This is a genomic window from Vibrio ziniensis (assembly GCF_011064285.1).
GTDB lineage: Bacteria > Pseudomonadota > Gammaproteobacteria > Enterobacterales > Vibrionaceae > Vibrio > Vibrio ziniensis.
On sequence record NZ_CP049331.1, the window covers coordinates 2,880,278 to 3,110,963 of the forward strand.

Below are 230,686 nucleotides of genomic sequence, written 5' to 3' on the forward strand. Positions count from 1 at the left end.
GTTGGTATACACTTCTTCCATCGCATCTAAGTACAAACGATTACGAGTAACCTCAGGCGCTGCTTGGTACTCAGGCAATAGTTTCTCAAACTGAGCCACTTGACCCAATGATTCGTTAACCACGCGCTCGCTGTAACCCAACGCTTCTTTTTTCAGACGCTCTGCACGACCTGTCGCTTTAGGCAGAATTTCGTTTTTGTAAGCTTCCGCTTCACGAATGAAACGCTCTTCATCCTCACGAGCCGCGATAGCATCATCAAAGGCATCTTTAACTTGCTCTGGCGGACGCGCAGATTGGAAGTTCACATCAACAATCATCAAGCCCATGTCATAGCTATCAATAATTTGATTTAGCGTCTCTTGGGTGCTTTGACGAATTTGTTGGCGGCCACTGGTCAGGATGCTATCCATCAGTGAGTCACCAATCACCGCACGTAATGCTGAGTCGGTCGCTTGGCGTAAGCTGTCGTCGGCATTAGTCACACGGTACAAGTATTTAAACGGATCAGATACACGGTATTGAACGTCCATTGCTACCGTCACAACGTTTTCATCTTTAGTCAACATTAGACCAGATGCACGCATTGAACGGATTGCTTGAATGTTCACTGGTGTAACTTCATCAATAAAGCGAGGGCGCCAGTTCAAACCAGGGTCAACGATACGGTCGTATTTGCCTAATCGTAAAACCACACCGCGCTCAGCTTCGCTGATGGTATAGAAACCAGCAAAAAACCAGATAGCAATTGCGATAACCGCGATAACACCGAAACCAATGGCGCTACCACCAGAGAAAGAAGGCCCTTTACCGCTTCTACCTTTGTTACCAAATTTTCCGCCCAGTTTTTGACTCAGCTTGTTAAACACTTCGTCTAAATCTGGCGGACCTTGCTCACGGCCGCCTTTATCACCGCGATTATTGTTATTACCCCAAGGGTCATTATCGCGGCCATTGTTGCCGTTGTTATTTCCGGGCTCATTCCACGCCATTAGAAAGCTCCATCATTTGATATGACGTTATACTCTAGCAGTCCTTTAAGTAACTATAAAGTCACGTAAAACTGCCTCTTCTCTTTTTTCTAGTCTAGACCAATCTACTTGCTGCATACGAATTGAGATCAGCAAATTGCCCTCAGAATCATATTCTTCGTCCTGAATACACTTCATTTGGAAGAAAATACTGCGAATTCTGCCCTGATATTGCGGCGGAACACACAGTCTGTGTTCGACTATTTGGCTAGTCAGACGCTCTGTCAGAGCTTGGAATAGCAGATCAATGCCTAAGCCATCCATTGCCGAAATCCATACGGCTCTCGGCACACCTTCATCATCTCTTTCAATGCGAGGCTCTTGAACGTCTAGATTATCAATCTTGTTCATGACTAACAGGGATGGCACTTCGTGCGCATCAATTTCCTGTAACACATCATTTACAGCTTGAATATTCTCACGAAAACGGTCGTCGCTGGCATCAACAACATGTAACAAAATGTCAGCTTCTTGCGTTTCTTGTAACGTCGCCTTAAATGCCGCTACTAAATCGTGCGGAAGATGACGAATAAAACCTACCGTGTCAGCCAAAATTGCAGGACCAACATCACTAAGTTCAATTTTTCTCAGAGTAGGATCGAGCGTCGCAAACAATTGGTCTGCCGCATAAACTCCTGCTTCTGTAATCCGGTTAAATAGGGTCGACTTACCCGCGTTGGTATAACCCACCAATGATACCGTAGGTATCTCTGCTCGGGTTCTCGCACGTCTACCTTGCTCACGCTGCTTAGCTACTCGCTCTAAACGACGCAAAATCGCTTTAATACGTTCACGCAACAAACGTCTGTCGGTCTCTAACTGAGTTTCACCCGGTCCACGTAGACCGATACCACCTTTCTGACGCTCCAAGTGAGTCCAACCACGAATCAAACGAGTCGAGATATGACGTAACTGTGCTAACTCTACTTGCAGTTTACCTTCGTGAGTACGAGCGCGCTGAGCAAAGATATCGAGGATCAAACCAGTACGATCAACAACACGGCACTGACAAAGATGTTCGAGGTTACGTTCTTGGGCAGGAGAAAGGGAATGGTTAAAGATCACGACATTTGAATCTGTCGCTTGCACCGCTTGAGCGATCTCTTGGGCTTTACCTTCACCAACAAAATATTTAGGGTGAGGAGTTTGACGACTTCCGGTTACTACCTTAAGTGTCTCAACTCCTGCGGAAGATACCAGCATTTGACACTCGCTGAGATCTTCCCATTCACCCTGTTGTGTGAAGTTGATATGAACAAGTACGGCTCGCTCACCGGCTTCATAACGGTCAAACAAGCTATCAACTCCTTAATAAATATAGCTTTATATTTTTAATATTAATCTTCTGATTTCTCTGAAGGACGATCTGAAGGAGAACGTTCTGCAGTGTGGTGGCTAACTGGACGAGCTGGTACCACAGTAGAAATAGCGTGCTTGTATACCATTTGGTTAACTGTGTTCTTCAATAGGATCACAAATTGATCGAAAGACTCAATTTGACCTTGTAGCTTAATGCCGTTAACCAGATAGATAGAAACTGGAATACGCTCGCGACGTAATGCATTTAAGAATGGGTCTTGTAGAGATTGCCCCTTAGCCATTTTATTTTCCTTATTTGTATTTTGTTGTAGTTATTTAGCTAGCGGTGCACTAAAAAAGTCTGTGCCGACCATGCCTATGAGCTAAACGAATAAAACCCTGTTGTTACAAGATATGGTGATAAAACTACCAAAAACAAGTAACGATCCCTGACAGGGTAAATTACGCAAAAGCGATCACATTATACACAGTGAAATCAGTCTAATGCTATGGCATTTGAAACTGTTTCGAATGCTTGATCAATGTTTTCGCTATCTAACCAAGTTAGATCATCCCAGCTGCGCAACCAAGTGATCTGCCGCTTGGCCAATTGACGGGTTGCACAGACGCCACGAAAAATCGCTTCATCCAACGTGCAATTACCATCTAAATAGTCCCACATCTGCCTGTAGCCAACACATCGAATCGATGGCAAATCAGGATGAAGATCTTTTCGAGCATAGAGGGCTTTCATTTCATCTTCAAATCCATTTTCAACCATTTTTTCGAATCTTAGCTCAATTCGACGATGGAGCTCTGCCCTATCCTTGGGTGCTATTGCGAACTGCTTAACGCGAAAAGGAAGTGGTTCTCCTTTTGTTTTTGTCAGCTCAGTTAGAGTTTTACCTGAAATTCGATAAACTTCCAATGCCCTAGACAATCTTTGTGGATCATTTGGGTGGATTCTCTCAGCAGAGACGGGGTCGATCACTTTTAACTGGTCATGCAATGCATCCCAACCTAGTTCGATCGATTCCTTTTCAATCTGTTGGCGAATATCAGGATCCGCTGCCGGAAGGGGTGATAATCCCTCCAACAGCGCTTTGTAATAAAGCATTGTCCCTCCCACCAAAAGGGGGATCTTGCCTTCAGCGACAATGTCGTTCATTTCTTTTAACGCATCACGGCGAAAATCCGCCGCAGAATATGACTCACTCGGATCCAAAATATCAATTAAGCGATGAGGAGCCAGTTGTTGCTCTCGCGCATCCGGCTTAGCAGTACCAATATCCATACCTTTATAAATCAAAGCTGAATCAACACTGATGATTTCGATCGGGTACTTTTGGCGTAAACGTATTGCCAGTTCCGTTTTGCCCGATGCGGTTGGCCCCATCAAAAACAGAGCTAAAGGTAATTCTTTGGTCATGAGTTTTGCTTAAATATTAGAGTCTATTTACTTAAATGCTTGGATAGTTGTTGAAAAATCAACAGCTTTGACAAATTTCCTGTCATGTAAAGGCAACTTGCCTTGCCATAACTGCTCGAGCTCAGCAATCAACTGAATGGCTTCAGACAAAGTGTAGCTGGATTTCTTCACCGCCACATGATCACTTAGCCATTGCGCCAACACTTGATAATTAAGCGTGTTTTCAGCCTGAGATAAAGTCAAAGCCGCGTAAGATAGCAGATCTTGAACTAAATTTTGTAAGTTTTGCTGACGTAATGGCTGAGGCACGCCCATCAACATTACGCTTTGCGATGATCGACGCTGAAACTCTATGCCGAACTTAGCAAATAGAGCCTGATAACGCTCTAATGCGGAAACTTCTTGTGACGAAATTTTTAGTGATAACGGTACTAACAACGGCTGACTTTTTAAAGCGCCCTGCTCTGTATTAAGCTGCCCAAGCACTTTAAACCATTCCGCTATTGGCAATGAAAGCAAAACACAGCCCTGAGGCGAGTTCATCAACAAATAACGCTGCTCAACAACAGATATTGCTTTGCCTAGCTGTTCGATGCTCACTTGTTCTAGTGAAACAGGGTACGATGGCTGCGGTGTTGATTCACGGCTATCACTGTTTATTGGCGCTAAATGCGTTGTCTGTTGCGCCGTTGGCTCAGCAGGATGTTCAGGCGTTTTCAATAACTCCTGATACGCGTAAACCTGTGCTTTACTCGGTGATTTAGGCGCAATTCTCTCTTGAGCTGGCTTACTCTTAGGTTTATCTGAACTTATCCATTCACTGCGTTCAGCCTCTTTCGAACCTGCGCGCTTAGATTCGCTCCATTCGCTGCGCTGGGCACTCTCTCGCACCTGATACTCCTCGCCTTGCGATGACTCCAAAGGTGCTTTTCTTGGGTAAGTTGGAGAGTTGTCGACCGCTTGCAAAATTCTTTGCTGCACATTATGCGGTTGGCTTGCAGACGCGGGAGATTCTTGCAGCGGGTAAGATTCTTCCACCGAGTGAAATGCCCCCTCATTAATGCTTGGAGCATCAATGTGCTGACTTTCCGCTAAGGCACTGCTTAACGCTTGATAAATAAAATCATGCACTAAACGAGCTTGATGGAAACGCACCTCATGTTTAGCAGGATGAACGTTAACATCCACCTGGTGAGGATCGATTTCGATATAGAGTACGTAAGTCGCAAACTGATCCGCTCGCAGACTCGTTTCATAACTTTGTCGAATGGCATGATTGATCAACTTATCACGCATCATGCGCCCGTTGACATAGCAGTACTGGATATCACTTTGTTGACGAGCGCCTTCCGGAGTCGTTATCCAGCCATGCAAGCGTAGACCTTGATGCTCAAGTTCAATTTTCAACATTGAACGGACAAATGCACTACCACACACAGCGGCTATACGCTTCTCCGCTTGAATCTCTGTTTTTGCCGCGCGGTACTGACGCACCATTTTACCATTGTGGCGTAAGTTAAACGTCACATCGAATCGACTTAAAGCAATACGCTTTAGCAGTTCATCAATATGGGTAAACTCTGTTTTTTCAGTGCGCAGGAACTTGCGCCGAGCTGGTGTATTAAAAAATAGATCAAGCACTTCCACCGTAGAGCCAATAGGATGCGCGGCCGGCTGAAGCTTCACTTCCATTTCACGCCCTTCGCTGTAGGCAGACCATGCTTCCTCTTGAGTCGCAGGTCGTGATGTCAGCGTTAGACGAGATACTGAACTGATACTGGCAAGTGCTTCACCTCGGAAACCTAAACTAACGATGGCTTCAAGATCATCCAATGTATGAATTTTTGACGTTGCATGGCGACTCAGAGCCAACCCCAGTTCATCTTTCTCGATGCCGCAGCCATTATCACGGATACGAATAAGCTTAGCGCCACCCTTCTCGATATCAATATCGATACGTGTAGCGCCAGAATCTAAACTGTTTTCCACCAGCTCTTTAACGACTGAAGCGGGTCTTTCTACTACCTCACCCGCAGCGATTTGGTTTGCTAAACGGGCAGGTAATATTTGAATCGTCATAATCTTGGTTACTTGTTTGGAATAATAAGCACTTGCCCTACGGCGAGTTGATCAGATCGCAAATTGTTCGCTTTTCTCACACTGTCTGTATTAACACCATAGTGACTCGATATTTTGCCTAAATATTCGCCTCTTTGCACAGTGTGTTTACGTAGCGGTTTGTCTTTCAAACTCACGGTAATTTTTAACTTCTGCCCCAGTTTAAGCGTGTCAGATTTCAAGTTGTTCTCACGCTTAATCTCAGCGGCTGACACTTTATATGTGCCAGCAATTTTACCCAAGTAATCACCCCTGACGACGGTATGAGTAATAGTTTCGGTTTCAACCGGATTTGTTACGACAGGGACGGCAATCGGTGCTGCATTTCCTCCCGGAATCGTAATCACTTGACCTACCGCTAGGCTATTACTGGTTAACTTGTTGGTTTGTTTGAGCGCCTCAATACTGGTGCCATATTTGTTGGCAATGGCTGAAAGCGAATCTCCGCTCTGAACTTTGTATTTCTGAGTCTTGTTACGATTAGCGAAAAGCGTTCCTTCCGGCGGATTATCTTCGAAGTATTGTGTAATCGCTTTTGCCAGTGCACGAGCAAGCTTGTCTTGATGGCTACGCTGGAAAAGCAACTGCTCTTCTGTCGGGTTAGAAATAAACCCAGTTTCCACCAGAACTGAAGGAATATCCGGTGATTTGAGCACGGCTAGACTCGCATTCACTGGCTCAGACTTATGTAAATGAGCGACTTTACCCATTTCACTGAGGATATTCGTTGCGACCTTGTAGCCCTCTTTTTGCGAGTGGCTAAACTGGAGATCTAATAACGTTTGGCTCACGTTACGATCACTATTGTTCTTTGCCAGTACTTGCCCTGCACCACCCAGTAACTCTGATTGCTGCTCATGGTTTTCAACCCAACGGGCAATTTCTGTATTCGCACGACGAGTATTCAGCACGAACACCGAAGCTCCTCTCGGTTTTGGCGAACTAAATGCGTCAGCGTGAACAGAGACCAGCAAGTGTGCTTTATTTTTACGAGCAATATCTGAGCGTTTATTGAGGTTCACAAAGTAGTCACCACGACGAGTGAGAACGGCTTTAATTCCCGGAATCGCATCCAGTTGGTCAGCCAACTTCTTTGAGATGCTTAACGTTGCATTCTTCTCATATTTACGAGTTGGCCCAATCGAGCCTGGGTCTTCACCACCATGCCCGGCATCAATCGCAACCACAATATTTGCATTGCCATAAAACTGAGAGGCGTCTCTGCTCACTTGTGCCGGAGAGCTGGCTGTAGACTCCGATTCTGCAGCTTCATCATGCGGCATATCGACCACCAAGCGGTGCCCATATTGCCCACCCGGCGTTGGTGCAAGAGTAAATAATTTTGGTGAGGACTTCTTCTTTAACTCAAAGACTAAGCGATAGGTTCCCTTCTCTGGAGGCGAGCTAGCACGAATCTTGGTCAATACATCACTATCAGTTACATCGAGTGGCAACTTTGATTTAGAAGAAGTACTTTTAAGATCAATCACCAGCCTGTCTGGGCTAGTAAGAGTAAAATAAGAAAATGACACTTCCGATTGAACATCGATCACCACGCGAGTTTCATCTGGAGAAGGCCAAACACGAACCCCCTCCAGTACATTCGCACTCGCATTGGATGTTATTAATGCAATCGCTAAAAAGGATAAAGTAACAAAATAACGCAGATGCGATCTGATCAACATAACTCCAACTGACTTAGTAACGTACGTCCATAATCGTTATTGGCAGTCAGCAACGCCTGGCGTTGTAAACCATCGTAACGAATTTCAATGTCTATATCTGATGTCGGCAATAATCCTTGGCCCTTCTCCGGCCACTCAACCAAGCAAATAGCGTCCGCGGTAAAATAATCACGAATCCCCATAAACTCGAGCTCTTCAGGATCGGCTAAACGATAAAGGTCAAAGTGATACACTTGCCAATCGGCTAATTGGTATGGTTCAACCAAAGTATACGTTGGGCTTTTCACATTACCTTGATGACCTAAAGCACGAATAAAACCACGACTGAAAGTTGTTTTACCAGCACCAAGATCTCCATGCAAATAGAGGGTTGTTTGTTGTGAACATAACTTTGACAAAGCTGTGCCCAATGCTACCGTCTCTTGCTCATCTTTTAAAATAAACGTCTTAGTGCTCATTCAATACTTTCTCAAATGTATCTTAGGGTTTGATCCCAATGACTCTGTAAACCAATAGAAACCGAAGTGTAAACTGGTATCGAATTAAGAGACAAGATCTGATGTGTAAGCAAAACGAAAAATGTCTATCAAAACGAACTAAATAACCACCAAATTCTGCCTATTTCGCTAACAACATCCCCAGTTTGTGCTAGATCCCTATAATAGGATCCGTTAAGATCCTTCCCCTTTTGTTGGGCTAACCATCCTTGTAAAGACTTCACCATGAACTACCAAGCACTCGCAGATCAAATAAAGCAATGGGCTACTGAACTCGGCTTTGAGAAAGTAGGCATCAGCGATATCGATCTCCATGAACATGAGCCTGCACTGCAACAATGGTTAGATGCAGGATATCATGGCGATATGGACTGGATGGCAAGACATGGAATGATGCGTGCCCGTCCTGCGGAATTGCTTCCTGGAACAGTTCGAGTGATTAGCGCACGGATGAACTATCTTCCTCCACAAGCACAATTTGCTTCCAACCTCTCAGATCCCACTCAAGCGTATATCAGCCGATATGCTCTTGGACGCGACTACCACAAATTAGTTCGCAATCAATTGAAGAAGTTGGGGGATAGAATAGAACGTGAAGTTGGAAAATTGGGCTTTCGCCCTTTTGTTGATTCCGCACCTTTGTTAGAACGCCCCTTAGCCCAAAAAGCGGGCTTAGGTTGGACAGGCAAGCATTCCCTAATTTTAGACAAAGATGCAGGCTCCTGGTTTTTCTTAGGGGAACTGTTGGTTGATATCCCACTACCAGTAGATACTCCTTCTGAGAATGAGTGCGGTAAGTGCAAAGCGTGTATCACCTCATGCCCAACTGGAGCGATTGTCGCCGACGGTATTGTCGACTCAAGAAAGTGTATTTCTTATCTGACTATCGAGTTTGACGGCATTATTCCTGAAGAGTTTCGCTCTGCAATGGGAAATCGCATCTATGGATGTGATGACTGCCAACTCGTCTGCCCTTGGAACCGTTTTTCTGATCTCACTCAGCAGACAGACTTCCACCGCAGAGACACCTTTGAATCAACAGATTTGCTCACGTTATTTGAATGGGATGAACAAACTTTCATGCGAAAAATGGAAGGCTCTGCAATTCGCCGTATTGGCTATTTGCAATGGCAGAGGAATATAGCCATCGCACTGGGTAATGCCCCTTATTCCGACAATATTGTTTCAACTCTGACTAACGCTAAGGGTCAATCAGATATTTTAGATGTGCACTTAGATTGGGCGATAGAAAAACAGTTGGCCAATTTGCCAAGCACAGTTGCCAGCCATCAAAGGTTGATTCGCATTATTCAGAAAGGTCTGCCAAGAGATGCGTAGTGGGAGAATTAAAACACCTGTTTACGCACAAATTATGGGCATATTCTTTGATGGGCTTCTCAAAATGCACCAATGTGGAAAAAATTTTAAAGAAGCAAAAAATTCTATATTTGAGAAAAGTTAGTCACAATAGCAGGAAATGATTAGGATCAAGGAAAATACAGTTAATGATCGTTTTTTAAGAATCGATCACAACACGTCATTTACATAAAACCAAATTAAATCAATAAGTTGAACAAATAAAGCTCCATTCATTCAATCTCTTTTATCGTTAAAGATCCTATCAACGAAAGCCGTTTTTCTTGTAAAAAACAAATTACCCACCGAGTTATCCACATGATTAAATTGTGGATAAGTCTGTGAATGAACAGTACAAAGAATGACTGAACGCGCAGTATAAATGGGATAAAGAGGCAAGTTTAAGATTTGCGTTTATCAGAGGGCATTCTGCCTACGAAAATAGGAGAATTTACTTTTTGGGGGCTTATGCTTCACAGCATTATAGAAAGAGCATTGGCAATTTGCCAAATAATTGCAGTATTAAAAGAAAAAAAATCTGCGAACGAGCGCAGTTTACTTTTAATATTTCAAATTTTGATTTGGAGCGACACACGAGGTTCCCTACTCTTTACAAAATAGGCGTGACCTCAACCTTGGCAAGCTTACGCTCTAAAGGGATATAACACTCAAAACTGGAGCGACACACGAGGTTCGAACTCGTGACCTCAACCTTGGCAAGGTTGCGCTCTACCAACTGAGCTAGTGTCGCATGATTAACCGCATGTTGCGTTTAATCTGAATTTGGTTGCGGGAGCTGGATTTGAACCAACGACCTTCGGGTTATGAGCCCGACGAGCTACCAAGCTGCTCCATCCCGCGTCCATATTGTATCACCGTTAAGCACGATGAAGGCTATTTGGAGCGACACACGAGGTTCGAACTCGTGACCTCAACCTTGGCAAGGTTGCGCTCTACCAACTGAGCTAGTGTCGCATGATTAACCGCATGCTGCGTTTAATCTGAATTTGGTTGCGGGAGCTGGATTTGAACCAACGACCTTCGGGTTATGAGCCCGACGAGCTACCAAGCTGCTCCATCCCGCGTCCGAAATCATTGTTAAGCACAATGAGAGCTTTCTCTTTCTAACTAAAGAAAGAGGAGCGACACACGAGGTTCCCATCTCTTAACAAAAAGGCGTGACCTCAACCTTGGCAAGCTTGCGCTCTAAAGGGTGTGTAACTCTTCAAACTGGAGCGACACACGAGGTTCGAACTCGTGACCTCAACCTTGGCAAGGTTGCGCTCTACCAACTGAGCTAGTGTCGCATGTCACTGTTAAGCACAATGAAAGCTTTATTTTCTTCTTAAAGAGAGCTTTCTCTTTAAATAAGAAACTGGAGCGACACATGAGGTTCCCATCTTTTAACAAAAAGGCGTGACCTCAACCTTGGCAAGCTTGCGCTCTAAAGGGTGTGTAACTCTTCAAACTGGAGCGACACACGAGGTTCGAACTCGTGACCTCAACCTTGGCAAGGTTGCGCTCTACCAACTGAGCTAGTGTCGCATGATTAACCGCATGCTGCGTTTAATCTGAATTTGGTTGCGGGAGCTGGATTTGAACCAACGACCTTCGGGTTATGAGCCCGACGAGCTACCAAGCTGCTCCATCCCGCGTCCGAAATCATTGTTAAGCACAATGAGAGCTTTCGCTTTCTAACTAAAGAAAGTGGAGCGACACACGAGGTTCGAACTCGTGACCTCAACCTTGGCAAGGTTGCGCTCTACCAACTGAGCTAGTGTCGCATCAACAACGTTTCCGTTGTTCAGGGCTGCGAATTATAAGAGCATTTTTGTGTGATGCAAGCCCTTATCGAAAAAAAAAATCTTTTTTTTGTTACTTGACTAAAAAGCATCCACAAACACAAAACTTCGCTTACAAGATAACCAAAATTAGCTAGCTAATTTGCAAACACCTTGAATTCGAGCCACGGCATTATGCGAGATAAACTATTATTCTGACAGAACTATTTATAAAAATTTTTTAAACGACGTATTTTTGGTCAAAACAGAAACATTCAACAAAAAAATAAATAAGGAAATTGATGTTGAATCGACAAATACTTCTACCTGTCACTCGTAGACTTCCACAACTGCTATTTCTCTTAATTTTGACTATGACCGGTTGCGGTTCAATGCCTCAGCTAGTGCGAAACTTAGGTAAAAGTGATGTCGACTTCGTCATGGATGTGCACGCCAAACAGCAAAAACAAATGTTGATGGATTTAACTCGTAAACTTTATGTGCGCAATCCTTGGCAACTCAAAAAAAGCTCAGGCATGACAATTGATGCCCGTATGGCGCAAATATTCGGTACCTACAACACCATTGAAATACCTTCTCTGGTGTTTGCAGAACTCAACGGAGTGACCGGTATTGACGCCATCTTGCTTAGCTTTGATGAAAACTTTCAGGGAGATCGCGTATTTGCGGCCATGGTGGGATTAACGGAAATGCTTAGGCGCTCTTATAACCACCAGCAGGAATTCTTTATTCTTGACTCTTTAAATGAGCAAGCACTTTACAACAGCGCTCGTAATATTGAGATTTTTGTCTGGCGTCTCTATCAGCGTAGAGACAGTAAAGGTGAGTTATTTCTGCTATCAAACCGGATCAGTGACTCCGGCTATGACATCAGCTTTGACCGATTGTTTTCTAAGATGGTTATGGTTCAAGACATGATGGCGTTGATCGTCGCAGACAGAACCAATCGCAGTATCACTAAAGTCGTTCAAAGTGTTGCTCAGCTAGCTTTTCTTCCCGTGCCATAAAAAACCGCAGCGTTTGCTGCGGCTTGATGTGTTGATCTGCAATGACGTTTAAATCGACATAATGGTTTGGCGGTAGTACTTAAGCTCGGCAATGGATTCACGAATATCATCCAACGCTAAATGACTCCCCTTCTTCGAGAAGCCATCCAAAACGTCTGGCTTCCAACGACGAGTCAACTCTTTCAAGGTACTAACATCGATATAACGATAATGGAAATATTCTTCCAATACAGGCATGTGTTTGTAGAGGAAACGGCGATCTTGACCAATACTGTTACCGCAAATAGGTGATTTTCCGCGAGGAACCCATTTCTCTAGAAACTCGATAGTTTGAGCGACAGCCTGATCTTCCGTCACGGTACTTTGACGAATACGCTCAACAAGTCCGCTGCCTGTATGTGTGTTGGTACACCAATCATCCATTTTGTTTAACTCTGACTCTGGCTGGTGAATTGCTAGCACAGGCCCTTCAGCCAGAATGTTTAACTCACTATCGGTAACAATAGTGGCAATTTCGATGATTTTATGAGTTTCAGGATCTAAGCCAGTCATCTCTAAATCGATCCAAATAAGATTTTGATCGCTATAAGACATAAGTGAGTGCCTATATGGTTTATACTCAAGTAACTTCAAGGTGCTGATTCAGCGAGAATTTATTCTCTCTTAGGCAAGGCACTGATTTGAATCCATAGTTATTCTACGTAGAAAATCAGTAACGCAGCATAGGAGCGAATAAAACTCGCCCTTCGGGAGCTCATCAACGAGCCCATCCCTGCGCTCAATAACGTTGAAAGGGAATGCCATTCCTACCGTTATTAAGCTTGATCTGAACTCGTTGATGAAGCTCTGAATACTGCATCTTGAGGTTACTTGAGTATATAGATAAAAGAGGTACTATACCCAAATTCAGATAGCCAAGAAACCTAACCTAACGCATTTACACAAATGTACTGGCGGCAAACTTGGCGCAAAAATCAATCAAATTAATAACTATACCCAAACTACTTGAAGTTGCAGGTAGGCAACAAGTGAGTGAATCCCCATGACCACAAATTACCATGCGTGATTGGGGTGAACGAACATAGACAACACCGCAGCAGCTTCAAGTAGGAAGGGGATACCATCGCATTCATAAAAGTAGAACATAGTGGCAAAGAAAAAAAAGCTGACTAAAGGCCAAGTTAGGCGCGTAAGAAGCAACCAACATAGAAAACTCCAGCAAGACGATTCCGTACAATGGGAAGAGTCAATGCTTGAGAGTGCAAAGTTAGGATTAGTAATTACTCGCTTTGGACAGCATGCTGATATCGAAGATCCTGATACTGGCACCATTCACCGCTGTAACCTTCGCCGCGGCATAGAAACGCTTGTTTCTGGAGACAAAGTGATTTGGCGTCCTGGCAATGAAATCCTTGCTGGTATCTCAGGGGTGGTAGAAGCAGTAGAGCCTCGCACATCGGTTTTGACTCGTCCTGACTATTACGATGGTTTAAAACCTGTCGCAGCGAACGTTAATCAGATGATAATTGTCTCTTCGGTATTACCAGAGCTGTCACTCAACATCATCGACCGATACTTAATTGCTTCAGAAACATTAGAAATTGCACCACTGATTGTGCTTAACAAGATTGATTTGTTATCTGAAGAGCAGCGCTCACAATACCAACAGTGGCTGGCAGAATATGAACGTATCGGTTATGAAGTACTTTACGTCAGTAAGCAGACTGGTGAAGGTATCAAGGCGCTGGAAGAAAAACTGCGCGATAAAATTAATATCTTCGTTGGCCAGTCTGGTGTGGGCAAATCCAGCTTAGTCAATGCACTGATGCCGGAACTTGCAGAATCTGTTGAAGAAGGGGCCATCTCTGAAACTTCAGGTTTAGGTCAGCACACAACGACTGCAGCTCGTCTCTACCACATTCCATCTGGCGGTGACTTAATTGACTCTCCGGGAGTTCGTGAGTTTGGTTTGTGGCACTTAGAAGCCGATGATATTACCAAAGCTTATGTGGAATTTCGCTCTTACTTGGGTGGCTGTAAATTCAGAGACTGTAAACACGGTGATGATCCAGGCTGTATCTTGCGTGAAGCGGTTGAGAAAGGTGAAGTAAGCAAGATTCGCTACGAAAACTACCATAGAATCATCGAAAGTATGGATGAAAATAAAGCCAATCGTCAGTACTCACGCAATAAGAAAGCCGATCTGTAACGCTATTTTGTTGCGATTTATAACCTAGTTGCTGACACTTGTTGCGATTTTCAGTAACATCTCGCGCCCAAAGCTCAAGGTTTGCCCGCCTTTTGAGCAGAACAGACAATCTGGCCCATTGTTTAAACACATTGGACCTAAACACATTGGAATGAAACACAATGGATAAAATTAAAGTTGGACTGCAGTATTGGATTCCACAACACGGTTTGACTCGCTTGGTCGGCAAGTTAGCCTCAGCAAAAGCAGGTGGTCTTACTACCGCTGTTATCCGCTGGTTTATCAAACAATACAACGTCAACATGGACGAAGCTCTGCATTCAGATCCAAAACACTTTAAGACATTTAACGAGTTCTTCGTTCGTGAGCTTAAACCAGGCGCTCGTACAATTGTTGAAGATGAGTTAATCATTACTCACCCAGCAGATGCTTGCGTGAGCCAATTTGGTCCAATTACCAATGGCCAGCTTATCCAAGCAAAAGGTCATAATTTCTCAGCCCAAGAATTGTTAGGCGGTGACGCTAAACTTGCTGAAGAATTCCGTGATGGTGAATTCGCTACTCTGTACTTATCACCTCGAGACTATCACCGTGTTCACATGCCATGTGACGGCACTCTACGTCAGATGATTTACGTTCCGGGTGATCTATTCTCAGTGAACCCGCTAACAGCAGAGAATGTTCCAAACCTGTTTGCGCGCAATGAGCGTGTGGTTTGTATTTTTGATACTGAATTCGGCCCTATGGCGCAGGTGTTAGTGGGTGCAACCATCGTCGGTAGCATTGAACTGACTTGGGCAGGCACAGTGACACCACCACGTGGAAATACGGTTTATCGTTGGGATTACCCAGCAACAGGTAACAAGGCTGTTTCTTTTAAGAAAGGTGAAGAAATGGGCCGCTTTAAGCTTGGCTCAACGGTGATCAACCTGTTCGCGAAAGACGCAGTCCGTTTTGATGACAGCATGCAAAACAACGCTCCAACTCAGTTAGGTACGCCGTACGCTCACATCAACAAATAAGATTATTTTCGTCTCTAAAATGCCCAGCTCCGTCTGGGCATTTTGTTTTTGACCTACCCCACACATCCGTCTTTTATCTCGGCAAAAAAGCAAAACTTTAACCCTCCTCTAAGACCCTATTGTTTCAATGGCTTAAGATTTCACCATTCTTCTTGGAGTGAGGATGTACCCATGCCGACTTTGCAACCCATGTTGCTCATCAAACTGTTAGTGTGTCTGTTGATTCCTCTTGGTGTCCTTATGATGCCAATTGACGCCATTCCTATCGATAACCTCACTCTGATTCAGCATCGCTTACTCGCGATATTCTTGCTGGCGGCATTGTTATGGGTACTAGAGCCCGTCCCTGTGTTTGCAACCTCGATATTCATCATCACACTCGAACTCATCATGATTTCGAATAAAGGATTACATTGGTTCCGCGCTCCTTCAGAAGGACACGAACTGGGCGTTCTGATCCCATACACAGAGATTTTCGGTGCGTTTTCCTCCCCCATCATCATCTTATTTATGGGCGGTTTCGCACTGGCTATCGCCGCATCAAAATACGAACTCGATAACAACCTAGCACGCGTACTGCTCAAACCTTTCGGTAGCCAACCTAAGTTCATCATGCTTGGGCTGATGTTGATCACCTCTGTGTTTTCGATGTTTATGTCCAATACAGCAACTACCGTAATGATGCTGGCACTGTTAGGTCCTATTGTGGCCTCAGCGCCAAAAGGAGATATAGGGATTAAAGCGCTGGTGCTCTGTATTCCTATTGCCGCCAATACTGGTGGTATCGCAACGCCAATCGGTACACCCCCCAACGCCATCGCACTGCAATATTTAACTGGCGAGCACAGCATTAGCTTCTTATCTTGGATGATGATGGGTTTACCTTTTGTCTTTATTCAGCTCACCATTGCTTGGTTCTTATTACAGAAGTTATTCCCCTCTTCTCAGAAAACCATGACGCTCAGGCTCGAAGGACGTTTTATGCGTAACTGGCGAGCCATAGTGGTATACATCACTTTTGCCGCGACCATTCTGCTGTGGATGACCACCTCACTACATGGCATGAATACCTACGTGGTCGCGGTGATCCCATTAGCCATATTCACCCTAACGGGCATTATGGGCAAAGAAGAGTTGAAACAGATTAACTGGGATGTGCTTTGGCTGGTTGCCGGAGGTATTGCCATCGGGATTGGTTTAGAGCAAACAGGATTAGCGAAAGCGCTGGCTCATGCGATTGACTATGAGTCTTTGTCGCCAATGTCGGTAGTTATTACGCTCTCACTCATTTGCTGGTTAATGGCGAACTTTATGTCTAACACCGCAACTGCGAACTTATTGATGCCTATTGCAGCCGCTATCGGTACCTCCATGCAAAGCCTATCAGATGTTGGAGGAATCCAAGGGCTGTTGGTTGTCGTCGCGTTCTCGGCTTCTCTAGGGATGATTTTACCCGTTTCTACACCGCCAAACTCTTTAGCGTATTCAACAGGGCTTATTGAAAGTAAAGATATGGCAAAAGCTGGGGTGATTATTGGTGTCGTTGGCTTACTCATTGTTTATGGCTCAGTGTGGGTGCTGACCTAATAGCGAACGTGAGTTATCCGCATCAAAGTAGAGAGCTTATGTGGGCTTCTCATTTAAACGCTTAATAAAGATTTATCAGAGTCCACCTTGAATTATGAAGTGTCATACTTAAATGGCAGCGATCACATCATGCGGTCATTTCTAACTCAAAAATGCCCCATTCCAATTGAGTATCAATATTACGGCATAAATTTCTTATCGATATCGACTTACTTTTCCTAACATAACTTATCTGTCAGATGCACATGTTTAATTGAAAAATTGACATATATGGAAAATAACACATATGGTATTTCATATGTTTTGTAGCATTGAATATTTCCTATGGTCGATCCAATCCTTCTTTACAAAGCACTTTCTGATGAAACTAGACTTAAGTCTCTGCTTTTAATGCTGAAGCAAGGAGAGTTGTGTGTCTGTGACCTCATGGAAGCGCTTAATCTCAGTCAACCCAAAGTCTCTCGGCATCTTTCCGAACTACGAAAGCACGGATTTGTTCTGGATGAGCGACGTGGTAAGTGGGTTTACTACCGAATCAATCCCACGCTAGCTTCTTGGGTCAAGCAAGTGCTGGAGATCACTCTTAAACATAATTTGGCACTTATCGAGCTAGAGTTGCAGTCCATCAAAGGTAAATCATGTTCGAATGGTGTGAACGAATAATGCTCTATTCCGTTGGTTTATCAATTTCAAATTAAAGAGGTTTGTATGAGTATTGTCTCAAGCTGTGCCGATACCAGCGCATCTGAAAAAATGAGTTTTCTCGATCGATACTTAACCGTATGGATTTTTCTTGCAATGGCAGTCGGTGTCGGGATTGGCGTGCTATTTCCTCAAGTCGCTCAGTGGAACGAAAGCCTATCTGTTGGTTCAACCAATATCCCACTTGCCATTGGCTTAATCTTAATGATGTACCCACCATTGGCGAAAGTGAACTATAGCCTTTTAGGTGAGGTGACTCGTAATAAAAGTGCAATAACACTTTCTTTAGTGATGAACTGGCTTGTGGGACCGATTTTGATGTTCACATTAGCCATCATTTTCTTACGCGATCAACCTGGCTATATGGTGGGACTTATTTTGATCGGCCTTGCTCGATGCATCGCTATGGTGTTGGTTTGGAATGATATCAGCGGCGGAAACAAAGAGTACGGAGCAACCTTAGTCGCCTTAAATAGCGCGTTTCAGATTGTCACGTACAGTTTTATGGCATGGCTGTTTATCACTGTTTTACCCCCTTACTTTGGTCTTGAAAGTGTCGTCGTTGATGTCACTATCTGGGATATTGCACAAAGCGTCTTAATTTACTTAGGCATCCCTTTCTTAGCGGGGTTCTTAAGCCGTAAACTATTGGTCTCAACAAAAGGTGAACAGTGGTACAACGAAGTCTTTATCCCTCATATTTCACCAATCACCCTGATTGCGCTATTGGCAACTATCGTTTTGATGTTTAGTCTGAAAGGTGAAATGATCTTCGAGTTACCGATGGATGTGCTCCGTATTGCAGTACCACTGATTATCTATTTTATGGTGATGTTTTTTGCGAGCTTCTACATCGGTAAACGTATGGGGATCCCATACGACCAAAATGCTTCTATCGCCTTTACTTCATCAGGTAACAACTTTGAACTAGCTATCGCCGTATCAATCGCTGTATTTGGATTAAACTCTGACCAAGCGTTTGCGGGTGTGATAGGACCTTTGGTTGAGGTTCCAGTCTTAATTGCTTTGGTTAACGTAGCCTTAAGAATGAAACGTAAATACTACGCCTAACAGCTATGTCTCTTTGTTTCACAGTTAGTGCGGATTTCACGGCGGGCACTTCTAGCTCAGAAGTGCCCCATTGTAAGTCAGGCCTTTTTATCATTCACATCCTGTTCATAGGTAGTTGCCCTACTAAAAGTTATCCATTCATATAATACTGCTAGCTGTGAGTCCAGTCGGAGAGGGGCGTCAGTGTTGCACCGTCTTTGCCATACCCCTATTAGGTCAAAGACCTAGCTCGAAAACTAGACCTTTATCATCCGTTTCAAACGCCCTCGAAAGGGCGTTTAAAGCTAGTTAGAAAATGAGTGTTGTTTCGAAGGGTTAAACGATTTAATTATTGAACGAATCTGAAGCACGACAACCAAAGCAAAGAAGGATGCCAGTACCATAGACACAGGTCTTTCAATAAACGCCAGTAAATTACCGTTAGATTTGATCATTGAAGACAGCAAGTTTTTCTCCAGCATTGGCCCCAGAATCATACCCAGAATGATTGGTGAAATAGGGTATTGCGCACGCTGCAGCAGATAACCCACGATACCCATTCCTAACATAACAACAATTGATGACAGAGAGTTGTTGATGGCAAATGAGCCCACTGTACTGAATATAATGATGATTGGGTACAGAATCGCTTTATCGATAAAGATCACGCGTTTAATAAAGTTAACTACCAAAGTCGCAAGTGGAATTAACGCCAGATTCGCAATAAAGAACAGGATAAACACAGCATAGAGCTTTTCTGGCTGGAACAAGAACAGAGTTGGCCCAGGGTTCATGTCTTTCATGTAAAGCACGCCGATAATGATCGCTGCCGCTGAATCTCCCGGAATACCAAACACTAATGATGGAATCCAGCTTCCTGCAAGGCTTGCGTTGTTACTTGAAGACGCGTCGATGATTGCCTCTTCTGAACCTTTACCGTACTTCTCAGGGTTTTTCGAGAATTTTTGCGATAGTGCGTAAGAGATCCAGGCTGCGATATCAGCGCCCGCTCCCGGTAAAGCACCAATCAAGGTTCCCAGAATACTACTGCGGCAGATATTAAATTTGTAACGCCACATAGTGCGTGGAATGCCTTTAAACAAGTTGAAGCTTGATTGAGTTGGAATGACATCCTGTTTTCTGGTGGTAATTTTACCTGCGTAATATTCAATGGCACCGGAAATTGCGAACAGACCAATCATAGCGGGAATAAAGCTAATGCCCTGTAACATACTAACTTCGCCAAAGGTGAATCTTGGTACACCAGTAATCTGGTCGTAACCCACACAAGCAAGCAGTAAACCAAAACATAGAGTGACCATACCTTTCAGCGGTTGGTTACCTACAACTAGTGTTGCGCATGTTAAACCAAGCAAAGAAAGCCAGGTGTATTCATAAGAACTGAATTTTAACGCGAACTTAGCCAGCATAGGAGCTGCTAACATCAGGATAATGGCGCCAATGATCCCACCAATAACAGAACTGGTTAGTCCAATACCCAGAACGCGATTGAGTTTCCCTTGTTTAACCAATTCGTTCGAGTCAGCAACATAAGCTGCGGAGGCAGGAGTGCCAGGAATTCGAAGTAAAGCTCCGGGAATATCACCCGCATAAATCGAAGATGCACCAATAGAAATCATCAGCGCTAAAGCTGGAATCGGATCCATAAAAAAGGTGAATGGCACCATAAGTGCTACCGCCATAGTAGCGGTTAAACCGGGGATAGACCCTACGACCAACCCAAAAAGCCCGGCAGCAGTGACTGCTAAAATGGCATTAAGGTCGATATATTGAAATGCATTGATTAGTACAGACATGTTGACCTCCTACGACCAAATTCCTTCCGGTAACGCTACCATGAGTAGGTGACCGAAAACGTAGTAAATGACACCAGAAGCGACAACCGCAAATATTGCATTCATTACAAGTTTTTTAGAGTTACGCAGGCTCATAAGTACAAATAGCATCAGAGCCGCACAGATTAAAAATCCTAAGTAAGAAATCAGATAGGTAAAGAGTCCTATGGATACAGTAACAACCAGCAACGCGCGGACTTCCATTGAACTGAATTTTATCTTTCTTGGCTGTTGGCGGAATTGAATAAAACCATCCAGTACTGTAAACGCCAATAATAAAGCGCTAAGTATGGTCGGCATGAATCCCGCCCCGTATTCACTGACGCCGCCATATTGGCTCGCACTTGTTAGAAGTATGAGTAAGGCAAAAACACCAATAAGAAATTGGGATAGTGGTAATGAACGCATAAAACACCTACGAATTCCACAGAATGAATCAGTGCGACTATTCATCGCAATTTAATCAGTAACTGGGGTGGAGCGATTAGCTCCACCCTATACCGTTATTTTTTCAGCTTACCGATAAGTTTGCCGTATTTTTCATCTTCGCTTTTCATGAAAGCTTCTAAGTCATCACCATATAGTGGGTATACTTCGAAACCTTGCTTAGTCGCGAATTGTTGAAGTTTTCCTTCAGCAAAAACTGCCTTCATAGTTTCAATGAGTTTTTCCTGAACTTCTTTAGGAATACCCGCCGGAGCTACAAGCGTATTCCAGGTTGAGAAGTTGTATTTGTAATCGGTAGCTTGTTGGAACACAGGAATGTCTTTGTACAGACCTGTATTAGTTTCAGCCATAGTCGCAAGGTTTTTCACCATGCCTGCTTCAACCATACTTTTCGCTTCACCCGGAGAAGACGTAGTGAAATCGATACCGCCAGATACCAATTCCATCAATGCTGAGCTTGAACCTTCTGAAGGAACATAAGTTACAGCGTCAGAAGCTACACCCATTGCATCCAGCATACCGATGAGGTTCAGGTGCCAGCCTGAATTCAGGCCACTACCAGAGGCTTTAAGCTCTCCAGGATTCGCTTTGATGTAGTCAGTCAGTTCACTGATGTTTGAAAATTTAGAGTTAGACGCAACCTGAATACCACCAAGGTTTACAGCCAAGCGAGTGATTGGTGTGTAGTTTTCGTAGCTAAGATCAGTCATACCCTGATGGCGCATCATTGCGATTTCAACAGTAGCAACACCTAAGGTGTAACCATCAGTTTTGCCTTTTGCCATAGCATCATGACCAACCACACCAGCGCCACCTGTGCGGTTAATAACGTTAACATTGACGCCAAGTTTTTCCTGTAAACCTTCAGCAACAAGGCGTGCAACTGTATCAGTGTTACCGCCTGCGCCCCAAGGCACAATGATTTGAATTGGTTTTTCCGGCCATGCAGCCATTGCGGAAGATGAAGCTACGATAGCGGCAGTAATAAGGCTGAGTTGTAGGGCTCGTTTCACGATGGAACTCCTGTAATAGTTTTATGTTTTACCGTTTAGGGGGATTAAGTTTTTTGGGTTATTTGTTTAGTGCTTTTATTGTTTCGCGCTCAGATTTAGCTGCAGCAGCGATTTGATCAAGGATGACACCAAGTCCCCAGAATTTTTCCAGGACATCGGCATCGGTAACCCGGCTATGCGTTGATTCAAAAGTACCAAGACGCTGGTGGAACACTTTGGCATTCTTTGGATAGCCCAGCGTTTCAGTCACAGCACTCAGAGAAAGGAACCAGGATAGTTTCTCTGCGTATTCTGGTGCTTCTGATGCGTGGTGATATAGCCAGTTATAAAGATCCGGATGGAAGTTAGTGAACACACCACTAAACCCTTTAGAACCATGTTGCATTGCTTCATAGGCAATAGCTGCATTAGCGTTGATAATCGCAAAAGGTGTACCTTCAACGAGTTTCACGCGACGCTTAACAGTTTCTAAATCACAGCTCACATCTTTCAGAACAACGAATCTTCCTGAATTAGCCACGAATTGAATCTCTTCGTCTGTAAGCAGACGACGATATGGTGCCGGACATTCATAAAGGCCTAAAGGCATATCCGCAGGCAGAGCGTCCATCAATGTGTTGAGATTTTTCAGGAATACTTCAGTGCCTTCGTTGTTTGGATCTAAGCGATTCGAAACAAGTACCAGAGCATCAATACCTGTTTTAGCGACAGCGTTCAGTTCAGCTATTTGGTCGTCGATATCCGGAGAGATGTGACCAGAAGAGATGACAGGAACGCGCCCATTAGTGTAATCGACAACAAATTTCGACAGCGCAACGCGCTCTTCTAAAGACAAGAACAACATTTCACTTGATTGGCATACAGCAAATAAAGCATCGGCACCATTGTCGATATACCAATCAATAAGATTTCCTAAACCTTTATAATCAATTTCGTTCTCATCAGTAAATGGAGTTAGCATTACTGGAACGATACCTTCGATACTTTTCATTCTCTTTGTCCTGAATTAAGCAATATGACTTGTTAAATTGCTTTGATGGATACTTGTTGCTGAAGCATGCGGGCTTCAACTAACGTATGATTTGGCATATTTGCAGCGCCTTCTCTTTCGACTGCAAGCGATGCGAAGGCAGTGGCATAAAGTGCTGCCTGAGAAAGTGTTTTTCCTTTTGCTAATGAAGCTGCAAGGGCTCCATTGAACGAATCTCCCGCACCAGTGGTATCAACCGCTACTGCGTTATAAGCTGGGATATGTGTGTATTGCTCGCCATCGAACAATACTGAACCCTGACGGCCCATCGTGATGATGATTGATTTCGCCCCTTTTTGATGAATAACCGCAGCCGCTTGTTTAGCTGTTTCAATATCGGTGATTTCGATGCCGGATATTTGTGATGCTTCGGTCTCGTTCGGGGTAATAATGTCAGCGTTAGCAATAAAATTATCGACTTCAGGAGCGTATGGAGCAGGGTTTAGAATGACCTGTACGTTTAAGCCTTTTGCCAGTTTCATAACGCCATCAATGGCATCAAAATTGTTCTCTAGCTGAACAAGAAGCACTTTTGATTCACTGATATAAGGAACAAGCTCTGCCACTTCTTCATTAGTAACCAGGTGGTTTGCTCCAGGGCAGATAGCGATAAAGTTTTCACCGTCGTCGTTTACATAGATAACAGCACTACCTGTGGATGTCTTCTCTGCTTCGTAGAGAGAAAAGGACTCGATACCGCATGAATCAAAATGATTACGTGCGAACTGATTAAATTGATCTTTACCGACCTTAGTTGCGAAGTGAACTCGTGCACCAGCTGAATGTGCAGCTAATGCCTGGTTCGCACCTTTGCCGCCAGGACCAAATGTGGTCTCTTTGGCAATCAGTGTCTCGCCATTTTTCGGGAATCGGCTGACTTTTGCGACAATATCGACGTTGAAAGAGCCGAATACACAAACTTTTCCGACCATAAGCCTCGAAGCTCCTCTTTGGTTATGCGTAGAATGCGTGGTGTGATGAGTTTGCATTAAATGACTGATGTCCAAGTTGCTATCATCCTGTAACAAATCATTCTGCATAAGATGCTTTTTCAAAGAGACTCCGCCATGGTGTCTGACAACCAGTCCGTCGCCCTGAAGTTGCGACAAATCGGTGCGAATCGTTTCTTTAGTCACCCCAAAATGGGAAGCAAGGAAAGACACACTGGCCTGTCCTTCTTTACGTAGTAACTGAATAATCTTTTCTTGGCGCGTTTCTTTGTACATAGCTCATCCTTACTGTATGGCTGCATTCTAGGGATTTGAGAAATGTGCTGGTGAGAGTGCATTCAAATAAAAAACAGATAAACAAAAGAAAACAAAAATTTCCCTTGGGGATTGTATTTAGTGTGATATCGATCTCTTTATTTAGGGGGAACCTCAGATGATATTTGAATTAACGCCTTTACATAGGTTGATTTGTTGAGGTTTATATGGGGATGTTAGGTTTCTCTTAAATATGAATTTATGGTTCGTTTTTAGTGTTCTGCTGTTGCCTTACAGTGCTTTTCGCTAATCAACTTTTCAATATCTGTAGTTATTCATGAGTTGCTAACTGGTTAAAATTACTAGCAAGCTTTTGTCCAAAACCGTGGCAGAGCAGAACCCTCTGATTTGCAATTACGGTTAGTGACGCGACGAACTGCATTCGTTTTAGCAGATTAACGACACTATCTAGCCCTTCTTATCAAACCGTAAAAGCACAGCTAAATTCACTTTGTTTTCAACACGCTTAGTGGCATATTGAGAGCCCTTTTCTCCGTCCGTTTTAGGAAACATAATGGGCTACGAATGGCTAGCACTTGCGGCGGCATTTCTTTGGGCGATCACTAGTTTACTTTCTGTTACTCCGGCCAGACACCTCGGTACCTTTGCCTATAGCCGATGGAGAATGGGCTCGACCTTTACTATCTTAGCCACGATGGCTCTGATTACCGGTGGCTGGTCAACCGTTGAAACCTCTGCCATACCGCCAATGATGTTGTCTGGTTTGATCGGCATATTTATCGGTGATACAGCACTCTTTGCCTGTTTGAACCGCATGGGGCCTCGCCAATCTGGATTGCTGTTCTCTTGTCATGCCGTTTTCTCAACTGTGCTGGGTTACTTTCTCTTTAGCGAAAGTATGACGCCTCTTGAACTATTAGGCTCAACGCTGGTCTTCTCTGGTGTACTGACTGCGATCTTTTTTGGTCGTAGAGGACAAAGTAGTAATCATTTAGAAATGGTTCACGGCAATGTTTGGATAGGATTAGGGCTGGGTTTAACCGCTGCGCTATGCCAAGCTTTGGGAGGGGTGATTGCAAAGCCCATCATGCAAACTAACATTGACCCTGTAGCCGCTTCATCCATCCGAATGATGACGGCGTTTGTCGCACACTGCTTACTGCGAGCGACAGGAACGCGTGTTGCACGTCCAACGCAAAAAATGAATTGGAAAATATTTGGTATTACTACTATCAACGGTTTTATTGGTATGGCGCTAGGCATGACGCTGATTTTGTATGCTTTGCGTGAAGGTAATGTTGGTATGGTTGCTCTGCTTTCTTCCACTACACCTATCATGCTATTGCCTATACTTTGGTTCTATACCAAACAAAGGCCGAACCGCTTTGCTTGGCTAGGGGCCATTGTCGCTGTCGCTGGCACAAGTATTTTGGTCTACTAACGATCTATTTTTCGTTGACTAACTATAAGAATACACAAGCAATTTGAGACAAAAATTTTGATCAATTGGCTACATTTTATTGCAACGATAGGGAGAATCATTGATCTTACCCTACTGCAATGACTATAAAGTGTAGTAAAATTACGCTAATTTCAGTTTTTAGTTACTTTGATTTTATTGAATTTGACGAGGTTATAAGTATGTCAGCTAAGAAGCCAATGGCTCTAGTGATTCTTGACGGTTGGGGTTACCGTGAAGACAGCAGCAACAATGCTATCAGCAATGCTAATACTCCAGTAATGGATGCTCTAATGGCAAACAACCCAAATACTCTGATTTCGGCTTCTGGTATGGACGTTGGTCTACCTGATGGTCAAATGGGTAACTCTGAAGTTGGCCACACAAATATAGGCGCTGGTCGTATCGTGTACCAAGATCTCACTCGCATCACTAAATCAATTTCTGACGGTGAGTTCCAGACTAACGAAGTGCTAGTGGCAGCTATCGACAAAGCAGTCGCAGCGGGTAAAGCTGTACACCTAATGGGCCTTATGTCTCCAGGTGGCGTTCACTCTCACGAAGATCACATCTACGCAGCTATCGAACTAGCAGCAGCGCGTGGCGCAGAAAAGATTTACCTACACTGTTTCCTAGACGGTCGTGATACACCACCTCGTAGCGCGGAAGGTACGCTACAACGTTTTGACGAACTGTTCGCAAAACTAGGCAAAGGCCGTATCGCATCTCTAGTTGGTCGTTACTACGCTATGGACCGTGACAACAACTGGGAACGTGTAGAAAAAGCTTACGATGTACTAACTGCAGCTCAAGGTGAGTTCACTTTCGACTCTGCTCTAGCAGGTCTAGAAGCGGCATACGCTCGTGAAGAAAACGATGAATTCGTGAAAGCAACGGAAATCCGTGCAGAAGGTCAAGAGTCTGCAGCAATGCAAGACGGCGACGCAGTTCTATTCATGAACTACCGTGCTGACCGTGCACGTCAAATCACGCGCACTTTCGTAACTGATTTTGCTGGCTTCGAGCGTAAAGTATTCCCTGCTCTGAACTTCGTAATGTTGACTCAATATGCAGCAGACATTCCACTACCAGCAGCTTTCCCACCAGCATCACTAGAGAACACTTATGGTGAATGGTTATCGAAAGCGGGTAAAACTCAGCTTCGTATCTCTGAAACTGAGAAATACGCTCACGTAACTTTCTTCTTCAACGGTGGTGTTGAGAACGAATTTGATGGTGAAGAGCGTCAACTTGTTGCTTCTCCTAAAGTAGCAACTTACGACCTTCAACCTGAAATGAGCTCTGCTGAGCTAACTGACAAGCTTGTAGCAGCAATCAAATCTGGTAAATACGACGCTATCATCTGTAACTACCCGAACGGCGACATGGTTGGCCACACAGGCGTTTACGAAGCTGCGGTTAAAGCTTGTGAAGCCGTTGACGAATGTATCGGTCGTGTTGTTGAAGCTATCAAAGAAGTGGATGGTCAACTACTGATCACTGCTGACCACGGTAACGCAGAAATGATGGTTAACCCAGAAACGGGTGGCGTACACACTGCACACACTAACCTACCAGTACCACTAGTTTACGTTGGTAGCAAAGACATCGAGTTTATCGAAGGCGGTAAACTGTCTGATCTAGCACCAACTATGCTTGCTCTGACTGGTACTGAAATCCCAGCAGATATGTCTGGCCAAGTTATTTACAAATAAGTAGAACTTGCGAAGTGATTGTTAAAGCCCTAACCCAGTTGGGGCTTTTTTATCGCTAAATTTCGCTATAAGGCAAAAATTTCGGCAATAGGTAAACAGTATAACAAAGTTTTTGCATCCGACACTCGCCTCATGCCGCGCTTTGAGTATACTGATTACTCATTGAATCTATTGGCGAACATTCTTCCTACATGACAAGCACGTTACAACACAATCTAAAACGCAATCTCGTCAACATCGCTGTAGCGTTGTGCTTCTGTTTTTCTGTAATGTCTGCTTCCCCTGTTTTTGCTGCATCACAGCAAGAATTGAAAGGTGTCACCGGAGAAATCTCTCGCCAAAAACAAGAGTTGACGAAACAGCAGGGTCAGCTTGACCAATTGCAACAGTCGCTGAAACAACAAGAAATCAATATTTCCAATCTGGAAAAGCAGATCAGAGGCACCAAAAGTGAACTCATCTCTGCGAATCAAAACATCAGTAAGCTTCAGGAAAAGCTCAAAGAGCTTGAAAAGCAGCGTAATCAGCAAGCTGATAAGTTAAAACAATTACTTCAAACTTATTACATCACGCAAAGCGCAACCACCAGCGGCAACCTACTCAATAACAATCTGGAAGAAGATCGTATTAGCCAATACTTCCAGCATTTAGCACAAGCGCGTAGTGAGACAATTCAGGCGCTAAAGCAGACTCGCGAACAGCTCGAAGAAAACCAAAAGCAACTTCAACTGGAACGAGACCAAATCGCATCTTTATTACAAGAACAAACCCAAAAGCGTGACCAACTTGCGAATACCCAGTCTGAACGTAAAAGCACCATCAACAAAATCCAAAAAAGTATTTCCGGAGACAAAGTCTACCTTGCTGAACTGCAACGTAACGAAACCCGTTTAAAAGCTGAAATTGCCAAAGCAGCGAAACGCAATGCGATCCCAATGGATGGAATTAGCCAGCAACGAGGCAAGCTCAGTTGGCCAATCAAGGGGAATGTATTGCATAGCTTTGGCGAACGCCAAACGGGTCAAATTGATTGGAAAGGAATGGTGATATCGGCTGACTATGGGCAAGCGGTCAAAGCAGTCTACCCGGGAACCGTCGTGTTTGCAGAATATCTGCGAGGTTATGGTCTGGTTGTTCTGTTAGACCATGGTAAAGGCGATATGACTTTGTACGGTTTTAATCAGTCTCTGATGAAAAAAGAAGGAGACAAGGTGACCGCAGGTGAAACCATCGCACTTGCTGGAGATACAGGAGGACAAGCCCGTCCTAGTTTGTACTTTGAAGTTCGCCGCAATAGCCAAGCAGAGAACCCTCGTAGCTGGCTTATCCGTTAAACTCGCCATCCATTAACTCAACCAATAATACCATCCTAGATAAAAAGATGATCAGACTGGGCATCGGTAGAACAGCGAATAGGCGTCAAACGCAAACGCGCATTCATTCGTCCCTGAAGCTCCACCGAACCATCCATGGCTCGGAGGGTTTGCTTATCGACGCCCATTCACTGATCAGGAAATTTTCCAAAATGGTATAACAGCACCTTATTATCAATGATATTAATAAATCATTGTGATTCATTAATATCATTCCTACTTGTAAACCTTTCCGAATAGGTTCATAGCCAAAGCCTTGTCAGATAAGCCTTAACTCTCTTGGTTCATGAAAATTTTCTGTCAATAAAGGTTAAAATTAGACCATCTATTCACCAATCCATCATCATTATGTCCATTACTGAAAAAGCGAAACAGCTCATTGCAATGAGTACTGACATTTTAACGGACAATGTCATTAAACTAGGTACTCAATATGGCTATATTGCCTACACATCAAATACCAGTGCAGCCTGGCGTGAGTCTATTATTGGTGTATCAAAAGGTTTAGATGCTTTACTGTCATCAGAGAGTGTTAAAACCTTAGATCCAAACATTCGCTTGGAACTTAATGATTGGGATGAAGAGATTATTGGCTACTTCCGTGACAGAGCCATCGTTCATCAAACACGTGCGATTGAGCTCTATATGTATCTCGGATTGCTGAAGCATTACCGTCAAGCGTATGTCGATTTAATACAGGATTGGGATGCGAACAACGACGAAAAATCATGGCTTACTGCATTAATTAATGGCTACTTTAACCGTGGTGAGGCCATTACTTGTTATGAGTATCAGCAGCTATCTTCAAACTCAAATCGAGAATTGGAAGAGATCAAACAGAGCCACAGAGAAGTACTCAACCACAAGAACCAATTGTTATCCATTATCGAAAGTATTGATCAGCCATTATTTGGTATTGATAACGAAGGCTACATTCGCCACGCTAACGGCCTTGGGCACCAAATTCTCAACAAGTTCACACCGACGGAACTAGGAAAAGATTACTGGGATATCAATCTTGATGATCAGTTGTATAACATCAACGAGGTCCTTCCCGATTTTGCAGAAATCAGTCAATCAAACCTAACGAACAAACATCTGTACAATATCGTCAACATCGATGGTATCCCTTATGAACTGTATTTCTACAAATATAAGGGCATGGTACGTTACCGCGACGAACACGATTCAATCATCGTAATGCTGCGTGATATCTCAAGTCTTGCCACTTATGAAAATCAACTCGAAACTGAGCGCCAAAAACGATTTGCTGAAAAGCAAGAGATCATCCAGGTATTAGGCGATATCTTAGAAAACCGTTCCGATGAAACGGGACTACATGTACGCCGCGTTGCTTGCGTTGCCAGTAAACTGGGTCAATTGTATGGCTTAGATGAGAAAGATGTGATAACCATTTATACCGCAAGCCCGCTGCATGACGTAGGCAAAATTGCGGTGCCAGATTCTATTTTAAATAAACCAGGTAGACTGACGAAACCTGAGTTCGAAGTTGTAAAAAAACACTCCGAAGTAGGACGAGAGTTGCTCGACGGCAGCGATTCTCATCTGATGCAAATGGCGTGTATCATTGCTCATGAACACCATGAGAAGTGGGATGGAAATGGTTACCCTTGTGGTAAAGCAGGAGAAGATATTCACATTTTTGCGCGTATTGTCGCCATTGCGGATGTATTTGATGCCCTGCTAAGCAAGCGCCCATACAAAAACGCTTGGGCCAAAGAAGAAGTGCTGCAAGAATTTATTGACCAGAAAGGCAAACATTTTGACCCAACGTTGGCTCAAATTCTTATCGACAACTTTGAAGATTTAGCACAACTGCACAGTCAGGCAGACCAATATAAACTGCCTCAACTTCATCAATTGCACTCACTTTATCACGCGGCATAATCTGTAAAGGAGGTGATCAATCACCTCCTTTCGATTTATCGACAATAAGCAAGAGAGGTTAAGCGCCTCTCCTTTCTCTTCGTGCTTATACCATCCTAGATAAAAATATGATCAGACTGAGCAGCGAATGGAATTACACATAAAGAGCTCGTATACCATCTTCCAACAGTTGCAATTGTTCGAGTCCCTGCTCTGTAGCGCACGGCTTCACTAGAGAAATAGCCTGCAACATGCCTTGGTAAATCACTTGCTCGGTAATTTTGGTTTTCAGTGACATCGCAGATTGATATGCCAACCACCCCGAATAGACCATGTGTAACGAAGTCACCAAGGTTTCCAACTCATCTTTCTCAACCGCAAGAAGCTCCATATCGATGAAATTCTGCATAATGTTGATCAAATTGACGTGCAACTTCTCTTGAGAAGCAATGTATTCCACATGCAACTCTTCGTCACGCTGTAAGATCTCAGGCAGATTTGAATAGAAGAAGCGATACTTCCACATCAAGTTAAACATAGAATCGAGATAATGTTTTAACAGGGTAAGACTTTCATATTGCCCCTGTAGTGGTGTAAAGCGCTCAATCAGCTCCTTGGAATAAAGAGCAAATATTTCCCTCACTATTTCCTGTTTATTCCGGAAATGATAATAGAGATTGCCAGGGCTAATCTCCAGATGGGCAGCGATATGATTAGTTGTAATGGCACGCTCACCATTTTCATTAAAAAGCTCTAAGGCCGCGTGAACAATTCTGTCTCTTGTCTTCATTAGCTCGCCAGATTGTAATTGACTCTATCGCAGTATAATTCAGCTATTGCTAAATGAAAAAAAAAGCGCTCTATTATGAGCGCTTTATATAAAATCTTACTACTTATGATAAGGTTTCGAGAGTTCATGGACAGCGTCAACGAACACACCGGCATTCTCTGGCGGAACATCTAAGTGAATACCATGACCGAGGTTGAATACATGCCCAGTACCGCTATTACCTGAACTACCGTGACCAAAGCCTTCTAGAATCGATGCCACTTCTTGGCGAATACGTTCTGGCTGCGCGTACAGAATTGATGGGTCCATATTACCTTGCAAGGCAACTTTATCCCCGACACGAGCTTTGGCATCAGCAATGTCGATGGTCCAATCCAGACCAACCGCATCACAACCCGTTGCGGCAATGCTTTCCAGCCACATACCGCCATTTTTAGTGAACAGAGTCACAGGAACACGGCGACCTTCATTTTCACGAATCAGGCCATCAACAATCTTATGCATGTATTGCAGTGAGAATAGGTTGTAATCGCGAGGCGTTAATACACCGCCCCATGTATCAAATACCATCACAGATTGCGCGCCAGCTTTAATCTGTGCGTTTAAGTATTCAATCACACTATCTGCGAGTTTATCTAACAGCGCATGCAAGGTAGCAGGCTCTGCGTACATCATCTGTTTAATCTTAGTGAAGGCTTTTGAACTGCCCCCTTCAACCATGTAAGTGGCTAATGTCCACGGGCTACCAGAGAAACCAATCAGAGGAACGTCACCATTGAGATCTTTGCGGATTTGGCGTACAGCATTCATGACATACTGCAATTCACCTTCTGGATCAGGCAAACCGATTTTATCAACGTCAGCTTTGCAAGTGATTGGGCGATCAAAAACTGGACCTTCGCCAGCTGCGAATCGTAGACCTAACCCCATAGCGTCAGGAATAGTCAAAATATCTGAGAATAGAATTGCAGCATCAAGTGGAAAACGACGCAATGGCTGCAGTGTCACTTCAGAAGCTAACTCTGCATTTTTACATAGCGACATAAAATCACCCGCCTGTGCGCGTGTAGCACGATATTCTGGCAGATAACGCCCTGCTTGGCGCATCATCCACACGGGTGTGCAGTCAACAGGCTGCTTCAACAAAGCACGAAGATAACGGTCGTTTTTTAATTCTGTCATTCTGGCTTCCAATTACTAGGCTTATTTCTTTAATTATTTCTTATACCATTCTGGCAAATTTCCTGATCAGTGAATGGGCGTCGATAAGCAAACCCTCCGAGCCATGGATGGCTAGGCGGAGCTTCAGGGACGAATGAATGCGCGTTTGCGTTTGACGCCCATTCGCTGCTCGCCGATGCTCAGTCTGATCATATTTTTATCTAGGATGGTATTAGGCGCGTATTCTACCACTTATTTACACCAAACTGGTCATTGAGTTGCTGTTCATAAACCGAAGCTTTGCAAGCTAGATCATGTTATTAACATTTAAATCAATGGTTAATTTGCGTACAAACTAAAACAGCGTTTAGAATCCTCCTGCTAGCGAAAATTACAATAATAAACGGGTACTTAGTACTCAACATCTCATAACGACATCTTACTTACCCCCTCCCTCACCGGAGGGTTTTTTTTAGCTAGCCGTAAGATGATGATTCTGTTCAATGGTGCCAACGATCTCTTCAATTAACGCTCTGGCAATCGTCCCTCTCGGAGCGACTGGCGGTAGCTCATTTGCACTAAACCATTGAGCATCACTAAGTTCGTTATAGTCAGGACAAATGTCACCACTCTCGTAATCCGCGACAAATGCCACCATCATGCTGGAAGGGAACGCCCAAGGCTGACTACCAAAATAACGGATGTTCTTAACGCGAATCCCCGTCTCTTCTAATACTTCACGGGCAACACAATTTTCTAAGGTTTCACCGACCTCTAAAAATCCTGCGATAACGGTATACATCCCCTCTTTATGGCGAGGATGTTGAGCAAGTAAGATTTGATTCTCTTTACGTACAGCGACAATCACGCATGGAAAGATGCGTGGGTAATGCAGGGTACGGCAATCTTGACATTGCATCGCTAATTCGCGGTGATTAAGATGAGTACGGCCACCACACTGAGGGCAAAAACGGATGCTTTGGGTCATGTGCCCAAATTGAATGGCACGGCTCGCGGCAAGAAAAAGATCTTCACCGACCACCAGCAGCTCACGTAACGATGTCATTTCTAGATCATTGTCTAACTCGGAATGATTTAGCCAATACACTGGGTGTTGATCAATACGATCTATCTCGATCGCCGATTCAAAAGGTAATCCAAACTCTTTAGCACTACCAAATGGCACACTCCCGTCAATGGTCCACAGTTCACTGCCTGAAACAACACACCAATAAGCTGATTTAAGGTCACTATTTTTTAACATACAAACTCCTGTTGCTTGCAGTTCGTTCATTTTACTGGCAATCTAATTTCATACCAGAGTTTGTCTCGATTTGCTAACTCTACATAAACTCTCGTGAAGACAACAGGCTGTATCCTACTCATACAGCGCAATGTGCAAAGGACAGTCTATCATTAGATAGCTCGATCTTGAGGGCATGGTCATGCTAAAAAAATTCAAACAAACCCAAGAACAATGGGGTGGAGCCAGTGACGTTATCGATCATTGGTTAGAGAAAAGACAGCATGTAGTTGTACAATATTGCAAAATTGCTGCGCTTCAACCTTGCGCTTCCAAAGCCGTGGTCTCAGAACTTCCTTCACCTCAAGAACTTCAATATTTCTGCCAAGATCTTGTCGACTATATCTCAGAAGGTCACTTTAAGGTCTACGACATGGTGATGAATAAGTGGCAGTCTACAGGCTTTAAAGCAACAGATGAGATCAACCGAGCATATGCTGAAATCGTTTTAACGACCGATCCGCTGCTCAATTTTACTGATCACTACGCCGCTGTTGATGTGGAAGATGAATTAGACACTTTCGATCAAGATCTTTCCAAATTGGGACAGATATTAGAATCACGCTTTGAGTTAGAAGATCACCTCATTCAACTCATCATTGATAGCCTGTCTATTCCACCGGGCGCGTAATTTTAGCTGTTAGTTCTCTGCTATCGCTTTCAGGCTTTTGCTTTTGGTTCTCCCCCTCAGATGAGGGGGAGTTAGAGGGGGTTGAAGCCCACTGAACGTATTGAGCATTACAATCTTAATTACGTTCAGTGGAAGCAACCCCACCCTGCCTCCCCTTCGAAAGGGGAGGAGATAAAAGAACGTTGATTCTTATCCTGAATTACAAGCAATAAAAAAGGCACCTTTCGGTGCCTTTTTTCATTTCTATCAAGCGATTACTCGTCTGAAGAGAAACCTGCGTTCAGTAGCGCAGCTAGGTTATCTGTAGCTTGCTCTGCTGAAGGACCTTCTTTCTGAGCTTCACGCTTAGATTGACGATCTTGGTGGTACGCAAAACCAGTACCAGCAGGGATCAAGCGACCAACGATAACGTTCTCTTTCAGACCACGTAGGTCATCACGCTTACCAGATACCGCAGCTTCAGTCAGTACGCGCGTCGTTTCTTGGAACGATGCCGCAGAGATGAACGATTCTGTCGCTAGAGACGCTTTAGTGATACCTAGAAGTTCACGTTCGAAACGTGCAGGCTCTTTGCCTTCTGCTTCTAGAGCACGGTTAGCAATCTTAACTTGTGAGTATTCAACTTGCTCACCAGGTAGGAACTCAGAGTCACCTGCGAAAGTAATTGTACACTTACGTAGCATCTGACGAACGATGGTTTCGATGTGCTTATCGTTAATCTTAACGCCTTGCAGACGGTAAACTTCCTGAACTTCGTTAGCGATGTAAGAAGTCACAGCGTGGATACCACGTAGACGTAGGATGTCATGTGGAGACTCTGGACCATCTGCGATCACGTCACCACGTTCGATACGCTCACCTTCAAACACGTTCAACTGACGATGCTTAGGAATCATCTCTTCGTAAACATCACCGCTGTCGCGAGTGATTACTAGACGACGTTTACCCTTAGTCTCTTTACCGAACGACACAGTACCTGTGAATTCAGCAAGGATTGCAGGCTCTTTCGGTTTACGAGCTTCGAATAGGTCTGCTACGCGAGGTAGACCACCCGTGATGTCTCGGTTACCGCCAGATTTCTGAGGAATACGAGCAAGAGTATCACCCACATTCACTTCAGCGCCATCTTCGATGTTCACGATAGCTTTACCAGGCAGGAAGTATTGAGCTGGCATATCTGTACCAGGGATCACTACATCGCGGCCTTTCTCATCCACAAGTTTGATAGCTGGACGCATATCTTTACCTGCTGCTGGACGAGCAGCTGCATCAGTTACTTCGCTTGAAGATAGACCAGTTAGGTCATCTGTTTGACGAGAAACTGTTACGCCATCGATCATGTCTACGAACTGGATGCGACCTGCTACTTCAGTAATGATTGGTAGCGTGTGCGCTTCCCAGTTTGCCACTGTTTCACCAGCTTCAACTGCGTCGTTATCTGCTTTGCTTAGCAATGAACCGTAAGGAAGTTTGTGCTTCTCTTTGGTACGACCAAATTCGTCAATGATAGTTAGCTCAGATGCACGAGAAGTGATCACTAGTTTGCTATCTTTGTTAATTACGAACTTAGCATTGTGTAGCTTCACAGTACCTGTGTTCTTAGCTTGGATGCTGTTCTCTGCTGCTGCCGTAGATGCCGCACCACCGATGTGGAACGTACGCATCGTTAGCTGTGTACCAGGTTCACCGATAGACTGAGCAGCGATAACGCCTACTGCTTCACCTTGGTTCACTAGGTGACCACGAGCTAGGTCACGACCGTAACATAGTGCACAACAACCGAAGTCTGCGTCACAGGTTACTACTGAACGTACTTTAATACGGTCAACAGAGTTTTCGTTTAGAACCTGACACCATTTCTCATCAAGAAGCGTGTTACGAGGAACGAGAACTTCTTCTGTACCTGGTTTCAGAATGTCTTCAGCAACCACACGACCAAGCGCAAGTTCAGTTAGCGGAACTTTAACGTCACCACCCTCGATGTGAGGCATCATGTCTACACCCTCGTGGGTGCCACAGTCGTGCTCATAAACTACTACGTCTTGAGCAACGTCTACTAGACGACGTGTTAGGTAACCAGAGTTCGCTGTCTTCAATGCTGTATCCGCAAGACCCTTACGAGCACCGTGCGTTGAGATAAAGTACTGAAGTACGTTTAGACCTTCTTTAAAGTTCGCAGTGATTGGCGTCTCGATGATTGAACCATCTGGACGAGCCATCAGACCACGCATACCCGCAAGCTGACGAATCTGAGCTGCAGAACCACGAGCACCTGAGTCAGCCATCATGTAGATGCTGTTGAATGACTCTTGCTTCTCTTCCTTACCTTCACGGTTAATAACCGTTTCAGAAGAAAGGTTCTCCATCATCGCTTTCGCTACGCGATCGTTGGTAGATGCCCAAATATCGATCACTTTGTTGTAGCGTTCGCCCGCAGTTACAAGACCAGATTGGAACTGTTCTTGAATTTCGCGTACTTCTTCTTCTGCTTCTGCGATTTCAGTGTATTTCGCTGGTGGTACAACCATATCGTCGATACCAACAGAGACACCAGAAAGTGCTGCGTAAGCAAAACCTGCGTACATGATTTGGTCAGCGAAGATTACAGTATCTTTCAGACCTAGCTTACGGTATGCCTCGTTAAGTAGGTTAGAGATTTGCTTCTTACCTAACTTTTGGTTAACGATGCTGTAAGGAAGACCTGCAGGTACGATTTGCCACAACATTGCACGACCGACAGTAGTATCTACCATCTTAGTTTCTGTTGTGCTGTGACCATCTTCGTCAACAACTGTTTCTGTAATACGTACTTTAACGCGTGCATGTAGCTCAGCGCTCTTAGTGCGGTATGCCTTTTCAGCCTCTTCTGGGCCAGCAAGGTACATGCCTTCACCTTTCGCGTTGATCTTCTCACGAGTCATGTAGTACAGACCCAATACAACGTCCTGAGAAGGTACGATGATCGGATCACCTGACGCTGGCGACAGAATGTTGTTTGTCGACATCATCAGAGTACGAGCTTCTAGCTGTGCTTCTAGAGTTAGAGGCACGTGTACCGCCATTTGGTCACCATCGAAGTCCGCGTTATACGCCGCACACACTAGTGGGTGTAGCTGAATCGCTTTACCTTCGATTAGTACAGGTTCAAATGCCTGGATACCTAGACGGTGAAGTGTTGGTGCACGGTTAAGTAGCACTGGGTGTTCACGGATAACTTCATCCAAGATATCCCATACAACAGCTTCTTCGCGCTCTACCATTTTCTTAGCAGCTTTGATTGTAGTCGCAAGACCACGAGTCTCTAGCTTGCTGTAGATAAATGGTTTGAATAGCTCAAGTGCCATCTTCTTAGGAAGACCACACTGGTGCAGACGAAGGTATGGACCTACTGTGATTACAGAACGGCCAGAGTAGTCTACACGTTTACCTAGAAGGTTCTGACGGAAACGACCTTGTTTACCCTTGATCATATCAGCAAGAGATTTCAGAGGACGCTTGTTCGAACCTGTGATCGCGCGACCGCGACGACCGTTGTCTAGAAGCGCATCAACAGACTCTTGTAGCATACGTTTTTCGTTGCGTACGATGATGTCCGGAGCAGCAAGCTCTAGAAGACGTTTCAAACGGTTGTTACGGTTAATAACACGACGGTATAGATCGTTCAGATCAGAAGTCGCAAAGCGACCGCCATCTAGTGGTACTAGAGGACGTAGATCTGGCGGAAGCACTGGAAGTACAGTCAGAATCATCCATTCAGGTTTGTTACCTGAACTTACGAATGCTTCAACGAGCTTCAAACGCTTGGTTACTTTCTTACGCTTAGTTTCAGAGTTAGTTGTATCTAACTCTTCACGCATCTGTTCGATTTCTGTAGGAAGATCCATAGAAGAAAGCAGATCTTTGATCGCTTCTGCACCCATCTTAGCGGAGAATTCATCACCCCACTCTTCTAGGCGGTCTAGGTACTCTTCCTCAGTCAGCATTTGACCTTTTTCAAGATCAGTCATGCCTGGCTCTGTTACTACGTACATTTCGAAGTAAAGAACACGCTCGATATCACGTAGCGGCATATCCATTAATAGACCGATACGAGATGGTAGAGATTTTAGGAACCAGATGTGAGCAACTGGAGATGCAAGCTCGATGTGGCCCATACGGTCACGACGAACTTTAGTTTGTGTAACTTCAACGCCACACTTCTCACAGATAACACCACGGTGTTTTAGACGCTTATATTTGCCACAAAGACATTCGTAGTCTTTTACTGGGCCAAAAATACGCGCACAAAACAGACCATCACGCTCAGGTTTGAACGTACGATAGTTAATCGTTTCAGGTTTTTTAACTTCACCAAAAGACCATGAACGGATCATGTCTGGTGAAGATAGACCGATTTTGATTGCATCAAATTCTTCGGTCTTATGCTGTGCTTTTAGAAAGTTTAATAAGTCTTTCACAATCAGCTCCTGTAAGGAGTTAAAAGCAGCCAGCCAAACGCCAGCTGCTTTCTACCAGATAATCACATTTCTCTAACGAGAAACGAATTACTCTTCGTCTTCTAGCTCGATGTTGATACCTAGCGAGCGAATCTCTTTCAACAATACGTTGAACGATTCTGGCATGCCAGGTTCCATGCTGTGGTTGCCATCTACGATGTTCTTATACATCTTAGTACGGCCGTTAACGTCATCCGACTTAACTGTTAGCATTTCTTGTAGCGTGTAAGCAGCACCGTATGCTTCTAGTGCCCATACTTCCATCTCACCGAAACGCTGACCACCGAACTGAGCTTTACCACCAAGTGGTTGCTGAGTAACAAGACTGTAAGAACCCGTAGAACGAGCGTGCATCTTGTCATCAACAAGGTGGTTCAGTTTCAGCATGTACATGTAACCAACAGTTACAGGACGCTCAAACGCATCACCTGTACGACCATCAAACAGTGTCAACTGGCCAGACGTTGGAAGGTCTGCTAGTGACAATAGTTCTTTGATTGAAGCTTCGTTCGCACCATCGAATACTGGTGTAGCAATCGGTAGACCGCCACGTAGGTTACCAGCCAGTACGCGTACTTCTTCATCGCTCATTGAAGCAATGTCGACGCTCTGACGAGTATCACCAAGATCGTAAACCTTCTGTAGGAATTCGCGCAGCTTAGCAAGCTCTTGCTGTTCCTTGATCATTTGGTTGATCTTGTCACCAATACCTTTAGCCGCCAGACCTAAGTGAACTTCTAGGATCTGACCGATGTTCATACGTGAAGGTACACCCAGTGGGTTTAGTACGATATCTACTGGCTGACCAGTTTCATCGTATGGCATGTCTTCAACAGGGTTGATCTTAGAGATTACACCCTTGTTACCGTGACGACCCGCCATCTTATCACCCGGTTGGATGCGACGTTTCACCGCTAGGTAAACTTTAACGATCTTCAGTACGCCTGGTGCTAGATCATCACCTTGAGTGATCTTGCGACGCTTAGCTTCGAATTTCTTATCGAAGTCAGCTTTCAGTTCGTCGTACTGCTCAGCCATTTGCTCTAGCTGAGTTTGTAGTTCGTCGTCTTCTAGCGTTTGTGCTAGCAACTGCTTACGGTCGATAGCTTCAACTTTAGCTTGGCTGTAACCTGCTGTAAGTAGCAGAGAACGAACACGTGCAAATAGACCACCTTCAAGAATTTGGAACTCTTCAGTCAGGTCTTTCTTCGCTTCTTTCAGCTGCATTTGTTCGATTTCAAGTGCACGTTTGTCTTTCTCTACGCCATCGCGAGTGAAGACTTGTACATCGATAACCGTACCAGCAACAGAGTTCGGCACACGTAGTGAAGTATCTTTAACGTCAGAAGCTTTTTCACCGAAGATCGCACGTAGTAGCTTCTCTTCAGGTGTTAGCTGAGTTTCACCTTTAGGTGTTACTTTACCAACTAGGATGTCGCCACCCTTAACTTCTGCACCAATGTAAACGATACCTGACTCATCCAGTTTAGATAGAGCAGCTTCACCTACGTTTGGAATATCTGCAGTGATCTCTTCAGCACCAAGCTTAGTATCACGAGCCACACAAGATAGTTCTTGAATGTGGATAGTGGTAAAGCGGTCTTCTTGAACAACGCGCTCAGAAACTAAGATCGAGTCTTCGAAGTTGTAACCGTTCCAAGGCATGAACGCGATACGCATGTTCTGGCCAAGAGCAAGTTCACCAAGGTCAGTTGATGGACCATCAGCGATTACGTCACCACGAGCAACGAGTTCACCCGGCATCACACATGGACGCTGGTTGATACATGTATTTTGGTTCGAACGTGTGTACTTAGTTAGGTTGTAAATATCGATACCCGCTTCACCAGGTACCAACTCTTCTTCATTAACCTTAACAACGATACGAGATGCGTCCACAGACTGAACAACACCACCACGTTTAGCAACCGCAGTTACACCTGAGTCAACCGCCACGTTACGTTCAATACCAGTACCAACTAGAGGCTTATCTGCTCTTAGAGTTGGAACAGCCTGACGTTGCATGTTCGCACCCATCAATGCACGGTTCGCGTCATCGTGTTCTAGGAACGGGATAAGCGAAGCAGCGATAGATACTACTTGGTTTGTCGCAACGTCCATGTAGTCAACGTGTTCACGAGGGTGAAGACCAGATTCACCTTTTTGACGTGCTGTGATCAGTTCGTCAGCAAAAGTGCTCTCTTCAGTCAGTTTCGCGTTCGCCTGAGCGATAACGAATTGACCTTCCTCGATAGCTGATAGGTAATCAACTTCATCAGTAACAATGCCATCTACTACACGACGGTAAGGAGTCTCTAGGAAACCGTACTCGTTACAACGTGCAAACGCAGATAGAGAGTTGATAAGACCGATGTTTGGACCTTCAGGCGTTTCGATAGGACATAGACGACCGTAGTGAGTTACGTGTACGTCACGTACTTCGAAGCCAGCGCGTTCACGAGTCAAACCACCAGGGCCCAATGCAGAAATACGACGTTTGTGCGTAACTTCTGAAAGCGGGTTGTTCTGGTCCATGAATTGTGAAAGCTGTGAAGAACCAAAGAATTCTTTAACAGCAGCAGAAATTGGTTTCGCGTTGATCAGATCTTGTGGCATCACGTTGTCAAGATCGCCTAGGCTTAGACGTTCTTTAACTGCGCGTTCAACACGTACAAGACCAACACGGAATTGGTTTTCTGCCATTTCGCCTACGCTACGGATACGACGGTTGCCAAGGTGGTCGATATCGTCCACTTCGCCAATACCGTTACGGATCGCGATAAGCTTCTTCATCACTTCGATGATATCTGTTTCATCAAGAGTGCCCTGCTCACCCGCGTCTTCACGACCGATTGAGCTGTTGAACTTCATACGACCTACTGTTGATAGATCGTAGCGTTCTTCAGAGAAGAATAGGCTATTAAATAGCGTTTCAGCCGCTTCTTTCGTTGGCGGCTCGCCAGGGCGCATCATGCGGTAGATTTCTACAAGCGCAGAGATACGGTCAGTTGTGCTGTCAACACGGATAGTGTCTGACATGAATGGACCGTGGTCTAGATCGTTCGTAAATAGAACTTCTAGTTTTTTGTATCCCGCTTGAGATAGGTTCGCAAGTGCTTCTAGGCTAATTTCTTGGTTCGCAGCGATGATGATCTCGCCAGTCGCTTCATTGACGTAATCTTTAGAAGATACTTTACCAACTGTGTATTCAACTGGTACTTCAATGAAATCAACGCCATCTTTTTCAAGTTGACGGATGTGACGAGCCGTAACGCGACGACCTTTCTCTACATAGACCTTGCCATCAGCTTCAATGTCAAACGTAGCAGTTTCACCACGCAGACGCTCAGGCACCAACTCCATCATTAGAGTTTGGTCTTTCACTTCGAAGTTTACTTTTTCGAAGAAGATATTAAGGATCTCTTCAGTCGTCTTACCTAGTGCACGAAGAATGATCGATGCTGGCAGTTTACGACGACGGTCAATACGTACGTATAGGTTATCCTTTGGATCGAATTCGAAATCCAACCATGAACCACGGTAAGGGATAATACGTGCGTTATACAGAACTTTACCTGAAGAGTGGGTCTTACCCTTATCGCTGTCGAAGAATACGCCTGGGCTTCTGTGCAGCTGGGATACGATAACCCTCTCAGTACCATTAATTACAAAGGTACCATTATCTGTCATGAGTGGAATTTCACCCATGTAGACTTCTTGTTCTTTAATATCTTTGACAGTACCTGCTGGCGCGTCTTTATCAAAAATCACCAGGCGTAGTTTTACGCGTAGTGGTTTTGAATAAGTTACACCACGGATTTGACATTCTTTAACGTCAAAAACTGGCTCACCAAGACGGTAGCTAACGTATTGCAGCTCTGAATTGCCGTTGTAGCTCTGAATTGGAAATACAGAACGAAAAGCAGCTTCAAGACCGTATTGTCCTTCAGGATCCTGTTCGATAAATTTATCGAATGAATCGAGCTGGATCGATAGCAGGTATGGAATGTCCAATACTTGTGGACGAGTACCAAAGTCCTTACGGATGCGCTTTTTCTCGGTATAAGAGTAAACCATGGGGTTCCTCAGCTCGCTGATAAGTGACCCAAACTGTCCACCTTGAAGGTTTAGGACAGTGACTAAATCGCTGTTTACTGTAGTGACGGTTCGCCAGTACAACGACCGCTTTTTGCATGGTTATGGGACGCCTAAACAGCGGGAAAATTCGCCCATACCCTACAGCGCAAAAAGGCCGGTGGTCATTAAACCACCAGCCATTAGCCTTTCGGCTAAGAAATTAAGTAATTATTACTTAACTTCAACAGTTGCACCAGCTTCTTCAAGCTCTTTCTTCAGTGCTTCAGCTTCTTCTTTAGAAACTGCTTCTTTAACAGCAGCTGGAGCGCCGTCAACTAGAGCTTTAGCTTCTTTAAGACCTAGGCCAGTTGCGCCACGTACTGCTTTGATTACAGCAACTTTGTTCGCACCAGCAGCAGCTAGAACTACGTTGAATTCAGTTTGTTCTTCAACAGCAGCAGCAGCTGGGCCACCAGCTACAACAGCAGCAGCAGCAGAAACACCGAATTTCTCTTCCATTGCAGTGATTAGTTCAACAACTTGCATTACAGACATTTCTGCAACTGCGTCTAGGATTTGCTCGTTAGTAATAGACATAACAATTCTCTTTTAAGTCAACAATAAGTTTATTTTGCAACCAGTAAAAAGCAAGGCAATTAAGCAGCTTCTTTTTGATCGCGGATAGCAGCGATAGTACGTACCAATTTGCCAGCAGAAGCTTCTTTCATGCACATCATTAGGCGTGCGATTGCTTCGTCGTAAGTTGGTAGTGTCGCTAGTAGTTCAACGTCAGTGATAGCACCTTCGTATGCAGCCGCTTTGATCTCGAATGCTTTGTTCTCTTTAGCGAAGTCTTTAAAAAGACGCGCTGCAGCACCTGGGTGCTCGTTAGAGAAGCCGATCAAAGTTGGACCTACGAATACGTCTTGTAGACATTCGTAAGCTGTGCCTTCTACAGCGCGACGTGCTAGTGTGTTACGAACAACTCTTAGGTAAACGCCCGCATCACGCGCTTGTTTACGTAAAGTAGTCATCGCAGCAACTTTTACACCACGAGAGTCAGCAACAACTGCAGAAAGTGCACCGCTGGCCGCTTCGTTGACTTCAGCAACAATTGCTTGTTTGTCTTGAAGATTTAAAGCCATCTTGGATTACTCCTGGTTGTTATTACACCACTCACTATTGTCACAACAGTGAGAGATAATTAGGTGCAGTTCCAGAAGAAAGTTAACCCATTTTTAAAATAAAAAATGAAATCTTTCTGTCAGGTTCGGGCACCATCTACGTAGGTTGTATTAAGTTATCGAGAGATAACGCCTACGGTCTTGGACGGAGACTGAATTCTGATTCAGAGAATCGGGCTTCAGCCCCAACCACAAATATTAGGCGCAAAATTATACACAAATTTTGCGCCTAAGCAAATGCATTATGCTTGAGCGTTCAGAGTATTCTGATCAACAGCAACACCAGCACCCATAGTAGTAGAGATGCTTACCTTCTTCACGAAAACGCCTTTCGCAGAAGATGGTTTTGCTTTCTTAAGCGCAACTAGTAGAGCTTCTAAGTTCTCTTGTAGTTGGTTAGCTTCGAAAGACACCTTACCGATAGTAGTGTGGATGATACCGTTCTTGTCGTTACGGTAACGAACCTGACCAGCTTTAGCGTTCTTAACCGCTTCAGCAACGTTAGGAGTTACAGTACCAACTTTAGGGTTTGGCATTAGACCACGAGGACCAAGGATGGTACCAAGTTGACCTACAACGCGCATTGCATCTGGAGATGCGATAACTACGTCGAAATCCATAACACCTTTCTTAACTTGATCAGCTAGGTCATCCATACCCACTAGGTCAGCACCTGCAGCTTTAGCAGCTTCAGCGTTAGCACCTTGAGTGAATACAGCAACACGGATATCACGACCAGTACCGTGTGGTAGTACAGTTGCACCACGTACGTTTTGGTCAGATTTACGAGCGTCGATACCTAGGTTAACAGCAACGTCAACAGATTCTACGAATTTTGCAGTTGCTAGTTCTTTAAGAAGAGCAACAGCTTCGTTGATTTCGTACTCTTTAGTTACATCCACTTTCTCGCGGATTGTACGCATACGCTTAGTTAGTTTTGCCATTATATTAACCCTCTACCACTAGGCCCATTGAACGAGCAGTACCAGCGATAGAACGCTTCATCGCTTCGATGTCAGCACCAGTCATATCAGCAGCTTTAGTTTGCGCGATTTCTTGGATTTGAGCGTCAGTGATAGTACCCACTTTTTCAGTGTTTGGACGACCAGAACCAGACTTGATACCAGCTGCTTTCTTAAGAAGAACTGCTGCAGGTGGAGTCTTAGTTTCGAATGTGAAAGAACGGTCGCTGTATACAGTGATAACAACTGGAGTAGGTAGACCTTTCTCCATAGACTCTGTACGTGCGTTGAACGCTTTACAGAATTCCATGATGTTCACACCACGTTGACCTAGAGCAGGACCAACTGGTGGACTTGGGTTAGCCATACCCGCTGCAACTTGCAGCTTGATATAAGCTTCAACTTTCTTAGCCATGATATTTCCTAAATTTTGGGTTCAAACGCTAATTAACAATCAGCTCCCCTAAGTAACAAAACCATTTGAGGTTTATTCAACCTACACAGTTTATTTAACCTAATTTCCAGATTACGAGAACCTAGAAAAGGTATAAAGACCTGTAAAAAGGCGCGAAATTATAGCTAGCATTCACGCCTTAGACAAGCCTAAAAGGTGTTTTTTTAGTCAATCTTTTCAACTTGACCAAATTCAAGCTCAACCGGTGTTGCACGACCAAAGATCGATACAGACACTTTCAGGCGGCTCTTCTCGTAATCCACTTCTTCAACAGTACCGTTAAAGTCAGCAAATGGACCATCGTTAACACGAACCACTTCACCCGCTTCGAACATAGTCTTAGGACGTGGAGCTTCGCTCGCTTTCTCTAGACGGTTCAGAATCGCGTCTGCTTCTTTATCAGTGATTGGCGCTGGACGATCAGAAGTACCACCAATGAAGCCCATTACACGAGGGACGCTACGGACTAAGTGCCAAGATTCATCGTTCATGATCATTTGCACAAGCACGTAACCAGGGAAGAATTTACGTTCACTCTTACGGCGTTGACCCGCGCGCATCTCAACAACTTCTTCAGTTGGGACAAGCACTTCACCGAATAGATCTTCCATGCTGTGCATCTTGATATGTTCACGTAGAGATTGTGCTACGCGACCTTCAAAGCCAGAGAAGGCTTGAACTACATACCAGCGTTTTTTTGGAGCTTCACTCATGTATTAAACCCTCTATACCCCAGTAGCAAAGGCCACTAGACGAACCATAATTCCGTCAATGCCCCAAAGCACTAGAGCCATTACAATACTTACCGCTAACACAATCAGTGTTGTTTGCATCGTTTCTTGGCGTGTAGGCCAAACAACTTTACGAACTTCCATTCGTGATTCACGTGCAAAACTAATTGCGGCCTTGCCTTTTGATGTGATTGCAGCAACGCCTAGCGCGGCAGCAATTAACACGATTACACCTGCAGCGCGAATCACTACAGACAATTCACCATACAGGTAATTACCCACAACAGCGGCAGCTAGCAGAGCAAAAGTGACAATCCACTTCAATGTATCTGCTGCGTTTGAGCTATCAGGAGCTTCAGCATTTGCTTTCATAAACCAACCTGTCACACAAGTCTTACTATAGACGACAACAACCCCGCTGCTGCAGGGCAAATCCATAACATCAAGGAAAAACCTCGATGTACTCTTTTTGATGTACCTTTTTATTTGTTAAAGAGATAAAAAGCTAATTTCTTTAACAAATAGTCCTGTTTTCACACTCGCTTGTATAAAAAACTAGCTAATGCTTAATACAGCGCATAAAAAGGGCATCAAATGATGCCCTTTTTAGTAGTGTCACGTCAAATCTTATTCAAAGATTTTAGCTACAACACCAGCACCAACTGTACGGCCACCTTCGCGGATCGCGAAACGTAGACCTTCGTCCATCGCGATTGGCGCGATTAGATCAACAGTCATCTTGATGTTGTCGCCTGGCATTACCATTTCCACGCCTTCTGGTAGAGAGATATCACCAGTTACGTCAGTTGTACGGAAGTAGAACTGTGGACGGTAGCCTTTAAAGAACGGAGTATGACGGCCGCCTTCGTCTTTAGAAAGTACGTATACTTCTGATTCGAACTTAGTGTGTGGTGTGATTGAACCAGGCTTAGCTAGTACTTGGCCACGTTCTACGTCATCACGCTTAGTACCACGTAGTAGTGCACCAACGTTCTCACCCGCACGACCTTCGTCTAGAAGCTTACGGAACATCTCAACACCTGTACAAGTTGTTGTAGTTGTGTCGTGGATACCAACGATTGCAACTTCATCACCAACTTTCAGGATACCGCGCTCGATACGGCCAGTTACTACTGTACCACGACCTTGGATTGAGAATACGTCTTCGATTGGCATTAGGAACGGCATGTCTACTGCACGCTCTGGCTCTGGAATGTACTCATCAAGTGCTTTTGCAAGCTCAATGATTTTCTCTTCCCACTGTGGTTCGCCGTTTAGCGCACCTAGTGCTGAACCTTGGATAACTGGTAGGTCATCACCTGGGAAATCGTACTCAGATAGAAGTTCACGAACTTCCATTTCTACTAGTTCTAGTAGCTCTTCATCGTCAACCATGTCACATTTGTTCATGAATACGATGATGTAAGGGATACCAACCTGACGGCCTAGTAGGATGTGCTCACGAGTTTGTGGCATTGGACCATCTGTTGCAGCAACAACTAGGATACCACCGTCCATTTGCGCAGCACCTGTGATCATGTTTTTAACATAGTCAGCGTGTCCTGGGCAGTCTACGTGTGCGTAGTGACGAGCTGGTGTATCGTACTCTACGTGTGAAGTAGAGATTGTGATACCACGCTCACGCTCTTCTGGAGCGTTATCGATTGATGCGAAGTCACGAGCTTTACCACCGTATACTTTTGAAAGAGTAGTACAGATAGCTGCTGTTAGAGTTGTTTTACCGTGGTCAACGTGGCCGATAGTACCAACGTTTACGTGCGGTTTCGTACGTTCAAATTTTTCTTTAGACATGAGTTGTCCCTCTAGGTACGGATTTAAGTGGCTTTATAAATGACCACGCAACCAAAAATTTGGTAGTAAAAAGTATATATCAAAAGGAAAACTTTGCTTAGAGCTGGTGCTGATAGGCAGAATCGAACTGCCGACCTCATCCTTACCAAGGATGCGCTCTACCATCTGAGCTATATCAGCACTCTTAAATGGAGTGGAGCGGGCAGCGGGAATCGAACCCGCATCATCAGCTTGGAAGGCTGAGGTAATAGCCATTATACGATGCCCGCAACACGTAACTCTGAGAGCTATTTCCTAATAATATGGTGGAGGGGGACGGATTCGAACCATCGAAGGCGGAGCCGGCAGATTTACAGTCTGCTCCCTTTGGCCACTCGGGAACCCCTCCAAATTTTTACGCCATCTCTCTCATAAAGGAGAAATGGTGCCGACTACCGGAATCGAACTGGTGACCTACTGATTACAAGTCAGTTGCTCTACCTACTGAGCTAAGTCGGCATAAGTGGAGCGCATTCTAGTGAATGATTTATTGGCTTGCAATACTTATGAGCAAAAAAATGCAAATTTTCGCGTACTTTTGTTTATTCGATGATTTTTCAAGCTAATTTACGCCCAAACACGAAATATTCCATCTTTCCCATTTGCATTGTTGCTACCATATTGTATGTTCGCTGGTCTTACTCTAATTTCGACAATTGAGCATGCTATGACCCCATATTTGTCTTTTGATCGCCAACAATGGTCTGAGCTTCGCAACTCAGTGCCAATGACGCTATCAGAAAGTGATCTGCAAGAGCTGCAAGGCATCAATGAGAATTTGACAATAAAAGAGACGGTAGAGATCTATCTCCCCCTCGCTCGTCTTCTCAATTTGTATGTTGCGGCAAGGCAGAGTCGTAATGGCGTGCTCAATCAGTTCCTTGGCAACAAGGAGAGTGCACCGCCTTTTATCATTGGTATAGCAGGTAGTGTTGCGGTAGGGAAAAGTACTACAGCACGATTATTGAGAGCATTGCTTTCTCGTTTTGACAACCACTCAAAAGTTGAACTGGTTACCACTGATGGCTTTCTTCATCCAAACAGAGTGTTGGAAGAGAGAGGTATCATGCATAAGAAAGGTTTTCCAGAATCCTATGATATGCGCAGTCTTGTTCAATTTGTCTCAGACGTTAAGGCCGGCATGCCGAACGTCGAAGCTCCTGTTTACTCACATGTGACTTATGACATCACTGAACAGAAAAAAGTGGTCGATCGCCCGGATGTATTGATCATTGAAGGGTTAAACGTTCTGCAAAGTGGTATGGATTATCCACATGACCCTCATCGCGTGTTTATCTCCGATTTTCTCGACTTTTCCATCTACGTTGATGCTGATAGCCAGATGATCGAAAAATGGTACATCGAACGTTTTATGAAGTTCAGAGACAGTGCGTTCAAAGAGCCTGGCTCTTATTTCAGCCATTACACATCGTTAAGCGAAGAAGAAGCGATCGCGAAGGCACAGCAAATTTGGTATTCGATTAACGGTAAGAACCTGCAAGGTAATATCCTGCCAACCAAAGGTAGAGCCCAGTTGATTCTACGCAAAGGGTTAAATCATACGGTTGAAGAGATACTGCTTAGGAAGTGATGGCGGACATTGAACTTAGTTCTCCCCCTCAGATGACTGTCTCTTAGTCACAAGTCTTTGCTCCTCCCCTTTCGAAGGGGAGGTTGGGTGGGGGTACTTTCACTGCACTTAATTAATACTGCAATAATTAATAAGTTCAGTAGATTTCAACCCCCTCTAACTATAGTTGTCAAATAAATTGGCCCTCATCTGAGGGGGAGAACCCGGAACTCTTCACTACTCGCTTTTACGCAGCGAAATCTCACCGCCAATAAAGCTTTTCAAGCCTTCTTCAGTTTCCAGCAATACACCGCCCTGAGCATCAATACCGCGCTCTATACCGGTAATTTCATTGGCTCCCATAATCAGCTTCACTTTGCGCCCAATAAAGTTATCTAAGCGATTCCAGCGTTCAACGAAGTTTTGCATACCGTGCACCTCGTAATGCTTTAAAGCGGCATCGAGGGTGTTAATAAACTCTGCCGCCAAAACGTTACGATCAATATGATCAGTACCGATCACCTGTGACAAACTTGCCCACGGCTGATCGATGGCTGAATCTCGATCTTGCATCGCTAAGTTCATGCCCATACCAATAACCAAATGCGCAGCACCGCCAGCCTGACCTGACATTTCAACTAATATGCCAGCAAGTTTTCTGTCTTGGTAATAAAGATCGTTTGGCCACTTCAACTTGACGCCGTCCAATCCCATGTTCTCGAGCGCCTCAACCATAGCGACACCAACAACCAGGCTTAGCCCCATAGCAGCGGCCATACCCGCTTCTAAGCGCCAATACATTGAAAGATAGAGGTTAGCACCGAATGGAGATACCCAATGACGTCCACGCCGGCCTCGCCCATTCTCCTGATATTCGGCAATACACACAGTACCAGACGGCAACTTCGCTGTATTATCCATCAAATATTGGTTAGTCGAACCAATCACAGGATGAAGCTCGACCGGATTGTTAACCTTAGATTGAATCAAGGCTTCATCTAACATTATCAAAGGTTGCGATAGCTGATAACCTTTCCCTTGAACACGGAAAATATCAACGCCCCACTCCTGAATTCCTTTGATATGTTTACTGATCGCAGCGCGAGACATACCTAATTCTTCACCAAGTGACTCTCCTGAATGGAAAGAGCCATCAGAGAGTTTGCTTAGTAACTTTAACTTTACATCTGGATTTTTCACTCACAGATCTCCCATTAAAGTCGTTAAATAGGTTTCTCTGTCCCGTCCCATAAAACGCACTTCATGCTCGAGTAGCACGCCGTAGGTTTCTAAGACTTTGTTACGAACTATACCGGCCAATTCAACGACATCCTGCGCAGTTGCATTGGATTTATTAATCAACACCAATGCTTGATTTGGGTGAACCTGAGCGCCACCATGAACCTTTCCTTTAAGGCCTGCATGTTCAATTAACCAGCCAGCCGCTAACTTCATACCCTCTTCCACTGGATAAGCTACGATATCGGGAAAGAAAGCCTTCAACATTTCAAAGTGTTGCTCAACAACGACCGGGTTTTTGAAAAAGCTTCCTGCATTTCCGATAACAGCAGGATCTGGCAACTTTTCAGTTCGGATCTGACTCACACGCTCAAAGATTTGTCTTGCCGTACAGTTATCCCCTAATTCCTTAAGTGGACCATAGTGAATGTTTGGTTGCCAATCTTTAGTGAGTTTAAGACCAACAGCGACAACAATCGCTTTACCATACAACTCATTTTTGAAGATAGAATTTCGGTAGCCAAAAACACATTGCTCTTTTGTAAGGCGCTTAACTTCTAATGATTCAAGGCAAAGATAATCAACGTATTCACACACATCCTGGAATTCTAAACCATAAGCACCAATGTTCTGGATGGGTGCAGAGCCTGCACATCCCGGAATCAAAGCTAAGTTTTCGAGCCCAGATATATTCTGGCTAATGCTCCATGCAACCAACTCAGGCCAGTCTTCACCGCCCTCAACATGCAAATAATGAAACATTTCATCTTGAGTGTGTTGAATACCAAGCATACGATTCACCATGACCAAACCTTGGTAGGTTTCAGTGAAAAGTATATTGCTCCCCTTACCTAACATTAATTTCGGTAAAGTTTGAAGTTCTTTAGAACGGTATACGTCTTTCAGATCATCAACCGTTTCAACGTTCACCAGCGAATGGCATACCTGTTCAATGCCAAATGTGTGGTAAGGCGCTAAATTCGCATCGTGATGTATTTGCAGAGGGCTATGTAATTGCATGGGACTCTTCAGATAAACTAAACTTTGGACATTCTACAACAGATGCCATGATAAGACATAAATGCCTACGCTCAAGTTTGAACACTTAGATCCAATAAAACTTCCTCTTCTCAAACGATTCTATAAACAACACTACCCAGGAACCAAACCCAAGAGTGATGAATTGACTATTGCTGCTTATGATGAGTTGACAATGGTGGCCGTTGTTCGATTTAGACCGGTTTCCAACTACCGATTACTTACAGGAATGGCTGTCAATGAATCTAAAAGAGGAATAGGATTGGGTTCACTGCTGCTTGAGTATTGCCAAAATGAGATTCTTCAGGAAAATGACTTTTGTTTTTCCTACTCTCACCTGCAACACTTCTATGAAAAAGCTCAATTTAGAGAAATTAGTAGCGAAAAATTGCCGAACGATCTGAAAACTTTATTTCTTAGATATAGTCAAAGTGGTAAAGATCTCATTCCAATGCAATTTTTTACCGTACAAGATGAAGATTAATCAGCTTTTCTAGCCTTTTGTTTGACTAGTTTGGTATCATTCTCAGTTCGCACATTTGCACATATGTAAGGTAATACCTCAAAAATGATTGCTCGTAGAAACCCATTCGACCAGCTGCCGACTATTGCGCAAGATCCGAATAAGTTTACCATCCTCTTTTCTGCCGCAGAATTTAGAACTCGTTTAATTGAGTCGATTCGCAATGCAAGTAAACGTATTTACCTTGTTGCACTGTATTTAGAAGATGATGAAGCTGGACGCGAGATTCTTACAGAGCTTTTTGAAGCTAAACAGCGTAATCCTGGGTTAGAAATCAATATTTGCGTCGATTGGCACCGAGCACAACGTGGGTTGATCGGAAAAGCAGCCTCTGAAGGCAATGCTGCGGTATATAAGAAATTTAACCAAGACTATAAGCACCAGATTCCAATTTATGGCATCCCAGTTCGTGGACGTGAGGTGTTTGGTGTATTACACCTGAAAGGTTTTGTGATTGACGATACTGTTATATACAGCGGCGCAAGCTTAAACAATGTTTACCTTCATTACAAAGAGCGTTACCGCTTTGACCGCTATCATGCCATTGAGAATGCCGCGTTGGCAGACAGCATGGTCACGTTTGTTCAAGAAGAGATGCTAGCGCATCCCGCAGTTAATGACCTAAGTGCACAGGACAAACCAACAACCAAAGATATCAAAACAGATATCCGCCAATTTAGATCATCGTTAGCACAAGCGAGCTATAAGTTTACTCCAGACAATATACCGCAAGACCAAATCGGGATAGCGCCACTAGTGGGGTTAGGCAAACGACGTAACCGCCTAAACCAATATATCGTTCAGCTTCTAGCACAAGCGAAAGACGAAATTTATATTTGTACTCCATATTTTAACTTCCCGAATAGTGTTGCGAAAGAAGTGAAAAAAGCGCTAAAGCGCGGGGTAAAAGTACACATTATCATTGGTGATAAAACCGCTAACGACTTCTATATTTCACCGGAAGAAGATTTCAAAACCATAGGCGGCCTACCATACTTGTATGAAATCAATCTGCGCCGATTTGCAAAAGCTAACGAGGCGAACATTGCGAGTCGCAAACTATCAATCCACCTGTGGAAACATGACGATAATAGCTTCCATCTAAAGGGTATCTGGATAGATAAACGCTACATGCTATTAACGGGTAATAACTTAAACCCTAGAGCTTGGAAACTTGATTTAGAAAATGCTCTGTTAGTCAAAGATGACCATCATCACTTGGCGGAGCAATTTGATAAAGAGCTTGAAAATATTCTGCAATATACGCAATTAGTCTGCACATACCGACAAATTCAAAAACTTGAAGACTACCCAGACGTTGTACAACGCTTAGTCCGCAAGATCACTCGCGTGAAAGCAGACAGAGTATTAAAACAAATACTGTAAAAACTCTACATCAATACTCACCGACGCAACCGCGTCGGTTTTTTTATGCTTGGCTAGCAGCCCAAAACCTTCATTTATGGTAAAGCATTCCAATCCCGTCATAGGGTAGTGCCATTTCAACTCCCCTTTTATACCATCCTAGATAAAAATATGATCAGATTGAGCATCAGCGAGCAGCGAATGGTATTAAACAAAGAGCAACCAACTGAACTACCGCTCCGCATTGGTCACTTTGTTATAGACGCAAAAAAGCCCCGTCATTTCTGACGAGGCTTCGCTGTCTATTTTAAAGAACAAGTGGCGGAGCGGACGGGACTCCCTATCCACCATGCGTGAGCGCGCGCCCCGGCGAGACAGGCCGGCCGCTCTTAAACAAAGAGCAACCAACTGAACTACCGCTCCGCATTGGTCACTTTGCTATAGACGCAAAAAAGCCCCGTCATTTCTGACGAGGCTTCGCTGTCTATTTTAAAGAACGGGTGGCGGAACGGACGGGACTCCCTATTCACTATACGTGAGCGCATCCCCCGGCGAGACAGGCCGGCCGCTCTTAAACAAAGAGCAACCAACTGAACTACCGCTCCGCATTGGTCACTTTGCTATAGACAGCAAAAAAGCCCCGTCATTTCTGACGAGGCTTCGAAATAAGTGGCGGAGCGGACGGGACTCGAACCCGCGACCCCCGGCGTGACAGGCCGGTATTCTAACCAACTGAACTACCGCTCCGCATTGGTCAGACTATTAAGTCTTTTCTTTGTTTGCCTTCAGATTTATCAATCTGAACACAAGTAATAAAGCCTGGCGATGTCCTACTCTCACATGGGGAGACCCCACACTACCATCGGCGCTAATTCGTTTCACTTCTGAGTTCGGCATGGAATCAGGTGGGTCCAAATCGCTATGGTCGCCAAGCAAATTCTGTTTTTGATTTCACTTTTTATAAAAAAGTGGAAACCAACAAATCGGAAAGCTGTTTAGTGTTCTCTACACATTCAATTCTGCTCTTGCTTTGAGTCCATCAAAACCCCTTGGGTGTTGTATGGTTAAGCCTCACGGGCAATTAGTACAGGTTAGCTCAATGCCTCACAGCACTTACACACCCTGCCTATCAACGTTCTAGTCTCGAACAACCCTTTAGGACACTTAAAGTGCCAGGGAGAACTCATCTCAGGGCTTGCTTCCCGCTTAGATGCTTTCAGCGGTTATCAATTCCGAACTTAGCTACCGGGCAATGCTACTGGCGTAACAACCCGAACACCAGAGGTTCGTCCACTCCGGTCCTCTCGTACTAGGAGCAGCCCCCTTCAATTCTCCAACGCCCACGGCAGATAGGGACCGAACTGTCTCACGACGTTCTAAACCCAGCTCGCGTACCACTTTAAATGGCGAACAGCCATACCCTTGGGACCGACTTCAGCCCCAGGATGTGATGAGCCGACATCGAGGTGCCAAACACCGCCGTCGATATGAACTCTTGGGCGGTATCAGCCTGTTATCCCCGGAGTACCTTTTATCCGTTGAGCGATGGCCCTTCCATTCAGAACCACCGGATCACTATGACCTGCTTTCGCACCTGCTCGAATTGTCATTCTCGCAGTCAAGCGGGCTTATGCCATTGCACTAACCACACGATGTCCAACCGTGTTTAGCCCACCTTCGTGCTCCTCCGTTACTCTTTGGGAGGAGACCGCCCCAGTCAAACTACCCACCAGGCACTGTCCTCGACCCGGATAACGGGTCTGAGTTAGAACATCAAACATACAAGGGTGGTATTTCAAGGACGGCTCCACACAAACTAGCGTCTGCGCTTCAAAGCCTCCCACCTATCCTACACATGTAGGTTCAATGTTCAGTGCCAAGCTGTAGTAAAGGTTCACGGGGTCTTTCCGTCTAGCCGCGGGTACACTGCATCTTCACAGCGATTTCAATTTCACTGAGTCTCGGGTGGAGACAGCGTGGCCATCATTACGCCATTCGTGCAGGTCGGAACTTACCCGACAAGGAATTTCGCTACCTTAGGACCGTTATAGTTACGGCCGCCGTTTACCGGGGCTTCGATCAAGAGCTTCGCGTTACCGCTAACCCCATCAATTAACCTTCCGGCACCGGGCAGGCGTCACACCGTATACGTCATCTTACGATTTTGCACAGTGCTGTGTTTTTAATAAACAGTTGCAGCCACCTGGTATCTGCGACTCTCATCAGCTCCATCCGCGAGGGACTTCACCGTCAAGAGCGTACCTTCTCCCGAAGTTACGGTACCATTTTGCCTAGTTCCTTCACCCGAGTTCTCTCAAGCGCCTTGGTATTCTCTACCCGACCACCTGTGTCGGTTTGGGGTACGATTCCTTACAATCTGAAGCTTAGAGGCTTTTCCTGGAAGCATGGCATCAATGACTTCACTACCGTAGTAGCTCGACATCGTGTCTCAGCCTTAAAGAGAGCCGGATTTACCTAACCCTCAAGCCTACGCACTTGAACCTGGACAACCGTCGCCAGGCCCACCTAGCCTTCTCCGTCCCCCCATCGCAATTGTAAGAAGTACGGGAATATTAACCCGTTTCCCATCGACTACGCCTTTCGGCCTCGCCTTAGGGGTCGACTCACCCTGCCCCGATTAACGTTGGACAGGAACCCTTGGTCTTCCGGCGAGGAGGTTTTTCACCCCCTTTATCGTTACTCATGTCAGCATTCGCACTTCTGATACCTCCAGCATGCTTTACAACACACCTTCAACGGCTTACAGAACGCTCCCCTACCCAATATCCTAAAGGATATTGCCGCAGCTTCGGTTTACTACTTAGCCCCGTTACATCTTCCGCGCAGGCCGACTCGACTAGTGAGCTATTACGCTTTCTTTAAATGATGGCTGCTTCTAAGCCAACATCCTAGCTGTCTGAGCCTTCCCACATCGTTTCCCACTTAGTAGTAATTTGGGACCTTAGCTGGCGGTCTGGGTTGTTTCCCTCTCCACGACGGACGTTAGCACCCGCCGTGTGTCTCCCGGATAGTACTTACTGGTATTCGGAGTTTGCAAAGGGTTGGTAAGTCGGGATGACCCCCTAGCCTTAACAGTGCTCTACCCCCAGTAGTATTCGTCCGAGGCGCTACCTAAATAGCTTTCGGGGAGAACCAGCTATCTCCGAGTTTGATTGGCCTTTCACCCCTAGCCACAAGTCATCCGCTAATTTTTCAACATTAGTCGGTTCGGTCCTCCAGTTGATGTTACTCAACCTTCAACCTGCCCATGGCTAGATCACTCGGTTTCGGGTCTATATCCAGAGACTAAACGCCCAGTTAAGACTCGGTTTCCCTACGGCTCCCCTATACGGTTAACCTTGCCACTGAATATAAGTCGCTGACCCATTATACAAAAGGTACGCAGTCACCCCACGAAGAGGCTCCTACTGCTTGTACGTACACGGTTTCAGGTTCTATTTCACTCCCCTCACAGGGGTTCTTTTCGCCTTTCCCTCACGGTACTGGTTCACTATCGGTCAGTCAGGAGTATTTAGCCTTGGAGGATGGTCCCCCCATATTCAAACAGGATATCACGTGTCCCGCCTTACTCGTTTTCACTTAAAATGACATGTCGGTTACGGGGCTATCACCCTGTATCGCGGCACTTTCCAGAGCCTTCACCTGTGTCATTAAAAGCTTAAGGGCTAATCCAATTTCGCTCGCCGCTACTTTCGGAATCTCAATTGATTTCTTTTCCTCGGGGTACTTAGATGTTTCAGTTCTCCCGGTTCGCCTCATTAACCTATGTATTCAGTTAATGATACATGCTTATGCATGTGGGTTTCCCCATTCGGAAATCGTAGACTCAAGTGGCTTTTACTGCCTAATCTACGCTTATCGCAAGTTAATACGTCCTTCATCGCCTCTGACTGCCAAGGCATCCACCGTGTACGCTTAGTCACTTAACCATACAACCCCAAGAGGTCTTTCGTATGGCAAACAACCAAGGTTTAGTTGTCTCTCATTATTTGAATGAGCGAGAGACATTTCGATTTTGCCGGACTCAAATATGAATACTTACTTATAAAGTAAGATTCCCAAGAACACTTGAATGTGTATTGGTACCTAAATCATCTCTTCATAAAAAGAAATCATCTAGGATTTGAGAACTTTTAATAAATAACAATTCAATCAAAAATTGTTATTTGTCAGCTTTCCAAATTGTTAAAGAGCAAAGTGTCATCTAAAACACTTTTTAAGGATTCTCGTCGTCAAAAGTCCGAACCACATACCTTTTATTGAAGTGGTTTGGATTTCATTATCCAAAAATGCTTAAAGAGTGGTGGGCGATACCGGGTTCGAACCAGTGACCCCCTGCTTGTAAGGCAGGTGCTCTCCCAACTGAGCTAATCGCCCACATAAGTTTGAATTCTTCGTGGAGAAGAATGGTGGGTCGTGCAGGATTCGAACCTGCGACCAATTGATTAAAAGTCAACTGCTCTACCAACTGAGCTAACGACCCCCTTTTATTCCCTTTCTTTACGAAAAAGAAGTGGAATTGGTATCCCGTAGGGGAGTCGAACCCCTGTTACCGCCGTGAAAGGGCGGTGTCCTAGGCCTCTAGACGAACGGGACACTAAGATACTCTTACTTTCTAAACCTAATCAATCTGTGTGGACACTCATCAAGAGAATCTTTACGTAAGGAGGTGATCCAGCGCCAGGTTCCCCTAGCGCTACCTTGTTACGACTTCACCCCAGTCATGAACCACAAAGTGGCAAGCGTCCTCCCGAAGGTTAAACTACCTGCTTCTTTTGCAGCCCACTCCCATGGTGTGACGGGCGGTGTGTACAAGGCCCGGGAACGTATTCACCGTGACATTCTGATTCACGATTACTAGCGATTCCGACTTCATGGAGTCGAGTTGCAGACTCCAATCCGGACTACGACGCACTTTTTGGGATTCGCTTACTCTCGCAAGTTCGCTGCCCTCTGTATGCGCCATTGTAGCACGTGTGTAGCCCTACTCGTAAGGGCCATGATGACTTGACGTCGTCCCCACCTTCCTCCGGTTTATCACCGGCAGTCTCCCTGGAGTTCCCGACATTACTCGCTGGCAAACAAGGATAAGGGTTGCGCTCGTTGCGGGACTTAACCCAACATTTCACAACACGAGCTGACGACAGCCATGCAGCACCTGTCTCAGAGTTCCCGAAGGCACATCAACGTCTCCGTCGACTTCTCTGGATGTCAAGAGTAGGTAAGGTTCTTCGCGTTGCATCGAATTAAACCACATGCTCCACCGCTTGTGCGGGCCCCCGTCAATTCATTTGAGTTTTAATCTTGCGACCGTACTCCCCAGGCGGTCTACTTAACGCGTTAGCTCCGAAAGCCACGGCTCAAGGCCACAACCTCCAAGTAGACATCGTTTACGGCGTGGACTACCAGGGTATCTAATCCTGTTTGCTCCCCACGCTTTCGCATCTGAGTGTCAGTATCTGTCCAGGGGGCCGCCTTCGCCACCGGTATTCCTTCAGATCTCTACGCATTTCACCGCTACACCTGAAATTCTACCCCCCTCTACAGTACTCTAGCTTGACAGTTTCAAATGCTATTCCGAGGTTGAGCCCCGGGCTTTCACATCTGACTTAACAAACCACCTGCATGCGCTTTACGCCCAGTAATTCCGATTAACGCTCGCACCCTCCGTATTACCGCGGCTGCTGGCACGGAGTTAGCCGGTGCTTCTTCTGTAGGTAACGTCAAACAATGCCGCTATTAACGACACTGCCTTCCTCCCTACTGAAAGTGCTTTACAACCCGAAGGCCTTCTTCACACACGCGGCATGGCTGCATCAGGCTTGCGCCCATTGTGCAATATTCCCCACTGCTGCCTCCCGTAGGAGTCTGGACCGTGTCTCAGTTCCAGTGTGGCTGATCATCCTCTCAGACCAGCTAGGGATCGTCGCCTTGGTGAGCCCTTACCTCACCAACTAGCTAATCCCACCTAGGCATATCCTGACGCGAGAGGCCCGAAGGTCCCCCTCTTTGGCCCGTAGGCATCATGCGGTATTAGCTATCGTTTCCAATAGTTATCCCCCACATCAGGGCAATTTCCTAGGCATTACTCACCCGTCCGCCGCTCGCCACCCAAGGAACAAGTTCCTCTGTGCTGCCGCTCGACTTGCATGTGTTAGGCCTGCCGCCAGCGTTCAATCTGAGCCATGATCAAACTCTTCAATTTAAGATTTTGTCGGCTCAATGAATACTGATTACATTCTTTTGCTTAATAAAAAGCTAAGTAATGTTGAATTGACTGTGCTGAATCTTACGATTCAATTGGTCACTCAGTTCATTGAAACCTAATTTGAAACCGAAGTTTCTAATTTGATTTTCATCAACGAGTGCCCACACAGATTGATAGGTTTAAATTGTTAAAGAGCTTTGCTTTCAGTGCCTTAGCACCTGGGCAGGTGCGCGTATATTACGCTTCATGCTTTGAAAGTCAACATAAAATTCTAAGTTTTATTAAAACTTTATGGTGACTTCTTCCTATTGGAAGAAGCAGAAATTAAAGCCTGGCGATGTCCTACTCTCACATGGGGAGACCCCACACTACCATCGGCGCTAATTCGTTTCACTTCTGAGTTCGGCATGGAATCAGGTGGGTCCAAATCGCTATGGTCGCCAAGCAAATTCTGTTTTTGATTTCACTTTTTATAAAAAAGTGGAAACCAACAAATCGGAAAGCTGTTTAGTGTTCTCTACACATTCAATTCTGCTCTTGCTTTGAGTCCATCAAAACCCCTTGGGTGTTGTATGGTTAAGCCTCACGGGCAATTAGTACAGGTTAGCTCAATGCCTCACAGCACTTACACACCCTGCCTATCAACGTTCTAGTCTCGAACAACCCTTTAGGACACTTAAAGTGCCAGGGAGAACTCATCTCAGGGCTTGCTTCCCGCTTAGATGCTTTCAGCGGTTATCAATTCCGAACTTAGCTACCGGGCAATGCTACTGGCGTAACAACCCGAACACCAGAGGTTCGTCCACTCCGGTCCTCTCGTACTAGGAGCAGCCCCCTTCAATTCTCCAACGCCCACGGCAGATAGGGACCGAACTGTCTCACGACGTTCTAAACCCAGCTCGCGTACCACTTTAAATGGCGAACAGCCATACCCTTGGGACCGACTTCAGCCCCAGGATGTGATGAGCCGACATCGAGGTGCCAAACACCGCCGTCGATATGAACTCTTGGGCGGTATCAGCCTGTTATCCCCGGAGTACCTTTTATCCGTTGAGCGATGGCCCTTCCATTCAGAACCACCGGATCACTATGACCTGCTTTCGCACCTGCTCGAATTGTCATTCTCGCAGTCAAGCGGGCTTATGCCATTGCACTAACCACACGATGTCCAACCGTGTTTAGCCCACCTTCGTGCTCCTCCGTTACTCTTTGGGAGGAGACCGCCCCAGTCAAACTACCCACCAGGCACTGTCCTCGACCCGGATAACGGGTCTGAGTTAGAACATCAAACATACAAGGGTGGTATTTCAAGGACGGCTCCACACAAACTAGCGTCTGCGCTTCAAAGCCTCCCACCTATCCTACACATGTAGGTTCAATGTTCAGTGCCAAGCTGTAGTAAAGGTTCACGGGGTCTTTCCGTCTAGCCGCGGGTACACTGCATCTTCACAGCGATTTCAATTTCACTGAGTCTCGGGTGGAGACAGCGTGGCCATCATTACGCCATTCGTGCAGGTCGGAACTTACCCGACAAGGAATTTCGCTACCTTAGGACCGTTATAGTTACGGCCGCCGTTTACCGGGGCTTCGATCAAGAGCTTCGCGTTACCGCTAACCCCATCAATTAACCTTCCGGCACCGGGCAGGCGTCACACCGTATACGTCATCTTACGATTTTGCACAGTGCTGTGTTTTTAATAAACAGTTGCAGCCACCTGGTATCTGCGACTCTCATCAGCTCCATCCGCGAGGGACTTCACCGTCAAGAGCGTACCTTCTCCCGAAGTTACGGTACCATTTTGCCTAGTTCCTTCACCCGAGTTCTCTCAAGCGCCTTGGTATTCTCTACCCGACCACCTGTGTCGGTTTGGGGTACGATTCCTTACAATCTGAAGCTTAGAGGCTTTTCCTGGAAGCATGGCATCAATGACTTCACTACCGTAGTAGCTCGACATCGTGTCTCAGCCTTAAAGAGAGCCGGATTTACCTAACCCTCAAGCCTACGCACTTGAACCTGGACAACCGTCGCCAGGCCCACCTAGCCTTCTCCGTCCCCCCATCGCAATTGTAAGAAGTACGGGAATATTAACCCGTTTCCCATCGACTACGCCTTTCGGCCTCGCCTTAGGGGTCGACTCACCCTGCCCCGATTAACGTTGGACAGGAACCCTTGGTCTTCCGGCGAGGAGGTTTTTCACCCCCTTTATCGTTACTCATGTCAGCATTCGCACTTCTGATACCTCCAGCATGCTTTACAACACACCTTCAACGGCTTACAGAACGCTCCCCTACCCAATATCCTAAAGGATATTGCCGCAGCTTCGGTTTACTACTTAGCCCCGTTACATCTTCCGCGCAGGCCGACTCGACTAGTGAGCTATTACGCTTTCTTTAAATGATGGCTGCTTCTAAGCCAACATCCTAGCTGTCTGAGCCTTCCCACATCGTTTCCCACTTAGTAGTAATTTGGGACCTTAGCTGGCGGTCTGGGTTGTTTCCCTCTCCACGACGGACGTTAGCACCCGCCGTGTGTCTCCCGGATAGTACTTACTGGTATTCGGAGTTTGCAAAGGGTTGGTAAGTCGGGATGACCCCCTAGCCTTAACAGTGCTCTACCCCCAGTAGTATTCGTCCGAGGCGCTACCTAAATAGCTTTCGGGGAGAACCAGCTATCTCCGAGTTTGATTGGCCTTTCACCCCTAGCCACAAGTCATCCGCTAATTTTTCAACATTAGTCGGTTCGGTCCTCCAGTTGATGTTACTCAACCTTCAACCTGCCCATGGCTAGATCACTCGGTTTCGGGTCTATATCCAGAGACTAAACGCCCAGTTAAGACTCGGTTTCCCTACGGCTCCCCTATACGGTTAACCTTGCCACTGAATATAAGTCGCTGACCCATTATACAAAAGGTACGCAGTCACCCCACGAAGAGGCTCCTACTGCTTGTACGTACACGGTTTCAGGTTCTATTTCACTCCCCTCACAGGGGTTCTTTTCGCCTTTCCCTCACGGTACTGGTTCACTATCGGTCAGTCAGGAGTATTTAGCCTTGGAGGATGGTCCCCCCATATTCAAACAGGATATCACGTGTCCCGCCTTACTCGTTTTCACTTAAAATGACATGTCGGTTACGGGGCTATCACCCTGTATCGCGGCACTTTCCAGAGCCTTCACCTGTGTCATTAAAAGCTTAAGGGCTAATCCAATTTCGCTCGCCGCTACTTTCGGAATCTCAATTGATTTCTTTTCCTCGGGGTACTTAGATGTTTCAGTTCTCCCGGTTCGCCTCATTAACCTATGTATTCAGTTAATGATACATGCTTATGCATGTGGGTTTCCCCATTCGGAAATCGTAGACTCAAGTGGCTTTTACTGCCTAATCTACGCTTATCGCAAGTTAATACGTCCTTCATCGCCTCTGACTGCCAAGGCATCCACCGTGTACGCTTAGTCACTTAACCATACAACCCCAAGAGGTTTCTATTTGCTTTCACTTTTCAAAAGTGAAGACAAAAAGGCGTATGGCAAACAACCAAGGTTTAGTTGTCTCTCATTATTTGAATGAGCGAGAGACATTTCGATTTTGCCGGACTCAAATATGAATACTTACTTATAAAGTAAGATTCCCAAGAACACTTGAATGTGTATTGGTACCTAATCACTCTTTATTAAGAGAAATTAGGATTTGAGAACTTTTAATAAATAACAATTCAATCAAAAATTGTTATTTGTCAGCTTTCCAAATTGTTAAAGAGCAAGTTTTCTATTGAAAACCATTTTTAAAAGCACTCATCGAATGCACTTAAAGATGGTGGAGCTATGCGGGATCGAACCGCAGACCTCCTGCGTGCAAGGCAGGCGCTCTCCCAGCTGAGCTATAACCCCATCAGGTGTCGATACTTCAATTTCACAAGGAATATTGGTGGGTCTGAGTGGACTCGAACCACCGACCTCTCGCTTATCAGGCGAACGCTCTAACCACCTGAGCTACAGACCCAGTATCGTCTCTTAAACTTACTTAAACCTAATCAATCTGTGTGGACACTCATCAAGAGAATCTTTACGTAAGGAGGTGATCCAGCGCCAGGTTCCCCTAGCGCTACCTTGTTACGACTTCACCCCAGTCATGAACCACAAAGTGGCAAGCGTCCTCCCGAAGGTTAAACTACCTGCTTCTTTTGCAGCCCACTCCCATGGTGTGACGGGCGGTGTGTACAAGGCCCGGGAACGTATTCACCGTGACATTCTGATTCACGATTACTAGCGATTCCGACTTCATGGAGTCGAGTTGCAGACTCCAATCCGGACTACGACGCACTTTTTGGGATTCGCTTACTCTCGCAAGTTCGCTGCCCTCTGTATGCGCCATTGTAGCACGTGTGTAGCCCTACTCGTAAGGGCCATGATGACTTGACGTCGTCCCCACCTTCCTCCGGTTTATCACCGGCAGTCTCCCTGGAGTTCCCGACATTACTCGCTGGCAAACAAGGATAAGGGTTGCGCTCGTTGCGGGACTTAACCCAACATTTCACAACACGAGCTGACGACAGCCATGCAGCACCTGTCTCAGAGTTCCCGAAGGCACATCAACGTCTCCGTCGACTTCTCTGGATGTCAAGAGTAGGTAAGGTTCTTCGCGTTGCATCGAATTAAACCACATGCTCCACCGCTTGTGCGGGCCCCCGTCAATTCATTTGAGTTTTAATCTTGCGACCGTACTCCCCAGGCGGTCTACTTAACGCGTTAGCTCCGAAAGCCACGGCTCAAGGCCACAACCTCCAAGTAGACATCGTTTACGGCGTGGACTACCAGGGTATCTAATCCTGTTTGCTCCCCACGCTTTCGCATCTGAGTGTCAGTATCTGTCCAGGGGGCCGCCTTCGCCACCGGTATTCCTTCAGATCTCTACGCATTTCACCGCTACACCTGAAATTCTACCCCCCTCTACAGTACTCTAGCTTGACAGTTTCAAATGCTATTCCGAGGTTGAGCCCCGGGCTTTCACATCTGACTTAACAAACCACCTGCATGCGCTTTACGCCCAGTAATTCCGATTAACGCTCGCACCCTCCGTATTACCGCGGCTGCTGGCACGGAGTTAGCCGGTGCTTCTTCTGTAGGTAACGTCAAACAATGCCGCTATTAACGACACTGCCTTCCTCCCTACTGAAAGTGCTTTACAACCCGAAGGCCTTCTTCACACACGCGGCATGGCTGCATCAGGCTTGCGCCCATTGTGCAATATTCCCCACTGCTGCCTCCCGTAGGAGTCTGGACCGTGTCTCAGTTCCAGTGTGGCTGATCATCCTCTCAGACCAGCTAGGGATCGTCGCCTTGGTGAGCCCTTACCTCACCAACTAGCTAATCCCACCTAGGCATATCCTGACGCGAGAGGCCCGAAGGTCCCCCTCTTTGGCCCGTAGGCATCATGCGGTATTAGCTATCGTTTCCAATAGTTATCCCCCACATCAGGGCAATTTCCTAGGCATTACTCACCCGTCCGCCGCTCGCCACCCAAGGAACAAGTTCCTCTGTGCTGCCGCTCGACTTGCATGTGTTAGGCCTGCCGCCAGCGTTCAATCTGAGCCATGATCAAACTCTTCAATTTAAGATTTTGTCGACTCAACGAATACTGATTCATATCTTACGATATGTGAATTGACTGTGCTCGATACCGAAGTATCAAATTGGTCACTCAGTTCATTGAAATCTAAATTTGAAGCCGAAGCTTCTAATTGATTTTCATCAACGAGTGCCCACACAGATTGATAGGTTTAAATTGTTAAAGAGCGGTGCTTCTAAGAAGGTTTCTTCTCGAAGCGGAGGTGCATTCTAGCGAGATAATTGTCAGTGTCAAACACTTTTTCAAATTTTCTTTTTAGAAGTCTTATCCTCTTCCAACACTAGCTGAAGCCTTGCGACGTCTGCCGTGTCAGTGAGGCGGCATTATAGGGAGGAATTAAAACGGCGCAAGTGCTTTTTTGAAAAAAATAGAAAAAACATCTCGTTCGTTCAAGAAAGCAGCAAAAATAACAAAAAGAGGGCTTTTAGCCCTCTTTTTTATCTGTAATTCAGTAAAGTTTTTATATAAATGCGTATGCATCTGCGAACATTCTTTCACTCAGTGCTTGTTTATTCTGAGTAAATTGTTCTCTCGCAGCGCCCGCCATTTCAAAGCGTCCCGCAATATAGATATCAAAATCAGCTAGAGAATCGAAATCAGCGCTGATTGCTTGCAGCACATTACCTACTTTTCCTTGCCAGTTTTTGCCAGTTTCTTCAACTACTGGAATAAAATGAACATTTTTATGTTCTGCGGCAATTTGCTCTAGCTCGCTCAAAGCATAAAGTTGGCTTTCGTCTCTAGCGCCCCAGTATAAATAGATAGGGTTTGCTTTGTTCTGAGCAATACAGTGATCCAAAATAGAACGAACGTAACTAAAACCTGTACCACCAGCGATGAGTAATACTGGTCGTTCGCTGTCTTCTTTTATCCATGCATCACCGTGTGGAGCATCAATTTCAATATCCGTTTGCTTTTCTAGTGCTTTACGCATCAGTTGAACAACTTCAATTGCGTAAGCATTATGTTCAGCAGCACCGATATGTAACTCAAGTTCTCCTTCATGACGACAAGGGCTGCTCGCGATGGAGAATGGACGCTTATCTTTTTCGCCCATGACAACCATTAGATACTGACCTGCTTTAAAAGATACAGGCTGTTCTGGATGAAGCAGGATCTGATAAGTATTACTGGCTAAAGACTGTATCGACTTTACTTTACATTTTATGGTCATGTTTATCCTTCTTACTTACTCTGCAAAAGTAGCTTACTCTGCAAAAGTAAGAACTAAATGACTTTCAGCTATAGCTTGGCAGGGAAATATCCATCCTTCAGCTTGCTCTTTCTCTGTAAGCATAGGCTCTAGATGATAACTGATATCCCCTTCCACTTTTCGGCACAGGCACGCAGCACATGCACCCACTTGGCAACGATGAGGAAATGGAACTTGCTGATTGAGCGCAGCTTCCAATATCGTTTGCCCTTTTTCAACTTCAAACTGAAGTTCGCTTGGCAGCAAACGGACAGTAAAAGTCATAGAATGCCTAATTCATCCCAGATGGCATCAATTTTCGCTACCAACTGAGGATCTTTGTGAATAGGTGTTCCCCATTCACGTGACACTTCACCTTCAAACTTATTGGTCGCGTCCAAACCTAACTTGGACACGGAACCATTGTTTGCCGCAATCTTATAAGTATCGCGAGCGGGATCCATTCTGGTTGTAATAGCCCAGATAATATCATTCCAATCACGAGCGTTCACATCGTCATCACATAATACGACGAATTTGGCGTCAGTGTACTCTGCCAAAAAGCCCCATACCGCGTCTAACAACGCTTTTGATTCGCCGCTGCCATATTTACGCATCGAAATGATCACTATGCGATTTTCTGTCGACGGTGGGAAATAGATGTCTTCGATTTGCGGATGGCGACGTTTGAACTCCTCTATATCCGCTTCTGTTATCTCATGCGGTGTTCTGACTTCGACGTTAGCAGTCATCGCCAGTTCAGCATCCCATTTTATTGTTGCATCTAATCCCATTTTGGAACCAAGACCCGCGACCGGCGAAGCAAAATCTAATGAGTCAATAGGCGTGTTCTCAATCATTAGAGTATCGCGTATCGGATCCATATGTTCGCACATCGCTTTAGTAACAGAATTCCAATCACGTGCATTCACACTTTCATCGAGAACGACCACGTACTTGGTGTACATGAACTGACGCAAGAAAGACCATACGCCCATCATGACCCGTTTAGCGTGACCCGGATATTGCTTCTTCATTGTCACTACGGCCATTCGGTAGGAGCAACCTTCTGGCGGCAGGTAGAAATCAACGATTTCAGGGAACTGCTTTTGCAAAATGGGAACAAAGACTTCGTTCAGTGCCACGCCAAGAACGGCGGGCTCATCTGGCGGACGTCCTGTGTACGTACTGTGGTAAATAGGTTTGTTGCGCATAGTAACATGCGTAACTGTGAATACATGGTGACGTTCTACTTCATTATAGTAGCCCGTGTGGTCACCATAAGGCCCCTCATCAGCGTATTCATTGGGATCGATATAGCCTTCCAATACAATCTCAGCACTGGCTGGTACTTCTAAATCATTACTGACCGATTTCACCACTTCGGTCTTGCTGCCACGCAGTAAACCAGCGAACGCATATTCGGATAGTGTGTCAGGTACAGGTGTTACCGCACCTAAGATAGTGGCAGGATCTGCACCGAAGGCGACTGAAACAGGAAAACGCTCTCCTTGGTTAGCTTCCATCCACTCTCTGAAGTCTAGGGCACCACCACGGTGAGCCAGCCAACGCATAATGATTTTATTCTTGGCAATTTTTTGTTGACGATAGATACCGAGATTCTGGCGTTTCTTGTTTGGACCACGTGTAATGGTTAAACCCCAAGTGAGCAGAGGCGCTACATCATCCGCCCAGCAACTCATCACAGGTATCTTATCCAAGTCGACTTCATCACCCTGCCAGATAATGTCCTGACATGGTGCTTTACGTAACCTTTTGGCAGGCATGTTCAATACTTGCTTGAACACGGGCAACTTATCCAGAGCATCACGGAACCCACGAGGCGGTTCAGGCTCTTTCAGATAGGCCAACAATTTTCCAACTTCACGTAAATCTTGAACACTCTCGCGCCCCATACCGATAGCCACCCGCTCAGGTGTACCAAACAAGTTGGTGAGAACAGGGACATCGTAACCAATTGGGTTTTCAAAAAGTAAGGCGGGACCTGCTTGACGCAAGGTTCGGTCACTGATTTCCGTCATTTCATAATGCGGATCAATGGGATGAGTAATACGTTTGAGTTGTCCGTGCGCTTCTAGATGCTCAAGAAAATCACGTAAGTTTTTAAAGCTCATAGCTGCTCTGTAGATGATTAAACTGCGCGCAGTATAACAAAAACAATGTGCTATCGGTTTCTCTTTTATTCAAACTGACAACTGACGGGCACAGAGGATACTTGTTACGGAGTTAAAACTTGTAAAATAGCTTGGCTTTCAACCCGGCGATTATTGTTAAGCAGCTCTTTCAACCAAGGTTGATACCCCTGCTCCGCCAGTGCTTGTGCCACAATCGGTGCATCTGCCGAATTTTCCAAACGTTTTACCAAGAACTGTTTCACCTCATTAGAAAAAGGTTTGGGGATCTTGACTAAACACTGTAATGCGTTGGTTGCCAATCTTGGATTATCTGCTGCCAGCATAATTTGTTGGATGGAAAAATCATCTCCTCGCTGAGCGAGACGTTCTAATTCTTGCTCAACATAAAAGTCAGCACGCATCAGCCATAACAATTTATATAGAGGAGCATAACCTGTTACCTGTGCCATTTTGACCATTACCGTTGAAGAAGGTAACCAACTGACCACTTTCACATCGGTTAACTGTTTAACCAGTTGGTGCTGAACTTTATCAGACAAATGAACAAATTCACTCAGCAGTAAGTCTTCACGTTGCTGTACCAAGTAGTCAGGACCAGTTAGCCAATCTTGCAAGTTCAACTCACCACCTTCCGCTTTAAGCATAAAACTAACCACACTCTGATCTTTCTTCCATTGCTTAGTCAGTCGGTGGGCAATTGCTATGTAATCGAACGCGGGAACGGAAAACTCATACCCTTGTCCTTTCTCTAATACTTGATAAACAGGGACAATGTTTTTCTGTTTTTCCACAAATTGGAATAAGTTTTCAGATAGGGAAACTTGATGCTGCTCTAAGTGCTGCAACAATAAAAAGCGCGCAGCTTCCTGTTGCGGCAACGAGATACGTTCCACAGCAAACGAAAGAGCATCGATATCGTCTTTTATCGCCAAATCGACCAACTCAGAAACTTTCTGTTGTAGCTGATTATCTTGCAACAGCTTTTGCTGGCTGGTTGATGAAACTTCAACAGCGGAAGCTGGTGTCCAAGCAAATAAAAGAGAGAGGAATAAACTAAACAACAGTCCTTGTTGCATATTAACCTCCTGTTAACATTCCCCGTAATTGTCGTGCGGTTATGAGGAGAATGCAAACAAAAACACCACCCAATGGGTGGTGCTTCAAAATAATCAATGTTTATTCATTACTGACGGCGCATTGCGTCGAAGAATTCATCATTGGTTTTGGTCATCGCAAGCTTATCGATGAGGAATTCCATTGCGTCGATTTCGCCCATTGGGTGAACGATCTTACGCAGAATCCACATTTTTTGTAGTTCGTCTGTCTTAGTTAACAACTCTTCACGACGAGTACCTGAACGGTTGAAGTCAATCGCAGGGAAAACACGCTTTTCTGCAATCTTACGGTTCAAGTGCAGTTCCATGTTACCTGTACCTTTGAACTCTTCGTAAATGACTTCATCCATTTTAGAACCCGTATCAACCAGCGCTGTAGCGATGATAGTTAAGCTACCACCTTCTTCTACATTACGAGCTGCACCGAAGAAACGTTTTGGACGGTGTAATGCGTTAGCGTCCACACCACCAGTAAGAACTTTACCTGATGAAGGAACAACCGTGTTGTAAGCACGCGCTAGACGAGTGATAGAGTCAAGCAGGATAACTACGTCTTTCTTGTGCTCAACAAGACGTTTTGCTTTCTCGATAACCATTTCTGCAACTTGAACGTGGCGAGATGCTGGTTCATCAAACGTTGAAGCAACCACTTCACCTTTTACCAAGCGTTGCATCTCAGTAACTTCTTCTGGACGTTCGTCAATAAGAAGTACCATCAATTCACACTCAGGGTGGTTGCTAGCAATACTTTGGGCGATGTTTTGTAGCAACATAGTTTTACCCGCTTTTGGCGGAGCTACAATCAAACCACGTTGACCTTTACCGATAGGAGAAGCAAGGTCAAGAACTCGTGCCGTAATGTCTTCTGTCGAGCCATTACCACGCTCCATTACCATACGCTCATTAGCGTGTAGTGGAGTTAAGTTCTCAAATAGAATTTTGTTACGCGCGTTATCAGGTTTATCGTGGTTAACAGTGTTCACTTTCAATAGTGCAAAGTAACGTTCACCTTCTTTTGGCGGGCGAATTTTCCCTGCAATCGAGTCACCTGTACGTAGGTTAAAACGACGAATTTGGCTTGGAGATACGTAGATATCATCTGGGCCAGCAAGATATGAACTATCTGCGCTACGCAAGAAACCAAAACCGTCTTGAAGAATTTCCAAAACACCGTCGCCGAAGATATCTTCACCGCTCTTGGCGTGCGCTTTTAAAATAGCGAAAATAATGTCTTGTTTTCTTAGACGCGCAAGGTTTTCGAGGCCTAGGCTCTCACCAAGTTTGACAAGATCAGCTACGGGTCTGTTCTTCAGTTCTGTTAGATTCATTGTGGTGGATACTTGTTTAGTCAAAATAGGATCTATTTTCTAGTTAAGATGGATTTGGTCGTAGGACTGACCAAGAAGTGAACACTTGTTTAATTTACGTGCAATAAACTAGCACTAAATATTAGCCTAGTCTAGAAATTGTTTTTTTCAAAAACAAAACCGTACATATTTCTATGTACGGTAAAGTTAAGGCGAATTATAGATTTGCGTCCAAGAACTCTTTTAGTTGAGTTTTAGACAGCGCACCTACTTTAGTCGCTGCTACGCCACCATCTTTAAATAGCAGAAGCGTAGGAATACCACGAATACCGAACTTAGGTGGTGTGCCTGCGTTGTGGTCGATATTCAGTTTACCGATAGTGAGCTTACCTTCGTATTCTTCTGCGATTTCATCAAGAATAGGCGCGATCATCTTACAAGGGCCACACCATTCTGCCCAAAAATCCACTAGAACAGGGCCTGCAGCTTTGATTACATCGTTCTCAAAACCATCATCAGATAGCTGCAAAATTTTATCACTCATCTTCCACTCCAATGTGTTTTTTCTGAACTGGTTGCATACTAACCAGTAAATAGATGCTCTATTGGAATGTATTTACTTCCGTAATGCAAGTGGAAGCTGATATTCTATAGACATGAAAAAGACACATATCACAGAGCAAAAATTCGCTAACTTGGATTTACATCCCCAAGTCATTGAAGGATTGGAAAAAAAAGGGTTCGAATATTGTACCCCTATCCAAGCATTAGCGTTGCCGGTACTGCTCACCGGCCAAGACATTGCAGGCCAGGCCCAAACGGGAACTGGTAAAACCATCGCGTTTCTTGCTGCGACTTTTAACCATTTGATGAAAACACCGGAAGTTGAAGGCCGTAAAGCTACTCAGCCACGTGCGATTATTATGGCTCCGACGCGTGAACTCGCGATTCAGATCTATAACGATGCTGACACGTTAGCTGAAAGCACGGGTCTAAAAGCTGCGCTGGCTTATGGTGGTGAAAGCTACGATAAACAGCTTGGCAAACTTCAAGAAGGTGTAGATATCCTGATCGGCACAACTGGCCGCATCATTGATTTCTACAAACAACGTGTTTTCAACCTGAACAACATTCAAGCGGTGGTTCTGGATGAAGCCGACCGTATGTTTGATTTGGGATTCATTAAGGACATCCGTTTCTTATTCCGTCGGATGCCTGAGCCAAAAGATCGTCTGAACATGCTGTTCTCGGCAACATTGTCATACCGAGTTCAAGAATTGGCATTCGAACACATGCACAACCCTGAGCATGTGGTGGTTGAGCCTGAGCAAAAAACAGGTCACCGCATTAAAGAAGAGCTGTTCTACCCTTCAAACGAACACAAAATGGCACTGCTACAAACTCTGGTTGAAGAAGATTGGCCAGATCGCGCAATCATTTTTGCTAATACCAAACACCGTTGTGAAAACATCTGGGGTGCACTTGCTGCTGATGGTCACCGCGTAGGTTTGCTAACAGGTGATGTTCCGCAGAAAAAACGTGAGCGTATTTTGGAACAGTTTACTCAAGGTGAAGTCGATATTCTTGTTGCTACAGACGTGGCAGCTCGTGGTCTGCATATCCCGCAAGTAACGCACGTATTTAACTACGATCTGCCTGATGACTGTGAAGATTACGTTCATCGTATCGGTCGTACTGGTCGTGCCGGCGCAAGCGGTAACTCGATTTCGTTTGCTTGTGAAGAGTACGCGATCAACTTAACTGCAATTGAAGAATACATTGCACATTCGATCCCGGTGTCCGATTACGACCCAGCAGCGCTACTGACGAATTTGCCGAAACCGTTAACACTTCGCTCATCGTCACCACAGCGCCGTACCAACACAGGTGGTTCTCGCAACAACGGAAATCGTAAACCACAAAGACGCCCACGCGCACCTCAAAAGCAAAAGGATTCGTAATTCATCTATGAGCCAAACTGTTTCTTCACCGTTATATGCCGCGATAGATTTAGGCTCTAACAGCTTTCACATGCTGATAGTTCGCCATGTCGACGGTAGTGTTCAAACCATGGCTAAGATAAAGCGAAAAGTACGTCTTGCTGCCGGTTTAGATAACAATAACGCGTTAAGTCATGAAGCCATGCAACGCGGTTGGGATTGTTTAAGTTTGTTTGCTGAACGCTTACAAGACATCCCACAAGAGAACATTCGTATCGTAGGTACAGCGACACTGCGTACTGCGACGAATATCAATGTATTCCTAGTCAAAGCGAATGAAATTCTAGGACATACCATTGAAGTCATCTCTGGTGAAGAAGAGGCTGCCACTATCTATAAAGGCGTCGCACATACCTCCGGTGGGCTTGGGCGTCGCTTAGTGGTGGACATTGGCGGAGCCAGCACCGAAGTGATTATCGGTGAAGGCTTTGAAGCAAAAGCGTTAACCAGTTTAAAGATGGGGTGTGTAACTTGGCTTGAACGTCATTTTAAAGACCGTCAGCTCAACATCACCAACTTTGACAACGCGATAGATGCAGCGAAAAAAGGCTTAGCTCCCATTTTGCAACAATACACCCAGTTAGGTTGGGACGTGTGTGTGGGAGCAAGTGGTACAGTTCAGGCTCTACAAGAGATCATGTTGGCGCAGGGGATGGATGAAGTCATCACTTTGGCTAAGTTAAATCGTCTCAAGAAGCAGGCTATGCAGTCTAATCATCTTGAAGAGCTTGAAATCGAAGGACTAACTCTCGAGAGAGCGTTAGTTTTTCCTAGCGGTTTATCGATTCTGATCGCTATTTTCGAATCGTTAAACATTGAATCTATGACACTGGCCGGTGGCGCTCTGCGCGAAGGCTTGGTCTACGACATGATGAAAGACTTGCGCCAAGACGATATTCGCTTGCGCACTGTTCATAGTGTCCAAACTCGTTATCAGATTGACCAATGTTATGCTCAGCAAGTTTCAGACCTTGCAAGCAAGCTACTTGCTCAGTGTGGTGGTCACGAGTGGATTGCTGAGCCGCAAGCGGAAATGTTATTGCTTACTGCGGCGCAACTGCACGAAATTGGCTTATCCATTGATTTCAAAAAAGGTGGTGAGCACAACGCTTACCTACTGCAAAATCTCGATTTACCGGGTTTTACTCGCGCACAAAAGCATTTGTTGGCAGAGCTAACCAGACGCTACCGCGAACAGTTAACCACGCTACCAGAACAACATGCACTGTCAGCAACCAGCGGTAAACGCGTTTTACGCCTTTTGCGTTTAGCCGTACTGCTGAGCCACCGTCGTTGTGTGGATTTAGAACCGAGTGCCGAGATCTCTGCTGATGGGGATGAACTGACACTGTCTATCGAGAAGCAATGGCTGCAAGACAATCCATTAACACGTGCAGAGCTTGAACTTGAAGCGAACCGTCAAACGGATCTCGGTTGGCCTTTGTCAATTGAGATGGTGTAAACCCCTGACTCCTCCTCAACTTAACTATCTTTTAGTTGCAAATCTTTGCTCCTCCCCTTTCGAAGGGGAGATACCCTCTTTCTCCTCCCCTTTCGAAGGGGAGGCTGGGTGGGGTTGCTTTCACTGCACTTAATTAAGATTGCCGTGATTAATCAGTTCGGTGCACTTCAACCCCCTCTAACTCCCCCTCATCTGAGGGGGAGAACCAAAAGAAAAATGCTTTATCTATTTGTGACTAAGAGACAGCTCTAACTCCCCCTTGATAAGGGGGAGAACCAATGACTCCTTCTCCTCTCCGTTTCAAGGAGAGAACCTTCACTCAATAAGCTTATACAAACGTCTCGGACGCCCACCAGTGGTGTAATCCAACTCTAAACGTAACACACCTTCCAATTCCAGGAATTCCAGATACCGTCTTGCTGTAATACGGCTGAAATGCATTTTTTCACCGATAAATTCACAGGAAAAAGTATTCGGACGTTCACGCTGCAAATAAGCCTTTAGTGACGACAGTGTGACTTCATCTATGCCCTTTGGTGTCTGGCGTACATTGCTTAGCGACGATTTATGTAACAGCAAGTCAATATCCATCTGATCGACTTCGTTATTGTTAAGCAGTGTTTGACGATACTGCTGGTAGTCTTGTAGAGATTGCACCACTCGTGACATACGTACCGGCTTGACCAAATAATCACGAACTCCAAGCTGGATGGCTTTCTCAATAGTGCGGCTCTCACGTATACCTGAAAGCATAATAAAATGACTCTCTACGCCTTTATCTCGCCACTGTCTAACCTGCTCAATACCACTGCCATCCGGTAAAGTAATATCAACAAACACTAAATCAGGTCGAAACAGCTCAAATTGCATTCTCGCTTCAAGACAGGTTTCACAAGCCGCAACCACATTAAATCCTTGTTGTTGATTAATGGTCGACTCCAGAGCATAACTCGCGCGCAAATCGTCTTCTAAAATCATCACTTGAATATCGTTGCTCTGAATTTCATGACTCATAGATACACTCTTTTTTGTCCAGATAAACGCTAAATGCCGTAGTATGGTTGCCACTTCTTTCCCAATCAATACTACCGTTTAAATACTCCACCAGTTGATTGACCAAATACAAACCAATGCCACAAGTTTCATCACCTTGTTTACTGCTTACGCCAAAATCTAAAATTTTGTCTTCTAAATGAGGAGGAATACCACTACCGCTGTCTTCCACTTCAATAATGATGTGTGGCCCTCTATCGCTAATATATAACGACACCAGCGGCGCTACCTGCTTACGGTTCTGCCAAGCAGCAAGCAGAGCATTATCAATCAAATTGGCGTTAATTGTGACCAGTTTTTCCGCAATATTGCGATCATAAATGGCTAAACTGCTGTCTTGATCAACGGTGAATTTCACCCCCATCTCTTCCGCCTTATTAAATTTGGCGAGTAGAATCCCAGCCACCGCACTATCGGCAATGGTGCGGACAATGCGATTAACCACCAATTGGTAGCGATCCGTCTCTTGCTGAACAAATTCAATCGCTTGTTGGTAGTTCTCCATTTGCAACATACCAGAGAGGACATTAAGACGGTTAGAGTACTCATGGGTTTTGCTGCGTAGCAAACTAGAGTAACTTCTGAGATAAGCCAGTTCTTTTTCCATTTCATTAGGCGTGAGATTAACAAAGAACGCCATCACGTAACCACTAAACACCTTACCGATATTGAGTGGATAAATATTGACATGATGATTGACATTACCAAGCGTAACCTCATGTTGTGAAAAGACTTTATCGCCATCTAACAACAAGTGATTCAAGGTTGAGGAATAGCGGCTCAAAGGGTGGCGAACATACTCATGACGCTCAAACTCTCGCATCGACAACACCTGACAGGCACTGTCATTAATCATGGTGATGTGCATATTTTTATCCACCACCACAATGCCATCACGAATCGAGTTAAACACCAGTTCATATTCTCGAAACTTGTTGACGATGAATTCCGGTTCGTAATCAAAAAAGGTCTGTTTGAACTTATAACGATAGGCGCTAATACCGCAGAGTCCGAGCAGATAAACCGCGGCAATTAATAACCCAATTTGTAATCGTTCATGCAAGATGACCGATGACACTTTATCGGCCAGATAGCCGATACAAACGACACCAATCACCTCGCCATTACGTTCAATAGCCGAAAAGTTACGTACTGCTAACCCCAATGAGCCAGTAGCAAAAGTGCTGTATTCACCACCGTCGCGAAGTGCGGGATAAATGTCATCGCCAATAAAGGTGTTGTTGAGACGTTCAGTATTAGGATGACTTAAACGCAGAGCTTGCTTATCCACCACCACAATATATGAGGCATCGGTACGCTGGCGGATGCTTTCAATATAAGCATTGAGGTTAGAAATCGTAGGGTTTTGATTGTGCTGTTCAACTGCGGTAATCACATGCGGATCATGGGCAATAACTCGTGCCAATTCTAATCCACGCGCACGCAAGCCATCATGGTAAGACACTTGTAATAAATAGAAGATCACCAAAGTAACCACTACCACGGTGGCAGAAGAAGCTGTGATGGTACTTAAGGTAATATAATTTTTTAACTTCATCTGCTCACCAGGCTCGCGCATTTTCAGCAATGCTCAAACTACTTGGAGTTGCAGGTAGGCGGCAAGTAAGTGAATCCCCATGAGCATAGATATACTATGCGATCGGGGTGAACGAACGTGGCCCCCATACCAAAACATAAAGTGCTGCAGCTTCAAGTAGGAAGAGTATATTAGCTACCATGCTAAGCCTGTGATTGTAAACCACGTTCAAAACAGAAGTTGATCGCAGCCACAGCTAAGTGGTGAATAGATGAGAGTAATATCGAACAATCAGTGAAATGGCACCAGCCTCTTAGTCACAAGTCTTTACTCCTCCCCTTTTCAAGGGGAGGCTGGGTGGGGTTATTTCACGGAAGCTTCATCAGTTGTGACAAGTTCTGTGAAAGCACCCCCTCAAACACCCCCTTGATAAGGGGGAGAACCAAAAGAACAGTGATGAAGATTAGTTAATCGCCATCGAGATGAAGTAACCGACCACTGTAGCGGTTGATACCCCAATAAATCCAGGCAGAATGAAACTGTGGTTAAGTACATACTTACCAATTCGAGTCGTACCTGAGCGGTCAAAAGTAATCGCCGCTAAGTCACTTGGGTAGAATGGGAAGAAGAAGTATGCATAACACGCAGGCAACACACCAATCAGTACTTTAGGCGGAATACCCAGAGCAAAACCAAGTGGCAACATGATGGTTAACACCGCCGCCTGACTTTTCAAGAAAATTGATGTACCAAACATAGCAAGTGCAAACGCCCATGGGTGTGCGCTGACTAAATCACGAATCGAATCCACAAGGAAGGTTTTGTGGTGAGTGATAATAGTGTCACTTAACCAAGCAATACCGAAAATAATGATCACCGCAGTCATACCGGCGATAAACACGTTACCGTTAACAATTTTCTTCGGTTGAATCTTAGTCGATACCAGAATGATGGCACCCACAGACAACATCAGGAACTGAATCGCCACTGACATTGAAACGCCTTTCGGTAGCAGATTTAAATCTTTACCAAACATAGCGACGAAAATAACAGTCAGGATACCAGCAAGGAAGATACCCAGACCTTTCTTCGCCGTGCTGCTGATTTTGTCATCGCCCATCGCTTCTTTATCTTGTAGCGCAGCAACGAACTCAGGATCTTTACAACGCTCAGCAAATTCAGGGTCTTTATCTAAATCTTTACCGCGTTTTAAACTCCAGGTACAAGCCACCAGCACACCGATAAGCGTTGCAGGAATTGTCACACTAAGAACATCAACCAAGTTGATATCAACATGATTCGACGTTGCCGTTGCCATCATAACCGCCGCTGCTGCTGCAATAGGGCTTGCAGTAATACCCATTTGCGAAGCAACGGATGCAATCGCCATTGGACGTTCAGGGCGAATACCTTTGCCATAAGCCACATCATAAATAACAGGTAGTAGCGGATAAACTGAATGTCCTGTACCAACCAAAACCGTCAAAGTGTAAGTACAAAGTGGGCCTAAAAATACGATTTGGTTTGGATGCTTACGCATTAATTTTTCAGCGTATTTAACCAGTAATTTTAAACCACCCGTCGCTTCTAATGTTGCAGAAGCAGCAACAACCGCTAGGATAATTAGCATTACATCAACTGGTGGTTTACCCGGTGCGACACCGAACACAAAGGCCATAACGCTGACCCCGAAACCACCTAACAGACCAAATGCCACCCCTCCGTGCCGGATCCCAATAAATATTATCGTTAACAGCAGTGCTAAATGGACATAAAACATAGCTCATTCCCTCTAATTATGTGAATCGAAGTTGTTGTTACTAACGAAGATTCACTGTTGTAGTTTTAATTGATTTTAGAGTATCAAGTTAAAGCCACATGTTTTCTGAGGAGATGACTAAAGTAACTAAAGGAGACTTTTGTAACTTTTGTTAACACTAAAGGGGTAGCTAGTATCCTATCTCTTAGTCACAAGTCTTTGCTCCTCCCCTTTCGAAGGGGAGGCTGGGTGGGGTTGCTTTCACCGCAATGAATATATCAGCCAATTCGATTAAGTAATGCCCGCAGTTTGAGTGGTTTCACGGGCTTAGCCATAAAACTAAAGCCGTTGGATTTAATCCCTTCCAAGATATCAGGGCTGCGATCGGCACTCACTATCACCCCTTCGAAACAATCGCCAAGACGCAAACGACACTGCTGCAAAACTTCTAAACCTGTGCGACCGTTATCGAGGCGGTAATCAGAGAAAATCACATCTGGAATCCACTGATTATCCAAAGCTTTCATACTCTGTTTGATATCCAGTGCCGTTTTCACTTCACATCCCCAACGTTCCAGCAAGGTCTGCATACCCACTAAGATGTCTTGCTCGTTATCCACACACAACACACGTAAGTGAGCCAAGTCATGCACCGCTTCTAATGCTACTGCTTTTTGTGGTACCACCTGAGCGGCTTCAGCCTTGTCTAAGGTTAGCGAGAACACACTGCCTTGATCCGGCCAAGAACGCATCGAAATTTCATGTCCGAGCACAAACGCAATCCCTTTTGATATCGCAAGACCTAAGCCTAATCCTTGGTCTGAACGTACCTGACTACCGCGGTTGAACTCTTCAAAGATCTCTTGCTGCTTGTCTTCTTCAATGCCGATACCGTTGTCCCAAACATCGATACGCACTTTATCTGCCACTCTTCTTACCCCGAGAACGACTTTTCCTTTCGGGTTGTAACGGAAAGCGTTAGTTAAAAAGTTCTGAATCACTCGGCGTAGCAACTTAGGATCAGAGTGAACATAGAGTGACGATGGTACAGTACTGAAGTTAATTCCCTGCTGACGTGCCAAAGCTTCAAATTCCGCTTTTAAATTGGCAAGCACATCATTCACTTTAAAGCTCTGCAAATTCACTTCGAGTTTGCCAGACTCCAAACGGGAGATATCCAGTAAATCGCCAATCAAATCTTCTGCGGCACTAAGCGCACTTTCAATATGGCGTGACAAACGCTTAGATTCCTCTTCCTGCGCGACCTCTGAGAGTGACGATGCGAACAACCTAGCCGCATTAAGCGGTTGCATCAAATCATGGCTTACAGCCGCTAAAAAGCGCGATTTGGATTGAGACTCTTGCTCGGAACGCTGCGTCGCAGACACCAATTTTTTATTCAGCGTTTCCAGTTCTCGCGTCCGTTCTAGTACCCGTTCTTCCAAGTTTTCGTTAGCTTCTTGCAGCGTACGTTCGGCATCGCGGAAAACCGTGATATCGGTAAAACTCATGACAAAACCACCGCCCGGCATAGGATTACCTTGCACTTCAATCACGCGACCGTCGGGGCGAATACGCGAAGAGGTGTGACGCGTTCCTTGTTCTAAGTGATACACCCGACGACGCACATGCTCTTCTGGGTCACCCGGGCCACACAAACCTTGCTGGGCGTTATGACGAATCACATCCGCTATTGGTCTACCGACTTGTATCAGACCCGGAGGGAAATCAAACAGCTCTAAATACCTTTGGTTCCAAGCTACTAGCCTGAGTTGTTTATCCACTACCGCAATACCCTGACCGATGTGTTCTATCGCTCCTTGAAGCAAGCCGCGGGTAAAGTCATAAAGCTCAGAGGCCTCATCAACAATCGTCGCCACCTCTTCCAACTGCATATTGCGACCTTGCAAGGCGGAAGTGAGCACTAACTTGGCCGAAGAAGCACCAAACACCCCCGCCAGTACACGTTCGGTATGACGAATCAAGGTCGCTGGCGCTTGTTGATTGGGCATTAAGGTTTCACGTTGCTGATCCCAATACTGACCAAAGGCCGCGCGCACTCTCTGACGCCCAACAAAACGCGAAGCAAGCATTTCAAGCTCCGCAACCGTGACGCGACTCTGATACAAACTGATGTTTTCGTTTTCCGGCAGTGGCGTGCCGACAAAAGAGGCCGACTGTAAGCGCTCACTTAGACTTGAGCGTGTCGCAGTGGAAACCGCCACATAACAGAGCGTGTTTAAAGAAACGCTGAGCAACATGCCCCAGTCCGAACTTTCTAACCCCATGTTGCCGAGAAACTGCGGCGGAGTGATGACCCACAGCAGCACGTTACTCTCATGGTCGCCCGCCAACATATTGGTCGCACTCATCAGAGTAATCAGCCACAAGGTGAAACCCACCAGCAAACCAACGTAAACACCTTTACGATTACCCTCTCGCCAGTACATACCGCCAATCAATGCCGGCGCAAATTGGGTAATCGCCGAGAAAGACAAGAAACCAATCGCCGACAGTGACGGAATGGTATCGAGAACCAGATAAAAACCCCATGCGCCAAGCAACAGCAGCAAGATTAAAGTGCGGCGAATAATCACCAGCAGACCGGAAAAGTGACGGTGATTGCGCTGCGACAAACGCATACGACGAAGTAGTAAAGGCATCACCAAATCGTTAGATGCCATGATGGCCAAGGCGATGGTGGATACAATCACCATGCCTGACGCTGCGGAAGTACCGCCGAGAAATGCTAATAAAGCAATATCATTGGCACCTACAGCAACCGGCACACTAATCACAAACGTATCTGGCGAAGTGCCGCTTAATAAGCTCTGCCCTACCCAAGCGATAGGCAGAACAAAAATCCCCATCAAAATGAGGTAGGAAGGAAATAACCAACGCGCGGTGTGCAAGTCCTGTGCACGCTCATTTTCCACCACCATGGTATGAAACTGACGAGGCAGACAGATGATGGCTATCATAGTCAAAATGGTGTGAACAAATAGCGTCGGCCAGTTTGGTGCCTGATAGGTTTCTCGCGCCACATCCAACAGTGCGACATCTTGCCCTCGCAGTGCGAGGTAAAGAATGAACATACCAACCACAAGAAACGCAACCAGCTTAACGATGGATTCAAAGGCAATAGCCATCATCATACCGCGGTGGTGTTCAGTATTATCAATATGGCGAGTACCAAACAGCATGGTGAACAACGCCAAAGCCAACACCACAAACCAGGAGACGCTCTCGTCTTGATAGCCCAGTTGAGTACTGAGATCCGGAGCCACAATATTAAGCCCCATAGTGATGCCACGTAGCTGCAACGCGATGTAAGGCAGGATCCCCGCTACCGCAATAAGAGTGACAGCAACCGCTAACCCTTGAGATTTTCCATAACGTGCGGCGATGAAGTCCGCGATAGAGGTAATGTGTTCCCGTTTAGCGATCAGGATAAGACGAGCCAGTATTCGCCAGCCAAGGGTAAACACAATAATAGGGGCAATATAAATCGGTAGAAATGACCACGGGTTCTGGCTAGCTTGACCCACTGTACCGTAGAACGTCCATGAGGTGCAGTAAACCGCAATCGATAGGCTGTATATCCAAGGCCGCCATTTCGCGAGCCAACGAGTTTGACGATCGCCATACCATGCGATGAGAAACAGCACGCCTAAATAAGCGAGTGAGACTGGAACCACCAACCAACCCTGCATTCGACTTCCCTATTCCCTGTGAAAGTGAGTGATTCCCCCGCTATTTAGAATCTCTCTTCAATATGCTGTTGATTCTCCCCCCTCAGATGAGGGGGAGTTAGAGGGGGCAGATCCCTACGGAGCTTGATGAACTTCCGTGAAAGAAACCCCACCCAACCTCCCCTTAAAAAGGGGAGGAGAAAGATGCTATCTCCCTTCGAAAGGGGAGGAACAACATCACAAAAGTACTTGTCGATAAGACACTGTTCTTTAGATCGGGAGAACTGATAACCGCATGCTACGCACTTTCAAAAACAAGGTGAATGAATGAGTGTTAATTTTGTGCTTCAGGCTTCGCTTTATTAATAGAAACCTCTTTCACCGACGATTGCAGTAATTCCACTTTAACAAACAACGCAACAACACCCATCAACGCCATTCCCCAGAATACCCCCGCGCCCCAGCTTTCATAACCCCAGCCGCTCAGCGTGGTCATCATCGCAATCACTGCGCCAAGAGGAATAGCATTGTACAGCGCCTGTAGAGCCACCATTTTGTGTTGCGGTGCGTGCTGAATATATTTAATTGTCGCAATATGCGCCAAAGCGAAAGTCACGCCATGCAGAGACTGAATCGCCACCAAGGCGACTAATGCAGTGGTTGATGCGGTTAAGCCCCAGCGAGCGATGACCCCAAGTGCCGCAATAACAAACAGCGTACGGATATTCCATTTGGAGAACACTCGCTTGCTAATCGCAAACACCAGAATTTCAGAAACAACACCTAAACTCCACAAGTAACCGATAATGTCTTCCGAATGACCCGCAGCACGCCAATGGATTGAACTAAAACTGTAGTAGGCAGCATGGCTGCCTTGGATAAGAGCAACCAGCAGCAGGAATTTAATCACCGGCCATTCACGAAGTAATTCGGTTAATTTAGGGCGAACTTTGTGCTCATGATTTTCCGTCACGGGCATGACAGAAGGGTTACGCAAACTGATCAGCAAAGTGACGAATATGCCGAACAGTGCGGTATAGACAATCATGTCTGAGCCATATAGCACAATCAAATAACCCACCACGGTAGACCCGACAATAAAGGCAATCGAACCCCACAAACGGGTACGACCGTAATCCAGCATGTTGCGTTTGGCATAGTGGTTGGCTACCGAATCAGACAGAGGTAATACCGGTCCACAGACCATATTAAATAAGATCGTCGCCAGCGCCAGCAACCAGAAACTGCCACCCGTGAAAAAGTGGAAAGCGATAAATAACATCAACGCAAATGTCACCCATCGTAGTGCGGGTAACAGATGTTCCACCTTATGAATTCGAGGCGTGATAACTAAGTTCGCCACACAACGGGTTGCAAAACCAATCCCCACTAGAATGCCGATGTCGCTGGCAGGCACGCCCTGCCCTTCAAACCATAGCGCCCAAAATGGTAGATAAACGCCATAAGCAAAGAAAAAGCCGAAAAAGTATTGGGAGATCCATCCGTAGGGAGAGGGCTTAAACATTCTTTATCCTATTTATTCGTCATTCCAGCGAACACTGGAATCTGATCACAACGCACACCAAACTCAAACAGAGCGAAAAATGTCGAGTCAGTGGCTACAGCGCCGCCATTATGCAATGAGTCTCGCCTGCGAAAAAGGGAACTTTGTTAAACGAACTGTTTCCCCTATCACAACTTTCATTGTCGACAAAATGGTGTCATTAGACCAAAGTCGTCTGGAGAGCAGAAAGAAATTTGTCACACTTAACTGAGATCTCTCTATCTTGGCTTGGATCTTCATCACTCTTAATTTGGGTCTTTCTCACTGGTGAAGTTCTGCCTGCGCAGCCAACTTAGCTGTGCCTTTAAACAGGAAGGGTATATGCCTGATAAATTCAACATGCAATCTCCACCCTTTGATCGTTTAACCTCTGATCAACAGAGAAAACTGCGTGCGTCATTAGATGTGGCTTATTACCGACTCGGGGCTACTCTGCTAAAAAGCGGACAGGCCAGTACCCATTTACACGTTTTGATAAAAGGTACCGTAGAAGAACGCTCGGCAACGGGCAAAGAGATATTCGCCCACTACGCCAATGACGACATGTTTGACGTGCGCTCCCTGTTTGAAGAGCATACCCGTCATCAATACATCGCGCTCGAAGATACGCTTTCTTACCTGATTCCAAGGGAAGTCTTTCTTTCCCTATACTCGGCAAACGGGCAATTTGCTGCTTACTTCGACAATAACCTAGCCAAAAGACAAGAGCTGATAGAAGCGGCGCAACAGCAGAAAAATATTGCTGAATTCATCCTAACCAAAGTGGATAACTCCATCTACTCTCCGCCAATGATTGTCACCCCAGATCAATCATTAAAAGCGGTCACCCTGCAAATGAAAGAAAACGGCGTTGATGCCGCACTGGTTGAACTGGATGAATCGGATATTCGCCTGATTGATTCCACTCATCACCCGTACGCCATCGTCACCCGAACGAACATGCTGCATGCGGTGATGCTAGATGAGCACCCTCTTGATACGCAAGTCGGCAAAATTGCGACTTTCCCCGTGATGCACGTAGATGAAGGCGATTTCCTGTTTAATGCCATGGTGATGATGACGCGTAATCGCGTTAAACGTGTGATGGTGTGCGACGGTAATAATGCCGTGGGTCTGTTGGATATGACGCAGATCCTCAGCACCTTCTCTACCCACTCACATGTCCTGACACTGGCGATTGCACGGGCATCGAGCGTAGAAGAGCTGGCACTGGCATCGAACAAGCAGATAGAACTGATTGAAAGCCTACTCAGCCGAGGGGTTCGCACCCGTTTCATCATGGAGCTGATTTCTGCGGTTAACGAGCAAATAATCGAGAAAGCCTTTGAACTGGTAGTGCCACCAGCCCTGCATGATCACTGCTGCTTCATCGTATTAGGTTCGGAAGGTCGTGGCGAACAGATACTCAAAACTGACCAGGATAACGCCTTAATCATCAAAGACGGATTGGAGTGGCACCAGTGTGAAAACGTCATGCATGAGCTGACTCATACCTTGCTGCAGCTTGGTTATCCACTATGCCCGGGCAAAGTCATGGTCAACAACCCTAAATGGGTGAAGAGCCAGTCACAGTGGAAGAAGATGCTCAGCAGTTGGGTCAATTCGGCCAAACCTGAACAAGTGATGGATATTGCCATCATGGCGGATGCGCACGCAATTGCCGGGAATAAATCTCTGCTTGCCCCCATCAAAGCGCATTTGAGTCACTTAATGGCTGATCAAGAACTGATTCTGACAGAGTTTACGCGCCCTGCTCTCAACTTCTCAGTACCTCTTACTCTGTTTGGCAATGTGAAAAATTCCAAAACCGGATTGGACATAAAACAAGGCGGCATTTTCCCGATTGTCCACGGGATTCGGGCATTGAGCTTAGAGCACATGATTGAACAGAATAATACCTTTGACCGCATCGGCGAACTGGTAAAACGCCGTGTTTTAGAGAAGCAGACCGGTGATAACCTGAGTGAAGCATTGAAGCAATTTTTCAAACTGCGTCTTGCTCAGCAACTGGGAAATCAGTTAAGTGGTGAGCAGAAAAACAGTAACAATATCGACATTAACCTACTGGATCGTACCGAACGAGATCTACTCAGGCACAGTCTGCATGTAGTGAAAAAATTCAAGCAGTGGCTTGGTTATCACTATCAGATCAGAGACTAAGATTAAGGCCAGCCATGAATTGGATAAGTCGTCGCTATTGGCGCCACAAACTGAAAGACTCGAATTACCAATCACTGTTTGAACCAAGCAGAGGTAATGAGTATGTGTCTCTCGACTGTGAAACCACCAGCTTAGACCCAAACAGAGCTGAACTGGTAACCATAGCGGCCACCAAGATCATTGATAATCGTATTATCACCAGTCAGCCTTTTGAGGTGAGGCTGCGAGCACCGCAGTCGCTGGATTCCAACTCTGTTCGTATTCATCGCATGCGTCATCAAGATTTAATCGACGGCATATCGGAAAAGGATGCGCTCACCCAGCTCATCGCTTTTATCGGTAACCGACCTCTGGTTGGTTATCACATCCGCTATGACAAAAAAATTCTAGACATTGCTTGTCGCAAACAGCTTGGCTTTCCGTTGCCCAATACCCTGATTGAAGTAAGCCAGATCTACCACGACAAACTCGAACGTCACCTACCCAATGCCTATATCGATTTGAGTTTAGATTCGATTTGTCGCCATTTGGATCTGCCGATACAAGACAAACACGATGCACTACAAGATGCGATTTCCGCCGCTTTAGTTTTTGTACGGCTGACTCAAGGCGAACTGCCAACTTTCACTCCGCCACAATGAAGTAACCCCACCCAACCTCCCCTTCAAAAGGGGAGGGGCAAGAGCGACTGGTTCTCCCCCCTATCAAGGGGACGAAAAAGAGCTTTTTCCCCAGCCCTTTATCCTAAAGTCTAATTGTGAAACTTGCCTATGTGACTAAGAGTTATAGACATAACGAATTTCCTCGTTGGACGTTTTAAACGCCATCAAGGTGATTGCAGTATTCACAAGGAGAATTTGTAATGAGTGAAGCCCACATTTATCCGGTAAAAGAAAATATTAAATCTCACACCCATGCGGATAATGACACTTACCTAGCCATGTACCAACAGTCTGTGAAAGATCCAGAAGGATTCTGGAGCGAGCACGGTAAGATTGTGGATTGGATTAAGCCATTCACTAAAGTGAAACACACCTCTTTCGACACTGGACATGTTGACATTCGCTGGTTTGAAGACGGTACGCTAAACGTTTCTGCCAACTGTATCGACCGTCATCTGGCTAAGCGCGGTGATGACGTAGCGATTATCTGGGAAGGCGACAACCCGCAAGAAGATAAAACCATTACTTTCAAACAACTGCATGAGCAAGTTTGCCGCTTCTCTAATGCGATGAAAGAACAAGGCATTCGTAAAGGTGATGTGGTTTGTCTCTACATGCCTATGGTTCCAGAAGCGGCGATTGCGATGCTGGCATGTACTCGTATCGGCGCAGTACATACTGTGGTATTTGGCGGTTTCTCTCCGGAAGCCCTTGCAGGCCGTATCATTGACTCGAACGCGAAACTGGTCATCACTGCCGATGAAGGTGTTCGTGGTGGTCGCGCGGTACCATTGAAGAAAAACGTTGACGAAGCACTGACCAATCCTGAAATCAAAAACATCAACAAAGTGATTGTATTTAAACGCACTGGCGGCAACGTTGCTTGGCATGAACATCGTGACGTTTGGTGGCATGAAGCAACCGCAAAAGTGTCTGCGACCTGCCCGCCAGAAGAGATGAAAGCGGAAGACCCTCTCTTCATCCTTTACACGTCGGGTTCTACTGGTAAACCAAAAGGTGTATTGCACACCACGGGTGGATACCTAGTATACGCGACCATGACGTTCAAATACGTATTCGACTACCAACCGGGCGAAACCTTCTGGTGTACCGCGGATGTGGGTTGGATTACCGGACACACTTACCTGATCTATGGACCTCTGGCGAACGGTGCGAAAACCATTCTGTTCGAAGGTGTGCCTAACTACCCAGACACAAACCGTATGAGCCAAGTGGTTGATAAACACCAAGTCAACATCCTCTACACGGCGCCAACGGCGATTCGTGCTCTGATGGCAAAAGGCGATGAAGCGGTAAAAGATACCTCTCGCGACAGCTTGCGTATCATGGGCTCAGTGGGTGAACCGATTAACCCTGAAGCTTGGGAGTGGTACTACAAGACCATAGGCAACCAGAAATCACCGATTGTTGATACTTGGTGGCAAACCGAAACCGGCGGTATTTTGATTACCCCACTACCAGGCGCAACAGACCTGAAACCGGGTTCGGCAACACGCCCATTCTTTGGTGTGCAACCAGCACTGGTCGATAACATGGGTGAAATCGTTGACGGTGCAGCCGAAGGCAACCTTGTTATTCTTGATTCATGGCCGGGTCAAATGCGCACGGTTTACGGCGACCACGAACGTTTCGAGCAAACCTACTTCTCAACCTTTAAAGGTATGTACTTTACTGGTGACGGTGCACGCCGTGACGAAGACGGTTACTACTGGATCACTGGTCGTGTCGATGACGTACTAAACGTATCCGGTCACCGTATGGGTACCGCAGAGATTGAGTCCGCTCTCGTCGCATTTAATAAAATTGCTGAAGCTGCTGTGGTGGGCGTCCCTCACGACATTAAAGGACAAGCAATTTACGCTTACATCACACTCAACGATGGTGTCTACCCAAGCGCTGAGCTGCATAAAGAAGTGAAAGACTGGGTGCGTAAAGAGATAGGTCCGATTGCAACGCCAGACGTACTGCACTGGACTGATGCTCTGCCTAAAACTCGTTCAGGTAAAATCATGCGTCGTATTCTGCGTAAGATTGCTACCGGCGATACAGGTAACTTAGGTGATACTTCGACCCTAGCCGATCCAAGCGTGGTTGATAAACTTATCGCTGAGAAAGCTGAGCTCGTATAATCGAAGAGACTCTAAAAGCAGAAAGCCCCAATACTTAATTGGGGCTTTTTCTTATTTCAACTTAGCAACGTCAAGTTCGCAATTAATCAAACTGGTAAGTATAAGAAGCAATCACACGCTTATCTGGCTCATCCAAGTAGGTATTGTTGTCCATCATAAACGTCATCACACTGAACGAGTGGTTCTTATTGGCCAAATAGCTCACACCGCCACCCATAAAGAAACCTTTGTAGTTTTCACCTTCATCATTTTCAGAACCGTAAGTGCCCGCCGCAAAGCCCAATAACGTCACTTCTTTGGTTAACGGTTTCAAACCAAAGGCACCAACATAGCCACTGCTGCCTGCAGAATCAGCCATATAGAAACCATTATCAGCACTTGGCGTACCAACGAAAGACATATCTGAACATGCTCCAACACCATCACAGCGTGGAGATTCACCATCGTTATAGGTGTAGCCTGCCATTGGGAACAACTGAACGCCTAAAGGTTCAATTCCAAAGATGCTAAGTGGGATAAAAGTACCTACACTGTAGTTGGTTTGAGTTGCACCATTGGTGTATTCATTTTTACCAAAGTTAAAGTTCAAGATACCTACTGGAAACAACCAAGAACCACCGACACGCCACTCGCTCGCATCTGAATTGAGGCGAACGTTAATCTTTCTTGCTGGATCAAACGCCAGCGAACCAGAAAACGAGACGTTAGAATCATCAAAATCATAGTTATTGGCATAAGACACACCAACTTTGGTCACTACCTTCGTTGGGTCATCGGCCAACTTTGAACCGTTATCTTTAATATCTGTACTTGGAGCCGCGTAAACTGAACTAGCCAAAACTAACGACGTAATTGATATAAATGGGGCTATCTTCATTATATTCACCTTAATTGCGAAGAAACGGCTGATCATCCCTCTATCAAACGAGTTCTTCGATTACACCACTGACTCGAGTGCTAAAACACTCGTTAAAGCTTGATTCATAAACTATAGTTTCTGATCAAGCGTTGAATATCAAATTAACAACAATTTTTTGAATTATCAGACAAATCTGATCTTGGCTTACACACTAAAGAATGAAATGCTAAAAAATTGACTCACTTTGTGTCATTCCTCCCATTTCATCTATACTCATATATTAAATAAAAGTGATAAGACCAGTAAATTGCTGCCATTTGCTGTGAATTAGCTATAATCTTGGTCGATTTAAAAAATTACATGAATTTTTGACAAAAAAACGTGTCAAATACGAGAAGATTCTTAATAATCTCAGATTCGCTCCGCATTAGAGGAAGATAGCGACACAATGGCTGCCAAATTACGCATTCTTGTCTTAAACGGCCCAAACCTAAATCTATTAGGTTTACGCGAGCCGACGCATTACGGCTCTAACACTTTAGAGCAGATTGTCGCGACTTTGCGTGAACAAGCAGAAAAAGTCGGTGTTGAGTTAGAACATCTTCAATCTAACCGTGAATATGAGCTTATCGAAGCTATCCACCAAGCTCATGGCAATGTGGACTTCATTATTATCAACCCCGCCGCTTTTACTCATACAAGCGTCGCTATCCGTGATGCATTACTCGGCGTTGCCATTCCGTTTATCGAAGTGCATCTGTCGAATGTGCATGCTCGTGAACCATTCCGCCATCACTCTTACTTGTCTGATAAAGCACAAGGCGTGATCTGTGGTCTAGGCGCACAAGGTTATGAATTTGCTCTGTCTGCTGCATTAAAAACTCTGCAGACAAAGTAACCAAACACTCTGCAGTCTGAACAGACTGTCTTACTCAACAAGATAAAAGAGAAAAGAAACAATGGATATTCGTAAAATCAAGAAACTAATCGAGTTAGTTGAAGAATCAGGCATCGCTGAACTAGAAATTTCTGAAGGCGAAGAGTCAGTACGAATCAGTCGTCACGGTGTTCCTGCTCCAGCACCAATTCACTACGCAGCACCAGCACCAGTTGCAGCGCCTGCTCCAGTAGCAGCACCTGTGGCAGCAGCACCAGTTGCTGCGGCAGAGCCTAGCGCACCAGCAGGTCACAAAGTTCTTTCTCCAATGGTTGGTACTTTCTACCGCTCACCAAGTCCAGATGCAAAACCATTCATCGAAGTGGGTCAAAAAGTGTCTGTTGGCGATACACTATGTATCGTTGAAGCGATGAAAATGATGAACCAAATCGAATCAGACAAATCTGGTGTTGTTACTGCAATCCTACTAGAAGACGGTCAGCCTGTAGAATTCGACCAACCTCTTGTTGTTATCGAATAATAGAGGCCTTTTCTATGTTAGATAAAGTAGTCATCGCGAACCGAGGTGAAATTGCACTTCGTATTCTTCGCGCGTGTAAAGAATTAGGGATCAAAACGGTAGCGGTACACTCTACTGCTGACCGCGATCTAAAACATGTGCTGTTAGCCGATGAATCCATCTGTATCGGTCCTGCATCAAGCATGGAAAGTTACCTAAACATTCCTCGCATCATTTCTGCTGCAGAAGTGACTGGTGCAGTGGCGATCCACCCTGGATACGGCTTCCTGTCTGAAAATGCTGACTTTGCTGAACAAGTAGAGAAAAGCGGCTTCATTTTCGTGGGTCCAAAAGCAGAAACTATTCGTCTAATGGGCGATAAAGTTTCAGCCATCAACTCAATGAAAAAAGCAGGCGTACCTTGTGTACCAGGTTCTGACGGTCCTCTAGATAACGACGAAGCGAAGAACAAAGCCCACGCGAAACGCATCGGTTACCCAGTAATCATCAAAGCGTCTGGCGGCGGCGGCGGTCGTGGTATGCGTGTTGTTCGTTCTGAAAAAGATCTGGTCAACGCCATTAGCATGACTCGTGCAGAAGCAAAAGCAGCGTTCAACAACGACATGGTTTACATGGAAAAATTCCTAGAAAACCCACGTCACGTTGAAGTACAGGTTCTTGCTGACGGCCAAGGCGGCGCAATTCACCTAGGTGAACGTGACTGTTCTATGCAACGTCGTCACCAAAAAGTGGTTGAAGAAGCTCCAGCACCAGGCATCACTGAAGAGATGCGTAAGTACATCGGTGAACGCTGTACTCGTGCGTGTATCGAAATCGGTTACCGCGGTGCAGGTACGTTTGAGTTCCTATACGAAAACGGCGAGTTCTACTTCATCGAAATGAACACTCGTATTCAGGTTGAACACCCAGTAACAGAGATGGTTACCGGCGTAGACTTGATTAAAGAGCAACTTCGTATCGCTGCTGGTCAACCGCTGTCATTTACTCAAAATGACATCAAGATCCGTGGCCACGCGGTTGAATGTCGTATCAACGCTGAAGACCCAGTACGCTTCCTGCCTAGCCCAGGTAAGATTACTCGCCTGCACACCGCTGGCGGTATGGGTGTTCGTTGGGAATCGCACATCTACACAGGTTACACAGTTCCACCGTACTACGATTCAATGATCGGTAAACTGATCACTTTCGGTGAAAACCGTGACGTAGCGATTGCACGTATGCGTAACGCACTTAACGAAATGATTGTGGAAGGTATTAAAACCAATATCCCTCTACAACAAGAAATCATGAAGGATGAAAACTTCCAACATGGTGGTGCGAACATTCATTACCTAGAGAAAAAACTCGGTATCAGTAAATAAGTCGCATCAAACGCTTATTTGAATGCCCACTTCGGTGGGCATTTTTGTTTTTGCGTTAGCTTACACGCGTGGAAACTGGAGGGAAAATACAAGTAGGTGATTGTAACTGCTGTGAATGAATTAATTTACAAAATTTCGTTTTGACAATTGTCTTCAGACTGCGCTTTATACTGAGAAGCTTCGTAATCTTTACGCAACCTTAGCCTACGAACATTTTCAGCTAACGTACTCAAAGAAACTTCACCATTCCGTATTTGTTCCAACCTCTTTTGACGAGCTTTAGCAACTAATTCCATACTAACTCTGTTCACTATACCAACCCCTCATCAAACACAATTGAAACATCACCGTTCATATTGTATACAGCTTCCATATGTGGAGCAATGTTATAACCAATTTCAAGTAACGTGTTGTACATTGTCAGGAATGCCTTATCAAATTCAGGAGTAATACCGAGTAAGTACTTCTTTGCTGGATCCTGAGTTGCTTTGTTGATAATAGAATTGCTAAACACAATCGCGTTCTTCTGAACAAACCTTGGTTTATGATAAACAAGACATAATTTTTTATTAACCCTCGTATGAATATGTTCCTGAGGTGCATAAAATGAAAAATAAGCAAACACATACGCTGCCGCGCTAATAGCAAAACCAGAAAAGAGCAAATCGACTTTACAAGCGTTAGTGTTTTCTATTGCACGAATCAGTTTTTCTGCCGATTCAACGTGCCCTCCTTGATTATTCGGAAACGAAATAAGTACTCTTGAATTGCCACAAGCCTTATTCAAATAATCAACAGCATCGTTTATTCTGGAGTCGTTAGATCTAAATTCCCCCTCAAGCAAGAATGATTTTCTCAACCTATTCATGCACACGTTCCATATAGTTATGCTTTCAGAATTATCATCTATCTATAGTGAATTTTCTTCCATAATAATTCAAAGCTAAAACATAGAGTTAGATCGCACAGCCGCTAATTTCATCATAATAACGAGCCCAATACAGGCAACGAACAAAGTTGCAGCACCTCGGGCACAGGGGTAAACTCTGCGCCATTATCTAATACCAAGAGCTAGTACCAAGAACTAGCGCCAAGAACGAAGAGAGCAATAACATGCCTTGGATTCAAATTAAGCTTAACGCGACCAACGAAAACGCAGAACAAATTAGCGATATGCTAATGGAAGACACGGGCGCGTTATCCGTCACTTTCCTAGATGCAAAAGATACTCCTGTATTTGAGCCACTACCGGGCGAAACTCGCTTATGGGGCGACACAGACGTATTAGCTCTCTACGATGCTGAAGTGGACACAGCGCTCATCATCAGCCAAATTCGCGACAGCCAGCTTCTTCCTGAAGGTTTTGCGCATAAAGTTGAACAGATCGAAGATAAAGACTGGGAACGTGAATGGATGGATAACTTCCATCCAATGAAGTTCGGTGAACGTCTGTGGATTTGCCCTAGCTGGCGCGATATTCCCGATCCAAGCGCGGTGAACGTCATGCTAGACCCGGGTCTTGCATTCGGCACGGGTACTCACCCAACAACCGCTCTTTGCCTTGAGTGGTTAGAATCGCTTGATTTAAGCGGCAAAACCGTCATCGATTTTGGTTGTGGTTCGGGCATTCTGGCGATCGCAGCGATCAAACTCGGCGCAGCGAAAGTGATTGGGATCGACATCGATCCACAAGCTCTGCTGGCATCAAAAGACAACGCTGGACGTAACGGCGTTGAAGATCAAATCGAGGTATACCTACCTCAAGATCAACCAGAAGGTTTAGTGGCTGACGTTGTCGTGGCGAACATTCTCGCAGGCCCACTACGTGAGCTTTCAGGCGTAATTAAAGGTCTGATGAAGCCAGGTGGTCTATTAGCTATGTCTGGCGTACTGGATACACAAGCTGAAGACGTCGCGAACTACTACCGCGATGATCTACAGGTAGACCCTATCGTTGATAAAAACGAATGGTGCCGTATTTCAGGACAAAAATTAAACTAAGCAGGCACTCATTTCCTCAAACAACTTACCGTTGCAGCTAAGCGATAAGTGAGAGAGTTCCCATGAGTATAGGCAACTATGTTACTCGGGATCGTACACACAGACAGCAACGCTGCAATTTTAAGTAGAACGAGGAAACTGTAATTGATTGAATTTTGAGCCTATTACAAAAACAATTTGTAAATGCTCAAATATTAGTCTTTTCACGCAGTAAAAAAATGCGTAAAATGCGCGCCCTTGCTACTGGTCGATTGACCTAAAAATAAGCTGTGAAGATATTTTGAAGATCGGAAACTATCAACTCGAAAACAATCTTATCGTCGCCCCTATGGCGGGTGTAACGGACAGACCGTTTCGTGAGTTGTGTCTCCAATACGGTGCGGGTATGGCGGTCAGTGAAATGATGTCATCCAACCCTGCATTATGGGGAACCGAGAAATCAAAAAACCGTATGGTACACGAAGGCGAATCGGGCATTCGCTCAGTCCAAATTGCGGGAAGTGATCCACAGCTGATGGCAGATGCTGCTCAATTCAGTGTTGAAAACGGTGCGCAAATCATCGACATCAACATGGGTTGTCCAGCAAAAAAAGTGAATAAGAAGCTAGCCGGCTCTGCACTACTTCGTTTTCCAGATCTCATAGAAGAGATCTTAAAAACCGTGGTAGATGCGGTGGATGTCCCTGTGACACTCAAAACCCGTACTGGCTGGGATACAGACAATAAAAACTGTGTCTACATCGCTCAATTAGCCGAAAACTGCGGCATACAGGCACTCGCGCTCCATGGTCGAACACGAGCTTGTATGTACAAAGGTGAGGCCGAATATGACAGCATTAAAGCGGCGAAAGAGGCAATCAATATTCCGGTTATCGCTAACGGTGATATCGATTCTCCGGAGAAGGCCAAATATGTGCTTGAGTACACAGGCGCTGACGCTTTAATGATTGGACGTCCTGCCCAAGGTCGTCCGTGGATTTTCCAAGAAATCCAACACTATTTGGAAAACGGCACCACAATGCCTGAACTACCTCTCGGGGAAGTGAAAGGTATTATGCTTGGTCATGTGACTGCTCTACATAGTTTCTATGGGGAGTATTTAGGTCCACGAATCGCACGTAAACACGTCGGTTGGTACCTGAAAGAACATGAAGAAGCTGGTGAGTTTCGCCGTACCTTCAACGCCATAGAGGCAGCACAGCTGCAATTAGAAGCGCTTGAAGGTTATTTTGATAATACCCAAGCCAATTAAGTCGCAAGGGTAACGTTGCATCATCATAATTAAGAGAAGAGCTAGACCGAATATGTTCGAACAAAATCTCACTTCAGAAGCTTTAACAGTAACAACAGTAACTTCACAAGACCAAATCACGCAAAAGCCACTACGTGATTCCGTTAAAGCATCTCTTAAAAACTATCTTGCTCAGTTAAATGGTCAAGAAGTGACAGAACTATACGAGTTAGTTCTAGCAGAAGTTGAACAGCCACTACTAGACACTATCATGCAGTACACTCGCGGTAACCAAACTCGCGCAGCAACTATGATGGGTATCAACCGCGGCACTCTTCGCAAGAAACTTAAAAAATACGGCATGAACTAATCGCTGAGTTTTAAATAAATGATATATAAGGCTTTTGGCATTCCAAAAGCCTTTTGTTTTTAGAAACGACCACAAAAACTACCACTTTTAAAAAATGACTGTGCCTTGTCTTGTCACCTTCGTTTGATTTACCCCTTTACTACCAAACCAATCCAATTTACGCGCTAATTCATCATCCGCCTTAAAATTCAGAATTCCACTCAGTTCAATTTCTCCTTCAAACTCACTGAGCACCCAAACTAAGCATCAACATGCTTAAGTGATCTAATTCACAACCACTTCGTTGTATATGTATTTTTTAATGACATTAATCCAATAAAAAATTAATTTGACATAAAAATAACATAACAGGGATTGATTATGAAAAAAACGTTATTGGCTACAATGATAATTAGTGCAACGACTCTTGCTGGCTGTGGTGGTGGCGGCGGAGGTTCTGATAGTAATAATAGCAACGACAACTCTAATGACGGCGGTGCGAGTGCGGTATTAACCGTCACAGCCAGTGACTACTTTACTGGAACATCACTTTCAGGAACGGAAATATTAGTTACTGAGACCGTCGATGGCAGTACAAATACCTATTCAGGCACCACGGATGAAAACGGCGAGCTAACCCTTACCGTGAGTAGTGATGCTGACCGCATTGTGGTTAGTGGGGATGCTGCTGATTATGGTGAATACAGCCGAATAATCACTGACGGTAGCTTGAGTGTGCAACTGTTCATGCAGCCGATTAATAGCTCAGTCACCTTCTCTCCTTCATCAAGTTCAGATTTAACCGTTTCAGACCTTAATGTTGTAAGCCTAGCGGCTAACTCTATCGTTGATGCTGACGGAAATGCACCTGCTGGAGATGTAACAGCGGAAATTACCATTATCGACCCAAGTGTCGATCCTGAACTGATGCCAGGAAACTATGAAGCGCTAGATGAAAACGGAGATGCGCAACCAATTGAAAGTTTTGGTGCAGTCAGCGTCACTTTTAATGATGATGAAGGTAACAGTTATAATTTAGGCACCAACCAAACTGCGACGATAAGAATACCACTAGGTTCAAACTCTAGTGATATCCCAACCACTATTCCTCTGTATTACTACGACGAAGAAACTGGTTACTGGGTAGAAGAGGGAACAGCTACATTAGTCATAGATACTGATGGCTCTTATTACGAAGGAACAGTCTCACACTTTACTACATGGAATGCCGACTTCCTTTATGAAACTATCGCAATTAGTGGCTGTGTTGAGGACTCATCTGGTGAAAAAATTAGCTCTGCGAGTATTCAAACACAAGGGGTAAGCTATTCAGGTCAGGCATTTGCAACCACAGACCTCAGCGGTAATTTCAGTGTATTGGCCAAACCATCTTCAAGCATTTTACTCACCGCCACCTCACCAGAGGGAACGAGCAGAACATATACTTTGGCAACAGGCACGTCAGATGAAACCCAGAGTGAATGTATTACTTTAGAAACTACTGAGACTTCCTCAGCAACGGTAACCTTAACTTGGGGTGAAAACCCTAGCGATTTAGATACACAGTTTATCGGACCAACGTCAGAATCCGGCGATGGTAAATTCTTACTGTTTTACGGAAATGACGAAGTCACAATCAACAACAGTTATATGTATCTAGATGTAGATGATGTCACTAGCTACGGTCCTGAAATTACCACTATCAGTTCTTTCCCATACGCGGGAAGATACAGCTACGCGGTATACCGTTACGCAGGCTCTAGTACGATTGCAGCATCCCCTGCACGTGTAAAAGTCACGTTGGACAATGCGACTCAAGTGTTCTCACCACCAAGTGGCGATGCAACCGATTGTTGGGCTGTGTTTGATTTCGTCGTTGATTCCAACGGCGGTGTAACCGTTGAAACTGTGGGTAGTTGGGAAGATGATTCTTACTGTTATCCTGATGTGGAATATAGTTACGAATACTCTTCTCAGAGAAGTGACGTGACAATCAATAAATCAAATATCTTAAAAGATATGATTAAGCAAAAGTATTACGCTAAGTAAATAACACGTTGAACTAAGCACACACCTTAAATACATCAAGGTGTGTGCATTTCAACGCCCTGCGAACTCTGACTTAACATATTCTCCAAAAATATTGCTAAAGGTCTTGTAGGAAGAGCAAAAAAAAGGCAATACACTGATTGCCTTTTTAGAATCTTATTTAGTGAAACCTGGTTCACTCGGGTTATAAGCGATCTTATAAACTCGGTACTTTCTGCCAAAAGCATTACCACCCGTATAGATGATGCGTCCTTCACCCTTATATAGAGCTTCTATACGTGCAGCATCATTACCAAAATAAAACGGAATGAAAGATTTACCTGTGATGTAGGTAGTGCTATCAGTAGGGTTACCAATCAAGCTGTTCACTTCACCCATAGTCATACCAACTTTCACTTTTGCGAACTTACTTTTCGCCGGAATATTTCCCGCAACTTGAGTATTCGTTACCGCAGCTTCTGAAGATTGTGCTGATGATGACGCTGAATTACTGGCACAGCCAGCAGTAATACTCGCAGTTAATGCAAGCCCCAATACTTGCAGTACTAACTTCTTATTCATTCAAATTTCCTTGATTTAACAGTAAATATTTTATTATTTATAATCCGTATCTATATTTCACGGCATGATAAACATCATCCGCTTCCATTCAGATAAAATTCGCTTAAGCTAGTTAATCGATGGATATAGTTACAGAGCCTTTATTCTAAATATTTTTTAATTAAGTGCTAGTTAAAGTTTTAATAATATAATTATTTGTTTTTTATGAATTTATATAAAAACCAGTTACAAAACCCATACATTCGCACTCTTTTTAGTACTCGATACCTTTGTATAACTAGCTTGATAAAAAACTCATCTTTTATAAAACACGAACACCCAACACAAGCCATTAACAATTTATTAAACTAAAATAGAGCAATATATATACACAAAATCTATCTGTTAATCTGAGCATCGCCATCATGATCAGAATTAACCTTTAAATAACTTTTATTTTTAGTCATAACTCAGTTCGCAGCACATAAGAAAAAGGCGACCGCGATATAACCCACCGAATTGATATCACCAATGGCATCATGCTGCAGAAAATAACAATCTTCAGGACAGAAGTTTGAGCTTAAGACAATCTAAATGGTGCATCGATGCTTAGAGCGAACCTCAATACCTGTCACAAATATTGTAAATGTAACATTGCATACACCAAAACTTGTGACAAACATCACCACCATTAATGGGTTAAGCAATTTACATACACATTACTGATGCGTATAAATCCAAGTGCATTATTCATTTTATGATCTTGATTCATATTTTCAGATTATGTCACTAAGGTTGTCTAAAACATGTATAACAACAAATCTAAAGGCTTAATAAAGCTATCTATCCTTTCCTCAACAATCGCACTAGCACTGGCTGGCTGTGGCGGCGGTGATTCCAGCGGTTCAAGTGAAACACCATCAGCAAGCTCTTACACGATTCAAGCCATTGACGGCTACTTAGTCGGTGCTGAAGTTTATGCGGATATGGATACTTCAAATACTCTTACCAGCGCTGACGTCAAACTCGGTGTTACTGGCGATGAAGGCCAACTGGCAGTTGATGAGCAATACAAACAATACCCAATCATTATCAAAGCGATTGCGGGTCAAACTTACGACACCGATAACGGTGGCTATCTTGCGAGCGATGTAGAGCTTATCGCTGAATCTGGAAGTACGGTTATCACACCATTCTCAACTTACGCGGTTCAATCTGGTCAAACACTTGATGAAGTAGCTACACAGCTCGGTATCGATGTGGAATACATCTCGTCAGATTATATTGAGAAAAAAGCAAGTTCAGACAGCGACACAACCAACAATGCCACCAAAGCACACTTAGCGGCGCGCTCAATCACAGCGGCATTAGCCACATCATTAGATAGTGAAGAAACGGCTGGTCTTGAAGACAAAGTTAACGCGATTAAAGCCGCTGTAGATACTGCGTATGACAACGCGAGCGATAAATCAGAGCTTGATGATCTGGTGGTCGAACTGGACGACAGCAACACAGCGTCAACCACTGGAACCGTAGGCACACTTGAAAGTGCCATGATGGGTCACAGTTATTACGGCGTAAATACCAATACGGCTTATAGCATCAATGAAGGCGTATCAACTATTTACTTCTCTGATGTCAAAAATAGCGATGGCACGGTAGATTTTACCTTCAACAACCAAAAAAATGGCGAAAGTAATACGTTTGAAGGCGAAGCAACCTTTAGTGCAGATGGTTTTTCCTTCACGGAAGATGGCGAGACAAGCAAAGAAACTATCATCTATTACGGCAAGGATAAGCACAGTAATGAAGGCGATGCGTTTTATTTGGACGTTACTAGCGACGGTGACCTACTTGTTTTCTCAACGGCAACCAGCGCTATCGGCTTTGAGGCTGAGCAGATCGCAGAGAAAAGCTTCTACGTGTTGTTTGACGATTCAACAACGACAACGCCAGATGTCACCATGGTTCAGATGACATTTAACACAGATGGTAGCGTTGATTTGCTAGAAGGCGAAAGCACTTCATCAACAACATGGGAAATTACCGAAGATGGTGCTTTATCTGTCGCCGATATTTATGACGACGGTAGTGCGTGGATTGTTTATCCATTAGTCGGCAACGATGATATGTATATCACCTACGAATCTGCGGATTCTTACACCATCGCCAACATCCTAGTGAAAAGCGAAAACTTCGCAAATTCACTTTACAATCGTTGGATGAAGCTGCAATAACCAACTCTAATGGGTTCAATAATCGCCCATCATACCATTCTGGAAAATTTCCTGATCAGTGAATGGGCGTTGATAAGCAAACCCTCCAAGCCATGGATGGTATAAAACAACGGTCGGGTTTTCTTTTAACCTGACCGTTTTCTTTTATCTGTGCTTCACTTTCTGAGCTTGAACATATCGAACACTACTATCGCCTACCCTTTAACCAACAACTTAAACTATTTACGAGTTCGTTACTTTTTTTGCTTGAAAAACTTATTTCTAGCTATTATTTTGCACATGCCAAACGATTGCGCGAGATCTTTTGTAATAAATTGGTTAGAATACGCGCCATCCGAAAACGTCCATACTCTTGAAATGAACAAAAGGTCTTTACCAAAATTGACCAAGCTGTGATGTACGGCATCACCCAAGATCATTTTGGTAAACATCTTTCTTATCCCTGACTATATGGCGTTGCTGATAGGCGAATCCGTCCAAGCAACACTCTATACAAAGGGATATCAACTCCATGAATTTAAGGAAAGTGGAAGCATGAGTAACGCTCGTCCAATTCGTCGCGCACTGATCAGTGTTTCAGATAAAACTGGTATCGTTGAGTTTGCCCAAGCGCTAGCACAGCGCGGTGTCGATATCCTATCTACTGGCGGTACAGCTCGCCTTCTTGCTGAGAAAGGCATCGCTGTGACTGAAGTTTCAGACTACACCGGCTTCCCGGAAATGATGGATGGGCGAGTAAAAACACTACACCCTAAAGTTCATGGTGGCGTACTTGGCCGTCGTGGCCAAGATGATGAAATCATGGCTACTCACGGTATCAACCCGATTGATATGGTGGTAGTAAACCTTTACCCATTCGCAGCAACTGTTGCGAAAGCAGGTTGTACTCTAGAAGACGCAGTTGAAAACATCGATATCGGTGGCCCAACAATGGTTCGTTCTGCGGCGAAAAACCACAAAGATGTGACTATCGTGGTTAACGCTTCAGATTACGACCGTGTCATCACTGAAATGGATGCCAACGACAAGTCTCTAACACTTGCAACTCGTTTTGACCTAGCAATCGCTGCATTCGAACACACAGCGGCATACGACGGCATGATCGCGAACTACTTCGGCACTATGGTTCCTAGCTACGGCGAGAACAAAGAAGGTGACGAAGAGAGTAAGTTCCCTCGCACCTTCAACATGCAGTTCGAGAAAAAACAAGACATGCGTTACGGTGAAAACAGTCACCAATCTGCAGCTTTCTATGTAGAAGCAAACCCACAAGAAGCGTCGGTTTCAACTGCAACACAAATTCAGGGTAAAGCACTTTCTTATAACAACATCGCAGACACAGACGCTGCACTTGAGTGTGTAAAAGAATTCGCCGAGCCAGCGTGTGTGATCGTAAAACACGCGAACCCATGTGGTGTTGCACTGGGTAAAGACATCCTAGAAGCTTACAACCGCGCTTACCAGACTGACCCAACGTCAGCATTCGGTGGCATTATCGCCTTCAACCAAGAACTCGACGCAGCAACCGCTTCAGCGATTGTTGAACGCCAGTTCGTTGAAGTGATCATCGCGCCAAAAGTCTCTGCAGAAGCGATTGAAGTTGTTGCGGCGAAGAAAAACGTGCGTCTGCTTGAGTGTGGTGAATGGTCAACTAAGACTACCGGTTTTGACGTGAAACGCGTTAACGGTGGCTTACTGGTTCAAGATCGCGACCAAGGCATGGTGTCACTTGATGACCTGAAAGTAGTGTCTAAACGCCAACCAACAGAAGAAGAGCTAAAAGATGCCCTATTCTGCTGGAAAGTTGCGAAGTACGTGAAATCAAACGCGATTGTTTACGCAAAAGGCGACATGACTATCGGTGTCGGCGCAGGCCAAATGAGCCGCGTATACTCAGCTAAAATTGCAGGTATCAAAGCTGCAGACGAAGGTCTTGAAGTAGCTGGTAGCGTAATGGCTTCAGACGCATTCTTCCCGTTCCGTGATGGTATTGATGCAGCAGCAGAAGCTGGCATTAAATGCGTAATCCAACCAGGCGGCTCAATGCGTGATGACGAAGTCATCGCAGCAGCGGACGAACACGGCATGGCGATGATCTTTACCGGCATGCGTCATTTCCGCCACTAAGAAAAAGCCCCTCCCCTTATCAAGGGGAGGCTGGGTGGGGTTGCTTCCACTGCTATCAAATTAGCTTATTTGAAAGCAATCCCCTCTAACTCCCCCTTCATAAGGGGGAGAACATAAAACAAATTAATTCTGCATTTTAAATTAGATAAATTTTGAAATGCGTTAGAGCAAGCCAATGTCTTTAGTTCAAGGAAAAAGTGCGCAGTTTATAAGTATAAATGAGCACTTTTGACGCAGAAATAATGTCATTGGCGCAGCTATAAGGATTTTAAAGAATGAATGTATTGATTATTGGTTCCGGTGGTCGTGAGCATGCACTTGGTTGGAAAGTGGCTCAAAACCCTAACGTAAACAACATCTTTATCGCACCGGGCAATGCTGGTACAGCACTAGAGCCAAAGCTACAAAACGTAACGATTCAGGTTGAAGATGTCGCAGGTCTAGTGGCATTCGCACAACAAAATGCGATTGATTTAACGATTGTTGGTCCTGAAGCGCCACTGGTTATCGGTGTGGTTGATGCATTCCGTACAGCGGGTTTACCTATTTTTGGTCCAACTCAAGCTGCGGCTCAGCTGGAAGGCTCAAAAGCTTTCACTAAAGACTTCTTAGCGCGTCATAACATTCCAACAGCGTCATACGCTAACTTTACTGAAATTGAGCCAGCATTGGCTTACGTTCGTCAGCAAGGTGCACCTATCGTTGTGAAAGCAGACGGTCTTGCTGCAGGTAAAGGCGTTATCGTTGCGATGACTCTTGAGGAAGCAGAAGATGCCATCAAAGATATGCTAGCAGGCAATGCTTTTGGCAGTGCAGGCAGCCGTGTTGTGGTTGAAGAATTCCTTGATGGTGAAGAAGCAAGCTTTATCGTCATGGTTGATGGCGTAAACGTGCTACCAATGGCCACCAGCCAAGACCACAAACGTGTCGGCGACAAAGATACCGGTCCTAACACTGGCGGTATGGGTGCTTACTCTCCTGCTCCGGTTGTTACTCAAGAAATCCATGACCGCATCATGCAAGAAGTGATTTACCCAACGGTACGTGGTATGGCAGCGGAAGGTAACCCATACACTGGTTTCCTATACGCAGGTCTGATGATCGATGCAGCTGGCACGCCTAAAGTTATCGAGTACAACTGCCGCTTCGGAGATCCAGAAACTCAACCAATCATGATGCGCATGCAATCAGACTTAGTTGAGCTTTGCCTAGCTGCGATTGACGGCAAACTTGATCAAATGGAATCTAAGTGGGACCCACGCGCTTCTATTGGTATCGTATTGGCTGCGGGTGGTTACCCTGGCGATTACAACAAAGGTGATGTGATTTCTGGTCTGCCAACGGTTGAAGTTGAAGGTCAAAAAGTCTTCCATGCGGGTACAACAGAAAAAGACGGCAACGTAGTCACTAATGGTGGTCGTGTGCTTTGTGCAACAGCACTGGGTAATACAGTATCTGAAGCACAACAACGTGCTTACGAACTTACCAAGCAGATTGATTGGAACGGTGTATTCTACCGTAATGATATCGGCTACCGTGCTATTGCTCGCGAGCAAGCACAATAATACTGCCTAAAAACCCCCTCTAACTCCCCCTTCATAAGGGGGAGAACTAAAAGCTCTCCGCTCCTCCCCTTTTAAAGGGGAAATAATGCCATCCTAGATAAAAATAAGATCAAACTGAGCATCGGTAGAACAGCGAATAGGCGTCAAACGCAAACACGCATTCATTCGTCCCTGAAGCTCCGCCGAGCCATCCATGGCTCAGAGGGTTTGCTTATCGACGCCTATTCACTGATCAGGAAATTATCCAGAATGGTATAACGCACTTCTCCTCCCCCTTTACAAAGGGAAGCTGGTGAGGTTGCTTTCACTGATATTTGAAAAAATCAGTCAATCAAATTAGGGCGTTCAACACAATCGTAGTCATCGTCAGCGAGAATTAATAACTCGTCGATATAAACCGTGTTGTTGCGGATTTTGCCAAGAAAGCCGATGTAGTTATCGAGACTAGATAAGCGGCTCATGACAAAGCTAGGCAGCGTATTATTAAACTCAACCTCTGTGTAATCTTTCCCATTGCACAGTTCAAACGTGGTTCCATCCCAAAAACCCTGAAGCAGCTCTAAGCCTTTCTTATTCTGGTCTTTAGTCATATTGCCGATCGATTCGGCTTCTAACACATAACGTTCTAACTGCCCTTCATTCAGAGGGAGGATCTTTTTCTCGACTCGGTATTGCTGATAAACAGCTTCACCATCTTTATTAAAGCGGACATGTACCGTGTATGGCACGAGTTCCCCAGCTTTGAGTTGCTCGCCCTTACGGACAACTTCACGCACATTCCCTTCGTCCCAACGGTAAGACGTTTCATACCAGCCATTCGTCTCTGAAGTAACATGATCAGCCGCAGACACGGATTGCGAGGTACTTTCAGTGAACCAGTAGTAGTGAGTAGTATCACTTACCCGTTGGCCACCAGAATAATGGGACTGTTTACTGAAATTAGATGTAGCGGAGGATGAACATCCAACTACCATAGCGGTAGTGATAAGAGAGAGAAGAATTTTTTTCATAAAAAGAACGCCGAGATAGAACCACCTCGGCGTAGTATAGATTACTTAATAGAATCTTTCAGTGCTTTACCTGCCACGAATGCAGGAACGTTTGCTGCAGCGATTTGAATCTCAGCACCAGTTTTTGGGTTACGGCCAGTGCGAGCTGCACGATGATTTACTTTGAATGTACCAAAACCAATTAGTTGAACTTGGTCACCATCTTTTAGTGCACCTTCAACTGCGCCTAGAGTCGCTTCAAGAGCAGCTTTTGCTTGAGCTTTAGATAGGTCTGCTTTTTCTGCGATAAAGTCGATTAATTGGGTCTTGTTCATTAGTTTTCCCTTCTGGATAGGTTATCGAATTCAGTTCACTCTAAAGCATAAGTGCCCTAGCTGGCAAAGGTTTGTCATGCAACTTCTGCTTAAATGACTTAGTTTTAACCATAATCTGAGCTTCAACTCACAATTTGCTTTAAAGACTAAGCAAGTACAGACAGGATTAACACCAATATGCTATGACGCCGCATAAAGCTTAGTGATACAAGCAACAATAAGTATCTGGTGTCGAAATACAAATTCGACGACCAAAATTTATTTAACTCTTATTAAACTATTTAACCCTGACCAAACTATGAGTTTGCTGACCCACATGAAAAGTACGCACTTGAGACACCCGCATACTTTCCACTTGTTCTAACATCGGTAAGCTATATTGACGACGTTTCATCCATTGTAGGGGTTCTTGAAAACTGTCTTCGTTAATCACGAACGACTCATCTTTCAATTTTGACTCAGACACTCTGACGACCCAGATACGCGAACGAAAATCCAGCGCTTGCACCAGAGCCTCTTTTATCCGAGCAACACTCTTCAACCAATACATGCTTATAGCGCAACACCAATATTGCTGACCCCTTCTTCACGCAGTTCTTGGCGTAAATCTTTGATCAAATCAATGTCACGACCTTCGGTCTCACGTAGCGGACGATAGATAGCCCATTGCACATCCCACTCCGCACAAACCGCTTCGTTCTGTTTTTGATTGTCGTTAGTGATCTCTTCACCCGTTTGCGCTTCTTCTAACTGCGCCACCGTCATTACCGAAATTTGGCTTACTTCAAGCATATTTTCGAACAGGTAATCACGATCCAATAGACCATGAAGCAGAGTTGACAGCGCCACACAGGCATCAATCGCAGGAAAAACAGCATACATATCGAAATCTTCAGCATTTGGGATCAGCTCTTCCAGCTTCTCCAACTGATGCTCAAAATTCACTTTTGCGGTTTTGACGGTTAACTGTTCCCAAACACTATCAAGAATGTCGCGATAAACACGAGCATCACCAAATTCAGTATTTTCACAAAACATGGCATAGTTAGGGTACATACGCTCACACAAACAAGCCATAAACGTAATTTGTTGCCAAGGTTCAAACTTCTCAAGACGAACCTGTACAGGATTTTGCAGCATAAGCACTCAACCGTTGAGGAAAATAGACAGCGGAAGTGTACTGGATAAACTACGGGGAAAAAAGCCGCTGTTATGAACAATTTCACTCACAAGCTTTATATTTTGACGGAACAAAATGATGTCTATCGCCAACATATCGAATCACATCAGTTAGAAGACTTAGAGATCACCGAAGACAGAGCGCAAGCCTCAATACTGCTCGCTGCGCCACCCATGGCGGCTAAGTGTCTTGACCAGTTCCCTAACTTAGAATGGCTACAATCGGCTTTTGCCGGTGTGGATGCCCTCATCGCTCCCCACATGCGCCAAGATTACGAACTGACTAATGTCAAAGGCATCTTTGGTCAACAGATTGCTGAATACGTGCTGGGCTATATGATCAGCCATTACCGCCATTTCCCTACTTATCAGGGCCAACAACAGCAACAACAGTGGCAGCAACACTTTTACCAATCCTTAGATAGCAAAGTGATGCTGATTTTGGGCACAGGCTCGATAGGCGCTCACCTGTCGAATGTGGCTGCCAGCTTTGGTCTTAAAATCATTGGAATTAACAGTACCGGCATTCCAGCCAAAAACGGCGTGTTTCATGAGACTTACCATATCAACGAACTGCAAAGTGCCATGCAACAAGCAGATGTCGTGGTCAACACGTTACCGAATACGCCACGCACTAAAGGATTACTCAATAAAATCACACTCGGTTACTGCAAAAATGCGCTGCTGTTTAACGTTGGACGCGGCGCAATACTGGTTGAAGAAGAGTTGATCCCTTCCATCGAAGCCGGCCATATTCAACACGCGTTTCTCGATGTATTTATCAGCGAGCCTTTAGCAGCGGAACACCCATTTTGGTTACACAGTGGCATAACTGTAACACCGCATATTGCCGCGCTCAGTTTTCCTCATCAGGTGGTGGATATTTTTGCCCACAACTTCCGTTTGTGGCGCGATGGCTTCCAACTCGAAAATCGCATTGATTTTGAGAAAGGCTACTAATTTTCTGAGAAAGATGACTAATACCATCCTAGATAAAAATATGATCAGACTGAGCATCGACGAGCAGCGAATGGGCGTCAAACACAAACGCGCATTCATTCGTCGCTGAGAAAAGCGACTCACCTGTTATTAAAGGTTACCAATGCTAGAACCGCTGCTGAAACAAATCCGAGCTTGTGATGTGTGTACTCACTCACTTCCACTAGGCGCGAACCCTGTTATTCAAGCTCATCGCGCAGCGAAACTGCTGATCATTGGTCAAGCGCCGGGCATTAAGGTTCATCAGACATCCATTCCCTGGAATGATGCCAGTGGTCTTAGACTGAGAAGCTGGCTAGATATTGATAGCGACACTTTCTACAATCCACACCACGTCGCTATCATGCCAATGGGGCTTTGTTATCCAGGTAAAGGGAATAGTGGAGACCTGCCACCAAGAAAAGAGTGCGCACCACTGTGGCATCAAAGCGTACTGGCAGAACTGCCTAATATAGAAATGACATTACTGATTGGGCAATATGCGCAAAATTATTATCTGCAAGACAAACCCAGTACTCTGACAGAAACGGTCAAACAGTGGCATAAGTGGGCTCCGAAATATCTGCCCTTACCTCACCCATCGCCACGTAACAGCTTATGGCTGAAAAACAACCCTTGGTTTGAAAACGAAGTGATCGCTTATATAAGAGAACGAGTTCATCGGGTTATTTAGCCGCTTTTTGTTCAAGCTAGATAACTAAGAGCATTCACTCTATTTATAGCTAATAGCGAATACCATCAGAATTCTCTCCTTCCGACGAGGTCCCCATTCCTATTGTTTTGATTTAAAAAAGCAATCAACCCTCAAGTTTTGACCAAGAATTGACCTAAAACTTTCAGTTTGCATACATTTTGAGACAAAAAATCTGATCGTTGTCATAAAAATGTGATCCCGTACCAAAAAACAAATTCCCATACAAAACGATGGATATAAGATACAAAGTCGGATTAGTAAATGAAAAAGAGTGAATATATCAATGCTGGCAATGAACAAGATCCTATTCGTGTGCTCTATGAGCCTCACACTATTGGCTTGTCAATCAACGAACTCTCCCGATTGGTATAATGCTCCACCAACCAATGACCCCAATTATCTTGTTTCTGTCGGCCAAGGCCGCAGCTTAGATCAAGCAAAAAAATCCGCTCTTAACCAAATCAACGCCCAGCTGTGGACCCAAATCGACTCTTCATTTTCATCCCGTGACGTATACCAGAGCAGCAATGCAGCTTCCTCATCGTCTTCTCTAGTCGACAGCAAAATCAACAGCAAAACAGCAACCGTCACGTTTACCGATATCGAGTACCCACTAATCGATAAAAATGATATTGCCTACTACGTTCAGGCCAAGGTAAAGCGAGAATCGGTCATTAAACAGCTTCAGGCTGACATTAAACAAGTCAACCAACAAGCTGAGCAGCAGTTACAAAAGCTGCAACATCAAGACTCACTTATCTGGTGGTTAGAAAACCGCGAATTAGTCAAACAAGCCGAGCTTATTGCTGTACGTCAGTCGATGCTACGTGCGATGGAAGTTAACGACATACCTACAGCACCTCACATGGAAACACTGGCGGCAGCCGTATCGAAGACTCAATCCAGTCTGGTTATCCGACTGAATAACTCAAAATCCGATCAAAAAGCAGCAGAGCTACTGGCTGAAAAATTCTCTGTTGAAGGCGTCAAAACCTCGCTCAAAAACACCTCTCAAGCAACACATCATTTACGTATGAGCACTGAAGTCAGAAAAAGTATGGTTGGCGATGCTTTCATCACCACCCAGCTAACCACACTTACACTTCAAGGCCGCCAAGGCAATACGCTCGCCAGCAACGAAATCATTTCAAGTGGTAATTCTTTAACAAACTACTCTCTGTCAAAAGAGGGAGCACAAAGACATTTCGCAGAAATCGTCGAAACCCAGGGGTTATGGAAATCTCTAGGGATTAAATAACAAAAAATACAATATGGAGTTGTCTATGATGTTTAAAAAAGGTGCAGTGGCGCTAGGCTTAACTGTGATTCTCGCAGGGTGTGCATCAGACCCAGAAAGAGTGTGCTTACCGGATCAAGCCGTGCCTATTGCAGAAGCTTCGGTTCCAGCTAAATCAAGTGAAGATCGCAAAGTTATCGTGTTACCGGTTGATTTTGAATTCAAAGACAGTGCACAGAAAAAACTGCAGTCTGTTATTCGTAACTCTTTGGAAAGCCAAGTGGTATCAAGCGGTACTAACCTAGTTGACCGTAAAATTGCGGACAAACTCAAAGGTGAAATCAAACTGGCTGAGCAAAGCGGTCGCTACAACAAAAAAGGCGTGCCAATTGCCGACCTTGCCGTGCTAACTGAAGTGACCAGCAGCGACCTTACATACAGCTACTCAGAATCGTATACCTATAAAGATAAGAAAGGTAAAACCCACCGAGTTCCTGCGAAATGTAGCTTCAAAGTAGAAGTAAACGCGATCGCCAAAGTGGTTACTTTGCCAGATATGAGCCTAGTGAGCCGTATTGAACTGACAGGCGACCACAGAAAAAGTACCGAAACCAAGAGAAGTGATTGCCCAATCACTAACGCAGGTTACGAAGGCTTAGCGACGAAAGCAGCAGCAGAAGCTGTTGAACACAATCCAAAGATCAAACAACTACTTGCAGCAACAGCACCGGTTCTTGAACTGCGCCAATGTGACGATATTAGCATGGTGAAAATTGCCATCGGTTCAGACAAAAAAGTACAACCAGATGCCAAAGTGGCGTTCTCTACCGCTATTAAAAACAGCGAAGGTGAGATAGAAACGTTTGCAGTGGGTGAAGGTAAAGTAGTGAACATTCCAAGCCATGGTATTAAACCAAAATATTCATGGGTAGGCATCGATGAAGAAACCGCACTGAAAATCCAAAAAGGTGACGCTGCGAAGATTATTCCAGACACCTGTAAAGGCTTCCTAGACTTTGAATGTAAAATTGTTAACTCGGACTTCTAAACCATGAAAAAAACACTACTTATCAGCGCTATGGTGGTTGGCCTAGCAGCATGTAACAGCACTCAAACTGTTGAACAAGCGGAAAAATTCGCACCTTGTACTTTCCCAGACGCACCAACAGCGGAAGCACCAGCGTGGATCTGCGATGTAATGCCGAAAGATTTGGCAGCGGGCGCAATGGGCTACGCCAAGAAAAGTGCCGCAGGTATGAGCGTAATGCGTAAAGTGGCAGTCAACGATGCGCGCGTACAGTTAGCAGCGCAATTCCAAACTGACGTAAACAACATGTTCAAGCAAGCGATTGAAAGCAATGTCAGCACCACAACGGAACTTGGCCAAGTTGAAAATGTAATGGAAACATTTGAAAACGTAACCAAAAACGTAGTGACTCGCAGCCTTTCTAACAGCAAGCTGATCGTAAGCCAAGTCAGCCCTGCAGGTGGTTTATACGTGTTAGTCGGTATGGATAAAGAAGCCTACCAAGCAAACGTAAACCAAGTGGTTGAAAGCGCATCAAAAGAAGCAAGCTTATGGAACCAATTCAATAGTGAAAAAGCCGCGGAAGATCTAAACAACGCGCTTAACTCATTGAAAACGATGTAAGCAAAACAAAGCAGGGATTCACACTTGCCGCTGTTTTTATCTCCTCCCCTTTTCAAGGGGAGGTTGGGTGGGGTTGCTTCCACAACCGTTAAAAACTGCAGTGAAAGATCCCTGTTTTTTAAGCTTTAAATACTTAGGCTAGGAACCTGCATGCGATTATTCAACAAAACCATTATTGCCCTTTCACTGCTGACCTTGTTCTCCCCTAGTTTCGCTGCAAACAAGGACGCTTTTGCAGAACTGGATCAAGCAACCCAAAAAGCGAAGCGCTCTCAGAGTGAAATTAATCAAGAGTTTATTGACTACATCAATCATCGCCTAGATGAGTATGAAAAGTGGCGTGAAGACTATACAAAACAATTGGATGAGCAGAGAAAAGAGCTGATCAACCAATGGGGTAGCGCTGAGATTTCAGACAAAACAACCGACGTCGAATACAGCTCTGACGATACCGTCAAGAAAGTAATCGACTACGATAACAATACGGCGACAGTTTCCGTATTGGTGGATGCTTCCGTCTCCGAAGCCCAGGCAAAACAGCTGATTAAGAAAGCTCAGCTTGCTGATGGCATCACCTTTGATCCGCGAATGGCCCAAGTAAGCGAAGAATCCGTCAATTACTCCAAACAGCGTGAAGATCAGGAAAGAACGTTCATTCTGCAACAAACCCAGCAGCAGATGAACGAATACGATATTCAGGCTGAGCGCCTAATCTCAGCCAATACAGGTATTCCTGACGAATTTATCTATCAACGTGCGCACAACAAAAAGATGGCGCTGATAGAAGAAGCGAAAAAACGCATGCTCGTGGTTAGCCGCTTGTATCAAGCTAAGCGTCAGCAACTGGAAGGAACGGCTCAAGCTGAACCAAAACCAGCAAGCCATACCCTTGCTAAACCGGCAGTAGCTAAACCGGTAGTAACTAAACCAGCAGTAGAAAAACCTGCGGCTCAAGCCGTTGAGAAAGCGAGCGAACAAACCGCACAAACACTGGATCCGCAAAAAACAGGGGCTCCGCAAAAAACAGCTAAGCCGATAGTTGCCGAACCAAGTACAGCAGCAAACGAAAGTGCTCTAGCGAAAACCGCTGTACCCGTTGTTGAACAACCGCTCGTGACAGAAGAGAAACCTGTTGAGTCAACCGCAGTTGAATCTGCGCAAGTAGAACCTGCGCAACTAGAACCCGTAAGCACAGATGCAGCCATCGCTGTCGCCCAAGTTGAAACACCGGTAACCGATGCGCTGCCAGTTGAAGAAGTAGCGGCTAACGATGAACCCGCACCAGTAGCGAAAAAAGTCATCAGCTACAAAATCAGCTTACCGAATAACAACCTAGCGAAGCGAGCGAGCCAGTATCAGCCAATGGCACTGCAAGAAAGTGACAAATGGTCAGTAGACCCTGCCCTTGTAATGGCGATTATGCACAGTGAATCGGCATTCCGCCCAGATGCGAAATCGCACGTTCCGGCATTTGGTTTAATGCAGATCGTTCCTTCTTCTGCGGGTCGTGATGTCAATAAACAAGTGCGTAATATCGACGCGCCAATGGAAGAGAGCGACCTCTATCAGCCGCCTATCAACGTAGAAACAGGTACTGCCTACTTACACATCTTAAATGATAAGTATCTGAGCAATATCAAAGATGATAAGAGCAGACTCTACTGTACGATTGCGGCCTATAACACAGGGGCTGGCAACGTGGCTCGAGCGTTTAACAGCAATCGCTCCACCAATATTCAAACCGCTTCAGAAAAGATTAATAGCATGACGCCTGATCAGGTCTACACGCAGTTAATCAAAAACTTGCCTTACGATGAAACGAAAAACTACCTAAAGAAAGTTTCGTCACGTATGGCGTTATACCAACCTGAAAATGCATTGTGAGGTATCGATGCTACGTATCCTTTCCTTATTACTGATCGTTACCGGTATTTACATCGGCGTACAGTATAAAGAACCAATATTGGAACTGTTAGGCCAGGACTCTTTAGATAAAGTTGAAAATCTATTGAACGATGGAAAAGAAGCTCTCATTAATAAAATGGAAGAAGTGCAGGGTTAACAACTATGTCTCCGTTAGAAAAAGTATCTCAGTTAGAACAAGCGGTTGCAGAGCCTAGCTCTGCAGAAGCTAGTGTGGAAAAAAAATCGTTAAAAGATCACTGGGGACGCGCTATCGCGCTCGTCTCCCTTGTGGCTATTGCACTCGGTAGCTTTAATGACAGTACCGATGCGTTAGAGAAAATTTATGATTTCTCGCTCTCTCAGTTTACGGATATACCATCACAAGAGAAGCTAGCTAAAGTGTATGTTCGCGCCTCTGCGGATGTGTTAGATGAAGCGCTGGGCGCACCAGTTTACATCAAACGCTCTGCTGACGGTGATCTAATCAAGTATTACCAAGACGGACGTTTTGTTCTCTCGGCTGTAATTAAAGACGACGCTATCGCCGCTTATCTGGTGTTCCCAAATGAAGGTTTCACACCAAATACCAAGCTTTCAGCCGGTGGTGAGGACCTACTATCAACACCATTCAGTGACCAAGAGGGGGTAAGTGACTTGCGTGCTTCTCTATCTCGCATTCTTACTTACTACATCGAAGAAAATACCGGTGGCGAGTTTAACAACCTGTACACGTCAGTGAGTGGCTACTCTGAGTTCCAACAAGAACTGACCGGTGAACAACATCAGCTACTCGAAAGCTTAGTGGATGCCTTTACACTGGGTGATGATGTGACCGACTCAGCTCAAGCTCTGCGCCAAGCAATGAAACCAAATTTCTACGGTTACAGTTCGCTAGGCTTATCAGCGTTAGAAGATGCGATTTTAACCAAGTCGGAATATCAGTTGATTCAGCAGTAATTCTCGCTTTTGCTCTTGGTTCTCCCCCTTACCAAAGAGAGAAATCAACATCACCCGCTTTTGCTCTTAGTTCTCCCCCTTTCGAAGGGGGAGTTAGAGGGGGTTTTATCTTCCGCTTAATCCAAAGCGCATAACACTGCTTCGGTGAAAGCCACCCCACCTAGCCTCCCCTCCATAAGGGGAGGAACAAACATCACCCGCTTTTGCTCTCAGTTCTCCCCATTTCGAAAGGGGATGAATCAACACCGCTTGTTTTGCTCTTGGTTCTCCCCCTTTCGAAGGGGGAGCTAGAGGGGGTTTTCTTCCTCTTAACTAAATGCAGAAAGCAGCTGATAGGTTTATTTGGCGAATGACAAAGTGAATATGAAATCTAAAGTTATCTATGCAAAACTTCCAAAGTAAAAAAGCTAAGCCTCTGTTTTACCAGTATAGATAACCTCATACGTTTCTTTATGTTGGAATATTTCGACATCGCAATTCACACACTGCAATTTGTAATAATTAGCCTTGATGACTTTTTCCAAAAACGTACGCTGGATCCGTTCAAAAACAGAAGTTTGGTTACAACACGGGCAATGTTCATGGAACTGCATAGCCATTTTTCTTATATCCCTATCTAGTTAAGTCGTTAATTTAGTGTGTAAACACTCAATAGAGTAAAAACTCTGGGGATAATAATTAAATAACCAGACATTACCGTGATATTGGTTCCAAATTAATATCTAGATACAATTCAACCAGATGAATAACAAGTATCGCTTAGAACAAACACCGTCCGCTTTGCTCTCAGTTCTCCCCCTTTCGAAGGGGGAGTTAGAGGGGGTTTTCTTTGCCAATAGTAGCGACAATAACTTCAACAACACTCTCCAACTCAGTCATCACTTGTTGATTGGTAAACCTTAAAACTCTAAGACCAAGGGAAATCAAATACTGATCGCGGGCGAGATCATTAACCATAGCATCACTGCTGTAATGGCTGTCACCATCAATCTCAATAACAACCTTTTTATGGGGACAATAAAAATCAACGATATAGCCATCTATTCCATGCTGACGACGAAACTTTACGCCTAATTGATTACTTCTAATTCGTGCCCATAAGCGCAATTCTGGTTCGGGCATATGATTACGTAAAATTTGCCTTAACTTCTTATGTCTCGAAGTATTAAATATTTTGTTTATATTCTCGCTCAAAGTTTCGACCTCCCACTGTGAAAGCCACCCCACCTAGCCTCCCCTCCATAAGGGGAGGAACAAACATCACCCTCTTTGCTCTTGGTTCTCCCCCTTATCAAGGGGAGGAACAAACATCGCCCCCTTTGCTCTTGGTTCTCCCCCTTACCAAGGGGAGGAACAAACACCACCCGCTTTGCTCTCAGTTCTCCCCCTTACCAAGGGGGAGTTAGAGGGGGTTCTTTACTCCACGACCTCATAACCTCGATTTCTGAGTGTTTCTGCGAAAGCGGCTTTGGATTCTTGCTCTCCGTGGATTAAATGAACCTGCTTTGGTTTCACTTTTATGCCCTCAACAAACTTGAGCAAATCGTCGCTATCGGCGTGGGCAGAATAACCAGACATAGTATGAATGTGAGCGTTTACTGACACCTCATCCTCATCTATCCATACGGTTTTATTACCTTGTTGGATTGACTTGCCTAACGTTCCCTGCGCTTGGAAGCCAGCAAAAATCACATCGGTACGTTCATCGGGTAATAGCGCTTTGAGATAATCCATAATGCGCCCGCCTTCGCACATGCCAGAAGCGGCGACAACGATGGCAGGCTCACCGGTTGAAGCTAAACGGTTCACCAACTCTAAATGCGACTGATGATCGCCAACCGTAATGCACTGCTCGAACGCCAAAGGATGACGATGCATTTTCAGGCGCTGCTTCGCCTCTTCTCCCCATAGGCTTCTAAAATGCTGATATGACTGCGTCACCTTCTGCGCCATAGGAGAATCAAGAATAATAGGCAGCTTTACATCAAGTTGATGCTGGTAAATCAACTGCTCGATATCAAACAGCAGTTCTTGCGTTCTACCGACACTAAACGCAGGTATCAGAATGGTTCCGCCATCTAACAAAGAACGGTCGATGATCTCTTTTAATGCTTGTGCGCGTTGCTCTACACCATCATGCAAAGAACCGCCATAGGTCGTTTCAATGACGAGATAGTCAGCTTTTTGTGGAGAAACAGGATCAGGCAACAACGGCGTATTACTCGGGCCTAAATCACCAGAAAACACCACCAATTCTTGATTAGGAAGCTCAACTTCAAGATAAGCTGAGCCTAAAATATGCCCCGCAGGATTAAAACGACAGCGGAACGTATCCACGTCTATCCAACGATAATAATCGACAGGGTGAAGTAAGCGAGTGATAGCTTCAATAATTGGCTTACGCGCTTCATACGTCATCGCTTGTTGAATTTTAAGCCCATCATCCAGCATCAGGGGAACCAGTTCCGCAGTTGCCTTAGTACAGTAAATGGGGCCTGAAAATTCTTGAGCAATTAACCAAGGCAAACGGCCAATATGGTCGATATGCGCATGAGTAAGCACAACCGCTTTTACATTATCGAGAGAAAACGACTCCGAGAGTAGCTGAGCATCTGGCCCTTGGAACATTCCGCAATCAATCAGAATAGAACGGTCACCAAAAGTCAGCTCATGACACGAGCCAGTAACGGTATTTTTGCCACCATGATGGATAAGTTGCATTCACCAACCTCGCTATATTCTAGTTATTCACCGTCTTGATGAAACGCTCTGTTTTATCAAGAAAGGCAGCGCAATCGCCTTCATTTAAAATATAGGAACAATAGTGAAGCAATACTGCGGACGAGGTAGGATTTTGTATACAAGTTTGTATTACATGCGAAAGTTTAGAAAAACTTTCCACACTATCAATATGTTGCTTTTTTAACTGTGTTTTATGTTAGTAATTCGTGTCAATTTAATGTCAGAGGCAGCGTCAACTTACTAACTTATAACAAAAAATTTCATACGTTAAACCTTTATAGAATTGAACTTTTGTTTTAAAATTGCTCAATAATTAAATAATGCTTTTTGAGACCTAAGTTGTGCTAACTTCGCTAATTGATCTGGCTTTTTTGTTCTTTTTCTCATTTACCACTTTGTTTTTCCTTCGTAAGTTTGCCAAAACAATCGGCCTTGTGGATAAACCAAATGCGCGTAAATTACACGAAGGTGTTATACCGTTAGTTGGCGGTATTTCTATCTGTTGTTCGCTACTCTATTTCTTGTTCAACAACCCTAACATCATTCCCCACACCCCTCTTTATGCTGGCTGTATTTTGCTGCTGGTGATAGTAGGCGCGTTAGATGACAGGTTCGATATCAGTTTTCAAGTGCGCTTTTTTGTACAAGCGGGGCTTTCTGTTGCCATGATGACCATTGGCAATATTGAACTGCATAACATCGGTAATATTTTTGGATCAGGGAACGTTACGCTAGGCTGGTTTGGCTATGTGGTCACCATCTTATCTGTTGTTGGGGCAATTAACGCTTATAACATGGTAGATGGTATTGATGGCTTACTGGGCGGGATGTCGATTGTGACCTTTGGCGGGTTAGGCATTCTGGTGGCTTTAGATGGGCAAATGAATATTGCGTACCTATGTTTGGTGTTGGTGGTGATTACCCTACCTTACATTTTGCTCAACCTTGGCGCTCTTGGCCGCAAACGCAAAGTGTTTATGGGTGATGCAGGAAGCATGCTGATTGGTTTTACGGTAATTTGGTTGCTACTACTTTCCAGCCAAAACGGTACCGAGCCACCTATTCGCCCTGTTACTGCTTTATGGTTAATTGCGGTACCACTGATGGATATGGCAGCGATTATGATTCGCCGCGTGCGCCGTGGTGATTCGCCATTCAAACCAGACAGAGAGCATTTACACCACATCTGCCAACGTTTAGGGCTAAGTACCACTCACACGCTGATTACCATTTGTTTAATTGCATCAGCCTTAGCGGGGTTTGGTATTTGGGGTGAAATCAATGAAATCAGTGAAACCATCATGTTCTACTGCTTTATGATTTGCTTTATGGCTTATGCCTTGATGCTGAACTACATCTGGCGAGTAACAACGTGGGTGAGAGCTCTGAACACCAACTAATCAATGGCTAACTAATCAATGAATGGAGGTTATCTATCCAGAGCTTCAAGGAGAGAAGAAGGCTACAACCCATTAGTCCTTACTGGTATAGATAACCTCAAACGTCTTTTTATGCTGATACAATTCCGTTTCACAATTCGCACATTGCAACTTGTAATAATTAGCTTTGGTTACCCTCTCCAAAAACGTACGTTGCACCCTATCAAAAACTGAGACCTTCTTACAACATGGGCAATGTATCTGGAACTGCATAGCCATTAATCTGAACCCTTACTTCGATAACTTATTAATTTAACGCCAATACTCACAGAGTAAAAGCTAGGTGATAATAGTTATCATATCAAGTATTTATGTGATATCCATCCCAAGCAGTGGTTTAAATAGAAAATCAATTGCATATTAGAGAAAGCTAACATTTGAGTTAATCGTACAATGACCACCTTACTACTGGATTAAAAAGAAAAAGCCCCAACTATTGAGGTAACAGTTCACTAGCGAGGCCTTGACAAGAAACTGGTGTGGTGTTGTTAACTTGATCCCACATTCGACTTGAGTGATCCTTTTCACGTGGCAATCTGAAGGTATGAATAAGAAAACATTACCTCCACCACCAGATTCCGACTCGCCTGAAGAGTCAAAAGATATCATCCATTTTCTATGGAATAAATTGGCAGAACTTGAAGATCGGCTTTAGGACGACAATGACATTTGTGGCTAGTTGTGTTAAAAAATCTACCACAACTTAGTTTTGTGGTATTTTTATTACACAAGCTACCAAAAGGGCATAACAATGGATATCTGGCATTATCCTCGTACACAACTTGCTACGTTCATCCTTAACGGGATGGACAAAGGTCTTCTTCAACGTGTTTCAATCTTCGCTCCACGTAAGCGAGGAAAAACTCAATTTATCCAGAAAGACATAATCCCTATGGCTCGTGAACTTGGTGTCTTGCCTATCTATGTCGATTTTTGGATGCAGAAAGACAATCCAGAAGGCATTTTCATTAAATCCGTCATTGATGCTTGTGAAAGGAATGAGGGATTTCTAAATAAGCTTGGCAAAGCTCTCAACTTCAAAAAGTTAGGTTTTAGTGCAGTTGGCGGCAAAGTTGAAGTTGAGCGTTCTCAAGCCGAGTTAAGAGCGGACTTATTCGCTGTATTTCAACGATTAAACCAGTTGGGCATGCCTGTTTTGCTTTTACTTGACGAAGTTCAACATTTGGCTACTCGCAAAGAATTTGACTCATTTACAGCTGCTCTACGCAGTTTTGTGGTAAACAGAGAGGATAACAACGTTAAATGCATCTTCACAGGTTCGAGTAGAGAGGGATTAAGTCGCTTATTCAAAGACAACAAAGCTCCATTCTACAACTCAAGCCAAACCCAGATCTTTGAAGAACTGGATATGGATTTCGTTGAATTCGAATTGGTCGCATTCAAAAACGTCACTGGTGGTGTGGAACTCGACAAACACAAAGCACTAGAAATCTTAATCAAACAAAACCGCGCTCCTGCTCGATTTGTTGAAATGCTGAAGAACATGGCCCTTAATATGGTTCATGACTTAGATATTGGTGTTCATCGCTATGATGTTGATCGTATCGAGTCAGAGAATCACTTTTCAAAAACATACGATCAACTGAAACCTATCGAAGTGGCAATCCTAAAGCTTGTTGCGGCCAATGAGTCAAAAGGTCTTTATACAAAAGCAGGATTAGACAAAGTAAAGGCTTTCACTGCCGCCCCAGAAACAGATGTGACAAAATGGTCGGTGAAAAATGCAGTCACACGATTGAAGTCGCTTGAACTCATTTACAGCCCAGAACGTGGCAAGTTGGAAATTGAGAATCACGATTTTCGTGATTATATTCTTGAAAAGTAGCTGATGATGACTAGTGCCTTTAGGCATGTAAAGACATGAAACATCAACCGCGATTGGGGCTAAGTACCACTCACACGCTGATTACCATTTGTTTAATTGCATCAGCCTTAGCGGGGTTTGGTATTTGGGGTAAAATCAATGAAATCAGTGAAACCATCATGTTCTACTGCTTTATGATTTGCTTTATGGCTTATGCCTTGATGCTGAACTACATCTGGCGAGTAACAACGTGGGTGAGAGCTCTGAACACTAACTAACAATGAATGAAGGTTATCTATCCAGAGTCTCGAAGAGAGAAGAAGGCTATAACCCGTTAGTCCTTACTGGTATAGATAACCTCAAACGTCTTTTTATGCTGATACAATTCCGTGTCACAATTCGCACATTGCAACTTGTAATAATTAGCTTTGGTTACCCTCTCCAAAAACGTACGTTGCACCCTATCAAAAACTGAGACCTTCTTACAACATGGGCAATGTATCTGGAACTGCATAGCCATTAATCTGAACCCTTACTTCGATAACTTATTAATTTAACGCCAATACTCATAGAGCAAAAGCTAGGTGATAATAGTTATCATATCAAATATTTATGGGACATGCATTCCAAAACAATGGTTCATTTTAAATTAGTTGCATATTAGAAAAAGCTAACATTTGAGTTAATCGTACAATGACCACCTTACTATTGGATTAAAAAGAAAAAGCCCCAACTATTGAGCCATAGTTGGGGCCTTTGCTTAACTAGTTTTTGCTTAATTAAAAAAGGAAAATTCTTAATCAGCCAATTTCTTAGTCACTACCAAACAGATCACGCGTATACACTTTATGTGCTACGTCGCTGATTTCATCCACCATACGATTAGAGACAATCACATCACAAACCGACTTAAACTGCTCGAGATTGGTTAGTACCGCAGAGTGGAAAAACTCACTTTCTTTCAGTGCAGGCTCGTAAACTACCACTTCAATGCCTTTTGCTTTAAGTCGTTTCATCACACCTTGGATAGCAGAAGCACGGAAGTTGTCAGAGCCTGCTTTCATAACCAAGCGATAAATACCCACACGTTTCGGATTGCGTTTCAAAATGGAATCTGCAATGAAATCTTTACGTGTAGTATTTGCATCCACAATGGCTGCAATAATGTTATTTGGTACATCAGCATAGTTAGCTAGTAGCTGCTTAGTATCTTTAGGTAAACAGTAGCCACCATAACCAAACGATGGGTTGTTATAGTGACCACCAATACGCGGGTCTAGACTTACCCCTTCGATGATTTGACGAGAATCCAGCCCGTGTGTTTCAGCATACGAATCAAGCTCATTAAAGTAAGATACACGCAGTGCAAGATAAGTATTGGAGAACAGCTTCACCGCTTCAGCTTCCGTTGAATCAGTAAACAGCACTTCGATATTTTCTTTAATCGCGCCTTCAACTAACAAGTTAGCGAACATTTGAGCACGTTCACTCTTTTCACCAACAATAATTCGTGATGGATGCAAGTTATCATACAGCGCACGCCCCTCGCGTAAAAACTCTGGCGAGAACATAATATTATCACAACCAAATTCTTCGTTTATGCGAGCGGTATAACCGACAGGAACCGTTGATTTAATCACCATCACCGCATCAGGGTTAAGAGCCATCACATCTTTAATAACAGATTTCACAGATGATGTGTTGAAATAGTTCGTTTCGACATCGTAATCAGTAGGAGTAGCGATAATCACATAATCCGCATTTTTGTACGCCAGTTGTTTATCTAGTGTGGCAACAAAATTTAAAGGCTTATTAGCAAGAAAATCTTCAATTTCTACATCAGCAATAGGAGATTGTTTGTCGTTCAATAATTGAACTTTTTCTTTAATAATATCTAATGCAACAACTTCATGGTTTTGAGCCAATAACATTGCATTTGATAAACCAACATAGCCTGTTCCGGCAATGGCAATTTTCATTATTACAACCCATATCTTATCTATTTATACGTTAATAACTTCATAATTAGTTAAATCTAACACCAAGTCTTCAGTAAAGGTTAATTTAAATCGAAAGGGATACAAATAATACTAATCACTCAACAATAACACTATTGGGCAAGAGTCATTCTCATAAATAGTTAGTTTATTAATACAAAGTTTCAAAATATTTAAAGAAACTAACCATATCAGGAATAATCATTGTTTCTGAAAGAAAATTAAAATATCAATAAATCAAACTAAATAATTTATCATATCCAAGTAAAAAATATAGAAAAATCACTTTCTAAAAAAAGCCCGCCAAGCATAAAAACAAAAACATTCAAGAGATTTTAGTAAACTCAATTTCTCTATTTTTCTATATATTTCCCATTGCCTTTTCGCCTTTCTGAACTTGTTTCTAGAAATAGAATTAGGGAGAATACGATATTGAGTTAAAACTTCAGGTAAAGGATAAGCTTCTACTCCCGTTTTAAGCAGTTTTAACCATAATCCGTAATCCTGACCAGTACGAATTAAAGGCATCGATATATCATCAAATGCACTACGTCTGAGCATTACTGTCGAACAACCTAATGTTGCCTTTTTACGTAGCATATCTTCATAGGTAACAGGTTGACTTAAATGAGTATCAACTCTTCTTTGCAATGGTATTCCATTTTCATCAATTAGCTCATAGGCTGTAAATGAAAAATCAATATTATTTAATTCCATGAATTCAACTTGCTTAGAAAGCTTATCAGGAAACCAGATATCATCGCTATCAATAAAAGCAATAAAGTCTCCACTAGATGCCTCTAAAGATTTATTACGAGAAACTGCAGCTCCGGAGTTCTTCTCATTATTTAATATTTTTACTCTTCTATCAGATATTGATTTAAGAAAACTAATCGTATCATCGCTTGAACAATCATCAGTTACAATCCATTCATAGTTAATGTATTCTTGTAATAATATCGAATTATATGTTTCACGTATTACATTTTTACAATTGTATGTAGGGGTTATTATAGAAACCAGCTTCATAATAATAAATCTCGACAAATAAATACAGACCGTGTACTTAGTCACTAACAATTTTATGGAAAATCATGTCAACAACAGTATTAAATAGATTTTAACCATCAATTTTCTTAACCCAGTAATCAATATCTGTAGTTAGCATTCTATATTTTCTTTTCAACTTTATAAGAAGGTCACTGAAAGAGATATTTCTATGTTTATAGCAATAAAAGTCAGCTCCTTTCATTCGGCTATTATTCTTTTCCAATGCATTAAAACTAATGAAATCCTTACATTTCCACAGTGCGAATGGTAGATATATTTGATCTCTCTGAACCCCACAAGAAAAAAGCTCCCACCACAACTTCATCAAATTATCTACATTATCATTATGCTTCCTATAAATAACATTAGCCTCATATAAACCATCAAAAATATAACCGGAGTTTTGAAAGTCCACAATTAATTCTGATAGCTTTGGAATGCTTTCATCAGGAAGTCGTCTCATCCACAAGTTGGCCGCCATTTCCTGAATCACATTTTCTCTATGAGGGTGAGAATAGCATTGCATATCATAACAAATCGATGCTTCCATAAAGCTATCTAAGGATTTTACTATATCAACATTGCCATCAATATAAATGCTATCTTTATATTCATTTAGAAAGTAATGCGGAAAAAATTTAATATATCTATTTTTCTTAACATTACTATCAAAATCCATATTTTTGATAGTTTTTAGTTCCCAAGGAGGGGAATATAAAACATTATCGGAGTCAGAAAACAAAATGTAATCAAATTTTTCTTTATCCACAGCAGTCAAATTCACAACTTTATCATAGTTACCGAATATTGCTGTATATATTACTGTTTTATTTTTCATTTAAATACTTTCGGTCGATGTAACAACATTGTAAAAAGTCTATATTTGATTTTAAAATACATTTGTTTATAAATATCAATCTTAACTAAAATTTGAACAAAATAATTAAAATTTGAGACATCTATTAGTTTAAAATTATCTCTTGTAACTAAATTACTGACTAGAATATGTTCTAGAAAGATAGCAAGCTTTTTCCTCTTTACAGTATCTAAACCTAAAGACTTAAATTTGGAAGCCTTATACCAACCGCCAAAAAACCTTTTAGGGAAAAGCCAACTATCAAGCCTTTCATTATAAACATTTTTATTGCCAACATATAGATCATTAACGTTTATAGGATTGATTTTCAGTTTCTCTGGGACAAATATATTATCAATATAATTGAATTTAAAGTTGGAAAGACAAAAAAAGCAAGTTGGCACTATTTTATAATCCTGCTTATTTTGAACCAACCCATACAACTCTTGTTTTTTGTCTTTGGAGTAATTTCTAATGATTAATTTAACAAGATATACATATAGATATGAATAATGAGAATCAAATATTGTACTATTTAAAAAAAACAAATTACCTTCAAAATATTCATTCTCTCTTAATATTAAATCCAACCCAAATTGATAACCAGAAAATTCAAAGAAATCATTAATTCCTGAGTATTTATCACTGCGAGCTGTATCTATATCAATTACTTTTCCTAATCGACTAAGAATTGAAATTTCTCTTTTTAAAATGTGAATTGGTTTAGCATGATGCACATAAATTATTGTATTATTCATTGTGTAACTTTATTTTTAAACGATCAATATTGATCAAATATGCGATACATAACCAAGGAACTGGATTACCTACAGCGCTTAGAAAAATCAAATAGAAGGCAAATGTGATATATGCAGACTTGAATTCAGACATTTTGAAAACTTGTAGCACAGGCTTAAATACAATATTAGATAATAGTATGAAACCAATAATACCCATGTCCAATGCTATGGACGCAAAATAGGCAACTGGGCGGACACTTTCATAACGCCCACCAAACCAAGTGTTAAAGTAACTTATATCGTAGGCTGGTATTCCGCTATTATTTAAAGCTATTTTTGAACTGAATTCCCAAAAACCAACACCAAATCCAAAAATAGCATTAAACATACTCTTGTAAGCTGCGTACACTGAGATAAATCGAAAACCTGATGCATTCAAGGCCAAACTTACAAATGAACTAAAATCATCTTGACTTAAGGCTGCATGTAGCAGGTTAAGTGCTCTAGAGCTAGATGAAAGATCACTAAATCCTACGGCTAAAAATAATATACCTAAAGCTATAACTAACTTTAATCTATATTCCAATAAAAGAAATATAGATATGTATATCAATCCGGTAGCAGAACGAATAAAGTACAAAATAAAGAATGCGATAAACACATCAAAAATAATTGTAACCTTATGATTTAGAAAAGAATATCTAAACAAAATATATACAAATGTTACTTCGCAAGCTGCTCTAGATGGTTCGCTTGATAGTAATGAGATGCCTCTCCCCCCCTCAACAACATCAGTTCCACCTCTTGACATCAGTATATCAATTATACTATCTAGAGCTATAGCATTTGCCAATCCACTAAACTGCAATAACCCTAGAGCAAGTAATCCAAAAAATATAAATTTAACTATATTTTCACTAGATCGCTTTCTTTCATTTAATATATATACATATACTAATAAAGGATTTAAATATGCAAAGATAGATCTAATAACTTCATCTGAGATTTCTTGAAAATACAATGCTCCGTATATTGATGATATAATCATTAAAAATATCACCAACATCACATTCTTGTATAAGCGCACCCTTCCTACGAGGAAATAAATTATTCCATAGGGAAAAATCTCAGCCTTGATTAACGAAAATGTAACCGAAGGAAAGAAGAGAAGTACTTCTAAAAACTTTTTAATCATAAGAACTATCTTAAATAAGATTTAAAATCCGTCTTTTTACTTGTCATATCATGAAGAACTTGATTTTCATTAAAATTAATGTTCATATTATCACCGAAATATCTAAATGAAATATTTCTTATCTTATCTTCTATATCTTTTCTCAAATCGCCACTTACATTAATGATCAATTTTCCGTATTCAAATTGTTCAGCAAGATAATCTATGCAAATATCTTCTTCAATAGCCAAATTTTTAAAAATATAATACAACGTCAAAGATGGATATTCTTTATCATTATAGCCATAAATTTTCTTTCCGACTCTACCGGTTATCTCGCTAATTATTTTGTGACTTCGCCCGCAATCACATTGCTCATCAGTTAAAATTATTGCATCACCGAGTTCATATCGAATAATGGGAAATGATTTTGAATGTAAATTTGTAACAACAGCTTGACCAGCAATATTTTCCAAAATACATGTTTCTTCGTTAATATGCATTTTCCCATGCTCACATTCAAATGCAATTATTCCCGCTTCGGCAGCTCCGTATTCACTTATAATTTTTCTGTCGAAAGCCTTTATTGCCATTTCATTATAAGAATCATAAATTTTTTCAGATGTACCTTTGACAACCTTTAAATTTTTCAAACTAAGATCATTTTTAACTACAATTTTTGCGACTTCGTTAATTACAGAACTGTACCCATGAATCATTACGGCATCTTGGTTATTTAAGATCATATTTTTGATGCTATTTTCATCAAAGGTAAATAACCTCTTCCTATTCAAAAGAATGTCATTAATCTTATTTTTAAATTTATTTTTTTTAGAGTTTGTATATCCCCAAAAATATAGACTCTTACAGTATGGTTTTACACCATGCCAACTTAAACCTCTTGCAATAGAGGCTCTGTGGTAAGAATCCCATTCTTCATCTCTTGGAAAAACCAATGGCTCACCACTAGTCCCAGAAGTTTCGGAATTAAATATTTTTTTGAAATTAAATTGATTTACAGTACTGATTTCATTGATGTTATCTAACAACTCTCGTTTCGTTATAGTTGGCAAAGAGTTTAATATATCATATAAATTATCATTTGAATTTAATTCAATCTCCCCTAAAACCTTCAAATAGTAAGCACTATTTTCTTTTGCAAATTCAATTAGATCAAAAAGTTTTTTCTTCTGTATATCTTGAAGTTCTTCCAAACTAAAGAATTCAGACTTTGACAACTCTTCCATAGCCATATAATAGCTTGGATTTCTAAACTTAACTCCAATATTATATATTATCTTGTGAAGACTAATCATAAACCACCCTTAAATATCGGTAAAACTTCGATGTATAAAAATATTTTATAAAAAACTCCAAACACCAATCTACCTTTAGTAAATAAGAACTTAATTCTACTATTTATTTATTTATTTATTTATTTATTTATTTATAAGTAATCCATAAATGTATATACATGTTAAAAAACAATAGTACAATTAATTTATATCTGGCGACGTCATCACGCCTAACATCTCTACCTCACATTAGGTAATTTGTACTTATCAAAGTACCCATCCAGATAATAACAAATAAATATACATAATAATCTTAGCTCAATCTTAGATAAAAAATAAAAGAATGATTTAATGAAAAACCTATATTTTCTTAAACCAAACTCATATTTTCCCGCCAAGTAACCTCTGTTTCTATAGTAGTTCATTTGCAATTTTTCTGGTTTCACTTCCATTTTCAACAATCCAAACATGAATGGTTCATATGTAGTTTTCGATCTAGGATGATAAACTTTAGCATCGACTACAGTAGCTATTTTTCTTCCACTATTCTTAGCTCTTTTGATATATTCAACTTCATCCCCCCAAATAAACATCTCTGATTTCACGAAACCAATATCGCGAACGAAGCTAGACAAGAACAGCGTACCATTGAATGGATTAGCAAGATCAGGGATTAAGCCTCTCTCATCCTTTATTAAAATGGCATCTTCCACTGTTTGTATTTCTTTACTAAGACCAAATGATAATTTTTCATTGTTTTCAACGTCGACAACTAGTGGATTTACAATATCATAATCTGTATTAAGTAAGGCTGAATAAAGTTTTTCTAACGCATCTGGGTTACATACAGCATCATCATCAGTGAACCAAATAACATCTGCGTCTCGAGATAAAGCGATTTTTTGTCCTAATGCAAACCCTCCAGCGCCACCAATATTTGCGCCACTGTTTTTATAATGCACTGTAAATTCATTATTGTTTAATTTAACATTTCTATCTGAATCATTATTAATCAGACCTTCCTTTAATAGGAGTTCCTTTGTACCATCGATGGAGTTATTATCTACTATAATAATTTCGTCAAATTTTTTTGTTTGATGTGACAATGACATAATCGACAATAGTAAATCATTTTTTTTGTTATACGTAACTATAACAACTGATATTTTCATAGTTCTGAAACCATATTCAAAGCAGATTTAATCACTAAGTGCATATCTAAGTATTTGTATTCACCTAAGCGTCCACCAAAATGGACATTCGCTTTTGTTTTCGCCAGTGTGCGGTATTGTTTGAATAGCTCCATGTTTTTATTATCGTTTACCGGATAATAAGGCTCATCACCGAGCTTCCATTCTGAAGGGTATTCTTTAGTAATCACCGTATGCTTGGTGCTCACAAAGTCAAAATGCTTGTGTTCAATGATTCTGGTATACGGAATTTGTCGTTCAGTAAAGTTAATCACTGCATTGCCCTGATAATTCTCAACAGGCAGTGTTTCCGATTCAAAACGCAGGGTTCGGTACTCTAGTGCACCAAATTGATAATCAAAAAATTCATCAATTGGGCCAGTATAAATGATTTCTTTGGCAAGCTTGGTTAGCAGTTCTTTGTCTTTCAAGAAATCTACATTTAAGCGCACTTCAATACCGTCAAGCATGCACTCAATCAACTTGGTGTAGCCACCAATTGGAATGCCTTGGTATCGGTCTGAAAAGTAGTTGTTATCGTAAGTAAAACGAACAGGTAACCGATTAATAATAAAAGCGGGTAATTCGCTACATGCTCTGCCCCATTGCTTTTCGGTGTAACCTTTGATCAGCTTTTCATAGATATCTCTGCCCACCAGAGAAATAGCTTGCTCTTCTAAGTTTTGCGGCCCAGCAACAATTTCTTTTCTTTGTTGGTTAATAACATCTAAAGCTTCTTGAGGCGTTTTCGTTCCCCAAAGCTGGTAGAAGGTATTCATGTTAAATGGCAAATTGAAAAGTTTGCCTTCATAGTTGGCTAACGGGCTGTTGGTAAAACGGTTGAACTCAACAAAGCTATTAACGTAATCCCAAATGTACTTATCGTTCGTGTGGAAAATATGCGCGCCATACTTGTGAACCTGTATACCGTCGTTATTTTCAGTATATATATTCCCACCCAAATGCCCTCGTTTATCAACAACAAGAACTTTTTTGCCCTTTTTATTGAGTTCGTGTGCACACACAGAACCAAAAAGTCCAGAGCCTACTATAAGAAAATCGTATTCCATCAATGAACCTCAAAATATTAAAAATTTGGTATTTTTTTAATTTTTATAACAAGCCACATAAAGGCTGTTACCATTATTTCAGTTATTACAACAGACAATGCAGCGCCAATATAATCAAAATAAAAACAAAGTGGTAACAGTGTAAATAAACTAATTACTCCAGACAATATCAATATTTTAGTAAATTCTTTCTTGTAACCATGAGTCAAAAGAATCTGAACACCAAAGATATTACTCAATCCAATCACAATTGGTAGAACACTCATAATTCTTAAAACCGATATGCTTTCTGCGTACCCTTCACCGAAAAGTATATCTATAACAAATGGTGCAAATATATACATTGAAATTCCAATAGATAATGTCAATGAGAACTGTAATTTCATTAGATATTTTATCATATTCATTGCATCTAATTGACTATTCACCATCAGACTATTTATTCTTGGATAAAATGATGCAGATATTGGTGTATATAACCCCTGTGCTGCTTGTAGTAATTTATTGGCAGATGCATAAATACCCACACTAATAGGGCCTGACAACAATCCTAAAACTACAGTAGTACTTGTTGTATATAAACTTTTAGCCGCTGATGACAAAAACAAATACCAGCCATCATTTAGTTCACTTAAAACACCATTTACTGTCGGTTTATGCCATGATATCCATTTTCTCTTACTGATTAATGAAAAAGAAAAAACTACAATCATCAATGATGGAATCGAATTTATTAAAGCAGCAACCCATACATCTTCAGCAGATTTTACAAACAAAAAGAACAATGGAATAATAAGTACTTGGAGAAACAATCTAATAATAGATATAGTACCTAACTGCTCCTTACCTTGAAATAGCCATTGTGGAAATAACGCAGCGCCTAATACCGAAAAGTATGCGGAAAATAGCACTATTGACATATCACTTATGCTCTCGAACATAAATTTCAAAACAAATATTATTATAAGCCCTATAAGGGTAAGCAATAGCCTGGCTGCTATCACGTTCCAGTAAATTTTACTTAATTTAAATTTATCATCTTTGTTTTGGGCTATTTTTTGAGTAGCAGACAAATCGAAGCCATAATTAACAAATATAACAAAATATTGTACAATCGCTATACAAAAAGTAAGCGTCCCATACCCTATTGGCTCGAGAGTCCTAACTAAATATGGTAAAGTTATTAATGGTATTATATATCCAGCAACTCTGATACTAAATAAAGAAGAAATATTTTTTATTATTGTTTTATCTAACATTTGCACCTGCATGTTAACTCAAAAGAAATATCACTTAGTTATTTAAAGTCTATTTTTATATTTAAAACATTAAGGAGCATGTGCTACTTCTGTTCAAATTCTTCTTACTTGTTAGCTAAAATTTGATTTAGCAATTTAATGCCAATCCCATTTTGATCTTTAGCCGATAGCTGAACAGGTTCTGAGATAGGCCACTCAATTGCTAATGTTTCATCATCCCATTTAATCGAGACTTCAGCACTCGGGTTATAATAATCAGTACACTTATAAACAAATTCAGCTTCGTCACTGGTTACATAGAAACCATGAGCAAAACCTTCAGGAATCCACAATTGGCGCTTGTTTTCAGCAGAAAGATATTCACCTACCCATTGACCAAAGGTTGGAGAATTTTTACGGATATCAACCGCTACATCAAACACTTCACCAGAAACCACACGTACTAGCTTGCCTTGGGTGTTTTCCGTTTGGTAATGCAAACCACGTAAAATCCCTTTTTTAGATTTTGAGTGGTTATCTTGCACAAACTGGGTTGGCTTGCCTGTGACTAACTCTTCAAAACGCTTTTGGTTCCACGTTTCCATAAAGAAACCGCGCTCATCACCAAATACCGTTGGCTCAATGATTTTTACATCAGGAATTTTCGTATCAATAACTTTCATAGTGTGAATTACTTATAAGCTTGAATATTGTTTAAAGCCGCCTGCCAATCACTTGGTTTAATACCAAATTGATTTTCGATTTGTGAACAGTTTAATCGTGAGTTAGCTGGGCGTTTGGCTGGCGTTGGGTATGCCGATGTTGGAATAGAAGAAAGCTGTGGCTGCTTAACCAACACGTTATGTTGTTCTGCGGCTTGGAATATGGCTGACGCAAAATCAAACCAGCTGGCGTATGGCATGCCAGAGAAGTGATAAACACCCCATTGAGGTTGGTTGCCCTGCTCAATAAATTGCACCATCGCAATCAACGCGTCGGCAATGTCACCCGCATAGGTTGGGCCGCCAAACTGGTCACCCACAATGCTTAGCTCGTCGCGGCTTTGCGCTAAACGCAGCATGGTTTTTACAAAGTTATTGCCATGTTCACCAAAAACCCAAGCGGTGCGTAAAATCAAATGCTGTGGGCAAGCTTCTGCTACTGCTTGTTCTCCCGCCAGTTTACTTTGCCCGTAAACACCTTGCGGCCCTGTGCTATCACTTTCTTGGTAGGGCTGTTCACCCGTTCCGTCAAACACATAATCGGTAGATATGTGCAGCATCACAGCACCACACTCTTTGGCAGCTTGTGCCAAATAAAGTGGTCCATCACGGTTAATGGCGTAAGAAAGGTCAACTTCTTGTTCGGCACGGTCAACAGCGGTATGCGCTGCCGCGTTGATAATGTAATTAGGCTTGAACTCAGCCACCGTGTTTAGCACGGCTTCACGGTTAGTAATATCTAGCCCTTCGTAATCTAAAGCCAATACCTCAGCTTGAGTTTTTAAACGCTCAGTCAGGCAATGCCCCACTTGGCCGTTACATCCGGTAATTAAAACTTTCATTCTACTTCCTGCTTATTTAATTAACGAATGTAAGTACTGACCATAGCCATTTTTCAGCATAGGTTTGGCAATCGTTTCTAATTGTTGGTTGGTTAGCCAACCGTTGCGCCAAGCAATTTCTTCTAAACAAGCCACTTTCAAACCTTGCACATTTTCAATGGTTTGAACAAAAGAAGAAGCTTCGTGTAAGCTTTCATGGGTGCCAGTATCTAACCACGCAAAACCACGGCCTAATAACTCTACATTCAGTGAACCATCATTGAGGTACATTTCATTTAGGGTGGTAATTTCTAGCTCGCCACGTGCAGAGGGCTTCACTTGTTTTGCCATTTCTACAACGCGGTTATCGTAAAAATACAAACCCGTAACTGCGTAGTTTGATTTCGGCTTAAGCGGCTTTTCTTCAATGGAAACGGCTTTCATGTCTTGGTCGAACTCAACCACACCAAAACGTTCAGGATCTTTCACCTGATAGCCAAATACCGTTGCAATGCCTTGAGAAGTCAGCTCGCAAGCACGCTTCAATTGTTTACCGAAAGACTGACCATAGAAAATATTGTCACCCAACACCAAACACGCAGAATCATTACCAATAAACTCTTCACCAATGATAAACGCTTGCGCTAAACCATCAGGGCTTGGCTGTACAGCGTATTGCAGGTTAATACCAAAATCGCTGCCATCACCCAGTAAACGTTTAAAGCTGTCGTTATCTTCCGGAGTGGTGATAATAAGAATGTCGCGAATGCCTGCTAACATCAGCGTTGAAAGCGGGTAATAAATCATCGGTTTGTCGTAAACCGGTAACAACTGTTTAGATACACCACGAGTGATCGGGTATAAGCGTGTGCCAGAACCACCAGCAAGAATAATCCCTTTCATCAATTATTCCCCTGCACCTAAACGTTCCATGCTGTAAGAACCGTCTAATACTCGGCTCCACCATGTTGTGTTGTTTAAATACCACTCAACGGTTTTGCGAATGCCGCTTTCAAATGTTTCTTGCGGTTTCCAACCCAACTCACGCTCAATTTTCGAAGCATCAATAGCGTAACGAACATCGTGACCTGGGCGGTCTTTTACGTAGGTGATTAAGTCTAGGTATTGAGCAACGCCTTGTGGCTTGTTGGGTACCAATTCTTCAAGCAGTGAACAAATTGTTTTCACCACTTCAATATTTGCTTTTTCGTTATGGCCGCCAATGTTGTAAGTTTCACCCACAGCCCCTTCTGTCACTACTTTGTAAAGTGCACGAGCATGATCTTCTACAAATAGCCAATCACGAATCTGCATACCATCGCCATACACTGGCAATGCTTTACCATCCAAGGCATTGAGAATCATCAATGGGATCAGTTTTTCAGGGAAATGGAACGGGCCGTAGTTGTTAGAACAGTTGGTTACAATCGTCGGTAAACCGTAGGTACGTAGCCATGCACGTACTAAGTGGTCGCTGGAAGCTTTTGAAGCAGAGTATGGAGATGAAGGCTCGTAAGAGGTCTCTTCAGTGAACAAATCGTCTGTGCCTTCCAAATCACCGTATACTTCATCAGTAGAGATATGGTGGAAACGAAATGCTGCTTTTTTATCGCTATCAAGTTGGTTCCAGTAGCTGCGAGCCGCTTCCAGTAGGGTGTAAGTGCCTACAATATTGGTTTCAATAAATGCCGCTGGGCCATCAATGGAACGGTCAACGTGCGATTCCGCCGCTAAATGCATCACAGCATCTGGCTTGTGTTGGTTAAACACGCGGTCTAGTTCAGCGCGGTTACAAATATCTACTTGTTCAAATGTGTAACGCTCATTATCAGCAACACTTTCTAAAGATTCCAAGTTACCAGCATAGGTCAACTTATCAACGTTGATTACGCTATCTTGAGTGTCATTAATAATATGGCGAACCACTGCTGAACCAATAAAGCCAGCACCGCCAGTCACTAAAATTTTCATTTATTTCCCTTGATAGAATTCTTTGTACCACTTGACGAACTCAGCCACGCCTTCTTTCACATTTACACTTGGTAAATAGCCGGTGGCTTCAAACAGCGCACTGGTATCTGCATAGGTCTGGTAAACATCACCTGGCTGCATCGGCATGAAGTTCTTTTTCACTTCAATGCCTAATGAATCTTCTAATGCTTGTATGTAATCTAATAATTTAACTGGCTTACCGTTACCAATATTATAAACCTTGTAAGGTGCAGAGCTGGTTGCAGGTGAGCCGCTCTCAACTGTCCATTGTTCATTCTTTTCTGGCACAACATCTAAAATTCGAATAATGCCTTCGACAATGTCATCAATGTAAGTAAAATCTCGCTGCATATCACCATGGTTGTATACATCAATCGCTTCACCATTGACGATTTTCTTGGTGAACTTAAATAGCGCCATATCTGGGCGACCCCACGGCCCGTAAACCGTAAAGAAGCGCAAGCCTGTGGTAGGAATGCCATAAAGGTGAGAATAGGTATGCGCCATCAGCTCGTTTGACTTTTTCGTTGCCGCATACAAAGACACAGGGTGATCAACCGAATCATCGGTACTGAATGGGGTTTTGCCGTTTAGGCCATAGACTGAACTGGACGAAGCATAAACCAGATGCTTCACTTTATTGTGACGGCAGCCTTCTAAAATATTAAGGTGCCCTATCAGGTTACTGTCTGCATAAGCGAGTGGATTATCAATCGAATAACGAACGCCAGCTTGCGCAGCTAAGTGTACAACACGGTCAAACTGCTCTTGCTCAAATAACGCTGGCACGGCAACTCTATCGGCAATATCCATTTTTACGAACTTGAAAAGCGGATGTTTGATACGTTCTAAGCGAGCGTATTTAAGATTAACATCGTAGTAGTCGTTTATATTATCAATACCAACGACATCGTGCCCTTGTTCAGTTAAACGCTCTACAACCGCACTACCAATAAAACCAGCAGCACCAGTGACCAGTATTTTCATGCTTTCCCTATCCACACTTAATTGAATCTTTTTTATTTGTTTACAAGCGAATTTTTGACATGCTACCGCCCTTAGGTTTCGCTCCTAAATTGCGCATAGCTGCCGGTTAAAATTGTTGCATACTTCAAATTGTCGGCAGAGTTTATACCAAAATAGTTTCAGGTGCGAACAAATGTAGGACAGCATTCTATTCATGCATTGTGTCAATAAGTAAACAACCATTTCACGCCAGTAAGACGAAATTCGTATCTTAATAAGGTTATTAGCATTTATGTTTACAGTGAAGTAGACCCGCACAATTTAACAGCAAAAAATGTGGAATTTTCTTACAAAGCAAGCAGGGAATGCTTATGGTCATTAAAATACCACCTCCCCTTATTGCAAGAGAAGGTGGTATGGTTTTAAAGCAAGAATTTAGCCCATTCCGAAACAACAGCCGTTAAACAAACATTGGCAGCGAACCGCTTTGACTATTTGCTTACCCAACTCTAAATGAGTGGGCTTACGCTGCTGGTAAAGCGTGTCAATTTCAATGAAAATTCGCGCGTTACGTAGCATTGAATGCAGTAGGTTCTTCTCACTGATATTAAGCCGCTGACAAATTTCCACGATGGGGGTTGGTTGAGGATAATTCTCCACCAACAAATCTAACAACTCTCGCGTTCGCCCTTGCGCGGTGTGGGTTCTCGCCTGTAGCACTCGTCTTTCTGTTTCAACTAATAACAACCCTTCCATTTTCTAACCCTCATTTCCGAGACTTATGCTGTTGAAGCATGTTTTGAATATGATCTTCAATTGAATGTTTGTGCCCACTCTGTCGGTATTCTTCGATGATGCGATCAGCCGCTCGTATGGAACCGGAGTGCGTTGAGTGTTGTTGCAAATACGATTTGCGATTTTGCTCTGCGTTTGCTTTGCGCCTTAGCCAGCCATTCACAAAATGCCCTAATTGTTCCACTGGCTTGCGTTTGTCTTGATTCACATACAGCCAAGCTCGCATTGCGTTCAGTTGTTCAAGCACATTCACACTTGGGTAGCTTTGTTGCAGAAGTTGATAAAACTCCTGATAGATGGGCCAATCTCCCTCTTGGCTTGGCAAGTAAATCACCACCTGTTTTGGCTGTTGCTGTTGTGGATGTGGTTGTGGGGGCGTGATGGGCGCTGATTTGCACACCTCTTGAAGATCTTTTTCTATTTGATCTTTTATGTGTGCAGAATGTGCACTCTCTGTAAGTGCAAGTTTGTCACCCTCCCGCGTGTAGCTATGGTCTTGCTCGATATGGCAGTTATCAGGGATGCGCAGTTGATACAGATTGCTGCGTTGACGGCCTTTCTTGTCAAAGCGTTGAATTCGGGAGAGAAAGCCATTCTGCTCGAGAATTTTGAGGTGACTTTTTACCGTTCGTAACGATGTTTCACAGTGCAGGGCAAGGTATTCACAGGAAGGGAAGCAGATGCCATGACCGTCTGCGTTGTGTGCAAGTTTTAATAAAAGCAACTTACTGATTGGGGAACCGGTTTTCACCGCCATAAATGAAGATATCAATTGTAGGCTCATCGATGCTCCTTATTCGCAATTCTGAGCCTTAACCTAAGCAAACCAAAGTGAGTTAGGGTTCCCACCACCAATTTGTTTAGCAGTGCTTATTTGTAGTTTTTCGAAGCAAATTCTGTTTCTTCACTGAGAAAATTTTACAATCAAACATCGCTACGTGCTTCCACTCTCAAAATATTGAATAACCGCATGTTTTTCTCATTTTCGCCACCCTGACCAGCAAGGTTCATTTACCGTAATGGCGAAATATCAATTAGGAGGATGTTTTCACTTTAATTCCCCATCATAGGAGAACCATTTATGTGTTTAACCATGCGGCGTTTTATTGCGGTTTACTCCCCTTCAACCGCCAGTGTAGAAACTCAGCAACAAACCAGCTTGTTTGTACTCCCAGAACAAGAATTTGGTGAATATATCAGCTTGCCGACTTTTCTAGGCCAATTAGCGTTAGCCAGACGGACTTTCCCTATCGGCTATTCCCTCGCATACCTACGTTACATTCATACCCAGCCCAATTATTTCCGCTTTTTGCTTGAGTGGTTAAGACGCCAAATGCAACCCAGCACGCTAAACGCCCACCAGCAAACCGCGATTTCGCTTACTTGTTTGTATCTGCTGTTGTACCAAGGACAAAAAGCCAGTTGCCAGCAAGCGCTAGCGGTTTATGGCTTCAAAAACTCACCGTCTCAGCCTGTGGAATCGGGGGTGGATTGGGTCGTCCTACTGAACCAGCATTTGGAAACACAACTGACGTTGTTTTTCGACAAGCTCAGTGAAAGCACCCGAGCTTAATTGCTTCCCCTCTTTTTTAGGGGAGATCCCATCTTTCTCCTCCCCTTTTCAAGGGGAGGTTGGGTGGGGTTATTTCATTTGCGCTTTATTGGTTGTGGCTAGTTCAGTGAAAGCACCCCCTCTAACTCCCCCTTCATAAGGGGGAGAACCAAGAGCTAATCACTTCAACGAAGGAGAACTCGAAGCAAATCACGTCAACAACTGGAAAACCAAGAGTAAGAACCATCACAACTAGAGAGGTTTTATGACTCAACAACATCAACCAATGTGGATAACGGTACATTGCAGTGCAACACCACATTCGATGGACATAGGCTGTAGCGAAATACGCCGCTGGCATTTACAAAGAGGCTGGCAAGATATCGGCTATCACTATGTGATTCGACGAAATGGAACCATTGAACAAGGACGCCCACTACTACAACAAGGGGCTCATGTGACGGGCAATAACAAAGGCAACATTGGAATATGTTTAGTGGGTGGCTGTGACAACAAACAGAAGCCGCAAGATAACTTCACCTTAGCGCAACGTAAGTCTTTGTTTACTTTGATTGAACAGCTACAGCAGCAATACAACATCGATGACAAACATGTTACCGCTCACTCACAGTGGAATAGCAGCAAAGCCTGCCCTGTTATTGTGATACAGAGTGAAGCAGAACGTCAGGAAGCCAACTCACTACTAAGGGAAAATGTATGAGTCTATTTGAGCGCATATTTGGTAGCCAAAAGTTGTTAGAAAAAGGCTTAGACACTCTGACCCAAACTGGAGATGCCATGTTTTTTACCGACGAAGAGAAATCTCAATACAAGCTAAACCTGCTGAAAGCCTACGAACCGTTTAAGTTAGTACAGCGCTATATCGTACTGCTATTTACGGTGCCTTACGTGGGGCTGCATGTCTGTGTCATTCTAGGTTGTATGCACGGTTTGGAATGGAAAACGTTAAGCGTGATGATTAATGATGCGTTTGGCTATCCCGTTCTGGCAGCCGTGGGGTTATATCTGACTGGTGGGGTGTTTAATAAAAAGTAGAGGCTCAAAGCACCTCCCCTTTTAAGGGAGGCTGGGTGGGGTTATTTTACTTGTGCTTCATTGGTTACGGCAAGTTCTGTGAAAGCACCCCCTCTAACTCCCCCTTCATAAGGGGGAGAACCAAGAGCAGAACACTTCAACAGCAGGAGAACTAACAGCGAAAATTAATCCTCCTCCCCTTTTCAAGGGGAGGCTGGGTGGGGTTATTTCACTTGTGCTTCATTGGTTACGGCAAGTTCTGTGAAAGCACCCCCTCTAACTCCCCCTTCATAAGGGGGAGAACCAAGAGCGAGCTACCTCAACTACAGGGGAACTCAAAGCGAGCAATTTTGATTTCATTGGACAGATAGCAAGCGGACTTAACACTCCTCCCCTTTTCAAGGGGAGGTTGGGTGGGGTTATTTCACTTGTGCTTCATTGGTTGTGGCAAATTCGGTTTAAATGACTGAGCATCCCCATTCTGGGTAATGTTTACGCACGTAGGCGTTAAGTTCTTTTTCTGCTTGGGTATATTCACGCGCTGTTGTTTGCGCTTGTTGGCTACCGTTCAAAGATTCAATCATCCCTGCACCTACGGTCACATTGGTATGGCGGTCAATGATAATAAAGGAACCCGTTTGTGGCAGTTTTCGATATTCATCCATCGGCATTGGTTCGGTAACACTGATGGTCGCCATAGCAATTTCATTGAGCTCTAGCGTTTCAGCATTCTCAGCATGGTGCTCCAGTGTATTCACATCCACTTTGTATTCGATGGACGACACTTTACCAACCGATGTTTTGGTCGCAAATTTGAAGAGGTATTCTTTTCGCGTGCGCATAGACGTTTCATCCATCCACACCACATGAGCCTGACACTCTTTCAACACTAATGGCTCATAACCGGTATGAACCAACATATCACCACGCGAGACATCTATCTCATCTTCAAGAGTAAGTGTAATGGCCTGCCCTGGCTGTACCGTTTGCAGTTCACCGTCATAGGTATAAATAGACTTCACTTTCGAGGTTTTCCCCGAAGGAAGCGCCGTCACTTCATCACCTACTTGCACAATACCTGATGCCAATGTGCCGCAGAAACCACGGAAATTTAGGTTGGGACGGTTAACGTACTGCACAGGGAAACGCATATGCTCTAAATCTTTATCCTTATCCACTTTTACCGTTTCCAGTAGCTTCATCAACGTGGCACCTGGATACCAATCCATTTTTTCACTCGGGGTGACGACGTTATCGCCTTTCAGTGCTGAAATAGGTACAAAGCGAATATCATCGATATCGAAGCCTTTCGCCATTTCACGAAAGTCAGCTTTGATTTTTTGATACACATCCTGACTGTATTCCATTAAGTCCATTTTGTTGATGGCAACAATGATGTGCTTAATGCCTAACAGTGAACAAATATAACTGTGTCGACGAGTTTGCGTTTGAATACCACGACGAGCATCTACGATAACAATCGCCAAATCACACGTTGACGCACCCGTTACCATATTGCGGGTGTACTGTTCGTGCCCTGGGGTGTCCGCAATAATGAATTTACGTTTATCCGTCGAGAAATAGCGGTAGGCAACATCAATCGTGATGCCTTGTTCGCGTTCAGATTGCAAACCATCAACCAATAGCGCCAAGTCAAACGCTTCATCTGTGGTATTAAATTTTTGCGAATCTTTTTCAATCGCGGCCATTTGGTCTTCATAGATGAGCTTTGAGTCAAATAACAAACGACCAATCAAAGTGGACTTACCGTCATCAACGTTACCGCAGGTTAAAAATCGCAGTAAATCTTTGTTTTCATGCACTTTTAAATAAGCTTCAATATCTTGTGCAATCAGTTCTGAAGAGTGAGACATAAGAATCCTTTCTACTTAGTAAACCGTTAAGTTAAACAACTCATCTAAAAGCATCACTTTGAATCCAATAAACCGCCGCTACTATTTGCGATATTGAGAAACTAAAGAGGCAATAAAATGGTCGACTTCATTGCTAGGAAGTTGGTTAATTCCCGCGGCAGCTTTACGTCCACCACCCGTTGCAAACTGGCAGCAAAGTTCATCTGCTCCGGTGCGATTATTTAATGGCGCACGCACACTGACGGTATAATCGAGCCCGTTGGGATTGAGCGTCAGCACTGCATGAGCTTTATCTGGATTATTATTGGCGAGCTCATTACCAAACACGCCACTAATACGGCGCGCCCAACGCTCAGTCGGCAATTCATACACTTCGCAGATGTCATCACTGTAGACAGGCTTTATTTCTAAGACATTAGCGTAATCAAGCTGATAGCCCTGTTTCAGGGTGAAATACGGTGATTGAGGATCATCCATCAGCTCAAATGGATTTTGATACGCGGTTAACTGCTTAAAAAGCTCCGCAGGTTCGATATGTAAATCACTGATATCTGAACCGTAGCCGTTGTAATTAATCAGTGTTCCTAATTCTTTTAGATAGAGTGTGGCTTGCTCAGAGAGACCAGCTTGCTGAGCCATGCTTGTTGCGACTTTATCTAGGTTGTCACCAAAAGCGGCAGCGATAGCCCAATCGCTGTACTTACCACCTAGAATGTGATTTATCAGCAAACTGGTACAGACTTCAGCATCGGTATCAATCACCGCTGTTAATTGCGCAGAAGTTGGAATTTCTCCGGAGCGGTGATGATCACAATAGAAAACATCGAGATTACGTTCTAGTAACTGGGTTAAGCCCGCTTTGTTCGATTCCATCGAGATGTCTAAAACTGTCACGGAGGTCATATCCTCAGCGTTAGCGATTTTATCGAGTAGCTTGATGTCTCGTTTTACCCCCGTGATCAATTTGCTGATTTTAGGGTCGTGCAAGCGCAATTGTAATAGCGCAATAATGCCGTCGGCATCTCCGTTAAAAACATCGTAATGCATTAAATATACTCGCGTTTTATCAATTGTTGGATGATTTGCTCAGCGCACTCCGCTACGCTTTTATCCACCGTTTTGATATGAATGTCTGGGTTTAAAGGCGCTTGATACTCTGAATCAATCCCCGTGAAATGTTTAATTTCCCCTGCCCGCGCTTTTTTATACAAACCTTTTGGATCACGCTGTTCACACACTTCGAGAGGTGTATCGATAAATACTTCTAGAAAACAGCCATCTACAAGCATAGCGCGTACCTGCTCACGATCTGAAATAAATGGTGAAATAAACGCGGTTAACACAATCATACCCGAGTCAACAAACAGCTTTGCCACTTCGCCGATACGACGAATATTTTCGACTCTGTCTTGATCAGTAAAGCCCAGATCTTTATTTAATCCATGGCGAATGTTATCCCCATCGAGCAAATAACTGTGTTTGCCCAAGTCCAGTAATTGGCTTTCAACAGCATTCGCCACCGTTGATTTACCTGAACCGCTTAATCCCGTAAACCAGAGCACTACAGGCTTTTGCTGTTTTAGTTTTACTCGGTCTTGATGGGTTACCGTTGTGTTGTGCCACACGATATCATCGCTGACTGAGTCATGTTTTTTTCTTTGATAGGTCATAATTTTTTATTAATCATCTGTTTTTTAATACGTTAATTTATCAAGGCGCTTCCCCCCTCTAACGCCCCCTCATCTGCTGTCACTTAGTCACAAGTCTTTACTCTTCCCCTTTCGAAGGGGAGATACCATAGTTCTCCTCCCCTTTTAAAGGGGGAGATACCATCTTAACTCCTCCCCTTTTCAAGGGGAGGCTGGGTGGGGTTGCTTTCACCGTACTTAATAAGATTGCGATTATTAATAAGTTCAGTGCACTTAAACCCCCTCTAACTCCCCCTTCGTAAGGGGGAGAACCAACAGCATGCCGAACCAGCTAAAACGGAAAAAACACAGGAATCGAAGCGATTGCGACCGTGCTGTAAGTTAGCGACACTTTCCATCCTGTTTTAATAAAGTCTTTAAAGGTATAACCCCCCGCGTTCATCACCATAAGGTTGGTTTGGTAACCATAAGGGCTGATAAAACACGCACTGGCCGCGTAAGCGACAGCCATAACAAATGGCATGAAGCTGACCGAGTATATCTGCGCAAGGGTAATACCGATTGGCAACATGATGGCCGCCGCCGCAGTATTGGTGATAACTTCGGTCAGCAGCATGGTTATCACAAAAATAACGGTTAATGAGATATAAGGTGAAACATCGCTACCTAGACACTGATAAATCTGATTGGCAACCCAACTGGCAAGCCCTGAATTGGTGAATGCTTGAGCGAGAGAAAGCGAACAGATTAAGATCAACCATAAATCAAACGGGAAGCGGCGGCGGATGGTTGTTCCATCAATAACCTGGCTTGCAATCAATATACCGATGTAAAACACCAAACATTCCAACAACGTCAGCGAACTGCATAGCGACGTAACGATAGCCGCTATAAAGCCACCAATTGCAATCCAATTTTGTATCGGACTGTACGGCTGTTGAACTTGTTTACCTGAAATAAAGAAGAAATTGCGACTCAAATTCTGCCGCTTGCTAAAATCGCTACCTACCGCCAAGACGAGTTTGTCGCCTGCTTGAATTTTTTGTTCACCTAATTTTCCTGACAGCCTCTGACCTTCACGGCTAATCGCCACCACTGCGGCATCAAAACGCGAGCGAAAATCGGTGCTTTTTAAAGTACGATTAATCAATACCGATTCGGGGCTTACGATAACTTCCGTTAAGTTAGTTTCAAGCAGATGGCTGGAATCGGCAAAAACCTCCACCCCATCTAAGTGCTGTAACTGTCCCACATGCCTGACATCGCCAGTAAAGATTAACTTGTCTTGTGCGAGGATGATGGTTTCGGGTGTCACTGGTGATATCAGTTTATTATCACGCACGATTTCCGCCAGAAACAGACCATCTAAGGCGCGTAATCCATTTTGCCTAACGCTGTTGCCAACTAATTTACTCTGCGCTTGAACCTCTGCATCAATAAAGTATTGAGCAAACTGTAGGTTGACGTTTTCGGTGTCCTTGAGCGTTCTCACGCTTAACGTTATTGCAATGCCAACGGTGAACAACAAAATCAAACCTACAGGGGTAAAGGTGAGAAAATTCAAATGACCCAGTGCGCGATCTTCTAATAATGCGTTCACGACTAAGTTGGTTGATGTACCAATTAAGGTGAGCGTACCGCCTAAAATGGCAAAATAGGAGAGCGGAATAAGCAGCCTCGAGGAAGGATGTTCCTGGTTTCGTTGCACGCTGGCCATAAACGTCGCTACAACCGCCGTGTTGTTTAAAAACGCAGAACTCATTGCAGCACTGAGGCCTAAGCGAAAAATCGTCGCTTTAAAACTGGGTAAGAAAATTCGGCTCGACAACCATGGCATAATGGCTGAACGTTCAAGTGCTAACGACGCAACCATCAACAGTATCAGCGTTAATACTGAACGGTTTGTGACATTATTGAGCACTTCAACTTGTTTAATTTCACCAGTGACATACAGACAAGCCGCAGCTAAAGGAAACAAAGCCGTTGCTTTCATTTTTGAAAAAATGAGCGCAGCAAGTAGCACAATAATAACTAATGCGGTTGTCAGCATAACTAAAACCTAAACGTCTTTAAAAATAGCCTTCGCGTTTTTTCTTCTCCATTGACCCCGAGGAATCGTGGTCAATAGCACGCCCCTGACGTTCTGATGTAGTGGTCAGCAGCATTTCTTGGATGATTTCAGGTAAGGTTGTCGCTTGCGATTCAACGGCACCAGTGAGTGGGTAGCAACCGAGCGTTCTAAAACGGACCATTTTTTGCTCTACAACTTCGTCGTCTTTGAGCTGCATGCGGTCATCATCGACCATGATCAACATGCCATCGCGTTTCACCACAGGACGCAGTTTGGATAAATACAAAGATGGGATTTCAATATTTTCTAGATAGATATATTGCCAGATATCGAGTTCCGTCCAGTTGGACAGAGGAAAGACGCGAATACTTTCGCCTTTATTAACTCGACCATTATAAATGTTCCAAAGCTCTGGACGTTGGTTTTTAGGGTCCCAACGGTGATGCTCATCTCTAAATGAATACACACGCTCTTTAGCGCGTGATTTTTCTTCATCACGGCGAGCGCCTCCAAAAGCGGCATCAAAACCGTATTTGTCTAGAGCCTGCTTCAACCCTTGGGTTTTCATGATATCGGTGTGCTTCGAGCTACCATGCACAAACGGGTTGATGTTCATCGCCAAACCGTCGGGGTTTTGGTGGACAATTAACTTCATTCCCAGTTTTTTAGCCATGTAATCACGAAACTCAATCATTTCTTTGAATTTCCAAGTGGTATCAACATGCATTAAAGGAAATGGGGGAATTCCGGGAGCAAACGCTTTTTTGGCTAAATGCAGCATGACTGACGAGTCTTTACCCACTGAATACAGCATTACTGGATTATCAAACTCAGCCGCAACTTCACGCATGATGTGAATAGATTCCGCTTCTAACTGCTTTAGGTGAGTCATTTTTTCAGACGTTATTTTCATAATATTTTTATTGGTCATTCCATTAAATGAAGGCAACTTTCAAGTTCAATCCATGACGACCAGCGTAATTAATACCCCACGTTTACCTCAGCAAAGAAAGGTAAAATCACAGCTAATCTAAATTTAAAGTAGTTCATTTTTTATTATTCTGTTAGTGAAGAGAGAAAAAATTTACTTACAGAACAAATAGAAACCTCAACCACAACTAAAAGGCAGATGAGATTCTTTACAACAGCCTTTATCAATTTCGGAGTTTATCCATTTCGGAGTAGTGACAATTGTTGGGAAGCGGTTTGAGGCAACCAGCTGGTCAAGAACTCATCAATCGCTATCTTTTCATTTTCTCATTCTCACTTCTGAGATTTTTCGGTTAATTTGGAGCGGAACAATAGATACCAAGATTTCGTTCTTTTACTCCTCCCCACCTTGAAAAGAGCTATTAGTTCTCCCCCTTATCAAGGGGGAGTTAGAGGTGGTGCTTTCACAAAACTTATCACAACTGATGAAGCTTCCGTGAAATAACCCCTCCCAGCCTCCCCTTGAAAAGGGGAGGAGAAAGATGGTATCTCCCCTTCGAAACGAATGACGCAGACATCAAGCGTGATATACTCAATAAATATTGGGTTAATCACCCATCAAACTGATTTGTATTGAGGATTTTTCTATGATCATCGTAACTGGTGGCGCTGGCATGATTGGCAGCAATATTGTTAAGGCTCTGAATGCGCGCGGTATTAATGACATTTTAGTGGTCGATCACCTAAAAAATGGCCGAAAATTCCAGAATTTAGTCGACCTTGATATTACCGATTACATGGATCGTGATGATTTCCTTACGCAAATCATGGCGGGTGATGATTTTGGTCCTATCGACGCTATTTTCCATGAAGGTGCTTGCTCTGCGACCACTGAGTGGGATGGCAAGTACATGATGCTCAACAACTATGAGTATTCAAAAGAGCTTCTTCATTACTGCTTAGATCGTGAGATTCCATTCCTTTATGCATCATCGGCAGCCACTTACGGTGAAACCGATACTTTTGTTGAAGAGCCTCAATATGAAGGTGCACTAAACGTGTACGGTTACTCTAAACAGCAGTTTGATAACTATGTTCGTCGTCTATGGGCAGATGCTGACGCACACGGTGAAAAACTGTCTCAAGTGACGGGTTTCCGTTATTTCAATGTGTACGGTCCACGAGAGCAGCACAAAGGTTCTATGGCATCGGTTGCTTTCCACCTAAATAACCAAATGAACGCTGGTGAAAATCCAAAATTGTTCGCAGGCAGCGAGCACTTTAAGCGCGACTTCGTCTACGTGGGCGATGTAGCGGCAGTTAACCTATGGTTTATGGAAAATGGTAAGTCTGGCATTTTCAACCTAGGCACAGGCAATGCGGAATCTTTCAACGAAGTAGCAAAAGCCGTTATCCAGTATCACGGTAAAGGTGAAGTGGAAACCATTCCATTCCCTGAACACTTGAAAGGTGCATATCAAGAATTCACTCAGGCTGATCTAACCAAATTGCGTGCTGCAGGTTGTGATCACACCTTTAAAACAGTCGCTGAAGGTGTGGCTGAATATATGACCATTATCAACAAATAATTAATAGGCAAAAACAATATGAAAATAGCCGTAGCAGGTACAGGTTATGTCGGCCTGTCCAATGCCATGCTGCTTGCGCAGCATCATGAAGTCGTTGCGCTAGACATTATTCAAGAAAAAATCGACATGTTAAATCGTCGCGTATCGCCGATTGTCGATAAAGAAATTGAACAGTTTCTGACGGAAAAAGAGCTTAACTTTACCGCTACTGCAGACAAGCAGTTGGCTTACAGCGGTGCTGAGTTTGTCATTATCGCCACTCCAACTGACTACGACCCTAAAACGAACTACTTCAACACTTCTTCTGTTGAAGCCGTTATTCGTGATGTGATGGCGATTAACCCAGATGCAGTCATGGTCATTAAATCGACCATTCCTGTTGGCTACACAGAAAAACTTAAGCAAGAATTCGAGTGTAACAACATCATTTTCTCGCCAGAGTTTTTACGTGAAGGTAAAGCGTTATACGACAACCTTTATCCATCTCGTATTATCGTTGGTGAGCGCAGTGAACGCGCACAAACCTTTGCTAACCTATTAGTTGAAGGGGCCATCAAACAAAACATTCCGGTACTGTTTACTAACTCTACCGAAGCTGAAGCGGTGAAACTGTTTTCGAACACGTATCTTGCGATGCGTGTTGCCTACTTTAATGAACTTGATTCATACGCTGAAGTGAATGGCTTAGACAGTCGTCAAATCATTGAAGGTGTTGGCTTAGATCCTCGCATTGGTAATCACTATAACAACCCATCGTTTGGCTACGGTGGTTACTGTTTACCAAAAGATACTAAGCAGCTACTCGCGAACTATGATGAAGTACCAAACAACATCATAGGTGCAATTGTTGACGCCAACCGCACGCGTAAAGATTTTATTGCTGACGCAGTGCTAAAACGCCAACCAAAAGTGGTGGGTATCTACCGCTTGATCATGAAAGCAGGTTCGGATAATTTCCGCGCATCTTCTATCCAAGGCATTATGAAGCGCATTAAAGCGAAGGGTGTTGAGGTTATCGTTTACGAACCAGTACTGAAAGAAGAGACCTTCTTTAATTCGCGCGTGATTAATGATTTGGAAGCCTTCAAGCAAGAAGCGGATGTGATTGTGTCTAACCGCCTAGCCGACGAGTTAAAAGATGTCGCAGACAAAGTCTACACTCGTGACTTGTTTGGTAGTGATTAATCAACACTGGGTGGTTCTCCCCCTTATCAAGGGGGAGCTAGAGGGGGTGCTTTCACAGAACTTGCCACCACAAATGAAGCTTCAGTGAAATAACCCCACCCAGCCTCCCCTTCAAAAGGGGAGGAGAAAGAGCTATTGGTTCTCCCCCCTCATCTGAGGTGGAGAACCAAAAGACAAATACTTATCTATTTGAGACTAAGAGACTGTTGATAAGGAAGAAAATCAGAAACACTCATCTTGAACATCATTTCCGTCACCGCACAGACGGGTTCTCCCACTTACGGTAAGCTGATATACTAAAAGGCAGTATACCCGCAAATTACCTGAGCTTTTTATGTCTTCAACACGTAATGACTTTGACCCATCAGCTTATCACCCAACCTTTGAATGGCACTTTCTCGCGCCAAAATATTGGGGAACTTGGTTCATATTGTTATTGCTTGTTCCAATTGCCCTTCTACCTGTCCGTTTTCGTTATTGGGTTTCAACCAAGGTCGTTCGTAAGCTAATAAAACAGCGCAAGAGCACTACGCATACAGCATGGGTCAATTTGGAGATGTGCTTTCCGGAAAAATCCGAGCAAGAGCGTGAAGAGATTCTTTTCCAAACTCTAGTGACAGCGGGCGTCTTTTTAACCGGCTTTAGCCTTGTGACGCTACGCAATAAAAAATGGCTGGAAAAACAGTGTGATTTACGTGGTGTCGAGCATATCCATCAGGTAATTGAACAAGGTCATAATGTCATTTTGCTGGCACCTCATACCTGGGCTATCGACATTCCGGCCGTATTGCTTGCTTCACGAAATTTACCGGTTGCCGGTATGGCAAAAAAACAAAGTAACGAAGTTATTGACTGGCTAATGCATCGCCAACGCGTTCAGTACGGTGGCCGCGTATACGAACGCAGTGGTGGTATCAAACCTTTTATCAAAGCGATTCGTGATGGTTATTTAGGTTATTATCTGCCAGACCAAGATCACGGTCGTGAACAAAGTATCTTTGTCGATTTCTTTGCTGCGACCAAAGCGACTCTCCCCGGACTTGGCAAACTGGCTAAAGTCAGTAAAGCGGTGATTATTCCAATCTATGCCATGATAGATGCCAAAACCGGTCGCTATATTGTAAACATTTATCCGCAACTTGCCCCATTCCCAACCGGTAGTGAAGAGCAAGATGCACGTGCAATGAATGCTTTTATAGAAGAGCAGGCTACGATGTATCCTGAGCAGTATATGTGGATTCTAAAATTACTGAGAACTCAGCCTGATGGTAAGAACTACTACAAACTTGCCAAACAAAAGATGTCATCGAAATAATTTTAACGATTTAACTTCTGTGAAATAGCCACAGATCAACGAAGAAGCTCAGTATGACTACAGCAGAAAAAGCCTTAATTATTGGTCCGTCTTGGGTAGGCGATATGGTGATGTCGCAATCTTTCTACAAACGTTTGAAAGAGCGTAACCCACAGATGCAGATTGATGTGTTAGCACCAGGCTGGTGTAAACCGATTCTAGAGCGCATGCCTGAAATCACTGAAGCTATTGAGATGCCTGTCGGTCATGGTAGTTTTGACCTTAAAACACGTTATACCATCGGCAAGATGTTGGCAAAAAAACACTATACACACGCCTATATTCTGCCAAATTCGGCCAAATCGGCATTAATTCCACTGTTTGCCGGTATTAAAAAGCGAACGGGTTGGAAAGGTGAAATGCGTTATGGCTTGCTCAATGACCTTCGCCCGAACAAAAAAGATTTCCAATATATGGTTGAGCGTTATGTGGCGCTGGCTCATCCGAAAAGCGAGATGAAGAATTCATCGTCATTAGGCGGTCTTGAGCTGTTACCTAAGCCATCTTTAAGTGTAGATAAATCAGTACAGCAGAGCACGCTCAACAAATTTAACCTCTCTTTGGATAGCAAAGTACTGGGACTCTGTCCGGGCGCAGAATTTGGCCCAGCGAAAAAGTGGCCGGAGCACCACTATGCTCAGGTCGCTGAGTCACTTTGCCAGCAAGGCTATCAGGTTTGGTTATTTGGCTCGCAAAAAGATGTCGACGCGTGTAACAACATACGTCAGCAAGTATCTGAATCATATCAAAAGCAAATCTTTGTTTTAGCCGGTAAAACCAGCTTAATAGAAGCGGTGGATTTACTCGCAGCGTGTGAAACGGTGGTCAGTAATGATTCAGGATTAATGCATGTCGCTGCCGCTGTAGGTTGCCAAGTGGTGGCTGTTTATGGCTCGACTTCTCCTAAATACACCCCACCGTTAGCGGAAAAAGTGGAGATAGTTCATACTGATATTGAATGTCGCCCTTGCTTTAAACGCGAGTGCCCACTAGGGCATTTAAAGTGTTTAAAAGAGCTGGATGCTAAGCAAGTAATTGACAGTATTGGTCATTTTAATTCTTAATTTTGTGGGGAATGGAGCGCGTTGCTGTAAATCTATCGGGTGCTTTAATCAAAAAGACGTTCCCTCTATGGTTTGCTTATGCCAAAGCCAAAGTGTTTGCTGCCAAGCTCAAACAACAGGAAGCAAAAGATAGCAAGTTTGGCGCTCCAGCCATTGTAAATCAGTATCTCGAACAGTTCGTAGGAAACTCTCAGTAATGATTCGTTTGCTATACACATTATTGCTCGCCTTGCTGGCGCCTTTTTTATTGTATTCGTTGTACAAAAAGAAAGAAGGCAAACCGGCTTTTGGTTCTCGCTGGAAAGAGCATTTCGGCCAAACACCAAAGTTGCTCACCGAGCAAAAGCCGCTTTGGATTCATGCAGTTTCGGTTGGTGAGTCAATAGCTGCTATTCCTATCATTCACCAGTTGAAGCAGCAGTTTCCCGATCTCCCCATTTTAGTCACCACCACCACCAGCACTGGTGCGCAGCAAATCGAGAAGCTAGGCAATTTGGTGGAACATCGCTATATGCCACTGGATTTTTCTTTTGCGGTAAAAAGGTTTATCCATACGGTTAAGCCGCAAGCCTTTCTGATCATGGAAACTGAGTTGTGGTTGAACACGCTACATACTGTATCAAAAGCAGGCATCCCGATTGTGTTAGTCAATGCTCGCCTGTCTGAAAAGTCACGCAACAACTATCGTAAGATCCAATCTGTGTTTAACTTGTTGGCGCAAAAACTCGATCTGATTCTTTGTCAGCATGGTTCCGATGCGGAACGCTTCATTTCACTTGGGGTTGCATCAAATAAGGTTCACATTACGGGTAGCGTTAAATTTGATGTCCATGTTTCTGATGAGATAAAAGCGAAATCGCAACAACTGAGAGCGTTTTTAGGTCAGCAAAGGCCTATTTGGATAGCGGCCAGCACCCATCCGGGTGAAGACGAACAACTGTTTTCCGTTCACCAACAGATATTGAAATCGTTGCCTAATGCGCTTCTGATCATAGTACCAAGACACCCTGAACGCTTTGATTCGGTGGCGCAACTTGCGAGTGGCCGTTATCAATTCAAGACGGTGACTCGTAGCAGCCAGATTGCCGTATCTGCTGAAACTCAAGTTTATGTTGGCGATACTATGGGTGAAATGCTAATTCTAATCGGTGCTGCTGATGTCTGCTTCATGGCGGGTAGCCTGATTGGAGATAAAGTAGGTGGACACAATGTTCTGGAGCCCGCCGCACTAGGCAAAGCAACCATCACTGGCCCAAGTTACTTTAACTTTAAAGAGATTGTAGAAGAACTGACTCGCCATCAAGCAGCCTTGGTCATTGATGATCAACAGCAGCTGATTGATACACTCAGCCGCCTGTTTGCCGATGAGCAATATCGAGAGTCGATTGGCAATAGTGCCAAGCAGTATATTGAGAGCAATAGCGGTGCGAAGAATCGCATTATTGAGCAAATCGCTAGGTTACTTGTCTAGCAACTTGAAACCATACACTAATTCATTGATCCCTGAAGCTCCACCGAACCATCCATGGCTCGGTGGGTTTGTTTATTGGCGCCCACTCACTGATCAGGAAAAATTACATTTGTCCTGATTTTTCAAAGTATTTCTTCGCAACTAATAATGAAATCAAATGCTCGCGCTTTTTATCTCTGAATTGATCTACCCAATCATGCGCATTTTGGATGATCGCTTCTGCTTGGGCTGGGTGAGCGATATAGAATTCCATTTTTTCTATTAAGTCAGAGTAATCATCTTTCACTTCAACATAATGCACCCCTGATTGGAGACGTCCTTCCATAAACCAAGTTTCGTACTTAGGTTTAGACATGATTACCAATGAATTTGAAGACATTGCCCATTTCAAGTTCGTTGCCACATCATTGCCTTCAATCGCAAGAATAAATTTGCATTGGAGCTGATCGTCAACTGAGAGATAGCCTTTTTCCCATGGTTGTCCTTCGATAGGAGCCGTCCGACCGATATCACACATAGGGTGGTTGTAAAACTGCTCAATCACAACTTTACGATGAGCGTGTTTACCGAGACCTCTCCACACTGCAATATCTTTTTTCTGTCTGAAGGCAAGCTTGTCTTCTATAAAAACGAAGTGGCGAACCTCATTAAGTTTTAGTAATACGGAGTTCTCATTGCCTGATTGAATCGGACGGCTTTTAAGAAAGCTTGGGGTCTCTGGGATATAACGAATATCGCCATTTAAGAACTGGAAGAAGTAATGGGCCGGGAAAGACTTTATCACTTTATATAAATCAAAGTAGTATGTCGTCCCACCCGTTTTTTTATACTCATTAACATGTGTTGATTCACTCTCTGAGAGAGTGAAGTCGTCCAATTTGTTATAGTAATTTACTCGATCTTGGATATATGAGTTCTTACTGTACTCAGCGAGTAGTTGCTTCGCAACTTTCCTTCTAAGAATATTAGGCACCAATATCTGAAGGCTATTGGTTAAGTAGTATTTAAACTTTACTGTACTCACAGGGCTACCTTTTACTAATAGTTAAATGAACGTATGGCAGCACAAACGGTTCGATATCTCCGCCATGAATGGCAACTTCTCGCACAAGAATGTTGGCTTGTTGTTCACTCGCAAAATCAACCAATAATCCACTAAACCCAGAAACGGAAACGTTACTCACCTGGGATGTCGACTCTTCGACTAGCTTTACTCGCTCTTCCAGAGAAAATAACGTTTTTGGGGATGGACTTGCGGCGACCGTGATAATGATTTGATCAAACATCTTTTTCTATCATTTTGTTTTCATCAATGTCTTTATTGTTCGAAGGCAGGCTATTAAAATACCATGCAAATACTGTTTTTCTCGAATACAACTCAATTTTATCCAGATTTGTAGACAATAAAAAACTTAAGCCTAAAGTATGATAACTTGGTTTAACATCAGGAGCCTCAATGTGAACCTTTTTTTGGTAACGTCACCTTTTCAATATATATGTGCAGTAGAAGCGAAAGCACATTATAAGACAAAAGAAAATATTTTGTTACTCGTCGAGCAGTCATCAGAACTTGGCTTGAGCCAACAGGAGAAAGTCGTTCACAAGAGCGAGTGGGATCACGTGATAACGATCCCTAGAAAAAACAGAACCAGAAATCTACCTAAAGCGATAAAAAAAATACGCTTAATTACCCAAAAGCGCAACATAGAACGCTTCTTCCATGCAGAATACAATGGTTGGAGAACCAAGCTTCTTTTAAAGAATTTGCCTATAAATAAAGAGGTATACTTTGACGATGGAACGCTTACTATCAACGAATATGAAGAAGAAATACGAACTAAGACTATTTATTCAAGAAAACGCTTCTTTAATGACCTTTTACTGAGACTTCAAGGTGTTGAACCTATCGGTGAGCTTCCACAGAGTGAAAATTTAGAATTATTTACCATATTTGATATAGAGAAACCTGAACATCTTATCGTCAAAAATACCCTCGTAGAACTTAAAAAGAAAGTGGGCGTAACTAAGCTATTCGATCCTAATGCACCCGTCGGTTTCATTGGTGAAGGTGCAATTGGGCATAAGCGCAGAAAAACACATGAAGTTTACGTAGAGGAAGTGAAAAACTTTGCCTTTAATCATCCACAAGGGATTATTTACTTCCCTCATAGAACTGAGTCTCAAGAAACAAGAGAAGCGATAAAAGCGATCCCTAGTTTAACGTACCACCATAGTGAATACCCTCTCGAGATAGAGCTTGTTGAAAAAAAGATACAATTATCAATGCTTATTGGTGCCTTATCAACGGCTCAATACACTGCATCACTTATCTATGACAACATGCCTATATACACTATAAAAAACTCTATCGATATGCTCCCTGAAAAAATAAAAAAAAGGTGCCAGAGGATTGAAGTGGCTTTCGCTAAACATGGGATATTAACTATATCTAAATAGAAGAACTTGATATAAGGGAGTTACATAAACTCCCTACATAGCGGTATAGATACTGTACTCCTATTCATTGAGAGCTGCTTTTCTAAGTTAGCAATTAGTTAAATTTTGCAGTGTCAGTATTATCTACCAGTTGCACCTAAGGAGAAATTGTTTCGACAAGATATTTAATAAAAACAATTAATATACAAATAATGTACTTGAGCAACGTACTCAATGAAAAACCTAATGATATTTCTGATGTTCTTAAAGATAGATATCAGAATTCACTATTAACATTATCGTAATTAATTAGACCTTTTCTTTGGTTGACTTTTTTTTAAAATATGAACTACCGAATTAATCAAACTTTTAAATAATCTAAGTTCAACTTTAATACCTCGTCCAAAACGTGGTTTATCACCTCGGTCTCTAATTTTTACACGCAAACGTTCAAACGTGCAACCTTGTTGAAGCAATCTAATCACGAGTTCAGACCCAATAGAATCGTAACTTTCAAAAAAACCGACTTGTTTAAACGCTTCTACTGAATAAGCCTTTAGGCCACATAAAGGGTCTTTTACTCCCAATAAGAAGCTAAAGGCGTACCCGTATAGCATCTCCCCAAAACGTGCATACTTCGGTCTCTCTCCAATTACTAGAGCAGTACCAGTTGAATTTACAATATCGAAAACTTCCTTAACTGATTGCGGATGATGCTGCCCATCAGCGTCCATTGTAATTACATAGCTAAACTGTTTCTCATTAGTGGCATACTGCATACCTGCATTAATAGCACCAGAATAGCCTTGATTTGACTTAAGATTGATTACAACTGCTCCGGCTTCAGTAGCTTTCTTAGCTGTGTCATCAGTTGAGCAGTCGTTTACTACGATAACGGTAAAACTATATCCAATGAGCTCGTCACAGAGCTCATCTATTACATTTTTTATAGTTTTAGCTTCGTTATATGCAGGAATTACAATGGCTACTTTAACTGATTCCACTTGACATACTCACCATTTTTGATTGACGTAGATAACGTACTCCCGATGATTGAACTTAAGTGGTACGGTTCTATTCCATCACTTGGGCAAGGTCTCAAACACTCAATATCATCTGCTGTAATAACATGACCTGGAGATAAGTCTCTCTTAACCCGGATACTCCGTCTCTGCACGACAACTGTTTCTTCTTCGTTTTCTTCTACTTTCTTTACACCATCACCTAAAGCTAAATAAAGTTCCTCTGATCTGTCTACCATTTCTCGCCATGAAGAAGGATTCATAGCAAACTTGTGGTCAGGACCTTCATTTGCATTATTATCGGTAAAATGTTTTTCTATTACATTCGCACCTAGTGCAATAGCACCCAATACTGTAGCGTGCCCAGGGGTATGGTCACTTAAACCTAGAATAGCTTCTGGATACATTGAGCGTAGTGTTCTAATTACATTTAGGTTGATATACTTAAAGTTTTCTAAAGAGGCAGTATAGTTAGTATTACATTGCATCAAAACAATATCCTTGGTTGCTCGCAATGCAGTATTTACAGCAGCTACAACCTCATCCATACCTGATGCGCCACATGCCAGTAACAGAGGTTTGTTTTTTGATCCCATCTTTTCAATAATTTGAGGCCAAGTTATATCACCCGATCCAACTTTGTAAGCAGGAACGTATGGGTCAACATAATCTACAAGTTCTAGTGAATATGGACTAGTAAAAAACTCTACACCAGCATCTTTACATGTAGAAACTAAAGTTTCTGTCCAATCTAAATTTATTGATGCGTCCTTATAGACTTCAAATACGCTTTTTTTCCAAGTGGATTGATGGCTTTGTCTTGTTCCGAGTTGCTCAAATCCGTTTCGACTTACAATTGTTTCAGCTTTGAAATGTTGGAATTTAGCAGCGTGAGCACCGGCTTCAGCGGCCATGTAAATTAAATCGATTGCTTTTTCTAATGATCCATTATGGTTCGCGCCAATATCTGCTATAAAGTAAGGCTTGCCTTCACGTTCAATCACCTGTTGCCCAATGTTAATTCGGCTATTAAATCTATTCTTCACAATACTCTCTCGCTACAATTTTCAACTCATCGGCTAATGAAGGTAGCTCACAGCCATATGTTCTCTCGAATAAACTTACATCCATTCTCATGTCTCGCGGTCTTTTTGCGCTGAGATCACTATCATTAATAGAAACACTCTCGTAACTAATTTGCTTTTTTCCACATTCATTTAAAAAGCGAATAACAAATTCCTCTTTATTCATTCCATTCTTCGAACCCAAATTATATATACCTGGAATCCAATTAGACAGGACAAGACAAATATATTTACATAGACTATTTATTGATAACGGTGAAAAATAAACATCGTTAAATAGGCGTATTTTCACACCTTGTAATACTTTGGTTAACATGGCATCTGTAATGCTGCTTCTGCCTTCCGTTTGGCTCTTACCAAAAAAGTTAACCCTAAGTATTACTGAATCACATTCAAAAAATGCACGCTCACCCATCAGCTTTGTTAGACCGTAAACATTCTGTGGATATAGTTCTGCTTCAGTCGAATTGTTACCTTCATAAAAATGGTCAGTCGATATATGGAGGACTCTAGTACCATGTTTTTTACAATAACGCTTCAAGTTATCATTTAATTCAACATGCATTTTATAAGCTAAGGGGATATTCTTTTCACATTCGTCGACACTTGTTACTGCAACCAAATTAATAATATAATCTGGCCTAATTTTCAACAATGTAGCTTGTAATAAGTTGTTATCACTAACATTTATATTGTAATCAGCATCGATGCTTTTTCTGGCGATTTTAAATACGTCATACCCCTGAGACTTTAAAAAACCAGATAATGGTTTACCTAATAATCCACACCCACCTAATATTGCAATTCTAACTGCGTTACTCATAAAAATACTGCTTATATTTTATTTCAGCCATATTCCAATCATCCACCGTATCAACATCCTGAGCATGTGTAGGTTTAATCACTATTGGTACAATATTTCCTGCAATTAGTTTTTTCTGTTTCATAGCCAAATTCAAACGAAAGATATAAAACTGCCCAGCATCATGATATGTGGGCTCTAAATCTTGGCTTCTGCAGTTATAAAATTCAGGTGTAATCGACTTAACATAGCCAGATTCGTCTATACGAAGGGCTCTTTGTATAGGATGACTATATTCTAATACTGAAACTGCGCCATCTAGATTTCTATTTTCTACAATAGAAATTGCTTGATCTAGCAGCTCATTAGTTACAAATACTGAAGTAGGGTAAATACAACAGATATAGTCATATTCGGTTATGTTATCTAAGCTATGACATACTTCTTCAACCACATCATATGTCGTTGCATAATCATCTGCATTTTTTTCGCTTCTTAGGAATGGCACTTCTGCCCCATATTTCTTTGCAACATTTGCAATTTCTGTTGAGTCAGTAGAAACGATTAATTTAGTACAATATGATGAAGACAATGCAGCTTCGATTGGATAGCTAATAATTTCTCTCCCTAAGAAGTCCTTGATATTTTTCTTAGGTATTCTTTTGCTACCACCTCGTGCTGGTATTATAAAGAGTATTTTCATTTTATAAATCTACAGAAAAACCAGGATCTACATGCTGTTTAATTAACTCGCGTAAACTTTCAATCGTTTCCCACTCGGTATTAGTCCCAGAGTTGTACTTAAATCCAAACGGCACTTTCTCTGCTTTGTGGTGCGTTAAATACTCTTCTTCGGTGTAATTAAAGGATACTGAAGGCAGGATCACGTAGTACTTACCTAGATCGATAGTATTTAAAGAGTCCGTGTCAGTGATCATTTCTTCGTGCAGCTTTTCACCAGGGCGAATACCAACCACTTTAGTCTCACATTCAGGAGCTACCGCTTTCGCAATGTCTAAAATTTTGTAAGATGGGATCTTCGGTATGAATATCTCACCACCTAAATGGTGTTCAAGTGCGTACATCACCATGTTAACCCCATCTTGCAAAGAGATGTTAAAACGGGTCATATCTTCATGAGTAATTGGCAAAACGCCTTCTGAACGTTTTTTTAGGAAGAATGGGATAACGGAACCACGTGAACCCATTACGTTACCGTAACGAACCACACTGAATCGAATGTTTTTAGAACCTTTGATATTGTTGGCTGCGGTAAACAGCTTGTCTGAAGTCAGTTTCGTCGCGCCGTACAAGTTGATAGGAGCACACGCTTTATCTGTCGACAACGCCACCACATCTTTCACACCACACTGAAGCGCCGCGTGAATAACATTTTCCGCACCATCGACGTTCGTACGAATACACTCTGTCGGGTTGTACTCTGCTGTATCCACTTGTTTGATTGCAGCAGCGTGAATGATCACATCAACGCCTTCACAAGCTTGGATCATGCGATTTTGATCGCGCACATCACCGATAAAGAAACGAAGTTGAGGAAAGTCTTTAGCCGGATACTTCTGTCTAAGTTCGAACTGTTTAAGTTCATCACGAGAAAAAATGATGATTTTCTTTACTTGTGGGAAACGCTCAAGAATGGTTTTAATGAACTGTTTACCGAACGAACCTGTGCCGCCAGTAATTAAAATTGATTTAGAATTCAACATGTCTTGCTCTTAATAAAAATTTAAGGGTCTCATAGCCCATTAATAAGTTCGCTTGAATACTAGCTCTTCACTTGTCTAATATTCAATTAACCTTACTCTACCTGCACCAACCAGACTTAGCGAGTAAGGTATTCAACTGTTAGCCTTTCAAGTATAACCCGTTTCAAGATATAAAGCCTCAAAATCAGACTCATTCCATTGTATCAATAGCCATATAGTTGCTTTTACTACCATCAATAACCACGTTCTCTGGTAGAGCTATTGCCTTATTCAAAAGGCTTTGGCTGCTACTTCATCACGAGTTGAACCCAGATAATAATAGATAACATCGCCAAATTTATCGACTGATCAAAATTTTTCTACTGATCAATAGTAACAAAGCTACTTTCCCTTAACTTTAACGTTGGTTTCATCCATCCACCATGAGCCAGATATCGGCTTCTTTCTGCATCTGACTCTACGCTCTAAAATCGGAGTGAATTTTATCCTTCAAAGAAAACTTTGCGACCGAACCAGTTATGATGCTCTCAGCTTAAGTTTTTTTATTGCCATACCTATCTGGATATTCTTTTTAAAAATAAACCTTTTAAAGTTAAAGTAGAGTTTATTTTTTAGTACGCTACTTTCGGTTAAACGCTCTTCAAGCGACATTAACTTCATCAATAAGTTATATATTACTTTCCAGTCTATCGAGTAAACGCCACTATCAAGTGACAAATCTTGAGCCATGATTTTTTCATTCGGCACTATTTCTACAGTAGAGTTATATGCACGAGAAAATGTATGTAGTTTACTATTTGAATGAATGACACCTTTAGCTTTAGCAAACATCATTGGCACCATACCACCAGTCCCTGAATTCGCAATAAAATAGTCTACACGTTGTGCATAGCTAACCTTCTCATTATAGTCTTTGCCTATAACATTGATAACGTTAACATTTTTTAGTTTACCCAATCGCTTATTCAATGACTCGTATACGGCCATATCCCTCGCAATATCTTTGGGGCTATCGGGCACACCATCAGCAAGGCTAATCCACCCGTCAACAATGACGGTAATAGAAGAGTGATGCTTTCGCAGAGCTTGAACTATTCTGTATTGGCCCTCAATTTGTTCCATCCAAGAGCGTTTTTGAGCAGTAATACCAACCCATAATACAAGATCAGAATCTATCGATACTGGTGGCGAGTTATATCGAATGAATTCATGCATTTTATTGGCAACTACATCGTCATAAATACCGCCTTTTGTACAAGGAAATAAATAGCAGCCATCATCTTTAGCCGCTTTTAGACTTTGGTTATGAGGCAGTTGGTCTTCCCCCCAATAGCCAGTTTCATCTCAGATGCCTTTTGCACTACTCTCAATCACCACGCAGCGACAGTACAATTAGATATTATGTTGATAACCCGCGATTACAGCTTCGAAATCAGAGTTGTTCCACACGATATTATATCGATTCTGCTCTTTCAAAAACGAGCGTTTTAGCCTGTCTATATTAGCCGATTTCCAGTCATCACCCGCTTGTTGCTGGCATTTGTCGAAATCAATAATCCAGACCTGCTGTTTATCATCGATTAAGATGTTGTGGATATTGAGATCGGTGTGGTTGACTTGTGCGTCATGCATTTTTCTAATTTCCACACCGATTTTTTGATACATCTCCGCAGATAATGCACCTTGCTTCAATATATCCACCAAGTCTTGCGCATTAGGCACTTTTTCGCTCAACAGATCTGCCTGATAACTGAACCCGTTTCTCACCGCTCTAGCGGCAATCGGACGAGGTACATTCACGCCAGCTTCACGCAAAACCTGCAACAATTGGAACTCAGCGATGCTTCGGGTTTTCTGCCAACCAGAAAACCAGTAATGGTCTTTCACCAACTTGCCGAATAAGCCACCACGACGATAATGTCTTAACGCCGCAGCACAGTGCTCTAACTGGATAAACCACGTCGTCCCTCGACCTGTTGCACTGCCAATAATTTTGTCTTCTTGCTGCCAGTAACTGGCATCAAACAGAGCGTGTTCAGGGTTGGCGATCAAACTGTCATCATACCAAATAAGGCTACTGCCCATTTGCTTTTGCTTGATCATCTCTTTTCACCCTTAGTCAACACGCTTGATTATCGTTACAGTGAACTCAAAGTCGCGGTAAACGCTCTGTCACACCGAAGTAAGTGCTTATTTTACATTTATTAGCAATATCTGCATAATCGCATTTATCATAATCTACTCATTCCTAAGCAATGGCACTGTTTTCATCTGCCCCAAATTCAATCTGCATTTTACGTTTATCCGCTATCGGTGACGTATGTAATACCGTCGCTGCCGTTCAAGCTATTCAGCGCGCTTGGCCAAGTACATCGATTACTTGGATAACCGGTAAATTAGAAGCCAAACTGATTGAAGATTTGCCTGGAATCGAGGTGATTGTATTTGACAAGAATCTGGGCATAAAAGCCTATCGCCAGCTATGGAAACAGCTTAAAGGGCAACGTTTCGATGCGCTGCTGCATATGCAATATGCACTCCGCGCAAGTATTGCTACGCTGGGAATTAAGGCTAAATTTAAGCTAGGGTTTGATGCCGAGCGAAGCCAAGATTTTCAGACTCTATTTACTAACGTCAAAGTCCCCTCTCCGCAGGAAACCCATGTATTAGATGGCCTACTCGCTTTTGGCAAAACCTTAGGCGTAACCGATATGACACCAAGCTGGAATATCCCATTCAGTGCGCAAGATGCCGATTGGGCACAGCAACAGCTAAACAAGCAAAAGCCCAATCTGGTTGTGGTACCTGCGGCCAGTAAAGCTTATAAAAACTGGACGGCTGAGGGCTATACTGAAGTGATTACTCACGCTCAGCAACTTGGTTTCCATGTTATTTTGGCCGGAAGTCCTGCTCAAGTTGAAATCGATTTAGCACAACAAATCGAACAGAAGCTGACCACGCCAGTAGATAATTTAGTGGGTAAAAGCAGCTTGAAGCAGATGCTTGCATTACTGGCCGATGCGAATTTGGTGATTGCACCAGATACAGGCCCGGCTCATATGGCTAATGCGGTGAATACACCAGTGTTAGGTTTGTATGCTCATCATAATCCAGAACGTACAGGACCTTATCAGTACCGTCAGTATGTGGTGTCCGCTTACGAAGAGGCAATCAGCGCTGAACATGATAAGCCGTTAGCGCAGCTAGATTGGCGAACTCGGGTGAAAGACAAACACGCGATGCAGCGTATCAAAGCTGAACAGGTTATTACTATGTTTGATAACATTGTTCGCGAATGTGATTTATAACCAATAAAATGGATAATAACTTGTGAGTAAGACTACTTTAGCTGTTGCTCTTATTGTTAAAAACGAAGCAAAACACCTTCAAGCCTGTTTAGAATGCGTTCACGATTGGGTAGACGAAATTGTTATATTAGATTCAGGAAGTACAGATCAAACAGAATCTATTGCTCGCCAGTTTACGAACAAATTTTATACAAACAATCAATGGCCAGGCTTTGGTAAGCAACGTCAATTGGCTCAAAGTTATGTGGAATCAGACTTTGTCTTATGGCTAGATGCGGATGAACGCGTCACTCCAGAGCTCAAGCAAGATATTCAAGCAGCAATCGAGAACCATCAACCACAGCAAATTTACCGCATAAATCGCCTAACCACAGCCTTTGGTAAACAAATAGAACATTCTGGTTGGTCCCCAGATTGGGTCATCAGACTTTTTAGAACAGCAGACACTCAGTATAACGATGCTCTCGTACATGAAAGCGTTATCGTCCCTGCATCATTTAAAGTTATCTCCTTACAAGGTCGCTTAAAACATTTTACCTATGAGCGGCTCGGAGAATATACAAAGAAAACACAACAATACATTCAAGCGTGGGCAGATCAACGAGAAGGCAAGAAACAGACATCGCTTTCTGGCGCTATCGTGCATGGATTCTTCCGATTTATAAAAATGTACATCATTAAAAAAGGGTTTTTGGATGGCCGTCATGGTTTATTGTTGGCTATATTGAGTGCAAATACGACATTCACTCGTTATGCCGATTTATGGCTTCGTGACTACGTAAAAAAGCAGCGCAAGGAACATTGATAAATGAAAATCTGTCATGTGAATCTCGCATCTGGCTATCACGGTGGCGAAAACCAGACATTGGCTCTGATCCGTCAACATAAGGCGATGGGTTATCAACTGACAGTTGTGGCCAATCCCAAAAGCCCATTTGCACAAGCAATACGACAACTTGGCGGCTGCAAGCTGGTTCTCGCCAAACATTATTTGCGAGCGCACAGTAAGTCTATTACCGCCAATTGCGATGTCATTCATGTGCATGAAGGACGCGCGATTTACTGGGCTCTGATCCAGCACAAACTTTACGGTGTGCCTTATATAGTGACGCGTCGTATTGATAACACGCTAAAGAAAAAATGGTTGGCAAATCAAGCCTATTCTCATGCTAGCGCGCTGATTGGCCTTAGTGGTGAGATCGTTGCTCGTATCAAAGACGCTTACCCACAGCTAACGATCCATAAAATCCCGAGTTCTCCCGTTGCCTATCCGGTTGATGAAGCACAAGTCGCCGCTATTCGCGAACAGTTTTCTGATAAGTTCCTTATCATTCATGCGGCAAACATGCTTGAACACAAAGGTTTCGATGTCACCATTAAAGCTGCACGTGAGTTGGCAACTCGTCTACCGCATGTTCACTTCGCTTTACTCGGTGACGGCAAAGAGCGCCCATCGCTGGAACAACAGGCTAGCGATCTCACTAACGTTTCCTTTATGGGTAAACAAAGCAACATGGGCTGTTGGTTTAAGGCTGCAGATTTAATGGTACACCCATCCTATAGTGAAGGACTGGGTTCAGTGATCTTAGAAGGATTGCATGCCGGTTTAACCGTTGTCGCCAGCCGTACTGGTGGCATTCCTGATATTGTCGAAGATGGCGTTTCGGGCATGTTAGTTCCACCCGGTGATGGTGTCGCGCTCGCCAACGCCATTGCGGAAATGGTAGAAAATACTCAGCGTCGAGAACAATTAGTCGCCGGCGCACAGCATAAACTGAAAGATTTCTATATCGAGCATACGGCCATGCTCTATCAAGAGATTTACCAACAGGTTTCAGCACATCATGGCGAATAAAGTAATCTATCCCGGCACGTTTGATCCATTAACCAATGGGCATCTGGATATTATTCAGCGCGCTGCCAGTATGTTCGATGAAGTGATCATTGCGGTGGCCGCCAGTCCTTCTAAGAACACCATGTTCACTCTCGAAGAACGAGTGGAACTGGTAAAACAAGCGACACAGCAGTTTGCTAATGTCTCCACCAAAGGCTTTAGCGGTTTATTGGTTGATTTTGCTCGCGATGAAAAAGCCAATATTTTAATTAGAGGCTTGCGGACTACCGTCGACTTCGAATATGAGTTCGGCTTAACCACTATGTATCGCCGTCTGCTTCCTGGGTTAGAAAGCATATTTTTAACTCCGGCCGAAGAGTATGCGTTCTTGTCTTCAACCATAGTTCGCGAAGTGGCGATCCATGGCGGAAATATTGACGCGTTTGTACCTCAAGTCGTTCATCAAGCCATCAACGCTAAAATGGCTCAAAAATAAATCACCTATTATATCAGGCATAGCTCATGGTCGAATTAATCCAAACTATCTTCACTCAATTTAGCGATAATACTCGCCCTTTGGTGTTTATTCGCCCAAAACCAATCAGTGAACCTGAGATCTATCAAGGCGATTTTGATCTATTGCTACACCCTAACGATGTCGAATATTTCTTCACAATTGTGCATCAAGCGTGTGCAGATACTCGCCACTCTTTCGCCATCAAACGGCACCGTTTGGATAAGCTAGAACTGACTCTCTTTTCTCATAGCGGGGAGCAAAGCGTGCTGATGGATATTTGGACCGAACTGGATATCAAAGCATCCAATATCAAAAAAGGTTCTGCCATTAGCGTCGATAGCTTGCTGGAAAAGGGACTGATTACATTTGATGAGCAAGGACAGGCTTCGTTCACTGCCGATTTCGCAGCGACCTTCTATTTGTCACACCTCAAATCGAAGAAGAAATCGTTAGATGCTGAAGAGGTCAAGCAACGATTGGCTTACTACCAGCAACTGAACGGGCTCGAAACACAGACGCTAGAGTGGATTAATAACCCTTCACCTGAAGTTATGGAACAAGCCAATCAAAAGCTACAAGCAATGGGGTTAATCAACTATTCACTGGCCCATCGACTGAAAAAAAGTCACTTTAGATTCAAACAGGACATTCGAAAACAGCGAAAGTTTATTGCTATCGTTGGTCCTGATGGCGTAGGTAAAACCACCGTCATTGATAACATCGCAACCTCAGTTCAAGGAAAGTACTACCGGTTTAAGAAGCTATTTCGCAAAAGTATTACTTACAGTATTCTCCGCACCCTTAATAAAAAGTCACTCAATAAAGCCATAGGGTTTAAGTTGGCTAAGAACCAATACGATGATTTGCAATCAAGCAAACTCTTCAATATTGCTCTGGTTAACGGCTATTTACGAGGACTGACTCTGGGGTTAGGCAAACTCAAATTAATCGATCGTTACTATCCCGATTTATTAGTGACGGGCACTCGTTTTCTCGATAAAGAAGTCGTGCAGCATCCAGATGCTAAAAACCGTATTCGCTGGTGTCCGACTCCACGTGCTTACATTCAACTAGATGCGCCAGCCAGTGTTATTTTGGCACGCAAACAAGAGTTGTCTGAGCACGCCGTTGATCATTTGCGACACGATTATTTCGAACTCGGTTATAAACTGGATGCGCCTCTGTTTGTTTATATTAATAACAGTCACTCGTTACATGAAACCGAAACATTACTAAAGAATATGCGGTTCTGATATTTTTACCTTCTGCTTCAATTATCAAAATAATCTGCACAAATGGCGCGCCGAACCTCAAAGGTTCGGCGGTTACTTAACAAATACTTTTGTATCAAACAGTTAACTTCATAAACACTCTAGCCAAAATAAAACAAGATGCATATAAGCCAATCTCGTCATTGGTACTGCGTAACAACTTTTGGACAGCGACATCCATCAAAAGAACAAATTGTTGCTAAAAAAAATAATTCCTAAAAAATTCATCCTAAAGTAATCTACCTGCAACAAGTAGGAATATTCCCACTAAATAATCAAGAATTCAGCTGTAGCGCCGATATCTTTAATTAGACATCGAGTACTCAAGTTAAGAGTTCAACCGATATTTCATTACTTGTTTAAATTATTAGGGGTCACTCAATGCAAGTGACTGACGTATTAGGGAATCTATTCAAGTTATAATCCTATGGTACAAATACAAATCGACGAAAAATTAAAAATCGGGCAAGGAAACGAACGTATGTGCGTTATCCATCCTGAAGATGCTGCGAAATGTATTAAGGTTAATATTCCTGGCGTAATTCATCGCAGCCAAAATAAGATAGAAAATTATTATCTATCTAGTCTAAAACGCCGCTCAGTGCCTTTTACTCATATTGCCAAATTCTATGGCACAGTTGAGACAGACCAAGGGCAAGGGCTGGTATTTAAGCGCATCGTTGACTTTGATGGCACCCCATCAATACGCTTTGATAAGGCGATTGAACAGCAGATTATTTGCTCTCAACAAGCCAAATCATTGCTGGACGAATTAAATCAGTACTTACTTGAGCACGCTATATATATTGGTGACTGCAATAAAGACCAAATATTGTTGCAACGCACTGAATCCGGCTATCTACTCAAAGTCATTGATGGGTTAGGTAGCCGAAACTATGGCTGGAAATTAATGCTGCTAAGTAACATTAAATGGTACGCACGTAAAAAGATTAAAGCCAAATGGCCGAGAATCTTGCAAAATTATGTGATGCAATAATTTATCTAATAGAGACCAATCGTTCTAAGTCTCTTTATGAAAAGAAGCTCACTACTATATTTTCAATGGATGACTTACTCTAACGCCCCCATCAATATTACGTTGATGGGGTAAGTGCACACCTAAGATAAAAAACGAAACTTGGTTTATTGAAGGTAAGTTGCAGGCGGGTATCCATTACGTTGAAGTGAAAGACGATTTTTCTGATTTGATGGAAAAAATGGACTATTACTTCGCCCATCCTGAGCAAGCTGAGGCTGCTTGTAGCACAACAATATTTCTCTCTTTGCAGCTAAAAGCTAGCCGACTAAGTTAAGTCGGCTCTCGCTACTTTTGGCAGAGAGAACAAAAAAAGGTATTTCTCTGCCCTATTTTTAGATCAGTAATCGCTTCGCCACAGGCTGGGCAAGGCTGTTTAGCTTTGCCATACACTTGCAACTCTTGAGCAAAATACCCGGGTTTACCATCGACTTGAGCGAAATCCTTCAGCGTAGTTCCACCTTGTGCGATGGCGGTTTTTAATACGCTTTTTATTTCTGTTACCAAGCTTTGCCACTCATCCAGTTTAAGTGAGTTCGCAGGGCGTAGTGGATGGATTTTCGCGGCAAATAGCGACTCACTGGCGTAGATGTTCCCCACTCCTACCACAATTTTGTTTTCCATAATGAACTGCTTAACGGCGATACGCTTACTTTTCGCTTTCTCTAGCATGTAATCCGCAGTAAATGCGTCTGTTAACGGTTCAGGGCCAATATTGGCTAATACGGTGTGAGATTCCCCAACAGGAGACCAAAGCCAAGCGCCAAAGCGGCGAGGATCGTTATAGCGTAAAACCTTACCATTACTCAGAGTCAGATCAACGTGATCGTGTTTACCTGCGGCAATAAAACCATCCAGCACTCGCAGTGATCCAGACATACCCAAGTGTACGATTGCCGTTCCTTTCTCTGTTTCAATCAATAAGTATTTGGCTCGTCGAGAGATAGAGCGTATTACGAGCCCTTCCATCAACTTGAGATCTGCCGGAATATCCCAACGCAGTTTCGGTGTACGAAACACGATTGACTGTACTGTCTGTCCCACTAGATGAGGAGAAATGCCCATACGGCTCACTTCAACTTCTGGTAACTCTGGCATATGGCTCCTTGTTATCTTTACTCCTCCCCTTTTCTAACTGACTCTTAGTTAGAAATTGAGAAGGTATTTTGCTCTTGGTTCTCCCCCTTGCGAAGGGGGAGGAGCAAAGACCTATTACTACTCAGGTAACAAATACCCTTTCTCTACCGAAATCGCTATCCATTTGTCTTGCCAGTTTTTAAACAGCCAAAAACGGGGTGTTTGATAAAAGGTGATCCTTTGTGGTTCTTCGCGATCGGAATACCACACTTCAACCGTTTGTGGGCTGCGTAGCATTGACTGAAATGATTGGTATGTTGCGTCATCGACTTCTGTTCCAACAAGCAACTTCCACCGCTCAACTAACGTTTCAGGCGCAATTTCACTGGGTGGCGTCGCTCGCCAACGCCCCTGATTTTTTTCTAATGATAAATGAGAAAAATGCATGGCCTGTAACTGCCAATTTGGATTAAGAAGCGTTGGGTACTGAGTCGCAACAGGCGGCTGCATGAAATAGGTCTTAATCACCGTAGGTAGGTTTAATACCCCGATAAACAACACGACCGCCAAAATGAGAATATTGTTCCACCGACGACGACGATGAGGAGCAACACGCATGAGCTATCCTTAGTAGCATGTAGACTTCTATAGGATAACAGAGAGGCCTAGCTTCGTCATTCCAGCGAAAGCTGGTATCTCGAAACATTTAACAACGGATGAATAACAACGAATGAAGTAAACGTGATTTGGTTGGCGAAGAGGTAAAGCAATGACATCAACCCCCTCTAGCTCCCCCTCAGATAAGGGCCATTTTAGTGGACTACTATAGCTAGAGGGAGTTGAAGTCCACTGAACTTATTAATCACTGCAATCTTAATTAAGTGCGGTGAAAGCACCCCCACCCAACCTCCCCATTTGAAGGAGAAATATGGTATCTCCCCTTCAAATGGGGAAGTGTTCTATAGTGCAGAAAAGAAAAAACCCAACCATATAGGCTGGGTTTTCTTACTACTTTAAAGGAGTAAATCAATTACTTGATTTTAGCTTCTTTGTACATAACGTGCTGGCGAACTACTGGATCAAACTTTTTGATCTCAAATTTGCCTGGCATGTTGCGCTTGTTTTTGTCAGTAGTGTAGAAGTGACCAGTACCAGCAGATGATACTAGACGAATTTTCTCACGAATGCCTTTAGCCATTGCCTAATTCCTCTTAAACGTTTTCGCCACGTGCACGAATGTCAACAAGAACAGCGTCGATGCCTTTCTTGTCGATGATACGCATGCCTTTAGCAGTTAGACGTAGTTTAACAAAACGTTTTTCGCTCTCTACCCAGAAACGATGAGTTTGTAGGTTCGGCAGAAAACGACGCTTAGTAGCATTTTTTGCGTGTGAACGGTTGTTACCCGTTACTGGACGCTTACCAGTTACTTGGCATACTCGGGACATGAATGTCTTCTCCAAATCGTTTCAGCTCGATATCAACCTTGCTGGCTGAACCTCTTAATGCTCAAAATGAACTGAGGTAAAAACCGCTATGGAAAATCCACGCAAGGCTATCAAAGGTCGCGCATTATACTAACTTGATATGCATTGCTCAAGACCCGAACAGATCCTTTTTGCAGGATTCGCTGATCTTTTTTCTCTGGCGAGCTGAATTAGTGTTAAAAAATGTGTGCGAATCATACCAGAAAACGAGAGAAAGCTAAGCATTTTTTACGCATTCAGGCGAAATCATCATCAAATCTCTTTTAAGCCTTGTTTTTAAACACAATGATAGCTGTGGCGCTGCAATTTTGACCAACCTAATCCTAGGGAGATAACCGGTTGTAATAAAGGCTTTCACTTTATTTTCTATGTATTACTCAGCTCTCTAGCAAATAAAAAGTGCAGATCAATGTTCAAATCCATCCTCGCTCGGCAAAAGAAACAATTTCTCCGTCACCGATAACAAAATGGTCGAGAACACGAATATCGACTAAAGCTAAAGCATCACAGATTCTATTTGTGATCCTTCTATCTGATTGGCTCGGCTCCGCAACTCCTGAAGGATGATTATGCGCCAAAATAAGCGCCGCAGCGTTATAGTGAAGGGCACGCTTCACCACTTCCCTTGGGTAAACACTCGCAGCATCAATGGTGCCTTCAAATAAGATTTCATCCTGTATCACCCGATGCTGATTATCGAGAAAAAGGATATAGAATGCTTCCCTCTGTCGGTCGCGCAACACGCTGGATAGATACAACTGCGTTTGTTGAGGGCTGGTTAACGCATCTCCACGTTTGAGCGTTTCAGCCAGATAGCGCTGTGTAATTTCTAGCGATGCCTGTAATTGGACATATTTAGCCTCTCCGAGCCCTTTATGCCGACAAAACTGATCTTTGGATGATGAGAACAGAGCACGCAGCGAACCAAACTCTCGCAACAGGACATCAGCCAGTTCCAGCACATTCATGCCTTGGGTACCTGTACGCAGCACTATGGCGAGCAACTCAACATCAGACAGTGCTTGCGGACCTCGAGCAAGCAGTTTTTCGCGTGGCATCGAATCGTTGGGAAGGAATTTGCGCTTCATTTCAGCTCCTGTATGTACTCTTCAGGCTTGAGTATTTTTTGCATACAGAACTGAAAAATCCCCAAAATCGCAACCGACTTTGGGGATTTTTAGAATCAATTCAATATTGTATGAACGGAGAGTGTTAATTAAACCTTAAAGTGTCCAACCAAGCTTCCAACTTTTCCACCGGCCTGCGTTAAACGACCGCTGATCGATTCCGAGTATTTTAGGTTGTCACTGAGATCATTAACGATGTGCTGAATCGTCACTAGGTTTTGATTAATCTCTTCCGCCACAGCACTTTGTTGCTCCGCTGCTGATGCGGTTTGAGTACTCATATCCTGAATAACAGATACGGCTTGTGAGATGCCTGACAGTGTCTCTTTAATTTGCACAGATTCTAAGGCAGTCTTCTCACCCCGTTCTTGGCTGGCATTCATGCTGGTCACGGCTTTGCTTACACCTTGCTGCAACGCGTCAATCATGCTGCTGATTTCTTTGGTGCTGTTTTGAGTTCTGCTAGCTAACGAACGAACTTCGTCAGCCACTACAGCAAAACCACGCCCTTGTTCGCCAGCTCGCGCCGCTTCTATCGCAGCATTCAGAGCTAGCAGGTTGGTTTGATCTGCAATGTCGCCAATCACTTTAAGAACCTGCGTGATCTTACTGGTTTGCTGGCTTAACTCTTCTATAGCATCAGAGGTCAGATCAACCTCATTCACCAGAGCACCAATACCGTCGATGGCAAGGTTCACTTCCCTTTGCGCTGCAATAATTTGTTGATTTGCCGATTCAATCGCTTGTGCGGTTGAGTTGGTGTTATTTGCGACTTCACGCGAAGTCGCACTCATCTCAGTGACCGCAGTAACCACTTTATCGGTTTCAAGACAGTGAGCATTCATCTGCTGGCTAGACTTAGTGGTTTGTTTATCCAACTCTTGTGCTGCGCTACCGACTTCATCGGCAGAGCGACGAATGTCTGCGATCATCGGATGAAGTTTGTCCATAAAATCGTTAAAGGCTTTTGCCACTTCACCGATTTCATCCTGACTTTCCACTTTCAAACGTGCAGTTAAGTCACCGCCACCAGCCGCGACATCTTTTAGCGAGCTAACGATATGCTGCAATGGCGCCACACCACGAGCCACCAATAGGCTAACGATAACGCTGGTGATCAATAGCCCTAGTAAAGAAAAGCCCACCGCTGAGTAAGTTTGATCATACAGCGCAGCTAAACGTTGTTTTTTGTGCTCTGCCAACTGATGGTCTATATCGTCGATGTAAATACCGGTACCTAGTACCCAATCCCATTTTGGTAGGTATTCAGCGTAACCCAGTTTCGGTGCCTGAGCTTTAAGAGAAGGCTTTTGCCAAGAGAAGTATAAGAACCCATCACCACTTTTAGAGGCGTCAATCAACCCAGCGATAACCGCAACGCCGTTTTCGTCTTTCAGACCGTACAGATTTTTACCTTCCAGAGAAGAGTTCATCGCATGCAGAGTGTTGACGCCTTTTGAGTCATAGGCAAAGAAATAGCCATCACTTTCAAAACGCATCGACTTTAGAATGTCTTTCGCTAATGCTTTATTTTCTTCGTTGTTATCAGCATCGTAAAGGGACTTGATTGATGTTACGCCCATCATTAAATAGGCTTTTAACTCTTGTTTACGATTGTTGACTAACTGCTCGCGGTACTGAGACAGCTCTTGCTGCAAGTTGTTCATACCTATCCAGTAGTAGGCCATAGAACTGGCACTGGTGATTAACACTAGCGGAACCACGGTTAATAACAACAACTTGGTACGACTTCTCATCGTTCGAAACATAGACCACCACCTCAGCTCACATATATTGGTTTTAATAACAACTTTGATATTATCCTCTGCCATTTGTGCGACCTAAAAGTAAATTTAGCTAAATTGCAGTCTCTCTCTCATATATTTGATTAGTGTTAAAGCTCTATTTGACACAGCTCATACATATTCCAGTAGTTGTGCTAACATAACCCGCAGATTTTTTGAGGAATCCAGAATGCAAAGTTTGGCAGGAAAAAAAATTCTGCTTGGCATCAGTGGCGGCATTGCTGCCTACAAATGCGCAGAATTAACGCGACGTTTAATTGAGCGTGGCGCACAAGTGCAAGTCGTCATGACCGACGCAGCAAGAGAGTTCATTACACCGCTTACCATGCAGGCCGTCTCCGGTAATCCGGTGTCTTATAGCTTGCTTGATCCAAGTGCTGAAGCATCAATGAGTCATATCGAGTTAGCAAAATGGGCTGACTTGGTACTACTTGCGCCAGCAACCGCTGATCTTATTGCTCGCATGGCCGCAGGTATGGGTAATGATTTGTTGACCACGCTAGTGTTGGCAACCGACGCACCTGTTGCGGTTTCTCCTGCGATGAATCAGCAGATGTATGGCAATCCTGCCACTCAAGAAAACCTTGTGACGCTTGCCCGTCGTGGAGCAATGATTTGGGGACCCGCTTCCGGCCAACAAGCGTGTGGCGATGTGGGTAAAGGCCGCATGTTAGAACCGATGGAGCTCGTTCATCACTGCGAGACCTTCTTTGGTCCGAAACCACTATCTACTGAAAAAACACTTTCTACTGAAAAACCATTAGAAGGTAAACGTGTACTTATCACGGCAGGACCAACACGCGAAGCGCTAGATCCGGTACGCTACGTGAGCAATCACAGCTCTGGGAAAATGGGCTATGCCATCGCTGACGCTGCCGCCCAGATGGGTGCGGATGTCACCTTAGTTTCAGGGCCTGTCAATTTGGCAACGCCTGCGCTCGTGAATCGCATTAACGTGGAAAGTGCGCTTGATATGCACCAAGTGGTGATGCAACATGCAACGGAGCATCACGTCTTTATTGCTTGTGCCGCCGTTGCTGATTACCGCCCGGAACACGTAGCCGAGCAGAAAATTAAGAAAACAGGTGATAGCGATACGCTGACCATTACTATGGTGAAAAACCCAGATATCGTCGCTTCAGTGGCTGCATTGAGTAACAAACGCCCATTTACCGTTGGCTTTGCAGCAGAAACGCAAAATGTTGAGCAGTACGCTCGTGGTAAATTAACCAATAAAAAACTAGACATGATTTGCGCCAATGACGTGTCCGTTGAAGGACAAGGTTTTAATAGCGATGACAACGCATTGACCGTCTTTTGGTCGCAAGGACAGCAAGCCTTGCCTTTAGCAAGTAAAACTGAGCTTGCTCGCTCTTTAATGCTACTGATTAACGACAAGCTTAAATAAGCTATTTTGAATTCTCCCTCCGATGACAGGCTCTTAGGTACAAGTCTGACACCGCCCTTTTTAAGGGGAAGGAAGAATAAAAACATTTGGCGAGGTAATGGTGTCTATTCCAATCAACCGTTACTTCGTTACTAGCAGTGATAACCAGAAGGAAGATACGGGTTATGGCCGGCAATAAAAAAACCAATCGCCGCGAAGAAATTCTCCAAGCTCTTGCTGAAATGCTTGAGTCAAACGAAGGTGCCTCTCGCATCACTACCGCCAAACTTGCCGCTCAAGTCGGCGTTTCTGAGGCGGCGTTATATCGCCACTTCCCAAGTAAGGCGCGTATGTTCGAGGGTCTTATCGAATTTATCGAAGAATCATTAATGTCACGCATTAACCGTATCATTGATGAAGAGAAAGACACGCTTAATCGTATTCGATTAGTGATGCAGCTTATCCTTGCATTCTCAGAACGTAACCCTGGCTTGACAAGAATCTTGTCTGGTCATGCTTTAATGTTTGAAAACGAACGTCTACGTGACAGAATTAATCAACTGTTTGAACGGATTGAAACGTCCCTACGCCAAATTCTGCGTGAACGTAAGATCCGTGAAGGAAAATCATTCCCCGTTGACGAGAAAACATTAGCCGCCCAGCTATTAGGCCAAGTTGAAGGCAGTTTGAACCGTTTTGTTCGTTCAGACTTTAAGTACTTACCAACGGCAAACTTCGACGAGTATTGGGCATTACTCAGTGCGCAAATTGATTAAGAAATGACTATGAAGCAAGCGACGCAAGACAAGTTCATCAAACCTCAATTTACCCTTTCTTTGTTGCACCCCAAATACTGGTCTGTATGGCTGGGCTTTGGGTCGCTTGCATTCGTGGTAAATGTGCTTCCTTACTCTTTGCTGTTCAGAATAGGGCGTGGTTTGGGATTACTTGGGATGCGTTTTGGCAAAAGCCGCGCGCACATCACTCGACGTAACTTAGAACTGGCTTTTCCAGACAAGAGTGCTGAAGAAGTTGAAGCGATGGTCGTCGATAACTTTAAAAATACTGGGCTGGCATTAATCGAAACGGGTATTACCTGGTTTTGGCCAACTTGGCGTTTTAAACGTTTGGTTATCGCTAAAGATATCGACTTGCTTTATGAGTACAAAGCCAAGAAAAAAGGCGTTTTGCTGTGCTGTGTCCATGCGCTGAACTTAGAAATTACCGCGCGCGCTTTTGCGGTACTGCAAACAGGTATTCAGGGCTTTGGTGTTTTTCGTCCGCACAGTAACCCTGCCTATAACTTTATTCAGTGTTGGGGACGCACCCATAACAGCAACCAGTTGGTTGACCGTAAAGATTTGAAAAAGATGATTCGCGTGATGCGTCAGGGTGAGTTGCTGTTTTACTTACCTGACCATGATTATGGCCGTAACAAATCTGTTTTTGTCCCTTTCTTCGCTGTAGAAGACGCATGTACCACGACGGGAACGAGCATTCTCGCGTACGCCAGTAAATGTGCGATTGTGATGGGTTCTGGCTTCCGCAATCAAGACGGCAAATACGAAATTATTGCTAACGTATCGGTTGAAGAGAATTATCCACAAAAAGACGAGAAAGCAGCAGCGGCTTATATGAATAAGTACGTGGAAATGCTAATTATGCGTGCGCCAACTCAGTGGATGTGGCTACACAAACGTTTTAAGACCATGCAAGATCCGAATGTTCCCAAAGGGATTCGGTATAAGTAAGAAACTTTAATTTCATACCAGTGAGCAAGATATCTCACTGGTATCTTATCTTCACAGCCCAGTTTTCCAAATACACACCTATACCAAACGTCATTCAATCTAGATGTCGGGACACTTCACACCTTTTGATCTCATCAAACTTATCATATACGATAATATCGAATACCTATTATCCTAAAAATAGGTATACAACGATGAGTTGGAGAATTGAGTTTTATGATGGCGTTGAACAAACAATTTTATCAATGCCTCCTAAAATTCAAGCACGAATAATAAGGTTGCTTGAGCTAATTGAGGATTACGGAGCCGATCTTGGCGAGCCGCATACTAAAGCGATGGGTGAAGGTTTATTTGAGATTCGAGCAAAAGCGCAAGAAGGTATAGCCAGAGGTTTATTTTGCTACCGAGATGGCCGAAATATCATAATTCTTCATGCTTTTGTTAAAAAGAGCCTTAAGACGCCAAATAAAGACATCAAATTGGCCAAAAATCGAATGAAAGAGGTGAAATATGAGTGGATTACAATCTCTAAAAAATAAATCATTAGAGAATACTGAAGTAAAAGCTGAATATGACTCTTTAGAAGCTGAGTTTAAACTTATCAGCACTCTACTTGCTATGCGCGCATCTGCTGGCCTTACACAGTTACAAGTTGCTGAGCGGATGGGCACTAGAGAATCGAATATCTCCAGATTAGAGCAAGGAACCGGAAACCCGACCATAAAAACTTTGATGAAGTATGCACAAGCATGTGGTTGCGAACTTAGTCTTAGCTTTACACATGCCTAATACTGAATCTGGCTTTGATTAAACGTCCCCATAAGTGAAGATTTATGGGAACGAATTCAACTCAATTAAGCGCCAATACCATACTCTGCGCGATAAGCTTTCACGGCATCTAAATGCTCGTTGTTCGTGCCTTTCTCTTCAAGATAAGTCACAAGATCAGTCAAGCTCACGATTGATACCACCGCGCAACCGAAGTCACGTTCAACTTCTTGGATTGCAGACAGCTCGCCTTTACCTTTCTCTTGACGGTCAATCGCTACCAATACGCCCGCTAAGTCAGCACCGTTCGCCTTGATGATTTCCATTGATTCACGAATCGCAGTACCGGCAGTGATTACGTCATCCACTAGCATAATACGACCTACCAGTGGGCTACCAACCAAGTTGCCGCCTTCACCGTGGTCTTTCGCTTCTTTACGGTTAAAACAGTATGGTGTATCCACATCATGGTGATCCGCTAAAGCAACAGCCGTAGTAGTTGCGATTGGAATACCTTTGTATGCAGGACCAAACAACACATCGTAATCAATACCAGAATCCACTAGAGCAGCCGCATAGAAACGGCCCAGACGCGCCAAATCACGACCAGTATTAAACAGACCAGCATTAAAAAAATATGGGCTCTTACGGCCTGATTTCAAAGTAAACTCACCAAATTTCAGCACCTGTTTCTCAAGGGCAAACTCTATAAATTCACGCTGGTATGCTTTCATCTCTTTCTCTCTATCAATTAATAACAAGCTTTAACGCCTTCCCTTATAAAAGGGAGGTGCTATCTTTCTCCTCCCCTTTTCAAGGGGAAGCTGGGTGGGGTTACTCCACTGAAACTTCATCAGTTGCGACAACTTCAGTGAAAGCACCCCCTCTAACTCCCCCTTCATAAGGGGGAGAACTAAGAGCGATGCTCCATATAAAAAAATAGCCCCCATATGGGAGCTATAAAATCAATTTTCTAACGTTGCCTTCTGAACCTGAACGATATCGGCAATGCCTTTCTTGGCAACGGCAAGCAGATCAAGTAGCTGTTCGTGGCTAAACGGTTCGCCTTCCGCTGTACCCTGGATTTCGATCATCTTACCTTCTTCCGTCATAACAACGTTCATGTCGGTATCCGCTGCTGAATCTTCGACATACTCAAGGTCACAAAGTACCTCATCACCTAGAATGCCTACAGATACGGCTGCAACATGACCTTTCATTGGGTTCTTTTTCAGACGGCCATCAGCAACCAACTTAGTGAACGCGTCTGCTAGCGCCACACTGGCACCAGTGATTGAAGCAGTACGAGTACCACCGTCCGCTTGGATAACATCACAGTCAACGGTAATCATCACTTCTGGCATTGCTTCCAAATCAACAACCGCACGTAAGCTACGTGCAATCAGACGTTGGATTTCCATAGTACGACCGCCCTGCTTACCGCTAGTTGCTTCACGACGAGTACGTGAGTGCGTTGCGCGTGGCAACATGCCGTATTCCGCCGTTACCCAACCTTTACCCTGGCCTTTCAACCAGCGTGGCACGCCCTCTTCAACGCTCGCGTTGCACAGCACTTTAGTATTGCCAAATTCAACTAACACAGAGCCTTCTGCATATGCCGTGTACTGACGAGTGATTTTAATTGGACGAACTTGATCTGCAGCACGATTGTCTGGACGCATACGCTATCTACCTGTGTTGTGGAAACAAAGCGGTGTTAATGAAACTAAGTCCGTAAAAAACTCAGCCGGTAACCGAAATTTATTGGGCGAAGATTATATAGGAAATCTGATTCAGTTCCTAGGTTTGGATTTTCAACAACGAGATGAGCGCTCACCTATCTGCAAGATTTGTATGCTATTATTAGCGCTAATTAATCAGCTTAATACCAAGGAAACACTGATGATTTACAGTATGACTGCGTATGCACGCAAAGAAGTCAAAGGCGATTGGGGCAGCGCCGTATGGGAAATTCGTTCGGTAAACCAACGCTACCTCGAAACCTACTTCCGCTTACCTGAACAGTTTCGTAGCCTAGAACCTGTATTGCGTGAGCGTTTTCGTCAGAGTTTAGCGCGCGGTAAAGTCGAATGTAACCTACGTTTTGAAGCGAATCCAGCAGCGCAAAGTGAGCTAAGAATCAACGAAGCACTGGCACACCAAGTGATTAAAGCGGCAGGCCAAGTGATGCACATGACTGGCGAGCTAACACGCATTAATCCATTCCAAGTGATGCAATGGCCGGGCGTGATGGAAACTCCAGAGCAAGATATGGACGTTATTAACCAAACTCTGCTTGAAGCATTCGACGAAGCGGTAAAAGAATTCATCGATGCTCGCGCTCGCGAAGGCGAAAACATGAAAGAACTGATTGAGCAACGTCTTGTTGCGATCAGCGATGAAGTGGTTAAAGTGCGCGCACGTATGCCGGAAATTCTGCAATGGCAACGTGATCGCCTGTTTAATAAGTTTGAAGAAGCAAAAGTTGAATTGGACCCGACTCGTGTTGAGCAAGAGCTGATCCTACTGGCGCAAAAATCCGATGTTGCTGAAGAGCTAGACCGCTTAGACTCGCACGTCAAAGAAGCTCGCAATGTGATGAAGAAAGGCGGTGCTTGCGGCCGTAAACTGGACTTCATGATGCAAGAGTTCAACCGTGAATCCAACACACTAGCATCTAAATCGATCAGCACCGATATCACCGCTTCTGGTGTTGAACTGAAAGTGCTTATCGAGCAAATGCGTGAACAAATTCAGAACATAGAATAAGGTTTTCTATTGTTTCCACTGGATTCCAAATCACTCTTAAAGCCCCGTTAAATGGGCAATGTAGATCAGAGAATGATCGGTTGACCGATCCTTCTGATGAGAGACAATCGGAAACCTGTTTATAGGTTTCCGATTTTTTATGTCTATCCAAAACTGCTTTGCCGACTTTCTTGAAGCCTCTAAATTTTTGCTGCGTGCAACGAATTGATGTTTAATTAACCAGTATTTTACTTAGTGGCTCTACTAGCTTACTAGCCCCTAATATAGAAAGATGGTCATCATCAAAATAGTAAGAAACATCTTCATTTCCTACCAAACAATGATCATCTAAGCACATATCAGAGGTCGGGTCGTAAATAGTAACATTGGGATACTTATTTGCCACTGTCTCAATTAAATGATTAGTTTCCTTTTGAAATCTTACGTGTTCTTCTAAAGAGATTGAGTTTTTACCTAACTTTGAAATTATCACTTTTCCGTTTAGCAATGAACGGTAAAAAATCTCATCTGGATCAGAATGTTGCATAGGAACCTGAAGCATCAAAATAACATCTATATTGTGATCAAAATAAGCTTTAAAGGTTGCGTCAAGTCCCGTAATCAAAGCTCTTTTTGATACTTCGCGGCTTTTTTTATCACTAGCAATAGATAAGTATTGAACTCCGTTTTTTGAATATGTCCCTTCCGTATAGTAAGTCCATCGAGCAGCTAAAAAGACCTTTGTCACCTGTCTATCAACAGCAAACTTTACGGCTCTGTCATTCAAGATTTTGCAATCTTTTAAATGCTGATCTCCTCTAATTGGAGACACTCCTAAAATTGGAGGGCAACCACTAAACCCAGTATAATAAAGCGACAAATTATTATTTTTAGCAAGAGTTTCAACAGCAGGAAGTGATGAGTATGAGTGAGAGTCGCCAATAGCAAGAATCGACCGATCTCCCTCTGTTAACTTACACACAACATCTTCACTTTCATGCATCATATTTTTATCAAAACATGCATAAGGCTTACGTTCTATTGATTCAAGGACTGATACTTTCATTGGAAAGAGATACTGATTAGGGTTAGAGGTCAACACAAAATAACCAAGCCCACTAGCAATTAATGCCAAATACAAAGGTTTAACTTTAATCGCATCTAACCACTTTTCAAAGGATGGAAACTTTACCCTTTCAACAAAGTGAAAACTTAAAAAACCTAGAACTATAGATAGAAATATACCAACAAACTCAAAGTGTTCAGAGTAAAAGTAGAAGCCTACAACTACAATAGGCCAGTGCCATAAGTAAATGGAATATGACCACTTACCTAAGTATTGAAAGGCTTTGTTGTTAGTTACTAGACTTGATTGTTGATTCGAAACAATGATCAGATAAGCGCCCAAAACGGGAAATAAAGAAAAATGACCAGGCCATGGAACATCGCTGGACACAAAAGCATATGAAACGATAATTAGAGCTAAACCTATAAGTTCAGATAGCTTCTTTTGGCGTTCAGATAAACGCCAAGGATAAAGAAAAGCAACAGCACCCATCGTCATTTCCCACGCCCTTGTAGGAAGAAGATAGTAAGCTGAATTTGGCAACTTCATTGTCACAACAACACTTAGAACAAAACCTAAAACAGTTCCAATTACGATTAATCGTTTTAAGTTTTCTAAAGACAAAAACTTCTTAAATGCAACTAAAGCGATTGGATAGAGAATGTAGAACTGCCACTCTACGGACAATGACCATGTATGCAATAGCCATTTCTCATGTGAGGCTGCATCAAAATATCCTGACTCTCTCAAATAGACTACGTTAGAAAGAAAACCCATACTGCTAGCAACATGTTTACCCAATGCTTGGTAATCTGGAGGTACGAGATAAAACCACCCAAACACCAAAAGCACTAAACATAAAACAGCAAGAGCAGGAATGATTCTGTTCGCACGAGCTACATAAAACTTAAACAAGTTGAAATCATCACTCTCCAGGCCTCTAAAGATTATCCCCGTCATCAAAAAACCAGAGATAACAAAGAACACATCTACTCCAGCAAAACCACCAGGAACCCAAGCGGGGTTAAAATGGAAAAGAACCACTGCTATCACCGCAATAGCTCTTAATCCATTAATGTCATATCTAAAATGCATCAAAACTACTCAAATAAAAAATATACGTGGTATTTTATTAGCAAAGCAAAGCAAAGCAATAAGACTAGAGAACGAAGAAAAATGGTTCAGCTTCTGTGCTCAGTCTAAGTCGAAAAACTCTAAAATGGTATGTCGCTAGTTTAGAGGAGGTTTACAAATACAGTGAAGAAAGCCTATTCCATACAACGTGCTATGTGTTTATCGACATCGTAATAGCAAAAAAAGTCGTTGATGAATATGTGTTGATACCGGCGTTCTCTATAGATATCAATGCCTAAAAAAGACTTTTGAATTTGGCTGACTAGAGGTGAAGAAGATGCAGTAAAGATAACCTGTTTGTTGATCTGAACTGTCTCTTCTACTTTATTTGTTTTAGAGATAATGAGCCCATTCTTACTATAAATATCACCATCTATAGAGAAGGTACTAAATTGATTTTTTTTATCAACATCAGTTACAGTGATAATAGAAGTATATTTTTTGTCTGCCGCCATAAAATCAGCATTAGTATCTAGCGCGACGCGATCTTCTCCCTTGGTGATAATTATTTCATTTCTTTTAAAGAATCCATCAACTGGAGATGCTTTTCTATCTATAGGATAGATTACGTAGATAATAAGGATAAAAAAACATAATATATTGAACCATTTAAAGTACTTCATAGCTCACACCCTTTTTCGTTCAATTCACTTATTATCGTTTCAATATCATCTCCAGAATAGGACTCTAATTTATCATTAACCAAACAATCTATAATCACTCGATCACCTAATGAATTGATAAAAATTATATTTTTATCTTCTTGCTTTGCCAACATTAGATCGCTCGCAATGTTAGTAAAACTATGATGTTCAGTCTGTTTATTGATTTTATCTTTATTTAATTTGGCTAAAAAATTATTATCATTCGTAGAAACAGCAATATATCTATCACTATTTGTAAGGCTTAACTGGATAGGTTCTAAATCACTTCTGTTATGAAAAAGGACTAATAGCAGAAAAACCATATTTACAAAAAAAAGAGGATAGGCCAAACCTCTTGATATTAAGCTCTTAATGTGAGTTAGCTTGGTTTTTCTGTCTGTATTGACTAATACAGGTTTTGTAATTTTAACGTTAGTTAGGTCAAGCTTATCATCTTTTACTTCGGCTTCTTCCGTAGGTATCAATTTTATTTTATCAATAGTGATGATATAGCCCTTGTTCTTTTCATTTTCGATAACATCTAGTTTTGTATGATTCTTGAAAATCTTTCTAAGGTTGGCCATAGAAACCGGGACTGAATTCTTTGACACTAATTTCCCAGGCCAACCAATTACAGCCAATTCATCTCTGGAGTAGAAATTGCCTTTGTTCTGCAACAGCGTACTCAAAATAGCTGACTCCGCATACGAACATTTATATCTGACGTCGTCGATAATAATGAAGTAGCTACCCCCTTCTTCACTACATTTTATCTTTATATCGTTAGCATCCATTTCAATCTCATCTCTTTTAGATTATCCATTTGTTTATCGCAAAATAAAGTAAACCCGAAAAATCTATAACTTATGCTATTAACTTTACCTTACTCTACGATACCGGACGCCATCTGAAAACCTAACAAAGCAGAATTTAGTTCAGTATCACTAATATTAACGCTACTACATATCAAATTATCTCACCAGATGACTTTGACACAACGACGAATCTGAACAGTTCACACCGTTCCCGATCGAAACCTCGATGACAACAATAGAAGAAAGCTTAATATTTATTTATAATACATTGATTTTATTGATATTTAATATTATTAATTTTAATTACAAGTCGTTTACTTAGCGAAGATTTAGTCTGTCGATGTTGGTAATGAGCAGTGCTACTTATCACTCGGGACTAAAGCTTTTTGCATTCACTGTGCAAGTTACGGATGAGGGCGTGATGGCAAAAGCTTCAACATGAGCAAAAGCAATTACAGACTTAAGAGCATAAAGCTCCTACCTGTAACTTATTAAGTAAGGCAATAAAAATGATTAAATATACTTTAGCGGCAGCAGCAGTTATCACCCTTTTATCTGGTGCAGCACAAGCGGAACTATCTAATTTTGATGGTCTGACTGTATCAGGATCTGTTGTCGGCCAATCAATCAACCTAGATGGTGATAAAAAAATCAACGGTGAAGATTCGATGCTATCCAATGGATTTGGTGTACAGTTTGATTATAGCGTCAATAAAATTGTTGGAGTTACAGGTGGCTATACTAAAACATCACTCGACGATTCTAATTTCAAAAATGTAGATACAGACACCGAACGTTTTTATTCAGGTGTAAACCTTGGCTACCGCTTTGAAGGACAACAATGGGCAGTGAAACCTTTTGGAGCAATAGGTTTCAATACGATTGAGTATAAATCTTCTACCACTAGTTCAAGTGAAACATATAACAAAGTTTATGTAGGAACTGGTGCAGCAGTTAGCTACAAACAACTCACCGCTACGTTGGAGACAGACGCAAGTGCATTGGAAGATGATGTTATCTTTGTTGAATCGCGCCTGACCCTGGGTTACCGCTTCTAGTTATCAAGAAGAGGAAGCTTTATAAAAACCCTAAAGATGGAAATGTTGATAGTATCGCTATTAGCATTTTCATCTCCGCTAATGACTGCACCTCTAAAGTATTTTTCAGATGACAAAGTGGGACTTTATCTCATGCTTATCATTTCTGCGTTTATAATTATTGCATTTCTATTCTTTAAAGCCCGTGAACATGCGGAAACCAAACGTCACACCAGAATTAAAAACGAAAAAATCAAAGCTTATAAATTGATAAAATCATACTCTACACGTTTAGAAGCTTTAAACAAAGAATATGAACTAGAGAAGAAAAAAGTGGTACATGCGAATGAAATCATTAAACACGCGAACCTTCGTATAGCTTGCCTTTCTGCTGGATTAAACAACCAAACGCCCATTCACAGTTTCGATTTTTTTGAAGATTTACAAACAGTCGACCAAATAAAAAAGCGTTATAAATTGCTTAGTACTACATACCACCCGGATAGAGGCGGTAACAAAAAAACAATGCAACTTATTAACGACCAATATAGACAGGCGTTTAAGTATCGCTAAAGCGTATGCCCATATACACGATGTCCTATTAGCACGTTTTCCTTATGTACATGACAGTAAGAGACTAACATGCAAAGAATCTTATTTACCTTACTACTCAACATCGTAACAACGGCGAATGTGTACGCTGATTCTACGACAGCACATTGTGAAATTTACCAAAACAGTACAGAGAAACCTGATAGGATAATCCCCTGTATTTTTTCCCAAAGGCAGGGCCACATCACTATAAACCGCAGTGATGGAATCGTTCACGCTCTTTCTCCGGACGAAAATCATGCTGTAGGAACGTTTACCGATCAGTTCGGAAAAATAGTTTACCGCCAACGTGGTCTTGAATCACAGGGGCTTATTTTCCGCTTTCCCAAAGAAAGAGTGTTTGTATATTGGAACATCATAGAAAATCCGAAGTGAATAGGATGCAACTTAATCATTAAATGCTATCTCATCCCCATCCCCTATCTTGATTCGATATATTGACCACACCATTAACTTTCTTTAGTGACTTCACTTAAGTGAAAACCATCAAAATCGTAATTGCAGGGTGACTGTCACCATTTCTCAACGTCTCTTTTACAGTCGAAACCTTTTAGCTTCTATTTGTCAGCCATAATTAATCGCTTATTAAATTTTATAATTTATTTAATTTTAATCACTTAGGTACTTTTTATTCAGAAACGCCAAATTAACCCAAACGACCAAGTATGAAGAATTTTTAGTTCTCCCAAGCATGGTGGTTTTACTAAGGTATGACTGATATGAAAAGAAACTTATTAATCGCTGCTGCTATTACAGCAATTTTATCTGGCTGTGGTGGTGATGAAGGTGGTGGTGGTACTAACGGACAGGCATCAGAAGCAACTCCTAATGCAACGCCGAATGCAACTCCGAATGCAGAACCAAGTCTTGTACCTACAGTAACTAAGCAGGGTTCGCCTACTCTAGAACCCAAAAGCATTGAGCAAGATGAACCTACACCTGCAATTGTTAAGAAATCTGTTAAAGGTGAAGCCTATGTTTCACCTATCGCCATTCCAGCGGCAATTCCTGAAGTTGAACAAAACATACCGACACAAGTTTCTACAGTGCCAAATCCACCTAGAGGGACTTCTGTAACTACTTCGAATTTGGCTGATGTAATGAAAACACTATTCATTAAAAAAGAAGTAACTGTAGATAATTTTGTACCAATACAACATGACGGTTACTTAACGCCAAACGCTCCTTCAGAGCCACCGAAAGACACAAATAACTACGGAACTCAAACTGACAGAGCATATGCTCAATATATTGATAACATTCAGTCTGAGTTGGCTCTAGAAGAATCAATAAACCGAGATGCTGATAAAGCTTATGTAGACTGGAAGCAGAAGGAAGAAGCCGCCGATTCAATGGCTGAAGCAGGTTCATTTCAAGATAGTTTAGATTCACAAACTTACACTGAATCTAAAAAAGATGAACAGGCAGCATTATGGGATAGCTATGCTGAGCATGATCAAATTCTAGAAGCAAAAGCAGAGGCGATATATACGCCTGACGATTTAGGGCTTATTGATAATTCTTTCTCTAGTGAAGAAATCACCGTGGCGACTATACCTGTAGCTTTAACACCGGAAGTGGTTCAACAGCAGTGGGCATTACTAGATTCTGTATGTTTAACCAATACACAACAGTTTGTTGAAGCGAAAGATTACTCTACCAGTGGCGGGATAGTTATAAATGATGTTCAACTGAACGTTACTTCTGATGAAGATAAACTGAGTTACAGCATGGAAATGTTCGCTATGCTACAGCAACTTTTGGCAAATAACCCAAACTTTCAACAAGCGGAAGCCGGTGTACTTACCGGGAACGGTCACGGGAACGGTAACCGTAATATCAAAGACAACGATAAAAGATGGACGCTAACAATGGATACTGGCGCCAGCTATACATTATCGACGACTTCATCTCTAAGCTATCAACCAACGATTGAAATTGTGGTAGACAGTAACGGTGAAATCATTTTTAGCAATGCGAATGGCATAGAATCTGCCCGTATTGTTTCTAACAATCAAAATGGCGACTGTACTAACGCATCATACGATGTAGAGATCACTAATTAATAACTAAAACCAATGCCCGCCACTAACGCGGGCATTGTTGTATCTAGAAGAGCATGCAGGGATTAACTTCTTCCAGAAAACAGCACTATTAAATTTAATAATTGGATGCAATAGCGAATAAAAGGAAGTATGAGCGCCAAGGGCTTCGTGACACTCGTCGTCTATGAAGCATAGCTAGCCAAGAGAGGAAAGGTCAATGAGACAACTATTCTTACTACTCACAATAACAGTACTATTCGCGGCTCCAGCATTCACTCAAATTTCTTAATGATGTACACCCTCAAAGGAAGTTATGCAGATGAAATCGACAGGGTTTGTATTTACACACTAGGTTCAGCCAGCAACAACTCTATATCGGTGAAACACAGCTTGGTCCTATTTCACACGATTTTTAATCACATCAGCTAAATTGACAATATCAGTGAACAAGATAAATTTTAAAGAGTCTTTATCATGATCGGAACAGTAATAATAATCGGCTTTCTTATCGCAAATATGCTTTACGTCGCTTATAAACTAAGAGCTGATGTTACAAAGAAGAATTTTGATAAAAAAATTCTGAAAGAAGGAAAAACTCTAGCCCGGGCCGCCAATGTAGAATATGTAAAACAACAGAAAGTCCATGCCGAGCTTGCATACCGAGATTTCACTAACAGCGTTAATAGCGGTGCGCCCAACGAAGTGTTAGCGACCAAAGCTATAAATGCTATTCAGCGACTCGACTGGTTACGTGAGCTAGAAGGCAGCATCGATACACTTTGCCTATTCATTTATGTTGATCTTGCTGAGCGTGACGTACCTCTGCTTAAAAAAGTGATTGCAGAACTAGATAAAGAAGAATTGCCAATTATTACCGATGTAATGCAATACAATATTGATAATATCTAACAAAAAAATTAATTGTTTTGAATTGATTGAGTGAATTTCTGGGCTAGATATTTATTACAGTCTTAAATATTGGTAAAGGTTGATCTTTTATTTCAAGAGGCTTACTAGTTTTTCGACAGGAATAAAAAAATTGGCTATGTCGAGAGCTAAACCAAAGAGAGACTTGAGCAGATAATAGGCATTTATAGATTCACCAATTGAAGTCGGAAGCCTAGCCAGCGTACAAGGCGGAATCTTGTCAACAGACAAGCCCGAATCTTGGTTTCGGTCTCAACTAGACTTCCAACTATCTATAAAGTAGATAAATATTTCATGAAATACAATCGATGGTTTTCATGAAGTTGAATAACGACTAAATAGGCAGCTTCACTTCGGATACTCTACCCGATTCAATTTGTTTCCCAAACTTTTCCAGTCAATCAGCGATTAATTCGCTCACCATCATCAATATAAAAAATTGTCATATCCCTAGCCATAATTTCTGATATCGAATCAGATCGCTATAAGAACTTACAATCGCTGATTTTTAAAAGAAATATGGTTGATGCATTCGTCACAGTCATTACGCAGTTAATGTTATTTTAAACGCTAAAGCGCTTTCTTCCTGATATTGAAACCACCAAAACTGATATCCTAGCTTCATAAACTTTGATCAATCGCTCACGCTGGATCCGTGACATGTGAATAACTTCTGGCATACTTGTAATTACTTATATAAGAAGAAGTTAATACAGGTATGCAGTTGGGATCTCGCATTTTGGTCGCGCTATTCACAATGTGCTGTGCGATAGCTGTACATGCACAAGTCCATCCCATTGAATGGAATGAAAATACTTCATCATTGGTCGATTTTCAGATGGAGTACTTTGTTGATGGCTCTGAAGTCATGCCTATTTCAGAAGTGGTTAAACAGCCCTTCATTGAATCTACCAATAAAATTTCTCTCGGTACGAAGGCCATTAAAACTTGGGCCAGAATCAATATCCAGAACACCAGCGCCCATTCACAGACCGTCTTCCTCCATCACCCTTATGCTTATCACAACCGACAAGTGGGCCTCTATGAAGTGGTGGATAACCGCATCCTACCGCCACGCCGATTAGATTTGGATGACCCAGACACTTTCCAATGGATGTACGGTGGTGCAGCGGTATTCAATATCGAACTGCTGCCAGGGCAAAACAAAACCTTATATCTTGATAGTGTCTCTTTTTCCCATCAGTGGTTTTCCATTAATTTATACAATAGTGAATTCTCACAACGCGCTTTGATTGGCAGCTTTACCGACATTGCATTACTGGTTGGCATGTTGCTGGCGCTGATCATTTATAACTTATTGTTGTTCATCTACTCTCGGCAAAAAGAGAACTTATTCTACGCCTGTTACCTTATCTCAGGAGCTATTTGGATAGCCCTTTCATACGGATTATTTGCCGAGGTATTCCATTTTTTCGGCTCGAAAACCCTGCATTGGCATTTAACTCTGATGACGATGCCAATATTTTTGATCCTATTTATGATGGCGATTTTCGAAACCCGAAAACAGTACCCGAAAGAACACCTAGCGTTAATGCTGGTGTTAATACTGCTCTGTATTGAGTTCTGCTACGGCATGATAGATATTGTCGCTGCTCTGCGTTATTCAAGCAGCTTAGCGGCCTTGATGATGCTCATCACTCTGAGTGTAAGTATTTCACTGGTCGTAAAACGGCATCCTGTAGCTTGGTATTTCTTGATCGGTCATAGCTTATTCATCGGTTTTAATGCGCTGGCCGTTCTCTATTATCAAGGGCGGATCGAATTTAATTATGTTACCAGCCACGGCGTAGGCATTGGCATCATGCTGGAAGCTTTAGTGTTGGCATTGATTATTGCTTATCGAATTCGACTGCTAGAAGAGATTAAGGCCTCACAAGAGGAGCTAAAACAGCAAGCCTCCACCGATCCGCTCACCCAGCTCTACAACCGACGTCATTTCCACCTTACGGCTGGACGTGAGTATGCTCATGCTTTGCTGTCTCATGAACCTATGTCTGTCATCATTTGTGATATCGATTGGTTTAAGCAGATTAATGACCAATATGGACATACCGTCGGTGATAAGGTGATTGTCGAAGTAGCTAACACCTTGAAGAAAGTCGCGCGAAAAAGAGACATTGCAGCTCGCTACGGTGGCGAGGAATACATCCTATTACTACCCAATACCGACATAGTAGAAGCTCGAATATGTGCTGAACGAATCCGTAGAGAAGTCGCAGAATTAAAGCCATTCGAGACTGATGAGCAACGCTTGAGTGTGACGATAAGTTTAGGGGTTGCAGCGGTATCACTGAAACAGCCACTAGAGAAATCGATAAAACTGGCGGACGACGCTTTATACAGAGCCAAAAGCAGCGGTCGAAACCAAGTTAATGTCATGGACACTAATGTGTTGGCACATTCTTAAAACACGGATAGCAGCTTAATCACCGATGCAAATGTAATTAGGCATCGAACGCAAACTCGCATCCCTTCATTTTATAAGAAAACATCCCTGAAACTGCGCCGAGCCATCCATGGCTCGGAGGGTTTGCTTATCAGTACTCAATGTCTACTTGATTAGGAAATTAATGTGATTGGTATCAATGCCCAATCACTGAACAATGAATTTTCCAGATAAGTATTACATCCCTACGTAGCTTTTAATGCCATCGAGGAACATTTGGGTGGAAATCATCACCAGTAGCAAGCCCATCAGTCTTTCTACTGCTTTTAGGCCGCGTTCACCAAGGATTTTATGGAAGAAACCATTGAACATCAGGATGACCGATGTGCCCGTCCAGGCAATCATGACGGCGGCTGATAGCTCTAACAATTGGGTTGGGTTTTGACTCGATAACAACAGCAGAGTCGCAATCACGGTTGGACCTGCAATCAAAGGAATCGCAAGAGGAACGATAAACGGCTCTTCACCCGCTGCTAAACCGGTAATACTACCAGCACTAGGGAAGATCATCTTAATCGCGATGATGAAAAGAATAATACCGCCCGAGATGCTCAGCGTTTCTGGCTGCACATGCAAAAAGTCCATGATCGACTGGCCTGCGAATAGGAACAGCATCAAAATCGCAAGGGCAAACAGCATTTCTCGAATCAGAACAATACGTCTGCGTTTAGCATCAATGTGTTTCAGGATCGATAAAAAAATGGGCAGATTGCCCAAAGGATCCATGATTAAAAATAACAATGTTGCTGCAGATAAGATGTCCATAGTGCCTCAGTGTAAATAAGCATAATGGCGCAGTATAGCAACCTACCTCCGCTTTTACGATTAAGAACAATCGTAGTCAGAAGCACGAAAAATCTGCAAAGCGAACATTGTTAATGCTGGCAAATTTCTGCCTGATTTAAATGCCAGATACCGTCTTTAATCAACACTTTGTGCTGAGCTTGAAAGAATGTAAGTAACGCTTCGACATCCATTCCATTAAGTTTACAGGTACGGAAAAGAGCTTGAGAGCCAAATTCAGTCGCAATGAAATGACGCAGTTGCTCCTCAGTCATAGGTTGTACCTTTAACTGATTGAGAATTTTATGGGCGTGAATTTGTTGTTCCACAGTGAATCTCCAATTGGTTTTTATTAAACAGTTTTTATTAAACCGTTTTTATTAAACAGATGGAGAACTAGCTTATCTCGCTTGCGACACTGTAGTGTTGATTTAAAACAGTCTTAAATAACAACAGAAGCGACGATTAAGCCCTGCGCCAGCAGATAGCAGCCGCTAATTAATGCGTTGCCATAACGTAATGGCTGGCGGTAGTCATGAATCGCGAGAATGATTGCCGAAACAATAAAGCTAAGGCTACCGATAAAACCAAGCAATGAAGAAGGTGTTGGGTTAGTAATCCATACCTCTCCAGATGCCCCTGTCATCTGCAGCAACATCATTCCCATTACGGTGACGGGGAAAATCAAAGTATCGATTTGAGGTAACAGCAGGAAAAAGGCAACGATACTGGCAGCAATAAGCAAAGCAGGCAACCACCAGATCATTGGTCCGGTAAGTTGAATCCAAAACGCTTTGCTGTAAAAAAGCTGTACCACGAGAAAAGCACTAAAACAAGCTTTCGCCTGCTTTTGTTGAATTCGATAAATGTCGGCAATTGCAGATACAACTAAGCCGGCAAGAACCCATAGAGATGCTACCGACCCATCATTTTGCTGATTTATCACCATGAACGACAACAAGCCTAAGCATAGTGTATTAAACACTATAGCCAGTTTCGTTTTATTATTTTCAAACGCAGATATGCTGACAAATCCAGAGATTAAAGCCGAAATCCAGCCCAACATGCCTATACCTCATTAACAATCTGCCGCCAGTGTAGTGAGGTTAGATCGGATGTCCAGAAATGAAAGACAAAAATTGGATCTTGATTGTGATTCATCATGCTACTGACATGACCACCATCTATTGAATTTTTCTCAATCTCAAGCTCAACAAGCGATTAAACATCAATATTTAGCAAGCTAAAAAACATTAAACGTACCTAGCCAACTATAAATACACAAAACCAACATGGCAAACGTTTGCTTTACTGCAAAAAACCAACAGAAATTAAAACAATAAATACTATATATTCAATATGTTAAACAAAAATACACCTACAAACAATCAAAGCAGATGCCTTAATGATAAATATTAAAATTAGTTATAATTAAGTGCCCGATACTAAATAACCATGGCAGATTAATGAGAACAACTATCAACAACTAACTCATAAAAGCGGTAAACAACCACAAAAACAAGATAAGCAAACCAAATTGAACCAAAGTCTACATACACCCATAAAACAAAAAACAACCAACATAAGACAAAACAAAAAAATATATAAATCAATAAATTAAAAACAAACAGCACAAATAGAAAGCACAACGTTCAGTATGTGACCGCACCAAAATAACACATAAACATCACTAAAAATGCGCAAATATAGACAACTAAAGTTATAGTTATAAGCAACTATGAAAGAATGTGTTGATCAAGCCGATAAATTAGTGGTAATCTGAATCCACAGGTGAATAGACAGAAAAGGAGCAGTGTTATGATTTCTTCATCTCAAAAACAAGGTTTAGTAATGATCGCAGTTATCGTTGGCTTGATGACACTGCCAATGATGTACTAACCTAATGTTATACAAATAAAAAAGGACGCAGTTGCGTCCTTTTTTATTTTCACTCTATAAGAAAAATGATCGATTACTGAATGTGTTTAGCCAGTTCTTCCCAATGAAGATAGTAGAAAACAAGTGCTATCATGGTCACAAACATCACCAATGAAATAACAACTCTCCAAACAAAGCGGCTGCTGCGAGGCGTTAGCTCTTTTTCACATTCATTACATACCGATAGAAAAGCTTTGCGATCTTCAAGTTTATAGCGGTCTTCATGTACCACTTTGTTGCGTATGGTTGCGACAAAACGAAGTTTCGCAATAACATCATGAGGTAAACGTTCTTCGCAGCTAGTGATCAATTGATGTAAGCCTTTGCCTCGTGCGTGATACTGTTGACGCAATAATTTTTCTAATTTTCTAGTGCGAAGAACCACTTGTTCTATATCTGACATCTACGTTCTCCCATCCACTATCCATGCACTGATTTTTCAACTTATTAGAGACTTTGCTATTTATACGTAGCTCTGCTTAAGTATTGGCAAAGCTCAATATCAAAGTGTGAAGTGCGCCGAAAAAATAAGACCAATCAATGCGCTACATCCCTTTTATAACGTCACATAGCTCCAAAAATCAAACGAATACGTACAATGAAACGGTTAATTTGTTTTAGGAGCCACTATGCAGATTTCTTTGCTTGCTACTCTCATCATACTGCTCGTGGTGGCGGTATTGCTCTTTTCTCGCTTCTACCAACGCCATATGCAAGGTGAGCATGCCCCAGAAAAACAGGCTCAAGTGACCATTTTAGATAAACAGTCCATTGCGGTAGACAATCCTTTCATCGGTGAGGATGACCAAGAGTTTTGGATTTACGTGCAAAAAGGGCGACTCGGTCCCAAAAGAGAGTTCCAAGTGGGTATGCATTACTTTCATGCCATCAACCCTGGTGACAAAGGTATACTCACCTATCGAGGAACTCAGTTCATTCATTTTTCCTTGTTACGTTAAAGTGTTCATCAAGGAAGTAACCAGCGTGTCTTAGACGACTGAGATAATAGCCAACTGACGGCCAACGAAGCCGCTCCGCTAATCAGTATCCATAAGGGTATAACCCATGCAGGGTGTCCTTGATACCAGCCGAACTCTTTCATCGGCCAAAGAAAAATAGGATGGAGCAAATAAATGCCCAGACTATTTTGGCTGATCAAATTCACCACTTTCTTCGCACCGTCTGATAATGATTCACCAAACGCTCGGCACAATACAAAAATCATGCTCGCCGCGACCACGACATTAAGCGTTTTGTATGAGAACCAACGCCCAACACTGTACTCGCCATTAGCGAGGCTCAGTTCCACTACAGAATTAACCGTAAAGTAGAAAGAGATGCTACCAAGGATGATAGTAATCCCAACAGTAAACGGATTAATTGGTAGCTTTTTATACAGCAGATAGCCAAGCGGTAAGTAGCCGGTATACAGCCAAATCTCATAGCTCCAAGGACCATCAATGTGGAATAAGAACAAGGTAGTGGTTAAAAGCCATAGCCCGAGATAAACATACCAAGCCGTATCATCAGTACGTTTCATCAGCCATTGCAGCACTGGGATAACAAAATAAAGTGGAATGAAATAGTAGAAGAAACCCAGGTGGTAATAGGTTTCGTGATGCGGACTATTCTTAAACACGTCTAATGCTAGCGATGAGTCAAAGCCGTTAGCACTCCACCCTGACAGATAAGCATAGAACAAAGACCACACGATAAAAGGCACCAACACTTTGCCAAGACGCCTTTTTACATAATAGCCAAAGTCGAAAGGTCTGGTATCGCTCAGCATCAGAGCACCAGAAATCAAAATAAATACTGGCACAGCCCAGCGAGTCATACCGTTAACCGTAACTGCGGTCAGCCATTCACCATAAGGGATTGAGTTTTGCAGCTCTCGATAAGGCGCTAAGACATGAATCGCAATCACCGCTACCGCAGCAACACAGCGCATCAAGTCAAAAAATATCACTCGTTTGGTCATGCAACGATTCTCTCTATTAGCCAACGTTTATTACTATAAAGCACTCTTTTGCATATGTGTAAATAGTGCGTCAAAAACAGAGCATTGTTTTGCCGGAAAGAGAGAGCGATTACCCAAACGGCTATATCAAACTAAAGAGCCAAGGATGGTATAAGAGCAGTCTCTTAGTCACAAGCCTTTGCTCCTCCCCTTTCGAAGGGGAGGCTGGGTGGGGTTGCTTTCACCACACTGAATTAAGATTGCAGTGATTAATAAGTTCAGTGGACTTCAACCCCCTCTAACTATAGTAGCCCACTAAAATGGCCCTCATCTGAGGGGAGAACCAAAAGAAAAGTGCTTTATCTAGTTGTGACGAAGTGGTGGAAATGGTGAACAGGATCTAGCGTGGTAACTTAGGCAACCACAACGATATGATGGTCGTAAGCACCAAGAAAACCAGCGACACCCATAAACAAGCCGCTAAGCCGCTAACCTGAAAGAGATAACCAGATAAAATGGTTCCGATTAAGCGCCCCATCGCGTTAGCCATGTAGTAAAAGCCAACATCAAGCGAAACACCATCGCCTTTTGCGTAGCTCACAATCAGGTAAGAGTGCAGCGATGAATTGACCGCAAACACTGCGCCAAACAGCATCAAACCAATCACGATTACCCATTGAGGATGCCAGTTTTGGCTAATCCCGAACGCGACAGCCGCCGTGACAATACTAAGTGCTAATGCCCAACGAAACGCAGCATGACCATCCGGCACTCGACCCTGTGCTTTCCCGGTAATTCTTGGTGCTTGGCTTTGTACAATGCCGTAGCCAATCACCCATAACGCGAGAAATCCGCCCACCCAGAGGTGCTCCCACTCGAATACCGTTCCCAAATAGACAGGTAACGCCACCACAAACCAAACATCACGCGCGCCAAAAAGAAACATTCGTGCCGCGGAAAGAATATTCACTGCCGGAGATTTAGAAAAAATCTCGGAGAACTTCGGTTTGTTCTTCGCCTTACCAAGCTCCTGTTTCAGCCCAGTGAGACTGCCAATCAGTACCAGTACCAACACCGCAGCCATCAGCAGTACTGCGCCTTTAAAACCGACCGCAGTTAACAATAAACCGCCGAGGAAAAAGCCAAGCCCTTTTAGCGCGTTTTTCGACCCCGTTAAAACAGCAATCCAGCGATACAGCGCGCCTTGCTGCTCATCAGGCACCAGAGTTTTAATCGCACTTTTAGCGCTCATTTTGTTAAGGTCTTTAGCAATACCAGACAACGCTTGAGCGGCCATCACCCAAGGAATGGTCAGCCAACTGGCGGGCACCGCAAGCATCACCAACGCAATGATTTGCATCGCAAGACCAATGTTCATGGTCCGATTGAGTCCTAATCTTGCTCCTAGCCAGCCACCAATCAAGTTGGTCACTACGCCAAAAAACTCATAGAACAAGAACAAAGAGGCGATGGCTAAGGTTCCATAGCCCAACTGATGGAAGTACAACACCACCAGCATTCTCAATGCACCATCCGTGAGAGTAAAGTTCCAATAATTGAACGTCACCAACATGTACTGGCGGATCGAGGAATCCAGATTCGACATCACTTTCAACATAAGACTGATCCAAACAGGGCTTTGGGATCATAGTGATCCCAAAGCTAAATTATACCATTCTGGAAAATTTCCTGATCAGTGAATGGGCGTCGTTAAGCAAACCCTCCGAGCCATGGATGGCTCGGCGGAGCTTCAGGGACGAACGAATGCGCGTTTGCGTTTGACGCCCATTCGCTGCTCGCCGATGCTCAGTCTGATCATATTTTTATCTAGGAGGTATTAGCTGATCACCGCCGCTACGTGTTCGATATATTCACGTTGCTCAGGTTTAGTGAATGCGCCTGGGCGCAGTGCTTGAACCTGAGAAATAATCGTTTCCAGTTGCCAGTTCATATCCAGCAACAGATGCGCAGCCAGTAACCCAGTGCGACCAGAGCCGCCCATGCAGTGCAGCGCAACCTTGTCGCCTTTTTTCAACAGATTGCGAAGCTGCGGGCTCACTGTTGGCCAGTGCTCAACGAACATCTCATCAGGCACCGCATCATCTTCAATCGGCAGATGAATCCATGAGATGCCATTGGCTTGAGCAATCTTACCGAGATCTTCAACATGCTTTTCATGCATCTCTTCACGGGTAATTGCCGTTACAATCGCTTTAACACCGCTCGCTTTTAGCTGCTCAATGCTCTCTGCCAGACCTAATTCTTTGGTACCTGGACACGGCATCAATACCAATGCTGATGATTCAACAGCAAGTTCCCAAGTTGGGTGAACCATAGTTGCATTAACCATTATTGTGCCTCTCCAACTTTGCGTACGAGTTCAGCAGTGCGCGTTGCATAGCCCATTTCGTTGTCATACCAAGCATAGATTTTCACCATGCGCGTTCCCACGACCATCGTTGATAATGCATCAACGATGGTTGAGCGTTGGTCACCACGGTAATCGATAGAAACCAGAGGCTTCTCTTCGAAACCGAGAATGCCCTTGAGCTCACCTTCAGACGCTTCTTTAAGCAGCGCATTCACTTCTTCTGCCGTCGTGTCACGTTTCACGTCGAAAATGATGTCGGTCAGTGATGCGTTCGCCAGTGGAACACGGACTGCGTGACCATTAATTTTGCCCGCCAATTCAGGGAAGATTTCGACGATAGCGGTCGCACTGCCTGTGGTGGTTGGGATTAAACTCATACCGCACGCACGTGCACGACGTAAATCTTTATGTGGCGCATCTAAAATCGTTTGAGTGTTGGTTAAATCATGAATCGTAGTGAACGACGATTGTTCAATACCGAGTTTTTCATGAATAACTTTTACCACTGGCGCAATACAGTTGGTGGTGCAAGAAGCCGCCGTCACAATGCGGTGCTGAGCTGGGTCGAAAATATGGTCATTTACGCCGACAACAATGTTAGCAATACCCGCTTCTTTCACCGGAGCAGAAACTACGACGCGTTTAACACCTTGCTCTAGGTATTTGTTTAGGAATGAGGTTTTACGGTGCACACCAGTTGCTTCAATCACAACATCACAACCAGACCAGTCAATGGCCGCAATATCACGCTCTTGAGTCGTTTTAATCGACTTGCCGCCGATGACGAATTCGTTGCCTTGCGCTGCAACTTCATGGTGCCAGCGACCTTGAATAGAATCGAACTCCAGCAGATGTGCTAATGTCGCAGCGTCGCCCGCTACATCGTTAATTTGTACAAACTCCAATTCAGGCCAATCGTATGCGGCGCGCATTGCTAATCGACCAATACGCCCAAAGCCGTTGATACCTACTTTAATAGTCATTTTTTATCCTCAATCCTTTTAAAAATAAGCTTTAATCTGTTCAGTAGGCAAAGCACCGAACGCAAACACACATAAACCCTTCCATGGGGCTCCGCTGAGCCATCCGTGGCTCAGAGGGTTTGCTTATCGATACTCAATGCCTATTTGATTACCAAATTAATGTGATTTGTATTAGCAGCAAGACGGCCTATCTGGCATATCGTTCAGACGCTGTGTATCCACACCGTATTGCTGTTGCAAACAGTTTGATTGCTTCAAACCATCAATAATCTTGTTCAGCCAACCAGGCAGTTGCTCTGACACTTTGTAATACACCCACTGCCCTTGGCGCTCATCAATCAACACACCTGATTGACGCAATTGTGCAAGATGACGGGAAATTTTAGGCTGACTCTCTTCAAGTGCATGGGTTAACTCACACACGCACAGTCTTTGCTCTCGTGCGATAAGCAGTAAACATCTCATGCGCGTTTCATCGGCGAGCAGTTTAAAAAACTGATGGGGTAACATGGCCACCTCTCATATATACGGATATATGAATATCTTAGATATAAAAAAGCACGCGTCAATGCGCGTGCTGTAACTGTCATCAAAAATTCATCTTTACACTAAGTTGCTTATCTCATGGCTCCAACGCTGTGCTTCGTTGAGATCTCGAGTCACGTCGTCATATTGGAGACCTAGCAGCTCGCAATAGTCCTGAATACCTTGCCAATCCGCTTTTTCAAAACACTCTTCAAGATTAAGCATTTCACCGAAGGGGCCTAAACGCTTGTTGAGTGCATCTTTTACGGATTCAGTCAGTGGTAGCTGATCAATAATAACGTCGAGAGAAATGTCTAACAGCGCATCCAACACTGAGAATAAGCCTATCAAAAAGCCCTGTTCTTTGTGCTCGCTAAACTGGCGTCGAATCGCCATCAAGTGGCAGAACTGAGCGCGCTGCAAAGAGAGGTTATACAGTTCTTTAGGTTTATGAGCTGAAACGTAAGATGCCACCGCCAGTGATACGAACATCTTAAGTCTGTCCTGACCAAGGTAAACCAGAGCCTGACGAAACGAAGAAATCGGCACTTCTAATCGCTCTGTCATGCTGTTAACAAAACGCAGCAATTTATAAGAAAGCGCTACATCCTTTGCTACCAACTGTTCAACTCGATTGAAATCCACATTTTCTTTGCACACTTCTTGGAAGAGCTGCATCGCAATCACGTGTTTCGGACTCACGTAACGCTGTTTAATAATTTCAGGTTTGCTGAAAAAGTAACCTTGGAAAAAACGGAATCCGGCATCTCTTGCGGCTCGGAATTCTTGTTCAGTTTCGACTCGTTCTGCTAAGTAACGCTTGCGACTACCTTTCGCCAGTTGCTCTTTAACCATTTCGCAAGCGGCATCAATCCCCATCGCCATGATATCGATCTTAATGATTTTGACGAACGGCAGGAAGCGTTCCCATTCGGGTGCATAGACAAAGTCATCCAGTGCAATCAAATAGCCTTTCTCATGCATTTCCATGATAGCTTCCAACAGCTCATCTGTAGGGCTACAGGTCTCTAACACTTCAATGACCACTCTTTGCTTAGGTAAAGTCAGAGGCAATCTGCGTAACAAGCTGTTGTACGGGAAGTTAATAAAGCAGCGAGAGGTTTCAATACCAGGGTTGGTGCCAATTGATAAAAAGTTCTCAACGATCAAACGATAGGTCGCACGGTCTGCATCCATATGCTGTGGAAAGCTGTTCTGCTCACCATCACGAAACAGCAACTCATACCCTAAAGTATGTCGCTTAGAATTAAGAATCGGCTGTCGTGCTACGTAAGTGGTATGCATATTATTATCAACGAATACAGATTAATTAAATCTTAGTCAGTGCTCAGTATTGCACCACTATTTTTAACTATAGAACCAAATAGCCTAAGCAATGTGATGCTATGCAATCAATAAGCAAGTATTGCTATAACCTTACTTTTTTAACGTGTAATGGGCGACAAAAATAACATCTCACGTCTCAAAAGCAAGTGCGTGGAATCATTGCAATTCCTCCTAACTTCCTTATTCTTAACATTCAATTTTAGCGAAAGCTAGCTTTCTAGCACGTAAATTATGAGCCAAGAAAATACAACCAATAGTTCTTATACTCAAGAGCCAAATTTCTCCCAGCTCATTGAGCATGATATAAAACAATTGTGGCAACAAAGAGAAGAAGGATTCCTGCAATCTTTTGATAAAAAACAACTTTATTGGTGCAAGATCACATCCCCGCAGCACACTAAAGCCATTGTTGTCGTAAATGGCAGAATTGAATCTTGCTGGAAATACCAAGAACTGTTTTTTGATTTGTTCCAACAGGGCTTCAATATTTACTCATTTGATCATCGCGGCCAAGGTTTGTCTGCTCGCTTAATCGACAACAAACAAATGGGTTATGTGGCAGAATTTCAGAATTATCTGACGGATATGCATGATCTAATTGAACATTTTAACCTCAGCCAATATCAGCAACGTTTCTTGCTCGCTCACTCCATGGGTGGCGCTGTAAGTGCGCGTTATTTGCAAACTCATCCTGAACATCTGTTTGATGCTGTGGCATTTAGCGCCCCGATGTTTGGCATTAACGTTCCATGGCAGATTCGCCCGATAGCCATTACTCTAACTCAGGTATTAGCCGCGACCGCAAGCAAGCCAACTTATGCTCCCGGCTACAGTGATTACTACCCAAAACCATTTGAAGACAATCCTCTCACTCAAAGTGAAGTACGCTATCGTTGGTTCCGTGATTTGTATGAACAAAAACCGGAGTTGAAGTTGGGTGGTCCTAGCACTCACTGGGTTTGGCAAAGTTTAATGGCCGCCAAACAGTGTATTCAGCTAACAAGGCAGATCACGATTCCGACATTAGTCCTGCAAGGCGGTAAAGACACCGTGGTGAGCAATGCTGCTCAAATAAAGTTTATCGCCCGACTGGCCAAAACCAACCCCAATAGCAAGCTATTGCTGATTAACGATGCGAAGCACGAAATTCTATTTGAGAAAGACGAGCTCCGGAACCAAGCGCTGGATGCGATATTGCAACACTTCGCCAATGCAGGGCGATAGCGGGTTCTAACCTCCTTTCATCTTAGAGGAATAAGCTCCGCCCCTTTCAAAGTGGAGACTGGGTGGGGTTATTTCACTGAAGCTTCATCAGTTGTGACAAGTTCCGTGAAAGCACCCCCTCTAACTCCCCCTTAATAAGGGGGAGAACTAATAGCTCTTTCTCCTCCCCTTCATAAGAGGGAGAACCAAGAGTATGCTGCAAGTAAATAGGGAAATGGCGGATAAAAAGGTTTTCCCTCTTTTTCCTTCTTTTTTTGGCATACACTTAAGCCCAATGAACACAAAACTGATATCAACATCTGACGTAGTTAAGAGAGCAAAATGAGCGTAGTAAGTAACGAAAACCCAATCAAAATCGTGGCTTCTGATCTGGATGGCACCCTGCTGGCACCGGATCACAAGCTCAGTGCTTTCTCGAAGAAAACCCTAAAAGAGTTACATGCAAAAGGCTTTACCTTCATCTTCGCAACAGGTCGTCACCATGTTGATGTAGCGGGTATCCGCGAAATCGCAGGCATCCCAGCCTACATGATCACCTCGAATGGTGCGCGCGTTCACGACCAAAACGATGCGCAGATGTACAGCAAAAACGTCCCTCAGGATTTGGTACAAGCGATCATTGATTTGGTCAAAGAAGATGAACGAATTGTCACACATATCTACCGTAACGACACTTGGCTAATGAGCCGTGAAGATGAGGCTCTACGCGCCTATCACAACGAATCCGGCTTCCATTATCAGCTATTTGACATCGACAATGCACCCAGCGACGGTATCGCAAAAGTCTTTTTTACCAATGAAGACCACGACCATGAAATGCTCGTAGTTTATGAAAATCTGATTAACGAAAAATTTGCGGGCCAAGTAAACGTGGCGTTCTCTACCCCACACTGCCTGGAAGTGATGGGCGCGGGTGTATCGAAAGGTGATGCATTGAAAGCTGTGGCCGAATCTCTAAACCTGCAACTGGAAAACTGCATTGCGTTTGGTGATGGTATGAACGATGTAGAAATGCTGTCGATGGCGGGTAAAGGTCTGGTGATGGGTACAGCTCATGAAAAAGTGATGAGAGCACTACCAGACGTAGAAGTGATTGGTAGTCATGCGGATGATGCGGTTGCGCACTATCTGCACGAGCATCTGTTCTAATCGACAAGATTGAATAACCGTTTTTAAAGAGTCCCCCTACTCTTTAATCAGGCAGCATCGCTGCCTGTTTTTTTGTCCGTCATTCGGCTTTAAATAGCCAATATGCCATAATGACATCCGTTCTGGATAATTTCCTGATCAGTGAATGGGCGCCGATAAGCAAACCCTCCGAGCCATGGATGGCTCGGCGGAGCTTCAGGGACGAATGAATGCGTGTTTGCGTTTGACGCCCATTCGCTGTTCTACCGATGCCGATGCTCAGTCTGATCATATTGATATCTAGGATGCTATGACATCCGTTCGTTTTCTGCCACAAGGAAAAGCAACCATGAAGGTGCTAATTACCCCTATTGCCATTTTAGCTATTGGACTTTTACCGGCTTGCTCAACAACCTCCTCAGCGCCGCAGTCTCAGCTAAATAGTGTCAAAGCCAGCTTAGACCAACCTTTAAGCATTAAACCTCAGACCTTCATGGTGCGTGGCGAAGTGGTGATAGGCAACGATACCCGCACATTCACACCTTGCGGCAGCAACCAACAATTCCTGCTGGAGATGCCAGCGTCATTGGCTCAGCAAGCGATGAAAGTGTCAAACTCACCTTATCAGGCCATGTATGGTGAACTGATTGGGCACTTAACCATTCCAAGTCACTCCAGTGACAAAAGTGATTACAGTGCGAAGTTTGTGGTAGAGAACATCAATATTATCAGCGCCGAAAATCCCAAACGTTGCCAACAACCATCAGCACCAACCTCTGCATTTGGTATCGAACCCCATTGGACAGTGAAACTTGGTACTGACACATTAACATTCCAATCTCTGGGTGAAAAACCTCAGGTAACGGCGATAAAAGTGAGTGACATCACGCCTTCTACTCGTCACTACGAGTTCAAAGGCGGCGAGCTCACGCTTGAACGACAAATATGCACCGACGGTATGAGCGATAGTGTTTATGGTTGGGCTTCAAAACTGACACTCGCCAAGCGCAGCTACAAAGGCTGTGCAACCTTAGGTAACAGTGACCCCACGCTAGCTTGGGCGGGCGACTACTTTGCCAGCTCGACACAGAATACCGGTTTTAGTGTCACCCTGACTTTAGACAATGACCACACGGCCACCACGCAATACACCTATAGCAATGGTGACCCAGCAATTGTTGAAAAAGGTTATTGGCAGCAACTAAGCCAAACACAAGTGCAAGTGGTGATGACTCGCCACCAGCAGCAATACTTGGTGTCAGAACGCATCTTCACCAAGCAAGATCAACAGCTTATTGCCGAGAAAGAGCGTGTTGGCAACGTTGTGTATCCAATTGCGAACGGTGGATTAGTTTTGTTCTCAGCCTCAAACAAACTTCAGTAGGTCAGCGCATGTCAGTTAATACACAATCTGCATGTCCAAACTGTGGATTACAATTCCAATGCGTTTGCCAAGCTATCCCGAAGCTCAATAGCCCGATGCCCTTGTCGCTGCTCATGCATGAAAATGAATATGTGCGGGAAACCAACACAGGCAAATGGCTGCTAAAGGCTCTACCGCTCTGCCAAAACTTCAAGTGGAGCCGAGTAGCAAAGAACGACGCGCTGCTAGAAAGAATCCATAACCGTGCATACCAATCTTTTCTGGTCTATCCGAGTGAAGAGAGCATGGCTTTGGATACGGCGCTAAAAACCGCTAAAGAACAGGGTAAAACCGCCCATTTTATTATTCTTGATGGCACTTGGCAGGAGGCGAAGAAAATGGAACGTAAAAGCCCTTGGTTAGATGACATCACCAGAGTGCATCTCACACCGAGCCAGATTTCCAATTACCAGTTGCGACGTAATCAAAGTGAAGGGCATTTATGCACATTAGAAGTGGCGAGTGAGATTTTAGCACTGACCGGTGACTTAGCTGAGGCGCAGCAGCTTAATGACTTCCTTATCCATTTCAGCAAGGTTTATCAGGCGGATAAAAGCGGACATGTCTACTGACGCCCATTCGCTGTTCTACCGATGCTCAGTCTGATCACATTTTTATTTAGGATGATATAAGCGGCTCGGCTGACCTAGGTAGAAACCTTGCAGATAATCGATGCCCATATCTTCGCTGATGCGGCAAACCTCTTCATTATGAACAAACTCGGCAACGGTTTTGGCATCCAGCACCTGACACAGTCTCACCAGTTGCTGAGCAATTTTTCGTTGTTTCACGTCTTTATCGATATTACGGATAAGGCTGCCGTCGAGCTTAATGATTTGGGGCTCCAGTTTCACAATTTCATCGATATTCGAGTAGCCACAACCAAAGTCATCCACAATGATAGAAGCGCCCAGAGAACGGAAATGGTTACACACCTCAATCATGTGACCGTAATCTTTGATTTGCTCGGTTTCCAGCACTTCTAGCCCCACTCGGGTTGGATCAGCGAGTTGCAAAATCGCCTCTTCCAAATGTCGTAGCGTGCGGTCACTCATAAAGTCTTGTGGTGACAAGTTAATCGAAAATGATTCGCTACGAGAGCGCATCAGTTCGAAGGTACGAGAAATCATCTGACGACTGAGACGTGAATAAAGGTGGGTGCCTTCTATAATCGGCAAAAAGCGTCCCGGCAGGATAATTTCACCATCATCTTCAATCCGCACTAAGCATTCATAAGAGGAAATCTCATGAGTTTTCGCTTTCACTATCGGCTGAGCAAATACCTGAACGTTGTTTCCCAGTACGGCGCGACTGACACATGAGAGCCAGCTTAGCTGCTCTTGTCTTACCTGCTCACGAGCTTGCATGTCACTGGCACAATAAAAATGACGGTTCTGTGTTTGGGCAACGCGGCGAGCTTCGATAGCACGCAGTAATAGTTCGTCTTTGCCCAAATCAGGAAAATCTCTTCGGCTGACGAAACCGGCACAAAGCGAGACAGATAAGTAATCGACTTCGGGTAAACCATAAGGTTCAAAGTTGAAGTTTTCTAATTGTTCAACAAACGTCGAAAATTGCTGATGGATGTAGTTACTGTTGAACTCACTGCTGAACACGCAAGCCCACTCACCCACACCAATCGCATATAAAGTGCTACGCCCCTCCAACCGTTGATGCATGTAGGTTAGGAAGTTATCACTCAAGTCCTGCAACAACTGGTCACCGACTTGGTAACCATATTTTTCATTGATTCGGCTGAAGTTAGTAAGCTTGAGAGTCAGTAAATGATCGTCGTTGCTCATCGAGGATAAACGTTCACGTAGCACTTCTCGGTTCGCCAACCCTGTGCGCTTATCAACCCTATAACTCGCCGTTAACATCGCAGCCTGACTCTGAATCTTCTGTTCGAGATTGTGATTCATGCGATCCACATCGGCTAACGCATTACGGATCAGGCAGAACAAAGGCGCAATGACATTGTCTCCGTCAAGCTCTCTGGTGCTCGGCTGGTAAGCCACTTGTAGTTCCCCTTCACGCAATGCCAGATAGGTCATGCTGTGATGCAGCACTTGCTGATGTTCACCCGTACGGGTCATTTCACCTGCACAGTAAGTGCCATAAGCATTGGCGACATTCTGCAAAGGAAGCAGCTCAGTATTCTCGTCCATAAATTCCAAACGAGATAAACAGTTATAGACAAAAATCTGATCAGGTTGAAATTTCTGTAATCGATCAGCGCCAATCTGCACTTGTCCTAACGTTAACAAGGGATGGTCGAAACAAAATCGCACTTCATCACCCACTTGCAGTTCACGATTCATTAAGATTCCGTCAGCGGTTAGCGTGAGTGGCAAATAGATATCCTGTTGCCGGATATCACCTTTGATCAGAGGGAAATGTCGTAACAGCTCAATAGGAACCGATTGCCATTCACCTAAGTAGCGATCATAAATCGCATGAACAGACTCACCATCCAGAGATTGTAAATCTCGCCCTTGCGCCTTCGTTACCCGAAACATTCGTCCAATGGGATTCCACTCGGTATAGCTGTCACTGGTGATATGCAATGTTTCACCATGCAGTGCAACGGCCACTAAGGCGTTCTCATAATACTGGTTGCCTCTTAGTACCCAACGACCGTTATCCGTTGTACAAGAGGCTCCACCAAAAATAGGCACTGACGAGAACTGGCTGAATTGAGTGATTCTTTCTCGGCGCGTAAATTCCATGCGATCGGCAAAACAGATAATCGCCTTACTGTCTCGTTGCAAATTCAAACGTCGAGCTATCTTGCTACAATCGACCAAAAGTTGATCCGTGTAATTCACCACCGTTGAACTCAGTGACACATTCTGAAACTGGGTAAAAATAAGCAAGGTTGCATTATGGTGGATTGTGCCCTGATGGATCACATTCGATGAGCTCATGCCCAGAATATGGGCATTCGGGTACATCGCCATCAGTTGATTAGCGATATTCACCACATCATCGGGTGATTGATTTGAAAAAAGCTGAATAAGATTAACGCCATCATTTGCGACAGCATTCTCATCAAGGGCACTTTTTACAGATTGCTCAGAGGTAATTAATAACGATGAAGTGAACATGAAACTAGCTAACTCGAATGAAAATCGGTTCAAAATACCGCATTAAGAACCTTTTATAATTATTACCAATAATTATACCGCATGACTATCATATTTAGTCATCTTATGAGTAGAGAAAGCTGTTCAATTTGATTGATTTCGATATCTGGGAGTATTTTGGCCTTAGCTGTTGCACGTAAACTGCGACCTCTGTCATTGTACCAACAAGCTTGGAAACCATGCTTTTTCGCTCCCATGACATCTTTTATCGGATGGTCACCCACATGCAATATGGATTTGGCAGGCAACCCTAAAAACTGCTGTGCACGCAAGAACATATCCGGATAGGGTTTTGCGTGTCCGTCAGGTCCAGCTCTGAGTATCAATTGGAAATACTGAGCCAAACCGATTTTTTCTGGGTCAACATTACCATTGGTAATCGCCACCAGAGGCATTTTTGCAGCGAGTTCACGCAGAACTCGGTGTGTTGCGTCAGGCACGTCCACCAAATTTCTTAAACGATGCACTTCTTGCATCGCATCCGTTGCAGCAATTCTTGCCTCTGGCTCGCCATAGCCTAACTGCATCAAGCCGTGACGAATCTGCTCAAAGCGCCATAAGCTCACATCATGAGGTAGCCAGGGATCATCCTTAGCCAATTGCACTTTGAGTGTTTTCCACCATGCTAATGGTTTGCTCGCCGTCACGGGATGATGCTCAAACAGCCACAGCGCGACTTGCTCTTCCACATGGCGTATGACCGGACGGTTATCATAGAGGGTGTCATCCAAATCAAATGACATGGCATGAATGGGTGAAAGGCTGCGATAAATCTGCATCACTCACTCCTTATCTGTGTTTTGCTTGCGCTTATGGGCTCTTGGGTGGGCCTGGTCATAGACTTGAGCTAAATGCTGGAAATCCAAGTGCGTATAGATTTGTGTGGTCGAAATATTTTCGTGACCTAATAGCTCTTGCACCGCTCTGAGGTTATTACTCGATTCCAGTACATGAGTAGCAAAGGAGTGGCGCAGTTTGTGAGGGCTGATATGGCTAGGAACCGCTTGTTTTTGTCCCCACTCCGCCATGCGTTTTTGCACGCTGCGGTGGGAGATACGAACGCCGAGTTTAGATACAAACAGTCCTTTTTCATCGGAGTTAGCCATCTGGCTCCGAATTTTCAGCCAGTTGTTAAGCCACTCTTTCGCCATACCGGAAAATGGTGCTACACGCTCTTTGTCACCTTTACCCACCACGCGAATTTCACCAGCGCTGAAGTTAACGTCTTTGACATCAATAGAGACCAGTTCAGCCAGCCGCAATCCAGAACCATACATTAACTCCATGATGGCGCGATCACGAATCGACAGAGGGTCGTCTTCGTTTACTTCGAGCAATTGCGCCATTTCATCGACATCGAGGTTTTTAGGCAGAGGACGCTTTTTCCGTGGTGCAGACACCCCTTTAGCCGGATTGGCGCTCATTTCACCACGTAAAATCAGGAAATCGAAAAAGCTGCGAAGTGACGAAAGACGAGTCGCGATGCTGCTCTCTTTCATTCCAGAACGCATGCCTTTACTCGCAAGCTGGCGAACCCAGCCTGCGTCTACATTGACCCAACCGTCGACACCCACAGACATTAGGTACAAGCCCATGGTTTCCAACTGTTGTTTGTAATTGCGCTGCGTATAAAGGCTCAAGCCTTTTTCACTGCGCAAATACTCATAGAAGCGTTGTAACGGTTCAGCAAAGTTCGTTGTCAAATGAAGGTTAGTTGACAAATGAGCATTAGTTGATAAATGAGGTACTGATTCGCTCATGAGACTCCTGCTGCCAAGGCAAAATTTCGATTAGATGAGAAACAACCAAAGCAAGATGACGCAAGAACAAAGTATCCATTGATGGCTGGAAGTGGCCGCCGTCTTCACTGGCAAACGCCAAGATCCCCAAAGGAATATTGCGTTTGATTAAAGGCAAAATCACGTAAGAGCCAAGCTCAGGAGCAAATAGCTGCTCACCAAAAAGTAAGTGCCGATCCGCCTGTCTCAAGCGACCAAGATAAGCGTTTTTACCATTAAAGTGATTAGTAGAAAAACGACTCCACTGCTCTTTGCTCAAGCTGTAGTTTGCATTCTGGTTGTTTAACAAACGGACATAGCCAGTCAGGTTTAATGTCCGAGCCTTCTCTTCAATCATGGCACAAACATCAGCAAAGTATTCACATTTTAATATCTGCTCTTGCAAGTCCATGAACTCGTGAAAAGTTCGGTCATTGCTCGCAGCGAGTGACATCAAAGAGGTGATTTCTTCTTCTAAATCTTCAATCCGTTGACGATGACGAGCCATTTGAACGTGAACCAAAGAAACCGAGCCAGATTGCTGGCTCGGTAAAGATAAGCGATCCACCAACTCTGGGCGGTGCTTAAAAAAGTCTGGGTTATCTTTTAGATACTCCGCAACAACTTCTGCTGTCAGAGCATCGGCTTCCAGTTGTGACAAAATAGTTCCTTAAAACAATGAGCCTTTTAATCTTGCGCGGTAATGGTTTGGTGATAAAAAGAGATTAACAAGAAACCTGTCCATCATAGACATGCGTCGCAGGCCCCGTCATATATAGAGGATGACCTAAACCTTTCCACTCAATTTCTAGACTGCCGCCAGGCAAATGCACCACCACTTCGTCATCCAACAGACCTTGCAGAATACCCACTGCAACAGCAGCACAGGCACCGCTTCCGCACGCTTGAGTTTCGCCAGCGCCACGCTCATAAACACGAAGCTTCACTTCTTCACGGCTGACAATCTGCATAAAACCGGCATTCACTCGCTCAGGGAAACGCTCGTGAGATTCCAGCAATGGACCTAATGTTTCCACCGCTGCTGTCGTAATATCGTCAACCACAGTAACAACATGCGGGTTACCCATGCTCACGGCGCCACAAAACAGTGTTTGTTCTTCAACGCGCATGATGTAGGTCTTTTCCATTTGCTTAGCGCGAAATGGAATCTTACTCGGTTCGAACTCAGGCACACCCATATTGACCGTGATCTCATCACCATCACCGACGTTGAGGATCATCTTGCCCTTTTTGGTACTGACGCTAATGCTGTATTTGTTGGTTAAACCTTTCATACGCACAAAACGAGCGAAACAGCGCGCACCGTTGCCACACTGCTCTACTTCACTGCCGTCTGCATTAAAAATGCGGTAGTGAAAATCCGTTTCTGGGTCATAAGGAGCTTCAACCACCAACAGTTGGTCAAAGCCGACTCCGGTATGACGATCCGCCAAACGGCGGATCAAGTCTGGAGAGAAATAGGTGTTCTGAGTAATGCAATCCACAACCATGAAGTCATTACCCAAACCATGCATTTTAGAAAAGTGGAAGTGCATAATAGATCACATTACTCCGGCAAAATATTTTCTAGAGCCCATAGGCTACTTAATTCTTCACGCTTACGCACAAGGTGCACTTTGTCGCCATCGACCATCACTTCTGCCGCACGGGTACGAGTGTTGTAGTTCGATGACATAGTAAAACCATAAGCGCCCGCAGAACGCACTGCCAACAGATCACCCGCTTCTAATACCAAAGAACGGTCTTTACCTAGGAAGTCACCTGTCTCACAGACTGGGCCTACTAAATCATAGGTTGTTGGTTCGCCTTCGCGCGGAACGAGCGGAATGATGTCTTGCCAAGCTTGGTAAAGCGCAGGACGAATCAAATCGTTCATAGCGGCATCAATAATGGCAAAGTTCTTGTGCTCAGTGTGTTTCAGAAACTCAACTTTGGTTAGCAGCACACCAGCGTTGGCAGCAATGGCACGACCCGGTTCGAAAATCAGTTCGAGATCTTGATGGTTCTGTAAACGAGCCAGTAGCGCTTTTGCGTAATCAGAAGGCTGTGGTGGCAATTCATCACGATAAATCACACCTAAACCACCGCCCACATCAAGATGCTTGATCTTGATACCGGCTGCCGTCAATTCATCGATTAACGCTAGTAAACGGTCAGTTGCATCAATAAAAGGATCAATCGCCGTTAGCTGAGAACCGATATGGCAGTCGATACCACAAACCGTCAGGTTCTCTAATTTTTGCGCTAAGCGATACGCTTGTGGTGCACGATCAAAAGCGATACCAAATTTGTTATCACGCAGACCCGTTGAAATATAAGGGTGAGTTTTTGCATCGACGTCAGGGTTAATGCGTAGTGAAATCGGCGCTTTCACACCCAGTTCACCTGCAACCTTATTTAAGCGCTCCAGTTCAGGTTCTGATTCCACGTTGAAACATTTAATCTTAAGTTCCAAAGCGCGTTTCATTTCAGCTTCGGTTTTGCCGACACCAGAGAACACCACTTTCGCAGGATCACCACCAGCAGCGATAACGCGTTCAAGCTCACCACCAGAAACGATATCGAAGCCCGACCCTAAACGAGCTAACGTGTTCAACACACCAATGTTTGAGTTTGCTTTAACGGCGTAACATACAAGGTGTGGATGGTCAGCTACAGATTTATCAAACGCATGCCAGTGACGTTCTAAAGTTGCGCGAGAATACACGTATAAAGGAGTGCCAAATTGCTCTGCTAACTGCGTTAACGCGACGTTTTCCGCCCAAAGCTGGCCATCATCCTGATAATTGAAGTAATCCAAAATTCTTTCCCTTATTATCTTTCGTTATTATTAGAGCGTTATTTGCTATTCGTACTTTATTTTCTATTCGTACTTTATTTACTTTGCTCACTGTTTTGAGCGTCGTCTGGCATATAGAGAGGCCCAGTTTGTCCACACCCTGCTAACGCAAGGGCCGACAACAGAAATAGTGTTGTAATGGACTTTTTCATTTTGCATATCGTGATTATTAATTCAATGCCCCCTATAATCGCACCACAATCAGGAAAAGCAATAGGACAGATAGGATGAACGAGACTGAATTTCATCAACTGGTCGATAGCCAGATGCAAATTATTGAACACGCCATTGATGATTCGGGTGCCGATATTGATTATGAAACGACGGGCAACGTGATGACCTTAGAGTTTGAAGACCGCAGTCAAATCATTATCAACCGCCAAGAGCCAATGAAAGAGATCTGGTTGGCGTCGAAATCCGGTGGTTTTCATTTCCAGTGGCACGACGAACAATGGATTTGCTCTAAAACCGGTATAGAGCTTATCAACATGGTCAAACAAGAGTGTGAAAAGCACACTGGCGAAGAGATTGACTGGGAATAAGCGTTTTATACCAATTTCACTATTAATATGTTCAGTATTATACCAGCCTAGATAAAAATATGATCAGACTGAGCATCGGCAGAGCAGCGAATGGGCGTCAAACGCAAACGCGCATTCATTCGTCCCTGAAGCTCCGCCGTGACTTTTAGCAGCCTTGCCCTGACCTCCTAAGCATTCAGGAGGTCAGGTGCTGACACATTTATCCCTTCAACGATTGAAGTTTATCTGCCACCGCATCTTTGCCATCTTTGATGGCGTCTTCAACTTGGTCAAAAGAACTCTGACCGAACAAATCTAAGATTTCATCGCGATATTGCACACCGATATAAATACCCGCAATCACAAGAAACAGTGCAATTAAACGTAACATGTACAGCCTCACTTATACGTTGTCTGGTTGGTACAGAGCCATTCTTGATGAAACCTTTTTCAGGTAACTTTTCGTTTCATCGTAAGGCAAATTTTTCATGAGCTGATTATAAACTTGGTTAGGTGTCATTTTGTTTATCACGTCAGCCGCCGCACGAATATTGGTCGAACGATTAGCATTAAATGCACGCGCTACGTTACCAGCACCTGTGTTATAAGCGGCAATCGTACAATAAAGTCGACTCTTTTTGTTCTTAATCGTGCTCAAATAATTTTTGTCTAAGATATGCAGATAAGCCGTGCCCGTTTCTACATTAATCGCCGGCTGATAAAGTTCACTCTCTCTCATTGGCGCGTCAATATTCCGCACTTTCTTATTTACATCATGCCCTGCCGATGTCGGTACCACCTGCATTAAGCCAAATGCTGGAATGTGCGACTTGGCATCGGGACGGAACGAAGACTCACTGTGCATGATAGCCATCACCAAAGCGGGATCTACCGACCACTTAACACTCTCTTCAATGGCGATTGGCTGATACTGACGGGCACGTTTTGCTAGGTTGTTACTCGGTAGTTTAACCGTATAGCTAACCACTTTCTTGCCTGAGTTAGCCTTTGGTCCATTGCGTTGCGCGGCATACAAATCATTAAGCGCTTGAATTCGTTGTTTTGCCTCTTCTAACAACGCCATCTTTTTGTTGTAGGCGCGCTGATAAATGAGCTCATTAGAGATACCCGTTTTCGCCGCAATTAACCGCTCCGCTTGCACATCATACTCATTCATCTGTAGCTCAGTTTGACTGAGCACAAACGCTTTTTCTTGTTCTTGCTGTTGCTCCGAATAGCTAATCTCTTGCGTGGTTAGAATAGAGCGTCTTAGGTTAGAACGTTCAATGTCCGACAACTGAATTTGCTCAGCCATCACTTGTTTACTTTGCTTATCGGACAGTGAAGCATCCACTAATACCGAGGTGGTCACGTTATTATTTTCGTAATCAATCACCTTACGAATATTGTTGCCCACACTGTATTCAACCTCGACATTCTTATCCGATAAGTCGGCACTGCCCCACTTTTTAATCAAGTTATGTCTTTGTTTATCGAGGTCTTTTGTATAGTCATCACGCCATTTTTCATAAGCATCAAGGTATTGATTTACGTAATCTACAAACTCTTGCTGTTTTTCACTTTCCTGCCTTTGTAGCTTGCTAACTGACTGATCTAATTCAGTAAACGCATTATTGCTTGCTGCAAAGAGTTGGGCATGAAATGAAAAAAGGGCAAGAGCAATAGAAGTTTTGGTTGTTAGTCGCATGTCCATTTCCTAACTAAAAATGACAGGGAGGCAAGCGCCTCCCTGTTATGTCTCACTTACATAGACTTCAATGAGTTCAGAGCTTCATTCAAGTTTTCCGCAGCTTTTTCGCTTTTGAACTGTTTGTACAAGCTTGAGTTTTGTGCCACTTCATCAACGATTTGGTTCACGTTTTCTTGATAAGCTTGTTTGTCCATACCAACCAATACGTATAAACCGCCTGCTGGGCTCACCTGGCTTACAATCAGTTTGCTGTTTGATAGGCTACGAGTCACAACGTTCTTAGTGATGTTTTCGACGGTTTCTAGAGTATTCTCTACCGCACCGGCATCCGTCGTGGTGTTTACTGAACTTTCGATCGCTTGCTTAAACATGCTGTTGACGTCAGTTTGGAACTGAGACGCAAGTTGTACACGAGCGTCATTGATAGCGATTGGACGCATAACGCTCATACCCGCAGCGCTTTTCTTCGCGTACCCCATTGCACCTGCTGCCAAGTCTTTTGGCATTACATCACAAATCCAAGCTGGAGCTTCTACCGTTGGCGTGTCAGGGAAAGTACAAGGAGCAAATTGCTGAGCTTGCTCAACCGTTTGGGTATTTGAACATGCACTAAGCGTTAGTGCGATTGCACTTAAAAGTAGTGTTTTTTTCATCAATTAAAAGTCCATATGTTTCATTTGACATTCCAGACCAGCAAAACCCTTACATGCTGCCTTCTTCACATTTGCGCAGCTCTAATACTGGGGCGACCGCTGCTAGCCGTTTCTTAATTTCGACACTGCGCTCTACTGCTTCTGTTGATGTCTGTTAGTGTCTGTTGTCAAAGCGCTGTTACCTTTTATTTTTGTAAGTGTAAGCCTTTGAATAATAGGAATAAAGAACACTACCAGTTACTGCCATTAATACTGACAAATCTGCGATTGGTACACCATTAAAGTTGTAACGAATTGCGAGTCTAATGAGTTACGCATCACAGCTGAAAACCGTTGTACGCTACCATTCTGAATAATTTCCTGATCAGTGAATGGGCGTCGATAAGCAAACCTTCCGAGCCATGGATGGTCATACTCTTGCTTGCACGGAATAGGAAATATCGTTTTTACGAAGAAAAAACAATAAAAAAATAATAAAATTAGTTATTTAATAAATAAACTTGATGGGATTGAGTAGAAGAAAAGCAGTTCTCTACTCGACAGAAATAGGCGAGTAGAGAAATTATTTTAAGCGTTTACAGCTTTTGATGGCTTGGAATAGAGCGAAGAATCATTGCGGTAAGGAACCACATAGCTGTCGCCGTCTTCCGGATGTACGATTTGGTAGTATTGAGGCAAGTTGAAGTTAATCAGTTGTGAGGCCAACAACTCGTTATCATCGCGCACTGAGGTATAGAAAGAGTTCACGCTAGCAATCATCTCATCTTTCTCACCATTAAACTGGTGGTACACTTCAACACGGTTATTCTCATCCAACACGTAAATGTTGAAGCCCTTTTCAGTATCTTCAAAGAAAAACTGTACCAGACCTTCACTGGCGAAGCTTTCAACCACATCAGGTAGAGAATAGTTGTCATCTCGATCCAGCATCAGTAAAGGTGAACCCTTCAGCTTGCTGGTAGAAATGCTACGATAGAAATCGACCGAGTTTTCCAGTTTTTGTACTGACACGCCGCGGCGTTCAAAGAACAGACCATACATCTGCTCACCAATGCGCAACGCTTTAAAGCGGCGACGTTTCTCTTGCTCCATCGGTTTCAAACGCAGATCAATACATTCTGCCAATAGCTGGTACACCATGTTACGCATAACGCCACGTAGGTTCTTGCTATAACAGAACACATCCACCGATTCTGGCGGCAAAGCATCTTGGTGCATTTTACCCAGTACTGTTTTGAGCGCGTCCATCATGGCACTTTCGCCTTGGAAATGCAGAGTACGCACTTCCTGCCATGAATTTCGATACACTAAATCAACACTGCCAACCAAACACTTATTCTCTGGTCCGAAACTGAAGATGTCTGCATTTTTCAGATCAACTTTCAACGCCTTGGCAGTTAAATCTGCGGTAGGGTCATTTTCAAAGTTGATAAACATGGTTAACTGGCTGATTTCGCAAGGGCTAGCCAGCGCTTGCATAGTTGGACGACGTTTACGTAATGAGAAGGTGTTACGTAAGTCACTCACCATCTGATAGAACTTATCGATATCCAGATAAGCACCACGCACCACAGAATGCAAACGAGTCGACTCTGTGATCATGCCGTTAAAAAATGCCCAAGCCACTAGCTTACTTAGATATTCGTTATGCTCTAAGTAAGGCTGACCGATAATTCGATGTGCCACAATTGGCTGCTTATACAGATACCAACCAGCTTTATTGGTGCGCCCTTTACTCACTTCGATAAAAGTTAAGTCTGGCTCGTGCAGATCAGGAGAAATCTGTGGATTAAGCAGAGTGACTTTACCCGGTAGAACTTCAAAAGCCGCGTATAGCTTACGCGCTAGAATAGAAATATCTTGTGGGCTAATTGCCGATGTAATGTCATTACGACGAGCGAACTGAATCAGGTTTCGGTAGCTGAGCATCAACGCATCAAGCAAAGAATGGTGAACCACTTTCACTTGTTCAACTTTCCAATGACGACGGTTATCCAGCTCTTGAATTACCGAGCGTGACCATTGCCATTTTTGGGTTAACTCAGCCAAAGCCTCACGACGCCACTCTACAGAACCGACGCTAGCATCACGTGATAGCTTTTCATGCGTTTTAAGATAGAAACAGCGACGAACCAAATCTAAGCGAGTATGGTCACCAATGCGTTCTAAGTAACGAGTAACCTTTTCTAACATCAGATAGTATGAATCCATACCATAGAGATCAGGCTCATCAGCAAAGAAACGGCGTTTACCATCAACACTCAGCAGTTGAGTATGTGGGTACTCCCACGAATAGGCCTCAAGCAGAATCGCTTTCATCACCGATTTGTAAGGTGAATCGATACTCTTGTACAGCTGCCACAAGTTCGCGCCGAAATACTCTTCTGCCGGAATGTGGTTTAACGGACCAAAATCTATCCATTGAGAACAATCAATATAAGACTTGGAACATAGCTGGGTGACATATTCGTCGTAGCACTCTTCCATCTCTGGCGGCACAATTTGCCACAAAAGACGTTTCCCCGCTAAGCGCACGGCTGAACGGTAGAATTCATCCAATAACAACATATGCTGTGATGAGCCACAGTTGTCACCGGTCATTTCCTCGGATTGATTCGAACGAAAACGTTGTTCATCCATCAAAAAGAAGTTGGCTTCCACCCCTTGGCCTTTCGCCCACTCAGTGATCTGCAAGCATTTATTCGCCAAATGTTGACGCGCTTCCATACCCATAAAAGCACTGACGCACACCCAAATATCTAAATCGCTGGAAGTACTTTGACCGATAGACGAAGTACTTCCCATCGTATACAAGCCTAATATTTCAGGCTGTTCCTTTGAGATAAGCGGCTGACTAAGACTAAATTCGGTATCGCGGACAAACTGCTGCTGAACGTCATTAAGCTCAAAACCATAAATACCGAATGGCACTTCGCTATTAAGATAACCAGGAAGAGTCGGATGATTAAAATGGAATAAAACCGGGATGAGGTGAAACACTCGCTGGCTTTGCAAATCCATAAGAGCCAGCCCACGCTCAATGCGTTGCCGGTTTAACTTATCTAGTCTGTGGATTAACGTCGTTGTATAAGCCTGCAAGGTTTGGTCCTTGGTTGAAACAAATAATGTGCACTTTGGTTGCATTTTACCCTAAAGCGCCATCAAAACGTGATCAATTTAACACTTTAATCAGCATGGGTAAAGTGTTCTTGGTACCATGTCACACTAAAGTAGTATAGATAAATGCTAGTGATGAGCCCCTAGATCCCTACCTGTAATTAACTATCGTTAGCAAACAAAAGATTCACCACCAAAGCGTGTATACAATCACATTTCTAGCCCATTTTTTTTGTAAAAAAACACCATAAGATCAAGACAACTAACTAGTAGTGAAACTTTATTTTTTACGGTGGTAGACTATAAACCTCTAGGTCAATTGCCTTCTAACTAATATTTTTATCAGGATTACCATGACACAGACTACGCCTATTCGAATTGCTACTCGTCAAAGTCCGCTGGCTTTATGGCAAGCTCACTATGTTAAGGATGCACTACAAGCCGCCCACCCAGGTCTTGAAGTTGAATTGGTCACCATGGTAACGAAAGGCGATATCATCCTTGATACACCGCTAGCAAAAGTCGGTGGTAAAGGTCTGTTTGTTAAAGAGCTCGAAGTCGCCATGCTAGAAGGTCGCGCAGATTTGGCTGTGCATTCAATGAAAGATGTTCCTGTTGAATTCCCTGAAGGTCTTGGTTTAGTGACGATCTGTGAACGTGAAGACCCGCGTGATGCATTTGTCTCGAACACTTACACCACTATTGATGAACTGCCACAAGGTGCCGTTGTTGGTACCTGTAGCTTACGCCGTCAATGTCAGTTGAAAGAAGCTCGTCCAGATCTCGTGATCAAAGAGCTTCGTGGCAATGTCGGTACCCGTTTAGGCAAACTTGATGCCGGTGAATATGATGCCATTATTCTTGCTGCGGCAGGTTTAAAACGCCTTGAACTGGAAGAGAGAATTCGCAGTTTCATTGAGCCAGAACAGTCACTGCCAGCCGTAGGCCAAGGCGCGGTAGGTATTGAGTGTCGTCTGGATGACGAACGTTTGCTAACACTGTTGGCACCGCTGAACCATGCCGACACCGCGGATCGCGTAAAATGTGAACGAGCAATGAACCTGACTTTAGAAGGTGGTTGTCAGGTACCAATCGGTAGCTATGCGCTGCTTGAAGGTGATGATATTTGGCTACGAGCGTTAGTCGGCGAACCGGACGGTTCTACCATCGTTCGAGGTGAAATCCGCGGCGCTCGCCAAGATGCAGAGCAGCTAGGTGTAGAACTCGCTCACCAACTGTTAGATCAAGGTGCAAAAGAGATTCTGACTAAGCTGTACGCTGAACACGAATAACACTCTGTAGTTAGAATAACACTCAGCAGTTAGATTAACGTTATCAGTGAAATAAAAGGCGACGGAATAAGATGGTGGTACTGGTAACGCGCCCTGAGGCGCAAGGCATAGAGTTGTGCCAGCAACTCAATGAGCAGGGCATTACCGCCCTGCACCATCCTCTGATCACCATTGAGGCAGGTTCTGGTCTGTCTGATCTTCTTCCCGACATACACCGATGTGATACCATCATTGCAGTTAGCCAGCATGCGGTTGAATTTAGTGACCAATATTTGAGACAGCAGCAATCAAATTGGTCAACATCAACAAGATACCTTGCCGTTGGTCAAAAAACAGCACACCTTTTAAGCAAAGTAACTGGACAATCAGTAAACTACCCTCAAGTCAGTGACAGCGAGCATCTGCTTGAACTGGCAGAATTGCAGGACATATCGGGTCAGAAGATTATTATTCTACGCGGAAACGGCGGGCGAGAACTGATCCATGAAACGCTTAATGAGCGCGGCGCTGTTGTGACTTATAAAGAAGTGTATCAACGAAGGGACTTGCCGTTTAATGCCAACCTCTCTTCACAACAATGGCAACAGGCACAGGTTGATACTCTGATTATCACCAGTGGTCATCAACTGGCTTTTTTTATGTCACAACTTGATAGCCACACTGCACAATGGGCTTGTCAGTTGAAACTATTAGTACCAAGCGAACGTATCGCCAAAGATGCAAAAACAATGGGCTTTGAACACATCGTTGTTACTCGCAGTGCAGCGAACCCAGATTTAGTGGCCGCTCTCCAGCCATAACAAACAGGACACTCAGCAATGACAAGTAAAAAAGATAATCCGCAAACAGAACCGGAACAAAACCAAGAAACACTTTCTACTGCTGCTCCTACTGTTACTCCGTCAGACCCTATTTCGTCAGATTCAATGTCGTCAAATACGGACTCAAAAGAAGCACAACCTAAAGTGCAAACCGCACCAATTAAAGAAGCTTCTCCTGAAATGAAACCAACGGAACCTACACCAGTGAAAAACATCTCAGCATCCAACGTTGAGCAACTGAATAAATTGGAAAAGCAAAGCAAGAAAGGGACAAAACTGGCAACGGTAGCGATTGTACTTGCTGTTTTGCTTGGTGGCGGTCTTGCGATGCAAATGCAACAGCAACAAACTCAATACGAAGCACAAATTGCAGCACTGCGCGCCGAGCTGAATCAGACACGTAGCACCGTTGATACTCAGCTTGCTGAAGCAACACAACAAGCGACAGCGAAAGCCACTGAAATTACTCATCGCGCAGAAACGGTACTTGAGCAGCAACAAGCAAGCATTAAGAGCTTGCAGCTAGCCATGGCAGATATAAAAGGTCGTCGACCGAATGATTGGCTACTGGCTGAAGCCGATTACTTGGTTAAGCTTGCCGGACGAAAGTTGTTCATTGAACGTGATGTCGAAAGCGCAACCCAGTTGATGGAAAGTGCCGATCAGCGAATTGCGTCACTCAATGACCCAAGTTTAACCCCGCTACGTAAAGCGATGGCAAATGACATTACGCAATTAAAAACGGTGCCACTGGTTGACCGTGATGGCCTCGTTCTTCGTTTGACTAGCTTGCAGCAACAAGTCGATGCCCTACCGTTGGCAAACGCGATTTTGCCAGAAGCACCGCAAGAGACCCAACAAGTGGTCTCTGAGGACATCAATAACTGGAAAGACAATTTGATGACGTCGCTGAAAGACTTCTCAGATAACTTCATTACTTTCCGCACCCGCGATGGTAACGTGATTCCCCTGCTTTCACCGCAGCAACATTTCTATCTTAAAGAGAATGTGAAGGCGAAATTGGAAACGGCGATTAAGTCGGTTTATGTCGAACAGCAAGAGATCTACACCACAGCCTTAAAAACAGCGCAAGAGTGGTCAACGTCCTTCTTTAATCAAAATGACAACACGGTAAAAGCTTTCCAGTCCACGCTGGCGAAACTGGCAGAACAAAAGGTTCAAGTGGATTACCCAGTCAAGCTGGAAACGCAGAAGCAGTTGGCTGATGTGATTAGCGAGCGCTTACGTCGTGAGGTCTCTTCCGTTATTCAGGAGGATAAAGAATGATTCGTTTGATCTTTCTTTTTGTTGTCCTTGGCGCAGGGCTGTTTATCGGCACGCAATACTCCGGACAACAAGGCTATGTATTAATCTCGATAGCGAACACTACCATTGAAATGAGCGTCACAACACTGGTTATATTTATTATCGGTGCCCTGGCTGCCCTGTTCGCGCTTGAGTTTGTGGTGAAGAAGTTCTTCTACATGAGCTTTAATACCTGGAACTGGTTCAGTATTCGTAAACTTCGTCGTTCTCGTCGTTATACCAACCAAGCGATAATCAAACTTCTCGAAGGCGATTGGAAGCAGGCTGAGAAAAAAGTCACGCGTTGGGCTAGCCACCACGACATGCCTCTGCTCTGCTATCTAGTCGCATCTGAAGCTGCTAATGGCATGGGTGACCGAAAAAAACGCGATCACTACTTAGAGCTGGCTGCGAAGCAAGAGAATGCGACATTAGCGGTGGAGCTGACTAGAGCTAAGCAGCAGATTGGCGATGGCGAGTATGACAAAGCAACGCAAACGCTGGATTCCTTACAACGTCAGCATCCAGACAACACCATCATCTTAAACTTGCTCAAGCAGACTTATCTACACAACAAAGAGTGGCAGCCGCTGCTCGATCTTCTGCCTAAACTAGTCAAAGCGAAACGCTTAACAGAAACAGAAGCCGAAAAACTCACCTTGACCGCGCAATGTGGTGCTTTAGAAGCCATTGCGAGCCAGAAAGGCACTGAAGGTTTGCTAGCACATTGGAATGGTTTGGCGAGAAAGCTCAAAGCTGAACCTGCACTGGTTACCGCTTTGATTCAGCAGTTGATTAAACGTAAAGCCGATAATGAGGCGTTTACCTTAATCAAAGAGAACCTGAAAAAGCAGGCAACTCCTGAACTGTATGCGCTGATCCCAGAACTCAATCTTAGCGACCGCTACCCAGCTATTGTGATGCTCAAAGAGGCACTACGCCGAGATGCCCGCAATGCAGAAGCTCACAGCGCAATTGGGCAATTATATGTACGTGAACAAGAGTGGAAACAGGCTCAGGAGCACTTGGAACAAGCCTTGTCTTTACGCTCGAATGTTTCTGACTACGCCTACTTAGCCGATGCGCTACAGCACCAGAACCTGACTCATGCCGCGCACGATGTAACGAGAAAAGCTCTAAGCCTCTTAGAAGCAAATTAATTTCAGATAAGGTCAGTTACCTTTTTCACCGAATTGATGAAAGTAAAAAGCCAGCTTATTCGCTGGCTTTTTTAATATAGTTTTCCAATAAGCGCTATATCACACGAGAGAATTGTTGCTGACGTGCACGTTCACGCAAATACTTGTCAAAACACATACAAATATTACGGATCAGCAGACGACCACGTGGGGTGACTTCAATATACTTGTCATCCACTACTACTAGTTGGTCATTAATAAAGGTCTGTAGCAAAGCTAAATCATGCTTAAAGTATTGATGGAAACGCACACCAAACTGCTGTTCAATCACGCGTTTATCAAGCTTGAAATTACAAATCAGCTGCTTAATTACTTCACGACGCAGTAAGTCATCACTATCAAGACTCACTCCTTTCCATAAAGCATGGCGCATCTCAATGACTTGCTGGTAGTACTTTTTCAGCTCTTTTTGGTTCTGTGCGTAAGCATCGCCAATCATAGAAATCGCAGACACACCAAAACCGACTAAATCACATTCACCTTGCGTGGTATAGCCTTGGAAATTGCGATGCAATATTCCGTTGCGCTGAGCAATCGCCAGCTCGTCATCTGGTAGTGCAAAGTGGTCCATACCGATAAATTGATAGCCCGCATCAGTCAAGGTTGAAATGGAATACTGAAGAATAGCCATTTTCTCATCGGCTGACGGCAAATCAGCGTCTTTAATCTTACGCTGAGCAGCAAACAACTGCGGCATGTGTGCGTAGTTAAACACCGACAAGCGACCCGGTTTCATCTCCAACACTTTTTCTAGCGTTTGGCTAAACGTCGCTAATGTTTGCTTAGGCAAACCATAGATCAGATCGAGATTGGTGGAACGGAAACCCAATGTTTTCGCTCGTTCAACCAGCTGAACAATGAATTCTTCATCTTGCTCACGGTTCACCAACGCTTGAACTTCTTTGTTGAAGTCTTGCACACCGATACTGAGACGGTTGAAACCTTCACTTCTCAAATGGTCAAGAACGCTCAGCTCAATCTCACGCGGGTCAACTTCGATACTGATTTCTGCATCATCTTCAAAGAAGAATTCGCTGCGTAACAGAGTCATTAAGCGGGTAATTTGTTTGTTAGTCAGAAATGTTGGCGTACCGCCACCAAAATGCAGCTGAGTGACTCGACGGCCTTGCAGCAATGACGCGCGCTGCTGAATCTCGTGGGCAAGGATGTCCAGATACTCGTCCGCTTTATGCGAATGGCGAGTTATCACTTTATTACAGCCACAGTAGTAGCAAAGCTTGTGGCAAAATGGGATATGAACGTAAAGCGATAGCGGTCGCTCCGGGTACTGCGCACAAGCCCTATCGAAATCTGCAATGGTAAAAGCTTCATGAAACTCTACTGCAGTAGGATAAGACGTGTAGCGAGGCCCAGAGTAGTTGTACTTGTCTAAAACAGCCTGATCCCAAACGATCTGCTGACTCGGTACGACTTGCGACGACATAGTGACTCTTTCCGTTATTTAGGGTCTGTTGACCTAATCTCAGTCTGTTGACCTGTTCTGAATAGGTGCATTTTGCCACACGGTATGAAAAGCGTCGGGCAGCAAAATAGAATTTAGCAACAAAATGTTCGAATCTGCTAGCTCGATCACTTACTAGCAGAAGAATTATTTATCACACCATTTGAATGGCAATTTGATTATTCAGTGGCTGAACACGTTTTTTCAACGCATGCAGTTCTTCAATGATGGTGTCATTCAAGCGACCTTCAGCTTTCTGACGAGTAAGATTGTGTTTCATGCGCTCTTGCTTAGCCATACCCTGACGCGCTTCACCGCGAGGCATATCTTTAACGATATGATAAAGCTCAGAGATCGCTGGATATTCCGCATCGAAATCCACACGCGCTTCACCTTGTACATAATCCATAATGTTGTAGACGCGAATACTGATTTCCGACAGATCACACTGCCCTTGTATTCCGGCCATACACAGTATGTTTACGCTCTCAAAGATGTTGGCATTGCGCTTTTCAATCGCCAAAAACTGATGTTGCTGCTGCAACGTTTTTTGCTTTTTCAGTTGCAGCAGAAGGTAGCCAGCATAAGATGCCAGGCCCAAAATGATCGCAGCGCCAACTATTACTAATAGGGTTACGTTCATTCGAAGTCCTTATCCTTTGTACTCGTTCATGTCCATGTTTTCGAACTCAGACAAGTAATCATCATCTGTTTTTGGCTGACGTTTGGTCGCTTTAACCGCTGGCTCTTTATTAACAGGTTCGTCTTGCTCTTCTTCAGCGTCAAGCTCATCTTCGTAGATGCCAAGTTGCTTCATCAAGATTTCAATGCGATCCAGTTTCTCATCGACATATTTCTGTAGACCAGCACCAAGCTTCTCGCCGTTGTCGATACGATCAAGCAACACGTTTAGTTGCGCATCGTTTTCTAGCATTTCTAGCTCTTTCTCAGCAGAAACACGACGCTCTTGTTTGGTTGGCTTCTTAGCATCAACAATCAAAGGAATCTTTTTCTTGCTGCCTAAACGCGGGTCACGAGCTTGTGCCGCTGCGCGTTCGGTTTTTTGTTTTCCTTCAGAGTGGCGAGTACCACTTTTCAATCCTTTGTGTTTCTTCGCTTTCTTGCGCTCACGACCTTCAACGTCGTCACTCTTACGGTTATGTTTACGTGCGAAAACGAGATCGCCGTTAATACCGGTGGAAGTTTTCTTTTCTCTAGACATTACTGGGGTTTCCTCAGCAAAATTACATCGTTGCCTATAAATTCAAGTTCGAGCTTATCTCGCTCGGCCAAAAACTGGAACGTGGCGCGACTGAAGAAGATCACATGCGTGAGGTCATTCTTGTAGTGCCAGCTAGCAAAAGCGTCTTTGTCTTTTACCATTTTGGTCATTAGACCAATCCAGCCTCCGGGTTTAACCAGATTCAACCATTGCTGCCACACCGCATCTGGGTGATGAAGATGTTCAATCACCTCGGTGGCAGTCATAAAATCGTATTTCGTCTGTAGCGCCTGCTCATTTGGATGGAAGAAGATATCGTACAACGCCACATTGTGACCTGCTTCTTCTAGCATCAAAGAGAGGGTTGGCCCTGGGCCACAGCCAAAATCTAACCCTTTCGATTCTGGAGCCAGTCTTTCAAGCATAGGATCACATACACGAGATAAAAAGCGACGATAGCCTGCATCGTTCGGATCATTTTCGTGTAAGTCATAAAACGCTTTTTCACGCTCAGCACTTAAACGGTGCTGCGGGTTAACAAATACCAACTGACATGTCTGGCATTGAAGATACTCACGATGCTTATCTTCAAAATACGCATCGGTTTTATCGTCATTGCATAAAGGGCAGCGACATAGAGGGCAGTTGTGCATTTCGGCATCCTTTAACGGGGGATGCGAAACATACCAGAAACTGACGTCAGAGTGGAGTGTAGACGAACATTTTTTCAACAATTTAGTTAAAAATAAAAAAAGCGATAGGTTTACCTATCGCTTTCTAAGTCGTCACGTGTGTGACAAAATGGGGTCGTACCTATTTGGTACACCAATATTCCATTTGTTTTTAGCGCGTTCCCTGCCAAAAAGTGTGTTTTGTCATCATCCTGATGAATTTTGGCTTTCCTTTTTATTGCTACCTTTAATAGCATTTACCGCTACTTTAATAGCATATATTTGCTTTTTAAGCGTTACTTCCTGTAGCAAAGCGTTCCTTTGCTCGATCCTTTACACTGTCTTACCTTTAGACGAGGTGACCATCCCTATCCCAATAAGCATCCTACTTATTGTCTGTCCCTTACCGGATTGCAAGTTATCCCTACCTGCTCCTTGGAGACCTTCATGGTCTGATATCCTCTGTCAGCATCTTGCCGACGTCAGAACTTTACGCCTATGAAGCGCTGAAACAATGGATCTAGGTCTAATTTTTAAACCAATTTTCTACTAACGCACCAACACTTATATAAATCAAATAGTTAAATATTAGTTAATAATTGGAAAAGTATGTTGAATGGCAAATATCTCACAAACTCATCAGTCATTTCTGATCTATGGATACTTTGGCGAGTCAACCCAAAGAAAATATTTGCCCCAAAATGCAACAACCCCGGAGTTGAATCCGGGGTTGTTTACAACATTACTCGAACTTGGCTAGGCCTTGTTAGTGCAGACAATCGGTTAGCGTAAAACCAACAGTTAGTGCAGACCACCAACATATTTGGACAAAGTGTCGATGTCAGCATCAGTTAACTTTTTAGCAACATCACGCATCATAGCGTTCATGTCATTACCACGAGAATCATCGCGGAATTTCAGCAACTGAGCTTTCACATAATCAGCATGTTGACCAGAAATCTTAGGGAACCCTGAAAGTTCGGTGCCATTACCACGAGGGCCGTGACATGCGATACAAGCGGTGAGTCCGCGAGATGCATCACCTGCTGTGTATAATGCTTTACCAGTGCTTACTACGTCTTCAGGTGTAGAGTTAGAAGAAATAGGGAGTGAAGAGAAGTAAGCGGCCAAGTCAGACATGTCTTCGTCGCTAAGTGGCATCGCCATAGCGCTCATCACAGGGTCGTAACGGCCTTGTTTACCAGCACTACTTGCACCAAGTTTGAGATCTTTAAGTTGTTTCTCAATATACTTAGCGTGTTGGCCAGCGAGTTTAGGGTAAGTTGTAATTAGACTGTTGCCATCAGCACCGTGACAGGCAACACACGTTTCGGATTTTGCTTTGCCAGCTTCTATGCTGCCTTGGGCCCATACGGAGCAGCTGGCTAAAAGACTCAATATTAGCGCTAATTTATTCATGACATTCCATTTATAATAATCAAGCTTCCAGTACCACTGTGGTACAATTGGCGACCTTATGCCGAGCACGGTTATTTTACACAATTTCACAAAAAAGTAATCAATCGACTACACAAAGTCGAGATGGAGTTAACAGTGAGCGTAAAAATTCATTATCAAAACACGCATTTCATTACCAGTGCACCAGACATTCGCCATCTTCCAGCTGACGAAGGTATCGAAATTGCGTTTGCAGGACGCTCAAACGCTGGCAAATCTAGTTCTCTCAACCGATTAACCAATCAGAAGAACCTAGCGAAAACCAGTAAAACCCCAGGACGAACTCAATTAATTAACTTGTTTAAAGTGACCGAAGGTTGCCACATTGTTGACTTACCAGGCTATGGATTTGCCCAAGTTCCGCTCGAGATGAAGAAGAAGTGGCAACAATCGTTGGGTGAGTATCTGCAAAAGCGTCAATGCCTCAAAGGACTCGTCGTTCTGATGGATATCCGCCATCCGATGAAAGACCTCGACCAACAACTGATCGTGTGGGCTGTGGAGTGTGGTATCCCTGTTCAGGTGTTACTGACTAAAGCAGACAAACTAAAGAGCGGCGCTCGTAAAGCTCAAATTCTGAAAATCCGTAATGATGCAAAAGAGTTTGGCGGCGAAGTGAGTGTTGATGGTTTCTCATCATTAAGCGGTATTGGTGTCGACATTCTGCGCGCCAAACTTGATACGTGGTTTGCGCCAGCCCTAGCTGAACAACTTGTAGAAGAAGTGTTTGAAGACGAGCAACAAGATTCAGAACAAGAATAAATAACAAGCGTTTAATCAGATTCAAATCAGCCCTGCCATTTGTTGGTAGGGCTTTTTTATGCTTTATACCATCCTAGATAAAAATATGATCAGACTGAGCATCGGTAGAACAGCGAATGGGCGTCAAACGCACACGCGCATTCATTCGTCCCTGAAGCTCCGCCGAGCCATCCATGGCTCGGAGGGTTTGCTTATTGACGCCCATTCACTGATCAGGAAATTTTCCAGAATGGTATTAGATTTGGTCATAGTTAAAAATAGCAGAAATAAAAATCCCCACCTAAGTGGGGAAACGGAGAGAGTCTAAGATATTCATTATTATTATGTGGCTTAGAATTCATCAATCCTCTATCAAATACAATATAGCTTGATCACGAAAACTACCTTCCGCCTCGCATACCTTTCTATATTATTGTTTTTCAGTTAGTTACGTTTTCATTAATAGAATTATTGCTCTAAAAATAAGTGCATCTAATGCTGATATAAAATTACAGAACTGACATTAGGATTCATAAAACAGAGAGCCATCAGTGGGCACTACAGCGCGAAAAATATCAAAGATGTTTGAAACAAGATGGGAGATTTTGCAGGAGAAATTTTTTTCTAGCGCACAAGAAAAAACGCCCCAGTCAAAAGGAGACTGGGGCGGCTGAATCAGCCTAATCCAATAACGTGAAACAAAAGGTCTGAAAGATAGAACATCTTACCTCTGTACCCTACGGAAGTTAATGTACAACAATTGGTCAGAAATGAAAACCGTTTTTGTAATTTTTTTTCATTAACTTTTTATTAAGCAACATAAACGCTTGAATTGCGTTTATTTTTTTACGGATAAAAATAAAGCCAGCAATTGTGCGCTGGCTCGTATTTATCTCGTTTACAGGGCAGAACGGTGTGATTAGTGTGCCTGATCCCAGTTGTCACCATGCCCTGCTTCAGCAACCAGTGGCACTTGGAGAGAAGCCGCCGACTCCATCAATTCTCGTACTTTACTTTCAATTTCGGATAAAGCCGTCTCTTCCACTTCAAACACCAGTTCATCGTGTACTTGCATCAGCAATTTAACGCGACCAGCGCCCTCTTCACGGATCCATTTATCAACAGACAACATCGCTTTCTTAATGATGTCAGCAGCCGTACCTTGCATCGGTGCGTTAATCGCCGCACGCTCCGCCGCTTTGCGACGCATAGCATTACGAGAAGTGATTTCCGGTAAATGAAGGCGACGACCAAAGATGGTTTCTACATATCCCTGCTCAGAAGCGGCACTACGTGTATCTTCCATGTACTGCATGACGCCAGGGTAACGCTCAAAGTATTTATCCATATAGGTTTGTGCTTCACCACGAGGAATACCGAGCTGTTTAGCCAAACCAAAGGCGCTCATACCGTAGATCAAACCGAAGTTAACCGCTTTCGCTCGGCGACGCTGTTCGCTGGTCACCTGGTCGATGCGGATCCCTAAGATCTCTGCAGCGGTAGCAGCGTGGATATCTTTACCTTGTTGGAACGCTTCCAATAACGCTTTGTCACCCGACAGATGCGCCATGATACGCAGTTCGATTTGCGAGTAGTCGACGGCCATGATTTTCCAACCATGTGGAGCAATGAACGCTTGGCGAATGCGGCGTCCTTCCTCGTTACGAATTGGAATGTTCTGTAAGTTAGGATCGGTGGAAGACAAACGACCAGTCGCAGTCACTGCCTGATGATAAGACGTATGTACACGACCAGTCGTCGGGTTGATCATCTTTGGCAGCTTATCGGTGTAAGTCGATTTCAGCTTAGCCAAACCACGATATTCCAAAATCACAGCCGGTAGCGGGTAATCCAATGCCAGCTCTTGCAGCACTTCTTCGTTGGTTGATGGCGTGCCAGAAGGCGTTTTCT

193 protein-coding genes, 19 tRNA genes, 6 rRNA genes and 5 pseudogenes (2 of these 223 cut by a window edge) are annotated in these 230,686 nt (G+C 43.5%); 81 read left to right on the forward strand and 142 right to left on the reverse strand.

The window, feature by feature from the left end:
* From hflK to tsaE, 7 genes are all read right to left on the reverse strand, one after another.
* On the reverse strand, window positions 1-990 hold the 5' portion of the coding sequence (gene hflK, locus G5S32_RS13325; protein ID WP_165312434.1) for an FtsH protease activity modulator HflK. 213 nt of this gene lie to the left of the window's left edge; the window shows 990 of its 1,203 coding nt (coding positions 1-990); it begins with the start codon at window positions 988-990; its stop codon lies beyond the left edge, outside the window.
* Window positions 991-1,035: 45 nt separating this feature from the next.
* Entirely contained in the window at window positions 1,036-2,325 is a 1,290-nt protein-coding gene (hflX, locus tag G5S32_RS13330; protein WP_165312435.1) for a ribosome rescue GTPase HflX, read from the reverse strand.
* A gap of 41 nt (window positions 2,326-2,366) precedes the next feature.
* Window positions 2,367-2,630 (reverse strand): RNA chaperone Hfq, encoded by a 264-nt coding sequence (gene hfq, locus G5S32_RS13335; protein WP_042490235.1) that lies wholly within the window; start codon window positions 2,628-2,630, stop codon window positions 2,367-2,369.
* A gap of 194 nt (window positions 2,631-2,824) precedes the next feature.
* Window positions 2,825-3,757, reverse strand: coding sequence for a tRNA (adenosine(37)-N6)-dimethylallyltransferase MiaA (miaA, locus tag G5S32_RS13340; RefSeq protein ID WP_165312436.1), 933 nt, complete (start codon window positions 3,755-3,757; stop codon window positions 2,825-2,827).
* A 27-nt stretch (window positions 3,758-3,784) separates the two neighbouring features.
* Window positions 3,785-5,836: a DNA mismatch repair endonuclease MutL gene (mutL, locus tag G5S32_RS13345; protein WP_165312437.1), complete on the reverse strand. Its 2,052-nt coding sequence runs from the start codon at window positions 5,834-5,836 to the stop codon at window positions 3,785-3,787.
* 8 nt (window positions 5,837-5,844) lie between these two features.
* Window positions 5,845-7,560: an N-acetylmuramoyl-L-alanine amidase gene (locus tag G5S32_RS13350; RefSeq protein ID WP_165312438.1), complete on the reverse strand. Its 1,716-nt coding sequence runs from the start codon at window positions 7,558-7,560 to the stop codon at window positions 5,845-5,847.
* A complete protein-coding gene (gene tsaE, locus G5S32_RS13355) occupies window positions 7,554-8,018 on the reverse strand; it encodes a tRNA (adenosine(37)-N6)-threonylcarbamoyltransferase complex ATPase subunit type 1 TsaE (RefSeq protein ID WP_165312439.1) in 465 nt (154 codons plus the stop codon). The genes G5S32_RS13350 and tsaE overlap by 7 nt, the downstream gene beginning before the upstream one ends.
* 264 nt (window positions 8,019-8,282) lie before the next feature.
* Between tsaE and queG the strand changes: the two genes are divergently transcribed.
* On the forward strand, window positions 8,283-9,395 hold the full coding sequence (gene queG, locus G5S32_RS13360) for a tRNA epoxyqueuosine(34) reductase QueG (RefSeq protein WP_165312440.1): 1,113 nt from the start codon (window positions 8,283-8,285) through the stop codon (window positions 9,393-9,395).
* A gap of 693 nt (window positions 9,396-10,088) precedes the next feature.
* Here the strand turns inward: queG and G5S32_RS13365 are convergent.
* The 8 genes from G5S32_RS13365 to G5S32_RS13400 all read right to left on the reverse strand — a co-directional run bounded on the left by G5S32_RS13365 (window position 10,089) and on the right by G5S32_RS13400 (window position 11,197).
* Window positions 10,089-10,164: transfer RNA gene (locus tag G5S32_RS13365), tRNA-Gly, on the reverse strand.
* Window positions 10,165-10,197: 33 nt separating this feature from the next.
* Window positions 10,198-10,274 (reverse strand) — tRNA-Met (locus G5S32_RS13370).
* A gap of 38 nt (window positions 10,275-10,312) precedes the next feature.
* A tRNA-Gly gene (locus G5S32_RS13375) sits at window positions 10,313-10,388 on the reverse strand.
* 33 nt (window positions 10,389-10,421) lie between these two features.
* Window positions 10,422-10,498 (reverse strand) — tRNA-Met (locus tag G5S32_RS13380).
* 146 nt (window positions 10,499-10,644) lie between these two features.
* Window positions 10,645-10,720, reverse strand: a tRNA-Gly gene (locus G5S32_RS13385).
* A gap of 162 nt (window positions 10,721-10,882) precedes the next feature.
* Window positions 10,883-10,958: transfer RNA gene (locus tag G5S32_RS13390), tRNA-Gly, on the reverse strand.
* A gap of 33 nt (window positions 10,959-10,991) precedes the next feature.
* Window positions 10,992-11,068 (reverse strand) — tRNA-Met (locus tag G5S32_RS13395).
* 53 nt (window positions 11,069-11,121) lie between these two features.
* Window positions 11,122-11,197 (reverse strand) — tRNA-Gly (locus G5S32_RS13400).
* 299 nt (window positions 11,198-11,496) lie between these two features.
* Here G5S32_RS13400 and G5S32_RS13405 point away from each other — a divergent pair.
* The gene (locus G5S32_RS13405; RefSeq protein WP_165312441.1) at window positions 11,497-12,222 is read left to right on the forward strand and encodes a hypothetical protein; all 726 of its coding nucleotides are present in this window, start codon (window positions 11,497-11,499) and stop codon (window positions 12,220-12,222) included.
* Between the two features lie 48 nt (window positions 12,223-12,270).
* Here G5S32_RS13405 and orn read toward each other — a convergent pair whose 3' ends face one another.
* Window positions 12,271-12,816 carry an oligoribonuclease gene (gene orn, locus G5S32_RS13410; protein WP_165312442.1) on the reverse strand — a complete coding sequence of 182 codons (546 nt, stop codon included), beginning with the start codon at window positions 12,814-12,816 and terminating at the stop codon, window positions 12,271-12,273.
* 553 nt (window positions 12,817-13,369) lie between these two features.
* Here orn and rsgA point away from each other — a divergent pair.
* The 5 genes from rsgA to arsB all read left to right on the forward strand — a co-directional run bounded on the left by rsgA (window position 13,370) and on the right by arsB (window position 18,813).
* Window positions 13,370-14,431 (forward strand): small ribosomal subunit biogenesis GTPase RsgA, encoded by a 1,062-nt coding sequence (gene rsgA / locus G5S32_RS13415; RefSeq protein WP_165312443.1) that lies wholly within the window; start codon window positions 13,370-13,372, stop codon window positions 14,429-14,431.
* A gap of 161 nt (window positions 14,432-14,592) precedes the next feature.
* Entirely contained in the window at window positions 14,593-15,453 is an 861-nt protein-coding gene (gene asd / locus G5S32_RS13420) for an archaetidylserine decarboxylase (protein WP_165312444.1), read from the forward strand.
* A gap of 171 nt (window positions 15,454-15,624) precedes the next feature.
* Window positions 15,625-17,040 (forward strand): SLC13 family permease, encoded by a 1,416-nt coding sequence (locus G5S32_RS13425; protein ID WP_165312445.1) that lies wholly within the window; start codon window positions 15,625-15,627, stop codon window positions 17,038-17,040.
* A gap of 324 nt (window positions 17,041-17,364) precedes the next feature.
* Window positions 17,365-17,703 carry a metalloregulator ArsR/SmtB family transcription factor gene (locus tag G5S32_RS13430; protein WP_165312446.1) on the forward strand — a complete coding sequence of 113 codons (339 nt, stop codon included), beginning with the start codon at window positions 17,365-17,367 and terminating at the stop codon, window positions 17,701-17,703.
* Between the two features lie 45 nt (window positions 17,704-17,748).
* Complete coding sequence (gene arsB / locus G5S32_RS13435) at window positions 17,749-18,813, forward strand: ACR3 family arsenite efflux transporter (protein ID WP_165312447.1); 1,065 nt, start codon at window positions 17,749-17,751, stop codon at window positions 18,811-18,813.
* Window positions 18,814-19,097: 284 nt separating this feature from the next.
* Here the strand turns inward: arsB and G5S32_RS13440 are convergent, their stop codons facing one another.
* The 5 genes from G5S32_RS13440 to rbsK form a co-directional block, all read right to left on the reverse strand.
* Window positions 19,098-20,609, reverse strand: coding sequence for a tripartite tricarboxylate transporter permease (locus tag G5S32_RS13440; RefSeq protein WP_165312448.1), 1,512 nt, complete (start codon window positions 20,607-20,609; stop codon window positions 19,098-19,100).
* A 9-nt stretch (window positions 20,610-20,618) separates the two neighbouring features.
* Window positions 20,619-21,056, reverse strand: coding sequence for a tripartite tricarboxylate transporter TctB family protein (locus G5S32_RS13445; RefSeq protein WP_165312449.1), 438 nt, complete (start codon window positions 21,054-21,056; stop codon window positions 20,619-20,621).
* A gap of 95 nt (window positions 21,057-21,151) precedes the next feature.
* Window positions 21,152-22,108: a tripartite tricarboxylate transporter substrate binding protein gene (locus G5S32_RS13450; protein ID WP_165312450.1), complete on the reverse strand. Its 957-nt coding sequence runs from the start codon at window positions 22,106-22,108 to the stop codon at window positions 21,152-21,154.
* A gap of 58 nt (window positions 22,109-22,166) precedes the next feature.
* On the reverse strand, window positions 22,167-23,099 hold the full coding sequence (locus G5S32_RS13455; RefSeq protein ID WP_165312451.1) for a dihydrodipicolinate synthase family protein: 933 nt from the start codon (window positions 23,097-23,099) through the stop codon (window positions 22,167-22,169).
* Between the two features lie 32 nt (window positions 23,100-23,131).
* Complete coding sequence (gene rbsK, locus G5S32_RS13460) at window positions 23,132-24,364, reverse strand: ribokinase (RefSeq protein WP_165312452.1); 1,233 nt, start codon at window positions 24,362-24,364, stop codon at window positions 23,132-23,134.
* Window positions 24,365-24,917: 553 nt separating this feature from the next.
* On the opposite strand from rbsK, the gene G5S32_RS13465 reads away from it, so the two are divergent.
* The 4 genes from G5S32_RS13465 to G5S32_RS13480 all read left to right on the forward strand — a co-directional run bounded on the left by G5S32_RS13465 (window position 24,918) and on the right by G5S32_RS13480 (window position 30,819).
* Window positions 24,918-25,805, forward strand: coding sequence for a DMT family transporter (locus tag G5S32_RS13465; RefSeq protein WP_165312453.1), 888 nt, complete (start codon window positions 24,918-24,920; stop codon window positions 25,803-25,805).
* Between the two features lie 200 nt (window positions 25,806-26,005).
* On the forward strand, window positions 26,006-27,538 hold the full coding sequence (gene gpmM, locus G5S32_RS13470; protein WP_165312454.1) for a 2,3-bisphosphoglycerate-independent phosphoglycerate mutase: 1,533 nt from the start codon (window positions 26,006-26,008) through the stop codon (window positions 27,536-27,538).
* A 191-nt stretch (window positions 27,539-27,729) separates the two neighbouring features.
* Window positions 27,730-28,872: a murein hydrolase activator EnvC family protein gene (locus G5S32_RS13475; RefSeq protein WP_165312455.1), complete on the forward strand. Its 1,143-nt coding sequence runs from the start codon at window positions 27,730-27,732 to the stop codon at window positions 28,870-28,872.
* Between the two features lie 387 nt (window positions 28,873-29,259).
* Window positions 29,260-30,819, forward strand: a complete 1,560-nt coding sequence (locus G5S32_RS13480; protein ID WP_165312456.1) for an HD domain-containing phosphohydrolase — start codon at window positions 29,260-29,262, stop codon at window positions 30,817-30,819.
* A gap of 133 nt (window positions 30,820-30,952) precedes the next feature.
* Here the strand turns inward: G5S32_RS13480 and G5S32_RS13485 are convergent, their stop codons facing one another.
* The 3 genes from G5S32_RS13485 to nudC all read right to left on the reverse strand — a co-directional run bounded on the left by G5S32_RS13485 (window position 30,953) and on the right by nudC (window position 34,013).
* The gene (locus tag G5S32_RS13485) at window positions 30,953-31,588 is read right to left on the reverse strand and encodes a TetR/AcrR family transcriptional regulator (RefSeq protein ID WP_165312457.1); all 636 of its coding nucleotides are present in this window, start codon (window positions 31,586-31,588) and stop codon (window positions 30,953-30,955) included.
* 99 nt (window positions 31,589-31,687) lie between these two features.
* On the reverse strand, window positions 31,688-32,770 hold the full coding sequence (hemE, locus tag G5S32_RS13490; protein ID WP_165312458.1) for a uroporphyrinogen decarboxylase: 1,083 nt from the start codon (window positions 32,768-32,770) through the stop codon (window positions 31,688-31,690).
* 451 nt (window positions 32,771-33,221) lie between these two features.
* Window positions 33,222-34,013, reverse strand: coding sequence for an NAD(+) diphosphatase (nudC, locus tag G5S32_RS13495; RefSeq protein WP_165312459.1), 792 nt, complete (start codon window positions 34,011-34,013; stop codon window positions 33,222-33,224).
* A gap of 175 nt (window positions 34,014-34,188) precedes the next feature.
* Here nudC and rsd point away from each other — a divergent pair, with 175 nt between their 5' ends.
* Window positions 34,189-34,683 carry a sigma D regulator gene (gene rsd / locus G5S32_RS13500; RefSeq protein ID WP_165312460.1) on the forward strand — a complete coding sequence of 165 codons (495 nt, stop codon included), beginning with the start codon at window positions 34,189-34,191 and terminating at the stop codon, window positions 34,681-34,683.
* A gap of 254 nt (window positions 34,684-34,937) precedes the next feature.
* Here the strand turns inward: rsd and rpoC are convergent, their stop codons facing one another.
* The 13 genes from rpoC to G5S32_RS13565 all read right to left on the reverse strand — a co-directional run bounded on the left by rpoC (window position 34,938) and on the right by G5S32_RS13565 (window position 48,897).
* Entirely contained in the window at window positions 34,938-39,140 is a 4,203-nt protein-coding gene (gene rpoC / locus G5S32_RS13505) for a DNA-directed RNA polymerase subunit beta' (RefSeq protein WP_165312461.1), read from the reverse strand.
* An 87-nt stretch (window positions 39,141-39,227) separates the two neighbouring features.
* The gene (rpoB, locus tag G5S32_RS13510; RefSeq protein WP_165312462.1) at window positions 39,228-43,256 is read right to left on the reverse strand and encodes a DNA-directed RNA polymerase subunit beta; all 4,029 of its coding nucleotides are present in this window, start codon (window positions 43,254-43,256) and stop codon (window positions 39,228-39,230) included.
* 231 nt (window positions 43,257-43,487) lie between these two features.
* Window positions 43,488-43,853, reverse strand: coding sequence for a 50S ribosomal protein L7/L12 (gene rplL / locus G5S32_RS13515; RefSeq protein ID WP_165312463.1), 366 nt, complete (start codon window positions 43,851-43,853; stop codon window positions 43,488-43,490).
* A 59-nt stretch (window positions 43,854-43,912) separates the two neighbouring features.
* The gene (gene rplJ / locus G5S32_RS13520) at window positions 43,913-44,401 is read right to left on the reverse strand and encodes a 50S ribosomal protein L10 (RefSeq protein WP_165312464.1); all 489 of its coding nucleotides are present in this window, start codon (window positions 44,399-44,401) and stop codon (window positions 43,913-43,915) included.
* Window positions 44,402-44,682: 281 nt separating this feature from the next.
* Entirely contained in the window at window positions 44,683-45,384 is a 702-nt protein-coding gene (gene rplA, locus G5S32_RS13525; RefSeq protein WP_165312465.1) for a 50S ribosomal protein L1, read from the reverse strand.
* 4 nt (window positions 45,385-45,388) lie between these two features.
* On the reverse strand, window positions 45,389-45,817 hold the full coding sequence (gene rplK / locus G5S32_RS13530) for a 50S ribosomal protein L11 (protein WP_165312466.1): 429 nt from the start codon (window positions 45,815-45,817) through the stop codon (window positions 45,389-45,391).
* Window positions 45,818-46,020: 203 nt separating this feature from the next.
* Window positions 46,021-46,569 (reverse strand): transcription termination/antitermination protein NusG, encoded by a 549-nt coding sequence (gene nusG, locus G5S32_RS13535; protein ID WP_165312467.1) that lies wholly within the window; start codon window positions 46,567-46,569, stop codon window positions 46,021-46,023.
* A gap of 12 nt (window positions 46,570-46,581) precedes the next feature.
* Window positions 46,582-46,959, reverse strand: coding sequence for a preprotein translocase subunit SecE (secE, locus tag G5S32_RS13540; RefSeq protein ID WP_165312468.1), 378 nt, complete (start codon window positions 46,957-46,959; stop codon window positions 46,582-46,584).
* A 255-nt stretch (window positions 46,960-47,214) separates the two neighbouring features.
* On the reverse strand, window positions 47,215-48,399 hold the full coding sequence (gene tuf / locus G5S32_RS13545) for an elongation factor Tu (RefSeq protein WP_165312469.1): 1,185 nt from the start codon (window positions 48,397-48,399) through the stop codon (window positions 47,215-47,217).
* A gap of 104 nt (window positions 48,400-48,503) precedes the next feature.
* A tRNA-Thr gene (locus tag G5S32_RS13550) sits at window positions 48,504-48,579 on the reverse strand.
* Window positions 48,580-48,593: 14 nt separating this feature from the next.
* A tRNA-Gly gene (locus G5S32_RS13555) sits at window positions 48,594-48,668 on the reverse strand.
* Window positions 48,669-48,702: 34 nt separating this feature from the next.
* Window positions 48,703-48,787, reverse strand: a tRNA-Tyr gene (locus G5S32_RS13560).
* A gap of 34 nt (window positions 48,788-48,821) precedes the next feature.
* Window positions 48,822-48,897 (reverse strand) — tRNA-Thr (locus tag G5S32_RS13565).
* A 208-nt stretch (window positions 48,898-49,105) separates the two neighbouring features.
* Between G5S32_RS13565 and coaA the strand changes: the two genes are divergently transcribed.
* Complete coding sequence (coaA, locus tag G5S32_RS13570) at window positions 49,106-50,029, forward strand: type I pantothenate kinase (protein WP_165312470.1); 924 nt, start codon at window positions 49,106-49,108, stop codon at window positions 50,027-50,029.
* 216 nt (window positions 50,030-50,245) lie between these two features.
* On the opposite strand, the gene birA is transcribed toward coaA, so the two are convergent.
* Together birA and murB are read right to left on the reverse strand one after the other, a co-directional pair.
* Window positions 50,246-51,208 carry a bifunctional biotin--[acetyl-CoA-carboxylase] ligase/biotin operon repressor BirA gene (birA, locus tag G5S32_RS13575; RefSeq protein ID WP_165312471.1) on the reverse strand — a complete coding sequence of 321 codons (963 nt, stop codon included), beginning with the start codon at window positions 51,206-51,208 and terminating at the stop codon, window positions 50,246-50,248.
* Complete coding sequence (gene murB, locus G5S32_RS13580) at window positions 51,209-52,267, reverse strand: UDP-N-acetylmuramate dehydrogenase (RefSeq protein WP_165312472.1); 1,059 nt, start codon at window positions 52,265-52,267, stop codon at window positions 51,209-51,211. It abuts the gene before it with no gap.
* A gap of 61 nt (window positions 52,268-52,328) precedes the next feature.
* Here murB and G5S32_RS13585 point away from each other — a divergent pair, with 61 nt between their 5' ends.
* Together G5S32_RS13585 and pssA are read left to right on the forward strand one after the other, a co-directional pair.
* A complete protein-coding gene (locus tag G5S32_RS13585; protein ID WP_165312473.1) occupies window positions 52,329-52,769 on the forward strand; it encodes a GNAT family N-acetyltransferase in 441 nt (146 codons plus the stop codon).
* An 84-nt stretch (window positions 52,770-52,853) separates the two neighbouring features.
* Window positions 52,854-54,194 carry a CDP-diacylglycerol--serine O-phosphatidyltransferase gene (gene pssA, locus G5S32_RS13590; protein WP_165312474.1) on the forward strand — a complete coding sequence of 447 codons (1,341 nt, stop codon included), beginning with the start codon at window positions 52,854-52,856 and terminating at the stop codon, window positions 54,192-54,194.
* 298 nt (window positions 54,195-54,492) lie between these two features.
* Here pssA and G5S32_RS13595 read toward each other — a convergent pair.
* From G5S32_RS13595 to trxA, 20 genes and pseudogenes are all read right to left on the reverse strand, one after another.
* Window positions 54,493-54,596: transfer RNA gene (locus tag G5S32_RS13595), tRNA-Asp, on the reverse strand.
* A gap of 247 nt (window positions 54,597-54,843) precedes the next feature.
* Window positions 54,844-54,920 (reverse strand) — tRNA-Asp (locus tag G5S32_RS13600).
* 70 nt (window positions 54,921-54,990) lie between these two features.
* Window positions 54,991-55,106, reverse strand: a 5S ribosomal RNA gene (gene rrf, locus G5S32_RS13605).
* A gap of 127 nt (window positions 55,107-55,233) precedes the next feature.
* Window positions 55,234-58,123, reverse strand: a 23S ribosomal RNA gene (locus G5S32_RS13610).
* A gap of 372 nt (window positions 58,124-58,495) precedes the next feature.
* Window positions 58,496-58,571, reverse strand: a tRNA-Val gene (locus tag G5S32_RS13615).
* Between the two features lie 30 nt (window positions 58,572-58,601).
* Window positions 58,602-58,677 (reverse strand) — tRNA-Lys (locus G5S32_RS13620).
* 37 nt (window positions 58,678-58,714) lie between these two features.
* Window positions 58,715-58,790 (reverse strand) — tRNA-Glu (locus tag G5S32_RS13625).
* Between the two features lie 66 nt (window positions 58,791-58,856).
* Window positions 58,857-60,399, reverse strand: a 16S ribosomal RNA gene (locus tag G5S32_RS13630).
* 332 nt (window positions 60,400-60,731) lie between these two features.
* A 5S ribosomal RNA gene (gene rrf, locus G5S32_RS13635) occupies window positions 60,732-60,847 on the reverse strand.
* 127 nt (window positions 60,848-60,974) lie between these two features.
* Window positions 60,975-63,864, reverse strand: a 23S ribosomal RNA gene (locus G5S32_RS13640).
* Window positions 63,865-64,212: 348 nt separating this feature from the next.
* Window positions 64,213-64,288 (reverse strand) — tRNA-Ala (locus G5S32_RS13645).
* Between the two features lie 35 nt (window positions 64,289-64,323).
* Window positions 64,324-64,400 (reverse strand) — tRNA-Ile (locus G5S32_RS13650).
* Between the two features lie 68 nt (window positions 64,401-64,468).
* A 16S ribosomal RNA gene (locus G5S32_RS13655) occupies window positions 64,469-66,011 on the reverse strand.
* The 16S, 23S and 5S rRNA genes sit together here with 7 tRNA genes alongside, the layout of an rRNA operon.
* Before the next feature lie 475 nt (window positions 66,012-66,486).
* Entirely contained in the window at window positions 66,487-67,200 is a 714-nt protein-coding gene (gene fre, locus G5S32_RS13660; RefSeq protein ID WP_165312475.1) for an NAD(P)H-flavin reductase, read from the reverse strand.
* Window positions 67,201-67,233: 33 nt separating this feature from the next.
* Window positions 67,234-67,503, reverse strand: coding sequence for a 2Fe-2S iron-sulfur cluster-binding protein (locus G5S32_RS13665; RefSeq protein ID WP_165312476.1), 270 nt, complete (start codon window positions 67,501-67,503; stop codon window positions 67,234-67,236).
* Window positions 67,500-67,892, reverse strand: a pseudogene (locus tag G5S32_RS21715) (4-hydroxy-3-polyprenylbenzoate decarboxylase); the annotation flags it as partial. The gene G5S32_RS13665 and the pseudogene G5S32_RS21715, both read right to left, overlap by 4 nt.
* Window positions 67,868-69,353: pseudogene (ubiD, locus tag G5S32_RS13670) on the reverse strand (4-hydroxy-3-polyprenylbenzoate decarboxylase); the annotation flags it as partial. The pseudogenes G5S32_RS21715 and ubiD, both read right to left, overlap by 25 nt.
* 104 nt (window positions 69,354-69,457) lie before the next feature.
* On the reverse strand, window positions 69,458-70,450 hold the full coding sequence (locus tag G5S32_RS13675; RefSeq protein WP_165312478.1) for a hypothetical protein: 993 nt from the start codon (window positions 70,448-70,450) through the stop codon (window positions 69,458-69,460).
* A 107-nt stretch (window positions 70,451-70,557) separates the two neighbouring features.
* A complete protein-coding gene (gene rho, locus G5S32_RS13680) occupies window positions 70,558-71,817 on the reverse strand; it encodes a transcription termination factor Rho (RefSeq protein ID WP_165312805.1) in 1,260 nt (419 codons plus the stop codon).
* Window positions 71,818-72,013: 196 nt separating this feature from the next.
* Window positions 72,014-72,340 (reverse strand): thioredoxin TrxA, encoded by a 327-nt coding sequence (gene trxA / locus G5S32_RS13685; RefSeq protein ID WP_165312479.1) that lies wholly within the window; start codon window positions 72,338-72,340, stop codon window positions 72,014-72,016.
* Window positions 72,341-72,452: 112 nt separating this feature from the next.
* Here trxA and rhlB point away from each other — a divergent pair, with 112 nt between their 5' ends.
* Together rhlB and gppA are read left to right on the forward strand one after the other, a co-directional pair.
* Window positions 72,453-73,757, forward strand: a complete 1,305-nt coding sequence (gene rhlB / locus G5S32_RS13690; protein WP_165312480.1) for an ATP-dependent RNA helicase RhlB — start codon at window positions 72,453-72,455, stop codon at window positions 73,755-73,757.
* A gap of 7 nt (window positions 73,758-73,764) precedes the next feature.
* On the forward strand, window positions 73,765-75,258 hold the full coding sequence (gene gppA / locus G5S32_RS13695) for a guanosine-5'-triphosphate,3'-diphosphate diphosphatase (RefSeq protein WP_165312481.1): 1,494 nt from the start codon (window positions 73,765-73,767) through the stop codon (window positions 75,256-75,258).
* Between the two features lie 315 nt (window positions 75,259-75,573).
* Here gppA and G5S32_RS13700 read toward each other — a convergent pair whose 3' ends face one another.
* The 5 genes from G5S32_RS13700 to G5S32_RS13720 all read right to left on the reverse strand — a co-directional run bounded on the left by G5S32_RS13700 (window position 75,574) and on the right by G5S32_RS13720 (window position 84,824).
* A complete protein-coding gene (locus G5S32_RS13700; RefSeq protein ID WP_207621587.1) occupies window positions 75,574-76,272 on the reverse strand; it encodes a response regulator in 699 nt (232 codons plus the stop codon).
* Window positions 76,262-77,869, reverse strand: a complete 1,608-nt coding sequence (locus tag G5S32_RS13705; protein WP_165312482.1) for an ATP-binding protein — start codon at window positions 77,867-77,869, stop codon at window positions 76,262-76,264. The genes G5S32_RS13700 and G5S32_RS13705 overlap by 11 nt, the downstream gene beginning before the upstream one ends.
* Before the next feature lie 442 nt (window positions 77,870-78,311).
* A complete protein-coding gene (locus G5S32_RS13710; protein ID WP_165312483.1) occupies window positions 78,312-79,628 on the reverse strand; it encodes an anaerobic C4-dicarboxylate transporter in 1,317 nt (438 codons plus the stop codon).
* Between the two features lie 257 nt (window positions 79,629-79,885).
* Complete coding sequence (locus G5S32_RS13715) at window positions 79,886-83,320, reverse strand: hybrid sensor histidine kinase/response regulator (RefSeq protein ID WP_165312484.1); 3,435 nt, start codon at window positions 83,318-83,320, stop codon at window positions 79,886-79,888.
* Window positions 83,321-83,633: 313 nt separating this feature from the next.
* The gene (locus G5S32_RS13720; RefSeq protein ID WP_165312485.1) at window positions 83,634-84,824 is read right to left on the reverse strand and encodes a 3-phenylpropionate MFS transporter; all 1,191 of its coding nucleotides are present in this window, start codon (window positions 84,822-84,824) and stop codon (window positions 83,634-83,636) included.
* 360 nt (window positions 84,825-85,184) lie between these two features.
* Here G5S32_RS13720 and G5S32_RS13725 point away from each other — a divergent pair, with 360 nt between their 5' ends.
* From G5S32_RS13725 to acs, 3 genes are all read left to right on the forward strand, one after another.
* On the forward strand, window positions 85,185-87,023 hold the full coding sequence (locus G5S32_RS13725) for a DUF294 nucleotidyltransferase-like domain-containing protein (RefSeq protein WP_165312486.1): 1,839 nt from the start codon (window positions 85,185-85,187) through the stop codon (window positions 87,021-87,023).
* A gap of 14 nt (window positions 87,024-87,037) precedes the next feature.
* The gene (locus G5S32_RS13730; protein WP_165312487.1) at window positions 87,038-87,664 is read left to right on the forward strand and encodes a 3'-5' exonuclease; all 627 of its coding nucleotides are present in this window, start codon (window positions 87,038-87,040) and stop codon (window positions 87,662-87,664) included.
* Window positions 87,665-87,885: 221 nt separating this feature from the next.
* On the forward strand, window positions 87,886-89,835 hold the full coding sequence (acs, locus tag G5S32_RS13735; protein ID WP_165312488.1) for an acetate--CoA ligase: 1,950 nt from the start codon (window positions 87,886-87,888) through the stop codon (window positions 89,833-89,835).
* 82 nt (window positions 89,836-89,917) lie between these two features.
* Here the strand turns inward: acs and G5S32_RS13740 are convergent, their stop codons facing one another.
* The gene (locus G5S32_RS13740) at window positions 89,918-90,712 is read right to left on the reverse strand and encodes a hypothetical protein (RefSeq protein WP_165312489.1); all 795 of its coding nucleotides are present in this window, start codon (window positions 90,710-90,712) and stop codon (window positions 89,918-89,920) included.
* Between the two features lie 430 nt (window positions 90,713-91,142).
* On the opposite strand from G5S32_RS13740, the gene aroQ reads away from it, so the two are divergent.
* The 3 genes from aroQ to accC all read left to right on the forward strand — a co-directional run bounded on the left by aroQ (window position 91,143) and on the right by accC (window position 93,473).
* The gene (aroQ, locus tag G5S32_RS13745; RefSeq protein ID WP_165312490.1) at window positions 91,143-91,592 is read left to right on the forward strand and encodes a type II 3-dehydroquinate dehydratase; all 450 of its coding nucleotides are present in this window, start codon (window positions 91,143-91,145) and stop codon (window positions 91,590-91,592) included.
* 61 nt (window positions 91,593-91,653) lie between these two features.
* Window positions 91,654-92,112 carry an acetyl-CoA carboxylase biotin carboxyl carrier protein gene (gene accB, locus G5S32_RS13750; RefSeq protein ID WP_165312491.1) on the forward strand — a complete coding sequence of 153 codons (459 nt, stop codon included), beginning with the start codon at window positions 91,654-91,656 and terminating at the stop codon, window positions 92,110-92,112.
* Between the two features lie 14 nt (window positions 92,113-92,126).
* Window positions 92,127-93,473: an acetyl-CoA carboxylase biotin carboxylase subunit gene (gene accC / locus G5S32_RS13755; RefSeq protein WP_165312492.1), complete on the forward strand. Its 1,347-nt coding sequence runs from the start codon at window positions 92,127-92,129 to the stop codon at window positions 93,471-93,473.
* A 310-nt stretch (window positions 93,474-93,783) separates the two neighbouring features.
* Here accC and G5S32_RS13760 read toward each other — a convergent pair whose 3' ends face one another.
* Window positions 93,784-94,341, reverse strand: a complete 558-nt coding sequence (locus tag G5S32_RS13760; RefSeq protein ID WP_165312493.1) for a hypothetical protein — start codon at window positions 94,339-94,341, stop codon at window positions 93,784-93,786.
* A gap of 245 nt (window positions 94,342-94,586) precedes the next feature.
* Here G5S32_RS13760 and prmA point away from each other — a divergent pair, with 245 nt between their 5' ends.
* From prmA to G5S32_RS13780, 4 genes are all read left to right on the forward strand, one after another.
* Window positions 94,587-95,474, forward strand: coding sequence for a 50S ribosomal protein L11 methyltransferase (gene prmA, locus G5S32_RS13765; protein WP_165312494.1), 888 nt, complete (start codon window positions 94,587-94,589; stop codon window positions 95,472-95,474).
* A gap of 280 nt (window positions 95,475-95,754) precedes the next feature.
* The gene (gene dusB / locus G5S32_RS13770) at window positions 95,755-96,726 is read left to right on the forward strand and encodes a tRNA dihydrouridine synthase DusB (protein ID WP_165312495.1); all 972 of its coding nucleotides are present in this window, start codon (window positions 95,755-95,757) and stop codon (window positions 96,724-96,726) included.
* Window positions 96,727-96,778: 52 nt separating this feature from the next.
* Window positions 96,779-97,075, forward strand: a complete 297-nt coding sequence (fis, locus tag G5S32_RS13775) for a DNA-binding transcriptional regulator Fis (RefSeq protein WP_000462885.1) — start codon at window positions 96,779-96,781, stop codon at window positions 97,073-97,075.
* A gap of 360 nt (window positions 97,076-97,435) precedes the next feature.
* Complete coding sequence (locus tag G5S32_RS13780; protein ID WP_165312496.1) at window positions 97,436-99,103, forward strand: hypothetical protein; 1,668 nt, start codon at window positions 97,436-97,438, stop codon at window positions 99,101-99,103.
* Between the two features lie 156 nt (window positions 99,104-99,259).
* On the opposite strand, the gene G5S32_RS13785 is transcribed toward G5S32_RS13780, so the two are convergent.
* On the reverse strand, window positions 99,260-99,664 hold the full coding sequence (locus G5S32_RS13785) for a hypothetical protein (protein ID WP_165312497.1): 405 nt from the start codon (window positions 99,662-99,664) through the stop codon (window positions 99,260-99,262).
* Between the two features lie 785 nt (window positions 99,665-100,449).
* Between G5S32_RS13785 and G5S32_RS13790 the strand changes: the two genes are divergently transcribed.
* The 4 genes and pseudogenes from G5S32_RS13790 to purD all read left to right on the forward strand — a co-directional run bounded on the left by G5S32_RS13790 (window position 100,450) and on the right by purD (window position 105,572).
* A complete protein-coding gene (locus tag G5S32_RS13790; protein WP_165312498.1) occupies window positions 100,450-101,880 on the forward strand; it encodes a hypothetical protein in 1,431 nt (476 codons plus the stop codon).
* Window positions 101,881-102,122: 242 nt separating this feature from the next.
* Window positions 102,123-102,215, forward strand: a pseudogene (locus G5S32_RS21515) (phosphoribosylamine--glycine ligase); the annotation flags it as partial.
* A 199-nt stretch (window positions 102,216-102,414) separates the two neighbouring features.
* Entirely contained in the window at window positions 102,415-104,007 is a 1,593-nt protein-coding gene (purH, locus tag G5S32_RS13795; RefSeq protein WP_165312499.1) for a bifunctional phosphoribosylaminoimidazolecarboxamide formyltransferase/IMP cyclohydrolase, read from the forward strand.
* A gap of 275 nt (window positions 104,008-104,282) precedes the next feature.
* The gene (gene purD / locus G5S32_RS13800; RefSeq protein ID WP_165312500.1) at window positions 104,283-105,572 is read left to right on the forward strand and encodes a phosphoribosylamine--glycine ligase; all 1,290 of its coding nucleotides are present in this window, start codon (window positions 104,283-104,285) and stop codon (window positions 105,570-105,572) included.
* 323 nt (window positions 105,573-105,895) lie between these two features.
* Here purD and G5S32_RS13805 read toward each other — a convergent pair whose 3' ends face one another.
* The 4 genes from G5S32_RS13805 to G5S32_RS13820 all read right to left on the reverse strand — a co-directional run bounded on the left by G5S32_RS13805 (window position 105,896) and on the right by G5S32_RS13820 (window position 108,036).
* Window positions 105,896-106,582: a DUF1481 domain-containing protein gene (locus G5S32_RS13805; protein WP_165312501.1), complete on the reverse strand. Its 687-nt coding sequence runs from the start codon at window positions 106,580-106,582 to the stop codon at window positions 105,896-105,898.
* 41 nt (window positions 106,583-106,623) lie between these two features.
* Window positions 106,624-106,896 carry a nucleoid-associated protein HU-alpha gene (gene hupA, locus G5S32_RS13810; protein WP_165312502.1) on the reverse strand — a complete coding sequence of 91 codons (273 nt, stop codon included), beginning with the start codon at window positions 106,894-106,896 and terminating at the stop codon, window positions 106,624-106,626.
* Between the two features lie 277 nt (window positions 106,897-107,173).
* Window positions 107,174-107,446: a hypothetical protein gene (locus G5S32_RS13815; protein ID WP_246201017.1), complete on the reverse strand. Its 273-nt coding sequence runs from the start codon at window positions 107,444-107,446 to the stop codon at window positions 107,174-107,176.
* 2 nt (window positions 107,447-107,448) lie between these two features.
* A complete protein-coding gene (locus G5S32_RS13820) occupies window positions 107,449-108,036 on the reverse strand; it encodes a YjaG family protein (protein WP_165312503.1) in 588 nt (195 codons plus the stop codon).
* 72 nt (window positions 108,037-108,108) lie between these two features.
* Between G5S32_RS13820 and G5S32_RS13825 the strand changes: the two genes are divergently transcribed.
* From G5S32_RS13825 to G5S32_RS13855, 7 genes are all read left to right on the forward strand, one after another.
* Complete coding sequence (locus G5S32_RS13825; RefSeq protein WP_165312504.1) at window positions 108,109-109,035, forward strand: D-2-hydroxyacid dehydrogenase; 927 nt, start codon at window positions 108,109-108,111, stop codon at window positions 109,033-109,035.
* Window positions 109,036-109,177: 142 nt separating this feature from the next.
* The gene (locus G5S32_RS13830) at window positions 109,178-109,747 is read left to right on the forward strand and encodes a uracil-DNA glycosylase family protein (protein WP_165312505.1); all 570 of its coding nucleotides are present in this window, start codon (window positions 109,178-109,180) and stop codon (window positions 109,745-109,747) included.
* A 292-nt stretch (window positions 109,748-110,039) separates the two neighbouring features.
* The gene (locus G5S32_RS13835) at window positions 110,040-111,026 is read left to right on the forward strand and encodes an LPP20 family lipoprotein (RefSeq protein ID WP_246201019.1); all 987 of its coding nucleotides are present in this window, start codon (window positions 110,040-110,042) and stop codon (window positions 111,024-111,026) included.
* A 28-nt stretch (window positions 111,027-111,054) separates the two neighbouring features.
* The gene (locus G5S32_RS13840) at window positions 111,055-112,053 is read left to right on the forward strand and encodes a hypothetical protein (protein ID WP_165312809.1); all 999 of its coding nucleotides are present in this window, start codon (window positions 111,055-111,057) and stop codon (window positions 112,051-112,053) included.
* Between the two features lie 3 nt (window positions 112,054-112,056).
* Window positions 112,057-112,656, forward strand: a complete 600-nt coding sequence (locus G5S32_RS13845; RefSeq protein ID WP_165312506.1) for an LPP20 family lipoprotein — start codon at window positions 112,057-112,059, stop codon at window positions 112,654-112,656.
* Window positions 112,657-112,806: 150 nt separating this feature from the next.
* Entirely contained in the window at window positions 112,807-114,540 is a 1,734-nt protein-coding gene (locus G5S32_RS13850; protein ID WP_165312507.1) for a transglycosylase SLT domain-containing protein, read from the forward strand.
* A gap of 183 nt (window positions 114,541-114,723) precedes the next feature.
* Window positions 114,724-115,518: an ETEC_3214 domain-containing protein gene (locus G5S32_RS13855; RefSeq protein ID WP_207621588.1), complete on the forward strand. Its 795-nt coding sequence runs from the start codon at window positions 114,724-114,726 to the stop codon at window positions 115,516-115,518.
* A gap of 813 nt (window positions 115,519-116,331) precedes the next feature.
* Here G5S32_RS13855 and G5S32_RS13860 read toward each other — a convergent pair.
* Together G5S32_RS13860 and G5S32_RS13865 are read right to left on the reverse strand one after the other, a co-directional pair.
* On the reverse strand, window positions 116,332-116,712 hold the full coding sequence (locus G5S32_RS13860) for an endonuclease domain-containing protein (protein WP_425509200.1): 381 nt from the start codon (window positions 116,710-116,712) through the stop codon (window positions 116,332-116,334).
* A gap of 222 nt (window positions 116,713-116,934) precedes the next feature.
* The gene (locus tag G5S32_RS13865; RefSeq protein ID WP_165312508.1) at window positions 116,935-118,239 is read right to left on the reverse strand and encodes an MBL fold metallo-hydrolase RNA specificity domain-containing protein; all 1,305 of its coding nucleotides are present in this window, start codon (window positions 118,237-118,239) and stop codon (window positions 116,935-116,937) included.
* 362 nt (window positions 118,240-118,601) lie between these two features.
* On the opposite strand from G5S32_RS13865, the gene wecA reads away from it, so the two are divergent.
* The 3 genes from wecA (at window position 118,602) to G5S32_RS13880 (ending at window position 121,802) form a co-directional block, all read left to right on the forward strand.
* Window positions 118,602-119,660 (forward strand): UDP-N-acetylglucosamine--undecaprenyl-phosphate N-acetylglucosaminephosphotransferase, encoded by a 1,059-nt coding sequence (gene wecA / locus G5S32_RS13870; RefSeq protein ID WP_165312509.1) that lies wholly within the window; start codon window positions 118,602-118,604, stop codon window positions 119,658-119,660.
* 790 nt (window positions 119,661-120,450) lie between these two features.
* Window positions 120,451-121,545, forward strand: a complete 1,095-nt coding sequence (locus G5S32_RS13875; protein WP_165312510.1) for an ATP-binding protein — start codon at window positions 120,451-120,453, stop codon at window positions 121,543-121,545.
* A gap of 35 nt (window positions 121,546-121,580) precedes the next feature.
* Window positions 121,581-121,802: a hypothetical protein gene (locus tag G5S32_RS13880; RefSeq protein WP_165312511.1), complete on the forward strand. Its 222-nt coding sequence runs from the start codon at window positions 121,581-121,583 to the stop codon at window positions 121,800-121,802.
* A 534-nt stretch (window positions 121,803-122,336) separates the two neighbouring features.
* Here the strand turns inward: G5S32_RS13880 and G5S32_RS13885 are convergent.
* The 16 genes from G5S32_RS13885 to G5S32_RS13960 all read right to left on the reverse strand — a co-directional run bounded on the left by G5S32_RS13885 (window position 122,337) and on the right by G5S32_RS13960 (window position 138,214).
* Entirely contained in the window at window positions 122,337-123,503 is a 1,167-nt protein-coding gene (locus G5S32_RS13885) for a nucleotide sugar dehydrogenase (RefSeq protein ID WP_165312512.1), read from the reverse strand.
* Window positions 123,504-123,803: 300 nt separating this feature from the next.
* Window positions 123,804-124,550 carry a glycosyltransferase family 2 protein gene (locus G5S32_RS13890; RefSeq protein ID WP_165312513.1) on the reverse strand — a complete coding sequence of 249 codons (747 nt, stop codon included), beginning with the start codon at window positions 124,548-124,550 and terminating at the stop codon, window positions 123,804-123,806.
* A gap of 91 nt (window positions 124,551-124,641) precedes the next feature.
* The gene (locus G5S32_RS13895; RefSeq protein ID WP_165312514.1) at window positions 124,642-125,409 is read right to left on the reverse strand and encodes a glycosyltransferase domain-containing protein; all 768 of its coding nucleotides are present in this window, start codon (window positions 125,407-125,409) and stop codon (window positions 124,642-124,644) included.
* On the reverse strand, window positions 125,406-126,185 hold the full coding sequence (locus G5S32_RS13900; RefSeq protein ID WP_165312515.1) for a hypothetical protein: 780 nt from the start codon (window positions 126,183-126,185) through the stop codon (window positions 125,406-125,408). Before G5S32_RS13900 ends, G5S32_RS13895 begins: the two co-directional genes overlap by 4 nt.
* The gene (locus G5S32_RS13905) at window positions 126,178-127,362 is read right to left on the reverse strand and encodes a hypothetical protein (RefSeq protein WP_165312516.1); all 1,185 of its coding nucleotides are present in this window, start codon (window positions 127,360-127,362) and stop codon (window positions 126,178-126,180) included. Before G5S32_RS13905 ends, G5S32_RS13900 begins: the two co-directional genes overlap by 8 nt.
* A 5-nt stretch (window positions 127,363-127,367) precedes the next feature.
* Window positions 127,368-128,657, reverse strand: coding sequence for a phenylacetate--CoA ligase family protein (locus G5S32_RS13910; protein ID WP_165312517.1), 1,290 nt, complete (start codon window positions 128,655-128,657; stop codon window positions 127,368-127,370).
* Window positions 128,658-128,875: 218 nt separating this feature from the next.
* Window positions 128,876-129,808 (reverse strand): glycosyltransferase, encoded by a 933-nt coding sequence (locus G5S32_RS13915; protein ID WP_165312518.1) that lies wholly within the window; start codon window positions 129,806-129,808, stop codon window positions 128,876-128,878.
* Window positions 129,805-130,896 carry a UDP-galactopyranose mutase gene (gene glf, locus G5S32_RS13920; protein ID WP_165312519.1) on the reverse strand — a complete coding sequence of 364 codons (1,092 nt, stop codon included), beginning with the start codon at window positions 130,894-130,896 and terminating at the stop codon, window positions 129,805-129,807. The genes G5S32_RS13915 and glf overlap by 4 nt, the downstream gene beginning before the upstream one ends.
* 17 nt (window positions 130,897-130,913) lie before the next feature.
* Entirely contained in the window at window positions 130,914-132,155 is a 1,242-nt protein-coding gene (locus G5S32_RS13925) for a flippase (RefSeq protein WP_165312520.1), read from the reverse strand.
* Window positions 132,156-132,259: 104 nt separating this feature from the next.
* On the reverse strand, window positions 132,260-132,817 hold the full coding sequence (gene rfbC / locus G5S32_RS13930; protein ID WP_165312521.1) for a dTDP-4-dehydrorhamnose 3,5-epimerase: 558 nt from the start codon (window positions 132,815-132,817) through the stop codon (window positions 132,260-132,262).
* Window positions 132,818-132,825: 8 nt separating this feature from the next.
* Window positions 132,826-133,698, reverse strand: coding sequence for a dTDP-4-dehydrorhamnose reductase (rfbD, locus tag G5S32_RS13935; RefSeq protein ID WP_165312522.1), 873 nt, complete (start codon window positions 133,696-133,698; stop codon window positions 132,826-132,828).
* 12 nt (window positions 133,699-133,710) lie between these two features.
* Complete coding sequence (gene rfbA, locus G5S32_RS13940) at window positions 133,711-134,580, reverse strand: glucose-1-phosphate thymidylyltransferase RfbA (protein ID WP_165312523.1); 870 nt, start codon at window positions 134,578-134,580, stop codon at window positions 133,711-133,713.
* Between the two features lie 3 nt (window positions 134,581-134,583).
* Window positions 134,584-135,648, reverse strand: coding sequence for a dTDP-glucose 4,6-dehydratase (rffG, locus tag G5S32_RS13945; RefSeq protein ID WP_165312524.1), 1,065 nt, complete (start codon window positions 135,646-135,648; stop codon window positions 134,584-134,586).
* On the reverse strand, window positions 135,649-136,656 hold the full coding sequence (locus G5S32_RS13950; RefSeq protein ID WP_165312525.1) for an NAD-dependent epimerase: 1,008 nt from the start codon (window positions 136,654-136,656) through the stop codon (window positions 135,649-135,651).
* A gap of 414 nt (window positions 136,657-137,070) precedes the next feature.
* On the reverse strand, window positions 137,071-137,391 hold the full coding sequence (locus tag G5S32_RS13955) for a hypothetical protein (RefSeq protein WP_165312526.1): 321 nt from the start codon (window positions 137,389-137,391) through the stop codon (window positions 137,071-137,073).
* Window positions 137,392-137,401: 10 nt separating this feature from the next.
* Complete coding sequence (locus G5S32_RS13960) at window positions 137,402-138,214, reverse strand: helix-turn-helix domain-containing protein (protein WP_165312527.1); 813 nt, start codon at window positions 138,212-138,214, stop codon at window positions 137,402-137,404.
* A 297-nt stretch (window positions 138,215-138,511) separates the two neighbouring features.
* On the opposite strand from G5S32_RS13960, the gene G5S32_RS13965 reads away from it, so the two are divergent.
* The 3 genes from G5S32_RS13965 (at window position 138,512) to G5S32_RS13975 (ending at window position 140,038) form a co-directional block, all read left to right on the forward strand.
* Window positions 138,512-139,003 carry a hypothetical protein gene (locus tag G5S32_RS13965; protein WP_165312528.1) on the forward strand — a complete coding sequence of 164 codons (492 nt, stop codon included), beginning with the start codon at window positions 138,512-138,514 and terminating at the stop codon, window positions 139,001-139,003.
* A 244-nt stretch (window positions 139,004-139,247) separates the two neighbouring features.
* Entirely contained in the window at window positions 139,248-139,703 is a 456-nt protein-coding gene (locus G5S32_RS13970; RefSeq protein WP_165312529.1) for an N-acetylmuramoyl-L-alanine amidase, read from the forward strand.
* Window positions 139,700-140,038, forward strand: coding sequence for a hypothetical protein (locus G5S32_RS13975; RefSeq protein ID WP_165312530.1), 339 nt, complete (start codon window positions 139,700-139,702; stop codon window positions 140,036-140,038). Before G5S32_RS13970 ends, G5S32_RS13975 begins: the two co-directional genes overlap by 4 nt.
* Before the next feature lie 437 nt (window positions 140,039-140,475).
* Here G5S32_RS13975 and cysN read toward each other — a convergent pair whose 3' ends face one another.
* From cysN to cysD, 5 genes are all read right to left on the reverse strand, one after another.
* The gene (gene cysN / locus G5S32_RS13980) at window positions 140,476-141,891 is read right to left on the reverse strand and encodes a sulfate adenylyltransferase subunit CysN (RefSeq protein ID WP_165312531.1); all 1,416 of its coding nucleotides are present in this window, start codon (window positions 141,889-141,891) and stop codon (window positions 140,476-140,478) included.
* 81 nt (window positions 141,892-141,972) lie between these two features.
* Window positions 141,973-142,938, reverse strand: coding sequence for a DHH family phosphoesterase (locus G5S32_RS13985; RefSeq protein WP_165312532.1), 966 nt, complete (start codon window positions 142,936-142,938; stop codon window positions 141,973-141,975).
* Window positions 142,938-143,561 carry an adenylyl-sulfate kinase gene (cysC, locus tag G5S32_RS13990; protein WP_165312533.1) on the reverse strand — a complete coding sequence of 208 codons (624 nt, stop codon included), beginning with the start codon at window positions 143,559-143,561 and terminating at the stop codon, window positions 142,938-142,940. Before cysC ends, G5S32_RS13985 begins: the two co-directional genes overlap by 1 nt.
* Window positions 143,562-143,871: 310 nt before the next feature.
* Window positions 143,872-145,590 carry an SLC13 family permease gene (locus tag G5S32_RS13995; RefSeq protein ID WP_165312534.1) on the reverse strand — a complete coding sequence of 573 codons (1,719 nt, stop codon included), beginning with the start codon at window positions 145,588-145,590 and terminating at the stop codon, window positions 143,872-143,874.
* A 19-nt stretch (window positions 145,591-145,609) separates the two neighbouring features.
* A complete protein-coding gene (cysD, locus tag G5S32_RS14000) occupies window positions 145,610-146,524 on the reverse strand; it encodes a sulfate adenylyltransferase subunit CysD (protein ID WP_246201020.1) in 915 nt (304 codons plus the stop codon).
* Between the two features lie 664 nt (window positions 146,525-147,188).
* On the opposite strand from cysD, the gene rfaD reads away from it, so the two are divergent.
* The 6 genes from rfaD (at window position 147,189) to waaA (ending at window position 153,204) form a co-directional block, all read left to right on the forward strand.
* Complete coding sequence (rfaD, locus tag G5S32_RS14005) at window positions 147,189-148,130, forward strand: ADP-glyceromanno-heptose 6-epimerase (RefSeq protein WP_165312535.1); 942 nt, start codon at window positions 147,189-147,191, stop codon at window positions 148,128-148,130.
* An 18-nt stretch (window positions 148,131-148,148) separates the two neighbouring features.
* The gene (locus G5S32_RS14010; RefSeq protein ID WP_165312536.1) at window positions 148,149-149,315 is read left to right on the forward strand and encodes a nucleotide sugar dehydrogenase; all 1,167 of its coding nucleotides are present in this window, start codon (window positions 148,149-148,151) and stop codon (window positions 149,313-149,315) included.
* Between the two features lie 334 nt (window positions 149,316-149,649).
* Entirely contained in the window at window positions 149,650-150,630 is a 981-nt protein-coding gene (lpxM, locus tag G5S32_RS14015) for a lauroyl-Kdo(2)-lipid IV(A) myristoyltransferase (protein ID WP_165312537.1), read from the forward strand.
* A gap of 53 nt (window positions 150,631-150,683) precedes the next feature.
* Window positions 150,684-151,733, forward strand: coding sequence for a lipopolysaccharide heptosyltransferase II (gene waaF / locus G5S32_RS14020; RefSeq protein ID WP_165312538.1), 1,050 nt, complete (start codon window positions 150,684-150,686; stop codon window positions 151,731-151,733).
* Window positions 151,734-151,744: 11 nt separating this feature from the next.
* Window positions 151,745-151,930, forward strand: a complete 186-nt coding sequence (locus G5S32_RS14025; RefSeq protein WP_165312539.1) for a hypothetical protein — start codon at window positions 151,745-151,747, stop codon at window positions 151,928-151,930.
* On the forward strand, window positions 151,930-153,204 hold the full coding sequence (gene waaA / locus G5S32_RS14030; protein ID WP_165312540.1) for a lipid IV(A) 3-deoxy-D-manno-octulosonic acid transferase: 1,275 nt from the start codon (window positions 151,930-151,932) through the stop codon (window positions 153,202-153,204). The genes G5S32_RS14025 and waaA overlap by 1 nt, the downstream gene beginning before the upstream one ends.
* A 103-nt stretch (window positions 153,205-153,307) precedes the next feature.
* Here the strand turns inward: waaA and G5S32_RS14035 are convergent, their stop codons facing one another.
* On the reverse strand, window positions 153,308-154,228 hold the full coding sequence (locus G5S32_RS14035) for a glycosyl transferase family 90 (RefSeq protein WP_165312541.1): 921 nt from the start codon (window positions 154,226-154,228) through the stop codon (window positions 153,308-153,310).
* 4 nt (window positions 154,229-154,232) lie between these two features.
* Window positions 154,233-154,490, reverse strand: a pseudogene (gene coaD, locus G5S32_RS14040) (pantetheine-phosphate adenylyltransferase); the annotation flags it as partial.
* A gap of 172 nt (window positions 154,491-154,662) precedes the next feature.
* Here coaD (G5S32_RS14040) and G5S32_RS14045 point away from each other — a divergent pair.
* Window positions 154,663-155,661, forward strand: coding sequence for a glycosyltransferase 52 family protein (locus G5S32_RS14045; RefSeq protein WP_165312542.1), 999 nt, complete (start codon window positions 154,663-154,665; stop codon window positions 155,659-155,661).
* A 284-nt stretch (window positions 155,662-155,945) separates the two neighbouring features.
* Here G5S32_RS14045 and G5S32_RS14050 read toward each other — a convergent pair whose 3' ends face one another.
* The 7 genes from G5S32_RS14050 to G5S32_RS14080 form a co-directional block, all read right to left on the reverse strand.
* Window positions 155,946-156,644, reverse strand: coding sequence for a glycosyltransferase family 2 protein (locus G5S32_RS14050; protein WP_165312543.1), 699 nt, complete (start codon window positions 156,642-156,644; stop codon window positions 155,946-155,948).
* Window positions 156,626-157,708 (reverse strand): N-acetylneuraminate synthase family protein, encoded by a 1,083-nt coding sequence (locus tag G5S32_RS14055; RefSeq protein WP_207621589.1) that lies wholly within the window; start codon window positions 157,706-157,708, stop codon window positions 156,626-156,628. The genes G5S32_RS14050 and G5S32_RS14055 overlap by 19 nt, the downstream gene beginning before the upstream one ends.
* Complete coding sequence (locus G5S32_RS14060) at window positions 157,698-158,570, reverse strand: dTDP-4-dehydrorhamnose reductase family protein (RefSeq protein ID WP_165312544.1); 873 nt, start codon at window positions 158,568-158,570, stop codon at window positions 157,698-157,700. The genes G5S32_RS14055 and G5S32_RS14060 overlap by 11 nt, the downstream gene beginning before the upstream one ends.
* Complete coding sequence (gene pseF / locus G5S32_RS14065; protein WP_165312545.1) at window positions 158,563-159,252, reverse strand: pseudaminic acid cytidylyltransferase; 690 nt, start codon at window positions 159,250-159,252, stop codon at window positions 158,563-158,565. Before pseF ends, G5S32_RS14060 begins: the two co-directional genes overlap by 8 nt.
* 1 nt (window position 159,253) lies before the next feature.
* A complete protein-coding gene (gene pseB, locus G5S32_RS14070) occupies window positions 159,254-160,273 on the reverse strand; it encodes a UDP-N-acetylglucosamine 4,6-dehydratase (inverting) (protein WP_165312546.1) in 1,020 nt (339 codons plus the stop codon).
* A gap of 516 nt (window positions 160,274-160,789) precedes the next feature.
* Window positions 160,790-161,488 (reverse strand): hypothetical protein, encoded by a 699-nt coding sequence (locus G5S32_RS14075; protein WP_165312547.1) that lies wholly within the window; start codon window positions 161,486-161,488, stop codon window positions 160,790-160,792.
* Window positions 161,489-161,665: 177 nt separating this feature from the next.
* Window positions 161,666-162,376, reverse strand: a complete 711-nt coding sequence (locus G5S32_RS14080) for a 3-deoxy-D-manno-octulosonic acid kinase (protein WP_165312548.1) — start codon at window positions 162,374-162,376, stop codon at window positions 161,666-161,668.
* A gap of 152 nt (window positions 162,377-162,528) precedes the next feature.
* Here G5S32_RS14080 and G5S32_RS14085 point away from each other — a divergent pair, with 152 nt between their 5' ends.
* The 7 genes and pseudogenes from G5S32_RS14085 to G5S32_RS14115 form a co-directional block, all read left to right on the forward strand.
* Complete coding sequence (locus G5S32_RS14085; protein ID WP_165312549.1) at window positions 162,529-163,581, forward strand: glycosyltransferase family 9 protein; 1,053 nt, start codon at window positions 162,529-162,531, stop codon at window positions 163,579-163,581.
* A gap of 22 nt (window positions 163,582-163,603) precedes the next feature.
* Complete coding sequence (locus G5S32_RS14090; RefSeq protein WP_165312550.1) at window positions 163,604-164,386, forward strand: glycosyltransferase family 2 protein; 783 nt, start codon at window positions 163,604-163,606, stop codon at window positions 164,384-164,386.
* Between the two features lie 3 nt (window positions 164,387-164,389).
* Window positions 164,390-165,436: a glycosyltransferase family 4 protein gene (locus tag G5S32_RS14095; RefSeq protein WP_165312551.1), complete on the forward strand. Its 1,047-nt coding sequence runs from the start codon at window positions 164,390-164,392 to the stop codon at window positions 165,434-165,436.
* Window positions 165,426-165,911 carry a pantetheine-phosphate adenylyltransferase gene (coaD, locus tag G5S32_RS14100; RefSeq protein WP_165312552.1) on the forward strand — a complete coding sequence of 162 codons (486 nt, stop codon included), beginning with the start codon at window positions 165,426-165,428 and terminating at the stop codon, window positions 165,909-165,911. Before G5S32_RS14095 ends, coaD (G5S32_RS14100) begins: the two co-directional genes overlap by 11 nt.
* A gap of 26 nt (window positions 165,912-165,937) precedes the next feature.
* A complete protein-coding gene (locus tag G5S32_RS14105; RefSeq protein ID WP_165312553.1) occupies window positions 165,938-167,185 on the forward strand; it encodes a flagellar biosynthesis protein FlhF in 1,248 nt (415 codons plus the stop codon).
* Between the two features lie 445 nt (window positions 167,186-167,630).
* A complete protein-coding gene (locus G5S32_RS14110) occupies window positions 167,631-168,200 on the forward strand; it encodes a YrbL family protein (protein ID WP_165312554.1) in 570 nt (189 codons plus the stop codon).
* 118 nt (window positions 168,201-168,318) lie between these two features.
* A pseudogene (locus G5S32_RS14115) lies at window positions 168,319-168,456 on the forward strand (lipopolysaccharide A protein); the annotation flags it as partial.
* 71 nt (window positions 168,457-168,527) lie between these two features.
* On the opposite strand, the gene mutM reads toward G5S32_RS14115, so the two are convergent.
* From mutM to G5S32_RS14145, 6 genes are all read right to left on the reverse strand, one after another.
* Window positions 168,528-169,337, reverse strand: a complete 810-nt coding sequence (gene mutM, locus G5S32_RS14120) for a bifunctional DNA-formamidopyrimidine glycosylase/DNA-(apurinic or apyrimidinic site) lyase (RefSeq protein ID WP_165312555.1) — start codon at window positions 169,335-169,337, stop codon at window positions 168,528-168,530.
* Window positions 169,338-169,454: 117 nt separating this feature from the next.
* The gene (locus G5S32_RS14125; RefSeq protein WP_165312556.1) at window positions 169,455-169,934 is read right to left on the reverse strand and encodes a hypothetical protein; all 480 of its coding nucleotides are present in this window, start codon (window positions 169,932-169,934) and stop codon (window positions 169,455-169,457) included.
* A gap of 412 nt (window positions 169,935-170,346) precedes the next feature.
* Window positions 170,347-170,514 carry a 50S ribosomal protein L33 gene (rpmG, locus tag G5S32_RS14130; RefSeq protein WP_002535344.1) on the reverse strand — a complete coding sequence of 56 codons (168 nt, stop codon included), beginning with the start codon at window positions 170,512-170,514 and terminating at the stop codon, window positions 170,347-170,349.
* A gap of 13 nt (window positions 170,515-170,527) precedes the next feature.
* On the reverse strand, window positions 170,528-170,764 hold the full coding sequence (rpmB, locus tag G5S32_RS14135) for a 50S ribosomal protein L28 (RefSeq protein ID WP_165312557.1): 237 nt from the start codon (window positions 170,762-170,764) through the stop codon (window positions 170,528-170,530).
* 452 nt (window positions 170,765-171,216) lie between these two features.
* Window positions 171,217-171,891: a RadC family protein gene (gene radC / locus G5S32_RS14140; protein WP_165312558.1), complete on the reverse strand. Its 675-nt coding sequence runs from the start codon at window positions 171,889-171,891 to the stop codon at window positions 171,217-171,219.
* Window positions 171,892-172,019: 128 nt separating this feature from the next.
* Window positions 172,020-173,699: a methyl-accepting chemotaxis protein gene (locus tag G5S32_RS14145; protein WP_165312559.1), complete on the reverse strand. Its 1,680-nt coding sequence runs from the start codon at window positions 173,697-173,699 to the stop codon at window positions 172,020-172,022.
* Between the two features lie 205 nt (window positions 173,700-173,904).
* Between G5S32_RS14145 and coaBC the strand changes: the two genes are divergently transcribed.
* From coaBC to G5S32_RS14170, 5 genes are all read left to right on the forward strand, one after another.
* Window positions 173,905-175,143 (forward strand): bifunctional phosphopantothenoylcysteine decarboxylase/phosphopantothenate--cysteine ligase CoaBC, encoded by a 1,239-nt coding sequence (gene coaBC / locus G5S32_RS14150; RefSeq protein ID WP_165312560.1) that lies wholly within the window; start codon window positions 173,905-173,907, stop codon window positions 175,141-175,143.
* Window positions 175,144-175,307: 164 nt separating this feature from the next.
* Window positions 175,308-175,898, forward strand: a complete 591-nt coding sequence (gene slmA / locus G5S32_RS14155; RefSeq protein ID WP_165312561.1) for a nucleoid occlusion factor SlmA — start codon at window positions 175,308-175,310, stop codon at window positions 175,896-175,898.
* A gap of 9 nt (window positions 175,899-175,907) precedes the next feature.
* Window positions 175,908-176,873, forward strand: a complete 966-nt coding sequence (lpxL, locus tag G5S32_RS14160) for an LpxL/LpxP family Kdo(2)-lipid IV(A) lauroyl/palmitoleoyl acyltransferase (RefSeq protein WP_165312562.1) — start codon at window positions 175,908-175,910, stop codon at window positions 176,871-176,873.
* Window positions 176,874-177,067: 194 nt separating this feature from the next.
* The gene (locus tag G5S32_RS14165) at window positions 177,068-177,412 is read left to right on the forward strand and encodes a type II toxin-antitoxin system RelE/ParE family toxin (RefSeq protein ID WP_165312563.1); all 345 of its coding nucleotides are present in this window, start codon (window positions 177,068-177,070) and stop codon (window positions 177,410-177,412) included.
* Window positions 177,384-177,662, forward strand: a complete 279-nt coding sequence (locus tag G5S32_RS14170; RefSeq protein ID WP_165312564.1) for a helix-turn-helix domain-containing protein — start codon at window positions 177,384-177,386, stop codon at window positions 177,660-177,662. Before G5S32_RS14165 ends, G5S32_RS14170 begins: the two co-directional genes overlap by 29 nt.
* Window positions 177,663-177,727: 65 nt before the next feature.
* On the opposite strand, the gene pyrE is transcribed toward G5S32_RS14170, so the two are convergent.
* Window positions 177,728-178,375, reverse strand: coding sequence for an orotate phosphoribosyltransferase (gene pyrE / locus G5S32_RS14175; RefSeq protein WP_165312565.1), 648 nt, complete (start codon window positions 178,373-178,375; stop codon window positions 177,728-177,730).
* 231 nt (window positions 178,376-178,606) lie between these two features.
* Window positions 178,607-179,323, reverse strand: coding sequence for a ribonuclease PH (gene rph, locus G5S32_RS14180; RefSeq protein WP_165312566.1), 717 nt, complete (start codon window positions 179,321-179,323; stop codon window positions 178,607-178,609).
* Between the two features lie 220 nt (window positions 179,324-179,543).
* Between rph and G5S32_RS14185 the strand changes: the two genes are divergently transcribed.
* Window positions 179,544-180,410: a YicC/YloC family endoribonuclease gene (locus G5S32_RS14185; protein ID WP_165312567.1), complete on the forward strand. Its 867-nt coding sequence runs from the start codon at window positions 179,544-179,546 to the stop codon at window positions 180,408-180,410.
* A 211-nt stretch (window positions 180,411-180,621) separates the two neighbouring features.
* On the opposite strand, the gene G5S32_RS14190 is transcribed toward G5S32_RS14185, so the two are convergent.
* The 3 genes from G5S32_RS14190 to G5S32_RS14200 all read right to left on the reverse strand — a co-directional run bounded on the left by G5S32_RS14190 (window position 180,622) and on the right by G5S32_RS14200 (window position 184,027).
* Window positions 180,622-182,550: an acyltransferase family protein gene (locus tag G5S32_RS14190; protein ID WP_165312568.1), complete on the reverse strand. Its 1,929-nt coding sequence runs from the start codon at window positions 182,548-182,550 to the stop codon at window positions 180,622-180,624.
* 173 nt (window positions 182,551-182,723) lie between these two features.
* Entirely contained in the window at window positions 182,724-183,212 is a 489-nt protein-coding gene (locus G5S32_RS14195; RefSeq protein ID WP_165312569.1) for a hypothetical protein, read from the reverse strand.
* The gene (locus G5S32_RS14200) at window positions 183,209-184,027 is read right to left on the reverse strand and encodes a winged helix-turn-helix domain-containing protein (RefSeq protein WP_165312570.1); all 819 of its coding nucleotides are present in this window, start codon (window positions 184,025-184,027) and stop codon (window positions 183,209-183,211) included. The genes G5S32_RS14195 and G5S32_RS14200 overlap by 4 nt, the downstream gene beginning before the upstream one ends.
* A gap of 530 nt (window positions 184,028-184,557) precedes the next feature.
* On the opposite strand from G5S32_RS14200, the gene G5S32_RS14205 reads away from it, so the two are divergent.
* From G5S32_RS14205 to G5S32_RS14230, 6 genes are all read left to right on the forward strand, one after another.
* Window positions 184,558-185,106, forward strand: coding sequence for an outer membrane beta-barrel protein (locus G5S32_RS14205; protein ID WP_165312571.1), 549 nt, complete (start codon window positions 184,558-184,560; stop codon window positions 185,104-185,106).
* Between the two features lie 42 nt (window positions 185,107-185,148).
* Window positions 185,149-185,658, forward strand: a complete 510-nt coding sequence (locus G5S32_RS14210) for a J domain-containing protein (protein WP_165312572.1) — start codon at window positions 185,149-185,151, stop codon at window positions 185,656-185,658.
* 69 nt (window positions 185,659-185,727) lie between these two features.
* On the forward strand, window positions 185,728-186,072 hold the full coding sequence (locus G5S32_RS14215) for a hypothetical protein (RefSeq protein WP_165312573.1): 345 nt from the start codon (window positions 185,728-185,730) through the stop codon (window positions 186,070-186,072).
* A 344-nt stretch (window positions 186,073-186,416) separates the two neighbouring features.
* Window positions 186,417-187,763, forward strand: a complete 1,347-nt coding sequence (locus G5S32_RS14220; RefSeq protein ID WP_165312574.1) for a hypothetical protein — start codon at window positions 186,417-186,419, stop codon at window positions 187,761-187,763.
* A gap of 453 nt (window positions 187,764-188,216) precedes the next feature.
* Window positions 188,217-188,651, forward strand: a complete 435-nt coding sequence (locus G5S32_RS14225; RefSeq protein ID WP_165312575.1) for a hypothetical protein — start codon at window positions 188,217-188,219, stop codon at window positions 188,649-188,651.
* Window positions 188,652-189,387: 736 nt separating this feature from the next.
* Entirely contained in the window at window positions 189,388-191,097 is a 1,710-nt protein-coding gene (locus G5S32_RS14230) for a GGDEF domain-containing protein (RefSeq protein ID WP_165312576.1), read from the forward strand.
* Between the two features lie 216 nt (window positions 191,098-191,313).
* Here the strand turns inward: G5S32_RS14230 and G5S32_RS14235 are convergent, their stop codons facing one another.
* The 4 genes from G5S32_RS14235 to G5S32_RS14250 form a co-directional block, all read right to left on the reverse strand.
* The gene (locus tag G5S32_RS14235) at window positions 191,314-191,901 is read right to left on the reverse strand and encodes a YhgN family NAAT transporter (protein WP_165312577.1); all 588 of its coding nucleotides are present in this window, start codon (window positions 191,899-191,901) and stop codon (window positions 191,314-191,316) included.
* Between the two features lie 110 nt (window positions 191,902-192,011).
* Window positions 192,012-192,248: a YecH family metal-binding protein gene (locus G5S32_RS14240; protein ID WP_165312578.1), complete on the reverse strand. Its 237-nt coding sequence runs from the start codon at window positions 192,246-192,248 to the stop codon at window positions 192,012-192,014.
* Window positions 192,249-192,361: 113 nt separating this feature from the next.
* Window positions 192,362-192,991 carry a lysoplasmalogenase gene (locus tag G5S32_RS14245; RefSeq protein WP_207621633.1) on the reverse strand — a complete coding sequence of 210 codons (630 nt, stop codon included), beginning with the start codon at window positions 192,989-192,991 and terminating at the stop codon, window positions 192,362-192,364.
* Between the two features lie 900 nt (window positions 192,992-193,891).
* The gene (locus G5S32_RS14250) at window positions 193,892-194,260 is read right to left on the reverse strand and encodes a DUF4145 domain-containing protein (protein WP_165312580.1); all 369 of its coding nucleotides are present in this window, start codon (window positions 194,258-194,260) and stop codon (window positions 193,892-193,894) included.
* Between the two features lie 226 nt (window positions 194,261-194,486).
* On the opposite strand from G5S32_RS14250, the gene G5S32_RS14255 reads away from it, so the two are divergent.
* Entirely contained in the window at window positions 194,487-194,816 is a 330-nt protein-coding gene (locus G5S32_RS14255) for a DUF2500 domain-containing protein (protein WP_165312581.1), read from the forward strand.
* 8 nt (window positions 194,817-194,824) lie between these two features.
* Here the strand turns inward: G5S32_RS14255 and G5S32_RS14260 are convergent, their stop codons facing one another.
* The 6 genes from G5S32_RS14260 to G5S32_RS14285 form a co-directional block, all read right to left on the reverse strand.
* Window positions 194,825-195,838, reverse strand: a complete 1,014-nt coding sequence (locus G5S32_RS14260; protein ID WP_165312582.1) for an acyltransferase — start codon at window positions 195,836-195,838, stop codon at window positions 194,825-194,827.
* A 379-nt stretch (window positions 195,839-196,217) separates the two neighbouring features.
* Entirely contained in the window at window positions 196,218-197,435 is a 1,218-nt protein-coding gene (gene arsJ / locus G5S32_RS14265) for an organoarsenical effux MFS transporter ArsJ (protein WP_207621591.1), read from the reverse strand.
* A gap of 219 nt (window positions 197,436-197,654) precedes the next feature.
* Complete coding sequence (locus G5S32_RS14270; RefSeq protein ID WP_165312815.1) at window positions 197,655-198,152, reverse strand: cyclin-dependent kinase inhibitor 3 family protein; 498 nt, start codon at window positions 198,150-198,152, stop codon at window positions 197,655-197,657.
* Between the two features lie 14 nt (window positions 198,153-198,166).
* Window positions 198,167-199,171 (reverse strand): ArsJ-associated glyceraldehyde-3-phosphate dehydrogenase, encoded by a 1,005-nt coding sequence (locus G5S32_RS14275; protein ID WP_165312583.1) that lies wholly within the window; start codon window positions 199,169-199,171, stop codon window positions 198,167-198,169.
* A 171-nt stretch (window positions 199,172-199,342) separates the two neighbouring features.
* Window positions 199,343-199,681: a metalloregulator ArsR/SmtB family transcription factor gene (locus G5S32_RS14280; RefSeq protein WP_165312584.1), complete on the reverse strand. Its 339-nt coding sequence runs from the start codon at window positions 199,679-199,681 to the stop codon at window positions 199,343-199,345.
* A gap of 93 nt (window positions 199,682-199,774) precedes the next feature.
* On the reverse strand, window positions 199,775-201,001 hold the full coding sequence (locus G5S32_RS14285; protein WP_165312585.1) for an EAL and HDOD domain-containing protein: 1,227 nt from the start codon (window positions 200,999-201,001) through the stop codon (window positions 199,775-199,777).
* 273 nt (window positions 201,002-201,274) lie between these two features.
* Between G5S32_RS14285 and G5S32_RS14290 the strand changes: the two genes are divergently transcribed.
* From G5S32_RS14290 to G5S32_RS14305, 4 genes are all read left to right on the forward strand, one after another.
* On the forward strand, window positions 201,275-202,267 hold the full coding sequence (locus G5S32_RS14290; protein WP_165312586.1) for an alpha/beta fold hydrolase: 993 nt from the start codon (window positions 201,275-201,277) through the stop codon (window positions 202,265-202,267).
* Between the two features lie 321 nt (window positions 202,268-202,588).
* Complete coding sequence (locus tag G5S32_RS14295) at window positions 202,589-203,416, forward strand: Cof-type HAD-IIB family hydrolase (protein ID WP_165312587.1); 828 nt, start codon at window positions 202,589-202,591, stop codon at window positions 203,414-203,416.
* 289 nt (window positions 203,417-203,705) lie between these two features.
* Window positions 203,706-204,779 (forward strand): COG3650 family protein, encoded by a 1,074-nt coding sequence (locus tag G5S32_RS14300; RefSeq protein ID WP_246201022.1) that lies wholly within the window; start codon window positions 203,706-203,708, stop codon window positions 204,777-204,779.
* Between the two features lie 8 nt (window positions 204,780-204,787).
* Window positions 204,788-205,390 carry a tRNA-uridine aminocarboxypropyltransferase gene (locus G5S32_RS14305; protein ID WP_165312588.1) on the forward strand — a complete coding sequence of 201 codons (603 nt, stop codon included), beginning with the start codon at window positions 204,788-204,790 and terminating at the stop codon, window positions 205,388-205,390.
* Window positions 205,391-205,432: 42 nt separating this feature from the next.
* On the opposite strand, the gene G5S32_RS14310 is transcribed toward G5S32_RS14305, so the two are convergent.
* The 7 genes from G5S32_RS14310 to lptM form a co-directional block, all read right to left on the reverse strand.
* Complete coding sequence (locus tag G5S32_RS14310) at window positions 205,433-207,925, reverse strand: bifunctional diguanylate cyclase/phosphodiesterase (RefSeq protein WP_165312589.1); 2,493 nt, start codon at window positions 207,923-207,925, stop codon at window positions 205,433-205,435.
* A gap of 98 nt (window positions 207,926-208,023) precedes the next feature.
* A complete protein-coding gene (gene yigB / locus G5S32_RS14315; protein ID WP_165312590.1) occupies window positions 208,024-208,743 on the reverse strand; it encodes a 5-amino-6-(5-phospho-D-ribitylamino)uracil phosphatase YigB in 720 nt (239 codons plus the stop codon).
* 3 nt (window positions 208,744-208,746) lie between these two features.
* The gene (gene xerC / locus G5S32_RS14320; RefSeq protein ID WP_165312591.1) at window positions 208,747-209,724 is read right to left on the reverse strand and encodes a tyrosine recombinase XerC; all 978 of its coding nucleotides are present in this window, start codon (window positions 209,722-209,724) and stop codon (window positions 208,747-208,749) included.
* Window positions 209,693-210,403 (reverse strand): DUF484 family protein, encoded by a 711-nt coding sequence (locus G5S32_RS14325; protein ID WP_165312592.1) that lies wholly within the window; start codon window positions 210,401-210,403, stop codon window positions 209,693-209,695. The genes xerC and G5S32_RS14325 overlap by 32 nt, the downstream gene beginning before the upstream one ends.
* Before the next feature lie 64 nt (window positions 210,404-210,467).
* Complete coding sequence (gene dapF / locus G5S32_RS14330; protein WP_165312593.1) at window positions 210,468-211,298, reverse strand: diaminopimelate epimerase; 831 nt, start codon at window positions 211,296-211,298, stop codon at window positions 210,468-210,470.
* 11 nt (window positions 211,299-211,309) lie between these two features.
* Window positions 211,310-212,563 (reverse strand): diaminopimelate decarboxylase, encoded by a 1,254-nt coding sequence (gene lysA / locus G5S32_RS14335; protein WP_165312594.1) that lies wholly within the window; start codon window positions 212,561-212,563, stop codon window positions 211,310-211,312.
* A 74-nt stretch (window positions 212,564-212,637) separates the two neighbouring features.
* The gene (gene lptM, locus G5S32_RS21720) at window positions 212,638-212,754 is read right to left on the reverse strand and encodes an LPS translocon maturation chaperone LptM (RefSeq protein WP_425509201.1); all 117 of its coding nucleotides are present in this window, start codon (window positions 212,752-212,754) and stop codon (window positions 212,638-212,640) included.
* Between the two features lie 75 nt (window positions 212,755-212,829).
* Here lptM and cyaY point away from each other — a divergent pair, with 75 nt between their 5' ends.
* Window positions 212,830-213,144, forward strand: coding sequence for an iron donor protein CyaY (gene cyaY, locus G5S32_RS14345; RefSeq protein ID WP_165312596.1), 315 nt, complete (start codon window positions 212,830-212,832; stop codon window positions 213,142-213,144).
* 199 nt (window positions 213,145-213,343) lie between these two features.
* Here cyaY and G5S32_RS14350 read toward each other — a convergent pair whose 3' ends face one another.
* The 4 genes from G5S32_RS14350 to G5S32_RS14365 form a co-directional block, all read right to left on the reverse strand.
* Complete coding sequence (locus tag G5S32_RS14350; RefSeq protein ID WP_165312597.1) at window positions 213,344-213,514, reverse strand: hypothetical protein; 171 nt, start codon at window positions 213,512-213,514, stop codon at window positions 213,344-213,346.
* Window positions 213,515-213,526: 12 nt separating this feature from the next.
* Window positions 213,527-214,831 carry a transglycosylase SLT domain-containing protein gene (locus tag G5S32_RS14355; RefSeq protein ID WP_165312598.1) on the reverse strand — a complete coding sequence of 435 codons (1,305 nt, stop codon included), beginning with the start codon at window positions 214,829-214,831 and terminating at the stop codon, window positions 213,527-213,529.
* Window positions 214,832-214,887: 56 nt separating this feature from the next.
* Entirely contained in the window at window positions 214,888-215,487 is a 600-nt protein-coding gene (locus tag G5S32_RS14360) for an LPP20 family lipoprotein (RefSeq protein ID WP_165312599.1), read from the reverse strand.
* A 567-nt stretch (window positions 215,488-216,054) separates the two neighbouring features.
* Window positions 216,055-218,586 carry a class I adenylate cyclase gene (locus G5S32_RS14365; RefSeq protein ID WP_165312600.1) on the reverse strand — a complete coding sequence of 844 codons (2,532 nt, stop codon included), beginning with the start codon at window positions 218,584-218,586 and terminating at the stop codon, window positions 216,055-216,057.
* Window positions 218,587-218,957: 371 nt separating this feature from the next.
* Here G5S32_RS14365 and hemC point away from each other — a divergent pair, with 371 nt between their 5' ends.
* The 4 genes from hemC to G5S32_RS14385 all read left to right on the forward strand — a co-directional run bounded on the left by hemC (window position 218,958) and on the right by G5S32_RS14385 (window position 223,182).
* A complete protein-coding gene (gene hemC, locus G5S32_RS14370; RefSeq protein WP_165312601.1) occupies window positions 218,958-219,896 on the forward strand; it encodes a hydroxymethylbilane synthase in 939 nt (312 codons plus the stop codon).
* Between the two features lie 71 nt (window positions 219,897-219,967).
* The gene (locus G5S32_RS14375; protein WP_165312602.1) at window positions 219,968-220,696 is read left to right on the forward strand and encodes a uroporphyrinogen-III synthase; all 729 of its coding nucleotides are present in this window, start codon (window positions 219,968-219,970) and stop codon (window positions 220,694-220,696) included.
* 18 nt (window positions 220,697-220,714) lie between these two features.
* Entirely contained in the window at window positions 220,715-222,004 is a 1,290-nt protein-coding gene (locus tag G5S32_RS14380) for a uroporphyrinogen-III C-methyltransferase (RefSeq protein ID WP_165312603.1), read from the forward strand.
* Window positions 222,001-223,182, forward strand: a complete 1,182-nt coding sequence (locus tag G5S32_RS14385; protein WP_165312604.1) for a heme biosynthesis protein HemY — start codon at window positions 222,001-222,003, stop codon at window positions 223,180-223,182. The genes G5S32_RS14380 and G5S32_RS14385 overlap by 4 nt, the downstream gene beginning before the upstream one ends.
* A 94-nt stretch (window positions 223,183-223,276) precedes the next feature.
* Here G5S32_RS14385 and hemN read toward each other — a convergent pair whose 3' ends face one another.
* The 5 genes from hemN to G5S32_RS14415 all read right to left on the reverse strand — a co-directional run bounded on the left by hemN (window position 223,277) and on the right by G5S32_RS14415 (window position 227,995).
* On the reverse strand, window positions 223,277-224,665 hold the full coding sequence (gene hemN / locus G5S32_RS14390) for an oxygen-independent coproporphyrinogen III oxidase (RefSeq protein WP_165312605.1): 1,389 nt from the start codon (window positions 224,663-224,665) through the stop codon (window positions 223,277-223,279).
* 172 nt (window positions 224,666-224,837) lie between these two features.
* Window positions 224,838-225,326, reverse strand: a complete 489-nt coding sequence (locus tag G5S32_RS14395) for a DUF2489 domain-containing protein (protein WP_165312606.1) — start codon at window positions 225,324-225,326, stop codon at window positions 224,838-224,840.
* A gap of 9 nt (window positions 225,327-225,335) precedes the next feature.
* Window positions 225,336-225,905 carry a Der GTPase-activating protein YihI gene (yihI, locus tag G5S32_RS14400; RefSeq protein WP_165312607.1) on the reverse strand — a complete coding sequence of 190 codons (570 nt, stop codon included), beginning with the start codon at window positions 225,903-225,905 and terminating at the stop codon, window positions 225,336-225,338.
* Window positions 225,905-226,558 carry a class I SAM-dependent methyltransferase gene (locus G5S32_RS14405; RefSeq protein WP_165312608.1) on the reverse strand — a complete coding sequence of 218 codons (654 nt, stop codon included), beginning with the start codon at window positions 226,556-226,558 and terminating at the stop codon, window positions 225,905-225,907. Before G5S32_RS14405 ends, yihI begins: the two co-directional genes overlap by 1 nt.
* A gap of 819 nt (window positions 226,559-227,377) precedes the next feature.
* Window positions 227,378-227,995 carry a c-type cytochrome gene (locus tag G5S32_RS14415; protein WP_165312609.1) on the reverse strand — a complete coding sequence of 206 codons (618 nt, stop codon included), beginning with the start codon at window positions 227,993-227,995 and terminating at the stop codon, window positions 227,378-227,380.
* A gap of 135 nt (window positions 227,996-228,130) precedes the next feature.
* Here G5S32_RS14415 and yihA point away from each other — a divergent pair, with 135 nt between their 5' ends.
* On the forward strand, window positions 228,131-228,796 hold the full coding sequence (gene yihA / locus G5S32_RS14420; RefSeq protein ID WP_165312610.1) for a ribosome biogenesis GTP-binding protein YihA/YsxC: 666 nt from the start codon (window positions 228,131-228,133) through the stop codon (window positions 228,794-228,796).
* 654 nt (window positions 228,797-229,450) lie between these two features.
* Here yihA and spfP read toward each other — a convergent pair.
* Together spfP and polA are read right to left on the reverse strand one after the other, a co-directional pair.
* Window positions 229,451-229,498, reverse strand: a complete 48-nt coding sequence (gene spfP / locus G5S32_RS21765) for a small protein SpfP (protein WP_438356636.1) — start codon at window positions 229,496-229,498, stop codon at window positions 229,451-229,453.
* 196 nt (window positions 229,499-229,694) lie between these two features.
* Window positions 229,695-230,686, reverse strand: the end of a protein-coding gene (gene polA, locus G5S32_RS14425; RefSeq protein WP_165312611.1) for a DNA polymerase I. The gene runs 1,807 nt beyond the window's last position; 992 of the gene's 2,799 nt are visible here — the last part of the coding sequence; its start codon lies beyond the right edge, outside the window; the stop codon is at window positions 229,695-229,697.

Excerpts from the sequence above, each read along its gene's own strand:
- G5S32_RS14170 (WP_165312564.1), top strand. The coding sequence starts at position 177,384 with ATGAGTGGATTACAATCTCTAAAAAATAAATCATTAGAGAATACTGAA.
- G5S32_RS13790 (WP_165312498.1), top strand. The coding sequence starts at position 100,450 with ATGTATAACAACAAATCTAAAGGCTTAATAAAGCTATCTATCCTTTCC.
- trxA (WP_165312479.1), bottom strand. The coding sequence starts at position 72,340 with ATGAGTGATAAAATTTTGCAGCTATCTGATGATGGTTTTGAGAACGAT.
- hupA (WP_165312502.1), bottom strand. The coding sequence starts at position 106,896 with ATGAACAAGACCCAATTAATCGACTTTATCGCAGAAAAAGCAGACCTA.
- fre (WP_165312475.1), bottom strand. The coding sequence starts at position 67,200 with ATGACCATAAAATGTAAAGTAAAGTCGATACAGTCTTTAGCCAGTAAT.
- G5S32_RS14080 (WP_165312548.1), bottom strand. The coding sequence starts at position 162,376 with ATGATCAAGCAAAAGCAAATGGGCAGTAGCCTTATTTGGTATGATGAC.
- G5S32_RS13970 (WP_165312529.1), top strand. The coding sequence starts at position 139,248 with ATGACTCAACAACATCAACCAATGTGGATAACGGTACATTGCAGTGCA.
- G5S32_RS14295 (WP_165312587.1), top strand. The coding sequence starts at position 202,589 with ATGAGCGTAGTAAGTAACGAAAACCCAATCAAAATCGTGGCTTCTGAT.
- G5S32_RS14285 (WP_165312585.1), bottom strand. The coding sequence starts at position 201,001 with ATGCATACCACTTACGTAGCACGACAGCCGATTCTTAATTCTAAGCGA.
- G5S32_RS13825 (WP_165312504.1), top strand. The coding sequence starts at position 108,109 with ATGAACAATTTCACTCACAAGCTTTATATTTTGACGGAACAAAATGAT.
- hemC (WP_165312601.1), top strand. The coding sequence starts at position 218,958 with ATGACACAGACTACGCCTATTCGAATTGCTACTCGTCAAAGTCCGCTG.
- G5S32_RS13705 (WP_165312482.1), bottom strand. The coding sequence starts at position 77,869 with ATGAAGTTAAAAAATTATATTACCTTAAGTACCATCACAGCTTCTTCT.
- radC (WP_165312558.1), bottom strand. The coding sequence starts at position 171,891 with ATGAAGCGCAAATTCCTTCCCAACGATTCGATGCCACGCGAAAAACTG.
- G5S32_RS14280 (WP_165312584.1), bottom strand. The coding sequence starts at position 199,681 with ATGTTACCCCATCAGTTTTTTAAACTGCTCGCCGATGAAACGCGCATG.
- rplJ (WP_165312464.1), bottom strand. The coding sequence starts at position 44,401 with ATGGCTTTAAATCTTCAAGACAAACAAGCAATTGTTGCTGAAGTCAAC.
- G5S32_RS13950 (WP_165312525.1), bottom strand. The coding sequence starts at position 136,656 with ATGAAAATACTGGTCACTGGTGCTGCTGGTTTTATTGGTAGTGCGGTT.
- G5S32_RS14395 (WP_165312606.1), bottom strand. The coding sequence starts at position 225,326 with ATGAACGTAACCCTATTAGTAATAGTTGGCGCTGCGATCATTTTGGGC.
- G5S32_RS13840 (WP_165312809.1), top strand. The coding sequence starts at position 111,055 with ATGTTTAAAAAAGGTGCAGTGGCGCTAGGCTTAACTGTGATTCTCGCA.
- G5S32_RS13425 (WP_165312445.1), top strand. The coding sequence starts at position 15,625 with ATGCCGACTTTGCAACCCATGTTGCTCATCAAACTGTTAGTGTGTCTG.
- G5S32_RS13485 (WP_165312457.1), bottom strand. The coding sequence starts at position 31,588 with ATGAAGACAAGAGACAGAATTGTTCACGCGGCCTTAGAGCTTTTTAAT.
- G5S32_RS13855 (WP_207621588.1), top strand. The coding sequence starts at position 114,724 with ATGTCTCCGTTAGAAAAAGTATCTCAGTTAGAACAAGCGGTTGCAGAG.
- accB (WP_165312491.1), top strand. The coding sequence starts at position 91,654 with ATGGATATTCGTAAAATCAAGAAACTAATCGAGTTAGTTGAAGAATCA.
- G5S32_RS14215 (WP_165312573.1), top strand. The coding sequence starts at position 185,728 with ATGCAAAGAATCTTATTTACCTTACTACTCAACATCGTAACAACGGCG.
- G5S32_RS14260 (WP_165312582.1), bottom strand. The coding sequence starts at position 195,838 with ATGACCAAACGAGTGATATTTTTTGACTTGATGCGCTGTGTTGCTGCG.
- cysD (WP_246201020.1), bottom strand. The coding sequence starts at position 146,524 with ATGAAAATAACGTCTGAAAAAATGACTCACCTAAAGCAGTTAGAAGCG.
- fis (WP_000462885.1), top strand. The coding sequence starts at position 96,779 with ATGTTCGAACAAAATCTCACTTCAGAAGCTTTAACAGTAACAACAGTA.
- G5S32_RS14200 (WP_165312570.1), bottom strand. The coding sequence starts at position 184,027 with ATGGATGCTAACGATATAAAGATAAAATGTAGTGAAGAAGGGGGTAGC.
- G5S32_RS13715 (WP_165312484.1), bottom strand. The coding sequence starts at position 83,320 with ATGCAGGGTTGGTTGGTGGTTCCAGTCTCACTCGCTTATTTAGGCGTG.
- pseF (WP_165312545.1), bottom strand. The coding sequence starts at position 159,252 with ATGAAAATACTCTTTATAATACCAGCACGAGGTGGTAGCAAAAGAATA.
- G5S32_RS13585 (WP_165312473.1), top strand. The coding sequence starts at position 52,329 with ATGCCTACGCTCAAGTTTGAACACTTAGATCCAATAAAACTTCCTCTT.
- asd (WP_165312444.1), top strand. The coding sequence starts at position 14,593 with ATGGATAAAATTAAAGTTGGACTGCAGTATTGGATTCCACAACACGGT.
- G5S32_RS13725 (WP_165312486.1), top strand. The coding sequence starts at position 85,185 with ATGCCTGATAAATTCAACATGCAATCTCCACCCTTTGATCGTTTAACC.
- G5S32_RS14110 (WP_165312554.1), top strand. The coding sequence starts at position 167,631 with ATGGTACAAATACAAATCGACGAAAAATTAAAAATCGGGCAAGGAAAC.
- G5S32_RS14255 (WP_165312581.1), top strand. The coding sequence starts at position 194,487 with ATGCAGATTTCTTTGCTTGCTACTCTCATCATACTGCTCGTGGTGGCG.
- accC (WP_165312492.1), top strand. The coding sequence starts at position 92,127 with ATGTTAGATAAAGTAGTCATCGCGAACCGAGGTGAAATTGCACTTCGT.
- prmA (WP_165312494.1), top strand. The coding sequence starts at position 94,587 with ATGCCTTGGATTCAAATTAAGCTTAACGCGACCAACGAAAACGCAGAA.
- arsB (WP_165312447.1), top strand. The coding sequence starts at position 17,749 with ATGAGTATTGTCTCAAGCTGTGCCGATACCAGCGCATCTGAAAAAATG.
- rhlB (WP_165312480.1), top strand. The coding sequence starts at position 72,453 with ATGAAAAAGACACATATCACAGAGCAAAAATTCGCTAACTTGGATTTA.
- G5S32_RS14220 (WP_165312574.1), top strand. The coding sequence starts at position 186,417 with ATGAAAAGAAACTTATTAATCGCTGCTGCTATTACAGCAATTTTATCT.
- G5S32_RS13665 (WP_165312476.1), bottom strand. The coding sequence starts at position 67,503 with ATGACTTTTACTGTCCGTTTGCTGCCAAGCGAACTTCAGTTTGAAGTT.
- murB (WP_165312472.1), bottom strand. The coding sequence starts at position 52,267 with ATGCAATTACATAGCCCTCTGCAAATACATCACGATGCGAATTTAGCG.
- G5S32_RS13815 (WP_246201017.1), bottom strand. The coding sequence starts at position 107,446 with ATGTATTGGTTGAAGAGTGTTGCTCGGATAAAAGAGGCTCTGGTGCAA.
- G5S32_RS14075 (WP_165312547.1), bottom strand. The coding sequence starts at position 161,488 with ATGCATGAATTCATTCGATATAACTCGCCACCAGTATCGATAGATTCT.
- G5S32_RS14185 (WP_165312567.1), top strand. The coding sequence starts at position 179,544 with ATGATTTACAGTATGACTGCGTATGCACGCAAAGAAGTCAAAGGCGAT.
- acs (WP_165312488.1), top strand. The coding sequence starts at position 87,886 with ATGAGTGAAGCCCACATTTATCCGGTAAAAGAAAATATTAAATCTCAC.
- coaA (WP_165312470.1), top strand. The coding sequence starts at position 49,106 with ATGACCCCATATTTGTCTTTTGATCGCCAACAATGGTCTGAGCTTCGC.
- G5S32_RS13975 (WP_165312530.1), top strand. The coding sequence starts at position 139,700 with ATGAGTCTATTTGAGCGCATATTTGGTAGCCAAAAGTTGTTAGAAAAA.
- G5S32_RS13805 (WP_165312501.1), bottom strand. The coding sequence starts at position 106,582 with ATGAAAAAAATTCTTCTCTCTCTTATCACTACCGCTATGGTAGTTGGA.
- G5S32_RS13865 (WP_165312508.1), bottom strand. The coding sequence starts at position 118,239 with ATGCAACTTATCCATCATGGTGGCAAAAATACCGTTACTGGCTCGTGT.
- G5S32_RS14310 (WP_165312589.1), bottom strand. The coding sequence starts at position 207,925 with ATGTTCACTTCATCGTTATTAATTACCTCTGAGCAATCTGTAAAAAGT.
- G5S32_RS13925 (WP_165312520.1), bottom strand. The coding sequence starts at position 132,155 with ATGTTAGATAAAACAATAATAAAAAATATTTCTTCTTTATTTAGTATC.
- G5S32_RS14145 (WP_165312559.1), bottom strand. The coding sequence starts at position 173,699 with ATGTTTCGAACGATGAGAAGTCGTACCAAGTTGTTGTTATTAACCGTG.
- G5S32_RS13700 (WP_207621587.1), bottom strand. The coding sequence starts at position 76,272 with ATGAGTCATGAAATTCAGAGCAACGATATTCAAGTGATGATTTTAGAA.
- G5S32_RS14210 (WP_165312572.1), top strand. The coding sequence starts at position 185,149 with ATGTTGATAGTATCGCTATTAGCATTTTCATCTCCGCTAATGACTGCA.
- lpxM (WP_165312537.1), top strand. The coding sequence starts at position 149,650 with ATGTCTTCAACACGTAATGACTTTGACCCATCAGCTTATCACCCAACC.
- G5S32_RS14105 (WP_165312553.1), top strand. The coding sequence starts at position 165,938 with ATGGTCGAATTAATCCAAACTATCTTCACTCAATTTAGCGATAATACT.
- G5S32_RS13955 (WP_165312526.1), bottom strand. The coding sequence starts at position 137,391 with ATGGAAGGGTTGTTATTAGTTGAAACAGAAAGACGAGTGCTACAGGCG.
- mutL (WP_165312437.1), bottom strand. The coding sequence starts at position 5,836 with ATGACGATTCAAATATTACCTGCCCGTTTAGCAAACCAAATCGCTGCG.
- rfbC (WP_165312521.1), bottom strand. The coding sequence starts at position 132,817 with ATGAAAGTTATTGATACGAAAATTCCTGATGTAAAAATCATTGAGCCA.
- miaA (WP_165312436.1), bottom strand. The coding sequence starts at position 3,757 with ATGACCAAAGAATTACCTTTAGCTCTGTTTTTGATGGGGCCAACCGCA.
- G5S32_RS13965 (WP_165312528.1), top strand. The coding sequence starts at position 138,512 with ATGTGTTTAACCATGCGGCGTTTTATTGCGGTTTACTCCCCTTCAACC.
- rplK (WP_165312466.1), bottom strand. The coding sequence starts at position 45,817 with ATGGCTAAGAAAGTTGAAGCTTATATCAAGCTGCAAGTTGCAGCGGGT.
- aroQ (WP_165312490.1), top strand. The coding sequence starts at position 91,143 with ATGGCTGCCAAATTACGCATTCTTGTCTTAAACGGCCCAAACCTAAAT.
- G5S32_RS14225 (WP_165312575.1), top strand. The coding sequence starts at position 188,217 with ATGATCGGAACAGTAATAATAATCGGCTTTCTTATCGCAAATATGCTT.
- rplA (WP_165312465.1), bottom strand. The coding sequence starts at position 45,384 with ATGGCAAAACTAACTAAGCGTATGCGTACAATCCGCGAGAAAGTGGAT.
- yigB (WP_165312590.1), bottom strand. The coding sequence starts at position 208,743 with ATGCAGATTTATCGCAGCCTTTCACCCATTCATGCCATGTCATTTGAT.
- G5S32_RS14405 (WP_165312608.1), bottom strand. The coding sequence starts at position 226,558 with ATGCACAACTGCCCTCTATGTCGCTGCCCTTTATGCAATGACGATAAA.
- G5S32_RS14385 (WP_165312604.1), top strand. The coding sequence starts at position 222,001 with ATGATTCGTTTGATCTTTCTTTTTGTTGTCCTTGGCGCAGGGCTGTTT.
- G5S32_RS14375 (WP_165312602.1), top strand. The coding sequence starts at position 219,968 with ATGGTGGTACTGGTAACGCGCCCTGAGGCGCAAGGCATAGAGTTGTGC.
- lpxL (WP_165312562.1), top strand. The coding sequence starts at position 175,908 with ATGAAGCAAGCGACGCAAGACAAGTTCATCAAACCTCAATTTACCCTT.
- cyaY (WP_165312596.1), top strand. The coding sequence starts at position 212,830 with ATGAACGAGACTGAATTTCATCAACTGGTCGATAGCCAGATGCAAATT.
- arsJ (WP_207621591.1), bottom strand. The coding sequence starts at position 197,435 with ATGTTGAAAGTGATGTCGAATCTGGATTCCTCGATCCGCCAGTACATG.
- waaA (WP_165312540.1), top strand. The coding sequence starts at position 151,930 with ATGATTCGTTTGCTATACACATTATTGCTCGCCTTGCTGGCGCCTTTT.
- rfaD (WP_165312535.1), top strand. The coding sequence starts at position 147,189 with ATGATCATCGTAACTGGTGGCGCTGGCATGATTGGCAGCAATATTGTT.
- gpmM (WP_165312454.1), top strand. The coding sequence starts at position 26,006 with ATGTCAGCTAAGAAGCCAATGGCTCTAGTGATTCTTGACGGTTGGGGT.
- G5S32_RS14415 (WP_165312609.1), bottom strand. The coding sequence starts at position 227,995 with ATGAATAAATTAGCGCTAATATTGAGTCTTTTAGCCAGCTGCTCCGTA.
- hemE (WP_165312458.1), bottom strand. The coding sequence starts at position 32,770 with ATGACAGAATTAAAAAACGACCGTTATCTTCGTGCTTTGTTGAAGCAG.
- rph (WP_165312566.1), bottom strand. The coding sequence starts at position 179,323 with ATGCGTCCAGACAATCGTGCTGCAGATCAAGTTCGTCCAATTAAAATC.
- secE (WP_165312468.1), bottom strand. The coding sequence starts at position 46,959 with ATGAAAGCAAATGCTGAAGCTCCTGATAGCTCAAACGCAGCAGATACA.
- rffG (WP_165312524.1), bottom strand. The coding sequence starts at position 135,648 with ATGAAAATTTTAGTGACTGGCGGTGCTGGCTTTATTGGTTCAGCAGTG.
- G5S32_RS14270 (WP_165312815.1), bottom strand. The coding sequence starts at position 198,152 with ATGGTTCACCCAACTTGGGAACTTGCTGTTGAATCATCAGCATTGGTA.
- xerC (WP_165312591.1), bottom strand. The coding sequence starts at position 209,724 with ATGAGCGAATCAGTACCTCATTTATCAACTAATGCTCATTTGTCAACT.
- rfbA (WP_165312523.1), bottom strand. The coding sequence starts at position 134,580 with ATGAAAGGGATTATTCTTGCTGGTGGTTCTGGCACACGCTTATACCCG.
- gppA (WP_165312481.1), top strand. The coding sequence starts at position 73,765 with ATGAGCCAAACTGTTTCTTCACCGTTATATGCCGCGATAGATTTAGGC.
- G5S32_RS14275 (WP_165312583.1), bottom strand. The coding sequence starts at position 199,171 with ATGACTATTAAAGTAGGTATCAACGGCTTTGGGCGTATTGGTCGATTA.
- G5S32_RS13475 (WP_165312455.1), top strand. The coding sequence starts at position 27,730 with ATGACAAGCACGTTACAACACAATCTAAAACGCAATCTCGTCAACATC.
- glf (WP_165312519.1), bottom strand. The coding sequence starts at position 130,896 with ATGGAATACGATTTTCTTATAGTAGGCTCTGGACTTTTTGGTTCTGTG.
- G5S32_RS13885 (WP_165312512.1), bottom strand. The coding sequence starts at position 123,503 with ATGAAAATTGCCATTGCCGGAACAGGCTATGTTGGTTTATCAAATGCA.
- rpmG (WP_002535344.1), bottom strand. The coding sequence starts at position 170,514 with ATGGCTAAAGGCATTCGTGAGAAAATTCGTCTAGTATCATCTGCTGGT.
- G5S32_RS13675 (WP_165312478.1), bottom strand. The coding sequence starts at position 70,450 with ATGCAACAAGGACTGTTGTTTAGTTTATTCCTCTCTCTTTTATTTGCT.
- G5S32_RS14165 (WP_165312563.1), top strand. The coding sequence starts at position 177,068 with ATGAGTTGGAGAATTGAGTTTTATGATGGCGTTGAACAAACAATTTTA.
- pssA (WP_165312474.1), top strand. The coding sequence starts at position 52,854 with ATGATTGCTCGTAGAAACCCATTCGACCAGCTGCCGACTATTGCGCAA.
- G5S32_RS14300 (WP_246201022.1), top strand. The coding sequence starts at position 203,706 with ATGACATCCGTTCGTTTTCTGCCACAAGGAAAAGCAACCATGAAGGTG.
- G5S32_RS14350 (WP_165312597.1), bottom strand. The coding sequence starts at position 213,514 with ATGTTACGTTTAATTGCACTGTTTCTTGTGATTGCGGGTATTTATATC.
- G5S32_RS13430 (WP_165312446.1), top strand. The coding sequence starts at position 17,365 with ATGGTCGATCCAATCCTTCTTTACAAAGCACTTTCTGATGAAACTAGA.
- G5S32_RS14085 (WP_165312549.1), top strand. The coding sequence starts at position 162,529 with ATGGCACTGTTTTCATCTGCCCCAAATTCAATCTGCATTTTACGTTTA.
- G5S32_RS13730 (WP_165312487.1), top strand. The coding sequence starts at position 87,038 with ATGAATTGGATAAGTCGTCGCTATTGGCGCCACAAACTGAAAGACTCG.
- purH (WP_165312499.1), top strand. The coding sequence starts at position 102,415 with ATGAGTAACGCTCGTCCAATTCGTCGCGCACTGATCAGTGTTTCAGAT.
- slmA (WP_165312561.1), top strand. The coding sequence starts at position 175,308 with ATGGCCGGCAATAAAAAAACCAATCGCCGCGAAGAAATTCTCCAAGCT.
- G5S32_RS13960 (WP_165312527.1), bottom strand. The coding sequence starts at position 138,214 with ATGAGCCTACAATTGATATCTTCATTTATGGCGGTGAAAACCGGTTCC.
- G5S32_RS13895 (WP_165312514.1), bottom strand. The coding sequence starts at position 125,409 with ATGAAAAATAAAACAGTAATATATACAGCAATATTCGGTAACTATGAT.
- G5S32_RS13465 (WP_165312453.1), top strand. The coding sequence starts at position 24,918 with ATGGGCTACGAATGGCTAGCACTTGCGGCGGCATTTCTTTGGGCGATC.
- G5S32_RS13985 (WP_165312532.1), bottom strand. The coding sequence starts at position 142,938 with ATGCATTACGATGTTTTTAACGGAGATGCCGACGGCATTATTGCGCTA.
- G5S32_RS14290 (WP_165312586.1), top strand. The coding sequence starts at position 201,275 with ATGAGCCAAGAAAATACAACCAATAGTTCTTATACTCAAGAGCCAAAT.
- G5S32_RS14305 (WP_165312588.1), top strand. The coding sequence starts at position 204,788 with ATGTCAGTTAATACACAATCTGCATGTCCAAACTGTGGATTACAATTC.
- rsd (WP_165312460.1), top strand. The coding sequence starts at position 34,189 with ATGGTCATGCTAAAAAAATTCAAACAAACCCAAGAACAATGGGGTGGA.
- G5S32_RS14190 (WP_165312568.1), bottom strand. The coding sequence starts at position 182,550 with ATGCATTTTAGATATGACATTAATGGATTAAGAGCTATTGCGGTGATA.
- tsaE (WP_165312439.1), bottom strand. The coding sequence starts at position 8,018 with ATGAGCACTAAGACGTTTATTTTAAAAGATGAGCAAGAGACGGTAGCA.
- G5S32_RS14250 (WP_165312580.1), bottom strand. The coding sequence starts at position 194,260 with ATGTCAGATATAGAACAAGTGGTTCTTCGCACTAGAAAATTAGAAAAA.
- G5S32_RS13880 (WP_165312511.1), top strand. The coding sequence starts at position 121,581 with ATGAAACATCAACCGCGATTGGGGCTAAGTACCACTCACACGCTGATT.
- rfbD (WP_165312522.1), bottom strand. The coding sequence starts at position 133,698 with ATGAAAGTTTTAATTACCGGATGTAACGGCCAAGTGGGGCATTGCCTG.
- G5S32_RS13455 (WP_165312451.1), bottom strand. The coding sequence starts at position 23,099 with ATGAAAAGTATCGAAGGTATCGTTCCAGTAATGCTAACTCCATTTACT.
- G5S32_RS13720 (WP_165312485.1), bottom strand. The coding sequence starts at position 84,824 with ATGTTTAAGCCCTCTCCCTACGGATGGATCTCCCAATACTTTTTCGGC.
- lptM (WP_425509201.1), bottom strand. The coding sequence starts at position 212,754 with ATGAAAAAGTCCATTACAACACTATTTCTGTTGTCGGCCCTTGCGTTA.
- pyrE (WP_165312565.1), bottom strand. The coding sequence starts at position 178,375 with ATGAAAGCATACCAGCGTGAATTTATAGAGTTTGCCCTTGAGAAACAG.
- pseB (WP_165312546.1), bottom strand. The coding sequence starts at position 160,273 with ATGTTGAATTCTAAATCAATTTTAATTACTGGCGGCACAGGTTCGTTC.
- G5S32_RS13405 (WP_165312441.1), top strand. The coding sequence starts at position 11,497 with ATGTTGAATCGACAAATACTTCTACCTGTCACTCGTAGACTTCCACAA.
- coaBC (WP_165312560.1), top strand. The coding sequence starts at position 173,905 with ATGCAAAGTTTGGCAGGAAAAAAAATTCTGCTTGGCATCAGTGGCGGC.
- rplL (WP_165312463.1), bottom strand. The coding sequence starts at position 43,853 with ATGTCTATTACTAACGAGCAAATCCTAGACGCAGTTGCAGAAATGTCT.
- G5S32_RS14235 (WP_165312577.1), bottom strand. The coding sequence starts at position 191,901 with ATGGACATCTTATCTGCAGCAACATTGTTATTTTTAATCATGGATCCT.
- waaF (WP_165312538.1), top strand. The coding sequence starts at position 150,684 with ATGACTACAGCAGAAAAAGCCTTAATTATTGGTCCGTCTTGGGTAGGC.
- G5S32_RS13875 (WP_165312510.1), top strand. The coding sequence starts at position 120,451 with ATGGATATCTGGCATTATCCTCGTACACAACTTGCTACGTTCATCCTT.
- G5S32_RS13905 (WP_165312516.1), bottom strand. The coding sequence starts at position 127,362 with ATGATTAAAAAGTTTTTAGAAGTACTTCTCTTCTTTCCTTCGGTTACA.
- mutM (WP_165312555.1), bottom strand. The coding sequence starts at position 169,337 with ATGCCAGAGTTACCAGAAGTTGAAGTGAGCCGTATGGGCATTTCTCCT.
- nudC (WP_165312459.1), bottom strand. The coding sequence starts at position 34,013 with ATGTTAAAAAATAGTGACCTTAAATCAGCTTATTGGTGTGTTGTTTCA.
- nusG (WP_165312467.1), bottom strand. The coding sequence starts at position 46,569 with ATGAGTGAAGCTCCAAAAAAACGCTGGTATGTAGTTCAAGCCTTCTCT.
- hfq (WP_042490235.1), bottom strand. The coding sequence starts at position 2,630 with ATGGCTAAGGGGCAATCTCTACAAGACCCATTCTTAAATGCATTACGT.
- G5S32_RS13830 (WP_165312505.1), top strand. The coding sequence starts at position 109,178 with ATGCTAGAACCGCTGCTGAAACAAATCCGAGCTTGTGATGTGTGTACT.
- G5S32_RS14010 (WP_165312536.1), top strand. The coding sequence starts at position 148,149 with ATGAAAATAGCCGTAGCAGGTACAGGTTATGTCGGCCTGTCCAATGCC.
- G5S32_RS13780 (WP_165312496.1), top strand. The coding sequence starts at position 97,436 with ATGAAAAAAACGTTATTGGCTACAATGATAATTAGTGCAACGACTCTT.
- queG (WP_165312440.1), top strand. The coding sequence starts at position 8,283 with ATGAACTACCAAGCACTCGCAGATCAAATAAAGCAATGGGCTACTGAA.
- rbsK (WP_165312452.1), bottom strand. The coding sequence starts at position 24,364 with ATGTACAAAGAAACGCGCCAAGAAAAGATTATTCAGTTACTACGTAAA.
- G5S32_RS13890 (WP_165312513.1), bottom strand. The coding sequence starts at position 124,550 with ATGAAGCTGGTTTCTATAATAACCCCTACATACAATTGTAAAAATGTA.
- G5S32_RS13710 (WP_165312483.1), bottom strand. The coding sequence starts at position 79,628 with ATGTTTTATGTCCATTTAGCACTGCTGTTAACGATAATATTTATTGGG.
- orn (WP_165312442.1), bottom strand. The coding sequence starts at position 12,816 with ATGTCTTATAGCGATCAAAATCTTATTTGGATCGATTTAGAGATGACT.
- G5S32_RS14095 (WP_165312551.1), top strand. The coding sequence starts at position 164,390 with ATGAAAATCTGTCATGTGAATCTCGCATCTGGCTATCACGGTGGCGAA.
- G5S32_RS14060 (WP_165312544.1), bottom strand. The coding sequence starts at position 158,570 with ATGAGTAACGCAGTTAGAATTGCAATATTAGGTGGGTGTGGATTATTA.
- rpmB (WP_165312557.1), bottom strand. The coding sequence starts at position 170,764 with ATGTCCCGAGTATGCCAAGTAACTGGTAAGCGTCCAGTAACGGGTAAC.
- dapF (WP_165312593.1), bottom strand. The coding sequence starts at position 211,298 with ATGCACTTCCACTTTTCTAAAATGCATGGTTTGGGTAATGACTTCATG.
- hemN (WP_165312605.1), bottom strand. The coding sequence starts at position 224,665 with ATGTCGTCGCAAGTCGTACCGAGTCAGCAGATCGTTTGGGATCAGGCT.
- G5S32_RS13820 (WP_165312503.1), bottom strand. The coding sequence starts at position 108,036 with ATGCTGCAAAATCCTGTACAGGTTCGTCTTGAGAAGTTTGAACCTTGG.
- G5S32_RS13910 (WP_165312517.1), bottom strand. The coding sequence starts at position 128,657 with ATGATTAGTCTTCACAAGATAATATATAATATTGGAGTTAAGTTTAGA.
- G5S32_RS14205 (WP_165312571.1), top strand. The coding sequence starts at position 184,558 with ATGATTAAATATACTTTAGCGGCAGCAGCAGTTATCACCCTTTTATCT.
- G5S32_RS13785 (WP_165312497.1), bottom strand. The coding sequence starts at position 99,664 with ATGAATAAGAAGTTAGTACTGCAAGTATTGGGGCTTGCATTAACTGCG.
- G5S32_RS13845 (WP_165312506.1), top strand. The coding sequence starts at position 112,057 with ATGAAAAAAACACTACTTATCAGCGCTATGGTGGTTGGCCTAGCAGCA.
- G5S32_RS13445 (WP_165312449.1), bottom strand. The coding sequence starts at position 21,056 with ATGCGTTCATTACCACTATCCCAATTTCTTATTGGTGTTTTTGCCTTA.
- G5S32_RS13850 (WP_165312507.1), top strand. The coding sequence starts at position 112,807 with ATGCGATTATTCAACAAAACCATTATTGCCCTTTCACTGCTGACCTTG.
- G5S32_RS13480 (WP_165312456.1), top strand. The coding sequence starts at position 29,260 with ATGTCCATTACTGAAAAAGCGAAACAGCTCATTGCAATGAGTACTGAC.
- rpoB (WP_165312462.1), bottom strand. The coding sequence starts at position 43,256 with ATGGTTTACTCTTATACCGAGAAAAAGCGCATCCGTAAGGACTTTGGT.
- G5S32_RS14380 (WP_165312603.1), top strand. The coding sequence starts at position 220,715 with ATGACAAGTAAAAAAGATAATCCGCAAACAGAACCGGAACAAAACCAA.
- coaD (WP_165312552.1), top strand. The coding sequence starts at position 165,426 with ATGGCGAATAAAGTAATCTATCCCGGCACGTTTGATCCATTAACCAAT.
- cysN (WP_165312531.1), bottom strand. The coding sequence starts at position 141,891 with ATGTCTCACTCTTCAGAACTGATTGCACAAGATATTGAAGCTTATTTA.
- G5S32_RS13915 (WP_165312518.1), bottom strand. The coding sequence starts at position 129,808 with ATGAAAATATCAGTTGTTATAGTTACGTATAACAAAAAAAATGATTTA.
- G5S32_RS13440 (WP_165312448.1), bottom strand. The coding sequence starts at position 20,609 with ATGTCTGTACTAATCAATGCATTTCAATATATCGACCTTAATGCCATT.
- G5S32_RS14025 (WP_165312539.1), top strand. The coding sequence starts at position 151,745 with ATGGAGCGCGTTGCTGTAAATCTATCGGGTGCTTTAATCAAAAAGACG.
- tuf (WP_165312469.1), bottom strand. The coding sequence starts at position 48,399 with ATGTCTAAAGAAAAATTTGAACGTACGAAACCGCACGTAAACGTTGGT.
- G5S32_RS13995 (WP_165312534.1), bottom strand. The coding sequence starts at position 145,590 with ATGCTGACAACCGCATTAGTTATTATTGTGCTACTTGCTGCGCTCATT.
- G5S32_RS14125 (WP_165312556.1), bottom strand. The coding sequence starts at position 169,934 with ATGCGTGTTGCTCCTCATCGTCGTCGTCGGTGGAACAATATTCTCATT.
- G5S32_RS13760 (WP_165312493.1), bottom strand. The coding sequence starts at position 94,341 with ATGAATAGGTTGAGAAAATCATTCTTGCTTGAGGGGGAATTTAGATCT.
- G5S32_RS14230 (WP_165312576.1), top strand. The coding sequence starts at position 189,388 with ATGCAGTTGGGATCTCGCATTTTGGTCGCGCTATTCACAATGTGCTGT.
- cysC (WP_165312533.1), bottom strand. The coding sequence starts at position 143,561 with ATGACCTATCAAAGAAAAAAACATGACTCAGTCAGCGATGATATCGTG.
- G5S32_RS14195 (WP_165312569.1), bottom strand. The coding sequence starts at position 183,212 with ATGAAGTACTTTAAATGGTTCAATATATTATGTTTTTTTATCCTTATT.
- G5S32_RS13350 (WP_165312438.1), bottom strand. The coding sequence starts at position 7,560 with ATGTTGATCAGATCGCATCTGCGTTATTTTGTTACTTTATCCTTTTTA.
- G5S32_RS13900 (WP_165312515.1), bottom strand. The coding sequence starts at position 126,185 with ATGAATAATACAATAATTTATGTGCATCATGCTAAACCAATTCACATT.
- purD (WP_165312500.1), top strand. The coding sequence starts at position 104,283 with ATGAATGTATTGATTATTGGTTCCGGTGGTCGTGAGCATGCACTTGGT.
- G5S32_RS14360 (WP_165312599.1), bottom strand. The coding sequence starts at position 215,487 with ATGAAAAAAACACTACTTTTAAGTGCAATCGCACTAACGCTTAGTGCA.
- yihI (WP_165312607.1), bottom strand. The coding sequence starts at position 225,905 with ATGTCTAGAGAAAAGAAAACTTCCACCGGTATTAACGGCGATCTCGTT.
- G5S32_RS13740 (WP_165312489.1), bottom strand. The coding sequence starts at position 90,712 with ATGAAGATAGCCCCATTTATATCAATTACGTCGTTAGTTTTGGCTAGT.
- rho (WP_165312805.1), bottom strand. The coding sequence starts at position 71,817 with ATGAATCTAACAGAACTGAAGAACAGACCCGTAGCTGATCTTGTCAAA.
- G5S32_RS14355 (WP_165312598.1), bottom strand. The coding sequence starts at position 214,831 with ATGCGACTAACAACCAAAACTTCTATTGCTCTTGCCCTTTTTTCATTT.